This window comes from Roseomonas sp. E05 (genome assembly GCF_030063475.1).
Classification (GTDB): Bacteria; Pseudomonadota; Alphaproteobacteria; order Acetobacterales; family Acetobacteraceae; genus Pseudoroseomonas.
In genome coordinates this window covers 1-204,914 of sequence record NZ_JASIRT010000008.1, presented here as the reverse complement: position 1 = coordinate 204,914, position 204,914 = coordinate 1, and the positions used below count along the sequence as shown (strand labels likewise).

At 70.4% G+C, this 204,914-nt stretch carries 184 protein-coding genes and 3 pseudogenes; 96 read left to right on the top strand and 91 right to left on the bottom strand.

Features of this window, described 5'->3' with window-relative positions; translation table 11 throughout:
• Positions 1–516 precede the first annotated feature (516 nt).
• Entirely contained in the window at positions 517–1,071 is a 555-nt protein-coding gene (locus QMO56_RS11315) for a hypothetical protein (protein ID WP_283525780.1), read from the top strand.
• A 308-nt stretch (positions 1,072–1,379) separates the two neighbouring features.
• Here QMO56_RS11315 and QMO56_RS11310 read toward each other — a convergent pair whose 3' ends face one another.
• On the bottom strand, positions 1,380–2,390 hold the full coding sequence (locus tag QMO56_RS11310) for a TauD/TfdA family dioxygenase (protein ID WP_283525779.1): 1,011 nt from the start codon (positions 2,388–2,390) through the stop codon (positions 1,380–1,382).
• A gap of 153 nt (positions 2,391–2,543) precedes the next feature.
• On the opposite strand from QMO56_RS11310, the gene QMO56_RS11305 reads away from it, so the two are divergent.
• From QMO56_RS11305 to QMO56_RS11290, 4 genes are all read left to right on the top strand, one after another.
• Positions 2,544–3,632: a hypothetical protein gene (locus tag QMO56_RS11305; RefSeq protein WP_283525778.1), complete on the top strand. Its 1,089-nt coding sequence runs from the start codon at positions 2,544–2,546 to the stop codon at positions 3,630–3,632.
• Positions 3,633–3,811: 179 nt separating this feature from the next.
• Entirely contained in the window at positions 3,812–7,036 is a 3,225-nt protein-coding gene (locus QMO56_RS11300; RefSeq protein WP_283525776.1) for an ATP-dependent helicase, read from the top strand.
• A 421-nt stretch (positions 7,037–7,457) separates the two neighbouring features.
• Complete coding sequence (locus QMO56_RS11295; protein WP_283525775.1) at positions 7,458–7,991, top strand: hypothetical protein; 534 nt, start codon at positions 7,458–7,460, stop codon at positions 7,989–7,991.
• The gene (locus tag QMO56_RS11290) at positions 7,988–9,355 is read left to right on the top strand and encodes a hypothetical protein (protein ID WP_283525773.1); all 1,368 of its coding nucleotides are present in this window, start codon (positions 7,988–7,990) and stop codon (positions 9,353–9,355) included. Before QMO56_RS11295 ends, QMO56_RS11290 begins: the two co-directional genes overlap by 4 nt.
• Before the next feature lie 120 nt (positions 9,356–9,475).
• Here QMO56_RS11290 and QMO56_RS11285 read toward each other — a convergent pair whose 3' ends face one another.
• A complete protein-coding gene (locus tag QMO56_RS11285) occupies positions 9,476–9,844 on the bottom strand; it encodes a hypothetical protein (protein WP_283525771.1) in 369 nt (122 codons plus the stop codon).
• Positions 9,845–10,807: 963 nt separating this feature from the next.
• Here QMO56_RS11285 and QMO56_RS11280 point away from each other — a divergent pair.
• The 4 genes from QMO56_RS11280 (at position 10,808) to QMO56_RS11265 (ending at position 14,567) form a co-directional block, all read left to right on the top strand.
• A complete protein-coding gene (locus QMO56_RS11280) occupies positions 10,808–11,173 on the top strand; it encodes a hypothetical protein (RefSeq protein WP_283525770.1) in 366 nt (121 codons plus the stop codon).
• Between the two features lie 281 nt (positions 11,174–11,454).
• Positions 11,455–11,934, top strand: a complete 480-nt coding sequence (locus tag QMO56_RS11275; RefSeq protein ID WP_283525769.1) for a hypothetical protein — start codon at positions 11,455–11,457, stop codon at positions 11,932–11,934.
• A gap of 581 nt (positions 11,935–12,515) precedes the next feature.
• A complete protein-coding gene (locus QMO56_RS11270; protein WP_283525767.1) occupies positions 12,516–12,749 on the top strand; it encodes a hypothetical protein in 234 nt (77 codons plus the stop codon).
• A gap of 441 nt (positions 12,750–13,190) precedes the next feature.
• Entirely contained in the window at positions 13,191–14,567 is a 1,377-nt protein-coding gene (locus tag QMO56_RS11265; RefSeq protein WP_283525766.1) for an L-serine ammonia-lyase, read from the top strand.
• A gap of 12 nt (positions 14,568–14,579) precedes the next feature.
• On the opposite strand, the gene QMO56_RS11260 is transcribed toward QMO56_RS11265, so the two are convergent.
• Entirely contained in the window at positions 14,580–15,464 is an 885-nt protein-coding gene (locus QMO56_RS11260; protein WP_283525764.1) for a LysR family transcriptional regulator, read from the bottom strand.
• 119 nt (positions 15,465–15,583) lie between these two features.
• Between QMO56_RS11260 and QMO56_RS11255 the strand changes: the two genes are divergently transcribed.
• Entirely contained in the window at positions 15,584–16,558 is a 975-nt protein-coding gene (locus tag QMO56_RS11255; protein ID WP_283525762.1) for a quinone oxidoreductase, read from the top strand.
• Positions 16,559–16,584: 26 nt separating this feature from the next.
• On the opposite strand, the gene QMO56_RS11250 is transcribed toward QMO56_RS11255, so the two are convergent.
• Positions 16,585–17,601, bottom strand: coding sequence for a tripartite tricarboxylate transporter substrate binding protein (locus QMO56_RS11250; protein ID WP_283525761.1), 1,017 nt, complete (start codon positions 17,599–17,601; stop codon positions 16,585–16,587).
• A 79-nt stretch (positions 17,602–17,680) separates the two neighbouring features.
• Between QMO56_RS11250 and QMO56_RS11245 the strand changes: the two genes are divergently transcribed.
• From QMO56_RS11245 to QMO56_RS11235, 3 genes are read left to right on the top strand one after another with little or no spacing between them, the layout of a single operon-like run.
• Positions 17,681–18,574, top strand: a complete 894-nt coding sequence (locus QMO56_RS11245; RefSeq protein ID WP_283525759.1) for a MurR/RpiR family transcriptional regulator — start codon at positions 17,681–17,683, stop codon at positions 18,572–18,574.
• Positions 18,571–19,920, top strand: a complete 1,350-nt coding sequence (locus QMO56_RS11240; protein ID WP_283525758.1) for an aspartate aminotransferase family protein — start codon at positions 18,571–18,573, stop codon at positions 19,918–19,920. Before QMO56_RS11245 ends, QMO56_RS11240 begins: the two co-directional genes overlap by 4 nt.
• Positions 19,917–21,389: a M81 family metallopeptidase gene (locus QMO56_RS11235; RefSeq protein ID WP_283525756.1), complete on the top strand. Its 1,473-nt coding sequence runs from the start codon at positions 19,917–19,919 to the stop codon at positions 21,387–21,389. Before QMO56_RS11240 ends, QMO56_RS11235 begins: the two co-directional genes overlap by 4 nt.
• 143 nt (positions 21,390–21,532) lie before the next feature.
• On the opposite strand, the gene QMO56_RS11230 is transcribed toward QMO56_RS11235, so the two are convergent.
• The 11 genes from QMO56_RS11230 to QMO56_RS11180 form a co-directional block, all read right to left on the bottom strand.
• The gene (locus tag QMO56_RS11230) at positions 21,533–22,945 is read right to left on the bottom strand and encodes an NAD(P)(+) transhydrogenase (Re/Si-specific) subunit beta (protein WP_283525755.1); all 1,413 of its coding nucleotides are present in this window, start codon (positions 22,943–22,945) and stop codon (positions 21,533–21,535) included.
• Positions 22,946–22,949: 4 nt separating this feature from the next.
• The gene (locus tag QMO56_RS11225; RefSeq protein ID WP_283525753.1) at positions 22,950–23,342 is read right to left on the bottom strand and encodes an NAD(P) transhydrogenase subunit alpha; all 393 of its coding nucleotides are present in this window, start codon (positions 23,340–23,342) and stop codon (positions 22,950–22,952) included.
• An 18-nt stretch (positions 23,343–23,360) separates the two neighbouring features.
• The gene (locus QMO56_RS11220) at positions 23,361–24,524 is read right to left on the bottom strand and encodes a Re/Si-specific NAD(P)(+) transhydrogenase subunit alpha (protein WP_283525751.1); all 1,164 of its coding nucleotides are present in this window, start codon (positions 24,522–24,524) and stop codon (positions 23,361–23,363) included.
• Positions 24,525–24,640: 116 nt separating this feature from the next.
• On the bottom strand, positions 24,641–25,111 hold the full coding sequence (gene bcsD / locus QMO56_RS11215) for a cellulose biosynthesis protein BcsD (RefSeq protein WP_283525750.1): 471 nt from the start codon (positions 25,109–25,111) through the stop codon (positions 24,641–24,643).
• 58 nt (positions 25,112–25,169) lie between these two features.
• Positions 25,170–28,949, bottom strand: a complete 3,780-nt coding sequence (locus QMO56_RS11210; protein ID WP_283525748.1) for a cellulose biosynthesis protein BcsC — start codon at positions 28,947–28,949, stop codon at positions 25,170–25,172.
• On the bottom strand, positions 28,946–33,601 hold the full coding sequence (gene bcsA / locus QMO56_RS11205; protein WP_283525746.1) for a UDP-forming cellulose synthase catalytic subunit: 4,656 nt from the start codon (positions 33,599–33,601) through the stop codon (positions 28,946–28,948). Before bcsA ends, QMO56_RS11210 begins: the two co-directional genes overlap by 4 nt.
• 2 nt (positions 33,602–33,603) lie before the next feature.
• Positions 33,604–34,419, bottom strand: a complete 816-nt coding sequence (locus QMO56_RS11200; RefSeq protein WP_283525744.1) for a cellulose synthase operon protein YhjQ/BcsQ — start codon at positions 34,417–34,419, stop codon at positions 33,604–33,606.
• 7 nt (positions 34,420–34,426) lie between these two features.
• A complete protein-coding gene (locus QMO56_RS11195; RefSeq protein WP_283525742.1) occupies positions 34,427–35,317 on the bottom strand; it encodes a hypothetical protein in 891 nt (296 codons plus the stop codon).
• A 100-nt stretch (positions 35,318–35,417) separates the two neighbouring features.
• Positions 35,418–36,470: a glycosyl hydrolase family 8 gene (locus tag QMO56_RS11190; protein ID WP_283525740.1), complete on the bottom strand. Its 1,053-nt coding sequence runs from the start codon at positions 36,468–36,470 to the stop codon at positions 35,418–35,420.
• 59 nt (positions 36,471–36,529) lie between these two features.
• Positions 36,530–36,877, bottom strand: coding sequence for a hypothetical protein (locus tag QMO56_RS11185; RefSeq protein ID WP_283525738.1), 348 nt, complete (start codon positions 36,875–36,877; stop codon positions 36,530–36,532).
• A 76-nt stretch (positions 36,878–36,953) separates the two neighbouring features.
• Complete coding sequence (locus tag QMO56_RS11180; RefSeq protein ID WP_283525736.1) at positions 36,954–37,658, bottom strand: alpha/beta fold hydrolase; 705 nt, start codon at positions 37,656–37,658, stop codon at positions 36,954–36,956.
• A gap of 166 nt (positions 37,659–37,824) precedes the next feature.
• Here QMO56_RS11180 and QMO56_RS11175 point away from each other — a divergent pair, with 166 nt between their 5' ends.
• The 5 genes from QMO56_RS11175 to QMO56_RS11155 all read left to right on the top strand — a co-directional run bounded on the left by QMO56_RS11175 (position 37,825) and on the right by QMO56_RS11155 (position 43,629).
• Positions 37,825–39,501, top strand: coding sequence for a DEAD/DEAH box helicase (locus tag QMO56_RS11175; protein ID WP_408906523.1), 1,677 nt, complete (start codon positions 37,825–37,827; stop codon positions 39,499–39,501).
• A gap of 141 nt (positions 39,502–39,642) precedes the next feature.
• A complete protein-coding gene (locus QMO56_RS11170; RefSeq protein ID WP_283525735.1) occupies positions 39,643–40,833 on the top strand; it encodes an acyl-CoA dehydrogenase in 1,191 nt (396 codons plus the stop codon).
• A gap of 34 nt (positions 40,834–40,867) precedes the next feature.
• Complete coding sequence (locus tag QMO56_RS11165) at positions 40,868–41,278, top strand: DUF2721 domain-containing protein (RefSeq protein ID WP_283525733.1); 411 nt, start codon at positions 40,868–40,870, stop codon at positions 41,276–41,278.
• Positions 41,275–42,558 (top strand): class I SAM-dependent RNA methyltransferase, encoded by a 1,284-nt coding sequence (locus QMO56_RS11160; RefSeq protein WP_283525731.1) that lies wholly within the window; start codon positions 41,275–41,277, stop codon positions 42,556–42,558. Before QMO56_RS11165 ends, QMO56_RS11160 begins: the two co-directional genes overlap by 4 nt.
• Before the next feature lie 72 nt (positions 42,559–42,630).
• Complete coding sequence (locus tag QMO56_RS11155) at positions 42,631–43,629, top strand: MBL fold metallo-hydrolase (RefSeq protein WP_283525729.1); 999 nt, start codon at positions 42,631–42,633, stop codon at positions 43,627–43,629.
• Between the two features lie 39 nt (positions 43,630–43,668).
• On the opposite strand, the gene QMO56_RS11150 is transcribed toward QMO56_RS11155, so the two are convergent.
• The 9 genes from QMO56_RS11150 to QMO56_RS11110 form a co-directional block, all read right to left on the bottom strand.
• On the bottom strand, positions 43,669–44,082 hold the full coding sequence (locus tag QMO56_RS11150) for an organic hydroperoxide resistance protein (protein ID WP_283525727.1): 414 nt from the start codon (positions 44,080–44,082) through the stop codon (positions 43,669–43,671).
• 50 nt (positions 44,083–44,132) lie between these two features.
• Entirely contained in the window at positions 44,133–44,501 is a 369-nt protein-coding gene (locus tag QMO56_RS11145; RefSeq protein WP_283525725.1) for an iron-sulfur cluster assembly accessory protein, read from the bottom strand.
• 24 nt (positions 44,502–44,525) lie between these two features.
• Positions 44,526–44,885 (bottom strand): SUF system Fe-S cluster assembly protein, encoded by a 360-nt coding sequence (locus QMO56_RS11140; RefSeq protein WP_283525786.1) that lies wholly within the window; start codon positions 44,883–44,885, stop codon positions 44,526–44,528.
• A gap of 13 nt (positions 44,886–44,898) precedes the next feature.
• Positions 44,899–45,366: a Fe-S cluster assembly sulfur transfer protein SufU gene (sufU, locus tag QMO56_RS11135; protein WP_283525723.1), complete on the bottom strand. Its 468-nt coding sequence runs from the start codon at positions 45,364–45,366 to the stop codon at positions 44,899–44,901.
• Positions 45,366–46,619, bottom strand: coding sequence for an aminotransferase class V-fold PLP-dependent enzyme (locus QMO56_RS11130; RefSeq protein WP_283525721.1), 1,254 nt, complete (start codon positions 46,617–46,619; stop codon positions 45,366–45,368). The genes sufU and QMO56_RS11130 overlap by 1 nt, the downstream gene beginning before the upstream one ends.
• The gene (sufD, locus tag QMO56_RS11125) at positions 46,619–47,926 is read right to left on the bottom strand and encodes a Fe-S cluster assembly protein SufD (RefSeq protein ID WP_283525719.1); all 1,308 of its coding nucleotides are present in this window, start codon (positions 47,924–47,926) and stop codon (positions 46,619–46,621) included. The genes QMO56_RS11130 and sufD overlap by 1 nt, the downstream gene beginning before the upstream one ends.
• Positions 47,923–48,666, bottom strand: a complete 744-nt coding sequence (gene sufC / locus QMO56_RS11120; RefSeq protein ID WP_160935390.1) for a Fe-S cluster assembly ATPase SufC — start codon at positions 48,664–48,666, stop codon at positions 47,923–47,925. Before sufC ends, sufD begins: the two co-directional genes overlap by 4 nt.
• Before the next feature lie 77 nt (positions 48,667–48,743).
• Complete coding sequence (sufB, locus tag QMO56_RS11115; RefSeq protein ID WP_283525718.1) at positions 48,744–50,240, bottom strand: Fe-S cluster assembly protein SufB; 1,497 nt, start codon at positions 50,238–50,240, stop codon at positions 48,744–48,746.
• 14 nt (positions 50,241–50,254) lie between these two features.
• On the bottom strand, positions 50,255–50,716 hold the full coding sequence (locus QMO56_RS11110) for an SUF system Fe-S cluster assembly regulator (protein ID WP_283525716.1): 462 nt from the start codon (positions 50,714–50,716) through the stop codon (positions 50,255–50,257).
• Between the two features lie 119 nt (positions 50,717–50,835).
• On the opposite strand from QMO56_RS11110, the gene QMO56_RS11105 reads away from it, so the two are divergent.
• Positions 50,836–51,477, top strand: coding sequence for an NUDIX domain-containing protein (locus tag QMO56_RS11105; RefSeq protein ID WP_283525714.1), 642 nt, complete (start codon positions 50,836–50,838; stop codon positions 51,475–51,477).
• A 62-nt stretch (positions 51,478–51,539) separates the two neighbouring features.
• Here QMO56_RS11105 and QMO56_RS11100 read toward each other — a convergent pair whose 3' ends face one another.
• Positions 51,540–52,022, bottom strand: a complete 483-nt coding sequence (locus QMO56_RS11100; RefSeq protein ID WP_283525712.1) for a peroxiredoxin — start codon at positions 52,020–52,022, stop codon at positions 51,540–51,542.
• Positions 52,023–52,125: 103 nt separating this feature from the next.
• Between QMO56_RS11100 and QMO56_RS11095 the strand changes: the two genes are divergently transcribed.
• Complete coding sequence (locus tag QMO56_RS11095; RefSeq protein ID WP_283525711.1) at positions 52,126–52,764, top strand: YqgE/AlgH family protein; 639 nt, start codon at positions 52,126–52,128, stop codon at positions 52,762–52,764.
• A gap of 88 nt (positions 52,765–52,852) precedes the next feature.
• Here the strand turns inward: QMO56_RS11095 and QMO56_RS11090 are convergent, their stop codons facing one another.
• Positions 52,853–53,842, bottom strand: coding sequence for a sialic acid TRAP transporter substrate-binding protein SiaP (locus tag QMO56_RS11090; protein WP_283525710.1), 990 nt, complete (start codon positions 53,840–53,842; stop codon positions 52,853–52,855).
• Between the two features lie 127 nt (positions 53,843–53,969).
• Here QMO56_RS11090 and QMO56_RS11085 point away from each other — a divergent pair, with 127 nt between their 5' ends.
• The gene (locus QMO56_RS11085) at positions 53,970–55,502 is read left to right on the top strand and encodes a UxaA family hydrolase (RefSeq protein WP_283525708.1); all 1,533 of its coding nucleotides are present in this window, start codon (positions 53,970–53,972) and stop codon (positions 55,500–55,502) included.
• A gap of 50 nt (positions 55,503–55,552) precedes the next feature.
• On the opposite strand, the gene QMO56_RS11080 is transcribed toward QMO56_RS11085, so the two are convergent.
• The 6 genes from QMO56_RS11080 to urtA form a co-directional block, all read right to left on the bottom strand.
• Positions 55,553–57,103: a DHA2 family efflux MFS transporter permease subunit gene (locus tag QMO56_RS11080; RefSeq protein WP_283525706.1), complete on the bottom strand. Its 1,551-nt coding sequence runs from the start codon at positions 57,101–57,103 to the stop codon at positions 55,553–55,555.
• Positions 57,104–57,289: 186 nt separating this feature from the next.
• Positions 57,290–57,982 carry an urea ABC transporter ATP-binding subunit UrtE gene (gene urtE / locus QMO56_RS11075; RefSeq protein WP_283525704.1) on the bottom strand — a complete coding sequence of 231 codons (693 nt, stop codon included), beginning with the start codon at positions 57,980–57,982 and terminating at the stop codon, positions 57,290–57,292.
• A gap of 3 nt (positions 57,983–57,985) precedes the next feature.
• Positions 57,986–58,723, bottom strand: coding sequence for an urea ABC transporter ATP-binding protein UrtD (urtD, locus tag QMO56_RS11070; protein ID WP_283525702.1), 738 nt, complete (start codon positions 58,721–58,723; stop codon positions 57,986–57,988).
• Positions 58,720–59,820 carry an urea ABC transporter permease subunit UrtC gene (gene urtC / locus QMO56_RS11065; RefSeq protein ID WP_283525700.1) on the bottom strand — a complete coding sequence of 367 codons (1,101 nt, stop codon included), beginning with the start codon at positions 59,818–59,820 and terminating at the stop codon, positions 58,720–58,722. Before urtC ends, urtD begins: the two co-directional genes overlap by 4 nt.
• Complete coding sequence (gene urtB, locus QMO56_RS11060) at positions 59,817–61,382, bottom strand: urea ABC transporter permease subunit UrtB (protein ID WP_283525699.1); 1,566 nt, start codon at positions 61,380–61,382, stop codon at positions 59,817–59,819. Before urtB ends, urtC begins: the two co-directional genes overlap by 4 nt.
• A 37-nt stretch (positions 61,383–61,419) precedes the next feature.
• Positions 61,420–62,661, bottom strand: coding sequence for an urea ABC transporter substrate-binding protein (gene urtA, locus QMO56_RS11055; RefSeq protein WP_349362351.1), 1,242 nt, complete (start codon positions 62,659–62,661; stop codon positions 61,420–61,422).
• 173 nt (positions 62,662–62,834) lie between these two features.
• On the opposite strand from urtA, the gene QMO56_RS11050 reads away from it, so the two are divergent.
• From QMO56_RS11050 to ureG, 9 genes are all read left to right on the top strand, one after another.
• Positions 62,835–66,191, top strand: a complete 3,357-nt coding sequence (locus tag QMO56_RS11050; protein WP_283525697.1) for an ATP-binding protein — start codon at positions 62,835–62,837, stop codon at positions 66,189–66,191.
• Positions 66,184–67,116 (top strand): DNA-binding response regulator, encoded by a 933-nt coding sequence (locus QMO56_RS11045; RefSeq protein WP_283525695.1) that lies wholly within the window; start codon positions 66,184–66,186, stop codon positions 67,114–67,116. Before QMO56_RS11050 ends, QMO56_RS11045 begins: the two co-directional genes overlap by 8 nt.
• A gap of 106 nt (positions 67,117–67,222) precedes the next feature.
• On the top strand, positions 67,223–68,053 hold the full coding sequence (locus QMO56_RS11040) for an urease accessory protein UreD (RefSeq protein ID WP_283525693.1): 831 nt from the start codon (positions 67,223–67,225) through the stop codon (positions 68,051–68,053).
• Positions 68,054–68,101: 48 nt separating this feature from the next.
• Positions 68,102–68,404 carry an urease subunit gamma gene (locus QMO56_RS11035; protein ID WP_283525692.1) on the top strand — a complete coding sequence of 101 codons (303 nt, stop codon included), beginning with the start codon at positions 68,102–68,104 and terminating at the stop codon, positions 68,402–68,404.
• A 10-nt stretch (positions 68,405–68,414) separates the two neighbouring features.
• Positions 68,415–68,720, top strand: coding sequence for an urease subunit beta (locus tag QMO56_RS11030; RefSeq protein WP_283525691.1), 306 nt, complete (start codon positions 68,415–68,417; stop codon positions 68,718–68,720).
• A gap of 1 nt (position 68,721) precedes the next feature.
• Positions 68,722–70,434 carry an urease subunit alpha gene (ureC, locus tag QMO56_RS11025; RefSeq protein WP_283525689.1) on the top strand — a complete coding sequence of 571 codons (1,713 nt, stop codon included), beginning with the start codon at positions 68,722–68,724 and terminating at the stop codon, positions 70,432–70,434.
• Positions 70,435–70,454: 20 nt separating this feature from the next.
• On the top strand, positions 70,455–70,991 hold the full coding sequence (locus QMO56_RS11020; RefSeq protein ID WP_283525688.1) for an urease accessory protein UreE: 537 nt from the start codon (positions 70,455–70,457) through the stop codon (positions 70,989–70,991).
• Positions 70,966–71,664, top strand: a complete 699-nt coding sequence (locus QMO56_RS11015; protein ID WP_283525687.1) for an urease accessory protein UreF — start codon at positions 70,966–70,968, stop codon at positions 71,662–71,664. Before QMO56_RS11020 ends, QMO56_RS11015 begins: the two co-directional genes overlap by 26 nt.
• On the top strand, positions 71,661–72,350 hold the full coding sequence (gene ureG, locus QMO56_RS11010; protein WP_283525686.1) for an urease accessory protein UreG: 690 nt from the start codon (positions 71,661–71,663) through the stop codon (positions 72,348–72,350). Before QMO56_RS11015 ends, ureG begins: the two co-directional genes overlap by 4 nt.
• 51 nt (positions 72,351–72,401) lie before the next feature.
• Here the strand turns inward: ureG and QMO56_RS11005 are convergent, their stop codons facing one another.
• From QMO56_RS11005 to QMO56_RS10975, 7 genes are all read right to left on the bottom strand, one after another.
• Positions 72,402–73,244 (bottom strand): fumarylacetoacetate hydrolase family protein, encoded by an 843-nt coding sequence (locus QMO56_RS11005; RefSeq protein WP_283525684.1) that lies wholly within the window; start codon positions 73,242–73,244, stop codon positions 72,402–72,404.
• Positions 73,245–73,261: 17 nt separating this feature from the next.
• On the bottom strand, positions 73,262–74,011 hold the full coding sequence (locus QMO56_RS11000; protein WP_283525682.1) for an SDR family oxidoreductase: 750 nt from the start codon (positions 74,009–74,011) through the stop codon (positions 73,262–73,264).
• A gap of 15 nt (positions 74,012–74,026) precedes the next feature.
• The gene (locus QMO56_RS10995) at positions 74,027–75,808 is read right to left on the bottom strand and encodes an IlvD/Edd family dehydratase (RefSeq protein ID WP_283525680.1); all 1,782 of its coding nucleotides are present in this window, start codon (positions 75,806–75,808) and stop codon (positions 74,027–74,029) included.
• A 104-nt stretch (positions 75,809–75,912) separates the two neighbouring features.
• Entirely contained in the window at positions 75,913–76,164 is a 252-nt protein-coding gene (locus QMO56_RS10990) for a hypothetical protein (protein ID WP_283525678.1), read from the bottom strand.
• Between the two features lie 56 nt (positions 76,165–76,220).
• Positions 76,221–76,412, bottom strand: a complete 192-nt coding sequence (locus QMO56_RS10985; RefSeq protein ID WP_283525675.1) for a hypothetical protein — start codon at positions 76,410–76,412, stop codon at positions 76,221–76,223.
• Positions 76,413–76,755: 343 nt separating this feature from the next.
• The gene (locus QMO56_RS10980; protein ID WP_283525673.1) at positions 76,756–76,962 is read right to left on the bottom strand and encodes a cold-shock protein; all 207 of its coding nucleotides are present in this window, start codon (positions 76,960–76,962) and stop codon (positions 76,756–76,758) included.
• A gap of 220 nt (positions 76,963–77,182) precedes the next feature.
• The gene (locus QMO56_RS10975; RefSeq protein ID WP_283525672.1) at positions 77,183–78,394 is read right to left on the bottom strand and encodes an MFS transporter; all 1,212 of its coding nucleotides are present in this window, start codon (positions 78,392–78,394) and stop codon (positions 77,183–77,185) included.
• Positions 78,395–78,541: 147 nt separating this feature from the next.
• Here QMO56_RS10975 and QMO56_RS10970 point away from each other — a divergent pair, with 147 nt between their 5' ends.
• The 6 genes from QMO56_RS10970 (at position 78,542) to QMO56_RS10945 (ending at position 86,144) form a co-directional block, all read left to right on the top strand.
• Positions 78,542–79,948 (top strand): MATE family efflux transporter, encoded by a 1,407-nt coding sequence (locus QMO56_RS10970; RefSeq protein WP_283525671.1) that lies wholly within the window; start codon positions 78,542–78,544, stop codon positions 79,946–79,948.
• Entirely contained in the window at positions 79,945–80,622 is a 678-nt protein-coding gene (locus QMO56_RS10965) for a hypothetical protein (RefSeq protein ID WP_283525669.1), read from the top strand. Before QMO56_RS10970 ends, QMO56_RS10965 begins: the two co-directional genes overlap by 4 nt.
• A gap of 475 nt (positions 80,623–81,097) precedes the next feature.
• On the top strand, positions 81,098–82,111 hold the full coding sequence (locus QMO56_RS10960) for an asparaginase (protein WP_283525667.1): 1,014 nt from the start codon (positions 81,098–81,100) through the stop codon (positions 82,109–82,111).
• A gap of 86 nt (positions 82,112–82,197) precedes the next feature.
• On the top strand, positions 82,198–82,776 hold the full coding sequence (locus tag QMO56_RS10955) for a TRAP transporter small permease (protein WP_283525665.1): 579 nt from the start codon (positions 82,198–82,200) through the stop codon (positions 82,774–82,776).
• Positions 82,773–84,050, top strand: a complete 1,278-nt coding sequence (locus QMO56_RS10950; protein WP_283525663.1) for a TRAP transporter large permease — start codon at positions 82,773–82,775, stop codon at positions 84,048–84,050. The genes QMO56_RS10955 and QMO56_RS10950 overlap by 4 nt, the downstream gene beginning before the upstream one ends.
• 102 nt (positions 84,051–84,152) lie before the next feature.
• Positions 84,153–86,144 carry a methyl-accepting chemotaxis protein gene (locus QMO56_RS10945; protein ID WP_283525661.1) on the top strand — a complete coding sequence of 664 codons (1,992 nt, stop codon included), beginning with the start codon at positions 84,153–84,155 and terminating at the stop codon, positions 86,142–86,144.
• Positions 86,145–86,159: 15 nt separating this feature from the next.
• On the opposite strand, the gene QMO56_RS10940 is transcribed toward QMO56_RS10945, so the two are convergent.
• Complete coding sequence (locus QMO56_RS10940; protein ID WP_283525660.1) at positions 86,160–87,026, bottom strand: EipB family protein; 867 nt, start codon at positions 87,024–87,026, stop codon at positions 86,160–86,162.
• 112 nt (positions 87,027–87,138) lie between these two features.
• Entirely contained in the window at positions 87,139–88,941 is a 1,803-nt protein-coding gene (gene aspS, locus QMO56_RS10935) for an aspartate--tRNA ligase (protein ID WP_283525659.1), read from the bottom strand.
• A gap of 146 nt (positions 88,942–89,087) precedes the next feature.
• Here aspS and rnd point away from each other — a divergent pair, with 146 nt between their 5' ends.
• The gene (gene rnd / locus QMO56_RS10930; RefSeq protein ID WP_283525658.1) at positions 89,088–90,272 is read left to right on the top strand and encodes a ribonuclease D; all 1,185 of its coding nucleotides are present in this window, start codon (positions 89,088–89,090) and stop codon (positions 90,270–90,272) included.
• Between the two features lie 132 nt (positions 90,273–90,404).
• Here the strand turns inward: rnd and QMO56_RS10925 are convergent, their stop codons facing one another.
• Genes QMO56_RS10925 through QMO56_RS10900 form a run of 6 tightly spaced genes read right to left on the bottom strand, consistent with a single transcriptional unit; the run spans position 90,405 to position 97,456 of the window.
• Complete coding sequence (locus QMO56_RS10925) at positions 90,405–91,919, bottom strand: Ppx/GppA family phosphatase (protein WP_283525656.1); 1,515 nt, start codon at positions 91,917–91,919, stop codon at positions 90,405–90,407.
• 18 nt (positions 91,920–91,937) lie between these two features.
• Positions 91,938–94,163 carry an RNA degradosome polyphosphate kinase gene (locus QMO56_RS10920; RefSeq protein WP_283525654.1) on the bottom strand — a complete coding sequence of 742 codons (2,226 nt, stop codon included), beginning with the start codon at positions 94,161–94,163 and terminating at the stop codon, positions 91,938–91,940.
• Between the two features lie 9 nt (positions 94,164–94,172).
• Positions 94,173–94,910 carry an HdaA/DnaA family protein gene (locus tag QMO56_RS10915; protein WP_283525652.1) on the bottom strand — a complete coding sequence of 246 codons (738 nt, stop codon included), beginning with the start codon at positions 94,908–94,910 and terminating at the stop codon, positions 94,173–94,175.
• Positions 94,910–96,082 (bottom strand): AI-2E family transporter, encoded by a 1,173-nt coding sequence (locus QMO56_RS10910; protein WP_283525650.1) that lies wholly within the window; start codon positions 96,080–96,082, stop codon positions 94,910–94,912. The genes QMO56_RS10915 and QMO56_RS10910 overlap by 1 nt, the downstream gene beginning before the upstream one ends.
• Positions 96,079–96,663: a CDP-alcohol phosphatidyltransferase family protein gene (locus QMO56_RS10905; RefSeq protein ID WP_283525648.1), complete on the bottom strand. Its 585-nt coding sequence runs from the start codon at positions 96,661–96,663 to the stop codon at positions 96,079–96,081. The genes QMO56_RS10910 and QMO56_RS10905 overlap by 4 nt, the downstream gene beginning before the upstream one ends.
• Positions 96,647–97,456, bottom strand: a complete 810-nt coding sequence (locus QMO56_RS10900; RefSeq protein WP_283525647.1) for a hypothetical protein — start codon at positions 97,454–97,456, stop codon at positions 96,647–96,649. Before QMO56_RS10900 ends, QMO56_RS10905 begins: the two co-directional genes overlap by 17 nt.
• A gap of 72 nt (positions 97,457–97,528) precedes the next feature.
• On the opposite strand from QMO56_RS10900, the gene purM reads away from it, so the two are divergent.
• From purM to QMO56_RS10875, 5 genes are all read left to right on the top strand, one after another.
• The gene (gene purM / locus QMO56_RS10895) at positions 97,529–98,599 is read left to right on the top strand and encodes a phosphoribosylformylglycinamidine cyclo-ligase (protein WP_283525645.1); all 1,071 of its coding nucleotides are present in this window, start codon (positions 97,529–97,531) and stop codon (positions 98,597–98,599) included.
• Complete coding sequence (purN, locus tag QMO56_RS10890) at positions 98,596–99,252, top strand: phosphoribosylglycinamide formyltransferase (RefSeq protein ID WP_283525644.1); 657 nt, start codon at positions 98,596–98,598, stop codon at positions 99,250–99,252. The genes purM and purN overlap by 4 nt, the downstream gene beginning before the upstream one ends.
• A 143-nt stretch (positions 99,253–99,395) precedes the next feature.
• A complete protein-coding gene (locus QMO56_RS10885) occupies positions 99,396–100,451 on the top strand; it encodes a LacI family DNA-binding transcriptional regulator (RefSeq protein ID WP_283525642.1) in 1,056 nt (351 codons plus the stop codon).
• Positions 100,448–101,392 (top strand): 3-hydroxyacyl-CoA dehydrogenase, encoded by a 945-nt coding sequence (locus tag QMO56_RS10880; protein WP_283525640.1) that lies wholly within the window; start codon positions 100,448–100,450, stop codon positions 101,390–101,392. Before QMO56_RS10885 ends, QMO56_RS10880 begins: the two co-directional genes overlap by 4 nt.
• Before the next feature lie 91 nt (positions 101,393–101,483).
• Entirely contained in the window at positions 101,484–102,869 is a 1,386-nt protein-coding gene (locus QMO56_RS10875; RefSeq protein ID WP_283525639.1) for a GntP family permease, read from the top strand.
• 32 nt (positions 102,870–102,901) lie between these two features.
• Here the strand turns inward: QMO56_RS10875 and QMO56_RS10870 are convergent, their stop codons facing one another.
• The 4 genes from QMO56_RS10870 to QMO56_RS10855 all read right to left on the bottom strand — a co-directional run bounded on the left by QMO56_RS10870 (position 102,902) and on the right by QMO56_RS10855 (position 108,304).
• The gene (locus tag QMO56_RS10870) at positions 102,902–105,004 is read right to left on the bottom strand and encodes a methyl-accepting chemotaxis protein (RefSeq protein ID WP_283525638.1); all 2,103 of its coding nucleotides are present in this window, start codon (positions 105,002–105,004) and stop codon (positions 102,902–102,904) included.
• A gap of 102 nt (positions 105,005–105,106) precedes the next feature.
• The gene (locus tag QMO56_RS10865) at positions 105,107–106,132 is read right to left on the bottom strand and encodes a LacI family DNA-binding transcriptional regulator (RefSeq protein WP_283525636.1); all 1,026 of its coding nucleotides are present in this window, start codon (positions 106,130–106,132) and stop codon (positions 105,107–105,109) included.
• Between the two features lies 1 nt (position 106,133).
• Entirely contained in the window at positions 106,134–107,420 is a 1,287-nt protein-coding gene (hisD, locus tag QMO56_RS10860) for a histidinol dehydrogenase (protein WP_283525634.1), read from the bottom strand.
• Positions 107,421–107,527: 107 nt separating this feature from the next.
• Positions 107,528–108,304: an SDR family NAD(P)-dependent oxidoreductase gene (locus QMO56_RS10855; RefSeq protein ID WP_283525632.1), complete on the bottom strand. Its 777-nt coding sequence runs from the start codon at positions 108,302–108,304 to the stop codon at positions 107,528–107,530.
• Positions 108,305–108,475: 171 nt separating this feature from the next.
• Between QMO56_RS10855 and QMO56_RS10850 the strand changes: the two genes are divergently transcribed.
• The 3 genes from QMO56_RS10850 (at position 108,476) to ctrA (ending at position 112,099) form a co-directional block, all read left to right on the top strand.
• Positions 108,476–109,903, top strand: coding sequence for a cytochrome ubiquinol oxidase subunit I (locus QMO56_RS10850; protein ID WP_283525630.1), 1,428 nt, complete (start codon positions 108,476–108,478; stop codon positions 109,901–109,903).
• An 11-nt stretch (positions 109,904–109,914) separates the two neighbouring features.
• Entirely contained in the window at positions 109,915–110,979 is a 1,065-nt protein-coding gene (gene cydB / locus QMO56_RS10845; protein ID WP_283525628.1) for a cytochrome d ubiquinol oxidase subunit II, read from the top strand.
• Positions 110,980–111,361: 382 nt separating this feature from the next.
• Complete coding sequence (ctrA, locus tag QMO56_RS10840; RefSeq protein ID WP_283525627.1) at positions 111,362–112,099, top strand: response regulator transcription factor CtrA; 738 nt, start codon at positions 111,362–111,364, stop codon at positions 112,097–112,099.
• A 48-nt stretch (positions 112,100–112,147) separates the two neighbouring features.
• On the opposite strand, the gene QMO56_RS10835 is transcribed toward ctrA, so the two are convergent.
• From QMO56_RS10835 to QMO56_RS10810, 6 genes are all read right to left on the bottom strand, one after another.
• On the bottom strand, positions 112,148–112,963 hold the full coding sequence (locus QMO56_RS10835) for a protein-glutamate O-methyltransferase CheR (protein ID WP_283525625.1): 816 nt from the start codon (positions 112,961–112,963) through the stop codon (positions 112,148–112,150).
• Complete coding sequence (locus QMO56_RS10830) at positions 112,960–114,123, bottom strand: chemotaxis response regulator protein-glutamate methylesterase (protein WP_408906522.1); 1,164 nt, start codon at positions 114,121–114,123, stop codon at positions 112,960–112,962. Before QMO56_RS10830 ends, QMO56_RS10835 begins: the two co-directional genes overlap by 4 nt.
• Positions 114,124–114,125: 2 nt before the next feature.
• Positions 114,126–114,515 carry a PleD family two-component system response regulator gene (locus QMO56_RS10825; RefSeq protein WP_283525623.1) on the bottom strand — a complete coding sequence of 130 codons (390 nt, stop codon included), beginning with the start codon at positions 114,513–114,515 and terminating at the stop codon, positions 114,126–114,128.
• 13 nt (positions 114,516–114,528) lie between these two features.
• Complete coding sequence (locus tag QMO56_RS10820; protein WP_283525622.1) at positions 114,529–114,966, bottom strand: chemotaxis protein CheW; 438 nt, start codon at positions 114,964–114,966, stop codon at positions 114,529–114,531.
• A gap of 63 nt (positions 114,967–115,029) precedes the next feature.
• Positions 115,030–117,726 carry a chemotaxis protein CheW gene (locus tag QMO56_RS10815; protein WP_283525621.1) on the bottom strand — a complete coding sequence of 899 codons (2,697 nt, stop codon included), beginning with the start codon at positions 117,724–117,726 and terminating at the stop codon, positions 115,030–115,032.
• Positions 117,727–117,819: 93 nt separating this feature from the next.
• A complete protein-coding gene (locus QMO56_RS10810; RefSeq protein ID WP_283525619.1) occupies positions 117,820–118,416 on the bottom strand; it encodes a histidine phosphotransferase family protein in 597 nt (198 codons plus the stop codon).
• 121 nt (positions 118,417–118,537) lie between these two features.
• On the opposite strand from QMO56_RS10810, the gene QMO56_RS10805 reads away from it, so the two are divergent.
• From QMO56_RS10805 to QMO56_RS10790, 4 genes are all read left to right on the top strand, one after another.
• Positions 118,538–118,714 (top strand): DUF3553 domain-containing protein, encoded by a 177-nt coding sequence (locus tag QMO56_RS10805; RefSeq protein WP_283525618.1) that lies wholly within the window; start codon positions 118,538–118,540, stop codon positions 118,712–118,714.
• Complete coding sequence (locus QMO56_RS10800; protein WP_283525617.1) at positions 118,711–119,475, top strand: sulfite exporter TauE/SafE family protein; 765 nt, start codon at positions 118,711–118,713, stop codon at positions 119,473–119,475. Before QMO56_RS10805 ends, QMO56_RS10800 begins: the two co-directional genes overlap by 4 nt.
• Before the next feature lie 82 nt (positions 119,476–119,557).
• Positions 119,558–120,550, top strand: a complete 993-nt coding sequence (gene moaA / locus QMO56_RS10795) for a GTP 3',8-cyclase MoaA (RefSeq protein WP_283525616.1) — start codon at positions 119,558–119,560, stop codon at positions 120,548–120,550.
• A gap of 4 nt (positions 120,551–120,554) precedes the next feature.
• Complete coding sequence (locus tag QMO56_RS10790) at positions 120,555–120,962, top strand: hypothetical protein (protein WP_283525614.1); 408 nt, start codon at positions 120,555–120,557, stop codon at positions 120,960–120,962.
• Between the two features lie 79 nt (positions 120,963–121,041).
• Here QMO56_RS10790 and QMO56_RS10785 read toward each other — a convergent pair whose 3' ends face one another.
• The 3 genes from QMO56_RS10785 to QMO56_RS10775 form a co-directional block, all read right to left on the bottom strand.
• Positions 121,042–121,680, bottom strand: a complete 639-nt coding sequence (locus QMO56_RS10785) for a hypothetical protein (RefSeq protein ID WP_283525612.1) — start codon at positions 121,678–121,680, stop codon at positions 121,042–121,044.
• The gene (locus QMO56_RS10780; RefSeq protein WP_283525610.1) at positions 121,677–122,306 is read right to left on the bottom strand and encodes a YjbE family putative metal transport protein; all 630 of its coding nucleotides are present in this window, start codon (positions 122,304–122,306) and stop codon (positions 121,677–121,679) included. The genes QMO56_RS10785 and QMO56_RS10780 overlap by 4 nt, the downstream gene beginning before the upstream one ends.
• 209 nt (positions 122,307–122,515) lie before the next feature.
• The gene (locus QMO56_RS10775; protein WP_283525608.1) at positions 122,516–123,166 is read right to left on the bottom strand and encodes a TerC family protein; all 651 of its coding nucleotides are present in this window, start codon (positions 123,164–123,166) and stop codon (positions 122,516–122,518) included.
• Between the two features lie 190 nt (positions 123,167–123,356).
• Here QMO56_RS10775 and purB point away from each other — a divergent pair, with 190 nt between their 5' ends.
• On the top strand, positions 123,357–124,694 hold the full coding sequence (gene purB / locus QMO56_RS10770; RefSeq protein ID WP_283525607.1) for an adenylosuccinate lyase: 1,338 nt from the start codon (positions 123,357–123,359) through the stop codon (positions 124,692–124,694).
• 107 nt (positions 124,695–124,801) lie between these two features.
• Positions 124,802–125,092, top strand: coding sequence for a hypothetical protein (locus tag QMO56_RS10765; protein WP_283525605.1), 291 nt, complete (start codon positions 124,802–124,804; stop codon positions 125,090–125,092).
• Between the two features lie 69 nt (positions 125,093–125,161).
• Here the strand turns inward: QMO56_RS10765 and QMO56_RS10760 are convergent, their stop codons facing one another.
• Complete coding sequence (locus QMO56_RS10760) at positions 125,162–125,488, bottom strand: accessory factor UbiK family protein (protein ID WP_283525603.1); 327 nt, start codon at positions 125,486–125,488, stop codon at positions 125,162–125,164.
• Between the two features lie 137 nt (positions 125,489–125,625).
• On the opposite strand from QMO56_RS10760, the gene rfaD reads away from it, so the two are divergent.
• The 10 genes from rfaD (at position 125,626) to QMO56_RS10710 (ending at position 134,636) form a co-directional block, all read left to right on the top strand.
• Positions 125,626–126,618 carry an ADP-glyceromanno-heptose 6-epimerase gene (rfaD, locus tag QMO56_RS10755; protein WP_283525601.1) on the top strand — a complete coding sequence of 331 codons (993 nt, stop codon included), beginning with the start codon at positions 125,626–125,628 and terminating at the stop codon, positions 126,616–126,618.
• An 8-nt stretch (positions 126,619–126,626) separates the two neighbouring features.
• Positions 126,627–127,442, top strand: coding sequence for a prolipoprotein diacylglyceryl transferase (gene lgt, locus QMO56_RS10750; protein WP_283525600.1), 816 nt, complete (start codon positions 126,627–126,629; stop codon positions 127,440–127,442).
• The gene (locus QMO56_RS10745; protein WP_283525598.1) at positions 127,439–128,443 is read left to right on the top strand and encodes a class I SAM-dependent methyltransferase; all 1,005 of its coding nucleotides are present in this window, start codon (positions 127,439–127,441) and stop codon (positions 128,441–128,443) included. Before lgt ends, QMO56_RS10745 begins: the two co-directional genes overlap by 4 nt.
• Entirely contained in the window at positions 128,440–129,210 is a 771-nt protein-coding gene (gene pgeF, locus QMO56_RS10740) for a peptidoglycan editing factor PgeF (RefSeq protein ID WP_283525596.1), read from the top strand. Before QMO56_RS10745 ends, pgeF begins: the two co-directional genes overlap by 4 nt.
• Before the next feature lie 105 nt (positions 129,211–129,315).
• The gene (locus QMO56_RS10735) at positions 129,316–130,215 is read left to right on the top strand and encodes a hypothetical protein (RefSeq protein ID WP_283525594.1); all 900 of its coding nucleotides are present in this window, start codon (positions 129,316–129,318) and stop codon (positions 130,213–130,215) included.
• A gap of 388 nt (positions 130,216–130,603) precedes the next feature.
• Positions 130,604–131,686 carry a PRC-barrel domain-containing protein gene (locus QMO56_RS10730; protein ID WP_283525593.1) on the top strand — a complete coding sequence of 361 codons (1,083 nt, stop codon included), beginning with the start codon at positions 130,604–130,606 and terminating at the stop codon, positions 131,684–131,686.
• 249 nt (positions 131,687–131,935) lie between these two features.
• The gene (locus QMO56_RS10725; protein WP_283525592.1) at positions 131,936–132,868 is read left to right on the top strand and encodes a ribose-phosphate pyrophosphokinase; all 933 of its coding nucleotides are present in this window, start codon (positions 131,936–131,938) and stop codon (positions 132,866–132,868) included.
• A gap of 9 nt (positions 132,869–132,877) precedes the next feature.
• Positions 132,878–133,351 carry a GNAT family N-acetyltransferase gene (locus QMO56_RS10720; protein WP_283525591.1) on the top strand — a complete coding sequence of 158 codons (474 nt, stop codon included), beginning with the start codon at positions 132,878–132,880 and terminating at the stop codon, positions 133,349–133,351.
• 77 nt (positions 133,352–133,428) lie between these two features.
• Entirely contained in the window at positions 133,429–134,052 is a 624-nt protein-coding gene (locus QMO56_RS10715) for a glutathione S-transferase family protein (protein WP_283525590.1), read from the top strand.
• Positions 134,052–134,636 (top strand): histidine phosphatase family protein, encoded by a 585-nt coding sequence (locus QMO56_RS10710; protein ID WP_283525589.1) that lies wholly within the window; start codon positions 134,052–134,054, stop codon positions 134,634–134,636. Before QMO56_RS10715 ends, QMO56_RS10710 begins: the two co-directional genes overlap by 1 nt.
• A 7-nt stretch (positions 134,637–134,643) precedes the next feature.
• On the opposite strand, the gene QMO56_RS10705 is transcribed toward QMO56_RS10710, so the two are convergent.
• Together QMO56_RS10705 and QMO56_RS10700 are read right to left on the bottom strand one after the other, a co-directional pair.
• A complete protein-coding gene (locus QMO56_RS10705) occupies positions 134,644–136,272 on the bottom strand; it encodes an iron ABC transporter permease (RefSeq protein WP_283525587.1) in 1,629 nt (542 codons plus the stop codon).
• 16 nt (positions 136,273–136,288) lie between these two features.
• The gene (locus QMO56_RS10700; RefSeq protein ID WP_283525585.1) at positions 136,289–137,308 is read right to left on the bottom strand and encodes an extracellular solute-binding protein; all 1,020 of its coding nucleotides are present in this window, start codon (positions 137,306–137,308) and stop codon (positions 136,289–136,291) included.
• 279 nt (positions 137,309–137,587) lie between these two features.
• Here QMO56_RS10700 and QMO56_RS10695 point away from each other — a divergent pair, with 279 nt between their 5' ends.
• The 5 genes from QMO56_RS10695 (at position 137,588) to QMO56_RS10675 (ending at position 142,503) form a co-directional block, all read left to right on the top strand.
• A complete protein-coding gene (locus QMO56_RS10695; RefSeq protein ID WP_283525584.1) occupies positions 137,588–138,226 on the top strand; it encodes a 50S ribosomal protein L25/general stress protein Ctc in 639 nt (212 codons plus the stop codon).
• A gap of 15 nt (positions 138,227–138,241) precedes the next feature.
• Entirely contained in the window at positions 138,242–138,814 is a 573-nt protein-coding gene (pth, locus tag QMO56_RS10690) for an aminoacyl-tRNA hydrolase (protein WP_283525582.1), read from the top strand.
• 4 nt (positions 138,815–138,818) lie between these two features.
• Positions 138,819–139,226, top strand: a complete 408-nt coding sequence (locus QMO56_RS10685) for a hypothetical protein (protein ID WP_283525580.1) — start codon at positions 138,819–138,821, stop codon at positions 139,224–139,226.
• A gap of 109 nt (positions 139,227–139,335) precedes the next feature.
• Complete coding sequence (gene ychF / locus QMO56_RS10680) at positions 139,336–140,430, top strand: redox-regulated ATPase YchF (RefSeq protein WP_283525578.1); 1,095 nt, start codon at positions 139,336–139,338, stop codon at positions 140,428–140,430.
• A 153-nt stretch (positions 140,431–140,583) separates the two neighbouring features.
• Entirely contained in the window at positions 140,584–142,503 is a 1,920-nt protein-coding gene (locus QMO56_RS10675) for an ATP-binding protein (RefSeq protein WP_283525577.1), read from the top strand.
• 21 nt (positions 142,504–142,524) lie between these two features.
• On the opposite strand, the gene QMO56_RS10670 is transcribed toward QMO56_RS10675, so the two are convergent.
• On the bottom strand, positions 142,525–142,734 hold the full coding sequence (locus tag QMO56_RS10670; protein ID WP_283525575.1) for a DUF4169 family protein: 210 nt from the start codon (positions 142,732–142,734) through the stop codon (positions 142,525–142,527).
• 83 nt (positions 142,735–142,817) lie between these two features.
• On the opposite strand from QMO56_RS10670, the gene QMO56_RS10665 reads away from it, so the two are divergent.
• From QMO56_RS10665 to QMO56_RS10625, 8 genes are all read left to right on the top strand, one after another.
• A complete protein-coding gene (locus QMO56_RS10665) occupies positions 142,818–143,480 on the top strand; it encodes a dienelactone hydrolase family protein (protein ID WP_283525573.1) in 663 nt (220 codons plus the stop codon).
• A gap of 6 nt (positions 143,481–143,486) precedes the next feature.
• A complete protein-coding gene (locus QMO56_RS10660) occupies positions 143,487–143,645 on the top strand; it encodes an MYXO-CTERM sorting domain-containing protein (protein WP_283525571.1) in 159 nt (52 codons plus the stop codon).
• A gap of 54 nt (positions 143,646–143,699) precedes the next feature.
• Positions 143,700–144,980 (top strand): c-type cytochrome, encoded by a 1,281-nt coding sequence (locus tag QMO56_RS10655; protein WP_283525569.1) that lies wholly within the window; start codon positions 143,700–143,702, stop codon positions 144,978–144,980.
• Positions 144,977–145,717 (top strand): 2OG-Fe dioxygenase family protein, encoded by a 741-nt coding sequence (locus QMO56_RS10650; RefSeq protein ID WP_283525568.1) that lies wholly within the window; start codon positions 144,977–144,979, stop codon positions 145,715–145,717. The genes QMO56_RS10655 and QMO56_RS10650 overlap by 4 nt, the downstream gene beginning before the upstream one ends.
• A 103-nt stretch (positions 145,718–145,820) precedes the next feature.
• Complete coding sequence (locus QMO56_RS10645) at positions 145,821–147,959, top strand: YjbH domain-containing protein (RefSeq protein WP_283525566.1); 2,139 nt, start codon at positions 145,821–145,823, stop codon at positions 147,957–147,959.
• 156 nt (positions 147,960–148,115) lie between these two features.
• Positions 148,116–148,448 carry a thioredoxin TrxA gene (gene trxA / locus QMO56_RS10640; RefSeq protein ID WP_283525565.1) on the top strand — a complete coding sequence of 111 codons (333 nt, stop codon included), beginning with the start codon at positions 148,116–148,118 and terminating at the stop codon, positions 148,446–148,448.
• Between the two features lie 158 nt (positions 148,449–148,606).
• Positions 148,607–149,611: an NAD(P)-dependent oxidoreductase gene (locus QMO56_RS10635; protein WP_283525563.1), complete on the top strand. Its 1,005-nt coding sequence runs from the start codon at positions 148,607–148,609 to the stop codon at positions 149,609–149,611.
• Between the two features lie 451 nt (positions 149,612–150,062).
• Complete coding sequence (locus tag QMO56_RS10625; protein WP_283525562.1) at positions 150,063–150,806, top strand: IclR family transcriptional regulator; 744 nt, start codon at positions 150,063–150,065, stop codon at positions 150,804–150,806.
• Positions 150,807–150,997: 191 nt separating this feature from the next.
• On the opposite strand, the gene QMO56_RS10620 is transcribed toward QMO56_RS10625, so the two are convergent.
• From QMO56_RS10620 to QMO56_RS10610, 3 genes are all read right to left on the bottom strand, one after another.
• Positions 150,998–152,584: an ABC transporter substrate-binding protein gene (locus QMO56_RS10620; protein ID WP_283525561.1), complete on the bottom strand. Its 1,587-nt coding sequence runs from the start codon at positions 152,582–152,584 to the stop codon at positions 150,998–151,000.
• A 108-nt stretch (positions 152,585–152,692) separates the two neighbouring features.
• Positions 152,693–153,607, bottom strand: coding sequence for an SMP-30/gluconolactonase/LRE family protein (locus QMO56_RS10615; RefSeq protein WP_283525560.1), 915 nt, complete (start codon positions 153,605–153,607; stop codon positions 152,693–152,695).
• Positions 153,608–153,617: 10 nt separating this feature from the next.
• Positions 153,618–154,622 (bottom strand): tripartite tricarboxylate transporter substrate binding protein, encoded by a 1,005-nt coding sequence (locus QMO56_RS10610; protein ID WP_283525559.1) that lies wholly within the window; start codon positions 154,620–154,622, stop codon positions 153,618–153,620.
• A gap of 128 nt (positions 154,623–154,750) precedes the next feature.
• Here QMO56_RS10610 and QMO56_RS10605 point away from each other — a divergent pair, with 128 nt between their 5' ends.
• From QMO56_RS10605 to QMO56_RS10575, 7 genes and pseudogenes are all read left to right on the top strand, one after another.
• A complete protein-coding gene (locus tag QMO56_RS10605) occupies positions 154,751–155,428 on the top strand; it encodes an RraA family protein (protein WP_283525557.1) in 678 nt (225 codons plus the stop codon).
• A 23-nt stretch (positions 155,429–155,451) separates the two neighbouring features.
• The gene (locus tag QMO56_RS10600) at positions 155,452–156,468 is read left to right on the top strand and encodes a hydroxyacid dehydrogenase (protein WP_283525556.1); all 1,017 of its coding nucleotides are present in this window, start codon (positions 155,452–155,454) and stop codon (positions 156,466–156,468) included.
• Between the two features lie 138 nt (positions 156,469–156,606).
• Positions 156,607–157,593, top strand: coding sequence for a tripartite tricarboxylate transporter substrate binding protein (locus tag QMO56_RS10595; protein WP_283525555.1), 987 nt, complete (start codon positions 156,607–156,609; stop codon positions 157,591–157,593).
• Positions 157,594–157,598: 5 nt separating this feature from the next.
• Positions 157,599–158,675 (top strand): amidohydrolase, encoded by a 1,077-nt coding sequence (locus tag QMO56_RS10590; RefSeq protein WP_283525554.1) that lies wholly within the window; start codon positions 157,599–157,601, stop codon positions 158,673–158,675.
• Positions 158,672–159,043: pseudogene (locus QMO56_RS10585) on the top strand (Bug family tripartite tricarboxylate transporter substrate binding protein); the annotation flags it as partial. The gene QMO56_RS10590 and the pseudogene QMO56_RS10585, both read left to right, overlap by 4 nt.
• Positions 159,000–159,650, top strand: a complete 651-nt coding sequence (locus tag QMO56_RS10580) for a tripartite tricarboxylate transporter substrate binding protein (RefSeq protein WP_283525552.1) — start codon at positions 159,000–159,002, stop codon at positions 159,648–159,650. The pseudogene QMO56_RS10585 and the gene QMO56_RS10580, both read left to right, overlap by 44 nt.
• A 4-nt stretch (positions 159,651–159,654) precedes the next feature.
• Positions 159,655–160,533: an amidohydrolase family protein gene (locus QMO56_RS10575; protein WP_283525551.1), complete on the top strand. Its 879-nt coding sequence runs from the start codon at positions 159,655–159,657 to the stop codon at positions 160,531–160,533.
• Positions 160,534–160,789: 256 nt separating this feature from the next.
• Here the strand turns inward: QMO56_RS10575 and QMO56_RS10570 are convergent, their stop codons facing one another.
• From QMO56_RS10570 to QMO56_RS10560, 3 genes are all read right to left on the bottom strand, one after another.
• Positions 160,790–161,761, bottom strand: a complete 972-nt coding sequence (locus tag QMO56_RS10570; RefSeq protein ID WP_283525550.1) for a hydroxyacid dehydrogenase — start codon at positions 161,759–161,761, stop codon at positions 160,790–160,792.
• Positions 161,762–161,768: 7 nt separating this feature from the next.
• Positions 161,769–162,743: a tripartite tricarboxylate transporter substrate binding protein gene (locus tag QMO56_RS10565; protein ID WP_283525548.1), complete on the bottom strand. Its 975-nt coding sequence runs from the start codon at positions 162,741–162,743 to the stop codon at positions 161,769–161,771.
• A gap of 203 nt (positions 162,744–162,946) precedes the next feature.
• Positions 162,947–163,744 carry an IclR family transcriptional regulator gene (locus QMO56_RS10560; RefSeq protein ID WP_283525546.1) on the bottom strand — a complete coding sequence of 266 codons (798 nt, stop codon included), beginning with the start codon at positions 163,742–163,744 and terminating at the stop codon, positions 162,947–162,949.
• Positions 163,745–163,859: 115 nt separating this feature from the next.
• Between QMO56_RS10560 and QMO56_RS10555 the strand changes: the two genes are divergently transcribed.
• The 6 genes from QMO56_RS10555 to QMO56_RS10530 all read left to right on the top strand — a co-directional run bounded on the left by QMO56_RS10555 (position 163,860) and on the right by QMO56_RS10530 (position 171,191).
• Positions 163,860–164,621 (top strand): SDR family NAD(P)-dependent oxidoreductase, encoded by a 762-nt coding sequence (locus tag QMO56_RS10555; protein WP_283525544.1) that lies wholly within the window; start codon positions 163,860–163,862, stop codon positions 164,619–164,621.
• Between the two features lie 106 nt (positions 164,622–164,727).
• The gene (locus tag QMO56_RS10550; RefSeq protein ID WP_283525542.1) at positions 164,728–166,332 is read left to right on the top strand and encodes an ABC transporter substrate-binding protein; all 1,605 of its coding nucleotides are present in this window, start codon (positions 164,728–164,730) and stop codon (positions 166,330–166,332) included.
• Between the two features lie 71 nt (positions 166,333–166,403).
• Entirely contained in the window at positions 166,404–167,237 is an 834-nt protein-coding gene (locus QMO56_RS10545; protein ID WP_283525541.1) for a polysaccharide deacetylase, read from the top strand.
• 67 nt (positions 167,238–167,304) lie between these two features.
• Positions 167,305–168,072, top strand: a complete 768-nt coding sequence (locus QMO56_RS10540) for an SDR family NAD(P)-dependent oxidoreductase (protein ID WP_283525539.1) — start codon at positions 167,305–167,307, stop codon at positions 168,070–168,072.
• 49 nt (positions 168,073–168,121) lie between these two features.
• The gene (locus tag QMO56_RS10535) at positions 168,122–169,699 is read left to right on the top strand and encodes an ABC transporter substrate-binding protein (protein WP_283525537.1); all 1,578 of its coding nucleotides are present in this window, start codon (positions 168,122–168,124) and stop codon (positions 169,697–169,699) included.
• 109 nt (positions 169,700–169,808) lie between these two features.
• Positions 169,809–171,191 carry an aspartate aminotransferase family protein gene (locus QMO56_RS10530; RefSeq protein WP_283525535.1) on the top strand — a complete coding sequence of 461 codons (1,383 nt, stop codon included), beginning with the start codon at positions 169,809–169,811 and terminating at the stop codon, positions 171,189–171,191.
• A 149-nt stretch (positions 171,192–171,340) separates the two neighbouring features.
• Here the strand turns inward: QMO56_RS10530 and QMO56_RS10525 are convergent, their stop codons facing one another.
• The 16 genes from QMO56_RS10525 to QMO56_RS10450 all read right to left on the bottom strand — a co-directional run bounded on the left by QMO56_RS10525 (position 171,341) and on the right by QMO56_RS10450 (position 190,482).
• The gene (locus QMO56_RS10525; protein WP_283525534.1) at positions 171,341–172,651 is read right to left on the bottom strand and encodes an NtaA/DmoA family FMN-dependent monooxygenase; all 1,311 of its coding nucleotides are present in this window, start codon (positions 172,649–172,651) and stop codon (positions 171,341–171,343) included.
• Positions 172,648–173,907 (bottom strand): M20 family metallopeptidase, encoded by a 1,260-nt coding sequence (locus QMO56_RS10520; RefSeq protein WP_283525531.1) that lies wholly within the window; start codon positions 173,905–173,907, stop codon positions 172,648–172,650. The genes QMO56_RS10525 and QMO56_RS10520 overlap by 4 nt, the downstream gene beginning before the upstream one ends.
• A complete protein-coding gene (locus QMO56_RS10515; protein ID WP_283525529.1) occupies positions 173,904–175,121 on the bottom strand; it encodes a M20 family metallopeptidase in 1,218 nt (405 codons plus the stop codon). Before QMO56_RS10515 ends, QMO56_RS10520 begins: the two co-directional genes overlap by 4 nt.
• Positions 175,122–175,137: 16 nt before the next feature.
• Positions 175,138–176,745: an ABC transporter ATP-binding protein gene (locus QMO56_RS10510; RefSeq protein WP_283525527.1), complete on the bottom strand. Its 1,608-nt coding sequence runs from the start codon at positions 176,743–176,745 to the stop codon at positions 175,138–175,140.
• Positions 176,742–177,566: an ABC transporter permease gene (locus tag QMO56_RS10505; RefSeq protein WP_283525526.1), complete on the bottom strand. Its 825-nt coding sequence runs from the start codon at positions 177,564–177,566 to the stop codon at positions 176,742–176,744. Before QMO56_RS10505 ends, QMO56_RS10510 begins: the two co-directional genes overlap by 4 nt.
• On the bottom strand, positions 177,559–178,509 hold the full coding sequence (locus QMO56_RS10500; protein WP_283525524.1) for an ABC transporter permease: 951 nt from the start codon (positions 178,507–178,509) through the stop codon (positions 177,559–177,561). Before QMO56_RS10500 ends, QMO56_RS10505 begins: the two co-directional genes overlap by 8 nt.
• 4 nt (positions 178,510–178,513) lie before the next feature.
• Positions 178,514–180,061: an ABC transporter substrate-binding protein gene (locus QMO56_RS10495; protein WP_283525522.1), complete on the bottom strand. Its 1,548-nt coding sequence runs from the start codon at positions 180,059–180,061 to the stop codon at positions 178,514–178,516.
• A 166-nt stretch (positions 180,062–180,227) separates the two neighbouring features.
• Positions 180,228–181,793 carry an ABC transporter substrate-binding protein gene (locus QMO56_RS10490; protein WP_283525520.1) on the bottom strand — a complete coding sequence of 522 codons (1,566 nt, stop codon included), beginning with the start codon at positions 181,791–181,793 and terminating at the stop codon, positions 180,228–180,230.
• 56 nt (positions 181,794–181,849) lie between these two features.
• Complete coding sequence (locus QMO56_RS10485) at positions 181,850–182,605, bottom strand: polysaccharide deacetylase family protein (RefSeq protein WP_283525519.1); 756 nt, start codon at positions 182,603–182,605, stop codon at positions 181,850–181,852.
• Positions 182,602–183,441, bottom strand: a complete 840-nt coding sequence (locus QMO56_RS10480) for a polysaccharide deacetylase family protein (protein ID WP_283525518.1) — start codon at positions 183,439–183,441, stop codon at positions 182,602–182,604. Before QMO56_RS10480 ends, QMO56_RS10485 begins: the two co-directional genes overlap by 4 nt.
• 32 nt (positions 183,442–183,473) lie before the next feature.
• Positions 183,474–184,361, bottom strand: a complete 888-nt coding sequence (locus QMO56_RS10475) for a GntR family transcriptional regulator (protein ID WP_283525517.1) — start codon at positions 184,359–184,361, stop codon at positions 183,474–183,476.
• A 63-nt stretch (positions 184,362–184,424) separates the two neighbouring features.
• On the bottom strand, positions 184,425–186,038 hold the full coding sequence (locus QMO56_RS10470) for an ABC transporter ATP-binding protein (RefSeq protein WP_283525516.1): 1,614 nt from the start codon (positions 186,036–186,038) through the stop codon (positions 184,425–184,427).
• Between the two features lie 8 nt (positions 186,039–186,046).
• Entirely contained in the window at positions 186,047–186,859 is an 813-nt protein-coding gene (locus QMO56_RS10465) for an ABC transporter permease (RefSeq protein ID WP_283525515.1), read from the bottom strand.
• 7 nt (positions 186,860–186,866) lie between these two features.
• Positions 186,867–187,814: an ABC transporter permease gene (locus tag QMO56_RS10460; RefSeq protein WP_283525513.1), complete on the bottom strand. Its 948-nt coding sequence runs from the start codon at positions 187,812–187,814 to the stop codon at positions 186,867–186,869.
• 8 nt (positions 187,815–187,822) lie between these two features.
• A complete protein-coding gene (locus QMO56_RS10455) occupies positions 187,823–189,373 on the bottom strand; it encodes an ABC transporter substrate-binding protein (protein WP_283525511.1) in 1,551 nt (516 codons plus the stop codon).
• Complete coding sequence (locus tag QMO56_RS10450; protein ID WP_283525510.1) at positions 189,370–190,482, bottom strand: C45 family peptidase; 1,113 nt, start codon at positions 190,480–190,482, stop codon at positions 189,370–189,372. Before QMO56_RS10450 ends, QMO56_RS10455 begins: the two co-directional genes overlap by 4 nt.
• Positions 190,483–190,715: 233 nt before the next feature.
• On the opposite strand from QMO56_RS10450, the gene QMO56_RS10445 reads away from it, so the two are divergent.
• Positions 190,716–192,047, top strand: coding sequence for an aminotransferase class III-fold pyridoxal phosphate-dependent enzyme (locus QMO56_RS10445; RefSeq protein ID WP_283525509.1), 1,332 nt, complete (start codon positions 190,716–190,718; stop codon positions 192,045–192,047).
• 364 nt (positions 192,048–192,411) lie between these two features.
• Here the strand turns inward: QMO56_RS10445 and QMO56_RS10440 are convergent, their stop codons facing one another.
• Entirely contained in the window at positions 192,412–193,047 is a 636-nt protein-coding gene (locus QMO56_RS10440) for an ATP-binding protein (protein ID WP_283525508.1), read from the bottom strand.
• Between the two features lie 93 nt (positions 193,048–193,140).
• Between QMO56_RS10440 and QMO56_RS10435 the strand changes: the two genes are divergently transcribed.
• Both QMO56_RS10435 and QMO56_RS10430 read left to right on the top strand, forming a co-directional pair.
• Positions 193,141–194,007, top strand: coding sequence for a DUF6502 family protein (locus QMO56_RS10435; RefSeq protein ID WP_283525506.1), 867 nt, complete (start codon positions 193,141–193,143; stop codon positions 194,005–194,007).
• A complete protein-coding gene (locus tag QMO56_RS10430) occupies positions 194,004–195,110 on the top strand; it encodes a DUF5666 domain-containing protein (protein ID WP_283525504.1) in 1,107 nt (368 codons plus the stop codon). The genes QMO56_RS10435 and QMO56_RS10430 overlap by 4 nt, the downstream gene beginning before the upstream one ends.
• Before the next feature lie 92 nt (positions 195,111–195,202).
• On the opposite strand, the gene QMO56_RS10425 is transcribed toward QMO56_RS10430, so the two are convergent.
• From QMO56_RS10425 to QMO56_RS10405, 4 genes are all read right to left on the bottom strand, one after another.
• Positions 195,203–195,772 carry an NADPH-dependent FMN reductase gene (locus tag QMO56_RS10425; protein ID WP_283525502.1) on the bottom strand — a complete coding sequence of 190 codons (570 nt, stop codon included), beginning with the start codon at positions 195,770–195,772 and terminating at the stop codon, positions 195,203–195,205.
• Between the two features lie 916 nt (positions 195,773–196,688).
• On the bottom strand, positions 196,689–198,182 hold the full coding sequence (locus QMO56_RS10415; RefSeq protein WP_283525500.1) for a tripartite tricarboxylate transporter permease: 1,494 nt from the start codon (positions 198,180–198,182) through the stop codon (positions 196,689–196,691).
• Positions 198,183–198,186: 4 nt separating this feature from the next.
• A complete protein-coding gene (locus QMO56_RS10410) occupies positions 198,187–198,675 on the bottom strand; it encodes a tripartite tricarboxylate transporter TctB family protein (protein ID WP_283525498.1) in 489 nt (162 codons plus the stop codon).
• 25 nt (positions 198,676–198,700) lie between these two features.
• Positions 198,701–199,672, bottom strand: a complete 972-nt coding sequence (locus tag QMO56_RS10405) for a tripartite tricarboxylate transporter substrate binding protein (RefSeq protein ID WP_283525496.1) — start codon at positions 199,670–199,672, stop codon at positions 198,701–198,703.
• A gap of 149 nt (positions 199,673–199,821) precedes the next feature.
• Between QMO56_RS10405 and QMO56_RS10400 the strand changes: the two genes are divergently transcribed.
• From QMO56_RS10400 to QMO56_RS10375, 6 genes and pseudogenes are all read left to right on the top strand, one after another.
• Complete coding sequence (locus tag QMO56_RS10400; RefSeq protein ID WP_283525494.1) at positions 199,822–201,339, top strand: hypothetical protein; 1,518 nt, start codon at positions 199,822–199,824, stop codon at positions 201,337–201,339.
• On the top strand, positions 201,336–202,208 hold the full coding sequence (locus tag QMO56_RS10395; RefSeq protein ID WP_283525492.1) for a hypothetical protein: 873 nt from the start codon (positions 201,336–201,338) through the stop codon (positions 202,206–202,208). The genes QMO56_RS10400 and QMO56_RS10395 overlap by 4 nt, the downstream gene beginning before the upstream one ends.
• 219 nt (positions 202,209–202,427) lie before the next feature.
• A pseudogene (locus QMO56_RS10390) lies at positions 202,428–202,589 on the top strand (transposase); the annotation flags it as partial.
• Entirely contained in the window at positions 202,559–203,194 is a 636-nt protein-coding gene (locus tag QMO56_RS10385) for an IS5 family transposase (protein WP_283525491.1), read from the top strand. The pseudogene QMO56_RS10390 and the gene QMO56_RS10385, both read left to right, overlap by 31 nt.
• A gap of 129 nt (positions 203,195–203,323) precedes the next feature.
• A complete protein-coding gene (locus tag QMO56_RS10380; RefSeq protein ID WP_283525490.1) occupies positions 203,324–203,884 on the top strand; it encodes a GNAT family N-acetyltransferase in 561 nt (186 codons plus the stop codon).
• Positions 203,885–203,992: 108 nt separating this feature from the next.
• Positions 203,993–204,798, top strand: a pseudogene (locus tag QMO56_RS10375) (IS5 family transposase).
• Positions 204,799–204,914 lie beyond the last annotated feature (116 nt).

The following is a 204,914-nucleotide window of genomic DNA, read 5'->3' as shown; positions in this document are numbered from 1 at the left end:
ACATCGCCGTTGTGCTCGACCGCCTCGCCCGGGGCCACACCATCGACCGCATCGACGAACTCCTGCCGTGGAACTTCAGGCTCACCGCATCACCCGCGGGAACGGGCTGACGCTTACGCCGCCTCGACGGGCTGCGCTACAGCAGCGCCACCGGGAAGAAGGGGGCGAACGTCGTCCTGTTCGCCGGACCCAGGGAGGTGGCGGGAGCCACTGAGGAGAATGGATATGGTCGAGCCCCAAAGACATGGTTGAAGCTCGCAAGCGTCCGCCATATCCGGCCGCGGACGTAGCGCTGAACTCCTTAGCCCTTACCAGGCGGCAATCATGCAAAAGGCACAGTCGTGCCTTCCGTGCTTCTGATGATGGCGTTCGAACGGCTTGCAGCCACCGGCTCCTCCCATCGTGCCGCCGTTGGCGGATGGCTTCACCCCCACCATCTATCCGGCAGTGTGCTTTCTCCATGGCTCGCTCACCGCAGCCACCTAGAGGCGGCGCCGCACCTTTGCAGGACTTCCCATGACTCTGGACCTATCTACTCCCCAGGCGATGCCTGCCTCCCGCCTCCGCCCTGCGGTGGCCAGCAAGTCCTTCGAGGCCACGGAGCCCGGCGATATCGTGGCTTTGGTCGATGGCGGCAGCGAGCGATTCGGCATGGTTGGTGCGCATCTCGAGCGGGGTGGCACACGGACGCTGGTCATGGTCTACATGCGGGATGCCTCTGGCGGCGGCCCGGCGACCGTCGCGTGGGAGTACTACGAACCCAACCAGACGGTGTTGTCATTCGGAAAGAAGCCCTTCTTCAGCTTCGATCCAAGGGGCACTGCAGCCGTTCGGGCACATCTCGGGCCGGTCCCGACCGGCGCGCTTATCGTCGGGCGCAGCGGCACACTGCTGACGGCGCAGCATGCCGCTGCCACCGGCGCGAGGGCCGCCTACTTCAACATCGCCTCGGGGGAGCTGGTGACGGACGCCGCCCGCAGTGGAGACGTCGCAATCAAGACATGGGAACTCCACCTGCCGATCGACGGCCAGCCGTCTATGGCACTCTTTCGCTTCGGCTCTGCCAGTTAAACCATCGTCCGGGCGCCGCAGCCCCGGAACCCCCTGAGAGCCGGAGCGGCTCACATCTTCCTGCTCCTGGTGGATGTCGACCCTCTGGCGTCCAAATTCTGCCACAACATCGAGATGAGCCGCACCCTCGAACAGCAGGCAGCACGTGCGCCCCGCATCCTGGCGGTCTTCCTGCTGACTGCGAGCGGAAGCACAGCCACTTCGGAAGTTCCACGCCGTCCCTCGTGACGAGCACCCGCGTGGCCGGATTCCCCGCTCAAGGACAAAGCGCTCACCAGGGTGGCCTCCGCGGTCTGCAGGATCGCGGTCTAGAGATGCAGGTGTGCCGGATCGCCGGGCCGCTGATTGCCGGTGGTGTCGCTCATCCAGCCATAAGTTCGCAGCAGCCATCGGGTGTGCCCCCCCACGCCGGGCCCGGGCGCCGCGCGGCCGTGGATCACCTGCCTGTTGTGAACAAGGCAGATGTCCCCCGCCCCAACCACCACGTCGGTGTAGAGCCCAGGCAAGGCGGCGGAGAACGCATCCAAGGCTTCACGTGCCAAAGGCGGCGCATCGTGGGAGACCCTCACGCTGCTGTGGCTGAAGCGCATGGAATTGCCGTGACGAGGCTCGACAAGGCTCAGCAAAGGGGCACCGACCCTGGTGCGCCCGTTCACGAAAGTCCTTTGGGCCTTTATGTCGAACCATGGCCCCTGCAGCGCATCATACTGTTCATCCGTCAGGGTCCTCAGAACCGACGACACCGACGTGAGCCTGGTCATCGTGCCCGATGGGTTGCGGAGCCCGACCAGCACCAGGAGGTCGGGGGCGGGCGATTGCTCCTCTCCGCCCGCCATAAACTCGCTGGGAAACGGCAGCGAAGCACCGTCGGTGTGCCCCCTCATCGGCGCCACGGACCGCTCCGCCACACCGGCGCCTGCCTCTTGGTCAGGCAGAGCGACCAGGTTCACGAACGCGGCGCCGTCGTTTTCGGAGTGGTATGAAACCAGCCGCGCCCCCGCCAGCGACATGAGGCCGATCGTAGCCCATGCGAGGGGCCACCAGGCAGGGTGGTGTAGCGGGGCGAAGCCCGTGGGTGTCTCGGGCAGCGCGGCCAGGTTAATCCCAGTACGTATGACGAGCCAAGGTTGCTGGCCAGTCGCAAACTGCCTGAGCGTGATTGCATCATCCTGCGAGAGCGCCCCCTGTATGGCATCACCGGCCTCAGCGTGAAGCCCAACCGGGTCGCAGCACGGGTCGCCGGTTGGGAGGGCGGCAAGGGCGGCCGGGAGCCGAGCCGGATCGATTGCGATTTCCTGGATGGCATCAAGGATGGGCACGCTCGGCCTCTCGGACTGCTCAATCCTTCTGCAGCATCGCCAGCCCGATTGCAATCTCACCGGCTTTCGGTGAGACTCACCATCAAGTGGTGAGAATCAGCCTGTGACGCGGTCGGCTCCCTGCTGGAGTCCGGTAATCTTGGGGAGCGAATCATGGTGAGGCATCAGGGCACGGCGCACGCCACCGATGGTGGTACGGAAGCCGCCGGGGCACATGGATCCGGCAACCTGGCGCGGAGCGACCTCGAACGGGCGGTCAGAGCCGTGACGCGGCATGACTTCCATGAGCCGTCGCGGACCCACATCGTCTGGTGCCCAGGCGTGGGCCGGAATGGCGCCAAGGGGTTCGGCGATGCGGCCGACGAGGCGCACCGCATGTTCGTCCGGCGGATCAGTGAATTGCTCGATTCGGCGACTCCAGCCGACCTGGAGCGTTGGGCGAACAACCTCGCCCGGACGCACGCCGAGAGCTTGAGGGAGGCGCACGTCCGTTCGCTTGCTGCACGGGAACGGATGGGTTGCTACAGCCTCGGCCTTGATCCCGCGCAGGTCGCCCTGCTCGCCGACGCGCCGCGCGCCCCCGCCTCGAACCAAGCCATTGTGGACGCGCTGCATGCGGGTCTGACCGCCTTCCGGACCTTTACAGGCCGGACCACGCGCGCCGGTGTCGTGGCGGCCATTTCGGCGAACGAGAGCAAGCTGCGCGCCGGGCGGCAGGACCGTGGCGACGAGACGGTCTACCGGACTGTGAGGATGGACGCGGAAACCCACGCAAGGCTTCAGCTCGAGGCGCACGAGAGCGGCGTGAAGCTTCAGGAGCTGTGTCGTTACGTTCTCCATCTCGCCTTGGGCGGGCGCACGCCCATCCGAGACCATGATGTCGGAGCCGCCGCATCCGACGGCTCCCCACGTGGCAATCCCTTCGCGGACCTGAGCGTCCAGCAGTTCGCCCGGGTGGCGGAAGGGGCTCGGATGCCGAGAACGGTTCTCGCCGCCATCAGGGATGGCCGGGTCGTGGGCCTACCAGGGATAGTCGCCGAGCGCATCGGCAGGGCCATGCCGACACCCGTGCCAGCGAACGACATCATCCACCACGCAGGCTCGGGGGCACGACTCCCGCCAGCAATGGCGGCCAAGGCGAAGCGAAGGCCCACCGCGTCCGCAGGCGCCATGACACTGGAGGAGGTCGCGCGCGAGGCTGGGATGACCACCGACGCCATCCAGCACATGCTGGCCGACTGATCCGGCGCGCGGCGGTGAATTCCTTCGACGCCGCGCGCTTTGCGGCACGCGCCCTCCGCCAGGCCGTCTCGGCGACGGCAGCGACGCACGGCATCCTGGCTCTAGCGGAGGCAGCCGCGGACCATCTCGGGTTCGAGGTGAGTTGGGTGCCCGCGAGAAGCCCGCTCCTGAATGGGACGATGGCGCTCCTGGACCCTCAGGCGGGAACCATCGTCTGCGCGAACCGCGAAGACGACGGTGAGCGGGCCCTGCTCCTGGCCCACGAGTTGGGGCACGAGGCTGTCCACCGCCTGACCGCCGGTTACGACATGTCGGTCGCCGCGGGTCGGGCTGGGGCAGCCACGGTCCGTTTGACCGACTACGGCCCGCGGGAGCGGCGCGAGCTCGAGGCCGAGGTGTTCGCGCGGGAGTTCGCCCTGCCCCGTGACGACGCGCGCCGGATGCACCTCGCCGGGAGAATGACCGCAGCGGCCATCGTCTCCAGCACGGGGCTTCCCCGCGGCGTGGTCGAGAGGCAGCTCCTGGACTCGCTGCTGCTGCCCGACGTGGAGGCGCCCTCCCCTGCCCCGAAGGCTGCGCCCGACCTGGATGGCTCGCAGGCGGCCGCGGTCTCGCACGCTGGCGGCCCGCTGCTGCTGTCCGCCGGTCCAGGGACGGGGAAGACGCGCACCATGGTCGCGCGGATCGTCCACCTTGTCGGGGCGGGCGTGGACCCGGGGTCAATCCTTGTGCTCACCTTCTCCGATCGTGCCGCAGCCGAGGCATCCGAACGGATTTGCGCCGCGCTTCCGGAGGACGGCGCCCGCGTGTGGGTCGGCACGTTCCACCAGTTCGGCGCCGACATCGTCCGGCGCCACGCCGACCGGCTCGGCCTGCCGGATCGCCCTGTGCTGTTCGACAGCGCCTCGGCCGTCGACGCCCTGGAGGACCTCCTCGCCACCCTCGACCTCAAGCACTACCGCAACCTGTGGTCACCGGAGAGGCTCCTGAAGGACGTCCTGGGCGCCGTGTCCCGCGCCAAGGACGAGGTCGCCGGACCGGAGCGCTACGCCGAGCTCGCGGCCGCCATGCGCCTCGCCGCGGCGGGAGACCCGGAGAAGCTGGCGGCCGCGGGGCGGGCCGAGGAGGTGGCGCGCGTCTACGCGGCCTACCAAGGCAAGCTGCAGGCGACGGGTGGCATCGACTACGGCGACATGATCATGCTGCCGACCCTGCTGCTCGAGGACGACCCCGTCCTGGCGGCAGGGCTCCGCGAGCGGCACCGCCACGTCCTGGTGGACGAGTACCAGGACGTCAACCGCGCGAGCATCAGGCTCCTGAAGGCGTTGGTCGGCCGGGGCGGCGAACTCTGGGCGGTCGGTGACGCCCGGCAAGCCATCTACCGCTTCCGCGGCGCGTCCTCCGCCAGCATGTCGCGCTTCGGGGAGGACTTTGGTCCCCACGTGGCCCTGGGACTGGACACGAACTACCGCTCCTCGGCCGAGGTGGTCCGCGGCTTCGTCGGGTTCGCGTCGTCCATGGCCGCGTCCGCGGGAGGCGTTCCCCTGAAGCTGTCCGCCTATCGCGGCACGGCCGGGCACGCGCCATCGCTCACGGTCTGCCCCGACGACGCCGCCGAACTGGCCGCGGTGGTGGCAGGCTTGAGGGAGCTCGCAGAACGCGGGGTGCGCCACGGCCAGCAAGCCGTCCTCTGCCGCGCGAACGCCCGGGTCGAGAAGGTCGCGGCCGCGCTCGAAGCGGCGGGTATCCCGGTGCTGCGCATCGGCAACCTGCTGGAGCGCGAGGAGGTGCGGGATCTCCTGAGCCTCCTCAGCCTGGCCGTCGATCCCACCGGCGCGGGCTTGCCACGCGTCGGGGCGCTGCCTCGCTACGGCCTGACCCTGCAGGACGTGCGCACCGTGGCGTTGGCGCTGCGGTCCGGCGACCGGACCGCGCTGGAGGCGCTGCCGGACCTGGCGATGCTCCCCGGCCTCTCGGCGCAGGGTGCGACAGGCCTCGCCCGCTTGCGGGACGACCTCGCGGGCCTGGGGCCCTTCTCCACGCCGTGGGAGTTCCTGACCGCGTACGTCATGGACCGAACGAGGTGGCTGGCGGATGTGGCCGAAGCCGACGGCATGGCCAGCAGCATGCGCCGCCTCGCGGTCTGGCGGCTCCTGGAGACAGTCCGCACGCAGCCTCCTGGAGAGGCGGGGCCGCCCATCAGGCGCTTCATGCAGCGGCTGCGGCGGATCGCGCTGCTCGGCGAGGCGAAAAGCCTCGGCGACGTGCCGGAGGCGGCCAGGGGCCTCGATGCGGTCCATGTGATGACCGTGCACGGGAGCAAGGGCCTGGAGTTCGAGGCGGTGCACCTGCCAGGTCTCACCGACAAGAGCTTCCCGATGCCCGAGAGGAGCCAGGCCTGCCCGCCGCCGCATGGGCTGATCGAGGCGGCCGGACCGCACTCCCCGGCCGAGGACGCCGCCGCCGAGGAGGAGTGCCTCTTCTTCGTGGCGCTGTCGCGCGCGAAGACCCACCTGCGCCTCTACCGGAGTGATCGGACCGCCGGGAACCGGGCACTGTCACCGTCGCCATTCCTCACGAAGATCGCGCCCGCACCGCTCGTGAAGCGCGGTTCGCCCGCCCTGCCCCCTCCACCGGCTGCCGAACGCGCCATTTCCGTGTCGTGGCCCGCTGGCGGCGCGAGGCTGCAGGCGCACCAACTCGAGCAGCTCCAGAATTGCCCACGCAGGATGCTGCACACCGCCCTGCTCGGCATCGGCGCGGCCCGCCAGACTGGCCCCTTCGCCAAGACCCACGACTGCGTGCACCGGCTGCTGAACCAGATGGCCGAAGCAGATGCCCACCTCGGCGGTTCCGGCCTGGCCAAGCTGGAGCAAGCATTCGAGGCCATCTGGCTGGAGCATGGCCCGTGGGACCACGGTTATGCGGAGCACTACCGCGCCCTTGGCTCGAAGCTGCTCGCGGCGCTTCACCGGCACCTCAATGGACGGACTTCCATGCAGTCCGCGGTGGTCGTCGTTGACCAGGCCGGTGTCGAGGTGCGCGTCCATGCCGAGGATTCATTGTCCGAGGCGGGCGAGCACGTCCTACGTCGCATCCGAACCGGGAGCGGCCGCGTGGACGATCTGAAAATCGGCTTCACCCTCCTGCTACTTGCCGCCCAGGCGCAGGGTGCTGGTCGCGGCCGCGCGGAGTTGGTCAGCCTGACCGACGATACGGTGCACCCTGTCGACCTCACGCCCAAAAAGCTGAAAAACAGGCTTCAGACCCTGCAGGAGCTTGGCGACCTACTTCAGCGCGGATCTTTTCCAGCCATCGGCAAGGCAGAGGATTGCCCGCGCTGCCCGCATTGGTTTGCCTGCGGCCGCCTCCCCTTCGGGGACTTGGCGATGAAGGAGCGGTAACCAGGAAAAGGCTCAACCTGCCATATCGCTCGGCAGGAGGCAGGTCGGTCCGTGCACCAGATGTGCACGACGCCTAGGAGCGGCCATGCGGTCCTGCGCCACGTTCCGCCTCGGCCAGGTCGCTTCTGTAGCTGGACGCCGCGAAGCCGATTGCGCTGGCGAGCACCGCCACAGCAGATGGGCAAGGCGACCGATCGGACCACGTCCTCGAACATCTGCTACAGGTGCTCGCCAAGATGATCCAAAGTCCGGCGATTAGATGCTCCGGATCTTCCTGAGCGACAGGACAACCGAGCGGCTTCCGGGGCAGGTGAGAGCCAGACCGGCGGCTCTCAACGTCGACCTCGGCGAACCCATCACGGAGCTGCGGGAGTCGTAGCCGAGCTCTTCGCAAGCCGAATGGCGGCCCGAGCACTGCTGCTTGGCTTTCAGCGAAAGCGGTTCTCGTGTGCCCCGCCACGGAAGACGAGATTTTAGTTTACTGTTCGAAATGAAAATGGCTAAGGTCAGGCGCATCCTCATCCAGCAGGCATCCCCGCTTATGGCAGAAGAGCCGCCTCCGCCCAAGAAGAAGCGCAAGAAAGGGGCTGGCACCATGGCTAAGCCAGCCCCTGCGGCAACGAAGAAGCGGACGTCTGGATCATTGGCCAAAGCCGCCGACACCATGCCGCAGATGGTCGCCCTGAATGGCACCGTTCCGGTCCTGAACATCTCCCTGACCGCCGAGTATGCCGCTGTCCGTGAAGATGACTGGGATGACTTGACGATCGATCCAGTGCCCTTCGCATCCCTGCGAGCGGCGAAAGACCACATGCTGGCACTGCCCTGCTACTCGCATGGGGATGCCACCCGCCCCCGCGCCTGGATGACCGAGATCTCGCGACGTACCGCTCCCGTGTGCCAGGACGGAACCCAGGACCGTTTCGTGATCGTCAGGCTGGTGAGCTTCCGGTGAACGCGTGCCTCTGGCGTGGGCTGCCTCTCGTTTTCCTGCTCGCGGCCTGCGCCGACAAGACCGACCTGCGCCGGTGGGCATCCTCCGAGGACGTGCGCGCTGGCGATAACGAGCTGGAGATGACGCTCTCCGTCGGCATGGCCGCCCCGCCTGTGGCGAGGCCGCTGCCAATTACCGTGCTCGCCGGGGAAGCACAGCAGGCGTACATCCAAGCCGTTGCCGGTCAGTCAGCGGAAAGGGCAAGCGCCCTGGAGCGACGCATCTTCGGCGCGACAGTCGCCGACGACACGCCCCGCGAAGGCCAGTCGCCGGTCGACCGGGCATCTCGACGCGTGGCCTTGAATGTCTCGCGTCCTTTCGGGACGATGGGTCCAGGAGATCGCATCGAGGGCTACCGTGCTTCCATCCGGCCTCTCAACTTCACGTTCGGCGACTACCGCAACACCGAGGCCGAAATCACGCTGACGGATGGTGTTCAGGTTCAGCGTACCAGCGGCTCGCAAACGACGCAGAGCCTCACTGCGGGCGCTGAGGCCACCGGCCTGCCGGTTGGCCTGGAGGCAGGCGCGACTCAAAGTCGCCAGCTGGTCACCACCACCACCATCCGGGAGACCAGGGGCGTCAATCCCTTCGTCGAACCCGCATGCATGACGGTCGACCGGACTGGATCGGCCAACTACCAGATCGACGGGAACGTCTTCGTCGACCTGAGCACGGTGAGCGAGGTTCCGCCGCCACCGGCCCGGACCGGCAAGTGTGCGTTTGGCCCAGCCCAAACGGGGACGGCATCGTCATCCCAGCCAGCTCGCTACTGGGTGATCGACGCACCACTCCCCACGCGGGGCACCACCATCAATGTTCCCCCGGGAGCCCGGCCCGGCTCGATCAGGACCTATCCGCGGGTGCCGCTGGTCGCGATGGTCAAGCTGGAGTTCACGCTGCGCCGGATCGTCGGCGGACAACGTGACCTTCCCGAGGGCGCGCACCACATCGAGCGCCGCACCGGCGCCTGGACACGGTGCGTGGACGTACTCGCAGGACCGCTGCTGAGGCCAGCGCTGTACCAGATTTCGCTCACCGGGCAGGTGTCGCAGGATGTGGTTGGCCCACTGGGCAACCTCACCGTCTCCGACCAAAGTTTGGCAACGATCCCGCTGGTCTTCACCGACTACGTCCATGCCGAGCAATTTGCCGGATGGCTGCAGAGCCAAAGCGATCGCCCTGGGCGCCTCGGCACGCTCACCCTCAATTACGCCGTCCGGTCTCCCTCGGAGCCGATTACCTTCACCGCGCAGCGTATGGAACTGCAACCTTCCCCCTGCCTGGAGCTCAATGCGGGTCAGGCAGGCGGCCCACCCGCCTGACCCGGGGGCTCTGGATTGCGGCTTGGCGGATCGCCGGTTCCGCGTCGGACCACTGAGCAGCATGTTTAACCACTGTTTCCAGGACGAGAGCCAGGAGCCGCGGCCAAGATGGCACGGCGCCTACCTGCTCGTCTCTGACGCCCCCACTCCCAGCTCCTGCCGCACGTGCGCGAACTGCACCGGATCCAGGCCGCGACGCTGCGCCGCCAACCAGAGAAGCGCGTCGAGACCCGCCTCCGTGAAGTGGGCACGGGCCAGGTGCGGCGAACCGCCACGCACCACCATCAGGCCTCGATCCACCATGCTCTGCACGGCAACCGGGACCTTCGGCTGCCCGGCAAGCGGCCCGGTGCGCCAGACCCTCAGGTGAATCCCGTCGACAACGGCGGGCGGGCGGCCGAAGCGGACGGTGAGTTCGCAGCGGATCAAGTCACGCTCTGCCGCGTTGAGGAGTTCGTCCGGGTTATCGGAAGCAGGCGAAGGGGGCATGTGTCCCGCATGTTGGCTGCCAAGGGGGTCCCTTGTTACCCTTTGCCGCGCCGCTGCACGAGAGCGGGTTCGTGGCGCCCTCATCGCCGGATCAGCGTAGGACTCCGATCCGGCGGCCACTTGGGCCAAAACCCCTGTTGGCGAGGAGCGTCCACCTCACCATCCCATCGGCAGCCGTCCCGACCTCGACTTGCTCACCGCAGCTATGCGGGGGCGGCGCCGCGTCGCCACAGAAGTCATCATGACGTCACATCCGACTACCGTTCACCCCGTCACAGCGTCCCGCCTCGTCCCGGCCGTGGTCAGCAAACCCTTCGGCGACGCGGAGGCTGGCGAAGTCGTTGCATTGGTGGATGGGGTCGGGGCGCGGTTCGGCATGGTAGCCAGTATCACCGAACAGGACGGAACGAAGGTCACTGTCATGGTGCTTCTGCAGGAGCACCAGGATGGCAAGCCAGCGACGGTTACGTAGGATCGCTACGAACGCCACCAGACCGTGCTCTCGTTCGACAAGGCGCCCCATTTTCGCTTCGACCCCACGAGTTCCAAATCCGGGATGATCGATGCACCACGGGGAAGCGATTCCGCACGGATGCGACCAGGATAGAGCGAGCCTGCCCACTGGGCTGCCGCAGCAAGCCGGGCACCGGTGGGAGGCTTCACCCACAGCCAAGGCCAACTTGGCACCACCGCGCCACGCCGATACCGGCCTGCCAACCGCCCTGGCGGCACGCTTCACCGGTGGCTGGCGCGGACAGGTGGCCTGCCCGCAGGGCCGAGTGGCTCCACGATGCCGGTCGCACAACGTGGACACGCCGCTGATGCCCCGCCACGGCGGGCACCGGGCCTCGGCAACCGCGTGACGGCGTGGCGGCGTGACGGTGGAAGGAGACGCTGCCCTGCTCAGGGCCTAGCTTTCTGGTCGGCTCGGCATACCTTCAGGTTAGAAGGAGATTCGCCGCGATGCCCATGAAGCTCAAGGTCCTGTCGGTCTACAACCGTGGCGACGCCACCAAGGAGCATGTGCTCCTCGAGGCTGTCGAGGACTGCAACGCCAACCGGTACCTGCTGGCGGACAGCACCTTCACCGGCGATGGGATGATCTCGAACAGGCTGCGTCACACCTTCTGGTTCCCCAGCAAGGCCGTCAAGAAGGGGGAACTCGTGTCACTCTGGACCGGCAAGGGATCGAACACCGAGGCTGCCAACGCCGCCGGGACCAAGATCCACCGGTTCTACTGGAACCTGGGGTCCGCAGTCTGGAACGATGACGGGGACTGCGCGCTCCTTATCGAGGTCAGCGATTGGAAAGCCAGCCGCACCAAGTAGGTGCGGCGTCGCACCGATTGCAGTCGGCCGACTGTTCAGCTGGCCCAGCAGCCTTGCTCCTGGCCTTAGCTCCCCAGCCAGCCTTCCATGATTGGCGGCACTCAACTTTGGCGGACTGGACCGGAACCGGGACTGGCCAAGGGGGCTCCCGCGTCAGGCGGCGCGATCAATAATGACTCCAGTGGAGCTGACGTCGTGGGCCGACAACCTCGCAAGCATTCCCGCGAGGTGACTTGGCAAGCATTGGGCGACCTTACACAGGACAGGGGGAAGGCGGGACGATGGACGGCATGATCAGCGCAACGAAGCTGGGCTTCGGCCTCCTGGAAGCCCACCGGCTCGCACACGAGCTGAATGGCGCCCTCATAGAGGCCGCGGCGCTGTCTGGCTGTATCCGCGTGCTTTCCGCTGATCCCGAAGCACCTCCGGTTCCCGGCGGGGTCTGGACCGCCGTTCTCCGGTTCGACCTGGACGGTCCAGGCGGTGCCTTCGTGATGGTAGCGCCATCCGGGCCAGTCTCTGCCCCAGGAGACACGCTCTGCACTGCTAGAGACTTGGAGGCATGGAACTTGGCGGCACGCAGGGTCGCTGTTGCCGTCAAAGCCGTTACCTCAGCAGGTCTCCCCGTTGCTGTTCACGCCAGCGGTACCGAGGTTGCGCTGGTGGATGACGTGATATCGTCCGCTGCTCCAGGCCAGTTCACCCACTCTGGCCAGGAGAGCCGCCTGAAAGCTCCCCTCGCCTTCCAGCTGACGCTTTAGCGTTGTCTCCCTATCTGCGGCCCTCGAGAGAACTCCGCGATGAACTTTGGATCGTACTCCAGCGGCAGGCCGCAAGGACCCAGCAGCGCCTTGCCGATGGTGGCAACCAAGGCCCGCTGCAGGCGATGATGTCTAGCCTCGTCGCCACCAGCCACCTCGTTGCAGGTGCGGCAGATCAAGGCATGTAGTTCATCGGCTAGGGGTACTTGCCCCTGCTCGAGCTGATCCAGGAGGTTTGACATCATGTCAGTTACACGCATAGTGACGTGAGGGGCAACAGCCACCCAGTTCCGCCTGTCGGCAACCTCCAACTGGCACGTGGCGCGCTACCGGCATGCAGGACCAGCCATTTCGGCGGCGCGGTCCAGAAGCCTTCGCAGTCGCATTCATGAGTTGCGCTGCCCCCTTGAGTTACCGCTTCTAGACCAGCAAGCACGCCACCGCCACGGTTCGGTACTCAGACGCCGTCATACGCCACACTCCAACAGCAAAGACGGTGCGTTGTATGCAACTTCTCCGCGCAAAACTCACTTTTTACTCCGGTCTTGGCGGATATTTCGTCATACGGAGGGTAACCACTGATGGCCTGGTATAAAGACGCAAGTAAATTGTCGCAGAACCACCACGCGAACTTCGACAAGATTTGGAAGCCTGGCGAGACCCCGCCGGACAATGGCATCTACCAGTGTCAAGGCTGCGGCGACGAGATCGCGTCGAATAAGGGCGTCCAGCTCCCGTCGCAGAACCACCGGCAGCACAGTCAAGACCAGGGCGCCATCCGGTGGAAGATGATCGTATGCTGCGTTAACCGCTGAAGCGACGCAGTGTTGGGAAATGGCCCAGTCTTGCTGGCAGGAAGAAACTGATGGCGGCCAGGCGGCGCGGTTGAGCGTCGTCTGGCTTGAACTGCCATCCGGTGCCGCGGCGGTGCACCGCCACCTGCGGCAGCCAAAGCAAACGGCAGCTTCCGGCAAGCACGCGACAGGATTCGATTGCGCCCAGGAGGCGCATGCAAGTACAGTTCCGCCCGCGCTGAAGAAAAATCAGCCACCGTGATGGGGGTGGTTGTTGCAGAGCAGCGTTGTGGGCGGCAGAATTCCTCGAAATCTGCGGCTTGCCCGGTCAAAGTATTGCTAGTTTTCGAGGTAGAATTATCTAGTTTCAACATGTTAGACCGAGGCCAGCGCCAAGTTATGCCTGGACTTTCAGCCGCTCCGCGCCTCGCCAGGTTCCGGCACAACGAGGGGGACAGGGACGTGGAGTTCGGCGTTTTCGACATCTTCCGCATCGGCATCGGGCCTTCCAGTTCGCACACGGTCGGGCCGATGCGGGCGGCGGCGGGCTTCGTCCGCGCGCTCGCCGGGAAGAGCCTGTTGCCCCGGGCGGCGCGGGTCCGGGCGGAGATGTTCGGCTCCCTGGCGCTGACCGGGCGCGGCCATGCGACGGACATCGCCGTGCTGCTCGGCCTCTCCGGCGAATGGCCGGAGAGGCTGGATCCGGATGAGGCCACCCGCATCGTCGCCGTCATCCGCGCGGAGGGCATGGTGCGGCTGGATGGCCGCCACCCCGTCCCGTTCGACGAGCAGCAGGACCTGTTGCTGCACCAGCGGGAGACGCTGCCCGGCCACACCAACGGCATGCGCTTCACCGCTCTCGCGGGGGATGGGACCACGCTGGATGAGCTGGTCTGCTACTCGATCGGCGGCGGCTTCGTCGCCACCGAGGATGAGCTGGCGCGGGAGGCCGGGCCGGCGGTGGCGGTGGCCCTGCCCTATCCCTTCGCCTCGGGCGCCGAGATGCTGGCCATGGCGGCGCGCAGCGGCCTCACCATCGCCGGGATGATGCGCGCCAACGAGCAGGCGCGCGGCCTCGGCACGCAGGCCATCGAGGCCGGGCTGCGCCGCATCGCCGAGGCCATGCGGGACTGCATCGCCCGCGGCATGCGCGGCGAGGGCCACCTGCCCGGCCGCACCCATCTGCGCCGCCGCGCGGCCGGCCTGCACCGCGACCTGCTGGCCCGCCCGCGCGAGGCCGATCCGATGACCGTCACCGACTGGGTCAGCCTCTTCGCCATCGCGGTCAACGAGGAGAACGCGGCGGGCGGCCGCGTCGTCACCGCGCCCACCAACGGCGCCGCCGGCATCGTGCCGGCCGTGCTGCACTACTACGAGCGCTTCGTCCCTGGCGCGACGCCCGAGGGCGTGCTCGACCTGCTGCTGACCGCCGGCGCCATCGGCGTGCTCTACAAGCGCAATGCCTCCATCTCCGGCGCCGAGGTCGGCTGCCAGGGCGAGGTCGGCGTCGCCTGCTCGATGGCGGCGGCGGGACTGGCGGCGGCGATGGGCGGCACGCCCGCGCAGGTGGAGAACGCCGCCGAGATCGGCATGGAGCACAATCTCGGCCTGACCTGTGACCCGGTGGGCGGGCTGGTGCAGATCCCCTGCATCGAGCGCAACGCGGTGGGCGCCAACAAGGCGATCATCGCCGCGCGGCTGGCGCTGCGCGGCGACGGCGCGCACCACGTCTCGCTCGACGACGTCATCCGCACCATGCGGCAGACCGGGCTCGACATGCAGTCGAAGTACAAGGAGACCTCGCTCGGCGGGCTCGCGGTGAACGTGACGGAGTGCTGAGGCGCCGCCGCCTCACACGCCCTCCCCCTCCCCCGCGAGCAGCCCGCGCCCGGCGTGGATGACGGCCTCCAGGTGGTCCATGACGGCGCGCACCCGCGCGGAACGCCGCAGGTCGGCATGGACCAGCAGCCAGATCTCGCGTGCGGCGGTGCCGGCATCGGCGGCGGGCAGCCGCACCAGGGCGGGATCGGCGTCGCCCAGGAAGCGCGGCAGGGCCGCGAGGCCGAGCCCGGCCCGCGCGGCCATGTGCAGCGTGGCGAGGTCGTTGGTCCGCAGGGCCAGCGGGCGGCCCTGCGCCAGGGCGGTCAGCCAGCGCTGCTGCGGGACATGCTCCAGGCTTTCGTCATAGCCCATCCAGTCCCGCTCGGCCGGGGCGCGCCGGGCGAGATAGTCCGCCGCGCCGTAGAGGCCATAGGCCATCTCGCCCAGCCTGCGCACGACCAGCGCACCCTCCTCCGGCCGGACGAGGCGGATGGCAAGGTCGGCCTCGCGCCGGGTGAGGCTGACGGCGCGGCTCGCACCCGCCAGTTCCAGCAGCAGACCGGGATGTCGCGCGCGCAGCGGCGCCAGGCGCGCGGCCAGGAAGTGGCTGGCCAAGACCGGCGGCGCGCTGATCCGCACGCTGCCGGCAAGGTCGCCTGCCCGCCCCTGCGCCAGCCGCTCGATGGCCAGCACGTCCTCCTCCAGCCGCTCGGCCAGGGCCGCAACCTGCTCGCCCTCGGCGGTCAGCGCATAGCCGCGCGGCAGGCGGTCGAAGAGCCGGAGGCCCAGCGCCGCCTCCAGCGCGGCGATGCGGCGGGCGACGGTGGAATGCTCGGCCCGCAGCGCGCGCGCCGCGCCGGAGAGGCTGCCTTCGCGGGCCAGGGCCACGAGATAGCGCAGGTCGTCCCAGTCCATGGTTCTGTGCATTCCTGCCCGGGAACTGGGCGGAGATGGCGAATATCTGGGCGAAGGTCAATGACATAGCGTCTCCCCATCAGCCCCGCACAAGGGTGGGGCACGGAAGGAGAAGGCGAATGACCCTGGTGGTGCAGATACGGGCGACGGGCGGGCCGGAAGTGCTGGTTCCCGCGCAACAGGACCTGCCGCGCCCGGCGGCGGGCGAGGTGCGGCTGCGGCAGGAGGCGGCCGGGCTGAACTACGTGGACGTCTATCATCGCACCGGCCTCTATCTGGTGCCCGGCCTGCCGGCGGTGATCGGCGTGGAGGGGGCGGGCGTGGTGGAGGAACTCGGCGCCGGCGTCGAGGGCCTCGCGGTGGGCGACCGGGCCGCCTATGCGGGGCTGCCGGTCGGCGGCTATGCCGAGGCCCGGCTGATCCCGGCCGCCCGGCTGATCCGGCTGCCGGAGGCCGTCGCCACGCGCAGCGCGGCCGGGGCGATGCTGCGGGGCGTGACGGCGCACATGCTGCTGCATCGCGTCCATGCCCTGCAACCGGGCGAGACCGTCCTGATCCATGCCGCGGCCGGCGGGCTGGGGCTGATCCTGGCGCAATGGGCGAAGCGCCTCGGCGCCACCGTGATCGGCACGGTCGGCAGCGAGGCGAAGGCCGAACTCGCGCGGCGGCATGGCGTGGACCATGCCATCCTCTACGACCGGACCGACTTCGTGGCGGGGGCGCGGGAGATCACCGGCGGCACCGGCGTGGACTACGCCATCGACGGCATCGGCGGCGACACCCTGTTGCGCACGCTGGATTGCGTGCGGCCCTTCGGCACTGTGGCCAGCGTCGGGCAGGCCGGCGGGCCGGTCCCCGCGTTGCGCGTCGCCGAGCTGGGCCCGCGCCGCTCGCTGGCGCTGGCGCGGCCCAGTGTCTTCGCCTATGCGGCCGATCCCGCCGCCTACCGGATGGCAGCGAAAGCCTTCCTGGCGCTGTTGCAGACGGGGCTGCGCGTCGAGATCGGCGCCGGGTTCCCGCTGCGCGACGCCGCTCAGGCCCATCGGGCGCTGGAGGCGCGCCGCACCACCGGCTCCTCCCTGCTGCTGACCTGAGCCGCCCCGCCCTCCGGCGCGGACCCTCAATCCAGCGTCGCGCCGGAGGCCTCGACCAGCCCCTGCCAGACCTTCTCCTGCGCGCGCAGGTAGTCGCCGAAGGCGGCGGGCGTGGCGTCGGAGACAGGGGCGAATCCCAGCGGCTCCATCTTCGCGCGGAAGGCGTCGGACTGCGCCACCTGCCGGATCGCGCGGTGCAGCAGCGCCACGCGGTCCTCCGGCGTGCCGGCGGGGGCCATGATGGCGTACCAGGACTGCGCGTCGATGCCCGAATCCGGCAGCAGCTCGGCCATGCCCGGCACCTCCCGCAGTTCCGGCACATAGGTCACGCGCTGTGCGCTGCCCACGGCCAGCGGGCGGAACCGCCCTTCCCGCACATGCGGCATCAACGCGGGAATGACGTCGAACATCATGTCGATATTGCCGGCCAGCAGGTCCTGGATGGCCGGCGCGCCGCCGCGATAGGGCACATGGGTGATGTCCACCCCTGCCGCGCGCTTCAGTGCCGCCAGCGTCAGATGGCTGACCGAGCCGGTGCCGGAGGAGCCCATGGTGATCCTGCCCGGCTCCTTCTTCGCTGCCGCGATCAGCTCGCCGAAGCTTTTCCACGGCCGCTCGGCATTCACCACCAGCAGCACCGTGCCGGTCGCGACGCGGGTGACGGGCGCAAGGTCCGTCGCCGGATCGAAGGGCATGGATTTGCGGAACAGGAACTTGTTGGCCGCCAGGATGGTCGCGGTGCCCAGCAGCAGCGTGTAGCCGTCCTTCGGCGCCTTGGCGACGGCGTCGCCACCAAGATTGCCGCCGGCGCCGCCGCGATTCTCCACGACCAGGTTCTGGCCGAGGATCGGCGGCAGCATCTCCGCCAGCAGGCGGCCCGTCAGGTCCACCGCGCCGCCGGGGGTGAAGGGCACGACGAGCCGGATCGGATGGTCGGGGAAAGCCTCCTGCGCCCGCAGCGGCACGGGCGCTCCCAGGATGGCGAGGCTGGTGGCGAGGCTGGCGGCGAAGGGCGTGGCCAGGAGGGCGCGGCGTCCGGTCATGGGGTGGAGTTCCTCATCCTGCGGGTGTCGATATGATCCAATCGTTGCAACAACACCTTTTTCATGCAACGGATATTTCATGACTGCCGCCGCCCCCCTCGACCGGCTCCGGTGCGCCCTGCCCGACCTGCCACCACGCTTGCAGGAAGTGGCGCGCTTCGTCGCCCGGCATGACTTCGATGCCGCGACGCGCTCCATGCGCGAACTGGCGGCGGCGGCCGGCGCCCAGCCCGCCAGCTTCACCCGGCTGGCCCAGGCCCTGGGCTATGCGGGATGGGACGCACTGCGCGACGCGCTGATCGAGGCGCATCGCCAGGCCGGGCAGGCCAGCGGCCGGCCCTTTTCCGCCCGCATCCGCCGGAGGCAGCCGGGCCCGCGAAACCCCGCCCTGGCCGCCGCCGACCTGGCCGGCGAGATGCTGGCCGCCGACAATGCCGGGCTCGCGCGGCTCGATGCCGGGCGGATCGGCCGCGCCGCAGAGGCGCTGCACCAGGCCCCGCGTGTCTGGGCGGTGGGCTTCCGCTCCTGCCGCGCGGTGGCGCATCTGCTGCATTATCAGCTCAGCCTGTTCCGCCCCCATGCGGTGCGGCTCGTCGGCGCCGACCGGCCGGAGGACCTCGACCTCGGCGCCTTCCAGCCCGGGGACGCCGTACTTCTGGTGACCTTCGCGCCCTATTCCCGCGCCAGCCTGCAGGCGGCGCAGGCAGCGCGGGCGGCGGGTTGCGTCACCATCGCCCTGGCCGACCGCGCCGACGCGCCGGTGGTGGAGGGTGCCCATCATCTGCTGCCCTTCGAGGCCGCCGCCGCGCCGGGCTTCTTTCCCAGCCTGACCGGCGCCCTGGCCACGGCGCAGGCCCTCGTCGCGGCATCCTTCCTGCTCGGCGGCGAGGCCGCGATGGCGCGGCTGCGCGAGGCGGAGGAGCGGCTGGCCGCCCTTTCCCAGTATCTCCCCAACGAGGATCCCCCGGCATGACCCGCATCCTGCATCGCAGTTCGCGCAGCGCCCCGCCCGTCGCGGTGCATGCGGCGGGAAGCTGGATCGCTGATGCCGAGGGGCGCCGCGTGCTCGATGCCTCGGGCGGCGCGGCGGTTTCCTGCCTCGGGCATGGCCATCCACGCGTGGTGGAGGCGCTCCGCCGGCAGATCGGGCAGCTCGACTACGTGCATTCCGGCTTCTTCTCCAGCGAGCCGGCCGAGGCGCTGGCGGAGATGCTGGTCGGACATGAGCCGGGCGGGCTGGCGGGTGCCTATTTCATCTCCAGCGGCTCGGAGGCCATCGAATCCGCGCTGAAGCTGGCGCGGCAGTATTTCCTGGAAACCGGCCAGGAGACGCGGCAGCACTTCATCGCCCGCCGGCAGAGCTACCATGGCAACACGCTGGGCGCGCTGGCGGCGGGCGGCAATGCGCTGCGCCGCGCGCCCTATGCACCGTTGCTGGCGGACGCCTTCAGCCATGTCTCGCCCGCCTTTGCCTATCGCGGCCAGCAGGCGGGCGAGAGCGAGGAGGCCTTCGCATGCCGCCTGGCCGCCGAGCTGGAGGCGGAGTTCCAGCGCCTGGGTCCGGATACGGTGGCGGCTTTCATCGCCGAGCCGGTGGTCGGCGCCACGCTGGGCTGCGTACCCGCCCCGGCCGGCTATTTCCGTGCCGTGCGTGAGATCTGCGACCGCCACGGCGCCCTGCTGATCCTGGACGAGGTGATGTGCGGCATGGGCCGCACCGGCACGCTGCACGCCTGGGAGCAGGAGGGCATCGCGCCTGACATCCAGGCCGTGGCGAAGGGGCTGGGCGGCGGCTTCCAGCCGATCGGCGCCATCCTGATCAAGGGCCGCATCCTCGATGCCATCCGCGAGGGCTCCGGCAGCTTCAAGCACGGGCACACCTATGTCGCGCATCCCGTCGCCTGCGCTGCGGCCCTGGAGGTGCAGCGGGTGATCCGCGATGAAGGGCTGCTGAACCGCGTGCGGGTTCTGGGGCAGCGGCTGCGCGCAGGGCTGGAGGCACGCCTGGGGCAGCACCCGCATGTCGGCGACATCCGGGGGCGCGGATTGTTCCAGGCCATCGAGCTGGTGGCCGACCGCGAGACCAAGGCCCCCTTCGACCCCGCGCTGCAGGCGAATATCCGCATCCGCGACGCCGCGCTGGCGGCGGGGCTGGCCTGCTATCCCGGCGGTGGCACGGCGGATGGCCGGGCCGGCGACCATATCCTGCTGGCGCCGCCCTACACCGCCTCCGAGGCCGAGATCGAGCTGATCGTCGAGCGCATGGGCGCGGCGGTGGACACCGCCATGGCCATGTTGCGGCAGGAGGCGCGGGCATGACCCGGCTGGCGGTCGCGCGGCTCTGGCACGAAGGCAATTCCTTCAGCCCGGTTCCCACCGGCTTCGAGGATTTCGAGGCTTCCGAATGGGTGGCGGGCGAGGCGGCGCGCGAGGTCTATCGCGGCACCGAGACGGAAGTCGGCGGCGTGCTGGATTTCCTCGATGCCCATCCGGACTGGGAGGCGGTGTTCCTGCGGCAGGCCGCCGCCATGCCCGGCGGCATCCTGAAGCGCGAGGTCTTCGAGCGGTTCTGCGCCGAGGTGCTGGAAGGGCTGGCGAGCGGCGGCTTCGATGCCGTCTACCTCTCGCTGCACGGCGCCATGGTGGTGGAGGACCTGCCGCTCGCCGACCTGGAGCTGATCCGGCGGGTTCGGGCGGCCATCGGGCCCGGCGTGAAGCTGGCCGCCAGCTTCGACCTGCACGCCAACATGCACCCCGACATCGCCCGGCTGCTCGATATCGGTACCGCCTACCGCACCTATCCGCATGTGGACATGCGCCCCACCGGCCGCCGCACGTTGGAGTTGCTGCGCGAGGCGGTGGAGGGGCGCAGCCGGCCCGTCGGCGTCATCGCCAAGCTGGGCGCCATCCTGCCCAGCATCAACATGCGCACCGCCGCCGGCCCGATGGCCGAGATGGAGGCCGCGGCCCGCGCGGCCGAGGCGCTGCCCGGCGTGTTGGATGTCAGCGTCTTCGGCGGCTTCACCTACGGCGACACGCCTTCCGCCGGCGCGAGCGTGATGGCCTTCGCCGATGGTGACGCCTTGGTGGCAGGCCGCGCCGTGGCCTCGCTGATCGGTGACTATGCCGCCCGGCGCGACCGCTTCTTCATCCCCCTGCCCAGCGCCGCGGAGGGGCTGCGTCAGGCGCTGGACGGCGGGCCGCTGCCCGCCGCCATCGTGGACGCCGGCGACAATCCCTATTCCGGTGGCATCGGCGACACGCCGGAACTGATCCGCGCCGTGCTCGCCCGCGCACCGGAGGTGCCCACCGTTGTCGCCTTCTACTGCGATCCTCCCCTCGTGCAGCGGGCGCGGGCAGCCGGCATCGGCGGCGCACTCTCCGGCACGCTGGGCGGACGGCTGACGCGCGACTATGGCGAGCCTGTGCCCTTCTCCGGCACCGTTTCGCTGCTGACGGAGGGCCGCTTCCACAATCGCGGCCCGGTACTGGGCGGCATGGCGGTGGATCTCGGGCCGACGGCGGTGATCACCATCGGCCAGGTGCGGGTGATCGTCACCTCGCGCTGCATCTCGCCGAGCGATCCCGGCTTCTTCGACCTGCACGAGGTGGACGTGACGCAGCCCGGCCTGCTCTGCGTCAAGGCAAAGAACCACTTCCGCGCCGCCTTCGCGCCGCTGTTGCCCCGGATGATTGACGTGGATGCACCCGGCCCGGCGGCACTGGACATCACGACCTTCCGTTTCCGGCACGCGCCGCCAACGCTCTATCCGCTCAGCGGCGTCTGAGGCAGCGGGAGGGGAATTGACTTCCACCAGGCCCCCAGCCTCCGTTTGCCGGCGGGTGGCGGGGCCCGGGGTGACATTGCCATCCCGCCGGGGGCCAGGGGGCGTCGAAGGCCAGGGGGCGGGGCACCCCCTGGCCTTTCCTTCTATCTCTGCAGCGCCTGCACGATCTGCTGCGTCACCTTCTTGGCGTCGCCGAACAGCATCATCGTGTTGTCGCGGAAGAACAGCTCGTTCTCCACCCCGGCATAACCGCTCGACATGCCGCGCTTGACGAAGAACACCGTCTTGGCGCGCTCCACATCAAGGATCGGCATGCCATAGATCGGCGAGGACTTGTCGGTCTTCGCCGCCGGATTCGTCACGTCATTGGCGCCGATGACATAGGCCACATCGGCCTCGCCGAACTCGGGGTTGATCTCCTCCAGCTCATGCACCTCGTCATAGGGCACGTTCGCCTCGGCCAGCAGCACGTTCATGTGCCCGGGCATGCGGCCGGCGACGGGATGGATGGCATAGGAGATCTCGGCGCCTTCCTTCTTCAGCAGCTCGGCCATCTCGCGCAGAACCTGCTGCGCCTGCGCCACCGCCATGCCGTAGCCTGGCACGATGATGATCTTGCCGGCGTTCTTCATGATGTAGGCGGCGTCCTCGGGCGAGCCGGACTTCACCGGCCGCGCCGGGCCGCCACTGCCGCCGGCGGCCCCCGCCGCCACGCCGGCATCGCTGCCGAAGCCGCCGAGCAGCACGTTGACGATGCTGCGGTTCATCCCCTTGCACATGATGTAGGAGAGGATGGCGCCCGAGGCGCCCACCAGCGCGCCCGTCACGATCAGCAGCAGGTTGCCCACGGTGAAGCCGATGCCCGCCGCCGCCCAGCCGGAATAGCTGTTCAGCATCGAGACGACGACCGGCATGTCGGCGCCGCCGATCGGGATGATCAGCAGGAAGCCGAGCGCGAAGGCCAGCAGCGCGATCAGCCAGAACAGCACGCCCGATCCGGTGGCAACGAAGGCAATGACCAGCACCAGCAGCAGGATTCCAAGGCCCAGATTCAGCCAGTGCTGGAAGCGGAACAGGATCGGCGCGCCGGACATCAGCGCCTGCAGCTTGGCGAAGGCGATCAGCGAGCCGGAGAAGGTGATGGCGCCGATCGCCAGGCCGAGCGACATCTCCACCAGGCTGCCGCCATGGATGTGGCCGGGCGTGCCGATGCCGAAGCTCTCCGGGTTGTAGAAGGCGGCCGCCGCGACGAAGACCGCCGCCAGGCCGACCAGCGAATGGAAGGCCGCGACGAGCTGCGGCAGCGCCGTCATCTGGATGCGGTTGGCCACCACGGCGCCGATGCCGCCGCCGATCACCACGCCGGCCAGCACCAGCAGCAGCCCGGAGAACTCGATGCCCGGACGGAAGAGCGTCGCCACGATGGCGATACCCATGCCGACCATGCCGAAGAGGTTGCCGCGCCGGCTGGTCTCAGGATGGGAGAGGCCGCGCAGCGCCAGGATGAACAGGACGGCGGCGACGAGATAGGCGAGGGTCGAGAGCGTATGCGCCACAGGCTCAGCCCTTCTTCCGGAACATGCTGAGCATCCGGCGCGTCACCAGGAAGCCGCCGAAGATGTTCACCGAGGCCAGCGTGACGGCGAGGAAGCCGAAGAACTTGGCGGCCCAGGAGTCACCGAGACCGGTCGCCAGGATGGCGCCCACCACGATGACGGAGGAGATCGCGTTGGTGACACCCATCAGCGGCGAGTGCAGCGCCGGCGTCACGTTCCAGACGACATAGTAGCCCACGAAGCAGGCGAGCAGGAAAATGGTGAGCAGCAGCAGGAAAGGTTCGGCCTGCTGCGCCACCGGCGCCACGGCCTCGGCCATGCGCCGGGCCTCGGCGGCCAGGGCCAGGGCGCGTTCCGCCGTGGCGGTCGCCTGGTTGGCGAGATCGGTCGGGTTCATTCTTGTCTCCTCCCCTCCTCAGGCCGCCGGGGCCTGGGCCAGCATCGGGTGCACCACCGCCCCGCCGCGCGCCAGCGTCACGCCGCGGACGATCTCGTCCTCCTGCGGCAGCTTGGGCGCGCCAGCCTCCTTGTCCCAGAAGGTGGAGAGGAAGGTCAGCAGGTTGCGCGCGTAGAGCGCGCTGGCGGCGGCCGGAATCCGGCCGGGCCAGTTGCGCCAGCCCAGGATCTTGACGCCGCCCCCGGTGGTGATCGCCTCGCCCGGCACGGTCAGCGCGCAGTTGCCACCCGCATCGGCGGCGATGTCCACCACCACGCTGCCTGGCTTCATGCTGCCGACCATCTCGGCGCTGAGCAAGGTCGGCGCCTTGCGGCCCTGAACGAGCGCGGTGCAGATGACCACATCGGCCCGCGCCACGGCGGCGGCGATCACCTCCGCCTGCTTGCGCCGGTACTCCTCGCTCATCTCCCGGGCATAGCCGCCGGCGGTCTGCGCCTGCGCCATCTCCTCGTTCTCGACACCGACGAAGCTGGCGCCGAGCGACTTGATCTCCTCCTTGGCGGCCGGGCGCACATCGGTGGCGGACACCCGCCCGCCAAGCCGCCGCGCCGTGGCGATGGCCTGCAGTCCGGCGACGCCGGCGCCCATGACGAAGACATTCGCCGCCGGGATGGTGCCGGCGGCCGTCATCAGCATGGGGAAGCCCTTGTCGAAGGCGGCCGCCGCCTCGATCACAGCGCGATAGCCGGCGAGATTGGCCTGGGAGGAGAGCACGTCCATGCTCTGCGCGCGGGTGATGCGCGGCAGCAGCTCCATGCTGCAGGCCTCCAGCCCCGCCTCGGCATAGGCCTGGGCGCGGGAGGGGTTGCCCACCGCCTCCAGCGTGCCGATCAGCAGGGCGCCGCGCGGGATGAGCCCGAGCTCGTCCACCGGCCCCTCGCCGCGCGCCAGCGGTGCCCGCACCTTCAGCACGATCTTGGCGGCTGCCAGCGCCCCGGCGGCATCCGAGGCGACCTCCGCCCCCGCTTCGCGATAGGCGGCGTCCGGGAAGCCGGCGGTGAGACCCGCCCCACTCTCGACCACCACGCTGAGACCGAGCGCCGCGAGTTTCTTCGCCGTCTCCGGCGTGGCGGCGACCCGGGTTTCTCCCGCCCGCCTTTCCTTGAGCACCGCAAGGCGCATCCGGTTTCCCCCTCATTTCCAAAGAAAATCGTTCCGGAGGATGCCGGGGGCGCCGTGGTGTCGCAAGCCATCAATGGGCGGGCGCGGCTCCGGCGGGCTAGGGCGCCCGCCGCGCGTCACTGGCCGTATCGCAGTACCACCAGCCCGGGCTCGCAATGCACCGTGCGCAGGCTGGCGCCGCCCGCGCTGTCGCCCTGCTGGGCACCGAGCCAGGCGCCGTAGAGCCCCTCCAGAACTGCCGTGACCCAGCGGCCCGCCTCGTCGCCGGGAGCGCCGATCGCGGGGGCGGCGCGGTGGGTCAGCCGCAGGCTATGGTCGGCTTCATCCAGAGCCACACCGACATAGCCCCAGGCGATCGCAGCCAGCGCATCATTCATGCGCACCTCCAGCTCGGCCAGCGTCGAGGCTGCGCGGAGCGGCATCCCGGCCGCCATCTGCCCGCCAACGGAGCGCAGCAGCCCACCGCGGGTGGCCTCGTCCAGATGGGCGCCCAGCGTCTCCAGCAGGGCCCGCATGAAGCCGCGCCACTGCACGCTGACATCCCGGCGCGCCAGATAGGAAAGCGCCGCCTGGTCTGTCTCAGTCATACGTTCTGTGCTCCTGCCATGTCCGTGCCTGGCGCGCGCAAATCCGGGGCGCCGGGCTTCATTGATCGAGCCGGTAGCGCGCGTAGAGCAGACCTCGCGCCTCGCTCCAATCGGCCGATTTGTCGTAGTGCAGCGCGGCGCCAAGCCGCAGCGCCGGGGTGAGCGCGTATTCGAGATCCCCTCGCAGGCCACCGATGAAGCCGGTCTGCGACTGGCCGGGATAGAAGGCCTGGATGGTCGAATCGGCGGCGGCCTGGGCTTCGAGCTGCGCCTGGCGCGCCGCGTCGGTCGGGAAGTATGGCGCCCGGTCCTCCCGCCAGGAGGCGATGCCGACGCTGGCGCCGACGCGGTAGGCCAGGTTGCCCGAGCGCGCCCGGTAATCCACCGGCACCGTGGCCGAGACATAGGATTGCGGGCTGTAGTAGCCGCCGTGGCCAAGGGTGAAGAGGCGCAGGTTCTTGTCATAGGACTGGTAGAACAGGTCCAGCCCGGCGACGAGTTCATCGCTCTCGTTCCGGAAAACCGCATGGCTGAGGCCGAGGCCGGCCTCGATCCGCGTGTTGTCGGCCACGCCGTCGCCCTCCAGCGTGGAGTAGCCGCCGCCGGCGTAGAAGTTGGTGTCGCCCACCCCGTACTCGAGCTGGCCGCGCGCCGTGTTGCGCACCACACCACCCCAGATCTGCCCGGTGGCCGGGTCGCGCTGGCCGGCCCAGGAGAGCAACGTATCGGTCATCGCCCGCCGCTCGCCGGTCACCCGCAGCCGCAGGTTGTCGCTGAGCGCCGGCGCCACCTCGATGCCGCCCACCAGGTTCTGCTTGCGGAAGCCGAGCGGCGTGGTGCCGACATCCAGCGAGAAACTGTCCCTGTTGTAGCCGAGGCCGAAGGACATGCCGGCGGCCGAGCTGTCGCGCGGCGTCAGCGCCTGCGCCTGGCCGGAGGTGATGCTTGTCTGCGGCCCCGGCAGATAGAGCGCGTTGCTGCCGAAGCGGCGCAGCGTGGCCGCGGTCTGCTCCATCGCGCCGGAGTCGATGCTGACCGCCTGGGCGCGCAGCGCGATGCGCCCGCCGATGCCCGGCATGCTGGTGGAAACCTCGGCACTGCCGCCGACCTCGACGAGCTGGTCCAGCCCGCCCTCGCCCGAGCGGCTGCGGAAGCTGAAGCCGGGCGTGGCATAGGAAGCCGACTGATCCTGCACGGCGGCGTATTCGCGGCTGATCTCGGCCAGCAACGGATCGGCCGGGGTACTGGAGGCATAGGCGCTTGTCGCCAGCCCCTGGCCGGCCAGCGCGACGCGGCGGAAAGGATTTTCCGCAGCCGTAGGTGCAGCCGAGGTGCCTGGCGCAGCCGGGAAGCTGCCCAGGCCGCGTTCAACGCCGAGCTGGCTGCGCCGCTGCTCGGCGGCAAGCTGCAGGGCTGCCCGGGCGCGGCGCGTGTCGCCGCCGGCACGCGCCAACCGGGCCTCCAGCAGCGTCATGCGCGGGTCGTTGGGCGCCAGCGAGCGGCCTTCCGCCAGCAGCGCCTCGGCGCGGGCCCGCTGGCCCAGCGCAATGGCAGCCTCGATGGCGCCGGAGCGTGCCTCGGCATTGCGCGGGTCCCGGCTGAGCACCGCCTCGGCGATGCGCTGCGCCTCGCGCGGCTCCCGTGCCCCCTGATAGAGCCGCGCCAGCGCCATGTTCGCGCCGGGGTCCTGCGGGTTCTGCATCAGCACCGGTGCGAGCTGGTCATAGGCCGCCGCCTGGTTGCCCTGCTCGTTCAGCCGATCGCTGGCGCGGATCGCAAAGCCGCTGTGCAGGCCGGCGAGCTGGCGCCGCTCATCGGCGGTCAGCCGGCTGTCCTGCGCGAGCTGGCTGGCCAGTTGCGCGGCCTCCTGTTCGAGTCCGGCCTCCATCAGCGCACCGGCGATGGCGATGCGGCCGGAAGGCGGCGCCCCGCGATTGACCGCCAGCGCCACCCGCGCGGCCTCCGCCGCGCCGGCCCGGTCACCGATGCCGGACAGCGCCTCGACCACCAGCGATGCCGTCTCGCCACTGGGATCCGGGTGCGCGGCCAGCGACAGCAGGCGGCGCCGTGCCTCGTCCGGCCTGCCGTAGCGCGCCGGCTCGGTGGCGGCGGCAACCTGCTGCTGCACCCGCGCGCGGCGCAGCAGACGGCTCTGATCGGCGCTGCGCAGCCGCTCGGGGATGCGCTCGACGAACCGCGCCGCGTCCAGCGTGCGCCCCTCCTCGTCGGCAAAGAGGGCGGCGGCGTGCAGCGCCTCGGCATTGCCGCTGGCGGCCAGCTGCTCGACCAGCGCCCGCCCTTCCGCCGCCTGCCCCGCCTTGGCGAGGGCGCGGGCGAGATCCAGCCGGACCCAGGGATTGTCGGCATCCGCGGCAAGCGCCGCGCGCAGCAGCGCCAGCGCCGCCTCGGGATCGCCGGCGCGGTTGGCCTCGGCGCGCAGGGCCTCCGCCCGCTGCGCCGCGGCGGTGGCGGCGAAGGCCGTGCCGCGCTGCTGCGCCAGCTGCTCGGCCTCGGCGAAACGCCCCTGCCGCTGCAATGCGTCATAGAGGCCGGCGAGCGCGCCGGCGAGATTGGGCCGCCGGCTCAGGGCGGCGCGGTAGTGCTGCTCCGCTCCCGTGGGGTCGTCGCGGCGCAGCGCGATGTCGCCGAGCAGCACCTCGGCATCGGCACGATCGCCTCCGTCACGGCGAACGGTGCGCTGCAGCAGCGCCTCGGCCGCATCGGTCTGCCCACGATTGAGCAGCGCCCGCGCCTGGTTCAGCTCGCCCGTGAAGTTCGCCCCTTCCAGGGCCTTGCCCCATTTGCGGCGCCCCTCTCGCGGGTCCAGCGCGATGGCCTCGGTCAGCAGGCGGCGCGCCTCGGCGTTGCGGCCCTGCCGCAGCCGGACGATGCCGAGGCCTCCCTTGGCGTCGGCGTCCTTGGCCTCCTTCTCCAGAACCGTTTCGAAGGCCTGCGCCGCCTCGCTGAGCCGGCCCGCATCCAGTGCCGCGAAGCCGCGGATGCGGGCAGCGCCGACCTCGTCCGGCGGACCGGTCGGCGGATTGCGGGCCTCTTCCAGCCGCTTCTGGAGGGCGGGATCGTTCGGATGGGTACGCAGGAACTCTTCGATGCCCGGAATGGCGTCCGGGTCCGGACCCTGCCAGAGCAGCGCCTGGCGCCAGGCGGCCGTGGCGGCACTCGCAATGGAGGGCTGCTGCGTCAGGTCGCGCAGCCGCCGGATGCCCTCGGCCCGGGAGCCCTCGCGATAGGTCAGGATCTGCGCATAGGACAGCGCCAAGCGCGGGTCCTTCGGGTTGCGCTCGACCAGCCGCTCCATCGCGTCCCGCGCCTCGCCATAGCCGTCCTGGGTGCCGGCGAGGGTCTGGTAGTACTCGATGGCGTAAGGGTCGGGCGGGACCCCGCCCCCGAAGAGCTGGCGGTAGCGCTCGACGGCGGCGGCAGCCTGGCCGCTCTGCGCCAGGCGCCGCGCCTCCGCGATGGCGCCCGGATCGACGGTCGCCCCGCGCACCGTGCGCGCCGCCTCGGTGTTGCGCGGATCGGCCGGAGCAGCCTTCCGCAGCCGCGCGAGATAGCCGTTGGCCTCGCTCGGGTTGCCGGCCTCGGCGGCGGCGGCAGCGGCGGCGGCCAGCGCGTCCACATTGTTCGGCTCGACCGTCAGGACGCGTTCGAGCGTCTGCAGCGCGCGGTCCGGACGGTTCTGGTTGCGCCAGTAATTCGCCTGCTCCAGCAGGACGGAGATGGCATTCTCCTGCGCGCTCGCCGATGCCGGCCCGAGCAGCGGCAGGGCCGCCGCCACCGAGAAGACACCGGCCAGCAGCCGGGCGCGGAGAGCAGTCATTGCGTCCTGGTCCTCAGACGGAGGGCGGCACGGCGGCGGAGCGCCCAGTAGGTCGGCACCGCGATGCAGATCGCCGCCAGCGCCGCCAGCAGCAGCAGCAGGTCCGGCCGCTTGCCCAGCCAGTACTGCGGCCAGAGGTGCAGCGGCAGGTTGCCGGCCGTGTAGTTCGGGTTGATCTTGAAGGCCGAGAGGCGCCCGCCTGAGACCAGCACCAGATCGCCTTGCACCTGCGACAGCTGCTTGGATTCGCTCAGCGCATTGACCATGGCCTCCATGCCCTGCGGATTGGTGCCGGTCAGCGCGACGACCGAGCGGTGATCCTTGAGCGGGCTCTCGAAGCCGATCAGCATGCCGGTTCCTTCACCGGGCGCGGCAAGCACGGCTTCAAGCTGCTGCCGCTGCAAACGCCGGTCATCGCCGAGGAACAGGTTGCGGAAGTTCTCCAGCGCATCCGGCAGCGCCACGGAGACGCGGTTCCCCTCCATCCGCAGCGGCCCGTCAGGCCCCAGCAGCGTGGCGAGCGCCGGCTGGCGGCCGATGGCGCCCACCACCAGCAGGTCGCGGTCAGCCATCTGCTCCAGCGCGTTCGGCCGCACCACCTGGATGCCGGTGGCCGGCGAGCCGACGATGGCGGCCATCTTGCCGAGCAGCGTCAGGAAGCTCGACAGCTCCAGCGTATTGGCCCGCTCCGGCAGCACGGCGGCCGTGCTGGAGAAATCCGCCATCCTGGTGAAGGGGAAGCCCGCGCCGGCGAAATAGGCGAGGTTCGGCAGCTCGGTGAAGCGGTAGGCGCGGGAGAGGTCGATCGTGCTGTCCGGGTCCACCGAGGCGCGCACGTCGCCCGGGATCGCCGTGCAGTCGCCACGGTTCAGTGGCCGCATGTCGAAGCGGAGCTGCAGTTCGTTCTGGCCGAATACGAGATAGGGCGGCAGGCCTACCTGCCCCTCCGCGCGATCCGGCACGGTGCCGAGGCCGGTCTGCCGCGCCACCCAGCTCCACGGCCAGCTCGGCTCGCTCTCCCGCAACGGGAAGGACTTCAGGTAGTGGTTGTTCAGGGTGGTATCGAGGCGGGAGACGGCCACGTCCACCACCGGGCCGGGTGGCGCGCGGAACTTCACGTCCACCGGCAGGGGCCGGTCGCGCCAGGTGTAGAGGTCGGGCGCGGTGCGGAAGGGGATGGAGATCGCGCCCGGGGCGAAGCCGAAGCTCTGCAGCTCGGAGGGGTCCACCAACTCGCCGAAGCGCACCGGCCGGTCGGCGCGGATCCAGCGCGGCGCGTCATAGGGGTTGCGGGCCGGCATCTCCGGCTGCTGCACCAGCACGATCTCGCCGGAGAGCGCCTGCTTGCCAACCGCCAGCGCCTGCGCGGCGACCGCCACCTCGGCGCCGGTCCGTCCACCGACCACCAGCAGCAGCGCCTCCGGATCAGCGGGGTTCGGCACCACCGCGAGAGTCGGCCCTTCCATCCGCGGCAAAGCGAGGCCGGGGATGGTCTCGCTGCCGGCCACCAGCACCATGGCGTTGCCGCGCGGCGGCACGCCGGTGCTGACCGGAAAGGCGGCGCCGCGATAGTCGGCCTGCACGGCGAACCAGGAGGAGGCGATCGCGGCGGCACGCACCAGATCCGTCCCCGCCCCGTCCGGCAGCACCACCGGCAGGGTGAGCCGCTGATTGCGCAGGCGGCGGTCGAAGAACGGCTCCGGCAGGCGCGCGAGGTCGCGGGCCAGCGGCAGTTTCTCGACGGTCAGCTGCAGCGTGGAGAGGTCGGAGATGGTGGACCAGAGCAGACCGGAGAGCGGGTCGTTGCACTCCACCGCATAACGGCCTGTGAAACGGAAGTTGAGCCGGTTGCTCTCGGTGAAGAAGACGGGATTCACCGGGAACTCGATGGGACCGAAGCTCGGCCGCGTGCGGTCCGGGGTGATGGTGCCGACGAACTGCTCGTTCAGCGTAATGGCGATCTGGCTCAGTTCCGGGATCAGCGCGGGGCTGGTGGCGCCCTGCAGCACCAGCCGCGCGCCGGTCACCACCTCATCCGAACGGATGCCGAACAGGACGCCCTGAAGGTCCGAGACGCCATGCAGCTGCATCGGCCCGCCGAGGCCGAGCTGCCGCAGGGTGCGGGTCTCGACATGCGCGGTGCCCGCGGGCGCGGCGGCGTCGCTGAGCAGGGCGGGACCGGCGGGCGGCATGGCCGCCGCCGCGCCGCCGGGAAGCGGCACCAGAGGCGTCAGGCCCGGCAACTCCGGCGCTGCGTTCGGCTGCGGCGCCCGGTTCGGCACTGCCGCCGCACCAGCATCGGGCCCCAGCGGCCTTGGATAGGACGGCGGTGGCGGGGGCGCCTGCGGGCGCTGCGCCAGAGCCGTGCCCGCCAGGGCGAGGCTGGCACCGGCCAGCAGAAGCACGGCGGCGGCCTGCCGCACCTTGCCTTTCCTGCCACCCTCCCGGATTTCCGAGGTGGCCACGGCCGGAGCCGGCACCTGATGAGCAGCCTTCTGCGGTGCCGGCGCCTTCGAGCGTGCCGCAGCGGCCTGCTGCCGCGCCCGGCGCTCCGCGCGCCGACGCAGCGAGAACTGGCTGTCGCCGCGGAACAGGCCACTGATGCTGACGACCACTTCGAGCAGCGCGCGCAGCGGCCGGTCGGGACGCGTGTTGTCCCAGTCGAGCCAGGCATCGGCGCGGCCGAGCACCACGCGGACGATATTGCCCTCGTCGAGCACGCCCTGTGGCGTGAAGCGCACATGCATACGCTGATTCTGGCTGCGCAACACCTCGGCCGGCAGCACCACCGTCTCATCGCCGATCTGGAAGGCGAGGCTCGCCGGGCTCTCCGCCGGCAGGTCCACCGTCTCGGCCAGCATCAGGGCGACGCCGCCGAGGGAGACGTCGATGCTGTCGCCCTGGACATGCCGCCCATCCGGCAGCATGACCACCACCGGCAACCGCGCGCTGACGCGATGACGCTCGCGCACCTGGCGCCGCTCGCGGCCAACCGCGAGGCCGGCCATCACCGTCATGAGCGACAGGACCACCCAGATGGCGTTCAGCGCATTGGCCTGGAACTCCAGGCTGGAGAGCGGGTTGGCCGCCATGCCGTAGATGCCGGAGAGCAGGCCGAGCACGAGGAAGACCGCCAGCACGAAATTCGGCCCCACGGCGCGCATGTCGAAATAGCCTTCGTCGAGCGTGCCGCCCTTGTCCGTCACGTTGAACTTGCCCTTCTTGGGATCGAACAGCGTGGTCAGCACGACGGGCAGCAGATAGAGCGCCAGCACGGTCTCGTAGATTTCCGACCAGAAGCTGTGGCGGACACTGCCCTGCAGCCGGCTGTTGGTCGCCACGGAATGGATGATGTGCGGCCCGGCGAAGGCGAGAATGGCCAGCGGCGAGGCGGCGATGAGGTTCTGTCCGAACAGCAGGAAGGCCAGCGGCGCCGTCAGGAAGACGAAGCGCGGCAGCGGGAACAGGAAGTGCCACTGCGCGTTGAGGTAGCAGAGCCGCTGGTACAGCTTCAGCCCCGGCCCGCGCAGCGGATTGTCCACCCGGAAGATCTGGATCATGCCGCGGGCCCAGCGCATGCGCTGGCCGATGTGCGCGATCAGCCGGTCCGTCGCCAGGCCTGCGGCGAGCGGCACGCGCAGATAGGCGGTGCGCCAGCCGAGCCGCTGCATCTTCAGCGAGCAGTGGCAGTCCTCGGTGACGGTCTCCGTCGGCACGCCGCCCACCTGCTCCAGCGCGGTCCGCCGAAGCACGGCGCAGGAGCCACAGAAGAAGGAGGCATTCCAGAGGTCGTTGCCCTGCTGCACCAGCCCGTAGAACAGCAGGCCCTCGTTCGGCACGCGCTTGCCGGAAGCCAGGTTCCGCTCGAAGGGATCGGGGGAATAGAAGTGATGCGGCGTCTGCAGCATGCCGATGCCGCGGTCGCGGAGCATCCAGCCAAGGGTGAACTGCAGGAAACCGCGCGTCGCAACGTGGTCGCAGTCGAAGATGACGATGTATTCGCCATTCGTCTTGCTCACCGCGTGGTTGATGTTGCCGGCCTTGGCGCCCTTGTTGTCCGGCCGGATCATGTAGCCGCAGCCGATTTCCTCGGCGAACTTGCGGAACTCCTCCCGCCGCCCGTCATCGAGGATGTAGACGTTCATCTTGTCGCGCGGCCAGTCCATCGACAGCGCGCCGAAGACCGAGGGCTTCACCACTTCCAGCGGCTCGTTATAGGTCGGGATGAACACGTCCACGACCGGCCACTGCTCCGCGTCCTCCGGCAGCGGCACGGGCTTGCGCTCCAGCGGCCAGAGCTGCTGGAAATAGGACAGCAGCAGGGCGATGACGGCGTAAAGCTCGGCCAGCAGCAAGCCGGTGCCGAAGAAGGTGCTGAAGAAGCCGGAATAGTCGAGTGTCTCGGTGATGCGCCAGTAGATGTAGCGCAGCGACACCAGCGACGAGAGCCCGACCAGGAAGAACAGGGCACCCCGCCCCGGAATTCGCGCGGCGATCAGGAAGATCAGGAAGCTGCCGAGCGCCAGCCAGGCCTGCTGCATGGCCTCGAGGGGCGCCACGATGAAGATCGTTCCCAGCAGCATGCCGGCCGCGGCAAGCAGCACGTTCAGCGCAGGCCAGCGCCGCGCGGCTCGGGGCAGAAGGCCCATCATTGTCACCACCTTGTCCGGGGGCCGGCGGGCGCGCTGCCCTCGCCGGCCTCTTGCGCCACCGGCAACAGCGTCTCGATGACGTGCGCCACCTGGGCAATGTCGGCCGCCGCGGCACTGCCGGGCGCCATGTCATGGACCAGCCGCATGTGCGCCTGTGCCTCACCCACCGCCTCGTCGCGGCTCACCGCACCGAGCAGGCGGGCGCCGAGGTGGCGCGCCAGCGCCTCCGCCGCCGTGCGCGACAGGCGGGATCGCAGATCGACGCCGTTCAGCACGAACTGCAGGCGCCCGGCGATCAGGGCAGCCATCGTGCCGCTGCCAAGGAAGCGGCCACTCTCCACTTCGCCGAGCACCGCGGCGCTGATTGCTTCGCTTTGCAACACCGTGACGATCACCGAAGCGAGCGGCGCCACCACCGCCAGTGGCTGGGACGGACCGGGCGGCAGGTCGGCCAGCACCAGCAGGCGCGGATCGGACAGCATCTCCCGCAGGGGCCCGCCCAGCAGCGCGGGGTCGCGCTCCAGGGCTACCGCCTGCTCCAGCGCCGCCCGCAGGTCGGTGGCGCCATGCGGCAGGAGCATCACGCCCGCGGGCGTAGGCCGCACCAGGCGGCGCCAATCCGGCTGCCGGACGAGGTCCGCCGTAAAGCCGGCCGTATCATGCAGCGGCAGGCCGAAATGCAGCCGCAATGCGTTCTGCGGGTCCAGATCCAGTGCCAGGACGATGCGGCCGGCGCGCCGCAGCGCATGGGCCACGTTCGCGACGAGCGTTGTCTTGCCCACTCCACCTTTGGGGGACGCGAAGGCGATCAGTGGCATGGAACCCTCAGCTCAGCCCCGTCAGGCGGAGAGTCCGCAACACCTCCGGCACGGCCTTCTCCGGAGGCTTGGCCGGGGCCGGCGGAGCGGGTGGTCGTCCGAGGCCGCGCAGGATCTCCCCCACACCGGCGGGTGGAGCTACGGCGGCCGGAGGCGCGCTGGCGGCAGGCATTGCCGCGGGAGGCGGCAGTGCGGAGAGCGTGGCTAACAGCGGAGGCAGCGGTGCAGGCATGGAAGCGGCGACGGAGGACGCCTGGCCCGAGCCCAGCATGCCCAGCAGCGGCGGCGGTGCCGGCGCGACCGCGGAGGGCAGGTTCTGGCTCGACGCAGCCGGTTGAGGCTGCACTTCCGCCGCCTGCAGCGCCGCGAGCAGCGAGGCGGCGCCCCCGAGCGGCGCGGGCACCATGGCGGGACGAACCGCCGCAGCGGTGGGGGCGGGCGAGACGGGGGGCAGCGGCCGGGCCGCCGGCAAGGGTGTGGAACGCGCCGGCGGCAGGGCCACAGGCTCCTTCAACAGGGCAGCCAGGCCATTCAGTGGTGCGGCCGGAAGCGGCGACGGCCCGGAAGGCCCGTCCTCCGCCGCTTCCGGCCGCCCCGCCGATGAAGGGGCAAGCGGATTCGGCAGCGCGTCGCCACCAGATGCGGCAAGGGGAGAATTTTCCATCTGAAGTTGCTTTTTTAGGAGGTTTTCAACCTCTGCCGCGAGTGCTAGCGTCGCATTGTTACCGGCGGGAGGCTGCTCGCTGTCCGGATCGGTAGCGGGCGGCAAGACCAGGAGAGAATCGGCTTGGCTGGCGCCGGAAGCGCTGCGCACGGGCTGATTCCCGAAGGAGCGGTACCGGAGGCCCGGCGTCCGCAACACCGCGACAACGCGGGCTATGTCCGTGTCCTGGCTCATTTTGAGCACTCTCTCGCTACTTCCTCACGGGAAAATGCACTTTCGCGCGCCGCGATGAAACCGGAGATTTCATATTGCTCCGGGCGTTTTACCTCTTTTCTCATGCCGGCGCCGAAAAGGTGCTCAATATCAACATCTTGAGAATGGCTGAGTAATAATCCCCGCCCCTGCCTCCCGAATTCGCCTTCGATTCGGCCAAGCCGCCATCGCTGACGAATTCCGCCACCGCCCGCACCCCGGCAGGGGCCGGATAGGGCGCCGTGCGCTGGCTGAGCAGATCGGCCCAGGCCGGCAAAGCCGGATGTGAAGGGTCTCGCCAGAAGCGAATCGCCGCCTGCGCGGCAGGCTCCGCCTCCAGCCCCGCCCAGCGCAGATACAGCGGAATCCGCAAGGCATCGTAGGAGAAGCGGGGCGGCCACCGGCCCGGCAGCGCCAGCGCCCCGTCCTTCCGGCCGAGCACCAGCCAGTCTGGTGGCAGGTCCCACCGGCCAAAGCGGGCGCGCCGCAGCAGCACCAGGCCGTCCCCCGCCAGCCGCAGCCAGGCGGGATCAGGTACCGCGCGCGCCAACACCCCCAGGACGGGAAAGGCGTAGTAGGAGGGGTTCAGCACCACCGCCTCGGCTTCCTCGAAGCCCTGCGCGCCGGGCAGCAGAACGGTGAGGTCAGCGACCTCGCGCACCAGCAGGCGGAGCACGTCGCGGGCGATGGCGGCTCCCGCCTCCGCGTATTCGGGCGCAGCCCAGCGGCGCCCCGCCAGCAGCAGCGCGGCGGCCGTGAAAAGGTCTCCATCCGCCGCGTTGTTGTGGTCGGGCACCGGATCGGCGGTGCCAGGCAGGAAGCGCCAGGCCAGCAACTGATCGCCCGGGCGACGCAAGACCTGCCGCGTCCAGTTCCATAGAGTGTCGAAGCTGGCGCGGTCGCCGCAGCGCTCGGCGCAGAACATCGCCCAGCCCTGCCCTTCGGAATGCGAGACGCCGCCGTTGCCGTTGTCCACCACACGGCCTTCCGGGAGCATGAAGCCGCGCCGGAAGTCCGCCCAGGCCGACAGCAGAACCGCCGAGGGCGGCGCCGCAATGGCGGGCGCCGCTGCCGGCAGCGTCAGCGGCGCAGCCAGGGCGGCGAGCAGCGCGCGGCGGGGCAGAGGTGGCGACATGCCGCCACCTTAGGAAGGAGAGTCTTGCCGGGGGATTTACACGCGGTGCCGGCGCGGCATCAGCCTACCCTACCCCAGGCGCGTCCCCCTCCCTTCGCGGGGCAGGAGCAGGGAGCGCCAACCGGCTCGGGCCGGTCCAACTGGCACATATAGGGTCCGGCATAGCAGGCCTGGCCGGCCGTGCCGTAGGCCGGCGGTGGATAGTAGGGCACGACCGGCACCGCGTAGTAGGTGGGCGGAGGTCCGTAATAAGGCGGTGGATAGTAGGGTGGCGGCGACCAGCCATAGGGCGGCGGATAGGTGTAGCCCGGGCCGATGCCGATCCAGACCCCGCCGCGTGCCAGCGCGGAGCCGGCGGCCAGGGCCAGCAGCAGGGTGGCAGGCAGGAGGCGGGCCGGGCGAGGCATGCTGAGCACTCCGGCAGGCCGGGCAGGCCGGCCGCTTTCCTGCACATGGCCGCTGCGGCGCGCGGCTGCAAGGCGCTCAGCCGGCGCCGGTGAGCCATGTGCGCAGCAGGGCGGCGGCGGCCTCCGGCTGCTCCATGCTGGGCAGGTGGCCGCAGCGCGGAATGCGGGCCAGCCGCGCCTGCGGAATGGCGTCGGCGATTTCCTCAGCGAGGTCCGGCGGCGTCAGGATGTCCTGCTCGCCCACCGCCACCAGCGTGGGCTGCTGGATGCCGGGCAGCAGCGGGCGGGAGTCCGGACGATGCAGGATGGCGTGCTGCTGGCGCAGGAAGGCATCGCGCCCCACCCGCTCGGCCATGGCGCGCACCTCGTCGCCGAGCGGACCGTCCACCGCATCCGGATGCAGCAGGCTGGGCAGCAGCCGGGGCGTCACGCCGCGGAACTGGCCGCTGCGGGTCAGCGCCATCAGCGCCTTCCGGCGGCGCGCCGCCTCGGGGGCGTCCGGCCGCGCCGAGGTGTCGAAGAGGGCGAGATGCGTCACCCGCTCCGGCGCCTGCCGCATGATCTCCAGCGCGACATAGCCGCCCATGGAGAGCCCTGCGAGGGCGAAGCGCGGCGCGGCGCCCGCCAGCGCCCGCCGCGCCATGGCCGTGACGCTGTCATCCAGCGTCAGGTCGGCGATCCGCGCCTCGACCAGGTCGTCCAGGATCGCCACCGGGTCGCGCCACAGCCGGGCGTCGCAGAGCAGGCCGGGGAGCAGCAGCAGATCGTGTCGTTTGTGCATGGCGCAGGCCAGTTACGCCTGCCGGAAGGCCCCTGCAACGGGTCGAAAACCTTGCCAAGCCGGTGCAAGCGGCGCATATCCACCTGCGAATGGCCGGAGGACGGGCCGCGTGGCTTGCGCGGGGCCTCCCGACGCACATCCCGCCGCCTGCCGGCGAAGGAACCGACTGCCCTTGAGCGATCAGCCTGATGCGACCGCGCCCAGCGTGGCCGAGAACGAACATTACGATGACCTGAACACCCCGGCCGGCGCCGCGCCGTCCGAGGCTGCCGCGCAGCCCGACGAATCGGCCCCGCCCGAGCCGCCGCGCGCCACCTTCGAGGATCTCGGTCTTTCCGAGGCCCTGCTGCGCGGCGTGGCCGAGGTCGGCTACCTCCATCCGACCCCGATCCAGGAGCAGGCCATCCCGGTCGTGCTGATGGGCCGGGACGTGCTGGGCTGCGCGCAGACCGGCACCGGCAAGACCGCCAGCTTCGTCCTGCCGATGATGGACATCCTGGCCGGCTCGCGCGCCAAGGCGCGGATGCCGCGCTCGCTGATCCTGGAGCCGACGCGCGAACTGGCCCTGCAGGTGGCGGAGAACTTCGCCAAGTACGGCCAGCACATGAAGCTGAACTACGCCCTGCTGATCGGCGGCGAGAGCATGTCCGACCAGACGGACGCGCTGAACCAGGGCGTGGACGTGCTGATCGCGACGCCGGGCCGCCTGCTCGACCTGTTCGAGCGCGGCCGCGTGATGCTGGCCGACTGCAAGGTGCTGGTGATCGACGAGGCCGACCGCATGCTGGACATGGGGTTCATCCCCGATGTCGAGCGGATCGTCTCCCTGCTGCCGCCGCTGCGCCAGACGCTGTTCTTCAGCGCCACCATGGCGGCCGAGATCCGCAAGCTGGCCGACGCCTTCCTGCAGAACCCGAAGGAGATCACCGTCTCCGCCCCGGCCTCGGTGGCGACGACGATCACCGCCGGCGTCGCCTTCGTGCAGCCGCATGACAAGCGCGAGGCCCTGCGCCGCCTCATCCGCAGCGAGGACGTGCAGAACGCCCTGATCTTCTGCAACCGCAAGCGCGACGTGGACGTGCTCTACAAAAGCCTGACCAAGCACGGCTTCCAGGCGGGCGCGCTGCATGGCGACCTGGCGCAGTCCGTGCGCTTCGCCACGCTGGAGAAGTTCAAGGCGGGCGAGCTGCGGCTGCTGGTCTGCTCGGACGTGGCGGCGCGCGGCATCGACATCGGCGGCCTCAGCCATGTCTTCAACTTCGACGTGCCGTTCCGCGACGAGGATTACGTCCATCGCATCGGCCGCACCGGGCGCGCCGGGCGCGAGGGGCGCGCCTTCACCATCGCGACGGCGGACGACGTGAAGCTGGTCGGCGCCATCGAGAGCCTGACCGGCAAGCCGATCCCGCGCATCGAGATCCCGGGGCTCGACCCGGTGACGGAGGAGGAACTGGCGGAGGCGGCCCGCGCGCCGCGCGGCCGGGGCCGTGGCAAACCGGCTGCGAAGGGCCGCGAGGAGCGCCCGCGCCGCGAAGGCCGCGGCGGCGAGCGTGAGCGTGGCCCGAGCCGTGTGCGCGAGGAGCGCCCCCCCCGGCCGGAGGCTGAAGCGCCCCCCGCCCCCGCCCCCGCCGAGGAGGCGCGGCCGCCGCGCCGCGAGGATCGGCGCCGCGACCGCCGCGACGAGCGGCGTGAGGACCGGCGGGATGATCTGGGGCCGCCGGTGCGCGGCTTCGGCGATGCCATCCCGGCCTTCATGCTGATCCCGATCCCGCGCCCGCAGCGCGATGCGGCCGCCGCCTCCCCTGCCGCGCCGGAGGATACGTCGGGCAGCGAGGCGGCCTGAGAACCCTGCGCCGTCCGCGCCGGCGGCAAGCAGTTGCCGTACGGCCGCGGCGGCGCCAATCTCCGCCGCACGGCGCCGCCCGCGCGGCCCTGTTCCGCTGATCTTTCGCGCCGGCTGCCGGCCTTTGCAGGAGAGAACGCCATGAATGTCGTGACCCAGACCGCCCGACCAAGCTTCGTGTGGGACGACGCCCTGCTGCTGGAAGACCAGCTCTCCGAAGACGAGCGGATGATCCGTGACGCGGCCCACCAGTACTGCCAGGAGAAGCTCTTCCCGCGCGTGCTGGAGGCCAACCGCCACGAGGTCTTCCACCGGGAGATCATGAACGAGTTCGGCGAGATGGGCTTCCTGGGCGCGACCCTCGACAGCCATGGCTGCGCCGGCGTCAACTATGTCTCCTACGGCCTGATCGCCCGCGAGGTGGAGCGGGTGGACAGCGGCTACCGCTCCGCCTTCTCCGTGCAGTCCTCGCTCGCCATGTTCCCGATCTGGGCCTATGGCTCGGACGCGCTGAAGGACCGCGTGCTGCCGGGCATGCAGAAGGGTGAGCTGATCGGCTGCTTCGGCCTCACCGAGCCGGATGCCGGCTCCGACCCGGGCTCGATGCGCACCCGCGCCAAGAAGGTCGAGGGCGGGTATCTGCTCTCCGGCTCCAAAACCTGGATCACCAACTCGCCGATCGCCGACATCTTCGTCGTCTGGGCGAAGGACGAGGCCGGCGACGTGCGCGGCTTCGTGCTGGAGAAGGGCGCCAAGGGCCTGACCGCGCCGAAGATCGAGGGCAAGTTCTCGCTGCGCGCCTCCACCACCGGCATGATCATGATGGAGGAGGTGTTCTGCCCGGAGGAGAACAAGCTGGACGTGAAGGGGCTGAAGGGCCCGTTCTCCTGCCTCAACCGCGCCCGTTACGGCATCGCCTGGGGCGCGCTGGGTGCCGCCGAGTTCTGCTGGCACGCCGCCCGCTCCTACACCATGGAGCGCAAGATGTTCGGCAAGCCGCTGGCGCAGACCCAGCTCATCCAGAAGAAGCTGGCCGACATGCAGACCGAGATCACCCTCGGCCTCCAGTCGGTGCTGCGGCTGGGCCGGCTGTTCGACGAGCACCGCGTGGCACCGGAGATGATCTCGCTCTGCAAGCGCAACTCCTGCGGCAAGGCGCTCGACATCGCCCGCATGGCGCGTGACATGCACGGCGGCAACGGCATTGCCGACGAGTACCACGTGATCCGCCATGTCATGAACCTGGAGGCGGTGAACACCTACGAAGGCACCCACGACGTGCATGCCCTGATCCTGGGCCGTGCCCAGACCGGGCTGAACGCCTTCGGCTAAGCACCCCGGCGGGGCTGGCGGCGGGAGGAGACCTGTGCCCATCGCCGCCGACCTCGTGGAGGTGGAACGCGCGATCCAGCTCGCGATCGCGCCCGCTTTCCTCCTTTCCGCCTGCGTCGCCACGCTGAACCTGCTGACGCTGCGGCTGAACCGCATCATCGACCGCAGCCTGGCCCCGGACAACCGGACCCCCGAGCGTCAGGCCATGCTGCTCCGGCGGGCGGTGATCATGCGCGCAGCCATCGCCTCGGCCATCGTCGCCGCGATCCTGCTCTCGCTGCTGGTGACAGCGGGCTTCGCGGGGGTGTTTCTCTCCGTGCCGCTCGGCACCCTGGTCGGGTTGCTGCTGCTGGGCGGCATGGCGGCGCTGATCGCCACCTTCGTCCTTTTCCTGGCCGAGATCCGGCTGGCCCGCATTCAACAGAGCTTCCCCGAATCCTCATGAGCGCCGTTTCCCTGACCATCGACAGCCTCGGCGCGGGAGGCGACGGCATCGCGCGGGACGCGGAGGGCCGGCCGGTCTTCATCCCTGGCGCCCTGCCCGGCGAGACGGTGCGCGCCCTCCTGGCCGGGCGGCGCGGCGAAGGCAGCGTCGCGGTGCTGCAGGAGGTTCTCGCCCCCTGCGCCGAGCGCGCGGCCCCTCCCTGCCCCCATTTCGCCGCTTGCGGGGGCTGTGCCATGCAGCACCTCGCCGCGGCTCCCTATGCGGCCTGGAAGCGCGCGCGCCTGGCGGAAGCCCTGGCCCGTGCCGGCTTCCCCGAGGCGCCGGTGGCGGAAACCCGCGTCACCCCACCCGGCACCCGCCGCCGTGCCGACCTCGCGCTGCGCCGCCGCACGGATGGCAGCGTGGTGCTGGGCTTCCATGAGCCGGGCGGGACGGCGGTGGTGGATCTCAACACCTGCCTGGTGCTGGCCCCGGCGTTGGTGGCGCTGTTCGAGCCATTGCGCACGCTGCTGCGCAGCCTCCCGGCCTTCCGGCGGGAAGGCTCGGCAATGCTGAACCTGCTGGACACCGGCCCCGACCTGCTGCTGCGCCTGGACGGCACGCCCAGCACCGCTGACCGTGCCACGCTGGCCACCTTCGCACGGGCGCAGGGCCTGCCGCGCATCGCTGGCGCGCCGCTGAAAGGTGGCGCGACGGAAACGCTGGCGCAGCTCGGTCCGGTCTCCATCGCGCTGGGCGGCGTGCCGGTGGCACCGCCGCCGGGCGCCTTCCTCCAGGCCACGCCGCAGGGGGAGACCGCCATCGTTGAAGCCGTGCTGGCAGGCCTGCCCAGGAAGCTGACCGGAAAGGCACGGATCGCCGAGTTGCATGCCGGGCTGGGCACCCTCTCCTTCCCGCTCGCCACGCGCGCCCGCGTCGCCGCCTTCGAGGGTGCGGCGGAGGCGGTGGCGGCGCTGGATGCCGCCGCGCGCAAGGCCGGCGGGCGCGTCACCGCGACCCGGCGCGACCTGGCGCGCCAGCCGCTCTCGGTGAAGGAGCTGGAGGGCTTCGCCGCCCTGGTGCTGGACCCACCCTATGCCGGCGCGGCCGACCAGATGCCGGCCCTGGCCCGCAGCGGGCTGCAGCGCATCGTCTATGTCTCCTGCAACCCGGCGGCGCTGACCCGCGACGCGAAGCTCCTGCAGGCCGCCGGCTGGCAGGTGGCGCAGGCCACGCCGGTCGACCAGTTCCTCTGGTCCACGCAACTGGAGGCCGTGGTCGCCTTTGAGCGGGGGCGCTGAGAAGCGTCTTGACCGGGCCCAAGGCCTCCCCACCCTTGGAGAGGGGCGCAGCGCGCCTTAAGGGAGGTCTCGATGGAATTCGACCGACGCAGCCTGTTGCAAGCCGCTGGCCTGGCGCTGGCGGCACCCGCTCTCCTGCGGCTGGGGGTGGTGGAGGCGCTGGCGCAGGGCGCGCCGGCCGCATCCTCCGGCCCGACGCAGCAGGCGCCGGGCTTCTACCGCTTCCGCCTGGGCAGCCGGATGGTCACCCTGCTGCATGACGGCTTCGGCAGCCGCCCCAGCCCCACCCAGGGCTTCGTGCGCAACGCCGAGCCGGCGGCGGTGGAGGCAGCCCTGCGCGCGGCCTTCCTGCCCACCGAGCAGATGCCGATCCCTTATACCGCCACGCTGCTGGAGACGCCGCAGGGACTGGTGCTGTTCGACACCGGCACCGGCGGGCAACTCGGTCGGACGGCCGGGCACATCCCGGCGAACATGCGCGCCGCCGGCCTCTCGCCCGATGATATCGCGCTGGTCGTGCTGACGCACTTCCATGGCGATCACATCACCGGCCTCACCGATGCCGAGGGCAGCCCGGTCTTCGCCAAGGCGGAAGTGGTCGTGCCGAGGGCGGAATGGGACTTCTGGATGGACGACGGCCAGATGAGCCGCGCGCCGCAGGGCATGAAGGGTGCCTTCGAGAACGTCCGTAAGCGCTTCGCGCCCTATAAAGGCCGCATCCGGCAGATCGAGAGCACGGCCGAGGTGGCGCCGGGCATCCAGGCCCAGCCGACCTTCGGGCACACGCCGGGTCATACCAGCTACCTGCTCTCCGACGGCGGCACGCAGGTCATGCTGCTGGGCGACGTTACCAACCGGCCCGAGCTGAACCTGGCCCATCCGGGCTGGCACCTCGTCTTCGACATGGATGCGGAGAAGGCGGAGGCGACCCGCCGGAAGGTCTTCGACCAGGTGGCGACGGACCGGATGCGCTGCATCGGCTATCACTTCCCCTTCCCCGCCAACGGCTATGTGGCGAAGGAAGGCGAGGGCTACCGCTTCGTGCCCGCGAACTGGTCGAGCGAAGCTTGAGACACGGCCGGGGGTACGACACCCCCGGTCCCTCCGGAATCAGAGGACTTCGAGCGAGACGTCGATATTGCCGCGGGTGGCCTTGGAATAGGGGCACATCTGATGCGCCGCCTCGGCCACCTCCTGGGCCTGCGCCTTGTCCAGCGCCGGCAGCTTCACCTGGATCCGGGCGGAGAGCTGAAAGCCACCTTCCACCTTGTCGATGCCGACATTGCAGGTGACTTCCGCACCGGCCGTGTCGAGCTTCTTCTGTCGTCCCACCGCATCCACCGCGCTGCCGAAGCAGGCGGCATAGCCGGCGGCGAAAAGCTGCTCCGGGTTGGTCGCGCCCTCCTTGCCGGGGCCGCCCATCGCCTTGGGGATGGAAAGGTCGAACTTGAGCAGCCCGTCGCTGCTTTCCACATGACCGTTGCGGCCACCTTTCGCGGTGGCGGTGCCGGTGTAGAGCGCCATTCGATCCTCCATGACTGGTTTGACGGCTTGCCTGAAGGGTGGGAGCACCTTCAGACGTGGAAACTCTCCCCGCAGCCGCAGCGGCCCTTCTCATTCGGATTCGTGAAGGTGAAGCCGGCCGACATGGCCTTCACCTCGTAATCCATGATGGTGCCGATCAGAAACAGGGTGGCCTTGCGATCCACCAGCACGGTCACCCCCTTGTCGGTGACCTTCTCGTCGCCGGGGCCGGGCGCATCCGCCCAGGTCAGGTCATAGGCCATGCCTGAGCAGCCCTTGGTGCTGACGCCGATACGCAGCAGCTTACCCTCCTGCGCGCCGGCATAGAGCGCGCGCAGGCGTTCGGCCGCCGTATCGGAAAGCTGCATCAGCGGCGGCAGGGAACGGGCGGGGCGGGGCGTCGTCGTGGTGGTGCTCATCTCGACCTCTCAGGTGGCGAGGGCTCAGTACATGTTCAACGCCAGCCGGGCGTCCTCGCTCATGCGCGAGGGGTCCCAGGGCGGGTCCCAGACCACCTCGACCTTCACATCGGTGACACCGGCGACGGTACGGACCATCTCCTCCACCTGCGCCGGCAGTTCCTGCGCGGAGGGGCAGGAAGGCGCGGTCAGCGTCATCTCCACCTTCACCGCGCCGTCCTCGCCGATCTCGACGGCGTAGATCAGGCCCAGCTCATAGATATTGACCGGGATCTCCGGGTCATAGACCTGCGCGATCGCGCTGATCACCGCGTCCTCGGAGACGCGCGGCGTGGTTTCGCCGTCCGGCGTCCAGGCGCCATGGGCCTCCTGTGGCGTGTCCATGGCAGGGGTTCCGTCACTCACTGCTCACCTCCTTGCCCGAGTTTTCCAGCGCGGCGTTCAGCGTGTGCCAGGCGAGCGTCGCGCACTTCACCCGGCTGGGGAACTCGGAGACGCCGCCAAGCACCTGCAGTCGCTCCATCTCGTCCGACAGCGAGGCGCCGCAATCCGGGCAGGTGCCGGTCATCGCCAGCTCGCGAAACTTTTCCGCCAGTTCGCGGGCCTCGTCCTGGGTCTTGCCGCGCACCGTCTCGGTCATCAGGCTGGCGCTGGCCATCGAGATGGCGCAGCCCTTGCCCTGGAAGGCGACATCGGCCAGCCGGCCATCCGGCGCCAGCTTGACCCAGAGCTGCATGCGGTCGCCGCACATCGGGTTGTCGCCGCGGCCGGAGCGGTCGGCATCCTCCAGCCGGCGGAAGTTGCGCGGCTTGCGGCCGTGGTCGAGGATGACCTCCTGATAGAGGTCGCGCAGATCGTCGAACATCAGCGGAAGAACTCCCGTGCCTTCCCGAGTGCCTCTGCGAGGTAATCCACCTCGCCTTCGGTCGTGTAGAGGCCGAAGGAGGCCCGGCAGGTGCTTTCCACGTTAAATCGGGCGTGCAGCGGCTCGGCGCAATGGCGCCCCGAGCGCACCGCGATCCCCGCGCGGTCCAGCAATGTCGCCAGGTCATGGGCATGGGCGTTGTCGAGCGCAAAGGCGAAGACGCCGCCGCGGTCCTGCGCATGGCCGAGCAGGGTCAGCCCCTCGACGGCCGAGAGCCGCTGCATGGCATGGTCCACGAGGTGCCGCTCATGCGCCTCGATGGCCGGCATGCCGAGGGCCTGCACATAGTCGATGGCCGCGTGCAGCCCGACCGCCTCGACGATCGGCGGCGTGCCGGCCTCGAACTTGGCGGGCACGGGCGCGGGCAGAAAGCCCTCCAGCGTGACCTCGGCGATCATGTCGCCGCCGCCCAGGAAGGGCGGCATGGCCTCCAGCAGCTCCATCCGGCCCCAGAGCACGCCGATGCCGGTCGGGCCGTAGAGCTTGTGGCCGGTGAAGACGTAGAAGTCGCAGTCCAGCGCCTGCACGTCCACGCGGCGGTGCACGGCGGCCTGGGAGCCATCCAGCAGCAGCTTCGCACCATGGGCATGGGCCAGCTTCGCGATGCGCTCGGCCGGGGTCACGGTGCCCAGCACGTTCGACATGTGCGTGACGGCGACCAGCCCGACCTTGCCGTCGGCCAGCTTGGCCTCCAGGTCAGCCATGTCCAGCTCGCCGGCATCGGTGACGCGGGCCACGCGCAGCTCGATGCCATGCGACATCCGCAGCATGTGCCAGGGCACCAGATTGGCGTGATGCTCCATCTCGGAGATCAGCACCGCCTGCCCCGGCTTCAGCACGCCGCGCCCGTAGCTGTGCGCCACGAGGTTGATGGCGGCAGTGGAGGAGCCGGTGAAGACGATCTCGCGCTCGCTGCGCGCGCTCAGGAAGCCGGCGACGGCGCGCCGTGCCGCCTCATAGGCCTCGGTCGCGCGCTCGGAGAGGAGATAGGCGCCGCGATGGACGTTGGCGTAGCCGCTTTCCATCATCCGCGTCATGGCCTCGATGACCTGGCGCGGCTTCTGGGCGGAGGCGCCGGAATCGAGGAACACCAGATCCTTGCCGCGCTGCTTCTGCGACAGGATCGGGAAATCCTGCCGGATGCGCGCGACGTCGAAGCCGCCCGTGTTCTTTGGCGCCACCGCCCCGTCCATCACGCCATCTTCTCCCACCAGCCGGAGACCGCCTCGGCGAGCGCGGCACGCGCCGTCTCGTCGGCGACGCTCTCGACCGCTTCCTGCAGGAAGGCCTCGATCAGCAGCGAGCGCGCCGTGGCCTCGGGAATGCCGCGCGAACGCAGGTAGAAGATCTGGTCCTCGTCCAGTTCGCCCACGGTGGCGCCGTGGCTGCATTTCACATCGTCGGCATAGATCTCAAGCTGCGGCTTGCTGTCGATCTCGGCCTGATCGGAGAGCAGCAGCGCCTGGTTCATCTGGTAGCCGTCGGTGCGCTGCGCGATCTGGTCCACCAGGATCTTGCCCTGAAAGACGCCGCGCGACTTGCCGGCCAGCACCGTCTTCACCGTCTGGCGGCTCGGGCAGTCCGGCGCCGCATGCTCCAGGAAGGTGGTGCAGTCGCCATGCTGCCCGTCGCCCAGCAACTGGGCACCGTTCAGATGGGCGGCGGCCTTCGGGCCGGCGAGGACCACATGCGCCTCGCTGCGCGCCAGCTTCGCGCCGGCATGCAGCAGGAAGCTATCATAGGTGCCCTCTTCAGCCACGCGGGCGAAGACGGTCGAGAGGTGAATGCCTCCCTTTCCCTCCTGCTGCAGCCGGGCATGGGTGACATGAGCATCCGCCGCCACCTCGAACTCCAGCACCGGGCTGTTGAGATAGCGGCTTTCGCCATGGCCCCAGTTGCGCTCGATCAGCACCAGCTTCGCGCCCGCGCCCAGCCGCACCAGGTGGCGCGGATGCACGGCCACCGGGCGGTCGGCGAGCGTGACATGCAGCAGCTCGACCACGCCGCCATCCTCGCCGGGAGCGAGGTCGATCAGCGCGCCATCCTCGAACATGGCCGTGTTCAGCGCCACCAGCGGCAGGTCCTCGATGCGGGCGAGGCTGCCGAGCAGGCCCTCGGCCGCGCCGAGATGCTGCGCCAGGCTGCGCACCGGCGCCTCGGGGTCCGAGAGGTCCGGGCGGAAGCGGCCATCCACGAAAACCACGCGGCGCGGCGCGGCGGCGCGCGGCAGCGTCATGGCGCCGTCCACCGAGGTCAGCGCCTCGCCGAAGCCGGCCTGGGTCAGCGGCGCGAGGTCGGTGTACTTCCAGGCCTCGACGCGGCGGGTCGGGAAGCCCTGGGCGCGGAAGGCCTCGGCGGCCGCCTCGCGGCGCGCGGCCAGCCAGGGCAGGCGCTGCCCCGGCAGGCGGGCGCGCAGCCCCTCGAAGCGGTGCAGGAAGCCGGACGCGCCGGGTTCGGTCAGCGCGTTCTCGGCCATGATGATGTCACCGGTTGCGCTCATGCCGCCTGCACCGAGTTGTAGCCGCCCGCCTCCAGCTGCTTGGCCAGCTCGGGGCCGCCGGACTGCACGATGCGGCCGTTCATCAGCACATGCACGCGGTCCGGCACGATGTAGTCGAGCAGGCGCTGGTAGTGGGTGATGACCAGCGAGGAGAAGTTCGGGCCGCGCATGGCGTTCACGCCCTCGGCCACGATCTTCAGCGCGTCGATATCGAGGCCGGAGTCGGTCTCGTCCAGGATGGCGAGGCTGGGGTTCAGCAGCGCCATCTGCAGCACCTCGTTGCGCTTCTTCTCGCCGCCGGAAAAGCCGACATTGACGCCGCGCTTCAGCATGTCCTCCGGCATGGAGAGCGCCTTCATCCGCTCGCGCGCCAGCTTGAGGAACTGCATGGCGTCCAGCTCGGGCTCGCCCTTGCCGCGGCGGATGGCGTTCAGCGCGGTGCGCAGGAAGTTGGCATTGCCCACGCCCGGCAGCTCCACCGGGTACTGGAAGGCCAGGAAGAGGCCCGCGGCAGCGCGCTCCTCCGGTTCCATCGCCAGCAGGTCCTGCCCGTTGAAGGTGGCGCTGCCGCCGGTGATCTCATAGCCCTCGCGCCCCGACAGCACGTAGGAGAGCGTGGACTTGCCCGAGCCGTTCGGCCCCATGATGGCGTGGATCTCGCCGGTCGGCACTTCCAGGTCGATCCCCTTGAGGATCTCCTTGCCCTCGACCTCAGCGGTCAGTCCTTCGATCTTCAGCATTGTTCTTATTCCGTCCCAAATCTCGCGCGATCCGCTTCAGGCCTCCGCGCCCTGCGGCGCTCCGGCCATCGGATCGACTAGCCCACCGAGCCCTCGAGGCTGATCTGCAGCAGCTTCTGCGCTTCCACCGCGAACTCCATCGGCAGCTCCTTCAGCACCTCGCGGCAGAAGCCGTTCACGATGAGGCCGACCGCGTCCTCCTCCGAGAGGCCGCGCTGGCGGCAGTAGAAAAGCTGGTCCTCGGCGATGCGGCTGGTCGTCGCCTCATGCTCGACCTTGGCGGTCATGCAGCGGTTCTCGATATAGGGAACCGTGTGGGCGCCGCACTTGTCGCCGATCAGAAGGCTGTCGCACTGCGTAAAGTTGCGCGCGCCGCTGGCCTTCGGGCTGATCTTCACCAGGCCGCGATAGGTGTTCTGCCCCTGCCCGGCGCTGATGCCCTTGGAGATGATGGTCGAGCGGGTGTTCTTGCCGATATGGAACATTTTCGTTCCCGTATCGGCCTGCTGCCAGTTGTTCGTGATGGCAACGCTGTAGAACTCGCCCACCGAATCATCCCCCTGCAGGATGCAGGAGGGATACTTCCAGGTGATGGAGGAACCGGTCTCCACCTGCGTCCAGGAGATCTTGGAACGGGCCCCGCGGCAGGCGCCGCGCTTGGTGACAAAGTTGTAGATGCCACCCTTGCCGTTCTCGTCGCCGGGGTACCAGTTCTGCACCGTGCTGTACTTGATGGTGGCGTCATCCAGCGCCACCAGCTCGACCACGGCGGCGTGGAGCTGGTTCTCGTCGCGCATCGGCGCCGTGCAGCCCTCCAGATAAGAGACATGCGCGCCGGCGTCGGCGATGATCAGCGTGCGCTCGAACTGGCCGGTGCTCTTGGCGTTGATGCGGAAATAGGTGGACAGCTCCATCGGGCAGCGCACGCCCTTCGGGATGTAGACGAAGCTGCCATCGGTGAAGACCGCGCTGTTCAGGGCGGCGTAGAAGTTGTCGCCCTGCGGCACCACGGTGCCGAGATACTGCCGCACCAGCTCCGGATGATTCCGCACCGCCTCGGAGATGGAGCAGAAGATGATGCCTTCCTTCTCCAGCCGGCCCTTGAAGGTGGTGGCCACGCTGACGCTGTCGAACACCGCGTCCACCGCAACCGGCATGCGGCCCTCGGCCGGGCTCTCGCCCGCGCCCTCGACGCCGGCCAGGATGGCCTGCTCCTTCAGCGGGATGCCGAGCTTCTCATAGGTGCGCAGCAGCTCGGGATCGACCTCGTCGAGCGACTTCGGCCCGTCCTTCTTCTTCGGCGCGGCGTAGTAGTAGGCGTCCTGGTAATCGATCGGCGGGAACTTCACCGCGGCCCAGCGCGGCTCCGCCATGGTCTTCCACAAGGCGAAGGCCTTCAGGCGCCACTCCAGCAGCCACTCGGGCTCGCCCTTCTTCGCGCTGATGAAGCGGACGATGTCCTCGTTCAGCCCCTTCGGGGCGAAGTCCATGTCGATATCCGTCTCGAAGCCGTACTTGTACGTGCTGTTGGTGACGGAATGGACGGCGTCGATGGTTTCGGTGACGGCAGGCATGGTGTTCTTCTTCCCTACTCGGCAGGCAGGTGGGCCGGCTGGGCCGGCAGGGTCGGGCGGCGGCAGGACGGCGCGCCCGGTGGCGCCAGGTCGGCCAGGGTGATGTCGGACAACGCGCTGCGGATGGCTTCGTTCACCTTGTCCCAGCGGCCGCGCACGGCGCAGATCGCCTCCGTCTCGCAGCAGCCGCTGGCGCCATCGACGCAGGCGGTCAGGGCGATCGGGCCATCGATGGCGCAGATCACCTCGGACAGCGGCATGGCGGCGAGCGGCCGCGCCAGGCGATAGCCGCCCCGCGCCCCGCGCACCCCTTCCACCAGGCCGCCATGCGCCAAGTGCTTCAGCACCTTGGCCACGGTCGGCTCGGCGATGCCGGTGGCAGCGGCGAGGCCAGGGGCGGTCTGCAGGCCTCCTTCGGCCTCCAGTCGGGCCAGCACCACCACGGCGTAATCCGTCAGTTTCGACAGCCGCAACACGCGGACCTCTCCTAAAAGCGGACCTGTCTTGTCCAGTTTCGGGCAGATGCGCTCGCGCCCCCCGCTTGTCAAGGCGCCACCACCTTTCCGCGAGGCGTCCGCAGTGCGAAGTTGCGGCAATGTCCTCGACCCAACTGCGCGTGGTCCATCCGCGCCACGCCGCCAGCCTGATTCTCTGGCGCCAAGCCCGCTCCGGCCCGGTGGAGGTGCTGATGGGGATCCGCGCCGCCGGGCACCGCTTCATGCCGAACCGGCTGGTCTTTCCCGGCGGCCGGGTGGATCTCGCCGACCGCGCCACCCCCGCCGCCACGGAGCTGCGCCCCGAGACACGGGCCGCCCTGGAGCGCCGCGCCCCCGCCCGCCTCGCCCGCGCCCTGGCCGTCGCCGCCGCGCGCGAGCTGGAGGAGGAGACCGGCCTGGTGCTGGGCGGCACGCGCCCCGCGCTGGACCGGCTGGACTATCTCTGCCGGGCGGTGACGCCGCGCCACTTCCCCATGCGCTTCAACGCCCGCTTCCTCCTCGCGCCGGCGGAGGCGGCCACCGGCACCCTGGCCGGCTCGGGCGAGCTGGAGCGCCTGGCCTGGGTGACGCCGGAGGCGGTGCGGCACCTGCCGGTGGCGCCCATCACCGCCTGCGTGCTGGCCGAATTCGGCGATTGGGTGGCGTTGCCGCCGGCGGCCCGCCCGGCGCGGCCGCTGATCTGCCTGCGCGGCGCCGGCACACGCTGCCCGGAGCCACCCGGCCCGGCGGCGGCCCCCTAGCCACGGAAAAAGGCCGGAGAGCTGCCTCCCCGGCCTCGGTCCTCTTCCGGCGGCGCCGCGCCTCAGAGCGCGGCGAGCACCGCCTCGCCACTGGACACCTCGAAGGCGCCCGGCGCCTCGACGGCGACATGCGCCACCTTTCCATCCTTCGCCACCAGCGCGAAACGCTGGCAGCGCACGCCCATGCCGCGGGCGCTCAGGTCGAATTCCAGGCCGAGGGCACGGGTCAGCGCGCCGGAGCCGTCGGCGATCATCACCACCTCGTCGGACACGCCCTGGTCCTTGGCCCAGGCGTTCATGACAAAGGCGTCATTCACCGCCATGCAGGCGACGGTATCCACGCCCTTCTCCTTCAGCGCCGCCATGTTGCGCAGGAAGCTCGGCAGGTGCTTCGCCGAGCAGGTGGGCGTGAAGGCGCCGGGCACGCCGAACAGCACCACGGTCTTGCCGCCGAACAGCGCCTCGGTGCTCAGCTCGCGCGGGCCCTCGGCGGTGGCCTGGGTCAGGGTCGTGGCGGGAATCGTGTCACCGGCCTTGATGGACATGGACGTGCTCTCCAGGTGGAGCCACCGGCATTTCACGGTGCCGCCGGCGCTGTCAACCGCGGTGCTTGCACCCTTCCCCTCGCGCCGCCATCTTGGGTGCACGATGGCACGACGCGCACGCGAGAACGAACTTCCGGAAAGCTTCCGCACCGCCGGTGCAGGGGGCGGCCGCAGTCGCGGGCTGCAAAGCAGCTACCTGGGCGGACAGTTGCTGGTGGCGATGCCCGGCATGCAGGATCCCCGCTTCACCCGCTCGGTGATCTGCCTCTGCGCCCACTCCGCCGACGGGGCGATGGGCATCGTCCTGAACAAGGCGCTCGACAATCTCAGTTTCGAGGATCTGCTGAAGCAGCTCGACGTGCAGCCGCTGCCGCCGCAACGGCAGATCCGGCTGCTGGCCGGCGGGCCGGTCGAGGGCGGTCGTGGCTTCGTGCTGCACACCACCGACTGGTCAAGCGATGGCAGCCTCAAGGTCACCGGGGACCTGGCGCTCACCGCCAGCGTGGACATCCTGAAGGCCATCGCAGGCGGCGGCGGACCGCGCCACGGGCTGCTGGCGCTGGGCTATGCCGGCTGGGGCCCCGGGCAGCTCGAGGAGGAGATCCAGCGCAACGCCTGGCTGAACGTGCCGGCGGACGAGGCCCTGCTCTTCGAGGGCGCGCTGAACGAGAAGTGGCGCATGGCCCTGGCCAAGATGCATATCGACCCGCTGCTGCTCTCCGGCAGCGCCGGCCACGCCTGAGCCGCTTCCCGGCGGGACAGGGCGCGGGGGAAACAACCGGCAAAGCGGAGGCGGGACAGTGCCCCGCCCCCTCCTGCGGGCCGGATGGTCACTCCGGCCTGGAGGAAATCGCCTGCAGGCGGTCATACTGCTCCTTGGTCCAGCCTGCCCCGGCCGAAGCATCGTTGTGCAGCGGCAGGGCGGCAGCACGGAAGGCGGCGAGATCGGGCGTGAGGACCGTCTTGCCCTGCTCGCGGAACCACTCCGGCAGCTTCAGCTCCGCCTCGCGGATCTCCTTGGAGGCGCGGTCGGAGGCCTCGCGCAGCACCGCTTCGAAAACCTTCTTGTCGCCGTCGTTCAGCCGTGCCCAGCTGGAGCGGCTGACGATGGTCAGCAGGCTCTCGGTGATATGGCCGGAGAGCATGATATGGCTCTGCACCTCGTGGAACTTCTTGGCCTTGATGGTGGGCAGCGGGTTCTCCTGCCCGTCCACCGTGCCCTGCTGCAGCGCCAGGTAGACCTCGGCGAAGGCGATCGGCGTGGCATTGGCGCCGATGGACCTGGTGAACATCAGGAAGAGCGGCGCCTGTGGCACGCGCAGCTTCATCCCGCGTGCATCTTCCGGCTTCATGATCGGCCGGTTGGCGGTGAGGTGACGGGCGCCATAGTAGGTCAGCGCCACCGAGTGGTGGCCGGTCTGCTTGTCGTAGCCCGCCATCAGCTCCTTCAGCAGGTCGCTTTCGCGATAGGCGGCGAAATGCCCGTAGTCGCGGAAGATATAGGGCGCATTGCCGATCGAGATCGGCTTGTAGGTGGCGCCGGCGAAGGCCGCCCCGGTGTAGATGATATCCACCGTGCCGAGCGTCAGGCCCTGGTTGATGGTCGGCTCGTTGCCCAGCGCGCTGGCCGGGAAGACCTCGATGTTCCAGCGGTTCTGCGTGCGCTGCTTGATCTGCTCGGCGGCCCAGAGCGCCTCGGTGTGGTAGGGTTCGTTGGTCTCGTAGACATGCGCCCAGCGCAGCTTCTGCTGTGCCTGGGCGGTGCCGCCCAGCAGGGCGCAGACGGCCAGCGTCGCCGCGGCGAGAATCCCTCGGATCATTCCGTCCCCTCTTCCGGCACCCTGTCGGGCGCACGACTTGTTGTACGATGACACTACGTTGGCGGCTTTGCGCTTCGCAAGCCTCTCCGCTGCGCTAGGATGATCGCCCCCTGGAGGAGACCCTAAGATGGATGCCGTCGCCGAGACCCCCTTCATCCGCCTGCATCCGGAGGACAGCGTCCTGATCGCGCGCCGGGCGGCCGCCGAGGGCACGCCGGTGGGGCCCAACATCCTCACCCGCGCGCGCATCCCGCCCGGGCACAAGGTCGCCATCCGCGCCCATGCGCCGGGTGATGCGGTGCGACGCTATGGGCAGATCATCGGTTTCGCCACCCAGCCCATCGCCCCTGGCGAGTGGGTGCACACCCAGAACTGCGGCATGGGCGAGTTCGCCAGGGACTACGCCTGGGGCGTGGACGCCAGGCCCACCCTCTACGTGCCGGAGCCTGCCACCTTCATGGGCATCGTCCGCCCGGATGGCCGCGTGGCGACGCGCAACTACATCGGCATCGTCACCAGCGTGAACTGCTCCGCCCACGTCGCCTCGCTGATCGCCGACGCCTTCAAGCGCAACCCCTTCATCGGCAGCGATCCGCTCGCCGAGTTCCCCAATGTGGACGGCGTCGTGGCGCTGACCCACAAGACCGGCTGCGGCATGGGCGACAATGACGGGCTGCGCATCCTGCGCCGCACTCTCGCCGGCTATGCGCGGCATGTGAACTTCAGCCATGTCATCGCCATCGGGCTGGGCTGCGAGGTCAACCAGATCTCCGGCCTGCTGGAGGAGCAGAACCTCGCCGGACGGCTGCGCAACATGGACATCCAATCCATGGGCGGCACCCGCAAGACGGTGGAGGCGGGCATCGCCTTCGTGAAGGAGGTGCTGGCGGAAGCCAACCAGGTGCACCGCCAGAAGGTGCCGGTCAGCCACCTGACCATCGCCCTGCAATGCGGCGGCTCGGACGGTTATTCCGGCATCACCGCCAACCCCGCCCTCGGCGCCGCCTCGGACCTGCTGGTGCGCCATGGTGGCACCGTCATCCTCTCCGAGACGCCGGAAACCTACGGCGCCGAGCACCTGCTGACCCGCCGCGCCGTCTCTCGCGAGGTGGGCGAGAAGCTGGTCTCGCTGATGCGCTGGTGGGAGGACTATGCCGCCAAGGGGCAGGCCGAGCTGAACAGCAATCCCTCCCCCGGCAACAAGGCGGGCGGGCTGACCACCATCCTGGAGAAGTCGCTCGGCGCCATGGCCAAGGCGGGCACCACCAATCTCACCGCCGTCTATGACTACGCCGCGCCGGTGACGGAGAAGGGCTTCGTCTTCATGGACACGCCGGGCTACGACCCGGTGGCGGCCACCGGCCAGGTGGCGGGCGGCGCCAACATGGTCTGCTTCACCACCGGGCGCGGCAGCGTCTTCGGCTGCAAGCCGGCGCCCTCCATCAAGCTCGCCACCAACTCGGCCATGTACGAGCGGATGGAGGAGGACATGGACGTCAACTGCGGCACCATCCTCTCCGGGCGGGAGACCGTCGAGGAGTGCGGGCAGCGCATCTTCGAGCTGATCCTGCGCGTCGCCAGCGGCGAGCGCACCAAGAGCGAGAGCTACGATGCCGGCTCGGCGGAATTCGCGCCCTGGCCGATCGGCGCCACCATGTAGCCAGCCGGGACGGCTGCCGTGGCATGCCGCGGCGGCCGGTCAGGGCTGTTTCAGCGGCCGGGCGCGCGGCCTTGCAGCACCTGCTCGGGCAGGCCGAGCACGAGCAGGAAGGCAAGGCTCATCACCACTCCGCTCATGGTGAAGCAGCCCGTCAGCGCCGTCCGGTATGCGTCGCTGAACAGCATGTGCTGCGCCGGGGTGAGCGCGGCCAGCGCCTCGGCGCCCTGGCGGGTGATCGCCTCCATGTCCAGGCGCCCGCCGAGCACCGTGGCGGTTTCCGCCAGGCTGCCCGACATGATGGCGCCGGAGGCAGCCACCCCCACCGAGCCGCCCAGGGAGCGCAGGAAGGTCATGGCGCCCGTGGCCGCGCCAAGCTCGGAATGGCCGACGGCGTTCTGCACCGCCGTCGTCAGGTTCGGCATGCCCATCCCCATGCCGAGCCCGAGCAGGCCCATCGGCACCAGGAACACGGCCGGCGCCGCCGCCCACCAGGCCAGCACCGCCAGGCCGGCCAGCGCCACCGCCTCCAGCCCCAGCCCGGCCAGCAGGAAGGCCTTGTTCCGCCCGAGTCTGGAGACGATCCGCCCGCCCAGCACCGAGGACAGCACCATTCCCACCACCTGCGGCAGCAGCATCGCCCCCGCCCGCGCCGGGCTCATGCCGAGCACGAGCTGGAAGTAGAGCGGCAGGAAGACGGTCGAGCCCAGCATGGCGAAGGTCATCATGCCGCCGACCACCACGCCGCGGGCGAAGACCTTGTTGCGGAACAGCCGCAGGCGGATCAGCGGCTCCGGCGCGCGCGTCTCCTGCAGCACGAAGAGGCCGAGCAGCACCAGAATCGCCAGCACCATCCCGAGGCTCTCAATGGAAAGCCAGGGGAACTCGGTGCCGCCCCAGGCCATCATCAGCAGCAGAGTGGTGGTCCCGGCCGCCAGCAGCAGCGTGCCGGGATAGTCGATCCGCCGGCTCCGGCTCTCCACCGGGGTGCGAAGCCCCGCGGCGATCAGCACCAGCGCCAGGATGCCGATGGGCAGGTTGACGTAGAAGACCCAGCGCCACGACAGCGCCGAGGTGATGACGCCGCCGAGCAGCGGACCGGCGACGCTGCAGAGCGCGAAGGTGCCGGTGAACAGGCCCTGGTAGCGCGGCCGCTCGCGCGGCGAGACCGCATCGCCGATCGCCGCCTGCGCCAGCACCAGCAGCCCGCCGGCGCCCAGCCCCTGCAGCGCCCGGAAGCCGATGATCTGCCCCATCGACTGCGCCATGCCGCAGAGCAGGGAGCCGGCCAGGAAGGTCAGGACGGCGACGAAGAACAGCCGGCGGCGGCCGAACAGGTCCGACAGCTTGCCATAGAGCGGCGAGGTGACCGTCGAGGTGAGCATGAAGGCCGTCACCACCCAGGAGATGTGCGCCATGCCCCCGAGGTCGCCCACCATGCGGGGCAGCGCCGTATTGACAATGTTCTGATCGAGCGCGGCCAGCGCCATGGTCAGCAGCGCACCTCCCATGACGATGCGGAGCTGGGCCTTGGGAAGTTTTTCAGGGGGAGCGGCCTCATCGGCCGGTTCGATCGTCTCGGCCTCGCTCCGGCGCTGCAGCATCTGGCGTTATTCCCCCGTTTCAAGAACCCAGCCCGGAGGCTGTAACGCAGATCCGCGCCGCCGGAAGGAGCCTGAGCCGTGAAATCTGCAGAGTTCAGCCCCGCAGCGCGCACGGCGCCCGGAACAAGGCGCGGCAATGCGGGCTGGAGGCCGCTTGGGGGAGCAAACACCCGGCAGCGGCGGCGCTTACACGGTCAGCAATTGCCGCACCGCCTCCTCGTCCAGGGAGCCGGAAGGCCCCGCGAGCGCCACCTCCCCGCGCACCATGATGGCGAGCTGGTCGCCCAGTTCCCGCGCGAACTCGTAATACTGCTCCACCAGCACCACCGCCATGTTGCGGCTGCGTGCCAGCAGCGCGATCACCCGCGCGATGTCCTTGATGACGTTGGGCTGGATGCCCTCGGTCGGCTCGTCCAGGATCAGCAGGCGGGGCCGTGCGGTCAGCGCGCGGGCGATGGCGAGCTGCTGCTGCTGCCCGCCCGAGAGGTCGCCCCCCCGCCGCCGCAGGAACTGCTTCAGGATCGGGAACAGCTCGAAGATGTCGTCCGGCACCTTCGAACCGCGCGGGGCGGCGGCCAGCGCCGTCTCGAGGTTCTCGCGCACCGTCAGGAAGGGAAAGATCTCGCGGCCCTGCGGCACGTAGCCGATGCCGGCGCGGGCGCGGCCGGACGGCGGGAGGCCGGCGATATCCCTCCCCTCCCAGAGGATGCGGCCGCCGCGGATGCGCTCAAGCCCGACGATCGCCCGCATCAATGACGACTTGCCGACGCCATTGCGCCCCAGCACGCAGGTCACGCGCCCTGGATCGGCCTCCAGCGAGACGCCGCGCAACGCCCGGCTGGCGCCGTAGAACAGGTCGATGCCTTCGACACGCAGCATGGCTCAGCGCCCCAGATAGACTTCGATCACGCGCGGATCGTTCTGCACGTGGTCGATGGACCCTTCGGAGAGCACGCTGCCCTCGCACAGCACCGTCACCTTCTGGCCGAGGGCACGGACGAACTCCAGATCATGCTCCACCACCACGACGGAGCGCTGCCCGGCGATGCGGCGCAGCAGGGCGGCGGTGTGCTCGGTCTCCTGGTCGGTCATGCCGGCGACCGGCTCGTCCACCAGGAGAAGCCGCGGGTCCTGCATCAGCAGCATGCCGATCTCCAGCCATTGCCGCTGGCCGTGCGAGAGGATGGCGGCACGGTCCTGCGCGCGTTCGGAAAGGCCGATCTCGGCCAGCACCGCCTCGATGCGGCGGCGGGCCTCCGGGCCCAGTACCCAGCGCAGGCAGGACCAGGGATCGCGCGGCGCCTTCAGCGCCAGCTCCAGGTTCTCGAAGACCGTCAGCGCGTCGAAGACCGTCGGCTTCTGGAACTTCCGGCCGATGCCGAGATTGGCGATGGCCGGCTCGTCCAGCTTCGTCAGGTCGTGATCGCCGAAGCTGACAGTGCCCTCGGTGGGGCGGGTCTTGCCGGTGATGATATCCATCATCGTCGTCTTGCCGGCGCCGTTCGGGCCGATGATGGCGCGCAGCTCGCCGGGCTCGATGATCAGCGAAAGGCTGTTCAACGCCCGAAAGCCGTCGAATACGACAGAGACGCCATCGAGGTAGAGCGTGCCGGCCTTCATCGCCCCTCTCCCTTGTGCAGCAGCCCGACCAGCCCGCGCGGCAGGAACAGCGTCACCGCGATGAACAGGCCGCCAAGCACGAAGAGCCAGAGGTCCGGCGCGAAGGAGGTCAGCCAGGTCTTCACCGCGTTCACCGTGAAGGCGCCGAGCAGCGCGCCGGCCAGCGTGCCGCGCCCGCCGACCGCCACCCAGATCACCGCCTCGATGGAGTTGCCCGGGCTGAACTCGCCGGGGTTGATGATCCCGGTCAGCGGCACGTAGAGGGCACCCGCCAGCCCCGCCAGCATGGCAGAGAGCACGAAGACGGCGAGCTTCACATGCGTGGTGTCGTAGCCCAGGAAGCGCACGCGGCTCTCGGCGTCCCGCACCGCCACCAGCACACGGCCGAGCTTCGAGCGGGTGATGTGGCGGCAGAGCCAGAGCGCGCCCGCCAGCACCGCCAGCGCGGCATAGAACAATGCCGCCCGCGCCTCGGCGGTGTTCAGCGGCAGGCCGAGCAGCTCCTTGAAGTCGGTGAAGCCGTTGTTGCCGCCGAAGCCCATGTCGTTGCGGAAGAAGGCCAGCATCAGGGCGTAGGTCATGGCCTGGGTGATGATGCTGAAATAAACCCCGGTGATACGGCTGCGGAAGGCCAGGTAGCCGACCACGCCCGCCAGCAGTCCCGGCACGACCAGCGCCATGAGGAGCGCGAAGGGAAAACTCGAAAAGCCCCACCAGTACCAGGGCAGTTCCTTCCAGCCGAGAAAGACCATGAAGTCCGGCAGGATGGGGTTGCCGTAGACGCCGCGCGGCCCGATCAGCCGCATCAGGTGCATGCCCATGGCATAGCCGCCCAGCGCGAAGAAGGCGCCATGGCCGAGCGAGAGGATGCCGGCATAGCCCCAGGCCAAATCGATCGCCAGCGCCAGGACGGCGTAGCAGATCCACTTGCCGGAGACAGAGACGACGAAATCCGAGACATAGAGCGCGGAGTCCGCCGGAAGGCGGTTGAGCACCGGCAGCAGGGCCAGCAGCGCCAGGCCGGCGAGCAGCAGGCCGCGCAGGATGAGGGCGCGGCTGGGGCGCAGGCGGGGTGCGCCGGTGACGGTGGCGCTCATGGCTCGGCGGCCCTTCCCTTCAGCGCGAACAGCCCCTTCGGCCGCCGCTGGATGAACAGCATGATGCCGACCAGCACGGCGATCTTCGCCAGCACCGCGCCCGCCCAGGGCTCCAGCAGCTTGTTGACGAGGCCGAGGGTGAAGGCGCCGATCATGGTGCCAGCCAGCGAGCCGACGCCGCCGAACACCACCACCATGAAGCTGTCGATGATGTAGCCGGTGCCGAGGTTGGGCGAGACGTTGTCGATCTGGCTCAGCGCCACCCCCGCCATGCCGGCGATGCCCGAACCAAACGCAAAGGTCATGGCGTCCACCCGCCCGGTGCGGATGCCCATGGTGGAGGCGATGCGCCGGTTCTGCACCACGGCGCGCATTTCCAGCCCGAAGCGGGTGAAGCGGATGGCAGCGATTGTCAGCGCGAGCACCAGGAGGCCGAAAAGGATGATCCAGAGCCGGTTCTGCGTGACGATGACGCCGCCCGGCAGGGTCAGCGTGCCCTGCATCCAGGTTGGGCTCGTCACCTCCTGGTTCTGCGCGCCGAAGATCAGCCGAACCGTCTGCTGCAGGATCATGCCGACGCCGAAGGTCATCAGCAGCGTTTCCAGCGGGCGGCCGTAGAGATGGCGGATCAATCCACGCTCCAGCGCCACGCCCACCGCCGCCGTCACCAGGAAGGCGGCGGGGACGGACAGCGGCAGCGACCAGGGCAGCAGCCAGGGAATGCCACGCAGCGCCTCCTGCACCACAACCGTGGTGTAGGCGCCCAGCATGACCATCTCGCCATGCGCCATGTTGATCACGCCCATGACGCCGAAGGTGACGGCGAGGCCGAGCGCGGCCAGCAGCAGGATCGAGCCCAGGGAAAGCCCCTGGAAGACCGTCTCAGCGATCCGGCGCAGCTCCAGCTGGCGGTCGATGGCGGCCACCGCCGCGTCGATCTCGCCGGCCAGGTCGGGGTTGGCGGCGCGGGCCTCCAGCAGCGCCGCACGGGCCTCGGCCGAGCCGCTCTCGGCCAGGAGCTCGATGCCCTGGCGCTTCGCCGCCGCGTCCGGCGCGCCGAGGCGGGTGGCGGCCAGCGCCAGGGCCAGCCGGTCGCGCACCCCCGGCGCGGTCTCGCGGGCCAGCGCCTGCTCCAGCGGTGGAATGTTGGCGGCGTCGCGGCTGCGGAACAGCGCATCGGCCGCGGTCAGGCGCTGCGCCGCCTCGGGCGCGACCAGTTGCAGCCGCCCGAGGGCGCCGCGTAGGGCCGCACGCACACGGTTGTTGATGCGGATGGTCTCGCCTGCCGTGGCGGCCGCGCCGGAGACCGCCTCGCGCACCGTGCCGCCCTGCTCGACCAGAAAGGCGCCATCGGCGCGCTTCTGGAGGTGCCCCTCGGCCAGGGCCTGCAGGATCGGCAGGGCGCGCGGGTCGCCCAGCGCGCCGAGGCGTTCCACCGCCTCGGCCTGGGCGCCGTAGCCGCCGGAAAGCCCGGCGAGCGCAGCGGTGAAGGCATCCTGCGCCCGCGCCGTCGGCGTGGCGGAAAGCAGCAACAGGATCAACAGGAGCAGGATGCGTCGCATGACGGCATTCGGCCGCGGCGCACCGCGGCCTCCCTCCTCACTTCTTGCGGTTGGCGTTTTCGGGGATGTACGGGGACCAGTTCTCGGCCTTGATGGCGTCCGGCGTCTTCCAGACGATGTTGAACTGCCCGTCCTCCTGGATCTCGCCGATCATCACCGGCTTCGAGAGGTGGTGGTTCTGCCACATCTGCTCGGTATAGCCGCAGGGGGCATCCACCTTCTGGCCATACATCGCCTCGCGCACCTTATCGACCGCGGTGGTGCCGGCCTGGGCCACGGCCTGCGTCCACATGCGGAAGCCGGTATAGGTCGCCTCCATCGGGTCGTTGGTGACGCGCTTGTCGTTCTTGATGTAGGCGCGCCACATCTTCTTGAACTCGGCGTTCTGCGGCGTGTCCACCGACATGAAGTAGTTCCAGGCCGCCAGGTGGCCGACCAGCGGCTTGGTGTCGATGCCCGCCAGCTCCTCCTCGCCCACCGAGAAGGCGACGCAGGGGATGTCCTCGGCCTTGATGCCCTGGTTGCCCAACTCACGGTAGAAGGGCACGTTGGCATCGCCGTTGATGGTGGAAACGATCGCCGTCCGCTTGCCCTCGCCGGCGAAGCGCTTCACGCGGGAGACGATGCCCTGCCAGTCGGAATGGCCGAAGGGCGTGTACTCCTCCATGATGTCCGCATCCGCCACGCCCTTGCTGTTGAGGTAGGCGCGCAGGATGCGGTTGGTGGTGCGGGGATAGACGTAGTCGGTGCCGAGCAGGGCGATGCGCTTCGCCTCGCCGCCATCGGCGCTCATCAGGTAGTCCACCGCCGGGATGGCCTGCTGGTTGGGCGCGGCGCCGGTGTAGAAGACGTTGCGGGACTGCTCCTCGCCCTCGTACTGCACGGGATAGAAGAGCAGGCCGTTCAGCTCCTCGAAGACCGGCAGCACCGACTTGCGGGAGACCGAGGTCCAGCAGCCGAAGGTGACGTCCACCTTGTGGACCTGCAGCAGCTCGCGCGCCTTCTCGGCGAAGAGCGGCCAGTTGGAGGCCGGGTCCACCACCACCGCCTCCACCTTGCGGCCGAGCAGGCCGCCCTTGCCGTTGATCCAGTCCACCATCATCAGCACGGTGTCGCGCAGCGCCGTCTCGCTGATCGCCATGGTGCCGGAGAGGGAGTGCAGCACGCCGACCTTGATGGGCGCTCCCTGGGCGAAGGAGGGGCGGATGGCGGGCAGGGCCAGCGCGCCGGCGGCGCCGGCCATCAGGGCACGGCGCGAGAATGGGGTCCTGAGGGTCATGGCTCGTCTCCTGGCGCGGCAAGGGCCGCCTCGCATGCCCGGCAGTCTTGGGGCGGTCCTTGCGGAAGCGAATACGTCAAATGACGTAGCCGCCCCGTGCTTGACGCTCGCGCCGGCGCGGCCCCACTCTTGCCCCTCCCCTCCCGAGCGGCAGAGCGAGGACCACGCCCCGCATGGCGACACGCCAGCGCATCCTGCGCATCCGGCGCGACTACAACCGCTGGGTCGCCGACGAGACGATGGAGGATTATGCCCTCCGTTTCACCGCCGAGAGCGCCCGCAAGTGGTCGGCCTTCCGGGTGGCCAACACCGCCCTCGGTTCGATCTCCTTCCTGGCGCTGGAGGCGATCGGCGGCGCGCTCACCGTGGCGCATGGCTTCACCAACAGCGTGGCGGCCATCCTCTTCGTCAGCCTGCTGATCTTCGCGGCTTCCCTGCCGATCTGCCTGAACGCGGCGCGGGCAGGCGTGGATATCGACCTGCTCACCCGCGGCGCCGGCTTCGGCTATATCGGCTCGACCATCACCTCGCTGATCTACGCCAGCTTCACCTTCATCTTCTTCGGCATCGAGGCGGTGATCCTGGCCGCCATGCTGGACAGCTTCTTCGGCGTGCCGCTCTGGCTCGGCTATATCCTCTGCGCCGTTGTGGTGGTGCCGCTGGTCACCCATGGCATCACCTTCATCAGCCGGGTGCAGACCTGGACGCAGCCCGTCTGGCTGGTGCTGAACCTGCTGCCCCTGCTGGCGGTGATGGTGGCGCACCCGGACTGGCTGTCGGAATGGACGGAGTATGGCGGGAGCCAGGGCACAGGTGGCTTCAACCTGCTGGCCTTCGGCGCCGCCGCCTCCATCCTCTTCGCGCTGATCACCCAGACCGGCGAGCAGGTGGACTACATCCGCTTCCTCCCTCCGCGGGCCACGCAGCGCGGCTGGGTCTGGTGGGGCGCGCTGCTGGCCGGCGGGCCGGGCTGGATCGCCTTCGACGTGCTGAAGCTGCTGGCCGGTTCCTTCCTCGCCTATGCCGCGCTGCGCGCCGGGCTTTCCGTCGCGCAGGCGGTGCAGCCGGCCGAGATGTACCGCCTCGCCTTCGGCACCCTGCTCGCCTCGCCCACCCTGGCGCTGGTGGTGACGGCGGTCTTCGTCGCGCTGTCGCAGATCAAGATCAACGTCACCAACGCCTATGCCGGCTCGCTCGCCTGGTCGAACTTCTTCTCGCGGCTGACACACAGCCATCCCGGCCGGGTGGTCTGGCTGGTGTTCAACATCGCCGTCGCGCTGCTGCTGATGGAGCTCGGCGTCTACAACACCATCGAGCAGGTGCTGTTCGTCTATTCCAACGTCGCCGCCGCCTGGATGGGCGCGCTGGTGGCCGACCTCGCCGTCAACAAGCCGCTCGGCCTCAGCCCGGATGGCATCGAGTTCAAGCGGGCGCATCTCTACGACGTCAACCCGGTGGGCGTCGGCAGCATGGCGCTCTCCGTCGCCGCCTCCTTCCTGGCCTATTACGGCTTCCTCGGCCCGCTGGCGCAGGCCATGGCCACTTTCATCGCCTTCGGTGTGGCCTTCGTCGCGGCGCCGGTGATCGCCTGGGCGACGGAGGGCCGCTACTACCTCGCGCGCAAGCCGCGTGCCGCCTGGGCTGCCAGGCCGAACCTGCAATGCGTCATCTGCGAGCACCGCTTCGAGCCGCGCGACATGGCCTATTGCCCCGTCTATACCGGCCCGATCTGCTCGCTCTGCTGCTCGCTCGACGCCCGCTGCGGCGATGGCTGCAAGCCGCATGCGCGCCTCTCCGCCCAGATCATGACGCCGCTGCGCGCCGCCCTGCCCGCCCCGGTGCTGCGCGCGCTGGGCACGCCGGTCGGCTCCTTCCTGGTGGTCTTCCTGCTGTTCGTGGCCACCATCAGCCTGGTCTTCCTCGGTATCCGCGCCCAGGCGCCGGCCAGCCCGGACCTCAACGCCGCCTTCTGGAAGGCCTTCTTCGTGCTGGCGGTCATCGGCGGCATCGTTGCCTGGGCCCTGGTCCTGGCGCATGAGAGCCGCAAGGTGGCGCAGGAGGAGACGCGCCGGCAAACCAGCCTGCTGCTGAGCGAAATCCGCGCCCACCAGCGCACCGACGCCGCGCTCCAGAAGGCCAAGGAGGCCGCCGAGGCCGCCAATCTCGCCAAGAGCCGCTACGTCATCGGCATCAGCCACGAACTGCGCTCGCCGCTCAACGCCATCCTCGGCTATGCGCAGCTGCTGGAGCGCGATCCGGCCATTCCGGAGCGCCGGCGCGACGGCGTGCGCACCATCCGCCGCTCCGGCGAGCACCTGGCGGCGCTGATCGAGGGGCTGCTCGACATCTCCAAGATCGAGGCCGGGCGCATCGAGCTGTATCGCGACGCCGTGCGCCTGCCGGAGTTCCTCGAGCAGATCGTGCAGATGCTGCGCCTGCAGGCGGAGGCGAAGAGCATCGCCTTCACCTTCGACGCGCCGGTGCGGATGCCGGAGCTGGTCTATACCGATGAGCGGCGGCTGCGGCAGATCCTGATCAACCTGCTCTCCAACGCCATCAAGTTCACCCGCACGGGCGGCGTGACGCTGCGGCTGCGCTTCCGCTCGGAGGTGGCGGATTTCGAGGTCATCGACACCGGCATCGGCATCGCGGAAGCGGACCTCGCCCGCATCTTCGAGCCCTTCCAGCGCGGCGCCAACTCGCACGCGCCCTCGACGCCCGGCGTCGGCCTCGGCCTGACCATCTGCAAGACGCTGGTGGAGGTGATGGGCGGCGAGGTCTCGGTCAGCAGCCGGCTCGGCGAGGGCAGCCGCTTCCGCGTGCGGCTGCTGCTCTCCGGCCGGACGGGCGGCCCTGTCGAGGTGGAGCGGAGCATCACCGGCCGGGCGACGGCGGCTCGCCCGCTCCGCGTGCTGGTGGCGGACGACGATGCCGCGCATCGCGCCCTGGTGGCGGACCTGCTGGAGCCGCTCGGTTTCGAGGTGCGGCTGGCGTCGGAGGGCCCAGAATGCCTGGCGCTCGCGGCCGAGGGGGCGCCGGACCTCTTCCTGCTCGACATCGCCATGCCCGGCATGACGGGGTGGGAGCTGGCGCGGCGCCTGCGCGAGGATGCCGGGCAGACGGCCCCCATCCTCATGGTCTCCGCCAATGCGCTGGAACTCGGGCCGCCCGGCGAAGGCCAGCACCACAACGACGTCTTGCCCAAGCCGCTCTCGCTGGCCGCGCTGCTGGAGAAAATCGGCGAGCTGCTCGGCGTCACCTGGACCTTCGCCGAGGCCCCGCCCGCCGCACCCTCGGCGGCCACGGTGCAGCTGACCCCGGAGCAGGCCGCCAATCTGCGCCAGCTCGCCGCGATCGGCTATGTCGGCGGCATTCGCGAGCAGCTGGACGCGCTGGAAGCCGAGGCGCCGGAGGCCCGCGCCGCCATTGCCGAGCTGCGCGGCTTCATCGCCGACTACCGGCTCGACGCCTTCATGGCAGCCCTGCCGGAGGCCGAACCGGCCCCCCCGGAGTCGGGCGCCGATGCCTGAGCATCCCCGCGCCACCGAGCGCCGCGATATCGTGCTGGTGGTGGATGACGCGCCCGGCACGCTCGGCCTGCTGAACGACACGCTGGAGGGCGCCGGCTACATGGTGCTGGTGGCGCAGTCCGCCGCCGCCGCCATGGCGGTGATCGAGCGCATCATCCCGGACATCGTGCTGATGGACGCGGTGATGCCGGGGATGGATGGGTTCGAGGCCTGCCGGCGGATGAAGCGCAATGCCGCGCTGGTCCCGGTGCCCGTCATCTTCATGACCGGCTTGACGGAGAGCGAGGACGTGGTGCGCGGCTTCGATGCCGGCGGCGTGGACTATGTCATCAAGCCGGTGGTGCCGGACGAGGTTCTGGCCCGGATCAGCGCGCATCTGGCCAATGCCCGCCTGACGCGCAGCGCGCATGCGGCGCTGGACGTGGCGGGGCGCTACCTGCTGGCGGTGGACCGGGAGGGCGGCGTGCTCTGGGCGACGCCGCAGGCCGCCGCGCTGCTGCGCGCCGCCACGCCGCCCGGCGCCGAGGAGGCGGATGCCGGGCTGACCGGCCTGCGCATCCCGAACTGGGCGCCGCTGCCGGCGGGGGAGGCGCCGCGCCTCGCTCCCGTCACGCTGGCGGATGGGCGGCGCGTGGAGTTCCAGCATGTCGGGCAGATCGAGGCGGAGGAGCTGCTGCTGCGCATCACCGCCTCCGATCCCGGGCGGGAGGAGGCGGTGCTGCGCGACCGGCTCGGCCTGACGGCGCGCGAGGCGGAGGTGCTGCTCTGGCTCGGCCGCGGCAAATCCAACCGCGACATCGCCGAGATCCTGGTGATGAGCCCGCGCACGGTGAACAAGCACCTGGAGGGAATTTTCAGCAAGCTCGGCGTGGAGAACCGTGCCTCGGCGGCGGCCCTGGCGGTGCGTGTTCTGGGGGGCGGCTGATGCGACCTGCTGATGGCGGGGTCCAAGGGAACACGGTTCCCCCGGTGGGAGTGTCCAGAGGGGCCGGCGCCCCCTCTGGCCTGTCCCTTGCATGAATTCCCCGCTCATGCCTGCTTCCCCTCTCCCCTCCCACCAGCGCGCCCATGGCCGGGCGGAGCTCACCTTCGTGCGCAGCCCACGCGGCACCACCTTGCGGCACCTGTTCCACGCCGCTCCGCTGCGCGTGCTCTTCCCGAGGCCGGAGCCGGACGATCTGCCGCTCGCGGCCCTGGTGAATGTCGGTGGCGGGCTGGCCGGCGGCGATTCCCTGGAAACGGTGGTGCGAATCGAGGCTGGCGCCGGCGCCAGCCTGACCACGCCGGCGGCGGAGAAGGTCTATCGCAGCCTGGACGCCGCCACCCGGCTCACCACATCGCTGACCCTCGCCAGCGGCGCCATGCTGGAGTGGCTGCCGCAGGAGACCATCCTGTTCGATGGCGCACGGCTGGACAGGCGGATGCAGGTGCATCTCGCCCCTGGTGCCAGGCTGCTGGCGGCGGAGATGGTGGTCTTCGGCCGCGTGGCGCGTGGCGAGCGGCTGCGGCAGGGTGCGCTGTTCGACTCCTGGCGGATCTGGCGCGAGGAGCGGATGCACTGGGCGGATGCCACCCGCCTCGCGGAGGCGCCCTCCACAAGCCTGGAAGCGCCTTTCGGCTTTGCCGGGGCCGAAGCCTCGGCGGTGTTGCTCCTGGCCGGCAGCGAGGCCGAGGCCTCCGCGGCGCGCGAGCGGCTGCGCGAGGCCGGGCATGCCGCCACCCTCGCCCGCCCCGGCCTGCTGGTCGCCCGCTTCCTCGGTGAGGCGCGTGACGTGCGCGAGGCCGTCTCGGCGGCCGTTCCTGCGCTGCGCGCCAGTGCCCTCGGCCTGCCGGCCCGCCTGCCGCGGCTGTGGACGAGCTGAGCGCCCCCGCCGCACAATGATCCGCAACACGCTCCGCAGGATGGCCCGATGCACCTGACCCCCCGCGAGAAGGACAAGCTCCTGGTCGCCATGGCCGCCGAGGTGGCGCGCCGGCGCCTGGCCCGTGGCGTGAAGCTGAACCACCCGGAGGCGATCGCGCTGATCACCGACCATGTGGTGGAAGGCGCGCGCGACGGCCGCAGCGTGGCCGAACTGATGCGCGACGGCGCCACCGTCCTGACCCGCGAGCAGGTGATGGAAGGCATCCCCGAGATGATCCATGAGATCCAGGTGGAGGCCACCTTCCCGGACGGTACCAAGCTCGTCACCGTGCACAACCCGATCCGCTGAGGAGCGCGCCATGATTCCGGGTGAGATCATTCCCGCCGCCGGCGAGATCGAGCTGAATGCCGGTCGTGACGTCACCGAGATCGAGGTCGCCAATACCGGCGACCGGCCGATCCAGGTCGGCAGCCACTACCACTTCCAGGAAACCAACCCGGCGCTCGCCTTCGACCGCGGCGCGGCGCGCGGCAAGCGGCTGGACATTCCTGCCGGTACGGCCGTCCGCTTCGAGCCCGGCCAGAGCCGCAAGGTAAGGCTGGTGCCCTTCGCCGGCGCGCGCGTCGTGCACGGCTTCCGCGGCGAGACCGAGGGGAGCCTCTGACATGCCCGCCCGCCTCTCCCGCACCGCCTATGCCGGCATGTACGGCCCCACCACGGGCGACCGCATCCGCCTGGCCGATACCGAGCTCTTCGCGGAGGTCGAGCGCGACCTCACCACCTATGGCGAGGAGGTGAAGTTCGGCGGCGGCAAGGTGATCCGCGACGGCATGGGCCAGTCCCAGCGCACCCGCGCCGAAGGGGCGATGGACACCGTCATCACCAACGCCCTCATCATCGACCATACCGGCATCCTCAAGGCCGATGTGGGGCTGAAGGAGGGTCGCATCGCCGCGATCGGCAAGGCCGGCAACCCCGACACCCAGCCGGGCGTGGACATCGTCATCGGCCCGGGCACGGAAATCATCGCCGGCGAGGGACGCATCCTGACGGCGGGCGGCATCGACCCGCATATCCACTTCATCTGCCCGCAGCAGATCGAGGAGGCGCTGGCCTCCGGCATCACCACCATGTTCGGCGGCGGCACCGGGCCGGCGCATGGCACGCTGGCCACCACCGCCACGCCCGGCCCCTGGCATCTCGGAAGAATGTTGCAGGCGGCGGAGAGCTTCCCGATGAACCTCGGCTTCCTCGGCAAGGGCAATGCCGCCCTGCCGGCGGCGCTGGAGGAGCAGATCCGCGGCGGCGCCTGCGGCCTCAAGCTGCACGAGGACTGGGGCACCACGCCCAAGGCGATCGACACCTGCCTCTCGGTCGCCGATGATTACGACATCCAGGTCGCCATCCACACGGACACGCTGAACGAGAGCGGCTTCGTCGAGGACACGATCCGCGCCATCAAGGGCCGCGCCATCCAGGCCTTCCATACCGAAGGGGCCGGCGGCGGCCACGCGCCGGACATCCTGCGCGTCGTCGGCGAGGCGAACTTCCTGCCCAGTTCCACCAACCCGACCATGCCCTACACGGTGAACACCGTGGACGAGCATCTCGACATGCTGATGGTCTGCCACCACCTCGACCCCCGCATCGCCGAGGACGTGGCCTTCGCGGAATCCCGCATCCGCAAGGAGACCATCGCCGCCGAGGACATCCTGCACGACCTCGGCGCTATCTCCATGATGTCCTCCGACAGCCAGGCGATGGGCCGCGTCGGCGAGGTGATCATCCGCACCTGGCAGACCGCCCACAAGATGAAGGTGCAGCGCGGGCGCCTGCCCGGCGAGCAGGGCGAGAACGACAACCTTCGCATCCGCCGCTACATCGCCAAGTACACGATCAACCCGGCCATCGCGCAGGGCATCAGCGCGCATGTCGGCAGCGTGGAGGTCGGCAAGCTGGCCGACCTGGTGCTCTGGACGCCCGCTTTGTTCGGCGTGAAGCCGGATTACGTGCTGAAATGCGGCAGCATCGCCATGGCGCCGATGGGTGACCCCAACGCCTCCATCCCGACGCCGCAGCCCGTGCATTACCGCCCGATGTTCGCCGGCTTTGGCCGGGCGATGCAGGCCAGTTCCGTCACCTTCGTCTCGGCGGCCTCGCTGGAGAGCGGCGACCTCGCCGGGCGGCTCGGCCTCGCGCGCCAGCTCCTGCCGGTGAGCGGCACGCGCAAGATCGGCAAGCGCGACATGGTGCTGAACGACGCCCTGCCGAAGATCGAGGTGGACCCCGAGACCTACGAGGTCCGTGCCGATGGCGAGTTGCTGATCTGCGAACCGGCGACAGTGCTGCCGATGGCGCAGCGGTACTTCCTGTTCTGAACGCCGCCGGAGAGCGAGCAATGACTGACGAAACCCTCCCCCGCGCCACCCAGGTGCTTCCTGCCGGTGCGTGGCAGGCGCGCGCCGCGCGCGACGTGGTGGTGGTGGACTTCGACGACCGCCACCGCCGCCGCAAGCGCTACATCGGGCAGAAAGGCACGGCCTTCCTGCTGGACCTGCCTGAGGCCCGCGTGCTGCACGACGGCGACGGGCTGCTGCTGGAAGGCGGCGGGGTCGTCCTGGTGCAGGCGGCGCCGGAGCCGCTGGTAGAGGTGCGCGGGCGCGACCCGCAGCACCTGATGCGGCTGGCCTGGCATCTCGGCAACCGCCACCTGCCCGCGGAACTCGATGCCGAGCGCATCCTGATCCGCGACGACCACGTCATCGCGCGGATGCTGGAAGGCCTCGGCGCCACGCTGGCCAAGGTGGAGGCGCCCTTCAACCCGGAGGGCGGCGCTTATGGCGAGCACAACCGCCACGAAGGCCATCATCACGGGCACGACCATGCACGGGAGGATTGCGGCTGCGGCCATGACCACGGCCACCATCACCACTGAGGCCGCGCTCCAGCGCCTGCTGACCTGGCTTTCCCCGGCCTATCCGGTCGGCGCCTATACCTACAGCCACGGGCTGGAGATGGCGGTGGAGGACGGCGCGGTACGGAACCGGACCACGCTCATTGCCTACGTCAGCGCAGTGCTGGAGGCGGGGGCTGGACGCATCGATGCCGCCCTCCTGACGGCCGCCTTCCGCACCGCTGCGGCGGAGGACGAGGCCGCGCTGGACACCGTGGCTGAACTCGCCGCCGCCTGGCGCGGCACGGGGGAGACGGCGCTGGAGGCCATGGCGCAGGGCAGCGCCTTCCTGAAGGTGACCAACGCCGCCTGGCCCGATGCGCGGTTGGCCGCCTTCACGCAGCGCCACAGCGGGAATGTCGCGCATCCCGTGGCCTTCGGCGCGGCGGCGGCATGGCATGGCGTGCCGCTGCGCCCGGCGCTGTTCGGCTTCCTCTCCGCCTTTGCGGCCAACCTCGTCTCGGCCGGGGTGCGGCTGGTGCCGCTCGGCCAGACGGACGGACAGATCGCCACCGCCGCCCTGTTCCCCGTGCTGGAAGCCGCCACCGAAGCCGGGCTCACAGCTGATCTCGACACGCTCGGCACCGCCGCGCCTGCCCTCGACCTCTTCTCCATGCGCCACGAGACGCAATACACGAGGCTCTTCCGCTCATGAGCAGTGACAATCTGGCCCGACCGCTTCAGGCCTCCGCACGTGAGGCGCGCTCCGGCGATCGGGCGGACAACGGCCCCTTCCGCGTCGGCATCGGTGGCCCGGTCGGTTCCGGCAAGACGGCGCTGACCGACCGGCTCTGCAAGCACCTGCGCGACGCCTACAACATTGCCGTCATCACCAACGACATCTACACCAAGGAGGATGCCGAGTTCCTGACGCGCAGCGGCGCGCTGGCGCCGGAGCGAATCACCGGCGTCGAGACCGGCGGTTGCCCGCACACCGCCATCCGCGAGGATGCCTCGATCAACCTTGCCGCCGTGCAGGAGATGACGGCGCGCTTCCCGGGGCTGGAGATGCTGTTCATCGAAAGCGGCGGCGACAATCTGGCCGCCACCTTCAGCCCGGAGTTGGCCGATCTGACGATCTACGTGATCGACGTCTCGGCGGGCGACAAGATCCCGCGCAAGGGCGGTCCTGGCATCACGCGCTCCGACCTGCTGGTGATCAACAAGACCGACCTCGCGCCGCTGGTCGGCGCCGACCTGGGCGTGATGGACCGGGATGCGAAGAAGATGCGCGGCCAGCGCCCCTTCATCTTCACCAACCTGAAGGCCAACCAGGGCGTGGCGGAGATCGCCGATTTCGTCCTGCGCTCCGGCGGCATCGCGCCGCGCAGCGCCAACTGACAGAAAGAAGATGGGGGTTCGGGGGAATTCCTTCCCCCGACCTGTTTCTTTTTAGCCGCCGACGGTCTTCTGCATCTGCTCGCCCAGCCCCTCGATGCCGAGGCGGATGGTCTGCCCCGCCTTCAGGAACTTCGGCGGCTTCTGCCCCATGCCGACGCCCGGCGGCGTACCGGTGGAGATCACGTCGCCCGGGTGCAGCGTGATGAACTGCGAGACGTAGGAGACGAGCTTCGTCACGCCGAAGATCATCGTGCGGGTCGAGCCGTCCTGGTAGCGTTCCCCGTCCACCTCGCAGAACATGGCGAGGTTCTGCGGGTCCGGCACCTCGTCCTTGGTCACCAGCCAGGGGCCGAGCGGGCCGAAGGTGTCGCAGCCCTTGCCCTTGTCCCAGGTGCCGCCGCGCTCGATCTGGTATTCGCGCTCGGAGACGTCGTTGCAGAGGGCGTAGCCGGCCACGTAGTCCAACGCCTCATCTTCGGAGACACGCTTGGCGCGGCGGCCGATGATGATGGCGAGTTCCACCTCCCAGTCGGTCTTGGTGCTGCCGGCGGGGATCTCCACGTCATCGTTCGGGCCGCTGAGGGCGCCGAGCGACTTCAGGAAGATGATCGGCTCCTTCGGGATGGCGGCGCCGGTTTCGGCGGCGTGGTCGGCGTAGTTCAGGCCGATGCAGACGAAGTTGGTCATCCGCGCCACCGGCGGGCCGAGCCGCGGCGAGCCGCTCACCGCCGGCAGTTTGGAAGTGTCCAGCGCCGCGAGCTTGGCGAGACCCTCCGGCGAGAGCACGTCGCCGGCCAGGTCGGGCACCACGCCGGAGAGGTCACGGATGGTACCGTCGGCATCCAGCAGGCCCGGCTTCTCCTGGCCCGGCGCGCCAAAGCGCAGAAGCTTCATGGTTCAGCGTTTCCTTGTCAGTTGGTCCAGCCGCCGTCGATGACGATGGCCTGTGCGGTCACGAAAGCCGATTCCGGCGCGGAGAGGTAGACCACCAGCGCGGCGATCTCCTCCGCCGTGGCGAGCCGCCCCATGGCCTGCCGGGAGACAAAGCCGGCCCGCGCCGCTTCGAGACCGCCGGCCGCTGTCGCATTGGCGGCGATGCGCTCGCCGAGGGAGGGCGTGTCCACCGTGCCCGGGCAGACGCAGTTGCAGCGGATACCCTTGGCCACGTAGTCGGCGGCGATGCTCTTGGTCATGCCCACCACGGCGGCCTTGCTGGTGCCGTAGACGAAGCGGTTGGCGACGCCCTTCACGCTGGAGGCGGCGGAGGACATGTTGACGATCGCCCCGCCCCCCTGCGCCAGCATGCCCGGCAAGGCGGCGCGGATGGTGCGCCACATGGCCCGCACATTGAGCGCGAAGGCGAAGTCCCATTCCTCATCCGTGCAGCTCAGCGCGTCGTTCTGGTGCACGAAGCCGGCGCAGTTGAACAGCACGTCGAAGGGGCCGTGCGCGGTGATGGCCGCTTTCACCGCAGCATCGTCCAGCACGTCCAGCGCCTGGGGGATGATGCCCTGCGCCTCCAGGCCCGCGAGCTTCGCGGCATCACGGTCGGTCGCCACCACCTGCGCGCCCTCGGCGGCGTAGGCAAGCGCGGTGGCACGCCCGATCCCCTGCCCTGCCGCGGTCACGAAGCACGTCTTGCCGGCCAACCGTCCTGCCATGCCCCTGTGCCTTCCCTAGTGGTTGTGGCGGCTCTCGCCGCGCGTCTCGAGGATGTTCAGGTAGAGCGTCGCCGGCTCCAGGCAGCCGCCCGTGCCGAGCTGGCCCACCATGGAGCGGTAGATCTCCTCCCAGGGCGTCTTGTGCAGCAGCTTGGGTGGCGTCCAGGCGGCGCGGCGGGCGGCCAGCTCCTCCTCGGGGATCAGCACGTCCACCTTGCGGGTCTTGAGATTGATGCGGATCGGGTCGCCCGACCTCAGCAGGGCTAGCCCGCCCCCGACGGCAGCCTCCGGCGAGACGTTCAGGATGGAGGGACTGGCAGAAGTGCCGCTCTGCCGACCGTCACCCATGGTGGGCAGGCTGTCGAGCCCGGCTTTGATCATGGCGCCGGGCGGCTGCATGTTCACCACCTCGGCGCTGCCGGGATAGCCGACCGGTCCGCAGTTGCGGATCACCAGCACCGTGTGCTCGTCCACACCGAGATCCGGGTCCTCGATGCGGTCGTGGTAGTCCTCCGGCCCCTCGAAGACGATGACCTTGCCTTCGAACACATCCTCCGGGTCCGACAGGAAGCGCTCGCGGAACGCCTTGTCGATGACGCTGACCTTCATCACCGCGCTATCGAAGAGGTTGCCCGACAGCACGACGAAGCCCGCCTGCTCCTTCAGCGGTTGGGTGTAGGGGCGGATCACCTCGCGGTCCGGCAGCGGCGCCTTCTCCAGATCCTCGGCAAGGGTCTTGCCGGTGACGGTGCGGACGCCGGTGTGCAGCTTGCCGGCATCCGCCAGCTCCTTCATCACCGACTGCACGCCGCCGCCGCGGTAGAACATTTCTCCGAGAAAGCGGCCAGCCGGCTGGCAATCGACAAGCAGGGGAATGTCGGCGCCGACGGTCTGCCAGTCCTCGGTGGTCAGCTCCACGCCCATGTGGCGGGCGATGGCGACCAGGTGCGGCGGACAGTTCGAGCTGGCGCCGATGGCGCTGGCCAGCATGATGGTGTTCTCGAAGGCCTCGCGCGTCATGATGTCGCTGGGCCGCAGATTCTCGCGCACCATATCGACGATGCGCATGCCTGTGGCGTGCGCCATCTGCCCGCGCTCGCGGTAGGCGGCCGGGATGGAGGCGCAGCCCGGCAGCGACATGCCGAGCGCCTCGGCCAGCGAGTTCATCGACAGCGCCGTGCCCATGGTGTTGCAGTGGCCGACCGAGGTCGCGCTGCTGGCCACCATCTGCATGAAGCCGTCATAGTTGATCTCGCCGGCGGCAAGCAGCTTGCGCGCCTCCCAGACGATGGTGCCGGAACCGGAGAGCCGTCCCTTCCAGTGCCCGTCCAGCATCGGCCCGCCGGAGAGCACGATGGCCGGAATGTTCACCGTGGCGGCGCCCATGAGGCAGGCGGGCGTGGTCTTGTCGCAGCCGGTCGTCAGCACCACGCCATCCAGCGGATAGCCGTGCAGGATCTCGACCAGCGACAGATAGGCCAGGTTGCGGTCGAGCGCCGCCGTGGGCCGCTTGCCGGTCTCCTGGATCGGATGGATCGGGAATTCGAGGGGGATGCCGCCGGCGTCGCGGATGCCCGCCTTCACCCGCTCCGCCAGCGCCAGATGGTGGCGGTTGCAGGGGGCGATGTCGCTGCCCGTCTGGGCGATGCCGATGATCGGCTTGCCGGATTGCAGCTCGCCCCGGGTGAGGCCGAAATTCAGGAAGCGCTCGATGTAGAGCGCCGTCATGCCCGGATCTTCCGGGTCGTCAAACCAGCGCTGGCTGCGCAGCTTGAAGCTCTTCTTGGTCTGGTCCATCGCGTGCGTCCCGCTTCTCCCTCAGGAGGCGGAGGGTCCGCCGCGAAGCGGGGCGCTGTCAACGGGGGGAGGCGGAAGCGCGAAGCCCTGCCTCTCCGCCGGTTCTACTTCTTGCCCTTGAAGGGCACCTTCGCCGGCTTCGCCAATGGCGTGCGCTGCAACTGCGCAATCACCGGGCGGGGGCGCCCGGAGGCCTTGGCGATCTCCTCATCCTGCGCCTCAATCAGGGTGCGGGCGGGCTCGTCGCCGTCCAGGCCACCGAGCAGCTCGCCCGGCACCTTGCGGTTGGAACGGCGCGAGCCGTCCTTATAGAGAACATCGAACAGCACATAGGTGCCGGTGTGGCGCGCAGCCATGGGAATATTCCTACCGCCCGCCGGGCGGCCTCCGCCCGGCGGGCGGCAGGCCGTAGCTAAGCTGTGGGGGTTTCGTCCTCGGGAGGCAGCGTGACAGGCTCGCCGAGATCCGGGTCCTCGCCGGCCTCGATGGCGGCCTTGCGGCGCGCGCGGGCTTCCTCGCGCTGGCGCGCCTTCTCTTCCGACTTGGCCTGCTTGGCGCGGTTCCGTTCCGCCCGCTGCTGGCCGTAGTTGGGCGTGCGTGCCATCCGGCCCCACCTCCATCTGGTCTGTTCCGCTGCGGGCGCGGCCTCGGCCGGGTGGGAGGCATCGACTGGCGGAGCGCCAGACGGCCACCTTGCTCCCGGCACCGGCCGGATCGCTCGGCAGCGGCGAAAAAAATCGAATGGGCCAACCGGGAAGCGGCCCAGATGGCGTCAGGCGGACGAAGAAACCTTCTCCGCTGCCCTGCGCCCTCGCCCCTCCACCCCTGCGGGGGACAGGCGCGATGATCCGGGGGAAGGAGCTTCCCCCGGCCGACTTCCGACTCTTCCGGTCGGAACGGCGGCGGGGCGGCTCAGGCCACCCGCGCCACGGCTCGATCCCGGAGGATCAGAGCTGCTTCAGGTTGCCGGCCGACAGCTTGCCTTCGCGGCCGCGCTGCAGCTCGAACTCCACGCGCTCGCCTTCGTTCAGGCCCTGCAGGCCGGACCGCTGCACATCGGAAATGTGCACGAACACGTCCTTCGAGCCGTCCTCCGGCTGAATGAAACCAAAACCCTTGGTCGGGTTGAACCACTTCACGGTACCGATCGGCATCGCGGTGCTCCGTCAGAATGCGTTGCCGCCGCGCGACATGCACGGCGGATCAACCTCGAATGGGAACGGGCACCAGGCACGCAACGAACCCGTGCGAGCACGGGGTGGGCGAGCTGGACAGGCTGGCCGAACCAAAACAGTCGACAGAGCCAATGTAGGGGTGCCCTCTCGCCACCGCAACCTTCCGATTCCGCGAAGCGTGCAAGATCCGGCGAGTGCCTTACCCGCCGCGCCGCTCCGTCAGGTAGTAGAGCAGCGCCAGCACCGGCAGGGCAAGGCCGACCCAGGCCGTCAGGGGCCAGCCGCCGCTGGCATAGCTCCAGCCGCCGAGCGCCGAGCCGAGCGCGCCGCCGATGAAGAAGGTGGCCATGTAGAGCCCGTTCAGGCGGCTGCGGAGTTCGGCGCCGAGCGAGAAGATCGCCCGCTGGCCCAGCACCACATTGGCGGAGACGCCGAAGTCGAGCAGCACCGCCGCCGCCACCAGCAGTCCGAGCGCGAGGGTGGAGCCGGGCTCGGCGAGGCGCGTCATCAGGAAGGAGAAGGCCACCGCCAGCATGGCCAGGCCGGTGGCGGGGCGGGTCCAGCCGCGATCCGCCACGCGCCCGGCGATCGGCGCCGAAATCGCACCCGCCACGCCGGCCAGGGCGAAGAGCGCGACGCCGCGCTGCGAGAGGCCGAATTGCGGCCCGGTCAGCAGCAGCGGCGTGGCGGTCCAGAATAGGCTGAAGGCGCCGAACAGCCCGGCCTGGTAGAGCGCCCGCCGCCGCAGCACCGCATTGCCCCGCGCCAACCGCCCCATCGAACCGAGCAGCGCACCATAGCCCATCGCCGGATTCGGATGGCGCGCCGGCAGGGCCAGCCGCAGCACCAGGCCGAGCGCGAGCATGGCCGCCGCCGAGAGCCAGAACATCGCCTGCCAGGACCACAACGCGGTGACGAAGCTGGCCACCGGCCGGGCCAGCATGATGCCGAGCATCAACCCGCTCATCACATTGCCGACGACCCGCCCGCGCGCGTGTTCCGGCGCCAGATGCGCGGCATAGGGCACCAGGATCTGCACCGCGACGGAGCCGAAGCCGATGACGAGCGAGGCCAGCAGGAACACGGACGCCGCGCCCGCCAGGGCCGCCACCACCACGCCCAGCACCGCCAGCCCCATCACCGCCAGGACCAGTCGCCGGTTCTCGATCAGATCGCCCAGCGGCACGATCAGCAACAGCCCGGCGCCATAGCCGATCTGCGTCATCGTCACGATCAGCCCCGCCGCCGCCGGAGAGAGGCCCAGCTCGGCGCTGATCGGGCCGATCAACGGCTGCGCATAATAGATGTTGGCGACGATCAGCCCACAGGCGCCCGCCAGCAGCAGCGTCAGCCAGGGCGGCAGGGCGGACTCGGCCGTGGCATCCGGTGCAATCTTGGCGGGTGCGTTCATGCAGGACTCCGGTCGGTGTTGCGGCGCATCATGCGGTTCTGCGCCGCCGCTGTCCCGCCACCAGAGCGCATGGCTGCGGGCTGCGTTGCGCCGGACACAGGAACGTCGCGCGACGTGCGGGCCTCGCCACGCTAAAGCCCTCTCGCCATGCACACGGACCGGAAGAAGACCTCCTCGCACCAGGGCTGGGGGCAGGAACTGCGCGCGACCCTGGCGCTCGCCTGGCCGCTGGCGCTGACGAACCTCTCGCAGATCGCCCTGGTGCTGACCGACACCTTCTTCCTCGGCCGCCTCGGCGAGGTGCCGCTGGCCGCCGCGACGCTGGGCGGCAATCTCTACTTCGTCGCCATGGCGCTGCCCTTCGGCCTGGGCTTCGCCGCCTCCGCCATGCTGGCGCAGGAGCGCGGCCGGGTGACGCGCCACATGCGCGAGATGCGCCGCACCCTGCGGCAGGCGAGCTGGGCCATGCTGCCCACCTTCGCCCTGCTCGGGCTGATCCTCTGGCACACCGCGCCGATCCTGCGCGCCGCGGGGCAGGACCCGGCGCTCGCCGAGGCGGCGGAGCAGTACAACCGTACCCTGCTCTGGGGGATGCTGCCTTTCTACGGCTTCCTGCTGCTGCGCGGCTTCCTCGCCGCCCTGGAGCGGCCGGCGCCCGCCCTCTGGGTCGCGGCCGGCGGCATCGCGCTGAACGCGCTGCTGGACTACGCGCTGGTCGCCGGCGGCTTCGGCCTGCCCTCGCTCGGCACCTTTGGTGCCGGCCTGGCCAGCGCCCTGGCCAATCTCGGCATGTTCCTGGCGCTGGCGCTCTGGGTCCGGCTCGACCGGCAACTGGCCCGCTTCCGCCTGGCCGGCCGCTTCTGGCGCACCGACGCGCAGCGGATGCGCGAGATCGTCGTGCTGGGCCTGCCGATCGCCGGGAGCATGCTGCTGGAGATCGGCATCTTCAGCGCCACGGCCATGGCCATGGGCTGGTTCGGCCCCAGCGCCGTGGCGGCGCACGCGGTGGCGCTGCAGGTCGCGGGGGCCTGCTTCATGGTGCCGATGGGCATCGGCCAGGCGGCCACCGCGCGGGTCGGGTTGGCGGCCGGCGCGGTGGATGCCGAGGCCGCCCGCCGCGCGGGCTGGATGGCGATCGGACTCAGTGCGGGCTGCATGACGCTGACGGCGGCGCTGCTGCTGGCCGTGCCGGAGCACATCGCGGCCCTGTTCCTGGCGCCTGAACTGGCGGGGACGCGCCGCCTGGCGGCCACGCTGCTCACCGTCGCCGGCCTCTTCCAGCTGGCCGACGGCGTGCAGGCGGTGGCGGCCGGCGCGCTGCGTGGGCTGAAGGATACGCGCGTGCCGATGCTGCTCGCCGCCCTCGGCTACTGGGGGCTGGGCCTGCCGATCGGGCTGGGCCTGGGCTTCGGGGCGGGCTGGGGACCCGCCGGCGTGTGGATCGGCCTGGCCTGCGGACTCGGCAGCGTGGCGGTGTTGATGACATTGCGCTGGGCGGCGCTGGCCGGCCAGAGCGGCCTCCCTGTCCGGCATGTTCCGGCCGGACTGAGATGAAGCTGCCGCCGAGATCGGCCGAGGTGCGTCTGCACTTCGATTTATCAACCGTGAGTTTGATATTTCTGCTCGATATTCAAACTATAAGTTTATTTTCCTGCTTTCATAATTTTCCCGTGTATTTCTGGCCCGGCTTCTACTACAAGATGAGCTCACGAAAACGTGAGTGCGGAGCGGAGGCCAAAATGACGCTGACGGCTGCTGATTTCACCGACGCCCTCTGGGGCATCAACCAGGCCATGCTGGACAACACGCCCGAGCTGGCCGATGCCCACAAGATGCAGGGGGCCGCCTACCTCAAGCTCGGCGCGCTGCATGGGGTGACGGTGGAGCTCGAATCCGCCCTCGACGAGACTGGTGACGTTCCCCCGCTCGTCCGCCAGGGCCTGGTGATCCGCTGCCTTATCCCGCGGGGGACCGATATCGAGGCGATGCGCCTCTCCCTCGAAGGCGGGACGCTCGCCCGCCTGATCCAGGCGGTGCTGAAAGGTCATCAACTGGAGCTGACGCCGGAGGGTGGCACCGGGCGCCTGAGTCGCGGCGCTGCGCGGGCGCGGGAGCAGCTGCTCAGCGCCCTGGCGAACCTGTCCCCGGCCAGCGCCGCCCCGGTTCTCGCCTGGCCCCTCCCCCGCCCCGGCCATGTGGCCGCACCCGAGATGGTGCTACATCACTGAAGCACCCCCCACAGGGGCCGCTCCCCCGGCCTCAGCTACACGCCCGGCTATACTGGTAATATTTCTCGGCGGCGGCTTCGCCACCATCCTGGACGGCGGCCAGAACACCCGCATCGTCTATGCCGATGCCACCCTCGCCGGAGGGCGATGGGCCTGCCGGCGTCCACCGGCGGCGAGGAAGGCGCGGTGGTTTACCTGCCGGCCCCGCTGCCACCTTCGCCATGGCCGGCAACCCGCGCTGAGCACGCCGCTCCCCACAGCCTGCCGGGCCGCCATGGCGGCCCGGCACTCCATCGCCTGAAGGAGGTGCCCATCCGCCCCCGAGCCCTTGGCCCGGCGTCCTGCAGGCCTGGCTCTGCGGGCATGGTGCCGTCCGGGTGGCCGTTCTGCAGCCCGCGGGGAGCGCCCCCCTCTTGGCCGCCCCCCGGCTTCGGTCCTACAGCTTGGGCTCCCGCTCTCTCCAGGACCCCGCTGCATGCCCCAATCCGCTCCCACAAGGCCCCGCATCGCCTTCATCGGCACGGGCGGCACCATGGCTTCCCTCGGCCGCGACGGGCTGGACATCCAGGACTACGGCGCCCTCGGCCAGGTGATGGATGCCGCCACCATCGTGGCACGTGTGCCGGAACTGGCGCGGGTGGCGGAGGTCTTTCCGCGGCCCCATAGCACCGTCATTTCCTCCCGCATCGGCTTTCGCGACTGGCAGGCGCTGGCGCGCGAATGCGACCGCGCCGTGGCGGAGATCCCGGACCTCGCCGGCATCGTCATCGGCCATGGCACCTCGACCATGGAGGAGACGGCCTACGTTCTCTCGCTGAGCCTGAAGGTCGCGGTGCCGGTGGTGATGGTCGGCGCACAGCGCCCGGCCTCGGCGCTCTCCAGCGACATGGGCATGAACCTGGTGAACGCCGTGCGCGTGGCAGGCAGCCCGGAGGCGCGAGGCCTCGGCGTGCTGCTGTTGCTGAACGACGAGATCCACGCCGCCCGCGACGTCTCCAAGACCTCCACCTGGCGCCTGCAGACCTTCCGCACCCCGGATTTCGGCGTGCTCGGCCAGGCCGATGGCGACTGTGTCGCCTTCTACCGCCGCCCGCTGCGTCGCGTCGCGCCGGACACCGAGTTCGACATCCGCGACCTCGCGGCCCTGCCGCGCGTGGACATCGCCTATTCTCACGCGGATGCCGATGGCACGGCGATCCGCGCCTTCGTCGCGGCGGGCGCACGTGGCATCGTCAGCGCCGGCTTCGCCCCCGGCAGCCCGACGCCCGCCGAGGCGGACGCGCTCGCCGATGCCGTGGAACAGGGCGTCATGGTGGTGCAATCCACCCGCGTCGGCAGCGGGCGCGTGGTGCGGACGCAGAAGATGCATGCGCGCGGCATCCTGGCCGCCGACAACCTGACGCCGCAGAAGGCGCGCATCCTGCTCGCCCTGGCCCTGACGGTGACGGACGACCCCGCCGAGGTGGAGCGGATCTTCGCGACTTACTGAGACATCATCCGCTTATCGTACAACAGGCCTTCCTCGGTTCGTTGCGGTCAGGATAGCTTGCCCGCAATGACCATGGGGAGACTGACGTGCAAGAATCCGCACCCAAAGGGCGGGATGCCGAGCGGCTGTTCGCCGATCTGGCGGCCGAGGAGGCCGCCCAGCCGGACCCGCCCTTCGCGATGGCGCCGGAGGACTGGCTGACCTTCCTCCTGTTCTGGGCCATGTCCGGCATCGTGTTCCTGCAGTTCTTCACGCGCTACGTGCTGAACGACAGCATCGCCTGGACCGAGGAGATCGCCAGCTACATGCTGATGGTGCTGGCCTTCTGGGGCAGCGCCCTGGCCGCCCGGCGCGGCTCGCATATCGCGGTGGAGTTCCTGCTGAACGCACTGCCCGCCGGCGCCCGCCGCGCCGCCCGGCTGTTCGTGGCGCTGCTGGCCACCGCCTTCTTCGCCATCAGCGTCCTGCTCTGCCTGCAGGTGGCCGAGGCCATGCGGTTCCAGCCGATGATCGCCCTCGATTGGCCGATTTCCGTCGTCTACTGGGGCATCCTGGCCGGGCTGGTGCTGACCACCCTGCGCAGCTTCCAGCATGCCATCCGCCGCTTCCGCGCCGGCGAGCCGGAGCGGCCCGGCGATCCCTCCATCGGAGGCGTGCAGCTGTGACCGCCCTCCTCTTCCTCGGCTTCTGCGGCCTGCTGCTGGTTGGCGTCCCCGTGGCGGTGGCGCTCGGCGGTGCCTCGCTGATCTATGTCTGGGCCGATGGCGGGCTGCCGCCGCTGGTCGTGCTGCACCGCATGGCCAGCGGCATCGAGAGCTTCCCGCTGCTCGCCATCCCCTTCTTCATCATGGCCGGCAGCCTGATGAACTCGGCCGGCATCACGGAGCGCATCTTCAGCTTCGCCGTGGCGCTGGTCGGCTGGGCGCGCGGCGGCCTCGGTCATGTGAACGTGGTGGCCAGCATCATCTTCGCCGGCATGTCCGGCACCGCGGTGGCCGATGCGGGCGGCATCGGCAGCATCGAGATCAAGGCGATGCGGGACCACAAGTACCCGCTGCCCTTCTCGGTCGGCATCACCGCCGCCTCCTCCACCATCGGGCCGATCATCCCGCCCAGCCTGCCGATGGTGATCTTCGGCGTCATGGCCAATGCCTCGGTCGGCCAGCTCTTCGCCGCCGGGCTGATCCCGGGCCTGTTCATGGCGGCGGTGCTGATGGTCTGGGTCGCCGTCGAGGCGCGCCGCAAGCGCTTCCCGCGCGATGCCGCCTTCTCCCTGCCGCGGCTCGGCCATGCCTTCCGGCGCGCCTTCCTGCCGCTGCTGACCCCGGTGCTGATGGTCGGCGGCATGACCACCGGCGCCTTCACGCCGACCGAGGCCGCCATCGCCGCCACCTTCTACGCGCTGTTCCTCGGGGCTGTGATCTATCGCAGCCTGAGCTGGCGCGGCTTCCTCCGCGTCAGCATGGAGACCATCGAGACCACCGCCGTGGTGCTGCTGATCGTCGCCGGCGCCAGCATCTTCGGCTGGCTGGTGACGACGACGCGCATCACCGATGGCATCGCCGGTTTCGTGCTCTCCATCACCAGCGAGCGCTGGGCGGTGCTGCTGCTGGTCAACCTGTTCCTGCTGCTGGTCGGCTGCTTCCTGGAGACGGTCGCCGCCATCACCATCCTGGTGCCGGTGCTGATGCCGCTGATGGACAAGATCGGCGTGGACCCCGTGCATTTCGGCATCATCATGGTGCTGAACCTGATGATCGGGCTGCTGACGCCGCCGGTGGGCATGGTGCTGTTCATCCTCGCCCGCGTCTCCGGCATGAGCTTCGAGGAGACCACCAGGGCCACCGCGCCCTTCCTGATCCCGCTGTTCTTCTGCCTGGCGCTGGTCACCTTCTGGGAGCCGCTCTCGATGTGGCTGCCCACGCTCATGTATCGCTGAAGGCTTGCCGGAGGCGCCTCCTTCCAGGGCGCGCCTCCGGCCCTTAGGGGTGTCTTAAGCTGCTCGCAGGAAGATGTGGCTTCCCGCTGCCTATGGACCGCCATGTCTGCTCCTGCTGCTTCGAAATCCCTTGGCCTCGTGGTCCGGCTGCTGCTGCTGGCGGTGCTGCCGCTGATCGCCGGCGTCGGCCTTACAGCCTTTGGCGCGGATTGGGCCGGCCGGACCGGGCGTGCGCCGCTGGAGCAGCAGGCGGCCGAAACCGCCGCCGATCAGGCCCGGCTCGCCATTGAGGCGATGGAGACGCGCATGGCCGGCTATGCTGCGGCCCTCGCCCTGCGCCCGGACCTGGTGGCAACGGTCGCGGAGGGCGGGCCGGCGGCAACCGAGGCCCTGCGGCCGCTGGCGGTGGCGGCCATGGCTGCGCTGCGGGCGGCCGATCCCACCGTGGCGCTGCTCGAGATCACCGACTCCCGCGGCCGCATCCTGATCCGCGGCCATAACCCCGCCGTGGCTGGTGATGACAAGTCGCGCGTGCCCGACGTCGCGGAAGCGCTGCGCGGGGCGCTGGCACATGGCGCCGTGGTCTCGCCCAGCAGTGGCCATCTGGCCATCGGGGGCGTGGCGCCGCTGCGTGCCCGGCCGGATAGCCCTGTTGTGGGCACCGTGAAAGTGGGCGGCACCTTCAATGCGGAAACTGCCAGTATGCTGGCGCAGCGCGCCCGCGCGGAGATCCTGCTGTTCGGCGCCAGCCGGTTGACCGCCAGCACGCTGCCGGCGGTGGAGGGCGCCGCCCTGCCCGCCGAATGGCAGCAGGCCGCGGCCTCGGCACAGCCCCGGGCGCTGCGTCTGGGCAATCAGGACTACCGTGCCGTGCCCGTGTCGATCCGCGGCGCCGACGGTGCACCGCAGGGCCTTATTGTCACGCTGCTGCCTCTCGCCTCCTGGCAGGAGGTGGGCACGCGCGGGCTGGCGGTCATCCTGATGGTTGGCGGCGCCGTGCTGTTGCTGGCCGGACCGCTGGCCTGGCTGGCGGCGGCGCGCATGGCCCGGCCGCTCACCGGCGTCGCCCGCGCCCTGCACCGCATGGCCTCCGGCGATCTGGCGCCGCAGCCCCTGGCGTCGAGCCGGGTGCCGGAGATCCGCGCCATGCTGGCGGGGCTCGATTCGTTCAGCGCGGCGGCGCAGCGGGCCCGCGTGCTGGAGGAGGAAGCCGCCGCCGCCGCGCGGGAAGCGGCGGCCCGCCGGCGCGAGGCGACGCTCGCGCTGGCACGGCAGGTGGAGGAAGCGCTGGGCGCGGTGGCGGAGCAGCTCGGAACCTCGGCCTCCGCGCTCGACCGCAGCTCCGGCCAGCTCGGCGCCGCTGCCGACAGCGCCGCCAGCATGGCGGACTCGGCCCGGGCGGAAGCTGGCCGGGCGAGCGAGGACGTGCAGGCCGTGGCCACCGCCGCCGAGCAGATGGCCGCCTCGGTCAACGAGATCACACGGCGCGTCGCCGAGGCCGCAGCTATCGCGCGCCAAGCGGCGCAGCAGGCCGGCACGACGGACCAGACGGTGCGCATCCTGGCGAATGGTGCGCAGCAGATCGCCGCGGTGGTGGACCTGATCCGCGACATCGCCAGCCGGACCAACCTGCTGGCGCTGAACGCCACCATCGAGGCCGCACGGGCCGGCGAGAGCGGCAAGGGCTTCGCCATCGTCGCGCATGAGGTGAAGCAGCTGGCGACGCAGACCGCCCGCGCCACCGAGGAGATCGGCAGCCAGATCGGCGCCATCCAGGCCGCCGCCGGGCAGGCGCTTCAGGCGGTGGACGGCATCGGCGGCACCGCCGAGCAGAACAGCAGCATTGCCGCCGGCATCGCCGCCGCCGTGGAGCAGCAGAGCGTCGCGACGCAGGAGATCGCCCGCGCCGCCGCCGCGGCCGCAAGCCACACTCGCGGCGCCGCGCGCGAGATCGAGGGCGTGGCCGGGGGCGCTGCAGAGGCGGTCGCGGCGGTGGAGACCGTCCGCGGAGCCTCCGGGGACGTGGCGCAGCAGGCGATGGCGCTGCGCGAGAACCTCAGCCGCCTGCTGACGAAACTGCGGGAGGCCGCCTGAGGCGGCGCGCGGTCCTCAACAGCCGGAGGGCAGTGCCTCCAGCTTCTGCATCACCGCATTCATCGCAAAGTCGCCGAAGTCCATGTTCATGTCATCGGCCACGCCATTGGCATAGTAGCGCAGGCCGACCTCGTATTCCGGCAGGTTGGCGCCGGCACTCGCCTCCTCGCTGAAGAAGGCGATCCGCATGCGGGCGCTGCCCTGGCCCTTCAGCAGCGGAAAGCGGGCATCCTGGCGCGGCGCCTGCCAGGAGGAAAGGATGGTTGTGGTGTCCTGCGCCCCCTCCTCGCTGGTGCCGTCGAACAGCGGCACCAGCAGCATGCGCTGGCCGGCGCGCGCCAGTTCCAGGGTGCGGATGGTGTGCGCCATCGGCAGCAGCGTACCCGGCGGCAACTTCACCTCCTGCGCGGCGGGGGATTCGTAGCGCACCACGCCGCCCTTGGCGCCCTCCAGCTCCGCCTCGCCGGCGATGCGCTGCGTCACCGCGCCCTGTGCCATCTGGGTCAGGGTGAAGCGCAGCCGCTTGCCGTCCTTGCTCTCCCAGGTGGAGTAGTCGGAGGAGGTCTCGACCACCGAGCCGCTGCGGTCCACCACGTTGAGCTTCAGCCGCTGACGGGTGGTCCAGCCGTCGCAGGCGTCCAGCACCTCGAACAGCATGGCGCCGTCGGCCTGGATCACGTCGCCGCCCTGGCGCAGCCGGTCCAGCTCCAGCCGGTAGGCGGCGCGGTGCGCGGCCATCGCGATCGGCGCCGCCTGCGCCGTGGCGGCCGGGGCGGAGCCCTGCGCCGGCGCCGGCGCCGCATCCACCGGCTGGGCCAGCCCCAGCATCAGGGCCGCGGCCGGCAGAAGGGTCGAACCGGCCAGGGTGTCGCGCAGACGCATCGCGTATTCCTTCTTTCGGCCCGGCTCCGCCGGGGGGCGCGGGGTCCGGCCCCACCGGGGAACCGGGGGTGCCAGGCGGGCAGACCGCCAGACACCCTCCCGCAGAGTGAAGTTAGGACGCCTTGGGGCCGCTGGCACCCTTCGCCGGCGGCAGATCGAGCTTGATCGAAAGCTCCTTCAGCCGGGCCGGTTCCACCGGGGCGGGGGCGCCCATCATCAGGTCCTCGCCCTGCTGGTTCAGCGGGAAGAGAATCACCTCGCGGATGTTCGGCTCGTCGGCCAGCAGCATCACCATGCGGTCGATGCCCGGGGCGGAGCCGCCGTGCGGCGGGGCGCCGTAGCGGAAGGCGTTCAGCATGCCGCCGAAGCGCTCCTCCACCGTCTCGGCCGAGTAGCCGGCGATCTCGAAGGCGCGCACCATGATGTCCGGCCGGTGGTTGCGGATGGCGCCGGAGGAGAGCTCGATGCCGTTGCAGACGATGTCGTACTGGAAGGCCTTGATCTCCAGCGGATCCATGCTGTTGAGCGCCTCCAGCCCGCCCTGCGGCATCGAGAAGGGGTTGTGGCTGAAGTCGATCTGCCCCGTCTCCTCGTTCCGCTCGTACATCGGGAAATCGACGATCCAGCAGAAGCGGAACTCGTCCTGGGCGATCAGGCCCAGCTCATCACCGAGCTTTGTCCGCACCTTGCCGGCGAATTTCGGCGTCTCTTCCCTGTTGCCGGCGGCGAAGAAGACGGCATCGCCCGGCTGCAGGCCGCAGGCGGCGCGGATCGCCTCGACGCGCTCCGGCTCCAGGTTCTTGGCGATCGGCCCCTTCGGCCCGTCGGCGGCGAACTGGATGTAGCCCAGGCCCCCGGCGCCCTCGGCGCGGGCCCATTCATTCAGCTTGTCGAAGAAGCCGCGCGGGTTGGTCGCCGCCCCCGGCGCCGGGATGGCGCGCACCATGCCGCCCGAGGCGGCGATCCTGGCAAAAAGTCCGAAGCCGGAATCGCGGAACTGCTCGGTGACGTCGGTGATCTTCAGCGGATTGCGCAGGTCCGGCTTGTCGCTGCCGTAGTAGAGCATGGCGGCGTCATAGGGGATGCGCGGGAACGGCGCCTGCGTCACCTTCCGGCCCTGGCCGAACTCCTCGAAGATGCCCTGCATCACCGGCTCCAGGGCGGCGAAGACGTCCTCCTGGGTGACGAAGCTCATCTCGAAGTCGAGCTGGTAGAACTCGCCCGGGGAGCGGTCGGCGCGGCTGGCCTCGTCGCGGAAGCAGGGGGCGATCTGGAAGTAGCGGTCGAAGCCCGCCACCATCGCCAGCTGCTTGAACTGCTGCGGCGCCTGCGGCAGCGCGTAGAAGGTGCCGGGATGGTTGCGGCTGGGCACCAGGAAGTCGCGCGCGCCCTCCGGCGAGGAGGCGGTCAGGATCGGCGTCTGGAACTCGGTGAAGCCCTGCTCGATCATCCGCCGGCGGATCGAGGCGATCACGCCCGCGCGCAGCATCATGTTGCGGTGCTGCTTCTCGCGCCGCAGATCGAGGAAGCGGTAGCGCAGCCGCAGGTCCTCGGGGAACTCCTGGTCGCCCGCGACCTGGATCGGCAGCACCTCGGCCGAGGACTGCACCTCCAGCGACTTCACCCGCAGCTCGACGGCGCCGGTCGGCAGCTTGTCGTTCACCGTGCCGGGCTCGCGCAGCACCACCTCGCCGGTGACGGTGATGACGCTCTCCGGCCGCACCGCCTCAGCGGCCTTGAAGACCTCCGAACCGGCGGGGAAGACGCACTGGGTCACGCCATAGTGGTCGCGCAGGTCAATGAACAGCAGCCCGCCATGGTCGCGCTTGCGGTGCACCCAGCCGGAAAGGCGGGCGGTCTGCCCCGCGTCGCTGGCGCGCAGCGCGCCGCAGGTGTGAGTGCGGTAGGCGTGCATCGGTCGGAGTACCCCGGGGCTTCTCAATGCGGAAAACGGGCCGCAGAAGGGGCGGCGCGCGGCCCCATGTCAAGGGAGACCGTCATCCCGCCGCCGAATCGGGCGGACTTTGCGGCTGGCGCGCGCTTCGTTAGAACCTTGCGGCCATGAGCCGACGCCCCCAGGTCCAGGATACCGACCCCGTCCTGATCACCCGCTCCGAAGAGCTCGCCGCCCTCTGCGCCCGCCTGCGCGCGGAGCCCTTCGTCACGGTCGATACCGAATTCATGCGGGAACGCACCTACTGGCCGGAGCTCTGCGTCGTGCAGCTCGCCGGCGAGAAGGACGTGGCGGTGATCGACGCCATGGCCGAGGGGCTGGACCTCTCGCCACTGGGGGAGCTCTTCGCCGACCCCAAGGTCACGAAGGTGTTCCATGCGGCGCGGCAGGATGTGGAGATCTGCATCCTGCGCTTCGGCGCTCCGCCGCGCCCGCTGTTCGACACCCAGGTGGCCGCCATGGTGGCCGGCTTCGGTGACCAGGCGAGCTATGACAGCCTCGTGCGCGCCCTGGCCGGGGCGCAGATCGACAAGGCCCACCGCTTCAGCGACTGGGCGGCCCGCCCCCTCTCGGCGGCGCAGATCGCCTATGCCGCCGCCGACGTGACCCACCTGCGCCGCGTCTATACCGCCCTGGTGGAGCGGCTGACGCAGGAGAGCCGCCTCTCCTGGGTGGCCGAGGAAATGGCCGAGCTGACCGACCCCGCCACCTACCGGCAGGACCCGGAAACCGCCTGGGAGCGCCTCAAGCCGCGCTCCGGCAACCGCCGCTTCCTCGCCGCCGTGCGCGCCGCCGCCGCCTGGCGGGAGCGCGAGGCGCAGCGGGTCAATATCCCGCGCCAGCGGCTGGTGCGGGACGAGACGTTGCTGGAGATCGCTGCCACCAATCCCGCCACCCCGGCCGAGCTGGGCCGGGCGCGCGGCATCAGCAAGGGCTTCGCCGAGGGCAAGAGCGGCGCCGGGCTGCTCACCGCCCTGGCTGCGGCGCGCGAGCTGCCGGACAGCGCACTGCCCGAGCCGGCGCGCGACCAGCGCCAGGGCCCGCCCGCCTCGCCGGCGCTGATCGCGCTGCTGAAGGTGCTGCTGGCCGCCAAGGCGGAGGAGCACCATGTCGCGCCCCGCCTGATCGCCAGTGCGGATGAGCTGGAGCGGCTGGCGGTCGAAGCCGAGCCGCAGGTACCGGCGCTGCATGGCTGGCGGCGGCAGGTTTTCGGGCAGGCCGCCCTGGCGCTGAAGGGCGGCCGCTTGGCGCTCGGCGTCGAGGGCCGCCGGGTGAAGCTGATCGAGGGCTAGTGTCCTGCCCGCGAAGTTCGCGGGGTTTCCCGCGCACGTCGCGGACAAGCAGGACACTGAAAACAAAGGCGAATGCCCTGATCGGGTAGTCCAAAGGACTTTGCGATCAGGACACTAGCGGGGCGGCGCCCCTCAGTCGGCGGCGACCTCGACCACCGCCCGCAGCCCCAGCGTCGCGGCCAGCGACTCGACCCGCCGCTGCACCGCGTCGCCGGCGAAGACGCCGGCCCCCTCCACCAGGCGCAGGACCAGCCGCTCCTTCTCCACGGCCAACCTGGCGCCGGAGAGCAGAGAGGGCGTGCCGCCGGAGAGGGTATAGGCAAGCCGCAGCCCCTCCCCCAGCATCTCGGCGCGGCGCAGCGCGATGCTGTCGAGCAGGGTGCGGGCGGCCGCGAGCCAGGGTGCGTCCAGCTCCGGCTCGTAGCGCAGCGCCACCACCAGGGCGAGGAAAGCGCGCTCATGGTGGTCGAGCCCGATGCCGGGCTGGCGCAGCACGCGCAGGAAGCTCTGCTCGGCACGGTAGTCCGGGTGGTCATGGCTGCCGATGTCGGAGAGCCAGCAGGCCGCCTTGCGCAGCGCCGCCTCGGTGCGGCTCTCTTCGGGGAAGAGTGGCGCCGTCCAGGCGACGAGCGCGGCCGGCAGGGCGGTGTCGCGGCCGTAGCGCCCGGCCATCTCGCGGCCGGCGGAGAGCAGCGGGTCCTCCCGCCGCACCCTCTCGGGAAGCTGGCGGGCGTACCAGCCCTCGCGCAGCCCGTTGGCGCTGAACACCACGCGGCGGGCGCCGGTGGCGCGCAGCAGCCGGCGCAGGGCCACGGCGGCGAAGGGCAGGTCCTGCAGCCGCTTGGCAGGGGCGCCGGGCAGCCGCTCCAGGGTGCGGCGCGTCGCCGCCATGATGAGGCCGCAGAGGTCGCGCGCCTCCTCGCGCCGCAGCACATAGTGGTGCACGATGGAGAGCGGATAGGCCGTCTGCGCGATGTGAATCTTGGCCAGGGCGCGCCAGGCGCCGCCGACGAGATAGAGGTCGCGGTCCTTGCCATGCGCCAGCCAGGGCAGCTTCGCAAGCTCCTCCTCGGCGATGGCGCGGGCGCGGCCGACCTCGCCACCGGCACGGTCAGCGAGCCGGATCGCACCCAGCGGCAGGGAGGCAATGGCGCCGGTGCGGCCATGGCTCAGCTCAACCAGTTCCAGCGAGCCGCCGCCGAGGTCGCCCAGGATGCCGTCCGCCTGCGAGAAGCCCAGCAGCACCCCTTCCGCCGAGAGCGCCGCCTCCTCCTCACCTTCCAGGATGCGGATCGGCACGCCGGGCAGGCGCTCGGCGAGGGCGGCCGCGAAGGCGGGACCGTTCTCGGCGTCCCTCACGGCGGCGGTGGCCAACACCTCCAGCGGCGCGGCGCCCATGCCGCGCGCGACCGCATAGTAGCGCTCCATCACCGTCAGCGCCTGCGGCACCGCCGCATCGTTGAGCCGTCCCGTGTTCTGCAGCCCGCGGCCGAGGCCGAGCACCGCCTTCTCGTTGAAGATGGCGAGCGGGTTGCGCCCCCACCCCTCGAAGACGACGAGGCGGACCGAGTTGGAGCCGAGGTCAACGATGCCCGCGCGCGGCGGGTGGCTCAGGCCGGCATCGGCGGGCGCAACGTGAAGATCCAAGCGAAAGGCCCTCGGTTGTCAGTCCTGGGTGACGCGGTCCTGCCGCCGCCGCGCCGCCGCGGCCCGGCCCGCCACGCGGTGCAACGCGCTGCCACGGCCGGAAAGGGACGGGTTGGTCATGAAATACTCGTGCGCCGAAACGGGTTGCGCGCCGGGGCGCAGGCGGCGCCAGCCGCCATCCGGTCGCAACTGCCAGGACTGGACCGTGTCCTTCAGGTTCACCACCATGATCTGGTCGAGGATCTGGGCGTGCACCGTCGGGTTCTCGACCGGCACCATGGTCTCCACCCGCCAGTCCATGTTGCGGGCCATCCAGTCGGCCGAGGAGATGAAGACCCGTGCCCGGCGCGAGGGCAGGCGGTGCCCGTTGCCGAAGACCGAGATGCGCGAATGCTCCAGGAAGCGCCCGACGATCGACTTCACGCGAATGTTGGAGGAGAGGCCGGGCACGCCGGGCCGCAGGCAGCAGATGCCACGCACGATGCAGTCGATCTTCACGCCCGCCTCGCTGGCGCGGTAGAGCGCGTCGATCAGCGCCTCGTCCACCAGCGAGTTCATCTTGAGCCAGATGCCGGCCGGCTTGCCCTCCCGCGCGAAGGCGATCTCCTGCTCGATCAGTCCGAGCAGCGCCGGGCGGATGGTCAGCGGCGAGAAGGCCAGCCGCTCCATCGCCTCCGGCCGGGCATAGCCGGTCATGTAGTTGAACAGCTTCTGCGCGTCCCGCGTCAGCGCCGGGTCAGCGGTGAAGAAGCTGAGGTCCGTGTAGATGCGCGCGGTGATCGGATGGTAGTTGCCGGTGCCGAAATGCGCGTAGGAGCGCAGCGTGCCACTCTCGCGCCGCACCACCAGCGAGACCTTGGCATGGGTCTTCAGGTCCACGAAGCCGAACACCACCTGCACGCCCGCCGCCTCCAGTTCGCGGGCGAGCGCGATGTTGCGCTCCTCGTCGAAGCGCGCCTTCAGCTCCACCATGGCGGTGACAGACTTGCCGAGCTCCGCCGCCTCGATCAGTGCGCGCGCGATCGAGCTGTCGCGGCTGGTGCGATAGAGCGTCTGCTTGATCGCCACCACGCTCGGGTCGCGCGCCGCCTGCCGCACGAACTGCACCACGACATCGAAGGACTCGTAGGGATGGTGGACGACGATGTCCTTGGCGCGGATGGCGGCGAAGCAGTCGCCGCCGAAGTCGAGGATGCGCTCGGGGAAGCGTGGCGTATAGGGGGTGAACAGCAGGTCCGGCCGGTCGTCCACCAGGAGTTGCTTCAGGTCGGCGAGGCCAAGCAGCCCGTCCACCATGAAGATCTCGGCGCGCGGCGCGTCCAGCTCCTCGACCACGAAGTCCACCAGGTCGGGCGCCATATTGGCCTCGACCGAGAGCTGGATGGCGCGGCCGCGGCGGCGGCGCTTCAGGGCGCTCTCATAGGAGCGCACCAGGTCCTCCGCCTCCTCCTCGAACTCCACGTCGGTGTCGCGGATCAGCCGGAACATGCCCTGCGCGGCGTTGATGTAGCCGGGGAAGAGGCGCGGCAGGAACAGGGTGACCACATCCTCCAGCCGCACGAAGCGGATCGGGCCGGTGCCGGGGGTGATCTGCGGCGCGTCCTCGGCGGCGGGCAGGCGGATGAAGCGCTCCACCTGCGAGGGGAGCGGCAACAGGGCGCGCATGGTGCCGCCATCCTCCTCCCGCACCAGCTTCAGCACCATGCAGATGGCGAGATTGCTGATGAAGGGGAAAGGATGCGCCGGGTCCACCGCCAGCGGCGTCAGCACGGGGAAGATGCGTTCCAGGAAATAGCTCTCCAGCCAGCCCTCCTCGGCCTCGGAGAGGTCCTCGACCGTGCAGACGCCAATGCCGGCCTCCCGCAGCTGCTCGCGCAGGTTGCGCCAGGTGGCCTGCTGCTCCTCCGTCAGCGCAGCGGCGCGGGCATGGATGGCGATAAGCTGCTGCCCCGGCGTCAGCCCGTCCGGCGAGGCGGCGGCAACGCCCGCACGCTCCTGCCCCACCAGCCCGGCGACGCGCACGGAATAGAACTCGTCCAGGTTGGAGGCCGAAATCGCCACGAAGCGCAGCCGCTCCAGCAGCGGGTGGCTCGGGTTGGTCGCCTCCTCAAGCACCCGGGCGTTGAAGTCGAGCCAGGACAGCTCGCGGTTGATGAAGCGCTCCGGCGCATTCACCGCAATGCTCGGGGCATGCTCCTGCGCCGCATGTTCGCGGGCCTGGCCGGTGGTGTCGAGGGCGTCCATATCAGCAGCCTACAGCAAGGCGGGCGCGGAGGGCGAGCCGCCGTCCAGCGCATCCATGGAAACGTCATCAAAGCCGCGGAAGCCCGGCCAGTCGGCCAGGGCAGCGCGGGCCAGGCCGCGCGTCACGGCGCCGCCGGCGGCCAGCGCGGCGCGGTCGAGCCGGGCGGCGGCGGCGGCGATGGCGGCGGCCTCGCGCGGCAGCCGGGCCAGCAACCATTCCTGCACCGCGTCGGGCACCCGGAGCTGGCGTTCGGCGAAGTGGCGAGCCAGCAGCGTCGCCAGCAACGCCTCCGAGGGCTCGGCGATGCCAACGGCGGCGGTGGCCCGCAACCGGCTGGCGAGGTCGGGCAGCGCGACGTTCCAGCGCGCCGGCGGGCTGCGCCCGGCCAGCAGCAGCGGCAGGCCCTGTGCCGCGCAGGCATTGATCAGGTGGAACAGCGCCGCCTCGTCGGCGATGGCGTCGGCATCGTCCAGTGCGGTGGGCGCCGGCTCCGGCACGCCGCGCAGCGCGGGACCGGAGAGCAGCCGCCAGCCCCGCGCCCCGGCCTGAAGCTGCAGCAGGTGCGACTTGCCGACGCCGGGCGGCCCGAACAGCGCCAGCCGCCCGACCGGCCAGGCCTCCACCCGCGCCAGCCAGGCCTGCGCCTCCGCATTGGAGCGGTCGGGCAGCACCGGCCCGCGGAAGACGGGCGGCAGGTCGAGCGGCAAGGCGAGCTGGCGGGTCGGGGCGGGTTCGATGGCGGCCATCAGGAACCGGTGCGGGGCGGGTCGAGGTAGAGCGGGCTCTCCAGGTAGCGCCGCAGCCAGTAGCGCGCCAGCACGCCCAGCGCCGCGGCCATCGGCACCGCCAGCAGCACGCCGAGGAAGCCGAAGGCCACGCCTCCGGCAAAGAGGGCGAAAATCACCCAGACCGCGTGCAGTTCCACCCGGTCCCCCAGCAGGCGGGGATAAATGATGTAGCCCTCCACCACCTGGCCGGTGACGAAGACCGCCGCCACCAGCCCCACCCCGTTCCAGGTGCCGAACTGGCCGACCGCCAGCAGCAGCGCCGTGCCGAGGCCGGTCATCGAGCCGACATAGGGAATGAAGGAGAGCACCCCCGAGGTCAGCCCCACGATCAGCCCGAGCTCCAGCCCGACCGCCGAGAGGGCGACCGCGTAGTACACGGCCAGCAGCGCGCAGCAGAGGAGCTGGCCGCGCAGCCAGGCGGAGAGCACGCGGTCGGTGTCCTTCGCCAGTTGCCGCAGCGTGGCGGCGGAGCGGCGGGGCAGCCAGCTCTCGATCCGCAGCATGATCGCCCGCCAGTCGCGCAGCAGGTAGAAGGCCACCACCGGCGTCACCACCACCAGGGTGAAGACGTTGAACAGCGCGTAGCCACCGCCGATCAGCCGCGTCGCCGCGGTGCCGAGGAAAGACAGGATGGCGCCGATCTGGCTGACCGCGAGATCCCGCAGGCGGGTGTTCAGCATCTCCGGCCCGACGCGCTGCTCCAGCGCCTGCAGCGCCTCCTGCACCGCGCTGCCGACGCCGGCGATGTAGCTCGGCAGCCGGGCCAGCAGCGTGCCCACCTGGGAGATGATCAGCGGATAGAGCAGCAGCAGCGCGATCAGCGCCAGCGCCATCAGGGTGGTGATCAGCAGCAGGGCGGCGAGGCCGCGCGGCAGGCCGAGGCGGTTCAGCCGGCTCGCCAGCGGGTCGAGGAAGTAGGCGATGCAGCCTGCCAGCACGAAGGGTGTGAGGATCGCGGAGAACAGCCAGAGCAGGGACAGCGCCGCGGCCAACAGCCCGAGCACCAGCGCCAGGCGCTGCCCGCGCGTGGCGGTGCGCGGGCCTGGGCTGGGCGGTGGCGGCGGCAGGCGAGGCTCCCGCACGCGGGAGGCGGGCGGCGGCGGCAGGGCGGGCGGCGGGCTGGACTTCACGGCGCCCCCTCCCGCTGCAGCAGCCGCACCGCGTAGGCGAGTCCGGACAGCACCGTGGTCGTGGCCACAACCCAGATCATCAGGGGCAGCCAGGGCTCGGTCGGCAGCCGGAAGCCGCTGAGCAGCAGGGCCAGCCCCGCCAGCACAATCTGCGTCAGGGTGTTCAGCTTGGAGACGAGGAGCGGCTGCATGCGCGGCGGCGTGCCGAGCAGGTTGAGCAGCATGACGCCGCCCATGATCAGCACGTCCCGGAACACCACCAGCATGGCGAGCCAGTCCGGCAGCACCCCCACCAGTGCCAGGGTGACATAGGTGCAGACCAGCAGCGCCTTGTCGGCCAGGGGGTCCAGCAGTGCGCCGAGCGCCGAGCGCGCGTTCAGGCGGCGCGCCAGCCATCCATCGAGGGCATCGGAAATGCCGGCCCCGGCGAAGACATAGAAGGCGGCGTCCAGCCGGCCGTGCAGGATCAGCCACACGGTGGCCGGCACGGCACAGAGCCGTGCCAGGGTGATGGCATTGGGCAGGGTGAAGGCCCCGCTCCGCCCCTCCCCCGGCAAGGGAGCGTCAGAACCGGCCGGCAAGGCCGATTTGCCACGGTCCGCCGGCGCCCCCGCCTGCCTGCGGCGCAGCAGGCGGCGCCGCCCCGAACGGCACCGGCGGCGCCAGCCGGCCGGGCGTGGCGGCCGGCGCGCGGGCCGGCACGAAGACCGCAAGGCCGCCCGACGGCAGGGTCTGCGCGGCCACCTCGGGGCCATGGCGCAGGCCGAGCCGGAGCCGGGCGCCATCCACCGCAATGGCCTGGATCTCCACCGAGGCGATCTCGGGATTGCTGTAGAGCCGGCGGCGCAGTTCGAGCCACTCGCGCAGCCCCGCATAGCGCGCGGAGGCCTCGATATAGCCGGCAGGGGCGGCGCTCGGCATCACTGGAGGGGCGGCGTCGCCGCCTGGCACGGGCATGGCCCCGGCGGCGCCCGCCACGGAGCGCCCGGCCGCGCCGGGCAGCCGGTTCGGGTTGAAGTTCACCGTCAGGCGGCCGCTGTAGCCGGTGCGGCTGGTGCGCTCCTCCTCGACGATGATGCTGCTCACCATCTGGTCGATTTGCGAATCGCTCAACCCGGTCGGCAGGCCGAGGTCGCCCGCCATGCGCTGGTAGGCGAGCCGCTGCGCCGAGGCGATCGCCTTGGTGCGCGCGATCACCGCGTTCTCCGCCGTCGCCTCCGCCGGCACGCCGCGCTGCGTATAGGGGTTGGCCGAGGCTTCAGCGCCGCTCGCCTCCGTCGCGGGCGGCAAAGCCTGGGCGACAGCCGGCACCGCACCGGGCCCGATCAGCCCGCCGACGACAATGGTTGCGGCGAAGCGCCGAAAATGTTGCATTCCGCCCCCTTGGATGCCCGGCACAGTGATCTCTCCTTCCGGGCCTTTGCGCATAGCCGATCGGGCCCCCTGATGACCAGTCTCACCTACCGCGACGCCGGCGTTGACATCGAAACCGGTGACGCCCTTGTCGATGCCATCAAGCCGCTGGCGCGCGCCACCGACCGCGCCGGGACCATGGGCTCCCTCGGCGGCTTCGGCGCGCTCTTCGACCTGAAGGCCGCCGGCTACACCGATCCCGTGCTGGTCTCCTCGACCGACGGGGTCGGCACCAAGCTGCGGCTGGCCATCGACACCGACATGCATGACGCCGTGGGCATCGACCTGGTTGCCATGTGCGTGAACGACCTCGTGGTGCAGGGCGCCGAACCGCTCTTCTTCCTGGACTACTTCGCCACCGGAAAGTTGCAGCTCGACCAGGCGCGCGCCGTCATCGGCGGCATCGCCGAGGGCTGCCGGCAGGCCGGCTGCGCCCTGGTCGGCGGCGAGACCGCCGAGATGCCGGGCATGTACGCCAAGGACGACTACGACCTCGCCGGCTTCTCCGTCGGCGCCGCCGAGCGCGACGGGCTGCTGCCGAAGCCCGATGTGGCGGCGGGTGACGTGGTGCTCGGCCTCGCCGCCTCCGGCGTGCACTCGAACGGCTTCTCGCTGGTCCGGCGCATCCTGGCGGCGACCAACCAGGGCGTCGGCAGCCCGGCGCCCTTCGCCGCTGGCCAGACGCTCGGCCAGGCGCTGCTGGCGCCGACGCGGATCTACGTGAAGTCCGTCCTCGCCCTGCACAAGGCGGGACTGCTGAAGGCGGCGGCGCACATCACCGGCGGCGGCCTGCCGGGCAACCTGCCGCGCGTGCTGCCGAAGGGGATGGTCGCGGTGCTGGACGCCACCGCCTGGACCCTGCCGCCGGTCTTCGCCTGGCTGGCGCGCAACGGCAACGTGGCGCCGGAGGAGATGCTGCGCGTCTTCAACTGCGGCATCGGCATGTGCCTGGTGGTGAAGCCGGAGAACGCCGAGGCCGCCAGCGAGATGCTGCGGCAGCAGGGCGAGACGGTGTTCCGCATCGGCGCCATCGAGGCCGGCGCCGAGGGCGCGGCGCCCGAGGTGCGGGTGGAGAAGCTCGCGCCGAACTGGCCGGCGGCATGAGCCAGCGGCGGCGCACCGCCATCCTGATCTCCGGGCGGGGCAGCAACATGGCCGCCCTGCTCGCCGCCGCCGCCGACCCGGCCTACCCCGCGGAGATCGCGCTGGTGCTGTCCAACCGCGCCGACGCGGCCGGGCTGGCCCGGGCCGCCGAGGCCGGCATCCCGACGGTGGTGGTGGAATCCCGCCGCTTCGGCAAGGACCGCGCCGGCTTCGAGGCCGCCATGGAGGCGGAGCTGGCGGCGCATGGCATCGGCCTGATCGCGCTCGCCGGCTTCATGCGCGTGCTGACCGAGGGCTTCACCCGGCGCTGGAGCGGGCGGATGCTGAACATCCACCCCTCCCTCCTCCCCGCTTTCCCTGGCCTCGACACCCATGCCCACGCCCTCGCGGCGGGAGTGCGGCTGCATGGCTGCACCGTTCATCTGGTGACGCCGGGCGTGGATGAGGGCCCGATCGTGGCCCAGGCAGCGGTGCCCGTGCTGGCCGGCGACACGGAGGAGACGCTGGCCCACAGGGTGCTGGCCGAGGAGCACCGCCTCTACCCGGCCGCACTCGGCTGGCTGGCCAGCGGGCGGCTCCGGCTGCAGGAGGGCCGCGCGGTGGTGGACCCGGCCCCCGGCCCCAGCGGCGAAAGCCTGCGCAACCCGGGCTGAGCCCGGCGACCCGGATCACGCGTCTGTCATCGCCCCGCGATTGACAGCGCGGCCCGGACCGAGAACGTTCTCTCCCACCAGACAACAAGGCCGCCAAACAGGCCATCGGAGGGAACGCATGCGTCTTCGCAGGGCGGCGCGGAATGCCGTCTAGGCCACCGCCTCGCATCACCATCAAGGACCTGGCGCGCGACCTGGGCATGTCGGTCGCCACCGTGGCGCGCGCCTTCCACAGCGGCGGCACCATCGCCGAGGCGACGCGGCAGACCGTCCTGAAGCGCGCGGGCGAGCTGGGCTACCAGCCCAATGCCCTGGCCCGCGGCATGATCACGCGGCGCACGCGGATCGTCGGCGTGGTGCTCGCCGACCTGGAGAACCCCTTCTATCCCCAGGTGCTCACACGCCTGACCGAGGCGCTGCAAGAAGCCGGCTTCAACGTCATGCTGGTGGTGGCGGAGCCCTCCGGCTCGGTGGATGCGGCGCTGCGGCTGCTGCTCTCCTACCGGCCGGAATACGCCATCGTGCTCGCCACCACCCTGGCCACGGACGCCGTCGCCGCCTGCCGCGCCGCCGGCACGCCGCTGCTGTTCTTCAACCGTGCCCCCGCCGGGGAGGAGGCCTGCGCCGTGGTCTGCGACAACGCCGCCGGCGCCGCGGCAATGGCCGACCATCTGGTGGCCAGTGGCGCGCGCCGCCTCGCCTTCCTTTCCGGCCGGCCCGACACGTCGACCAATGCCGAGCGCCGCGCCGGCTTCCTCGAACGCTGCGCCGCGCATGGCCTGCCCAGCCCGCAGGAGGCGCCGGCCGGCGCCTTCACCTATGCCGCCGGCTATGCCGCCGCGCAGCGCCTGCTGGCTGGCCCGGAACGGCCGGAGGCGCTGTTCTGCGCCAACGACATCCTGGCCATCGGCGCCCTGCAGGCGGCGCGGCGCGAGTTCGGCCTGCGCATCCCGCAGGACCTCGCCATCGCCGGCTTTGACGACATCGCCATGGCCGCCTGGCCGGAGCACGACCTGACGACGCTGCACCAGCCCATTCCCGCGATGGTCGAGGTCGCCACGGGCTGGGTCTCCCGCGCCGCCGCCGGCGAGGCACCACCGCGTGGCACCCTTCGCCTGCCCGGCACGCTGGTGGTGCGTGGCACCACCCGGCCCGGCGCTGCTTCCTGCCCCACCCCAGCCCTGGAGAACCAAGCATGACACCGCATACCCTGAACACCGTCGCCATTGTCGGCGCGGGGCTGGTGGGCTCCGGCTGGGCGCTGGTCTTCGCGCGCGGCGGCGCCACCGTGCGCGCCTTCGACGCCGATCCGGCACTGCGCGCCCGCATGCCCGGCCGCATCCGCGCCATGCTGGAGGACATGCGCGGCGCCGGGCTGGTGGATTCGGTCGATGAGGCGCTGGCCCGCATCACCGTCTGCGAGGCGCTGGAGGAGGCCGTCGGCCCCGCCGACTACGTGCAGGAATCCGTGCTGGAGCGCGTCGAGGTGAAGCGGGACGTCTGCGCCGGCATCGACGCCGCGATGCGGCCGGAGGCGATCGTCGGCTCCTCCTCCTCCGGCATCCCGGCCTCGGCCTTCACCGCCGGGCTGAAGAACCGGTCGCGCTTCCTGGTGGCGCATCCGGTGAACCCGCCGCATCTGGTGCCGCTGGTCGAGCTGGTGCCGGCGCCCTGGACCGATCCGGACATCCTGCCGGTGCTGCGTGCCGCCATGGAGGGCTGGGGCCAGGCGCCGATCGTGGTGAACGGCGAGATCGAGGGCTTCATCCTCAACCGGCTGCAAGGCGCGCTGCTGAACGAGGCGTGGGCGCTCTACGAGGCCGGGCTGGCCAGCGCCGCCGACATCGACCGCACCGTCTCACACGGGCTCGGCCTGCGCTGGGCCTTCATGGGCCCCTTCGAGACCATCGACCTGAACGCGCCCGGCGGCATCGCCGACTATTCGGCCCGGCTGGCGCCGCTCTACCACAGCATCGCGCTCTCCCGGAAAGACCCGCAGCCCTGGTCGGCCGAGGCTATCGCCCGTGCCGAGCAGGAGCGCCGCAAGGTGCTTCCCGCCGATCAGCTCGAAGCCCGCACCGACTGGCGCAACCGGCGCCTGATGGCGCTGGTGAAGCACCTGCGCAGCCAGCCGGACTGAGCCCGCGCCTTCCCCTCCACGCTTCCCACCCGCCCCGGTCCGCACCGCGGGAGCGGCGTGCCACAACGACTGACAGTACAAGGAGCGTCCCTTGCTAGGCACAATCGCCATCGTCCTCTCGCTCGCGGGACTGATGTTTTTCGCCTATCGTGGCTGGAACGTCCTCGTTCTGGCGCCGATCATGGCCGCCTTCGCCGTGCTGCTGGCGCAGGGCGGGCCGCTGCTCGCCACCTACACGCAGATCTTCATGAGCAGCCTTGGCAGGTATGTCGTGCTGTTCTTCCCGATCTTCATGCTTGGCGCGATCTTCGGGAAGCTGATGGCGGACAGCGGCTCCTCCACCACCATCGCGCACACCATCGTGCAGCGACTCGGCGCCCGCCACGCCATCGCGGCGGTGACGCTGGCCTGCGGCGTGCTGACCTATGGCGGCGTCTCGCTCTTCGTCGTGGCCTTCGCCATCTACCCGATCGCCGCCGCGCTGTTCCGCGAGGCCGGTGTGCCGAAGCGCCTGATCGCCGCCGCCATTGCGCTCGGCTCCTTCACCTTCACCATGACGGCCTTCCCCGGCACGCCGGCGATCCAGAACGCCATCCCCACGCGCTTCTTCGGCACCACCACCTTCGCCGCGCCGGGCCTTGGCATCATCGCCGGCTGCATCATGCTGTTCGGCGGCCTGGCCTGGCTGCAGGCCCGCGCCCGCCGCGCCCAGGCGGCCGGCGAAGGCTATGGCGTGCATGAGGAGAACCTGCCGGAATTCGAGGATAGCGGCCGCCCCGGCTTCGCCCTGGCGATGCTGCCGATCGTCACGGTGATCGGCCTCAATGCGCTGTTCTCGCTTGTCATCTTCCCGGAGATGGAGCTCGCCTACCTGTCCGAGCAGGTCTACGGCAATGTCGCGCCCTCGGCAGTGATCGGCACCTGGGCGCTGATCGTGGCGCTGGTCGGCGCCATCCTGAGCGTGCTGCTGTTGCAGCGCCGCTATCTCCGCAGCCCGCAGAAGACGCTCAACGAGGGCACGATGGGCTCGCTGCTACCGATCTTCAACACGGCCAGCGAGGTGGGCTATGGCGCTGTCATCGCCTCCCTGGCTGCCTTCACCGTGGTGCGGGATGCGGTGGTCTCCATCGCGCCGGGCACGCCCGCCATCTCGCTGGCCATTGCGGTGAACGCACTGGCGGGCATCACCGGATCGGCCTCGGGCGGCCTCTCGATCGCGCTGGACACGCTCGGCAGCACCTACATGGCGCGCGCGGCGGAGCTGGGCATCAACCCGGAGCTGCTGCACCGCATCGCCACCCTCTCCTCGGGCGGCTTCGACTCGCTGCCCCATAACGGCGCGGTGATCTCGCTGCTGACCATCACCGGCCTCACGCACCGCACCTCCTACGGCGACATCTTCATGGTGAACCTGGTGATCCCGGTGCTGGCGCTGATTACCGTCATCGTGCTGGGAAGCACCTTTGGCAGCTTCTAAGAAGGTACCGGGGGCGCGGCTCGCGCGCCCCCTCAGGCCAGCCTGATGCCGGCGAGGAAGCTGGCGACCTCGTGGTTGAGTGTCTCGGACTGGCGCGAAACGTCATTCGCCGCCGTCAGCACGTCCTGGGCGGCATGCCCCGTCGCGCCCACCACCTGCGAGACGCCGTGGATATGCCGCGTCACTTCCTGGGTCCCGGCGGCCGCCTGCTGCACGTTGCGGGCGATCTCCTGCGTCGCCGCCCCCTGCTGCTCCACCGCCGCGGCGATGGCGCCGGCAATCTGGCTCACCTCGTCGATCACCCCGGCGATGCTCTGAATCGCCTGCACCGCCTCACCTGTCGCAGTCTGGATCTGCGCGATCTGGCTGCCGATCTCCTCGGTCGCCTTGGCGGTCTGCGAGGCCAGCGTCTTCACCTCCGAGGCGACCACGGCGAAACCTTTGCCGGCCTCGCCCGCCCGCGCCGCCTCGATCGTCGCGTTCAGCGCCAGCAGGTTGGTCTGCCCGGCGATGCTGCTGATCAGCCCGACCACATCACCGATGCGCTGGGCGGCGCCGGCAAGGGCCCGCACCGTGGCGTCGGTATGCTGCGCGCCCTCCGCCGCACGCCGCGCCACGGCGTTGGAGTGCTGCACCTGCCGCGCGATCTCGACCACCGAGGCGGAAAGCTCATCCGCCGCCGCGGCGACGGTCTGCACATTGGTGCTGGCCTGTGTGGCGGCGGCAGCGACGGCGCCGGCCTGCTCGCCGGCCTGGCTGGCGCTGCCGCTCATCGAGCGCGCCGTGGCCTGCAGTTCGGTGGCGGCCGAGGCCAGCGCATCGGCGAGCTGCTGCGCCTTCGCCTCGAAGCCCTGCGCCAGCGCGTCCATCCGGGCGCCGCGCGCCACCTTGGCCTCCTGCTCGGCACGCTGGGCAGCGGAAAGGCGGTCGGCCTCCATCATGCCCTGTTTGAAGACCTGCAGGGCGTCGGCCATGGCGCCGATTTCGTCGTGGCGTTCCTGGCCGCCCACCTCGGCCGAGAAGTCACGGGTGGCGAGCCGCCGCATCACGGCTGTCATGGCCACAACGGGGCGCACCACGCGCCTGGCCACGACCAGCAGGGCGGTGGCGCCGACGGCCAGCGCCAGAACCAGGCTGAGCAGGTTCAGCAGACTGCCGGTCAGGGCCTGGGCGGAGGCTCCGGCGGCGAGCTGCGCAGCCTCCTTGCCGGCGGCGGTGGCGAGCGCGCGCGTCGCCTCGATGGTCGCCGTGGCTTCCTGCCACCATTCCGCGCCGGCGACCGGATAGGGTCTGCCCGCCGTGCCCGCCGCATAGATCGCGGCGCGGAGCTGCTGGAAAGGCCCGGCGAGGCGGGCGCGCACCGCCTCGGTGGCAGCGGCGGTCTCAGGGCTGACATCGCCGGTGGCGACCGCGGCGGCGAGCATCGTCGAAGCGGTCTCCACCCGGCCGCGATAGGTGGCAAGCTCCTCCAGCCGTGTGGGCGTGATCGCCTCGCCGCTGGCGAGGATGCCGGCGAGCACACCGCGCTCGCGGCCCAGGAACTCGCTGGCCAACCAGACGAAGTGCTTGAAGGCGTTCAGCTGCGCGAGCCGCGCCTCCATCTCATGGCTCCGCGTCTCCTGCGCCAGCCGCAGCTCCTGCGAGATCTCGATCAATGTTTGCATGCCCTGCCACCAGGCCGCCGGCAGCGCCGCATCCCGTTCCGCGCGCGGGCGCGCCGTCGCCGCATCGGCGCGGCCGCGCAGCCGGCCGATCTCCGCCTGGGCGGCGGCGAGCCTGCCGAGGAGATCGCGGACCGCGGCGCCGCGGTCCCGCCCGGCCGCCTGCAGCCGCGCCAGGGCCTGGGCCAGCGCGGCATCGGCCTCGGCGCGCCGGGCCTGCAGCCCCTTGCGCTGCTCCTCGGAGGCGGGCCCCGACGCACCAAGCGCCATGGCCGTTCCACCGCGCTCCTGCGCCCAGGCGCCGGCGGCGGTGAGGAAGAGATCGGTCACCTCATTGGCCTCGTCGGCGGCCAGCGCCGCCTGCCGCGAGGAGAAGGCCGTTCGTACGCCCAGCGCAGCCTGGACGGCCGCGAGAAAGGCAAGGATGCCAATGGCCCCGTAAAGGATATGGCGGAGAGTCAGGCGCTCAAGCATCGAAGGACCCCGGGGCCCCAGGGGGGCCTGTCAGCGGCTCTGAAAACAGGGCTTTTTTGCGCTCAGGACCTTACTATTTGCTCTCCGTTGCGACGCAGGCAGCTAGAGCGACTGGCGGGCGACCAGTTCGGCCGGCAGGCGCTCGCCCCGCGGCGGTCCCGCCGTGCCGCCCAGCCGCGCCTGCAGCAGTTCCACGGCACGCGCCACCATGGCGGGGACGGGCTGGCGCAGCGTCGTGAGGCGGTATGCCGGCCAGGCCGCCATCGGGATGTCGTCGAAGCCGATCACCGCCACATCAGCAGGCACGCGCAGGCCCGACTCGTGCCGCAGTGCATCCAGCCCCCCCAGCGCCAGGATGTCGTTGGCGAAGAAGATGCCGTCGGCCTCTCCCGTCAGGGCGAGCGCGGCACGGTGGCCGGCCTCGTAGGAGAAGTCCCCTGCCTCCACCCGCAGAGGCGGCGGCAGGCCTCGCTCCGCCAGCGCGGCGCGGAAGCCGCGCTCGCGGTCCTGGCTCGTCGAGGTGTCGGCGCGTCCCGCCACAAAGGCGAGCCGCCGGCGGCCTTGCGCCAGCAGCGCCTCGGCGGCCGCGCGCCCGCCAGCCAGGTTGTCGCAGGCCACGCTGTCGAGCGCCGTCGGGCCGGCGGCGGTACGGTTGAACAGCACGGCGGCGCGCCCGTCGCCCAGCCATTCCGCCGCCCCGGCGGAGGAGAGGCTCGCCGAGGTGATGACCACCGCATCCACATGGTACTGGCGCAGCAACGGCAGGCAGGAATCGGCCGGCTGCCCCGGCGGCACGGTGAAGAGCAGCGACTGCAGCCCGGCCGCCTGCAGGGCCTCGGTGAGCTGCTCCAGCACGGCGGGATAGAAGGGGTTGGTCAGCTCCGCCATGACGATGGCGACGATGCTGCTGCGCCGGCGTGACAGCGCGGCGGCAATGACATTGGGCCGGTAGCCCAGCTCCTCGGCCGCGCGCAGCACCCGCGCCCGCATCTCCGGCGCGATCGAGGCGCCCGGACTGAAGGCCCGGGACACCATGGACTGCGAGACGCCGAGATGCCGCGCCAGCTCGCGCGCCGTGATCACCGTCGGTGATGCAGGCGTGGCGGGCGGGCGCGGCGCGACCTCCATTTCAGGCGGCGTTCTTGCCGCCGTAGCGGCGCACGCGGATGTCCGCCTGCTCCTTGTGGCCGGCGAAGTTCTCGATGGCGCAGAGGCGCGAGCAGTACTCGCCCACCATCGCCGAGGCCTCCGGCTTCACCTCCTGCCAGGTGCAGGTCTTGATGAACTTACCGACCCAGAGGCCACCGGTGTAGCGTGCCGCCTTCTTGGTCGGCAGGGTGTGGTTGGTGCCGATCACCTTGTCGCCATAGGCCACATTGGTCTCGGGGCCAAGGAACAGCGCGCCGTAATTGCGCATGTTGTCGCGGAACCAGCGCGGGTTCTTCGTCATCACCTGCACATGCTCGGAGGCAATGTCATCCGCCACCTGCAGCATCTCCTCGTCGGTGTCGCAGAGGATGACCTGCCCGTGGTCGCGCCAGGAGACGCTGGCGATGTCAGCCGTCGGCAGCACCTTGAGCTGGCGCTGGATCTCGGCCTCGATGCCCTCGGCGATCTTCTTCGAGGTGGTCAGCAGCACCGCCGGCGAGGTCGGGCCGTGCTCCGCCTGACCCAGCAGGTCGGTGGCGCAGATCTCGGCATCCACCGTGTCGTCGGCGATCACCAGCGTCTCCGTCGGGCCGGCGAAGAGATCGATGCCGACGCGTCCGTAGAGCTGCCGCTTCGCCTCCGCGACAAAGGCGTTGCCGGGACCGACCAGCATGTCCACCGGCTTGACCGTCTCGGTGCCGAGCGCCATGGCGGCGACGGCCTGAATGCCGCCGAGCAGGTAGATCTCATCGGCGCCGGCCATCGCCATGGCGGCGACCGTGGCGGCGGGCGCCTGCCCGTTCAGCGGCGGAGTGCAGGCGATGACGCGCGGCACGCCGGCCACCTTGGCGGTCAGCACGCTCATATGCGCCGAGGCCACCATCGGGTAGCGGCCGCCGGGGATGTAGCAGCCGACGCTCTCCACCGGGATGTTCTTGTGGCCAAGCGTAACGCCCGGCAGCGTCTCGATCTCCAGGTCCTTCAGGCAGGCCTTCTGCGCCTCGGCGAAGCGGCGGATCTGGCTCTGCGCGAACTTGATGTCCTCGATGACCTGCGCGGGCAGGCTGTCGATCAGCGCCTGGATCTGCTCCTGCGAAAGGCGGAAGCTCTCAGGCGTCCATTTGTCGAACTTCTCCGACAGCTCACGCACCGCGGCATCGCCGCGCGCCTCGACATCGGCCAGGATGCCCTCGACGGTCTGGCGGACCTTGCGGTCGTACTCGGCGGTCTCGGCCGCTTCGGCACCCTTCTTGAGATAGCGGATCATGCCGTTCCCTTCCCTCGGCTGGCGGTTCGTGGCGCCACTCTGGAGCGGCTTTGCATACGGATGCAAGCGACTTTGCATCCGTATGCAATCACGCTTCCCGTGAGGCGCTACTCGGCCGTCCAGCCGCCATCCAGCAGCATGGCGCTGCCGGTCATCAGCGCCGAGGCATCGGAGGCCAGGAACACCACCGCACCCATCAGGTCCTCCACCTGCCCGAGGCGGCCGAGCTTGATCTTTGAAAGAACCCATTCGCGGAAAGCCGGTTCCTCGAAGAATGGCCGCGTCAGCGGCGTCTCGATGAAGGTGGGGCAGATGGTGTTCACGCGGATGCCGAGCGGGCCAAGCTCAATGGCCATGGCCTTTGTCATGCCCTCCAACGCGTGCTTCGTTGCGCAGTAGACGCTGCGCCGCGGGCCGCCGACATGCCCCATCTGCGAGGACATCTGGATGATCGAGCCCGGCTTCCCTGCGGCCGCCAGCCGCTTCGCCACCGCCTGCGCCATGAAGAAGGCGGCCCGCAGGTTCAGGCCGACCACCGTGTCGAAATCCTCCGGCTTCACCTCCAGGAAGGGGGCGGGGCGGTTGGTGCCGGCGTTGTTCACGAGAATGTCAAAGGGCTCGCGCGCCGTCAGCGCTGCCTCCACGGCGGCCGCATCCGCGACATCGAGCGGCAGTGCCTCGGCCGAGCCGCCAGCGCGGCGGATGGCACCCGCCGCACCCTCGATCTCGGCGGCGCTGCGGGCCACCAGGGCCACATGCGCACCCGCCTCGGCCAGTGCAGCGGCGGCGGCCAGGCCGATGCCCCGCCCCGCCCCGGTCACCAGGGCCCGCCGCCCGTCGAGCCGCAGCGAGGGGGTCCGGGGCAAGGTGATGGCGTCCGACATGGCGTCCTCCGGTGCAGCGCCCGGCACCGGGGCGCGGATTGTAAACGGCACCTACCTATCGCCCGGACCTTCCGGCGTGCAAATTCCACCTCAGATGCGGAATGGCACCATGGCTGGAACCTCGCGGCTTCAGCCTCGCCTCCAAATGTCACCTTGTGACGGAGTGTCGTGATGGGCTGGGAGTTCCTGCCGAGCGCGCTGGATCTGGCACGGTTTCAGTTCGCCTTCACCGTTTCCTTCCATTTCCTGTTCCCCGCCTTCACCATCGGGCTGGCCAGCTTCCTGATGGTGCTGGAGGGGCTGTGGCTCGCCACCGGCCGCGCGGCCTATCTCGACCTGTTCCGCTACTGGCTGAAGGTCTTCGCCATCGCCTTCGCCATGGGCGTCGTCTCCGGCGTCGTCATGTCCTACCAATTCGGCACCAACTGGTCGGTGTTCTCCGACCGGGTCGGCAACGTGATCGGCCCCGTCATGGGCTATGAGGTGCTGACCGCCTTCTTCCTGGAGGCTGGTTTCCTCGGCATCATGCTGTTCGGGCTGGAGCGCCTCGGCAAGGGGCTGCACTTCACCGCCACCTGCCTGGTCGCGCTTGGCACGCTGATCTCGGCCTTCTGGATCCTCTCGGCCAATTCCTGGATGCATACGCCGCAGGGCTACAGCATCGCGCCGGATGGCCGCTTCATGCCGGAGGACTGGTGGGCGATCATCTTCAATCCCTCCTTCCCCTTCCGCTTCGTGCACACTGTCACCGCGGCCTATCTGACCACCGCCTTCATCGTCGGCGGCGTGGGCGCCTTCCACCTGCTGCGCGACAGCCGCAACGCCGGCGCCCGCAAGATGTTCTCGATGGCAATGTGGATGGCCGCGATCGTCGCGCCGATTCAGATCTTCATTGGCGACATGCACGGGCTGAACACGCTGGAACACCAGCCGCAGAAGGTGGCCGCCATGGAGGGCCACTGGGAACGGCAGCGCGGCGCGCCGCTGATCCTGCTCGGCCAGCCCGACATGGCGGCGGAGGAAACCCATGTGCTGCTGGAGGTGCCGAAACTCTCGGCCCTCATTCTGACACATGAGTTGAACGGCGAGACGCCCGGCCTGAAGGACTTTCCGCCCGACGTCCGTCCCACCGACGTGCCGCTGGTCTTCTGGGCCTTCCGGGTGATGGTCGGGCTCGGTACCGCGATGGCCATGCTGGGGCTGGTCTCGCTCTTTCTCCGCTGGCGCGGCCGGCTCTACGATGCCCGGCCCTTCCTCCGCGTGGCGGTGGCGATGGGGCCGGCCGGGCTCTTCGCCGTCATCGCCGGCTGGGTGACCACCGAGGCGGGGCGGCAGCCCTTCACCGTCTATGGCCTGCTGCGCACCGCCGAGAGCGTCTCGCCGCTGGCGGCGCCGGCGGTCAGCGTTTCGTTGCTGGGCTTCATCCTGGTCTATTTCATCGTCTTCGGCGCCGGCATCTGGTTCCTGCTCCGCCTGTTCAGCCAGCCGCCGCACGAGGCCGAGCCGGGGCCGGAGGAGAACCAGCCGATCCGCACCAGCGGCATCACTCCGGCGCCGGCGATGCGCCACTCCGCCGGCGGCCCACACCCGCAGCATTGAGGAGGCGCATCATGGAAGAATCCCTTCCCCTGATCTGGGCCATTCTGATCGCCACCGCCGTCTTTCTCTATGTCTGCATGGACGGCTTCGACCTGGGCCTCGGCATCCTGTTCCCCTGGTTCACCCACAAGGACGAACGGGACGTGATGGTGAACTCGGTGGCGCCGGTCTGGGACGGCAACGAGACCTGGCTGGTGCTCGGCGGCGCAGGCCTGCTGGCGGTCTTCCCACTGGCCTATGCCACCATCTTCCCAGCCCTCTATATGCCGCTGATCCTGATGCTGCTGGCGCTGATCTTCCGCGGCGTCTCTTTCGAGATGCGCTTCAAGACGCGCACGACGCGCGCGCAGACCTGGTGGGACCGCGCCTTCTCCTGGGGCAGCTACGTGGCCACCTTCTGCCAGGGCATCGCGCTGGGCGCGCTGGTGCAGGGCATCCGGGTGGAGAACCGCGCCTATGCCGGCGGCTGGTGGGACTGGCTGACCCCCTTCTCGCTCCTGACCGGTCTCGCCCTGCTGGTAGGCTATGGCCTGCTCGGTGCCTGCTGGTTGATCTGGAAGACCGAGGGCGCGCTTGCTGCCAAGGCGCGCCGCATGGCGCGGCGGCTGGGCGTGGCGACACTGACCTTCATCACCCTGGTCAGCCTGATCATGCCCTTCCTGCAGCCCGCTTTCTTCGAGCGCTGGTTCACGCTGCCGTGGATGCTGCTGGCCGCGCCGGTGCCGATCCTGGTGGCGCTCCTGGCCTGGCGCTTCTTCCGCGCCATCGAGGCCACCGAAGCGCGCGAGGCCGAGGCGCCGCACGACCCCACCGGCCGGAACTTCCGCTGGCGGGACGGCGCACCCTTCCTGTGCGCGCTGGGCTGGTTCTTCCTCTCCTATACGGGGCTGGGCATCAGCCTCTGGCCGAACATCGTGCCCCCCTCGATCAGCATCTGGGAAGCCGCCGCTTCGCCTGCCTCGCAGGGTTTCCTGCTGGTCGGGGCCTCGGTGCTGATCCCGATCATCCTGGCCTACACGGCCTACACCTATTGGCTGTTCCGCGGGAAGGTACGGATCGGCGAAGGCTATCACTGATGCGGTCGGCGCTTTGGCGCCTGGCCGGACTGGCGATGCTGTGGCTTGCAGGCCTCCTGGCCGTGGAGTCGGCAGCCCTGGCCGTCCGCTGCGCCTTGCAGGGCGGCTGAATCTCCGCGCTTTCCCACAGCACAACCTTGACGTGCAGAATCGCAGACCAGCCGGCCGCCGCACTGAGCTGAAGATTTGCGTATTTTTTGATACTTTATTCAAAATTTTAGGAATAAATTTCGTTTTGCATCCAAACTACTGCGCATCCGCCCTGAGAGACCGTATTTTTAAACTGTGTATATGTTTTTGATACGTCTCAAAGATGAAAAACCCCTTCCTGGCTCGCGCAAAAGTGGTAAAACTGCACGCATAGATTGTGGGGATGCGAAGGATGCGTGTTCTTCTGGTTGAGGATGATCTCACCACCGCCCGCGGGATCGCGATGATGCTGCGCGCAGCATCCATGATCACCGACACGGCCAGCACCGGCGAGGAGGCGCTCGAACTCGCCGCCCTCTACGACTACGACATCGTCGTGCTGGACATCATGCTGCCGGACATGGAGGGTTACGAGGTGGTTCGCCGCCTGCGCAGCAACCGCGTCGAGACGCCGGTGCTGATCCTCTCCGGCCTGTCCCGCCCGCAGGCGAAGGTGAAGGCTTTCGGCATGGGCGCCGACGACTTCATCACCAAGCCCTTCGACCAGCAGGAGCTGATGGCCCGCGTGCAGGCCATCATCCGCCGCGCCAAAGGCTTCAGCCAGCCGACCCTGGCCGTCGGCCCGCTGACGCTCAACCTCGGATCGCGCGAAGTCCGGGTGGGCGACCGCCCGGTGCACCTGACGGGCAAGGAATATGCCATCCTGGAGCTGCTGGTCCTGCGCAAGGGCCTGGTGCTCACCAAGGAGGTGTTCCTGAACCACCTCTATGGCGGCATCGACGAGCCTGAGGCGAAGATCATCGACGTCTTCATCTGCAAGCTGCGCAAGAAGCTGGCCCAGGCCGGCGCCGGCGAGCTGATCGGCACCGTCTGGGGCCGCGGTTATGTGCTGCGCGACCCGGCCTCCCTCAGCAGCCGCTTCCCGATGCCGGAGGCGCCGGCGCATGGGCAGCCGCAGGTCCTGGCCTGAGCAGGCGGGCGGGGTGATGCCCTTAGCGTCCACCCCGCCCTCCCCACTTCAGCCCGCCGCCGCGCGCTGGACGGCGGGGGCATAGACCCCCCGCTCGCCCGGCACGGCTATCAGCCGCTCCGTCAGTCCCAATACCGTTTCGGCGCCGCCCAGATAGAGCACGCCATCCGGAGCGAGCTGCGCCGCCAGCGCGTTGAGCACCTTGCCCTTTGTGGGCGGATCGAAATAGATCAGCACGTTGCGGCAGAAGATGACGTCGAAGCGGCCCAGCGACCGATGCTCGTCCAGCAGGTTGCGCTCCTCGAAGCGCACCATGCTGCGCAACTCAGGCACGATGCGCCACTTCCCACTCTCCTGCCGGAAGTGCTTCACCAGATACTGCACGGGCAGGCCGCGCTGCACCTCGAACTGCGTGAACAGCCCCTCGCGGGCGCGCGCCACCACCTCCCGCGACAGGTCGGTGCCGACGATCTCGGCTTGGCGGATGCCGAGATCGGTCAGGATCATCGCGACCGAATAGGCCTCCTGCCCAGTCGAGGAGGCGGCGGACCAGATGCGCAGACGATGACCAGGCGGCCGCATCGCCATCAGCTTCGGCAGCAGCCGCCGGAGATGATCGAAGGGCTTACCGTCCCGGAAGAAGCTGCTTTCGTTGGTGGTCAGTGCCTCGGTAACGGCCCGTGCCAGCACTTCGGACCGGCTGTCCCGCAGCCGCAAGGCCAGGGCATCCAGGCTGGCGATTCCTTCCTGCTTCAGGATTGGCGCCAGACGTGTGTCCAGCATGTATTCCTTGTCCGGCGTCAGCACGATTCCGGAACGCGCCTTCACCAGCGCCGCAATCGAGGCAAAACTCTCCGCGTTCATGCCACCCCTCCGGCAGCGCTCAGTCCCGCCGCTCCGAATTGCGCCAATACCCTTTCGGCCAGTTGCTCCGGCGGCAGCAAAGCCTCCGCCAGCTTGGCCTTCGCCACGGCGCCGGGCATGCCCCAGACGACGCTTGAAGACTCGTCCTGCGCCAGTACCGTCCCGCCAGCGGCGGCGACGGCCTTGCAGCCGAGCATTCCATCCTGCCCCATGCCGGTCAGGATCACTGCCAGCACCCGTCCCTCGCAGGCCTCCGCGGCGCTGCGCAGCATCGGGTCCACGGCAGGGCGGCAGAAATTCTCCGGCGGGTCGGTGGTCAGCCGCGCCACCAGCCCGGACGGGCTGTTCTCCACCAGCAAATGCCGGTCCCCGGGCGCGACATAGATGCGCCCGGCCTGCAGCATCTCGCCATCCTTCGCCTCAGCGGCGGATGGCCCGCCGAGGCGTGCCAGATGGTCGGCCAGCATGGCCGTAAAGCCGGCCGGCATGTGCTGCACGATGACGATCGGCACCGGTACCGGTGCCGTCAGCCGCCGCACGAAGGCGGCGAGCGCCTGCGGCCCGCCGGTCGAGGAACCGATGGCCAACAGCCGCGGCCGGGGCCGCAGGCCGAGCGCGGCGCGCGGCGCGGCGGCGGGCGGCGTGGCGGCCGGCCGGGCCAAGGTCGGACGGGGCACAGCAGGCCGCGCCGCCGCCGGCCGGGTCATGGCGCCTCCCCGCATCCGCGCCCAGCCTTTCACCTTCGCCAGCAGATCCGCCCGGAAGGTGGGGTCGTTCATGCCTCCCGCGGCAGCGGAGGGCTTCGGCACGTAGTCGGCCGCACCGGCGCGCATCGCGGCCATGGTCGCCTCGGCGCCACGCTGCGTCAGGGCGCTGGCCACGATGACCGCCAGCCCCGGCTGCACCTTCAGCAGCAGCGGCAGCGCCGTCATGCCATCCATCACCGGCATTTCGAGGTCGAGCAGAATGACATGCGGCCGCGCCTCGGCCGGCAGGCTCTGAAGCGTGGCCAGCGCTTCCTGCCCATCGCCGGCCCGCGCCACCACCTGAATCGAGGGGTCGGCCTCCAGGAGGCGGGCAAAGACGGAACGGACCGTGCTGCTGTCATCGCACAGCATCACCCGCACCTTCGGCGACGCGGCCACCGCAAGGGGCTGCACCGTCACGGCTCCGCTTCTTCCAGCAGGCCCAGCTGCACCAGCTTGCCGGTGACGATCTCGTCGTCGAACGGCTTCATGATGTATTCCTGCGCTCCGGCGTTGAGCGCGGTGATGATGCGCTCCAGCTCGCTCTCGGTCGTGCAGAGCATGATGAGCGGCTTGTCCGGGCCGAACTCGGCACGGGCCGCCTGGAGGAATTCAAGCCCCGTCATGACGGGCATGTTCCAGTCCAGCAGCACCAGCCGCGGCAGGGACTCGCGGCAGGCCAGCAGCGCCTGTTGACCGTCCTCGGCCTCGCGCACGGAGAAGCCATGGCGCTCCATGATACGCCGCGCCGCCTTGCGGACGACGCGGCTGTCATCCACCACCAGGCAGGTCATCTCACCTTCCATCACACCCTCTCCTTCAGCCGATCGCCAGGATGCGATCCACGTCGAGCACGATCAGCAAGCGGTCGTCCTGCCGGTGCACGGCACGCGACACCTCCCGCCAGACCGGATCAAGCGTCGGCGGGTTGCCGGCAAAGCCACTGGCGCGCAGTGGCAGCACCTCGCCAACCGAATCGGAAAGCAGGCTGTAGAGTTCGCCGCCCTGCTCCACCACGACGCTCATCGGTGCCGGCGCGCCAGGGGCGCGGGGCGGCAGGCCGAGGCGGCGCCGAAGGTCTATCGCGGTGACGATCCGGCCGCGCAGATTGAGGCTGCCCGCCACCTCGCGCGGCGCGAGCGGCACCCGGGTGATGGCCTGCGCCGCCAGGATGTCCCGCACGGCCAGCACGGGCACGCCGCAAAGCTGGCCGGCCACGGTGAGCGTCAGGAACATCTCCGCCGCGCTGTCAGTCATCACGGCTGCGCTGCTCCGCGCCTTGGGGGCAGACCGCGTCTCGGTTTCCATCTTTCGTGCTCCTCAGGCCATGCTGGGCGCGGCAAGGCACTCGCGCAGCGAGGCGAGCAGCGCCTCGCGGTCCGATTTTCCAACGTAAGTGGTAAATCCGGCGTCTCTGGCGAGGCGCATTCGCTCACCATCCACGCGGCCGCTCAGCGCCACCAGCGGCAGATCCTGCCACGGCCCGCTCTCGCGCACCGCGCGCGCCAGGCCGAGACCATCCAGATCCGGCATCTCGATGTCGGAGACGATGATGTCGAAGATTGCGCCCTGTTCGCGCATCAGCAGCGCCTGATTGCCGCTGTCCACCGCCGTCACCTCGTAGCCGGCGGCGGTCAGGCCGGGCACCAGCAGATGGCGGAAGAAGGCGCTGTCTTCCACCAGCAGCACGCGCTTTGGCGCCATGGCCGCGCCGGACTGGCGGAACCAGTCGTCGCCCGCCTGATGCAGCCACCAGGCGCAGTCGATGATGTCCGTCACCTTGCCGCAGATCACGGCACTGCCGAGGAAGCCAGGCTGCTCGGAAGCGCCTTCGATGTTCATATGCTCCTCGACCACGTCGAGGATGGCATCCACCATCAGCCCCATGGCGCGGTCGCGATCGTTGAACACCAGCACCGCCTGGCGCCGACCCGACTCGGGCGGCACCCAGCCGCCGGACATCGAGACCAGCGGCATCAGCTTGCCGCGGTACTGCACCAGCGTCTTGCCGCCGGAATGCTCGATGCTCTCGACCGGCAGGTCCTCCAGCCGCGCGACCAGCCCGAGCGGCACCGCCTTCGGCGTGTCGTCGCCGGCACGGAACAGCAGCAGCGCGGTGCGCTCGGAGGAGCGCGTGCCACGCAGGCCGGCAGCGGCCTGCGCGAGTTCCTCACTCGGCCCGTCGGCACCAACGCCGGTGGCACGCGCGATCCCGTTCGGGTCGAGGATCATGATGACGCTGCCATCGCCGAGGATGGTGTTGCCGCTGAACATCGTCACGTGGCGCAGGATCGGCGCCACCGGCTTCACGACGATCTCCTCGGTGTCGAATACCTTGTCGACGATGATGCCGAAGACATTGGCGCCGACCTGGGTGACGACGACGAAGCCCTCGTCCTTCGCCGGCTCCGCCCCCTCGGACTCGAGTTGCAGAAGGCGCGACAGCGAGACCAGCGGCAGCAGCCGCTCGCGCAGACGCATCACCGGCGTTTCGTGGATGCGCTCGATCTGCGCGCCCTCGGAATTGCCGCTCGCCCGCACCAGCTCCACCACGCCGATCTGCGGGATGGCGAAGCGCTCGCCGCCCGCCTCGACGATCAGCGCCGAGACGATCGCCAGCGTCAGCGGGATCTTGATGAAGAAGGTCGTGCCCTTGCCCTCCACCGAGCGCAGCTCGATGGTGCCGCCGATCTTCTCGACATTGGTCTTCACCACGTCCATGCCGACGCCGCGGCCGGAGACCGAGGTGATGGCGGCGGCGGTGGAGAAGCCGGCGCGGAAGATGAAGTGCTGGACCTCCCGCTCGCTCATCCCGGCCAGCTCGGCCTCGGTGGTGAGCCCCTGCGAGAGCACCTTCGCCTTGATCTTCTCGACCGAGAGGCCGCGCCCGTCATCGCCGATCTCGATGATGATGTGCCCGCCCTCGTGGTAGGCGTTCAGCGTGATGCGGCCGACCTCAGGCTTGCCGGCGGCGCGGCGCTGCTCAGGAGTCTCCAGCCCATGGTCGCCGCTGTTGCGCACCATGTGCGTCAGCGGGTCCTTGATCAGTTCGAGCACCTGCCGGTCCAGCTCGGTCTCGGCGCCCTTCATCACCAGCTCGATCTTCTTGCCGAGTTCATTGGCGAGGTCGCGCACGATACGCGGCAGCTTCTGCCAGGCATTGCCGATCGGCTGCATGCGCGTCTTCATCACGCCTTCCTGCAGCTCGGAGGTGATGTGTGACAGGCGCTGCAGCGGCACGGTCAGCGCCGAGTCGTTGCGGGCACGCACGAGCTGCAGGAGCTGGTTGCGGGTCAGCACCAGCTCGCTGACCAGCGTCATCAGATCCTCCAGCACGTCCACCGAGACGCGGATCGTCTGCGGCGGCGCGGCCGTGGCGGCAGCGCCCTGCGCGGCGGCCGGCGCGGGAGCAGCGGGCTCGGCCTCCGCCTCCACCCGCGCGGCAGGCGCCGGCGCGGGCACCGGCGCCGGCGCCGGCGCCGGCGCCGGCGTCGGTATTGCCGCAGGCGACGGCTCGGCCGGGGCCTCGGCAACGGGTTCGGGCGGCGGCGGCTCGGCGAATTCGGGAGCCGGCTCGGCCGCCACAGGTTCCGGCTCGGCGGAGGCAGAGCGCGGAGCGACGGAGGGCGCCACCGGCAGTTCGCCACGCCAGGCGGCGTCCAGCGCCGCGATCAGCTGGGTGTCGTCGCCCACCGGCTCGCTGCCAGTGGACTCGATGCCGGCAACGATGCTCTTGAGGCAGTCGAGCGCCGAGAGGATCAGCGTGATGCCCTCCGGCGTCACCTTCAGCGATCCTTCGCGGTACTTGCCCAGAACGTTCTCTGCCGCGTGCGCCACCTTCTCAAGCCGCGAGAGGCCCAGAAAGCCGCAAGTGCCTTTGATCGTGTGGACGTTCCGAAAGATCTCCGAGAGCGTCGGGCGGTCGTCCGGTGCCTTTTCAAGCTTCAGCAGCGCGCCATCTAGCGCTGCGAGCCCTTCATTGGTTTCGGTCAGAAAATCGGCGAGAAGGTCGTCCATCGCGGTCCCCGGCGGGCTGGATTTGCATCACCCTGTGCGCCTGACCACGAACAAGCCGTAAAGACTGGTGCCGGATTCGATCCTGCCGGTGCCTCAGCCCTGCGCGGGCGGGAGGAGCCGCAATCCCGCCGGCTCCCCAAGGCCGGCCGGCACCACCACCCAGCCGGCTTCGCGGGCCAGCCGCAGGAGCAGCGCCGCCATCGCCTCACGCGGGCCGCCTTCCGCCTCTCCGCCCAGTGCGGCGGCCAGGGCGGCAGGCCAGGCGACGACCCGGCCTTCCGCCGCGAGCGCCAGCGCCGTCCCGCTCCGCTCCAGCCGCACCACCCCACCGCGCGGCAGGGCCTCGCCCGCCAGCATGATGGCGAGCAGCACCATCTGCGCCTGCAGCGGCGGGAACACCTCCTCCGGCGCGAGTGCGGCGAATTCCAGCCGTGCGCGGCCTCCTGCCACCAGCCCCTCGCTCAGCGCCAGGATCTCGGAACCGGCGAGCGGGCCGGTGCCGCCCCCGCAGGCGACGCGCCAGAACTTCAGCCGGCGCCGGATTTCGGCCGCCGCGTCGCGCGCCAGCTCGGCCGCCTCCGGGTCGTCCGCCAGCATGTCCAGCGCTCCCGCGACGGTGCCCAGCGGGCCAACCAGGTCATGGCACAGCCGGGCGCACAGGTCCTGTGCGAGGCTTGCTTCGGATTCCATGTGGCACTCCCTTTCCTGCCCGGACCCATAGCGCGGGGCCGCTTGAAGCTATCTTAATATTCACCTTTCCGTGAACAGATTTGCCTCTGGCGCGTGGCCGCGGTCGCGGTCAGGGTGCGCCATGCTCACACCGCTCGAACCAGGCATGCATGTCCGCCACCCCGACCGCCCGGACTGGGGCATCGGACAGGTGCAGTCGGTGATCGGCGACCGTGTGACCGTCAATTTCGAGCATGCCGGCAAGCTGCTGATCAATGCCGCCCAGATCGCGCTCGACATCGTGGAGAACCCCCGTTGAGCGATCTGCTGCAGGCCTGGCAGGGCACCCTGTCCCTGCTCGGCGGCTGGGAGTTGCCGATCGCGCTGCTCTCCACCGTCTTTGCCGGTCTGCTGCGCGGCTATTCGGGCTTCGGCACCGCCATCCTGCTGGCGCCGGTCTATTCCACGCTCTGGGGCCCGCGCACCGGCGTGCCGGTGATCCTGCTGATGGAGCTGTTCGTCTCGGCCTACCTGATCCCCAAGGCCATCGGCCAGGCGAACCGCCGCGTCATCCTCTCGATCGGCGGCGCCGCGGCGCTCGCCACGCCGGTCGGCGCCTATGCCCTGCTGATGGCGGACGGGCCGACGCTCCGCCGCGTCATCGGCGCCTGCGTCGTGATCATGGGGCTGCTGATGATGTCGGGCTGGCGCTACCATGGCAGCCGGCCGCTCGGGCTGAACCTGCTGGTCGGCCTGCTTTCCGGCCTGCTGAAGGGTGCCACCGGCATGTCCGGGCCGCCGGTCATCCTGTACCTGCTCTCCGGCCCGGAGGCGGCGGCGCAGCACCGTGCCAACCTGATCCTCTATTTCGGACTGATCGGCATCGTCGCCGTCATCCCTCCTATCTGGGGCGGGCTGGTCGGCCTGCCGGTGCTGGTGATGGCCGGCCTGATGCTGCCCTTGCTGCTGCTCAGCGTGCCGGTGGGGGCGCGGATGTTCCATATCGTGCCGGTGCGCTGGTACAAGCGGCTGGCGCTGATGGCGCTGATGGCCGCCGGAGGTTTTGCGCTGCTTGGCTGAGCCAGGGGCTTGCGCCGGCCGGGTGGGGCGGCCCAAATGTTGCTCCGACCCTGTTTCACCCCCTGCCGCGGGAGTTGGCCGCATGATCGATCCGTTCGGCCGGCGGATCAGCTATCTTCGCGTCTCCGTCACCGATCGCTGCGACCTCCGCTGTGTCTACTGCATGGCGGAGGACATGACCTTCCTGCCGAAGGCGCAGATCCTGACGCTGGAGGAGCTGGACCGGCTTTGCGGCGCCTTCGTCGGGCTCGGCGTCGAGCGCATCCGCCTCACAGGCGGCGAGCCGCTGGTGCGGCGCGACGTGATGCGGCTGGTGCGCAGCCTCGGCGAGCGCATCGGCGCCGGAGGTCTCAAGGAGCTGACGCTCACCACCAACGGCACCCAGCTCACCAAGCATGCCGAGGGCCTTTATGCTGCCGGCGTGCGGCGGATCAACGTCTCGCTCGACTCGCTCGACCCCAGCCGCTTCAAGGCGCTGACCCGCTGGGGCGACATCGAGAAGACGCTGGACGGCATCTTCGCCGCCAAGGCGGCCGGCCTCGCCGTGAAGATCAACGCAGTCGCCATGAAGGGCGTCAACGAGGACGAGTACGACCGGCTGATCGCCTGGTGCGGCGAGCACGGCTTCGACCTGACGCTGATCGAGACCATGCCGCTCGGCGAGATCAACGAGGACCGCACCGACCAGTACCTCCCCCTCTCCCTGGTCCGCCGCCGCCTGCGCGAGACCTGGACGCTGGAGGAGACGGACTACGCCACCGGCGGCCCCGCCCGCTACATGATGGTGAAGGAGACCGGCCGGCGCCTCGGCTTCATCACGCCGATGACCCACAATTTCTGCGAGAGCTGCAACCGCGTGCGCCTGACCTGCACCGGCACGCTCTACATGTGCCTGGGCCAGGAGGACGCCGCCGACCTGCGCGCCGTGCTGCGCGACCCTTCGGTGGACGAGGAGGGGCTGCGCGCCGCCATCGAGGCCGCCATCGCCCGCAAGCCCAAGGGGCATGACTTCGTCATCGACCGGCGCCACAACCGCCCGGCGGTCGGGCGCCACATGAGCGTGACGGGCGGCTGAGCGGATGGAAGGGTTGCGCGGCCTCGTCACCTCGCTGGCCATTCCCGGCATGCCGGAATGGACCGGCCTGCTGCTGCTGCTGCTCGGCCTGCTCTGCGCCGCTGCCTTCCTGCTGATGCCGTTCAGCGTCTTCGGCGTGAAGGCGCGGCTGGAGGCGCTGGAGGTGCAGCTCGACGAGATCCAGGCCGAGCTGCGCGAACTGGCCTTGCGCCTGGAGGACCCTGCCAGGGCGCGCCGGCCGATCGCCGCCGCCGAGGCCTGGGCGGAGCCGCCCGCCCTGGCACAACGGCCGGCGCCTGCGCGCGAGCCGCCGCGGGTGACACCGCCGGTGCCGCCGCCCGCCGCCTGGCCCACCGGCACCAGCCGCTCGCCCCGCGCCGAGCCGAAGCTCGACTGGCCGCGGCAGCGCTGAGCGCCCTGCAGCCTCTGCCTCAGGACCTGAATTCAAGGAAAGAGGGCGCTGTCCCGCGCCAGGCGCGCCCGGGCGTCGCTCAGGACGGCGCCGCCGGGGCGGCGGAGACGCCGCGCACGGCCTGCGCGATCTCGCGCGAGAAGCTGTCGGCGTCCAGGCCCAGCAGGTCCTTCTGCCGCGTCGGGACGGCCACGAAGACCTTGAGGAAGCGCCCGGCGGCGACGCCGACGCAGATCTGTTGCCACATCGCGGTGCGGCCGTAGGTGCCCTGCAGCTCGGCGCATTGCAGCGGCCCGCCGCCCGCCACCGGCAGGACATGGCGGCCACTTTCCGCCAGGGAGCGCCCTGGCGCGGGGGCCAGCGCCTCCTGTACCCCCTCGTCGAGCTTCGCCGTCACCGTGGTGCCCTGCGTGCCCGCCGGCAGCGGCGGCAGACCCTGGTCATAGATGATCACCGAGGCGATTGCCGCGCGCGCCGCGATGCCGGGATGGGCAGGGGTTGCGTAGTCCACCGCCCGTCCCTGGCCTGGCTGGCTCGCCTCCATGTCGGTGGTCATGCCGCGGCTGAAGCCGGCGGCATGACCTGGCAGCCGCGCCAGTGCCGCATCCAGGCTGGGGCGGGCGGTGGCCGCCGCCTCGCCTCCCGGCGGCTGGACGGCACAGGCGGCAAGCAGGCCGCCCAAGGCCAGCAGGGCCGGCCAGCGGGCGGCAGCCCTCAATGCACCGCCCCCTGCAGCCCCAGCCCGAGACCCAATGCGGCATCCGCCATCACCACGCCCTCCCACAGCAGTTCCAGGCCGATATAGACAATCAGCGCCACGCCGACATAGGCGATGATCTTGAAGCGATCCAGTAGCTTGGCCAGCAGGCCCCCGAGCAGGCCCATCATCACGATGGAGATGGCCAGGCCGACGATGAGCAGCGTCAGGTTGGCGCGCGCCACGGCAGCCACCGCCAGCACGTTGTCCAGGCTCATCGAGACGTCGGCGAGAATGATCTGCCAGAGCGCCTGGGCGAGACTCTTCTCCGAGGCGGCTCCGTCTTCCTCGGGTGAATCCTCGCCGCCATGCCGCAGCTCCCTGTAGAAGCTCCAGGCGATGTAGAGCAGCGCCAGGCCACCCACGAGGTCGATCCACCACAGCGCGAGCAGGAACGTCGCGAAGATCGAGAAGATGATGCGCAGCGCCGCCGCCGCGAGAACGCCGAACAACACCGCCCGGCCGCGCTGATGCGGCGGCAGCCCCGCGGCTGCCAGGCCGATGACCACCGCATTGTCGCCCGAGAGGATGATGTTCAGCCACATGATCTCGGCCAAGGCCGGCAACATGCTGGTCAGCGTTTCCATGTACCCCGTTTTCTCCAGACCGGCCGGAGCCGCCAGGCCGGCTCCGAAACCGGCGGCACGCTAGTGGACGGAAAAGGCGGGGTGAAGCGGCGGACAGATGGAGCCTCCCATGTCATGTGCCGCCGCGTGACAAGGAGTTCATGCGAATCGGGCCGCCTCCCGAGGGAGCGCGGCCCGTGCATAACAACGGCGCAATGGAGCGCGGCTGATCAGCCGCCGGCACCCTCTCCCGCGCCGCCGCTGGTGAAGTAGGGCAGCACCTCGCCGCCGCCTGTCCAGATCATATCGATCGCGACGTAGAGGATGACCAGCAGGCCGATCCAGGCGATCCAGCGGAACCGCTCCAGCAGCCTGGCGATGAAGGTGGCGGCCACGCCCATCAGCACGACGGAAATGCCCAGCCCGACAACCAGCACCCACAGATGCTCCTTGGCCGCGCCGGCCACCGCCAGCACGTTGTCCAGGCTCATCGAGACGTCGGCCACCAGGATCTGGATGATGGCGCCCCGCAGCGTCTTGCGCTCGCCACTGCTGCGCGCCTCCGCTTCGGCATCCTGCACCTCCGGCGTCTCGCTATGCCGCAGTTCGCGGAACATCTTGTAGCAGACCCAGAGCAGCAGGATGCCGCCCGCCAGCGTCAGGCCGACGATGGCCAGCAGCTGGGTGGTGATGGCGGCGAAGCCGATGCGCATGATGGTGGCCGCGGCGATGCCCCAGAAGATCGCCTTGCGCCGCTGGTCCGGCGCCAGGCCTGCCGCGGCCATGCCGACCACGATGGCATTGTCGCCTGCCAGCACCAGGTCGATCAGCAGGACCTGCCCGAGCGCAATCAGCTCGGGCATGAGGGCACCCAAATCCATGAAGCTGTTTCCCGTTCCCGTTCGCTACAGGGGCGCTTAAGGCCAGCGCCTACATTGCACAACAGTCATGTTGATTGACTGACAGGTTTGGCATCTCCAGATGGTTGACGCGGCGGGGGAAGATGGTCATTCCCCGGCCTTTCCGGGCCGTCCGCGTGCCGGCCTCTCGCCTCACGCAGGAAGTCGCAGCATGGTTCCGCGCTATACCCGCCCCGAAATGGCCGCCATCTGGTCGCCCGAGGCCCGCTACCGCATCTGGTTCGAGATCGAGGCGCTGGCTGCCGAGGCAATGGGGCAGCTCGGCACAATCCCGGCCGAGGATGCCGCCATCATCCGCCAGAAGGGCGAGCCCCGCGCCGCCGCCATCTCGGCCACCGACCTGGAGCGGATCGACGCCATCGAGCGCGAGACGCGGCATGACGTCATCGCCTTCCTGACATGGCTCGCCGAGGGAATCGGCGAGAGCGCCCGCTTCATGCACCAGGGGCTGACCAGCTCGGACGTGCTGGACACCTGCCTCTCCGTGCAGCTCGTCCGCGCGGCGGATCTGCTGCTGGAGGACATGGACAAGCTGCTCACCGTGCTGCAGCGCCGGGCGGAGGAGCACAAGTACACCCCGACCATCGGCCGCAGCCACGGCATCCATGCCGAGCCGACCACCTTCGGCCTGAAGCTGGCTGGCCATTACGCTGAATTCACCCGCAACCGCGCCCGCCTGGCTGCCGCGCGTGAAGAAATCGCAACCTGTGCGATTTCCGGCGCCGTCGGCACCTTCGCCGCCGTGGACCCGCGCGTGGAGGCCTTCGTGGCCGAGAAGCTGGGCCTGAAGGTCGAGCCGGTTTCCACCCAGGTGATCCCGCGCGACCGGCATGCCGCCTTCTTCTGCGCGCTGGCGGTGGTCGCCTCCGGCATCGAGCGGCTGGCCACCGAAGTGCGCCATCTGCAGCGCAGCGAGGTGCGCGAGGCGGAGGAATACTTCCACCCCGGCCAGAAGGGGTCCTCCGCCATGCCGCACAAGCGCAATCCCGTGCTGTCGGAGAACCTGACCGGTCTCGCCCGCCTGGTGCGCGGCTATGCGGTGCCGGCGCTGGAGAACGTGGCGCTGTGGCACGAGCGGGATATCAGCCACTCCTCGGTGGAGCGGGTGATCGGGCCGGACGCCACCATCGCGCTGGACTTCGCGCTCTCCCGCCTCGCCGGCATGATGGACAAGCTGACCATCTACCCGGCCCGCATGGAGGCCAACCTGGAAAGCCTCGGCGGCGTGGTGCACAGCCAGAAGGTGCTGCTGGCGCTCACCCAGGCCGGCCTCTCGCGCGAGGGCGCCTACCGCGCCGTGCAGCGCGCCGCCATGGCCACCTGGACCGCGCTCGGCGAGCCCAACGGCAAGTCCTTCCGCGACAACCTGCTGGCCGACGAGGAAGTGGCCGGCAAGCTGGACGCCGCGGCGCTGGACACGGCGATCGACCCGCAGCGCGACTTCCGCCATGTCGATACCATCTTCGCGCGCGTCTTCAGCCAGGGCTGAACGACACACCATTTCGTGACGGGCGGCCATGGTGCCGCCCGCCGCGCGCCACGGTTCTGCCTTACGGCGGGGGCCATCTGGCTTCCATGTTGAGGAGGAACCGCACCATGCGCCGCTTGCGTGAACTGGCCCTCATCGCCGCCGCCGCCGCGGGCCTGGCGTTCGGGATGACCACGGCGCCGCAGCCCGCCCAGGCGGACGAGGTCGTGCTGGTGCATGACCATCGGCGGCACCGGCCGCCGCCGCCGCGCTGGCACCGTCCGCCACCCCGCCACTACGGCTACGGCTATGGACCGCCGCCCCGCTATTATCGGCCGCCGCCGCCGCGGGTCTATTATCCGCCGCCGCCGCCCCGTTACTACCGGCCGCCGCCGGTCGGACCCTATTACCGGTACTGAGCACCGGGCACGAAAAAGGCCGGGGGAGGTCTCCTCCCCCGGCCTTTTGCATGGCTGGAGCGGCGTGGCTCAGCCGATATCCTGCTCGGGCATCGGCCCCGGCTTGGGCTCATCCCCCGGCTCACGCGCCGCCAGCTTCGCCTCCAGCTGCGCCACCCGCTCAGCCAGCGCCGCGCTCTCCTCGCGGGCACGCCGCGCCACCTCCAGCGCCGCATCGAGGTCCTCGCGCCGCACCAGTTCCAGGCGCTGCACGATCGTCTCGACCTGTGACTTGGCCATCGCCTCCATCTCGGCGCGCAGCCCCGCCATCACCGAGAAGGCGCCGCCGGCCATGCCGGCCAGATCGTCGAAGAAGCGGCCACGGCGGCCAGGGCCGTTCTCGGAACCGGTGTCCATCAGTTCGTTCTCCTCATGCGGCATTCGTGCCGAAGCTCGGCACCCAACTTGCCCGCCCTGCCGCCCGGCGCCTATACCCGGCGCGCCCGGCGGGGCGACCCTCCCTCCCGCTTCCACCTTCGCGGAAGGCTTGCTGCATGTATCTGGTCACGGGTGGCGCCGGTTTCATCGGCTCCAACATCGTCGCGGCGCTCTGCGAGCGGGGCGCGGAAGTGCTGGTCTGCGATCGGCTGCGCGCCGGCGACCCCGGGCGCGAGAAATGGCGCAACCTGGCGCATCACGGCATCGCCGACATCCTGCCGCCGGACCGGCTCTGGTCCTGGCTGGCCGAGTCGCCGCGGCCGGAGGCGATCATCCACATGGGTGCCATCAGCGACACCACGGTGCGCGACGGCGATCTGGTGGCGGAGAACAACCTCTCCCTCACCCTGCAGCTCTGGAGCTGGTGCGCCGAGAATGGCGTGCGGCTGATCTACGCCTCCTCCGCCGCCACCTATGGCGACGGCACGCAGGGCTTCGAGGACGACGCCTCGCCGGACTATCTCGCCCGCCTGCGGCCGCTGAACCTCTATGGCTGGTCCAAGCACGCCACCGACCGCCGGGTGACCGACCTGCTGGTGCGCGGCAAGGCGGCGCCGCCGCAATGGGCCGGGCTGAAGTTCTTCAACGTCTATGGCCCCAACGAGCACCACAAGGGCCGCATGGCCAGCGTGGTGCTGCACAAGTTCCGCCAGATCATGACCGGCGCGCCGGCCACGCTGTTCCGCTCGGACCGCGAGGGCATCGCCGATGGCGAGCAGCTGCGCGACTTCGTGCATGTCGATGACTGCGTTGCCGTGGTCCTGTGGCTGCTGGACAATCCACAGGTCTCCGGGCTCTACAACGTCGGCACCGGCACCGCGCGCTCCTTCCTGGACCTGACCCGCGCCATCTACGCAGCGCTGGACAAGGCGCCCGAGATCGCCTTCGTGGATATGCCGGTCGATCTGGTCGGCAAGTACCAGTACTTCACCGAGGCGCAGATGGATCGCCTGCGTGCCGCCGGCTTCACCGGCACCGCAACCAGCCTGGAGGACGGCGTGCGCCGCTATGTGCAGGACTTCCTGACCCAGCCCGACCCCTATCGCTGAGCCGCCGGATGCTCTTCGTCATCCCCTACCCGGCCATCGATCCGGTACTGGTGCAGCTCGGCCCCTTCGCCATCCGCTGGTATGCGCTGGCCTATATCGCCGGCATCCTGCTCGGCTGGCGGTTGATGCGGCGCCTCGTCGCGCTGCCGCCGGTCGCCGCCACCGCCGAGCAGGTGGACGACTTCGTCACCTGGGCGGTGCTGGGCGTGATCCTGGGCGGACGCCTCGGCTATGTGCTGTTCTATCAGCCCGACCACTATCTCTCCGCCCCGTGGGAGGCCCTCTATCTCTGGCGCGGCGGCATGTCCTTCCATGGCGGGGCGGCCGGCGTCATCCTCGCCATCATCCTGTTCTGCCGCAGCCGGGGGCTGGACATCCGCCGCTTCGGCGACCGGCTGACGGCGGTGACGCCGATCGGCCTGTTCTTCGGCCGCCTCGCCAACTTCATCAACGGCGAGCTGTGGGGCCGCGTCACCGACGTGCCCTGGGCCATGGTCTTCCCGCATGCCGGGCCGGAGCCGCGCCATCCGAGTCAGCTCTACCAGGCCTTCATGGAAGGCATCTGCCTCTTCGTCCTGCTGCAGGTGATCATCCGCATCCCGGCGCTGCGGGCGCGCAAGGGCTTCACCGCCGGCGCCTTCCTGGCGGGCTACGGGGTGGCGCGCATCATCGGCGAGTTCTTCCGCCAGCCCGACGCGCAGCTCGGCTTCCTCTGGGGTGGCGCGACCATGGGCCAGATCCTCTCCGTGCCGATGATCCTGGTCGGCCTCGCGCTGATGCTGGCGGCGCGGCCCGAGCCGGCGCAGCGGTCGGTTCCCGCGTGAGCGCCCCCGAGCGCCTCGACCGCTTCATGGCGCGCGCCGCGGCAGCCTACTACGCCGCGCGCGACCCCTTCGGCGCGAAGGGGGACTTTACGACCGCACCCGAGATCAGCCAGGCTTTCGGCGAGTGCCTCGGCCTCTGGGCGGCGGTGGTCTGGCAGCAGATGGGCCGTCCGGACCCGGTGCTGCTGGTCGAGCTCGGCCCTGGCCGCGGCACGCTGATGGCCGACGCGCTGCGCGCCGTCGCCGGCGTCATGCCCGCCTTCCGCGCCGCGCTCCGCCTGCATCTGGTGGAGCAGAGCCCCACCCTGCGCGCCGCCCAGGCCGCCGCCCTCCCCGGTGCCGCCCCCATCTGGCACGGCAGCACCGAGACCCTGCCGCCCGGCCCGGCGCTGATCCTGGCCAACGAGTTCCTCGATGCCCTGCCGATCCGCCAGTTCGTCCGCCGGGGCGGTGCCTGGCGCGAGCGTTTCGTGCAGGAAGGCGCCTTCGTCGAGGCGGAGGCCGAATCCTCCCCTGCGCTCCCCTCCGCGGCGCCCGAGGGCGCAGTACAGGAGGTCTGCGAGCCTGCGCGCGCCCTGGCCGCCGCCCTCGGCGCGCGGCTGGCGGCGCAGGGCGGCGCGGCGCTGTTCATCGACTACGGCCCGGCGCGGAGCGGCCTGGGCGAAAGCCTGCAGGCGCTCGCCGGCCACCGCGCCGCCGACCCGCTGGCCGCCCCTGGCGCGGTGGACATCACGGCCCATGTGGACTTCCAGGCGGTGGCGGAGGCCGGCCGCGCCGCCGGCGCCGCCGCTCAGGGTCCGGTGCCGCAAGGGCTGCTCCTGCAGTCGCTCGGGCTGGTGACGCGCGCCGCCATGCTGGCCCGCGCCGCGCCGGCCCAGGCGGGGCACCAGCTCTCCGCGGCGCAGCGGCTGATCGCGCCGGAAGGCATGGGCCGGCTGTTCAAGGCCCTGGCGCTTTGCCACCCTGCCCTCCCCCCCTTGCCCGGTTTCGAGAGCGCATGACCGCCGAATTCCTCACCGCGACCCCGCTGTCCGGCCTGCCGCATGGCTTCTTCACCCGGCGCGGCGGGGTGTCGAAAGGCGGCTTCGCCACGCTCAACTGCTCCCTCTCCGGGCAGGACGACCCCGAGGCGGTGGCCACCAACCGCGCGCTCGCCATGGCGGCACTCGGCCTGCCGGCCAGCGCCCTGTCCGGGGCGCACCAGGTGCATGGCATCGCCGTGGCCGAGGTGACGGCACCGGTTCCGAACGACGCCCGCCCCACCGCCGACGCGCTGGTGACCAACCGGCCGGGCCTGGCGCTGGGCGTCGTCACCGCCGATTGCGGCCCGGTGCTGTTCGCCGATCGGAAGGCCGGAGTGGTGGCCGCCGCCCATGCCGGCTGGCGCGGCGCCGTGGCGGGCATCCTGGAGGAGACGCTCGGCGCCATGGAGCGGCTCGGCGCCCGGCGCGCCGATGTCGCGGCGGTGGTCGGCCCCTGCATCCGGCAGAATTCCTACGAGGTGGGCGCCGACCTGCGGGATGCCGTGCTGGCACAGAATCCGGCCAGCACGCGCTTCTTCATCGAGGGCCGGCGCCCCGGCCACTGGCAGTTCGACCTGCCGGGCTACTGCGCCGCGCGGATGGTGGCGGCCGGGACCGGCACGGTGGCGGTGCTTGCCGCCGATACCTTCGCCGATGCCGGCAGCTTCTTCAGCCATCGCCGCCGCACCCTGGCGGGCGAAGGCCCGATCGGCCACCAGCTCTCCGCCATCGCCCTGCCCGGATGAGGGCCGCGCCGGTGCCCTACATGATCATGTTCCTGGTTTTCATGCTGCTGACCATGCTGGTGTCCTGTTTTGCAATGCTTTGACCCTCTGCGCCGGCTCGTGCCGGTGCTGCTGCTGTTGCTGGCCGCCGCCTGCGGCGACATCCGCCCCTATGCCGGCCATCCCGGCGGCGACGCGCCGCGGCTGGTGCTGCCGCCCGCCTACCGCATCGCCGTGCCGCCACCCGGGCAGGCGCTGCTGAGCGACGCCGGTGCCGCCGCCTTCGCCGACAGCCTGGCCGCGGCGCTGCGCTCCGCCGACGTGCCCGCCGCCGCCACCGAATCCAACCCCCTGGACTGGCCGCTCACCGTCACCGCCGAGCGCCAGGGTGAGACGGTGGTGCCGCGCTACGGGCTGAGCGACGCCGACGGCGCCGCGCTCGGCGCCGCCACGGGAAAGCCCGTGCCGCTGCGGGGCTGGGGCCTGGAGGATCCGGCGCTGTTCAAGGAGGTGGCCAGCCGCGATGCCCCCGCCATCGCCGCGCTGCTCGGCCGGGTGGAGGCCAGCCGCAAGGCCAGCGACCCGAAGGCGCTGGCCGGTGAAGGTCCGCTGCGTATCCGCCTCGCCGGGGTGAAGGGCGCACCGGGGGATGGCAACACGAGCCTGAACGACCGCATGAGCAACTTCCTGACCCAGCTCGGCTACCTGCCGCAGGACACCGCCGAGGGCGCCACCTATGCCGTGCAGGGCGTGGTGAACGCGGTGACGGTGCCAGGCAACAAGCAGCGCATCGAGCTGCAATGGATCGTCTCGCGCAGGGACGGCTACGAGCTGGGCCGCGTGGTGCAGATCAACGAAGTGCCCCGCGGCTCGCTGAACGGCCTGTGGGGTGACGTCGCCTATGTGGCCGCCGAACAGGCCGCGCACGGGATCCGGGACGTGCTGCGCAACGCGACGACGACGGAGGCGCCCCCGGCAGGCGCCGCCGATGGCTCGGCGCCTGCCGCAGCGCCGGCAAGGTCCTGACGGCTGGCACAGAGGGGGCGCATTCCAGAGGCGCCTCCCCGGCAGCGCGCCTGCAGCGCGGCGAATGAAGGCAAAAAAAGGGCGAAATGGCGGCGGAATTTGGAACTGCCCAGTCGTTTCGGGGTTAGGGAGAAGCGACGCCCGACGTCGGTTTGTATTCCCTGCTGACCGGCTCAGATCGAGTTTCGGGCCGCATAATCGAAACGCCAGCCAAGCAGGAACCTTCACCATGAAGCATCTTCTTCTTGCCTCGGCCGCGACAGCGGTTTTCTTCACGGCCTCTCCCATTGCCTTCGCTCAGGCGCAGAATCAGGGGCAGGGCCAGCGTAATACTCAGGCTTCTGCCACAAGCAATTCATCTGCCGCCAGCTCGCAGGCGGTGCAGCAGTTGCAGCAAGCCGAGCAGACGCTGCGCAATGCGCTGCAAAATCTCACGGGCGCACAGGGTGCACAGGCGCAGCAGGCCGCCATTGCCCCTGTCCGGCAGGGGATCACACAGGTGCAGCAGGCGCTGGGGCAGATCCCCGCCGCGACCCGTGGCCAGCAAGGCTTCCAGACCCTGGAGCGCGAGGTGAATCAGGCGCAGCAGGCCCTCCAGGCCAAGCAGCCGGACGTGAACCGCGTCCGCAGCGAGGCACAGGACGTGCTGAACGCCGCCCAGTCCGCGCATCGCCAGGCGGGCAACCAGCAGGCCCAGAATGCGACCGGCGGCACCCGCCTGCAGGTTCAGCAGACGGCGCCGGACGTGAACGTGACCCAGCGCCAGCCGCAGATCACGGTCGTGGTGCCGCAGCCCGAGATCATCGTGCGCCAGCCGCCGGCCCAGGTGACGGTTCGCATGCCGGAGCCGGATGTGAACGTGAACCAGCAGCCGCCGCAGGTGCGCGTTCTGCAGTCGCAGCCGCAGGTCGCAGTGAACCAGGCGCAGCCCAATGTGGACGTGCAGCGCGCCCAGCCGCAGGTGCAGGTGCGCCAGGGCGAGGGGCAGCCCAACGTGCGCTATGAGCAGCAGGGCGAGGCGGTCGTGCGGGTCGAGCGCATGGGCCAGGGCGACAACGCGTCGCAGCAGGGCCAGCAGGCGCAGCAGCAGGATTCGCAGGACCGCCAGAAGAACCAGCAGGCGGCTGCGACGCAGGGCAGCGGCGGCATGCCGCTGCAGAGCGTCGAGAGCATCGTCGGCACCAACCTGGTCGGCGCCAATGGGCGCGATGCGGGCGAGGTCGAGAATCTCGTCATCGGTCCGCAGGGCAATGTCCGTGCTGCGGTGGTCGAATGGGGCGGCTTCCTGGGGCTCGGCGAGCGTCGTGCCCTCGTTCCGATGGACCGGATCCAGTTCGGCGACGGCAACGACCAGGGGCAGCTCAACATGACGCGCCAGGAGCTGGAGGCGCAGGGCAACTTCGATGAGGCCAGTCTGGACCAGGCCGCCTCGCGCTATGGCTGGGGGCCGGACGTCCGCCTCTTCCGCTGAGCCGAGAGGACGGAGGCGGCCGCCGCAGCGACCGCCTCCGTCCGCAAAGCTGCCGCCGGGCCGTGCATCGCAGAGGCCCGGCGGCACCGTTTTCCGCCACGCCAGAGCCATCCGCATCCCCGAATCACGCTGGCAGCATGGCAGGGTGTGGTCCGCGATGGACATATGTCCGTCACGTTGCTACCACCCGCCCGTCCCTCGCCGGGCCCGACTTCCAGCAGGGTCCGCTGCCCGGAGATGTCGCGCCCCATGAAGATCGTCGCCTGCAACAGCAACCGCCCGCTCGCCGAGGCGGTCGCCGCCGCGCTGAACCTGCCCTTGACCCACGCCTCCATCCGCCGCTTCGCGGACATGGAGGTCTTTGTCGAGATCCATGAGAACATCCGCGGCGAGGATGTGTTCGTGGTCCAGAGCACGTCCTACCCCGCCAACGACAACCTGATGGAGCTGCTGATCACGCTCGATGCGCTGAAGCGCAGCTCGGCGCGGCGCATCACGGCGGTGCTTCCCTATTTCGGCTATGCGCGGCAGGACCGGAAGTCCGGCCCCCGCACGCCGATCAGCGCCAAGCTCGTGGCCAACCTCATCACCGAGGCGGGCGCCGACCGCGTGCTGACGCTCGACCTGCATGCCGGGCAGATCCAGGGCTTCTTCGACATCCCGGTGGACAACCTCTTCGCCGCCCCGCTCTTCGCGCGCGACATCCTGGAGCGCTACAAGGGCCGCGACCTGATGGTCGTCTCTCCCGATGTGGGCGGCGTGGTGCGCGCCCGGGCGATCGCCGCCCGCCTGCACACCGACCTCGCCATCATCGACAAGCGCCGCCCCCGTGCCGGCGTCTCCGAGGTGATGAACGTGATCGGCGATGTCGAGGGCCGCGACTGCATCCTGGTGGATGACATCGTCGACTCGGGCGGCACCCTCTGCAACGCCGCCGACGCGCTGCTGAAGAACGGCGCCAAGTCGGTCAGCGTCTATGTGACGCATGGCGTCTTCTCCGGTGGGGCGGTGGCCCGCATCGGCGCGGCTCAGATCGAGCAGATGGTGGTGACGGACAGCATCCAGGCCACCGAGGCGGTGCGCGTCTCGACCAATATCCGCCAGCTCACCATCGCGCCGCTGCTGGCCGAGGCCGTGCGACGGATCAGCGAGGAAAGCTCGGTCTCCACGCTGTTCAACTGAAGCGGCACCATGCGCCTCACGCTCCGCGCGGCCACGGCCGCCGACCGGGCGGCGCTGCTGGAGCAGTTCCTCGGGCTGCACCTCTATGAGCAGCCCCTCTCCGGCGACCGCCGTACCGACCTGGCCGGCGCCGCCGAGGCGCTGGGCGAGGCCGAGCGCCGCGTCGCCGGCCATGGCGGCCATGCCCTGGTCGCCGAGGTGGACGGCGCCGTGATCGGCCACCTCTTCCTCAGCTTCGAGCGGCAGGCCCCCTGCATCGTCGAGGACGAGTACGGCCATGTCGCCGAGTTCTTCGTGCGCGAGCCCTGGCGTGGCCAGGGCATCGGCCGCGCCCTGCTGTCAGAGGCCGAGCGCCTGGCCCGCCTGCGCGGGGTGAAGCGGCTGATGATCGGGGTGCTGGCCGGCAATCACCGTGCGGAGGCGCTCTACCGCCGGCACGGCTTCGCCACCTACGCCACCGAGCTGGCCAAGCCGCTGGCCTGAACCTCTCCCCCTTGCGCCGCCCGGCCCCGCCGCCGATGCTTCGCGCCCGAGGCCAGACGGCCAGGAAGGAAACAGGCATGAAGCTCTACTATTCCCCCGGCGCCTGCTCGCTCGGCATCCATGTCGTGCTGGAGGAGATCGGCAAGCCCTTCGAGGCCGTGCGCACGCCGCTCAAGGAAGGCGCGCAGAACACGCCCGAGTTCCAGGCCATCAATCCGAAGGGCAAGGTGCCGACCCTGCAGCGCGACGACGGCTCGGTGCTGACCGAGTGGCCGGCCATCGCCTTCTGGCTGGCGGCCAGCAACCCGGAGTCGAAGCTCTGGCCGGAGGGGATCGAGGCGCAGGCCCGCGCCTACGAGGTGATGGACTATGCCTGCGGCACCATCCATCCGCAGGGCTTCAGCCGCCTGTTCAACCAGGCCCGCTTCGCCCCCAGCGAGGCCGACCATCCGAAGGTGGTCGAGCAGGGCCGCGGCATCGCCGAAAAGGGCTTCGCCGTGCTGGAGAAGCAGTGGGCCGGCCAGGAGTGGGTGCTGCCCTCCGGCTACTCGGTGGCCGATGCGGCCGTCTTCTTCGTCAGCTACTGGGCGGTGAAGCGCATGAACATGACGCTGCCGCCGCGCATCGCCGCGCATTTCGAGCGCATGCTGGCGCGGCCGGCGGTGCAGCGCGCCCTCGCCACCGAGGGCCTGGACGCCTGATGCCGGACATCGCCCCGATCACGCAGAAGCCCTTCTGGTTCCTCCGCCACGGCGAGACGGACTGGAACGCGCGCGGCCTGTCCCAGGGCAATGTGGACATCCCGCTGAACAGCATCGGCATCGCCCAGGCCGAGCGGGCGGCCCATGCGCTGCGGGGCAAGGAGATCGTCACCATTGTCTCCTCCCCGCTGGGCCGCGCGCGGAACACGGCCGAGGCGGTGGCGGCGGTGCTCGGCCTGCCGGTGCAGATCTACGAGCCGCTGCGGGAGGTCTCCTTCGGCGTGCAGGAGGGCCAGCCCATGGCGGACTGGTTCGACGACTGGGTGGAAGGCCGCTTCACCCCCGAGGGGGCGGAGAGCTTCGCCCAGCTCCGTGCCCGCACCGCGGCAGCCATCAACCACTGCCTGACCCTGCCGGGTCCGGTGCTGGTGGTGGCGCATGGCGCCCTCTGGCGTGCCTTCCGCGCCGATGCAGGGCTGCCGCCGAATGTCCGCACCCCCAATGCGCTGCCCATGTGGGTGACGCCTCCGGCACCGGGCGAGACCGCCTGGCGCTTCGAGCCGCTGGGGCTGCCGGCGGCCTGAAGCCGACTCAGCCGGCCGGCGGCACCACCTTCCGGAGGCCGCCGGCACCCAGCAGCACGATCGGCGCCAGCCCAACCACCACCAGCGCCAGGGCCGCCACGGCACCTTCCTCATAGGTGCCGCGTGCGGCCTCGGCATAGAGGGCGGTGGCCAGGGTCTCGGTGTTCAGCGGGCGCAGCAGCAGGGTGGCGGGCAGTTCCTTCATGGCATCCAGGAAGGTCAGCAGCGCCGCCACCGAAAGCGCCGGCAGCAGCAGCGGCAGATGCACCCGCCAGAGCAGCCGCGCAGCGGTCGCGCCCATTGATTCGGCGGACCAGTCCACCTCTCGCCGGATGCGGGCATAGGCGGCATCCAGCCCGCCTGTCGGGATGGCCAGGAAGCGGATGACATAGGCCGCAACCACCGCGGCCATGCTGCCGGAGAGCGCCATGGGCGCCCAGCGGCCCAGCAGGCCCAGCGCGTCGTCGATCCAGCCGAAGGCGATGATCAGCCCCACCGCCGCGACGCCGCCCGGCAGCGCATAGCCCAGCATGCCCAGCCTGAGCAGCGCCACGCCGGGGCCGGGCCGGGACCGGCCGGGGCTGTCCCGCCTCGCGCCGAAGGCCAGTGGAAGCGCGGCGAGGAGGGCCAGCAGCGTCGCCATGCCCGCCAGCAGGGCGCTGTTGCCGATCCAGCGCGGCAGGTCGGGCGGGAGGCCGAATTCCGCCACGCGCATCCAGGCGGCCCAGAGCAGGTAGGAAGCCGGCACCACGAAGCCCAGCAGCACCGGCAGGGCGCAGGCGAGGCTGGCGGCAAGGCCGGCGGACAGAGGCAGCTTCTGACGCTCCGGGGCCTCCGGGCGGGTGGTGGCATGGCCCTCCCGCGCCCGGCCCCAGCGCTCCAGCGCCACCACACCGGCCGCCAGGGCCAGCAGCACCAGCGCGATCTGCGCCGCCCCCTCCAGCGAGGAGCGGGTGATCCAGGTGACGTAGACCGAAACGGTCAGGGTGCGCACGCCCAGGAACTCGGCGGCGCCGATGTCGTTCAACGCCTCCATCAGCGCCAGCGCGGCGCCGGCGGCCACCGCGGGCCGCGCCATGGGCAGGCCGATGCGGCGGAACAGCAGCATTCCGCCCGCACCGGAGGCACGCCCGGCCCGCAGCACCTCCACGCCTTGGGTGCGAAAGGCGGCGCGGGCGGCCAGATAGACATAGGGGTAGAGCACCATCCCCATCACCAGGACGCAGCCGCCGAGGGAGCGGATCTCGGGCAGTGGAATGGCGCGCGGGTCGGTCAGGCCCAGCAGATGGCGCAGGCGGGTCTGCACCGGCCCGGCCGGATGCAGCACGTCCAGCCAGGCATAGGCGGCGACATAGCCGGGCAGCGCCAGCGGCAGCACGAGCCCGACCGAGAGCAGCCGGCGGCCGGGGAAGCGGTAGCAGGAGGTCAGCCAGGCGGTGCCGGTACCCACCACCACCACCACGAGGCCGACGCCGCCCAGCAGGCAGAGGGTCTCCAGCGCCGCCTGCGGCAGCACGAAGCGGAGCAGATGCGGCCAGAGACTGCCCGAGCCCGCCAGCGCCGCCGCCGCCAGCGCCAGCACCGGCAGCGTCACCGGGGCGGCGGCCAGTGCGGCCGCCAGCCGCAGGCCCTTCATCGGTGGCGGCCGCGCCTCAGCGGTCGAAGCCGACCTCGTCCACGATCTGGCTGGCGCGAGCGCGCTGCGCCGCGACCTGCGGCAGCGGGACGGCGTCGACCTTCAGCGTGCCGAAGCCGGCCACGATCGGGTCCAGCGCGGCATCGGCACGCACGGGGTACTCGAAGTTCACCTTGGCATAGAGCGTCTGGGCTTCCGGCGAGGCCAGGAATTCCAGCAGCTTCACCGCTTCGGCACGGTTCGGCGCATGGCGCGCCACCACGGCGCCCGAGACGTTCACCATGGCGCCATCCTGCGGCAGCACAACGCGGATCGCCTCGCCCCAGCCCTTCTGCTCCTCGCCGCCGCGGCCGGAGAGCATGATGCCGACATAGTAGGTGTTGGCCAGCCCGATATCGCAGATGCCGGCCCGGATATCGCGCGCCACCTCGCGGTCGCCGCCGGCAGGACGGCGGGCCAGGTTGGCCTTCAGCTTCGTCAGGTAATCGCGCAGCCAGGCCTCCCCATGCTCGACCAGCAGCGCGGAGAACAGGGCGGTGTTGTAGGGGTGCTGCCCGGAGCGGATGCAGACCTTCCCCTTGAAGCGCGGATCGGCGAGGTCCTCATAGGCCAGCTTGGCGGCCTCGGCCTCCGGCACCCGCTCGCGCGAGACATAGATGGCCCGCGCCCGGGTGGAGAGAGCGAACCAGCGGCCGTCCTCGCCGCGCAGCCCGGCGGGGATGGCGGCCTCCAGCGTTCCGGAGCGCACGGGCTGGGACAGGTCGCGGTCCACCAGTTCCATCAGGTTGCCGATATCGACCACCATGGCGACGTCGGCCGGGGAGCGCGCGCCTTCCGCCGCCAGCCGCTCGGCCAGCCCCCCCTGCACGAAGACGGTGTTGACGGTGGTGCCGGTCTTTTCCGTGAAGCGCTCCAGCAGAGGCCGGATCAGTCCGGGCTCGCGCGTCGTGTAGAGGTTGACCTCCGCCGCCTGCGCGAGCTGGGCGGCGAAAAGCAGAGACAGCGCCCCAAGGGTGGTGCCAAGCCGACGGAACATCAGAAATCTCCCGGAGGATCTGCCGCGATTTGCCAGCGCCTGCTGTTCCCATGATTGCAAATGAGTGTCAATTACGTAATCTTTGCCGCCGGTGCCTGACCCCGACCGCCCCCAATCGCCGGCATTGTGCGAGGGGCGCATTCTTGCTAATCCCCGCGCCGCTGCGCTGGCACCCCTGGAGGCCGGCGCAACTGTTTTCGGGCACCCGCCCGGAGGCGGAGATTGACCCGGCGCCCCGGCCAGGCCGGCGCGGCGCCTTTGCTGATTGGAGCTGAAGCAATGGTCCAGACCATTCGGATCGAGGCCGAGGCGCGCGAGCGGGCCGGTAAGGGGGCGGCGCGCGCGACCCGGCGTGGCGGGCGTGTCCCCGCCGTCATCTATGGCGCGAAGCAGGAGGCCACCCTCCTCTCTCTCGACCCGCGCGACGTGATGAAGGAGATGCACAAGGGCGGCTGGCAGTCGCACCTCTATGAGGTGGCGGTGAACGGCCAGGCCGAGCGCTGCCTGATGCGCGAGGTGCAGTTCCACCCCGTGAAGGACACGCCGATCCACGTGGACTTCCAGCGGCTCGCCCCGGGCCAGCTGATCCGCGTGAAGGTGCCGGTCGTGTTCCAGAACGAGGAGAGCTCGCCGGGCATCAAGGAAGGCGGCGTGCTGAACGTCGTCCGCCGCGAGGTCGAGGTGATGTCCGACCCCGATCAGGTGCCGGAGCAGTTCGAGATCGACCTGGCCAATGCCGGCATCGGCGACAGCCTGCGCTGGTCCAACGTGGCGGACGCCAAGGGCACCAAGCCGGTGATCACCGGCCGTGACTTCGTGGTGGCCACCATCGCGCCGCCCACCGTCGAGGAGGAGGTGGTGATCCAGGCTCCGGCCGCGACGCCGGCCCCCGCCCCGAAGGGCAAGGGCAAGAAGTAAGGCGGAGGCTGTCCGGTGCTGCTCTGGGTCGGTCTCGGCAATCCGGAGCCGGGCCAGGCGCGGCACCGGCACAATATCGGCTTCATGGTCCTCGACGCCATCGCCCGCCGCCACGGCTTCACGCCGTGGCGCAGCCGCTACAAGGGGCTGGTGGCCGAGGGCAGCCTCGCCGGGCAGAAGGTCCTGCTGCTGAAGCCGCAGACCTACATGAACCTCTCCGGCGAGTCGGTGCAGCCGGCCGCCGCGTTCCACAAGATCCCCCCCGCCGACATCACCGTCTTCCACGACGAGCTGGACCTCGCCCCGGGCAGGATCCGCGTCAAGCTGGGCGGCGGCGCGGCGGGACATAACGGGCTGCGCGACATGGACCGCCGCCTCGGCACGCCCGACTACTGGCGCGTGCGCCTCGGCATCGGCCATCCCGGCATGAAGGAGAAGGTCACCGGCCATGTCCTCGGCAACTTCGCCAAGGTGGACACCTGGCTGGAGCCCATGCTGGATGCGGTGGCGGATGCCGCGCCCATGCTGGCGCGCGGCGAGCGGGAAGCCTTCATGACCCGCGTGGCCCTGTTGACCCAGGAGAATTGAGATCATGGCGATGGACGACGCGGCGGCCGACCTGGAAGCGGAATTCGGCGGCCCCGGCCCGGAGGACATGGCGAACGGCGCCGCCGCCCTCGCGGCCGCCCTGCTGGCCCAGGCCCATACCCTCGCCAGCACCGCCGCCGCGCTGGAGACCAGCGATACCGGCCATGTCGGCGCCATCGAGGCCGCCGCCGCGCGCGCCTCGCTGGCCCTTTCCATGGCGCAGGTCGTGTCCGAAGCACAGGGGCAGGCGCGGGGCGGGCTGATCGCGGCCGCCGCCAAGGCGCTCGACGTGCCGCTCGGCAGCGCCGTGACGCAGCTCCGCGCCGCCGCCCTCGCGCTGCCGACGGATGATGCGGCGGCGCGCATCGCCGCCGCGCAGATCGCGCAGGAAATCGCCGCCGGGCTGGGCTAAAGGACCCAGGCCTGGCCAAGGGGGCGCCGCCCCCTTGGAACCCCCGCCGGGGTGACAGTGTCACCCCGGACCCCGCCATCAGTGCGGAACAGACTTCCCGAGGACGGTCATGGGCTTCAACTGCGGTATCGTCGGCCTGCCGAATGTCGGCAAATCGACCCTGTTCAACGCGCTGACGCAGACCGCGGCAGCCCAGGCCGCCAACTATCCCTTCTGCACCATCGAGCCGAATGTCGGGCGCGTCGCCGTGCCGGACCCCCGCCTCGACACCATCGCGGCGATCGGCAAGAGCGCCAAGGTCGTGCCGACCAGCCTGGAATTCGTGGACATCGCCGGCTTGGTGCGCGGCGCCAGCCGCGGCGAGGGCCTGGGCAACCAGTTCCTCGCCAATATCCGCGAGACGGACGCCATCGTGCACGTCCTGCGCTGCTTCGAGGATGACGACGTCACCCATGTCGAGGGCAGCGTCGATCCGCTGCGCGACGCCGACACCATCGAGACCGAGCTGATGCTCGCCGACATGGACAGCCTGGAGAAGCGCGTCACCGGCCTGCAGAAGCGCGCCCGCGGCGGCGACAAGGAAGCGGCCGCCCAGGTGGCGCTGATCGAACCCATCCTGGCCGGGCTGCGCGACGGCAGGCCGGCCCGCGCCTCCATCCCCAAGGGCGAGGAGGAGGCGGTGCGCCGCCTGCAGCTCCTGACCTCCAAGCCGGTGCTCTACGTCTGCAACGTGGAGGAGGCCAACGCCGCCAGCGGCAATGCCCATAGCGAGAAGGTCTTCGCCCGCGCCGCCGCCGAGGGGGCCAAGGCGGTGGTCGTCTCCGCCGCCATCGAGGCCGAGATCAGCCAGATGGCCGCCGAGGACCGCACCGATTTTCTGGAGACCCTCGGGCTCAGCGATTCCGGCCTCGACCGGGTCATCGCCGCCGGCTACGGCCTGCTCGGGCTGATCACCTACTTCACCGTGGGGCCGAAGGAGGCCCGCGCCTGGACCATCATCAAGGGCATGAAGGCGCCCCAGGCGGCCGGCGTCATCCATGGCGACTTCGAGCGCGGCTTCATCGCCGCCGAGACCATCGGCTATGACGACTATGTCGCCTGCAAGGGCGAGCAGGGCGCCAAGGAAGCCGGCAAGATGCGCGTGGAAGGCAAGGAATACGTGGTCCGCGACGGCGACATCATGCTGTTCCGCTTCAACGTCTGAGGAGGGCACCCGGCATCCCCGCGCGTCCATCCGCGCGGCACACCCGCAGGATCTTCACTCAGGAGTTGCTGCCCGGGCGGCGGTAAGTTAGTGCGGTTGGCGGAATTTCGTGCCATCTCATCTCCTCCGTGAGGAAACCTCGGTCCGCCGCCGTTGCATCTCGACAGCACCACCCTCCTCCTGCTCAGTGCCCTCATCAGTGCATTGCTCGGATTGGTATGGCTTGGCCTCTCGCTGCACCGCCACCGCACCGTGGGGCTGCGCGAATGGGGAATGGCCCTGCTCTGCGTCGCGGTCGGCACCCTGCTGCTGGGCGCGCGCGGGGTGGTGCCCGACCTGCTTTCCATCGACATCGGCAATCTGCTGATCCTGCTGGCGGGCGGCTTCTGCTGGCGTGGCGCCCGGCGCTTCGATGGCCGCCCGGCCCCGCTCTGGCTGGCGCTGCTGCCTGGGCTGCTCTGGCTGATGGCACAACGCCTGCCGGGCAGCGAGCTGGTCGAGTTCCGCATCCTGGTCACCTCGGTGCTGTCCGGGATTCCCCTGATCGCCACCGCCGTGGAATTCTGGCGGGGCCGGCCGGAGGGGCTGGCCTGCCGGATCCTGCTCACCGGCGCCTTCGGGCTGCATGGCGGGCTGATCCTGCTGCGCATTCCCCTGATGCTGCTGCAGCCGGAATGGACCCGGACCGCTGTCCTGCCGGACAATCCCTGGGTGAAGCTCATCCTGCTCGAGTCCATCCTGCATGGCGTGGGCAGCAGCTTTGCCCTGCTGGCGCTGTTCCGGGAGCGGGGCGAGCGGCAGCTGCTGGAGGCCATCTCCGCCTCGCGGGATGCGGCGCAGCAGGCCAGCGCCGCCAAGTCCCGCTTCCTCGCCTGGATGAGCCACGAGATGCGCACGCCGCTGAATGGCGTGCTCGGCCTCTCGCAGGCGCTCTCCGAAAGCCGCGCTCTGCCCCTGGGAGCACGGGAGCAGGTCACGGTGATCACACAGGCGGGGCAGCACCTGCTGGCCCTGGTGAATGATGTGCTGGACCTGGCGCTGGTCGAGGCGGGGCGGCTGACCCTGCAGTCCGCGCCCGTCCCGCTCTCCTCCCTGCGCGAGAACGCGCTGGCACTGGTGCGCCCGGAGGCGGCGCAGAAGGGCATCCGGCTGCGGACGGAGATCGCCCCCGACCTTCCCTCCGCCATGCTGGGAGATGGGCGGCGGCTGCAGCAGGTCCTGCTCAACCTTCTCGCGAACGCGGTGAAGTTCACGCCCAGGGGCGGCGAGGTCTTGCTGGCGATGCAGTGCTGGTCAGATGGCAGCCTGCGCCTGGCGGTGACCGATACGGGGCCTGGCATCTCCGCCACCCAGCGCGCCCTGCTGTTCCGCGACTTCAGCCGCCTGCCCAGCGCGGCCCGCGAAGGGGCGCCGGAGGGATATGGGCTCGGCCTCGCCATCTGCGCCGGCCTGGTGCAGGCGATGCATGGCACGCTTGGCGTGGAACCCGGCCCGGAGGGGCGGGGCAGCCGCTTCTGGGTGCATCTTCCGCTGCAGGCCGCCCCTGCCGAGGCCCCTGCTGCCGCGGCGCCGCCGGCGGCCGTGCCGACGCGCGACGTCCTGGTGGTGGACGATGTGGCGGTGAACCGCATGGTCGTGCAGGCGCTGCTGCAAGGCGGCGGGCATGTCGTGCGGCAGGCCGCGAGCGGCGAGGCCGCCCTGGCGATGCTGGCCGAGCGGCCCTCCGACCTGGTGCTGATGGACCTGCAGATGCCGGGGATCGACGGGCTGGACACCGCACGCCGGATCCGGGCGCAGGAGGCGGGGCGGCCCGATGCACCGCGCATGATCATCATCGCGCTCACCGGCGAGGTCTCGCCGCAGGCACAGGAAGCCTGCCGCGCGGCCGGCATGGACGGTTGCCTGGCGAAGCCGGTCAGCCGCGTGAGCCTGCAGGCGGTGCTGCGCGGCCTGCCGGCACGGAACCGGGCGGCTCCTGCGCCGGAAGCCGGGCGGCCGGGCCAGCCGGCGGGCGCCGCCCCGCCTCCCCGGCTCGACGAGTCGGCCCCGGCCGGCTCCGCTCCGGCGGCATAGGGCCAGCCTGCGCGGCCGGGCTCAGTCCTTCGCGGGCGAGTTGGCCGGAGAAGACTTCTCCTCCTGCCGGGCGCCGTCCAGCAGCGCCCGGCGCTGCGCCTCCGCCGCCGCCTCCCGCGCCTTCTCCGCCTTGCTGCGGCCGAACTTCACGCGATTGGCAGCGGCTTGCCGGGCTTCCGCCTGCCGGGCCGCCGCCTTGCGGTGCTGGTTGAGGTTGACGATCTCTGCCATGGTCGGAGGATAGGCTGGAACCGGCCCGCGGGAAATCGCCCCGCCGCCGGGAGAGCACAGCACCGCTCGACTGAGAGGCTCGCATGCAGATCGAACTCGCCGCCGCCGATGGCCACCGCCTGTCCGCCTGGCGCACCGGGCCTGAGGAGGCCACCCGCGCCCTGGTCGTGGTGCAGGAGATCTTCGGTGTGAACCGCCACATGCGCCATGTCTGCGAGGGCTTCGCCGCCAAGGGCTTCGCCGTGGTCTGCCCCGCCCTGTTCGACCGCGCCGAGCCGGGCGTGGAGCTGGGCTACGGGCCGGACGACGTGAAGCAGGGCCTGGCGCTGCGCGGCCGGATCGACCCCGCGGCGACGCTGCTGGACGTCGAGGCCGCCGCCCTGGCGCTGCCGCAGAACGCCAAGGTGGGCATCATCGGTTATTGCTGGGGCGGCACCGTCGCCTGGCACGGGGCCACCCGCAGCCAGCGCTTCGCCGCCGCGGTCGGCTACTATGGCGGCGGCATTGCCGCGGCGAAGGACGAGAAGCCCAGTTGCCCGGTGCAACTGCATTTCGGCGCCGAGGATCACGGCATCCCGCTCTCCGACGTCGAAGCCATCCGCGCTGCCCAGCCGGGGGTCGAGGTCTTCGTCTATCCCGGCGCCGGCCACGGCTTCGCCTGCGAGGAGCGCGCCTCCTACAACCCGGAGGCGACGGCGGAGGCGCTGCAGCGCACGCTGTCCTTCCTCGGCAAGCATCTCGTCTGACGCGCCATGACGGGCTATCTGCTGCTGGTCACGGCCACGCTCGGGCTGATGGCGGCGCTGCCCTTCTGGGACCCGGAGGGCTTCGGCACGCCACCCCTCGGCGTGCTGCTGCTCCTGGCAGTGGCGGCCCTCGCCATGGCCTTCCGCCGCCGCCGCAGCCGCTGAGCCCGGCGGCGGCAACTCTTTCCACCGCCGCCGCTCCGTTCCATCCTTGCCCGCATGTTCGGGCTCCGGTCCCTTGTCGCATTGCTGCTGGTCCTGGCCGGCCTTCCCGCCCGCGCGCAGGAGGTGCCGCTGCATGGCGCGGCCCTGCGCGCGCTGGCCGTGGCGGCCGATGGCGCCCGCCTGGCCTCGGGGGGCTTCGACCAGGCGGTGATCGTCTGGCCGGCGGACCTGTCGCGGCCGCTGCAGGTCTCGCGCTGGCACCGGTCCGCCGTGCAGGCGCTGGTGGCGCTGCCCGGTGGCGGCTTCGCCAGCGGCGACGCGGAGGGCCGCATCGCCCTCTGGCCCGCCGGGGGCGCCATTGCGCCGGACCGGGTGCTGGAGGGTCATAGCTCGGCCATTGCCGCCCTGGCGGCGCAGGACGGCCTGCTGCTCTCCGCCGCCTGGGACGGCACCGCGCGGCTCTGGCGCCTGGCAGATGGCAGCGCGCGCGTGCTGGAGGGGCATGCCGGCCAGGTGACCGCCGCGGCCTTCCGCGCCGACGGCGTGCCGGTGACGGCCGGCGCCGACGGCACGCTGCGTGCCTGGCCGGAGGGCGCGCCGCCCCTAACCCTGGCCGAGTTCGGCCTGCCGCAGACCGCGCTGGCGGCGCTGCCGGATGGCACCCTCGCCAGCGCGGGCGTGGACGGCACCGTGCGGCTGCTGGCGCCGGAAGGCACGTTGCGGCGGCTGGAGGCGGGCCATGCGCCCCTCGCGGCCCTGGCCGCTTCCGCCGACGGTGCGCTGTTGGCCGCCGCCGGGCCAGGCGGGGGCATCTCGGTCTGGGTGCTGCCGGAGGGGCGGCTGCGGCACAGCCTCTCCTCTGCCGGGCAGGCGGTCTGGGCGCTGGGCTTCAGTCCCGACGGCACCCGGCTCTTCACCGGCGGCGCCGATGGCCGCCTGCGCACCTTCGACATGCTGCGCGGCCTGGCCCTGGGTGCCGAGCCGGCCCCGCCGGCGGAGCGGCGGGCCGGGCTGGACCTGGAGGGCGCGCGGGTGTTCCGCGCCTGCGGCGCCTGCCACGGCCTCGCCGCCCCCGCACCCGGCCAGCCCGACCTCAGGGCCGGTCCGCATCTGGCCGGGCTGTTCGGCCGCCGCATGGGAAGCGTGGCGGGATATCCCTATTCCGAGCGCCTCAGCCGTGGCGACCTTACCTGGACGCCGGAAACCGTGGCGGAGCTGTTCACCCGTGGCCCGGACATGGTGTTGCCCGGCACCCGAATGCCGGTGCAGGTACTGGACAACCCGGACGACATGGCAGCACTGCTGCGCTTCCTCCAACAGGCGACACGACCATGAATGCGCGCACTTCCCCATCGGAACCGGCCGAGGCCATTGCCCGCGAAGGCTTCGCCTCGCTGCCCGCCGCGGCGGCGCGGCGGCTGTTCGACCCGGCGGGCGGGCACCTCGCCGGCAACGCCTGGGCGGAGTTCGCCGCCTCCTGGGACGATCTGCGGCCCGACACCTACATGGCCGACCGGGGCCGCTACCGGCTGCGCCGCCACGCCGTGTTCCGGCTGCGCGCCGGCGATCCGGCATTGGAGCGGGGGCCGCACCAGCCGCACTACCAGGGCCTCGACTACAATCCGCTGAACGGCGGCGTGCAGCGCTGGTTCGAGCCGGTGACGCCGGAGGTGGGCGGAAGCCCGGCACTCGCCGCGCTGCTCGGCGGCGCGCGCGCCGTCTTCGATAGGCTGTGCCCCGACACCGACTGGCATGTCGAGATGCATCAGTTCCGCATCCAGGCGCGCCCTGACGAGGCGGGGAAGCCCACTCCCGAGGGAATGCACCGGGACGGCGTGGACTTCGTGCTCGTCACGCTGGTCGCGCGCGAGAACGTGGCGGGTGGCGTCACCGGCATCCGCGTCGAGGGCCGTAGCGAGGAGGCCGCGAGCTTCACCCTGCAGGACCCGCTGGACAGCGTGCTGCTCGACGACCACCGCGTCTGGCACGGCGTCACGCCCGTGGTGCCGCTCGATCCGGCCCGGCCCGGCCATCGCGACGTGCTGGTGCTGACCTTCCGGCGGGCCGTGTAGCTCCCCGCAGTGCCAGGGGCTCTGCCCCTGCCCCCGCGCCGTTTCGGCAGGCACCTGAATTTCCTGGCGGAGGCCCCCGGCCTTGGCCTAGAAGCACGAAATCGTGACTCAACCAGCGAGAGCAGCCAGAAGGGCCGCTTCAGCCGCCGGCTTCGCCGGGCTCCTGCTGCTGGCGGGGCTGGCCACTGCCGGCGCGGAGGAAATCCCGCCCACCGGCAGCGATTTCGGCGGGGTCGGCCTGATCGAGACCCGCAACGCCCGGATGCGTGAGGACGGCACGCTGGAAGCCGGCGCCGCCCTGCGCCACCAGCGCCGCTTCTGGTTCCTGAACTTCCAGGCCCTGCCCTTCCTGGAGACCACCTTCCGCCTCAGCGAGCGGCTGGACGCCACCGCCGGCTCCGGCATGACCACCGACCGTGCCTTCGACCTCAAGCTGCGGCTGCTGCAGGAGAGCGACAACCTGCCCGCCGTGGTGGCCGGGCTGCAGGACTTCATCGGCACCGGCCTCTATTCCGGCGAGTACATCGCCGCCTCCAAGCGCTGGTGGGGGCTGGACCTCACGGCCGGGCTGGGCTGGGGCCGGCTCGGCACCGGCGGCGAATGGACCAACCCCTTCGCCCATCTCGATGACCGCTTCGCCAGCCGCCCGCGTGACGTCGGGCGCGGTGGCACGGTGCAGTTCAACTGGTTCCGCGGCGAGGACATGGCGCCCTTCGCCGGCGTGGAGTGGTCGGTGCCCGGCTTCGGTACGCCCTGGGGCCAGGTGGAGGGGCTGCGCGCCAAGGCCGAGTGGTCGGGCGACGCCTTGCGCGACGAGCGCGGCGGCTATCCCGCCCGGACCCGCAACCTGCGCGGCGAGGCGGAATCGCGCTTCAACTTCGGCCTGCAATGGGCCAACGAGTGGCTCGATGCCGGGCTGCACTGGGTGCACGGCACCGACCTGCTGTTCCGCCTCTCCCTTCGGCTGGACCCTGGCGCGCCGCCTTCCCTCCCGCCGCCGCCTCGGCCGCCCATGCCTGCCCGCGCCGCGGCCGTTCCCGTCGGCGAGGCGGCGCAGGCCCAGGCGGTGTTCGATGCCCTGGCCGCCGCCGGCTTCCGCCCGCTGGCCTACCGGCAGGATGAGGTGGTGGTGGAGATCGCCTTCGAGGGCGGCGCCTTCCGCACCCTGCCGCAGGTGGCCGCGCGGGTGCTGCGCGCCACCAATGGCGTGCTGCCGCGGGAGGCGGGCATGCTGCGCCTGCGCTGGTGGCAGGCGGGGGTGGAGATGGCGGTGGTCGAGGTGCCGCGTGGCGCGCTGGAAGGCATCGCCGCCGGCCAGGGCAGCCCCGAGGAAGCCTGGCTGGGCACCCGGTTGCTGCCCGCCACCGGCGATCTCGCGCCCGGTGCGCAGCGCGATCCCGGCCCTTTCTGGGAATGGGAGGTGGCGCCGCGCCTGGGCCTGCAGCTTGGCGATCCCTCCCGCACCCTGCGCTGGCAGGCGGCGCTGGCGGCGGGGGCGCGGGTGGAGCTGGGGGCGGGCTTTGCCGTGGCGGGGGCGCTGCAGCAGGCGCTGTTCGGCAACCTTTCCGGCGGCCTGCCTTCGGACAGCGTGCTGCCGCATGTCCGCACCGACTATGCCGAATATGCCCGCGAGGGCGAGACGGCGATCTCCGCCCTCTACGCCGAGCGGATCTGGAACCTCGCCCCCGACATCTTCGCCCGTGCCACGGCCGGCTATCTGGAGCCGATGTTCGGCGGTGTCTCGGGCGAGGTGCTGTGGCGCCCGCATGACCGCCCCTTCGCCCTCGGCCTGGACCTGAACTGGGTGAAGCAGCGCGACTACGATCAGAAGCTCGGCTTCCGCGACTACGCGGTGGCAACCGGGCATGTCTCGCTCTATGCCGACCTGCCGGTGTGGAACCTCTACGGCATCCTGCGCGCCGGACGCTATCTGGCGGGCGACTGGGGCGCCACCGTCGAGTTGGGCCGGCGCTTCGACTCCGGCATCGAGGTCGGCGGCTTCGCCACCTTCACCAACGTCTCCGCCGCCGAGTTCGGCGAGGGCTCCTTCGACAAGGGCCTCTACATCCGCATCCCGCTGGACCTCTTCGGGCGGCAGAGCCGCTCCGTGGGCACGGCACTGATCCGCCCGATCCAGCGCGACGGCGGCCAGCGCCTGGCGGTGGACAATCCCCTCTGGGAGGTGACGCGGGACGGCCGCATGGATGCATTGCGGCGTGGCCTTCCCGGCTTCGGCGGATAGCGGCCGGGCAGGCACGGCGCACCCGCCCGGCCCGACCGGCGCGGTGCGTGCAAGGCAGCGCCGCATCGCGCCGTGCTTGACCCGGCGGCTCCGCCACACGACTTTCCTCTGCCGAACCCCACGCCCGGCTCCGGGCTCCCTGAGGAAGCAACAGACATGAGCGAACTCACCAAGCCCGTCAGCGATGACAGCTTCAAGCAGGATGTGCTGGAGTCCTCCGGTCCCGTGCTGGTGGACTTCTGGGCCGAGTGGTGCGGCCCCTGCCGGATGGTGGCGCCGATCCTGGACGAGATCGCCAAGGACTATGCCGGCCAGCTCACCGTGGCGAAGGTCAATATCGACGAGAATCCGATGACGCCGAACGACTACGCGGTGCGCGGCATTCCCACCATGATCCTGTTCAAGGATGGCAAGCCGGTGGACACCAAGGTCGGCGCCCTGCCCCGCAGTGCGCTGAAGGACTGGATCGCCGGCGCGCTCAGCAAGTAACGCCGGGGCGGCGCCGCACCGCCCGATCCGCCGGCGGCGCCTGCCCGGCTTGGCCGCCGCTCTGGCGGCGGGCCTGGCTGCCGCGCCGGCCCCCTTGACCCCCGGCGGCGGCAGGCCGGATCCTCGCTGAAGCAGAACAGCATGGAGCAGAAGCCGCCATGGCCATTCTCGTGACCGGCGGCGCCGGCTTCGTCGGGCTCAACCTGGTGGAGGCCCTGCTGGCCCGCGGCGAGCATGTCGTCGTCTACGGGCGGGAGGACCTGCCCACCGCGGCGGCCGCGGCCTTCGCGCACCTGCCCGGCCGCCTCGATCTGGTGCGGGGCGACGTGCTGGATGCCGCCGCCCTCGGCGCCGTCTTCACGGCGCACAAGATCCACGCGATGTTTCCCTTCGCCGCCATCACCGCCGGGCCGCAGCGCGAGGCGGAGCAGACCGAGGCAATCCTGGAGGTGAACCTGCTCGGCGCCGTCGGCCAGCTTCGCGCCGCGCGCGCGGCGGGGGTCGGCCGCATCGTCTTTCCCTCCTCCATCAGCGTCTACGGCGAGAGCCAGCGCCTGCCGGGCCCGATGCGCGAGGACACCACCCCGCCGGTTCCCGTCTCGGTCTACGGCATCACCAAATATGCCGGCGAGCGGCTGGCGCTGCGGCTGCGTGACCTCTGGGGCCTCGACCTGGTCTGCGCCCGCATCGGCGGTGTCTTCGGCCCCTGGGAACGCGACACCGGCGTGCGGGACCTGCTCACGCCGCACATGCATCTCGCCGTCGCCGCGCTGCGCGGCGAGGCGGCGGTGCTGCCGGCAACCCTGCTGCCCCGCCCCTGGATCTATGCGCGCGACCTCGCCCGCGGCCTGCTCCTGCTGCTCGATGCGCCGCGGCCGCGCTGGCCGGTCTACAACATCTCGGCCGGCGTGGAGTGGGGGGCTCGCATCCTGCTCTGGGCGGAGGCGCTGGCGCGCCACTACCCGGCCTTCCGCTGGCGGCAATCCGCGGATCCGGCGGAGGTGACGGTGCCCTTCCACGATGAGGGGCCGCGTGCGGTGGAGGATATCGGGCGCATGCGCGAGGAGTTCGGCTATGCGCCGGAATTCCTGCCTGAGGCGGCCTATGCCGATTATCTGCGATGGCTGCAGATGGTGCCGGACTATCTCGTGCCGAGGGAATGAAAGCGTTCAACGAAACTTGCTGAACGGTGTTGCGGGGAGCATGGCGAAGCCTCCTGCCCCTGATGATCCGTGGACGGCGGTTGCGCCGCTCCTGCCGCCTGAGCAGGCCCAGCCGAAAGGCGGTCGCCCGCCCGCCCGTGCCCGGTGTTCTACCATCGGAGACCTTGGCCAGAGCTGGCATTACCCTGGCCGCCCTCGTGACCGGTGCACTCGCCGTCTGGACGGCCACTCCCGGGCGCATCACCCCGTGGCCATGTCCCGCGGCGGTCGATGCAATGCTCTGCCACCGGCACGCCAAGCCTGGATCAGCGTGCGGTGCGGGGGTGTAAGCCCATGAAATTCGTCGCGTGCTGGCCGCCAACGGCTTGGCGGTCAGGCCCTGCGGCACCACCTCGGACACGACCTGTAGAATGCTTGCTCGGGATGCATGCCGGGCGTTAGACCTGCTGCCATGACCGGCAAAATTCGGCCCGCTCCTGCGCTGGAGGGCGTCGCCTCGGCGGAGCGCCTGTTGACCATCCTCAGCGCCTTTCGCAAGGGCGATGGCGCGCTGTCCCTGGCCGAGCTGTCGGCGCGGACGGGGCTGGTCAAGACGACGATCATGCGGCTGGCGGTTTCGCTCGAGGCCTTCGGCTATCTCGCGCGCACGCCGGAGGGGCAGTACCGGCTGGATGCCGAGCTGCTGCGCCTGGGCATGATCTACCAGCAATCCTTCCGGCTTGAGGCGCATGTGATGCCGGTGCTGGAGACGCTGGTGGAACGCACCGGGGAAAGCGCCTCCTTCTACATCCGCCGGGGCGACAGCCGGCTCTGCCTGTTCCGCGTGGACTCGCCGCACCGGCTGCGGCTGCATGTCCGGCCCGGCGACAGGCTGCCGATGGATGGCTCCGCCATCGCACAGGTGCTGCGGCTGTTCACCACCTCGCCCCTGCCGGCGGCAGCCACGGCGCAGGACTTCCCGCTCTACACCGCCGGCGCCAACGACCCGCATGTCGCCGGCATGGCGATGCCGGCCTTCGGGCCGGATGAGCAGTTCGCCGGCGCGGTCTGCGTCACCGGCCCGATCACCCGCCTGACGGCGGAGGCGGCGGAGGCGGTCCGTCCCATCCTGCGCGAGGCCGCGGCGCGGCTGACCCGCAGCCTGGGCGGCCGGATGCCGGAGATCCGCCTGCCGCCACCTTCCAGCGCCGCCTGAGGCCGGAGTGCGCCCGCAGCCATTCCCAAGCGGGGACCTGGCCTTGCCAATCTGGCCGGCAAGCCTGGGGGAGTGAACTCCCCCAAACCCCCTCCTTCTTCTGCCGGTTTTCGGCCCCGCCTGTGGCCAGGGCGTTCCTGACTGCCCCCGCGTGAACGCGCGCCGTCGGCGTCGAGGACAGGTCGGATGTTTCAGGCCCGCCGGACGTTCCAGAACTTCACGAAGCCGTCGAGCACGCCGTCGCTGTCGTGTCGCCAGGCCATCGGCTGGAAGATCTGGCCGGTGGGCAGGAAGGTGGCGTCCTCCCAGGCCTGGGCCTGCATCTGCTCGGCCAGCTTTTTCTGCGCGGCCGGGTCGCGCTCCTCCATCCAGGCATCGCGCAGCCGCTCCGCCTCCGCGCTGGTCGGCCAGCCGTACCAGCCCTTCAACCCGTTGGCGCGCGCCACGCTGGTCACCGCCGGGTTCAGGATGTTCAGGCCGGAGACCATGGAGGGGAAGACGCTCCAGCCGCCCTTCTCCACGGGCTCGCGCGAGCTGCGGCGCTGGAACAGCGTGCCGCTGTCCATCGCCTGAACGTCCACGTTCAGGCCGATACGCTGGAACAGGTCGATGCCCACCTGGCCGATCGGCGCACTGACCGGATGGTCCATCGGCAGCATGAAGGCGACCTTCTCGCCCTTGTAGCCGGAGGCCGCCACCTCCTGCCTGGCGCGCGCGATGTCGGTCTTGCCGAACAGCCGGTCGAAGCCGACGTCATTCGCCATCGGCGTGCCCGGGCAGAACATGCCGAGCTTGACGTGCCAGGTTTCGGGATCGCTGCTGTAAGCTTGCATGAACTCCGACTGGTCCACCGCGCCGAGCACGGCGCGGCGCAGCGCGACGTTGTCGAAGGGCGGCTGGATGCAGTTGAAGCGCAGGATCGGCGTCAGGCCCTGGCGGTCCTTCACCTCCACGCGGAGATCCTTGTTGTGCTTCAGCAGCGCGACAAGGTCGGGGGACGGGGTTTCCCACCAGTCCGCCTCGCCGGCCATCAGCGCGCCGGAGGCGGCCGAGACATCCGGCATGACGGTCCATTCCACCCGCTCGAAATGCGCGACCTTCGGGCCGGCGGTGCCGCCCACCACGCCGTCCGGCCGCGGCACGTAGCCGTCGAAGCGTGCATAGGCGGCGCGCACGCCGGCCATGTGCTCGTCGGGCAGGAAGCGGAATGGACCGCTGCCCACCATCTCCGTCACCTGCCTGGCCGAGTCGGTCTTCGCCAGCCGCTCCGGCATGATGGCGCAGATGCTCGGCGAGGCCTTGGCCAGCGCGGCGGGCAGCAGCGGGAAGGGCCTGCTCAGGCGGAACAGGATGGTGCGGTCGTCCGGGGCGGAGAGCTCGTCGGTCACCGCCATCAGCGCCTGGCCGAAGGAATCCCGCGCGGCCCAGCGGCGGATGCTGGCGACGCAGTCGCGCCCGGTGACGGCGCTGCCGTCATGGAACCTGAGGCCCTCGCGCAGCGTCAGCTCCCAGCGGCGGCCGTCATCCTCGATGGTGTGGCCCTGCACCATCTGCGGCTGCGGCTCGAACTGCGCGTCCAGGCCGTAGAGCGTGTCGAACACCATGAAGGCGTGGTTGCGCGTCGGCGTCGCGGTGGTGGCCACCGGGCCGAGCAGCGACAGGTCCACGAAGGGAATGAAGCGCAGCACGCTCTTCTCCCCCGCTCGCACGAGGCGCGGCATGGCCAGCGGAGCCAGCGTCGCGGCGGCGGCCGCGCCCAGGAAATGACGTCGCAACATGGTGTGGACCTTCCTCTCGTGCCCTCTGCGGGGCGCTTGGTTGCTGGCGCGCGCCGGCCGGCGCGCGTCGCGTTCGATCCGGCAGCCGCCTTCCTGGCGGCGGGGATATCAGGCCGGCAGCACCTGGCCCGGCGCGGGCAGCTCGGCGCGCAGGATGCTGCCGGTCTCGGACTCGGTGATGAACAGGCTGCGCCGGCCCGGGCCGCCGAAGGCGAGGTTGGTGGTGGACCAGCCGGCGCAGGAGGCGATGCGCAGCAGCGGCTCGGCGCGCGGCGAAAGCCGCCAGACCGTGCCGAAGCCGGCATGCGCGACCAGCAGGCAACCCTCCTGATCGAGCGCCAGCCCGTCCGGCCCGCTCGGGCCGCCATGCATGTGGCAGAAGATGCTGGCCTTGGTCACGCTGCCATCGGCCTGCAGCGGCAGGCGCCAGATCTGGTTGGCGCGCGTCACCGCGACCAGCAGGTGGCTCCCGTCCGCCGCCAGCACGATGCCGTTGGGGCTCGGGATGGTGTCGATCAGGCAGGTCAGCCGGCCATCCGGCTCCAGGCGCCAGACGCGGCCCGTGGGGTCCTGTAGCCCGGTCTGCCCCTGGTCGGTGAAGTAGATGTCGCCGGCGGCGGAGAAGCAGAGATCGTTGACGCCCTTGAAGCTTTCCGAGCGCGCCGTCTCCAGCAGCGGCGTGACGGCGCCCGAGGCCGGGTCAAGCAGCATCAGGCCACGCTTGTAGTCGGTGATGACGAAGCGGCCATCGGGCGCGATCTTCATGCCGTTCGGCCAGCCGTCATACTCGGCCACCTGCTGCCACTCGCCCTGCGGCGAGGCGCGGAAGATGCGGCCGAAGGGGATGTCGGTGACGTAGAGCTGGCCGTTCCGGTCGAAGACCGGGCCTTCCAGGAAGCTGTCCACCGGCTTTCCGGCGCGGTTGGCGTCGCTCCAGGCGGTGCGGCGCAACTCGCGGAAGCGGTCCGGCAGGCGGGAGAAGAGCGTGGTCTCGACGCGCGGCGGCGGGGCGAAGAAGCTCATGGCCGGGTCCTCACTGCCGCTCGATGCCGGCGCGCCTGGCGACGTCGGCCCAGAGCGCCTTTTCCTTCTGGATCAGCTTGGCGAAATCGGCGGGCGGCATGCCGCCGGGCTCGGCCGCCAGCGTGGCGAGGAAGTCGCGCATGTCCTGGTCGCGCAGCGCGGCCGCCATCGCCTGGTGGAGCTGGTCGATGACCGGCGCCGGCGTGCCGCGCGGCGCCGCGAGGCCGGACCAGTTGATGATGCTGAAGCCCTTCAGGCCGGCCTCGTCGAAGGTGGGCGTATCCGGCAGCGCCGTCACACGGTGGCTGCCGCTGATCGCCAGCGGCCGCAGCAGGCCGCCCTTGATGCCGCCGAGGCCCGAGCCGAGCGAGGGCATGGCCATGTCCACCTCGCCGGAGATGGTCGCCGTCACCGCCTCGCCGCCGCCCTTGTAGGGGACGTGGAACAGCTTCACCCCGGCGGCCTGCTGGAAGGCCTCGGCGGAGAGGTGCAGCGAGCTGCCGACGCCGCCGGAGCCGAAGGTCACCTTGTCCGGCGCGCGCTTCGCCGCCGCGATCAGCGAGGCGAGGTCCTTGTAGGGCGACTTGGCGTTGACCAGCAGCAGCACCGGCGAGAAGGCGCTGACGCTGATAGGCGCGAAACCCTCGGCGTGGTCGAAGGGCAGGTTGTTGAAGAGGTAGGGCAGGGTTGCGTAGGTGTTGTCGATCGCCAGCAGGGTCTGCCCGTCCGGCTCGGCGCGCGCCACATCCGCCGCGCCGATGGTGCCGGTGGCACCCGGCTTGTTCTCGACGACGAAGGTCTGTCCCAGCCGGCCGGAAAGCTTCTGCGCCATGCGCCGGGCCACCACGTCCACCGCGCCGCCGGGCGCCCAGGGCACCACGATACGGACCGGGCGGGACGGGTAGGACGCGGCCGCCAGGGCCGGGCGGGACAGCGCGCCCGCGGCCAGGGCGGCGCCGGCGAGCAGCACGCGGCGGCGCGGCAGGAGCGGGTTGGCGAGGGTCGAAAGCGGCATCAAGCGGGCTCCTCCCAGAGCGTCTGGCCGGTCAGGCGGCAATTTCGAAATGACGTTGCATTTTTTCCCGCACTCCGCAAGTCTGCCTTCCAGGCCGCCGCAGGGCGGCGGATCGCTGGAGGAAGACGATGGCCTTGGGCTTCAGGATTTTGCCGCGCGCCCGTGCGGTGTCCGCCGACTGGGTGGAGCGCTTCCGCGACCTGCCGGTGGCCAATGTCAGCGACGTCATGTCCCGCATGACCGCCGGCGGGCCGCGCCTGCGGCCGATGCATGACGGCGCGCCGATGCGCGGCCCCGCCTTCACGGTGAAGACGCGCCCCGGCGACAATCTCATGATCCACAAGGCGCTGGCCCTGGCCGCGCCGGGCGACGTCATCGTCGTCGATGGCGGCGGCGACCTCACCAACGCGCTGATCGGCGAACTGATGCTGGCGCAGATGGTGCGCCGCGGCCTCGGCGGCATCGTCATCAACGGGGCGATCCGCGACAGCGCCGCCATCGCCGCGCAATCCTTCCCGGTCTTCGCCGCCGGCGTCACCCATCGCGGCCCCTACAAGGACGGCCCCGGCGAGATCAACGTGCCGATCGCCCTCGACGGCATGGTGATCGAGCCCGGCGACCTCGTGCTCGGCGACGATGACGGGCTGCTCTGCGTGCCCTTCGGCAGCGTCGAGGCAATCCACGCCGCCGCCGCCGCCAAGCAGGCGGCCGAGCAGAAGCAGATGGCCAATATCGAGGCCGGCACGCATGACGCCTCCTGGGTGGACGCGACGCTGCGCCGGCTCGGCTGCGAGGGGCTGGAATGAGCGACGGCCAGGGCAGATCCGCCATGACATCCGCCGCCGACCGCCGCCCCGTCGTCCTCATCTCCGCCGCCCGGCTGGCGCCCGAAGCCCTGGCGATGCTGGAGCAGGCCGGGCTGAACCCGGTCTGCACCACCGGCTATCCCGGCGAGGCAGAGCTGTTGGCGGCCATCGCCGCGCACCGGCCCGTGGCGCTGCTGCACCGCCAGGGCCGCATCGACGGCACGGTGATGGACGCCGCCGCGCCTGACCTGCGCGTGGTGGCCCGCCACGGCGCCGGGATCGACGGCATCGACGTCCCCGCCGCGCGGGCGCGCGACCTGACCGTGACGCGCGCCGCCGGGGCGAATTCCCGCTCGGTGGCCGAGCACGCGATGGCGCTGATGCTGGCCCTGCTGAAGGACCTCCCCGACGTCAGCGGGAAGATGCGCGATGGCCTCTGGGAGAAGACCTCCCGCATGACGCGCGACATCGAGGACATGACGCTCGGCATCGTCGGGCATGGCGCGATCGGCTCCAAGGTGGCGCGCTTCGCGGCCGGCTTCGGCATGCGGGTGCTGGCCTATGACCCCTATCTGCCCGAGGGACCGCTGCCCGGCCCTGCCGAGCGCATGCCGACGCTCGACGCCCTGCTGGAACGGGCAGAAGTGCTCTCGCTGCACTGCCCGCTGGAGCCGGAGACGCGCGGCATGATCGGCGCCGCCGAGCTGGCGCGGCTGCCGAAGGGCGCGATCCTGGTGCACACCGCCCGCGGCGGCATCGTGGACGAGGCGGCGCTGCTGGCGGCGCTCGATTCCGGCCAACTCGCCTGGGCGGGCGTGGACGTCTTCGGCACCGAGCCGCTGCCTGCGGACAGTCCGCTGCGCCGGCATCCGCGCCTGGTGCCGACCCCGCATCTGGCGGCCAACACGCCGCGCGGCGCCGTCGCCATGGCCACCAGCGCGGCGGAGAGCATCATCGCCGTGCTCGCCGGACGCCGCCCCTCCGTGGAGGGCGCGGTGGTGGTCGAAGGCGGGCTCGCCGCCGCGCTCGACCCGGCCTGACCGCCGGGGGCCAAGCCCCTCGGGAACCCGGCAAGGACGATCGCACGGGAGGACGCCTCCCGTGCGCAGCGCAGACGCATGCCTGGCCGTGGCGCAACCGCTGGCCAGCGCCAAGACGAAACGGATGGAAGCACAAGAATGACCGGTACACCGAGGCTGAGGCGTCGCGCCGCCCTGCTGGCAACCCCGATGCTGCTGCTCTCCGGCCATATGAGCCGGGCGCAGGAGAGCGCCTGGCCGAAGCGGCCGGTGCGCGTCATCGTGCCCTGGCCGCCGGGCGGGACTGCCGACGTGGTGGCCCGCCTGCTGTTCACCTCGGTGGCCGAGGCCACGGGGCAGCCCTTCGTGATCGAGAACCGCGCCGGGGCCACCGGCACCATCGGCGCCGCCGTGGCCGCCCAGGCGGCGCCTGACGGCTATGCGGTTCTCTACGGCTCGACCGGCCTCTCCGTGGAGGCCGCCCTGTTCACCAACCTGAGCTACAGCGCGCAGCGCGACTTCGTGCCGGTGTTCCGCTCCATCACCGTGCCGCAACTCCTGCTGGTGAACCCGAAGGTGAAGGCCAGCACGTCGGCCGAACTGATCGCGCTGAGCAAGGCCACACCGGGCGGGCTGAACGGCGCCTCCGCCGGCATCGGCTCGATCCAGCACCTGGCGCTGGAACTCTTCTCGCGGCAGTCCGGCGCGCCGGTCAACCACGTGCCCTACCGGGGCGGCGCCCCCATCTATGCCGACCTGATGTCCGGCCAGGTGGATCTCTATTTCGGCAATGCCAACGGGCCCACGGCCTTCCTGAAGGAGGGCACCCTGCGCGCGCTGGCGCAGACCGGCCGCGGCCGGCTGGCCTCGCTGCCGGACCTGCCGCCCCTCTCGGACACGCTGCCGGGCTTCGAGACCTATGAGTGGAACGGAGTCTTCCTGCCGAAGGGCACCCCTGCTGCGATCGTGACGCGGCTCAATACCCTGCTGAACGCGGCCCAGGCCCAGCCGGAGATCGCCGCCAAGCTGCGCGCCCAGGACCTGCTGACGGAGCCCAACACGCCCGAGCAGTTCGCCGAATTCTTCGAGGCGCAGAGCGAACGCTGGCAGGGCTTCGTGAAGCAGGCCGGCATCCGGCTGGAGTGATGGCCATGCCATCCGCTCCCCACAGCCCGCACATCCCGGTGCGCGAGGACTGGCTGGCGCTCGTGACCGAGCCGCCGCTGGAGCCCGAGCTGCCCGTGGTGGACCCGCATCACCATCTCTGGGACCGCACCGGCGACCGCTACCTCTTCGACGACCTGCTGCGCGACACCCGCAGCGGTCACGACATCCGCGCCACAGTCTTCATCACCTGCCGGTCGATGTTCCGCGCGGAGGGAGCGGAGGAAATGCGCCCGGTCGGCGAGACGGAGTTCGTCAACGGCGTCGCGGCGCAGAGCGCCAGCGGGCTCTACGGGCCTTTGCGGGCCTGCCAGGGAATCGTCGGCTTCGCCGACCTGACGCTGGGGGAGCAGGTGGCGCCGGTGCTGGAGGCGCATCTGCGCGCCGCGCCGGAGCGCTTCCGCGGCATCCGCAACAACACCGCCTTCCACCCCGATCCCCGCGTCCAAACAAACCCTATCAAGCCGCGCGAGGGCCTGCTGAACGATCCGGCCTTCCTGCGTGGCGCGGCCATGCTGGCGCGCTGCGGACTGACGCTCGACATCTGGGCCTATCATACGCAGCTCCCGGAAGTGGAGGCGCTGGCGCGCGCCCTGCCGGACCTCACCATCATCCTCGACCATCTCGGCGGTCCGATCGGCATCGGCCCCTTCGCCGGGCAGCGAGAAGAGGTCTTCGGCACCTGGCTGGCATCAATGCGGCGGCTGGCGGCCTTGCCGAACCTTCGCGTCAAGCTCGGCGGCCTCGGCATGGCGTTGAGCGGCTTCCGGTTCCACGAGGCCGGCACGCCGCCGGGCTCGGCGGAGCTCGCGACCGCCTGGGCACCCTATGTCGAGCGCTGCATCGAGATCTTCGGCGCGCAGCGCTGCATGTTCGAGAGCAACTTCTCCGTGGACAAGGGCATGTTCAGCTACGGCGTCTGCTGGAACGCCTTCAAGCGCATTGCCGCCGCCGCCTCGGCCGACGAGAAGGCCGCCCTCTTCGCCGGCACCGCCATCCGCACCTACCGCCTGCCGCAGCATCTCGGCCTGCCCCGGGCAGCATCGCAGGAGCTCTCCGCATGATCGCGCGCCGTACCCTTCTCCACGCCGGCACCGCCGCGCTGCTCGCCGCTCCCGGACTGGCCTCCGCAGCATCCTGGCCGGACCGGCCGCTGAAACTCGTCGTGCCCTACCCGCCGGGCGGCGCGGTGGACATCGCGGCGCGGCTGATCGCCGACGGGCTGGGCGCCCGGCTCGGGCAGCCCGTGGTGGTGGAGAACCGCCCCGGCGGCGGCGGCACCATCGGCACGGCGGCCGTCGCCCATGCCGATCCCGATGGCACCACGCTCGGCGCCTCGGCGGTGAACAGCCTGGCGATCAACCGGTTCCTCTACCGCGACCTGCCCTATGACCCGGAGAAGGACCTGGTGCCGGTCTCACTGGGCTGGGAGGCGCCGCTGGTGGTGGTGGTCCCTGCCGATCACGTCCCGGCCCAGACGCTGGAGGAAATTCATCGCCTGGGCCAAGAAGCAGCCGCAGGGTGTCACTTTCGGCAGCTCCGGCATCGGCACCACGGTGCATCTCTCCGGCGAAATGCTGTGCCGGCGGACCGGCATCCAGGGCCTGCACGTGCCCTTCCGCGGCGGCTCGGAGGCGCTGACCGGCATGCTGCGCGGCGACATCCAGTTCGTGGTGGACAACCTGCCCACCGCGCTGGCCAACCTGCGCGGCGGCAAGCTGCGGGCGCTCGCCGTGACCTCGGCCGAGCGGTGGCCCGACCTGCCGGAGGTGCCGACCATGGCCGAGGCGGGCGTGCCGGATTTCGTCGTCACCTCCTGGGGCGCCATCACCGTGCCGGCCGGTACGCCCGCGCCTGTGGTCGAAGGCCTGTCGCAGGCGATGCGCGCGGCCGCGGCGGACCCGGCCCTGCAGAAGCGCTTCGCGCAGACCGGCACCCGTGCGCTGGGCACCACCCCGCAGGAGGCCGCGGCGCGTGCGGCGCGCGAGCGGCCCATGTGGCAGGAACTGGTGCGCGGCTCCGGCGCAACGCTGGACTGAGCGCGTGCGCGGTACCCCCTCCCCCGTGCCGTGGTCCGCCGGCACGGCCGCCCCCCGCCTGGAGGTGCCCGCCGGGGCAACGGATTGCCACTTCCATGTCTATGATCGCCGGTGGCCCTCGGCCGCCGGCACCCCGCATCATCCGGACGCCTCGGTGGAGCACTACCGGCTGCTGCAAGGCCGCCTGGGCCTCTCGCGCGGCGTCCTGGTGCAACCCTCCGCCTATGGCACGGACAACAGCCTGCATCTGCAGGCCCTGGAGGCGCTGGGACGCAACCGCTTCCGCATGGTGGCAGTGGTAGAACCAGACATTTCGGATTCGGCGCTGCAGGCCATGGACGATGCCGGTGTGCGCGGCATCCGCTTCAACCTGACCATGCCGGGCATGCTCAGGATGGAGCACCTGTCGCCGCTGGCCCGGCGCGTGGCATCGCTCGGATGGCACTGCCAGGTGAACGCCTCCGAGGCGATGCTGTTGGCGGCCGAACCGGTGCTGCGCATCCTGCCCTGTCCCCTGGTGCTGGACCACATGGGCCAGCTGCCGCAGCCCGCCGGCACATGCGGCCCAGGCTTCCCGGCCATTCGCAGGCTCCTCGATGCGGGGCATACCTGGGTGAAGCTGTCGGGCGCCTATATCCGCAGCCTGGCTGGCGCGCCGGCCTACAGCGACTCGGGCACCGTGGCCGCGGCTCTGGCTCGCGCCGCGCCGGAGCGGATGCTCTGGGGAAGTGACTGGCCTCACCCGACCCAGTCGCCGGATCGCAAACCCGACGACGCCACCCTGCTCGACCTGCTGGCGGACTGGGTTCCCGAACCTCGCGATCGCCGCCGCGTGCTCGTGGACAATCCGGCTGCCCTCTATGGCTTCGACCCGTGCTGCTAGAGCAGATCCCGTTCCGATGGCATCATCGGAACAGGTGAAGATGCTCGCCACAACAAACGGCCAGAGCGTTTTCCGCAAGCCAGGGCGAGCGGAAAATACTCTAGGAAGCGGGGAGGAAGCTGATCCATAGGCGGATGGCTGCAAGCCTGACGAAGCTGCCGGCGGCGGTCACCGCCCACCGCTCCGCCGCGCCTGCGCGACATCAACGCCTCTCACCCCCACATCGATCCTGGGCGGCTGCTTGCAGCAGCACCCGTCATGCCGTGCCCGCGGCCTCCGGGTTGACGATGCAGTCGGGCGCCAGCGTGCCGGCGAAGAACTGGACGGTATTCTCGGCCGAGGCCAGCGCCATGCGGCGCAGCCCCTGCGCCGTGCTGGCCGCGACATGTGGCGTGACGACCACCGTGTCGAGCGAGAGCAGGGGGATGGCGGCGGTCATCGGCTCGACGGCCACCACGTCCAGCCCGGCGCCCGCCAGATGGCCGGAGCGCAGGGCCGCTTCCAGCGCCGCCTCATCCACCAGGGTGCCCCGCGCCGTGTTCACCAGCAGCGCCCCCGGCCGCATGGCCGCCAGGAAAGCCGCGTTGACCATGCCGCGCGTCGCCGCGTTGGAGGGGCAGTGCAGGCTGACGATCGCCGCCTGCGCCAGCGCGGCCGGCAGGTCCGGCGCCGGCTCGTAGCCCAGGCCGCGGATGGTGTTGGCGGGGATGAAGGGATCATGCACCAGCACCCGCATGCCGAAAGCCGCACAGAGCCGCGCCACGCGCGTGCCGATGCGGCCGAAGCCCAGCAGCAGCACCGTCGCGCCGGCAAGATCCTGGGTCGGCGAGGAGGAGGGCACCACCCAGTCGCCCCGCCGCACCCCGGCGTTGCAATGCACGACCTGTCGTGACAGGGCGAGCATCAGCATCAGCGCGTGCTCGGCCACCGAGGCGGCGTTCGCCTCGGGGGTGATGGCCAGGGTGATGCCGCGCGCGCTCAGGGCGGGCACGTCCACGCTGTCATAGCCGACGCCGTGGCGGCAGACGAAGCGCAGCCGCGGCGCCTGATCGAGCAGCGCATCGTCCACCCGCGTGCCGCGCACGATGATCCCCTCCGCGCGGGCGAGCAGGCCGGGCAGGCTGGCCGGCGAGACCTCGGAAGGTGGGATCAGGGTGAATCCGGGCTCGGCCCGCAGCCGGGCCAGCCCGTCCTGGTGGATGGGGCTGACGACGAGGATCTCGGGCATGGCGCGCTCAGCCCTGGCCCCAGGGGCGGCGGGCGAAGAGGCCCTTCACCACCTCCTGCTCGCGCAGCACCGTCTGGCGGTAGTCGCCGCCGAAGATCGGGCGCAGCGGCAGGTTCACCTTCTCGGCCTCGGCGAGGAAGGCGGGATCGGCGGCCATGCGGCGCATCGCCTCCACCAGCTTCCCCGTGATGGCCTCCGGCACGCCGGGCGGCGCGACGAAGCCGCGCATCGAGCCGCCGACGACGTCGATGCCCTGCTCGCGGAAGGTCGGCACATCAGCCATGGCCTTCCAGCGCGCGGGCCCCGCCTGGCCCAGGCAGCGGGTCCGCCCCTCCTGCAGCAGGCTGAGCCCTTCGCTGGCATTGTAGACCGCCACGTCGATCTGGCTGCTCAGCAGGTCGCGGATGGCGAGCGCGGTGCCGTTGTAGGGGGAGTGCAGCGCCTTCACGCCGGCCGCCTCCTCGAAGGCCAGCAGCAGCTGGTGGTCGTCCGAGCCGATGCCGGCGGCGGTGCCGAAGGAGACCGCCTCGGCCTCCGCCGCGGCGCGGCGGCGCAGGTCGGCCATGTCCTTGATCGGGGAGTCCGCGCGGACCCAGAAGGCGCCGGGGTCGTCCACGAGGTTGGCGATGTAGGTGAAGTCCTCCAGCTTCCAGCGCACCGGCCGCTCCAGCGGGATGGAGCTGAGGGAAAGGCTGGCGATCGCGCCCAGGGTGAAGCCGTCGGGACGGGCGGTGAAGATGAACTCGTTGCCGGTCTGGCCGCCGGCGCCGGGCCGGTTGGTGACGACGAACTGCGCCTTGTCCAGATAGGCCGGCAGGTACTTGGCGACCAGCCGGGCCATCAGGTCGATGCCGCCGGCCGGCGGATAGGGCACGACCATCTCGATGGCCCTTGCCGCGGGCCAGTTCTCCTGTGCCCGGGCCAGTGGCGTGGGCAGCAGCGCCGCCAGGGCGGCGGCGCTCAGGTTGCGTCGGCTGATCATTTTCTCTGTTTCCTCCGGCCGGGCTTGTTCATACCGGCGGTGGCGAGAGCCGGTAACCCCACGAGGGGACACCGGATGCACTTCGGGCGAACCTTCCGGCTTCCCGGGTTCAGGTAGTCTCGGATGCAGATGGAAGGTGCGCCGCCCCTCACCTTCCACATCGCCCGATTCCGCCCGAGTGGCCGGAAGCGCCAACGGCAATGTCAACCATGCTTGTAGGTGTGGGAGAGGGCGCGTGCCGCCTCCATCACCAGCGGACTGATCCGGCGGCGGAAGGTCTCCTCCTTCCACTCGGACAGCGATCCGGCAGCATGGATCGCCGCGACCGGCCGGCCATGGATGTCCAGCACCGCGGCGGCGAGAACGATCTCGCCCAGCGCCGATTCCTCCAGCGCCAGCGCATAGCCGTCGCGCCGCGCCTCCCTGATCTTGTCGACGAGCGCGGGGATCTCGGTGATCGTCTTGGGCGTCAGCGGCCGGCGGTCGGATTGCTGCAGGATCTGCATGGCTTCCTCCTCCGGCAGCGCGGCCAGCATGGCGCGGCCGCCGGAGGAGCAGAAGGTAGGAATGCGACGGCCGACCAGCGTGGCCGGGAAGTTCTCCCGCTTGCTCTGCAGGCGCACCGCATAGACGATGTTCGTGCTGTCGAGCAGGCTGAGATCCACCCGCTCCTTCACCGACTTGCGCAGCTCGTGCAGGACGGGCGTGGCGCTTTCCACCAGGGCATTCATGCGGAGATAGTCAAAGGCCCGGTACAGCACCTTCTTGCCGGGCACCAGGCCGGCGCTCGACCGCTCCAGATAGCCAAGCGCCTGCAGCGTATGGACGATGCGCTGGCCGGCGCTCTTGTCGAGGCCGGCAGCAGCCGAAAGCTCGGCGATGGAGAGCGGGCGGGGCAGCTGTGTGAACGCCTCCAGCACCCGCAGGGTCCGCGCCACGGATTGCAGGAACAGGGGGTTGCTCTCGGGGGAAGCGGGCTCCCGTGCCTGGGCCGTTGACATGGAACAAACCCTTTCTTTAACGTCATAGAATAATTCGATCGTATCGGTTAGCGATACGGTAAAACTGGGAATCCAGCAAGAGACGCCAGGGCAGGCCGCTGCAAGGGAATGCTCTATGCAACGTTTTGAAGGGCGCATCGGCGCGGTGACAGGGGCCGGATCGGGGCTTGGCCGTGCCATCGCCATCGCGCTGGCCGCCGAAGGCGCCAGGCTGCTGCTCGTGGACCGGGATGCGGCGGCGCTCGACAGCCTCCTGCCGCTTTGCCCCGGCGCCATCGCCGTGGCCGGGGATGTCGCGCGGGCGGCGGAGATGGAGCATGCCGCCCGCGAAGCCATGCAGCGGCTGGGGCCTGTCAGCCTGCTGGTGACGGCGGCCGGCATCCTGGGCCCCACCCAGCCCGCCGTCGATGCGGCCGAGGAGGACTGGGACAGGGCCTTCGCCGTCAACGTCAAAGGCACCTGGCTCGCCGTGAAGGCCTTCCTGCCGCAGATGCGGCAGCAGGGCGGCGGAGCGATCGTGACGCTGGCCTCGGCCGCCGGACTGACCGGCTCGGCGCAGCTGCAGACCTACTCCGCCACCAAGGGGGCAGTCGTCATGCTCAGCCGCAGCCTCGCCCTGGCGCATGGGCCGGAGGGAATTCGCGTGAACTGCCTCTGCCCCGGCTCGATCGAGACGCCCATGCTGGCCGCGACCTTCGATGCCGCCGGCGACGCCGCGGAGCGGGCCGCCCGCGTGGCGCAGTTCCAGGCGCGCTACCCGCTGCGGCGCTTCGGCAGGCCGGAGGAGGTTGCCGATGCCGCGCTGTTTCTGCTGAGCGCGCAGGCGACCTTCCTGACCGGCGTCTCGCTGCCGGTCGATGGCGGCCGCCTCGCCTGACGGGTGGCCGATCCGTGGTGCGGCTGCCTTCCAGCCGGCCGCCAAGACAGACGACAAGAGGGCGCAAGGGAAGCACGGCCGGTCCCTTCGGGTGAGGATGAAAGCGATGCAAAGAAGCGGTTGGCCGCGGCGTGCGGTCCTGGCCACGCCCCTGCTGGCCATGGGGGCCGGCATCTCCCGGGCGCAGACGGCGGAACGGCCCTTGCGGCTCGTGGTCAATGCCGGGCTGCAGGTCCTGGACCCGATCGCCGGCACCTCCTTCGTCACGCGCAATTTCGCCTACATGGTCTTCGACACGCTGGTGTCGATGGATGGCCAGGGCGTGATGCGGCCGCAGATGCTGGAGGGCTGGACGGTCAGCGAGGACCGGCTGGCCTATGCCTTCACCCTGCGCCCCGGCCTGGAGTGGCATGATGGCCAGCCGGTCACGGCGGAGGATTGCGTGGCCTCGCTGAAGCGCTGGGGCGCGCGCGATTCCACCGGCCGCCGGCTGATGGCGGCCATGAAGACACTGCGCGCCGAGTCCGGCACGCGCTTCGTCCTGGAATTGGCCCGGCCCTTCGGCGGGGTCATCAGCGCCCTCGGCAAGCCGAGCGTGCATGTCCCCTTCATGATGCCGGCGCGCATCGCGGCGACGCCGCCGACGGAGCCCGTGAAGGAGATCGTCGGCTCAGGCCCCTTCATCTTCTTGCAGGACGAATGGGTGCCGGGGGAGCGCGCCACCTTCCGCCGCAACCCACGCTACCGCCCGCGCGAGGAGCCGGCTGACGGGCTGGCCGGCGGCAAGCGCGTCTTCATCGAGCGCGCCGAGATCGTCAGCATCGACGATCCCTCGATGCGCGTGGCGGCGCTGCAGGCCGGCGAGGTTGACTATCTCGAATACGCGCCGCTGGACTACCTCCCCATGCTGCTCCGCGACCGTGGCGTGACGCTGGCCAAGCCGAACGGCATCGCACAGCTGATGGGCGGCATTGCGCTGAACCATGCCCAGCCGCCCTTCAACAATCTTCGCGTGCGCCAGGCCCTGCAGATGGCGCTCGACCAGAGCGAGATCGTGGCCGCGCACGGTCTTCCGGAGGGCATGTTCCAGCCGCACTGCCAGTCCATGATGATGTGCGGGACCCCGCTGGCCTCCGAAGCCGGCGGCGAGGCGCTGCGCGAGCCCAGCCTGGAGCGCGCACGCGCCATGCTGAGGGAATCGGGCTACGAAAACGAGCGGGTGGTCTTCCTGCACCCGCAAAGCTCCACGCTGATCAACCCGATGGCCATGGTCGTGGTGGACCGCATGCGGAAGCTGGGCCTGAACGTGGACCAGCAGGTGATGGACTGGGCCACCGCCGCACAGCGCTGGCTGAGCCGCGAGCCGGTGGAGCGGGGCGGGTGGAGCGCGGTGCCCGTGGTCTATACCGGCTTCGACATGGCCGACCCGCTGACCAATGTCGGCATCAGCTACAACTGCACGGGCGCGGCGCCGTGGCTCTATTGCGACGAGCCCTTGAAGCCGCTGCTGGCGGAATTCGAGGCCGAGCCGGAATCGAACCTCGCGCGGCGGCGCCAGCTCGCCGCCGAGATCAACCGCCGCGCCCTGGCGAACGTGAACTTCCCGCTCACCGGCCAGTTCTCCAGCCCCGCCGTGTGGCGCAGCACGCTGCAGGGTGTGATCGACTTCGGGTTCCCCGTGCTGTGGAACATCCGCCGCGGCGGCGCCTAGCGCCGGATCTGCGCCGCCGCGCCCGGAAGGCGCGGCGGCAGGCTTCACCGTCGAGAATGAGGATCTTTCCCTTGCCCCGCCATATCGCCTGCCTCTCCTATGATTTCGATACCTGGTCGGGATTTGCCGCGCGCGGCCTGACGACGCCGACGCCGATCTCGCGCGGCGAGTTCGGCGTCATCGGCGCGCAACGCATCCTCGACCTGCTGGCGAGCCGGGGCATCAAGGCGAGCTGGTACGTCCCCGGCGTCGTGATCGAAACCTACCCCGCCATTTGCGCGCGCGTGGTGGAGGCCGGGCACGAGATCGGCCATCACGGGTGGAGCCATGTCCCGCCGGCCGAGCTGCCGCCCGAGCGCGAGGCGGAGGAGTTCGGGCGCGCGGTGGAATCGATCCGCCGCCTGACCGGCGCGGGGCCGGCTGGCTACCGCTCCCCGGCCTGGGACCTCAGCGACCACAGCATCAGCCTGATGCTCCAGCATGGCTGCCGCTATGACAGCAGCATGATGGGGCATGACTGCGAGCCTTATTTCGCCAGGCGCGGCGACACCGTGGCCGTGGACGCGCCGCTGGCCTTCGGCGAGACGACGGACCTGGTCGAGATCCCGATCAGCTGGTCGCTCGACGATCATCCGCATTTCGAGTTCTTCCGCACCAAGGCGGGCGTGATGCCGGGGCTCGCGAACGCGAACGGCGTGCTGGAGAACTGGCTGGCGGACTTCGAGTACATGCGCCGCACCACGGAGTGGGGCATGATGGTCTACACCTTCCACCCCTATGTCAGCGGCCGCGGACACCGCATGCTGATGATGGAAAAGCTGATCGACGGCCTGGCCGGCATGGGCGCCGAGTTCCTCACCCTCGATCAGGTGCAGCAGGAATTCCGCGCCCGGCAGGCGCGCTGATCCTGGCCCTCCTTTTCAACAGGGTGCCCGGCTCGTCAGGCGCCCGCTTCAGCACAGGCATTTCGCGATGATCCAGAAACCCCGCCTGTCCGGGCGCGTCGCCGTCGTCACGGGCGCCGCCGGCGGCATCGGTGCCGCGACGGCACGCCGTCTGGCGGAGGAGGGGGCGAAGGTCCTCGTATCCGACCGCTCCGCCGAGGTGGAGGCGGTGGCGCGCGAGATCGGCGGCCGCGCGCTGGCGCTCGACATTACGGCGAAGGACGCCGGCGCGCGGCTGGCGGCCATGGCGGTCGAGGCCTTCGGCCGCCTCGACATCCTGGTCAACAATGCCGGCATCGGCGGCAGCAAGGCGCTCGCAGAATCCGATGACGACCTGATCGACCGCTTCGTGGACACCAACCTGAAGGCGGTGCTGCGGGTGACGCGGGACTGTCTGCCGCATCTCGCCCGGCCCGGCGGCCGCATCGTCAACGTCTCCTCGATCTTCGGGCTGGTCGGCTATCCCGGCACGGCGGCCTATGCCGTGGCCAAGGCGGGCGTGGCGCAGCTCACCCGCCAGCTCGCCTGCGACCTCGGGCCGGAGGGCATCCTGGTCAACGCCGTGGCGCCGGGCGTCATCGAGACGCCGATGACGGTCAATCACCTGAAGAACCCGCACTACCGCGACAACATGCTGGCGCCGACGCCGCTGCGGCGGTCCGGCAGGCCGGAGGAGATCGCCTCGGTCGTTGCCTTCCTGGCCTCGGAGGACGCCTCCTTCGTGACCGGACAGGTGCTGGTCGTCGATGGCGGCTGGCTGACCGCCCGCGCGGCGCCCGCCGCCCCGGCGGCCTGAGGCCGCATCCGCCCCCCATCACCCTTCGAGCGCCCGAAAGGCAGATCGCATGAAGCGCCGCACATTCCTGGCCACCAGCGCCGCCGCGCTGGCCACGCCTTCCCTCGGCCTCGCGCAGCAGGACAAGGTGCTGCGCTTCATCCCGCAGACCGACCTCAGCATTCTCGACCCGATCTTCGGCCTGGCCTACGCGACCCGGAACCATGGCTACATGGTCTTCGACATGCTCTACGGCCAGGACAACGATTTCCGCGCCTCGCCGCAGATGGTCGAGGGGCATGTCACGGAGCAGGACGGCCGCCTCTGGCGCCTGACCCTGCGCGATGGCCTCAAATGGCATGACGGGGAGCGGGTGCTGGCGCGGGACTGCGTGGCCAGCATCCGCCGCTGGGGCCAGCGGGACCCCTTCGGCCAAGCCCTGATGGCGGCCACCGACGAGCTGTCGGCGCCGGATGACAAGGTGATCCAGTTCCGCCTGAAGCGCCCCTTCCCGCTGCTGCCGGACGCGCTCGGCAAGTTGCCGCCGCTGCTGCCGGTGATGATGCCCGAGCGGCTGGCGATGACCGACCCCTACACGCAGGTGACGGAGATGGTCGGCTCCGGGCCGTTCCGCTTCCTGCCGGGCGAGCGGGTCTCCGGCGCCCGCGTGGCCTATGAGCGCTTCAAGGATTACGTGCCGCGCGCCTCCGGCACGCCCTCCGGCACGGCGGGGCCCAAGGTGGTGCATGTGGACCGCGTCGAGTGGACCGTCATCCCCGATCCCTCCACCGCCGTCGCCGCGCTGCAGGCCGGCGAGCAGGACTGGCTGGAATTCGCCGCCAACGACATGCTGCCGCTGCTGAAGCGGGCGCGGAACGTCAAGGTCGCCGTGCAGGAGCAGGCCGGCATGATGTGCCTGATGCGCCTGAACCACCTGCATCCGCCCTTCGACAACCCGGCGATCCGCCGCGCCGTTCTCGGGGCCTTCGACCAGGCCGACTACATGATGGCCGTGGCCGGCGAGGACCGCGCGATGTGGAACGCGCCGGTCGGCTTCTTCACGCCGGGCACACCGATGGCGAACGACGCCGGCATGGCCATCTTCGAGGGCCCGCGCGACTTCGACAAGGTGAAGCGGGATCTCGCGGCGGCCGGCTACAAGGGTGAGAGGGTCGTGCTGCTGGGCGCGACGGACCCGACCTTCATCCACGGGCTCAGCGAGGTGGCGGCGGACATGTTGCGCCGCTGCGGCATGAACCTCGACTACCAGCTTTCCGACTGGGGCACGCTGACAGCGCGGCGCTCCAGCAAGGAACCGACGGAGAAGGGTGGCTGGAGCTGCTACATGACGGCGCTGACCGGCATCGACATGGCCAATCCGGCGCTGAGCGCACCCCTGCGCGGCAACGGCACCAATGCGATGGCGGGCTGGCCGGAGCTGCCGGCGGTGGAAGCGCTGATCGCCGAATGGTTCGCCGCGCCGGGGCTGGAAGCGCAGCAGCAGATCGCGCGGCGCCTGCAGGCACGGGCCTTCCAGGACATTCCCTACATCCCGGCCGGACAGTTCCTGCAGGCGGCGGCCTATCGCAGCAATCTCGAAGGGGTGCTGCGCGGCTTCCCGGTGTTCTGGAACGTGCGGAAGACCTGAAAGGGCAGGAACTCCGGCGCGCTTCTCCAAGGCCCGGCGAAGCGCGCCTCCCCGAAGCACCCGCTCCGGCCGCGGCGACCCGCCCCGGCAAGCCAGCAAAGGCCTTATCATGAATTATGCACCCAAGACCAACGACATCGCCGCGCTGATCGAAGCCGACCGCGCGCATGTCTGGCACCATCTCTCCCAGCACAAGGCCTACGAGACCGTCGACCCGCAGCTGATGGTCGAGGGCAAGGGCATGCGCATCTGGGATGCGACGGGGAAGGAGTATCTGGACGCCACCTCCGGCGGCGTCTGGACCGTCAATATCGGCTATGGCCGCGCCAGCATCGCCGATGCGGTGCGGGACCAGCTGGTGAAGCTGAACTACTTCGCCGGCGCCAAGGGCAGCGAGCCCGGCGCCCGCTTCGCGCAGAAGCTGATCGAGAAGATGCCGGGCCTGTCCCGCGTCTACTATTCGAACTCCGGCTCGGAGGCGAACGAGAAGGCCTTCAAGATGGTGCGGCAGATCGCCGCGCGCCATCACGGCGGCCGCAAGTGGAAGATCCTGTTCCGCGAGCGCGACTACCACGGCACCACCTTCGGCGCCCTCGCCGCCTGCGGCCAGCCGCAGCGCAACGCGGATTACGGGCCCTTCCCCGACGGCTTCGTCGAAGTGCCGCACTGCCTGGAATACCGCAGCCAGTATCCGGACGCGGAGGACTACGGCCGCGCCGCCGCGGATGCGATCGAGGCGGTGATCCTGCGCGAGGGGCCGGACACGGTGGGCGCTCTCTGCCTGGAGCCGATCACCGCCGGCGGCGGCGTCATCACGCCCCCCGCCGGCTACTGGCAGCGAGTACAGGAGATCTGCTCGAAGTATGCCGTGCTGCTGCATATCGACGAGGTCGTCTGCGGCCTCGGCCGGACAGGCACCTGGTTCGGCTACCAGCAGTACGGCGTCCGGCCGGACTTCGTGACCATGGCCAAGGGGGTCGCCTCCGGCTACGCGGCGATCTCCTGCACCGTGACGACCGAGGCGATCTTCGACCTGTTCAAGAACGATCCCGCCGATCCGATGAGCCACTTCCGCGACATCTCGACCTTTGGCGGCTGCCTTGCCGGCCCCGCCGCCGCCCTGGAGAACATCCGCATCATCGAGGAGGAGAACCTGCTGGAGAACACCCGGGCAATGGGCCTCCGGCTGCGCGACAACCTCCTCGGTCTGATGGAGCGCCATGCCGTGATCGGCGATGTCCGCGGCTGCGGCCTGTTCTACGGCGCGGAGCTGGTGGCTGATCGCAAGACCAGGGAGCCCCTGGCGGAGGCCAAGGTCCAGGCGGTGGTCGCGAAATGCATGGAGCTTGGCGTCATCATCGGCGCCACCAACCGCTCGCTCCCCGGGCTGAACAACACCCTCACCCTGAGCCCCGCCCTGATCGCGACCGAGGCCGATATCGACCGCATCACGGACACCATCGGCCAGTCACTGGCGGCCGTCATGGGCTGAGGCCTCGCCGCCTCGCTGGCCGGGCCCGCCCGGCCAGAGGCCACCGGCCTGGCGGTGCCGGTGGGGCGGGCACCACACAGTGCCGGCCGTCACGGAGGGCAGGCGGAGCGCGGCCTTCACAGGCCGCGCCAGGAGGTCACGCCGGGAGGTCACGCCGGGAGGTCCAGCAGGTTCTCACGCATGGTGCGGCCGGAATAGGCGGTTCGCAGCAGGCCGCGGCGCTGCAACTCCGGCGTCACATGGGTGGCGAACTCCTCGTACATCCAGGGGGAAACCGTGGGCCACAGGATCCAGCCATCACAGCCGCCGGCCTCGAAGAGGTCCTGCATCTGGTCGGCGATGCCGGCGGGCGTGCCCACCAGCAGGCCGCCGCGCGGCCGCCGCGCCGCCTCCGCGAAGCTGATCTTCTCCGCCTGCATCACCTGCAGCACGCGATCCGTCGAGCCGGCGATGCCCTGGTTGCCGCGCGCGGCGCCGAGGCCGGTGTGGTCGATGCCCTTGCTGAGGTCGGCGCCCATCATCGCGGAGTTGGTGGCGACCGTCAGTTCCTCATCGGCGAGCGCGATCAGCTCGGCCGCCTTCTCCTGCGCGATGGCTTCCGTCTCCCCCACCACGATGGCGGTGGAGGCCAGGATGCGGCAATCCTCCGGTGCCCGCCCGTAGCGAGCCATGCGGCCCTTGAGGTCGTTGTAGAAGGCGATGCTGTTGGCCTTGCCGGCATTGGAGGCGAAGACGGCCTCCGCCCAGCGCGCGGCGAATTCGCGGCCGCGGTCGGAGGACCCGGCCTGCAGGAAGACCGGCCGCCGCTGCGGGCTGCGCGGCATGGCGAGGGGGCCGCGGGTGCGGACGTACTTTCCACGATAGTCGCTGTAATGCACCTTGTCCGGGTTGGCGAAGATGCCGGAGGCCGGGTCCAGCACCAGCGCATCCTCGTCCCAGGAATCCCACAGGGCGCAGCAGGCCTCCACCACCTCGTCGGCCTGGTCGTAGCGCTGCTCCTTCGGCGGGATGCCGTCCATGCCGAAGTTGCGCGCCTCCATGTCGGTTGCGGAGGTCACGATGTTCCAGCAGGCCCGCCCCTCGCTGATCAGGTCCAGCGAGGCCAGCATCCGCGCCAGCAGGTAGGGCGGGTGGAAGGTGGTGGAGAGCGTCGCGCCGAGACCCAGGTGCCTCGTCGCCCGCGCCATCAGCGGCAGCACCAGCATCGGGTCGAGATAGCTGATCTGGCCGCCCTTCTCGACATAGGTGCGGAAGCTGCCCCCGTGCACGTCGGGGATGCCGAAGCTGTCGGCGAAGAAGCAGCCGTCGAACATGCCGCGCTCCAGCGCGCGCGCCAGGTCCTCGTAGAATTCGGGCCGGAGGAAGTCGTGCAGCCGTGCCTTCGGGTGGCGCCAGCCGCCGGGCATGGTGGCGGTCGGGCCGGTCTTCAGATAGGCGATCAGCTTCATCCGACGGGTCATGCGAAGTCTCCGGAGAGGTAGCGCAGAATGGCGGCGGCCAGGGCCTGGATGTCGGTGATGCGCACGCGCTCGTCCACGCCGTGCACGCGGCTGTCGGGTCGGATGGCGCCGCCGAGCAGGATCTCGCGCGGCGCGCCGGGCGGTCGGGCGCGCTGCACCCAGCCCATGTCGGAGGAGGAGGAGGCGCCATAGGCCCGCGCCTCGGACGCGTCCCAGCCGAAGCTGGCCGCCATGGCGGCGGTCCAGCGCGGCCAGTGCGGGCCCTCGTCGGCGCCCGCCGTGGCCGCCAGATGGCCGGTGACGTGCAGCGCCCAGCGCGTGCCCGGCGGCGCGGCGGCGGCGATGGCGGCCTCGATCTCGGCCAGCACGGCGGCGTCGTCCTCTTCCGGCATGGTGCGCCGGTTCATGGCGATGCGGCAGCGGTCGGGGATGCTGTTGGCCTTCACGCCGGCCTGCGCGACGGTGATGGCCAGGATCGGCCGCAACGCCTCCCCCACACGGTCCCGTAGCGCGGAAACACGCGCCTCCACCACCGGCTTCAACGCCAGCAGACCGGACAGGATGGGAATGGCGCGTTCCAGCGCATTGTCGCCGGAGCCGCGCTGCCCGGCATGGCCCGCCATGCCCTCCACCTCCAGCAGCAGTTCCAGCGAGCCGAAGGCACCGCTCCAGATGCGCGGCGCGGCGCCGCCGTCGAGGCAGAGCAGGTGGTCCGGCACCTCCCCCTGTTCCGCGAGGTAGCGGATGCCGGGATAGGCGCCGCCTTCCTCGTCGGTGCAGAGCAGCACCCGGGGCGCGTAGCGCAGCGGCACGGCATGGGCATGCGCCGCCTCCAGCGCCAGCATCAGCGCGGCGATGGAGGCCTTCATGTCGGCCGCGCCGCGGCCCAGCACCCATTCCCCCTGCCGGGTGGCGGCGAAGGGCGGCACCGACCAGCCCTCCGCCGCCGGCACCACGTCCATATGGGCGTAGATGCCGACAGCTTCGCCGGAGGCGCCGGGCTGCTCGGCCACCAGATTGACGCGGGCGCCGCTGGCGCCGGCGCCGTGGACCTTCCACAGCACCTCCGGCACCTCCACCCGGCGGCAGCGGAAGCCGAGGGGTGCCAGCCGCGCCTCGGCCCAGGCCACGATCTCCGCGTAGTTCTCCCCGGGCGGATAGGAGGTATCCACCCGCAGCACGGCGCCAAGGTCGGCGAGCACCGTGGCCTCCGCTGCCGCGATGGCGGCGAGGCCGGCTTCCAGCGGTGTGCTCATGCCACTTCGCAGATATCGAGAATGGCCAGCATGTAGATGCGGATGGCGTCGAGATAGTCGGCGATATCCACCCGCTCATCCGGCATGGTGTTGTAGCGGCCGCCGGGGCCGCAGACGATGCCCTCCATCCCCGCGCGGTGCAGCAGGTGGCTGGCATCGGTGCCGTAGAAGCCGGGCGGGGTGATGGCGCCGGTGGGCTGCTTCTCGCCACGCACCGCCGCGTAGGCGGCGTTGACGGTGCGGGTGATCCGCGCATCCTTCGCCACCTCGAAGGGCGGCATGGAGGGGCGGTCCTTGTCCTCGCGCGGGATCAGCACGGCCTTCAGCCCGGGATGGCGTGCCTCAAGCTCCGTCAGCACGCGGCGAAGGTCCTCGAAGGCGCCTTCCCGGGTCTGGCCGGGCGCGTAGCGGAGAGAACCTTTCAGCCGCGCGAAATCCGCCACCTGTGGCGCACGCCATTCGTGCAGGTCCTTGCCCAGCGCCGCGTGCAGCACGCCGACATGGCCGCGGTTGATGGAGAGGTGCTCCTCGCTCAACGCGCCGGAGAAGGTCATGCCGTTGATGGTGGGCACCAGCTCGCAGGCCGCGACCAGTGCGTCCACCGCCTGTTCCCGCTTGGAGAGGTGGCGTGTGTCGCCGGTCAGCTCGATGGAAAAGGCGCCGCCGCCCGCATGCATGGTGATCGCCTGCAGATCCGAGGGCTCGGAATTGATGAAATAGTCCGCGCGCAGTCCCTGGTCGATGAAGGCGACAGTGCCGACGCCGCCCTGCAGCTCGCCGATGACGAAGGTCAGGATGACGTCGCCCTTCAACTTGACGCCGGCATCGATCAGCGTCCTGACCGCGCAGTAATAGGCGGCGTCGCCGGCCTTCATGTTGGAGACGCCGATGCCGTAGATGAACCGGTCATCCACCTTGCCGCCCCAGGGGTCCACGGTCCAACCCTCGGTGGCCGGGTTGGTGTCCACATGGCCGTTGAACAGCAGGCTCCTGCCACCGCCCGCGCCGCGCCAGCGCCCGATGGCGTTGATGCGCGCGCCCTCCACCGGCGCCTCCTCGGCCTCCATGCCGATGGCCTGCATGGCGCGGACCATGAAGCGCACGCATTCGCGCTCGCCCTCGGTTTCCGTGTAGCTCTTGATGCGCGCCATGCCGGCGAGGAAATCCAGGCAGGCCTTCTCATCGAGGCGGGCGAGCAGGGCTTTGCGGTCCATGGAACGGGGTTCTCCTTCAGCCCACCGGCGTGGGCACCGCGTCCAGCAGGGCGCGGGTATAGGCGTGGCTCTGCGGGCCGCCGAGCGCGGCGGTGTCGGCCAGCTCCACCAGGTCGCCACGGTACATCACGGCGATGCGGTGGGCGATCTGCCGCACCAAGTTGAGGTCGTGGGTGATGAACAGGTAGCCGGTGCCGAAGCGTTCCCTCAGCTGCAACAGGAGCTGCACGATCTGCGCCTGGATGGAGACGTCGAGGGAGGAGGTGATCTCGTCGCAGATCACCACCTTCGGCCGTGCCGCGAAGGCGCGCGCGATGGCCACGCGCTGCTTCTGCCCGCCTGAGAGCTGGTGCGGGTATCGCTGCGCGAAATCGGCGGGCAGTTGCACCTCCTCCAGCAGCGCCGCCACGGCGTCGCGGCGGGAGAGCCCGTCCGGCGTGCCATAGAGCGCCAGCGGGCGAGACAGGATCTGCCCGATGCTCTGGCGCGGGTTCAGCGAGGCATCCGGGTGCTGGAAGACGATCTGCACGGCGCGGCGGTAGTCGCGGTCCATGGCGGCAGGCCCCGCGATGCTGCGGCCCTCGTGGCGCAGCGCGCCTTCGAAACCGTTCAGCCCGACCAGCGCCTTGGCGATGGTGGACTTGCCGGAGCCGCTCTCCCCCACCACGCCCAGGATCTCGCCCGGGCGCAGCTCCAGCGACACCTCCCGCGCGCCGGCCGGCAAGGGGGCCGCCCGGCCGGCCAGCCGCTGCAGCAGGCCCTGGCGGCCATAGCGCACCGTCATGCCCTGCACAGCCAGCACCGGCGCGGCCTCAGCCGGCGCATCCCGCACCAGCCGCAGATCCGGGCGCGGCACGGCGGCGACGAGGCGGCGGGTATACTCTTCCCGCGGGTTGGAGAAGACCTGGGCGGCCGGGTCGTTCTCCACGACGCGGCCGCGATGGATCACCGCCACCCGCTGCGCGATGCGCGACACCAGCGCAAGGTCGTGGGAGATGTAGAGCGCCGCCACCCCCGTCTCCGCCTGCAGCTCGGTGAAAAGCTCCAGGATCTGGCGGGCGGTGATGACGTCCAGCGCCGTGGTGGGCTCGTCCAGCAGCAGGCATTCGGGCTCGGCGGCGAAGGCGGCGGCGATCACCACGCGCTGCTTCTCGCCGCCCGAGGCCTCGTGGGGGTAGCGGCGCATCATCGCCGCCGGCTCCCGCAGCCCGACGCGGCGCAGCATCGCCTCGGTCCGGTCCCGCGCCTCGGGCCGGGTCAGCCGCTTGTGCCGGCGCAGCACCTCGATGACATGCTCGCCCAGCCGCAGCGTCGGGTTCAGCGAGGCGCTGGGGTCCTGGAACACCATGCCGAGGCGGGAGCCGCGGATGTGCCGCATCTGCTGCGCCGTCATCGCGCGCAGGTCCTGGCCGGAGAGGCGGATGGCGCCGCCGCCTTCCACCGCGCTGTGGGGCAGATGGCGCATGATGGCATAGGCGAGCGAGGTCTTGCCCGACCCGCTCTCTCCCACCAGCCCCAGCACCTGGCCGCGCGGCACGGCGAGGCGGATGTCCCGCAGCGCCGCGAAGCGGCCATAGGACAGGTCGTAGCCCTCCACGGACAGGACAGCCGGTGCCTCGCTCATGCGCGGGGGTTCAGCGCGTCGCGCAGCCCGTCGCCGAACAGGTTGAAGGCGACCGCCACCAGCGCGATGGCCAGGCCGGGAAACAGCATCATCCAGGCGTTGCGGAACAGATAGGGCCGCGCCTCCGCCACCATCAGCCCCCATTCGGAGGAGGGCGGCTGCGCGCCCAGGCCGAGGAAGGAGAGCGTCGCCAGCCCCATCACCGCGAAGGCGACGCGGATGGTGGCTTCCACGATGATCGGACCGACCACGTTGGGCAGCATTTCTCTCAGGACGATGAAGGATCCGGTTTCCCCCCGCGCCACGGCGGCGTTCACAAAATCCTGCTGCCGCACGGCGAGGGCGACGGAGCGCGTGATGCGCGCCATGCCCGGCGTGAAGGCGATGCCGAGCGCGATCAGCGCGTTGACGCCACTGGCGCCCAGCACCGTCACGATCAGCAGCGTGAACAGCAGGTTGGGAATGGCCATGACGGCATCGACGATGCGCATCAGCGCCTCGTCCACCCAGCCGCCGATGAAGGCGGAGAGGGTGCCGAGCACCGCCCCTGCCACCGTGCCCAGCGCGGTCGCGGCCACCGCCAGGAACAGGGTGGAGCGCGCGCCGGCCAGGATGCGGCTGAGGATGTCGCGCCCGAACTGGTCCGTGCCCAGCCAGTAGGTAGCACCAGGCCCGCTGAAGCGGGCGCGGACGTGGAAGGCCTCGGGGTCGAAGGGCGCGATGGCGGGGCCGCCGATCGCCGCCAGCAGCGCCATCAGGATGATGCCGCCGCCGATCAGGCCCTGCGGCGTGCGCAGCAGGTGACGAAGCGTGTCAGGCATAGCGGATCCGCTTGTCCAGTGCCGCATAGGCGAGGTCGGCCAGAAGGTTGGCGAGCGCGTAGGTGGCGGCCATGATCAGCGCGCCCGCCTGGATGGAGGGCAGGTCCCGCTGCTGGATGGCCACGATCAGCGCACGGCCGATGCCGGGGAAGGCGAAGATCTCCTCCACCACGATGATGCCGCCGAGCAGATAGCCGATATCCAGCGCCACCACCGTGATGGTGGGCAGCAGCGCGTTGCGCAGCGCGTGGCGGAACAGGATGCGCGGGCGGGAGAGGCCCTTCATCCGCGCGGCGCGCACATAGTCGGTGCCCAGCACGTCCACCATCTCGGAGCGCACCATGCGCACCACATGCGCCACCAGGATGACGGAGACCGTCAGCACCGGCAGCACCAACCGCGCCAGCCCGCCCCGGAAATCCTCCGTCAGCGGCACGTAGCCGGTGGAGGGCAGCAGCCCGAAGGCCGGATTGCCCAGCGTGATCAGCACCAGCGTCGCGGTGACGAATTCCGGCATGGAGACGCCGACATAGGAGGCGAGCCCGATGCCGAGATCCGACGCCCTGCCCCGCCGCAGCGCGGCGACGACGCCAAGCGGGATGGCGACCACCAGCATCAGCAGCAGGGAGAGCAGGGCCAGCAGCAGCGAACGGCCGAGGGCGGTGAACATCACCTCCCCCACCGGCAGGCCGGTTTCCAGCGAGGTGCCGAAATCCCCGCGCAGCACATGGCCGATCCAGCCCAGATATTGCTGCCACACCGGCAGGTCCAGCCCGAGGCGGGCGCGCACGGCGACGAGCTGTTCCGGCGTCGCATTCTCGCCCAGCAGCATCACGGCGGCATCCGCCGGCAGCACCTGCGTGATGCCGAAGACCAGCATGGAGACGATCAGCACCGTCAGAAGGATCGTCAGCAGCCGGCGCAGGAGATAGGAGGCCGACACCCAATCAGGCCCCGCCCAGCCACACCTCCTCGATCCGGTACACCGCGCCGCGCGGATGCAGGTTGAAGCCCTGCACCCGGGTGCGAATGCCCGCCAGCAGGTCGAAGAAGACGGGGATCAGCGTCGGCACCTCGTCATACATGATTTTCTGCGCTCGGGCGTAGAGCTCGCGGCGGCGGGCGTCATCCGCCGTGCGGCGCGCATCCTCCACCAGCTTGTCGAAGCTGGCGTTGTTCCATTTCGACTCGTTCCACGGCGCGCTGGAGGCGTAGAGGAGGGAAAAGATGCCGTCCGTCGTCGGCTGCATGTTGTAGAGGCCGATATAGAACGGGCCCTTCAGCCAGACCTGGTCCAGGAAGGTGGCGTGCGCCATGGTCTGCAGGTTGATGTTGAAGCCGGCGGGCTTTGCCATCTCGCGCAGCGCCACGCCCAGCTGCGCACGGGTGTTGGGGCGGTCGGAGGCAACCAGCGTCAGCTCCAGCCCGCGCGGATAGCCGGCCTCAGCCAGCAGCTTCTTGGCTTCGGCGATATTCGCCTCGCGCGGCGGCAGCGCCGTGTTGAAGCGGTAGGCGGCGTTGACCGGCGTGTCCGCGCCCACCGTGCCCAGCCCCTCGGCCGCCAGCTCCACCATGGCCTCGCGGTCGATCGTCAGGGCCAGGGCGCGGCGCACCCGCACGTCGTCGAAGGGCTTCTGGTTGCAGCCCATGATGACGTTGAGGAACTGGCCGGAGGGCGTGCGCAACCCCTTCACGCCGGGGGCGCCTTCCATCCGCGCGAAGTCCGTCGGCGCGGCCGAGAGCATCAGGTCGCTGTCGCCGGCCAGCAGCGCGGCGGTGCGGGCGGTGGCGTCGGGGAAGACCTGGACCTCCACCCGGTCCAGGTAGGGGCGCTCGGGGTGGTAGTAGTCCGGGTTGCGCTCCAGCACCGTCAGGCGCGAAGGTTCATAGGACACCAGCCGGAAGGGGCCGGTGCCCAGGGCCTCGCGGTCCAGCCGTGCCATGCCGCCCTTCAGCACGGCGGCGGGGATGATCCTGGCATTGGTGTAGGCCAGCGCCACCGGCAGGTCGGCATAGGCACCCTTCAGCCGGAACAGCACGGTCAGCGGGTCCACCGCCGTGACGCTGTCCACCGGCCCGATATTGCTGCGCCCGGGGGAGCCGGTGGCAGGGTCCAGGATGGCCTGGAACGTCGCCACCACGTCCTGCGCCGTAAGCGCGCTGCCGTCGTGGAAAGCCACCTGGGGGCGAAGCCTGAAGGTCCATTCGGTCAGTTCCGGGTTGGAAGACCAGGAGGTCGCGAGGTCCGGCTGCGCCGCCATGTCCGGCCCGAGCCGCGTCAGCCCGCTGTAGAGCATCTCGCCCAGCAGGTATTCGGGGCCGACACGGTGCTGCAGTGGGTTCAGCTTGCTGGGCGCCTGCTCCACGCTGATGCGCAGCGTGCCACCGCGGCGGGCAGTCTGGGCGTGCGCCCCGTGCAGGCCGACGAGCGCCAGGCCGCCGGCGGCCGTGCCGGCCAGGAGGTTGCGGCGGGAGAGGGGAGCAGGTCGATCCATCAGGGCCTCCATGCCGGGGCGGCAGCCGTCCCGTTCGCCGATCACAAGCATGAACCGTGCCGCCTCCATGGCGGAGCATGGAAGCAGCGTCGCCGCATATCGGCCGCACATCTTGCGCCCGGCTGGCGTCCAGGCCCAGCGTCAGGCAGGAGGTGGCGGCCCCGGGCTACTTGCCGAGCGATACGTTCCAGAAGCGCGGCTTGAGCCCGGGCCAGGGTGCGAAACCCTGCACAGTGTCGCGCATGCCGGCGATGGTTTCCCGATTGGTCCAGACCAGCAGTGGCGCATCCTGCAGGAACTGCTTGTGGAGTGCATCGAGGATGGGCTGGCGCGCCGCGCCCTCCGGCGTGGCGGAGAGCTTCGTCAGCAGGCCGTTGGCCGCGGCACTGCGCCACACCTTCTCCGGCGTTGCGTCCGGCGCGCCGATGAAGCGGTCGAAGGTGAAGACCGGGTCCAGATAGGGCGTGACGTTCCAGACCATCAGCTGGTAGTCGCCGCGGAAATACCGCTGCAGCTGCGCGCCGAATTCCAGGATCTCCACCTTCGCGTTCACGCCGGCGGCCTGCAGCTGCGCCTGCAGCAGGATGGCCGTGTCCTTCATCAGCCCGAACTGGCTGTTGGAAGTGATGGTGACGGGCTGGCCGCGATAGCCGCCCTCGCGCAGCAGCGCCGCCGCGCGGGCGGGATCGAAGCCGATCGCCTGCTGCTGCACGGCGGTGTAGTAGTGGCTGGTGGTGGGCACCAGCGAGGTGCCCGGGGCGCCGAACCCGGCATACAGGCTCTCCCGCATCCCCGCGGCGTCCACCGCCGCGACGATGGCCTGCCGCACCCGCGCATCCGCCAGCACCGGGTCGGTGGCGCGGATCAGCACCGTGTTCAGCCCGGCCGTGGGGGAATGCGCTACCCGCAGGCCGGGCACGGCTTCCAGCTCCTTGGCCAGCGTCGGGTCCACTTCCTGCAACACATCCAGATTGCCCGCCTGCAGGGCCAGCCGGGCGGCGCTGGGATCGGGGATCAGGGTGAAGCGGATCCTGTCCACCTTGGCCGCCTTTGCGCCGGCCAGACCGTTCGGCGCTTCGGTGCGGGAGACGTAACCGGGGAAGCGGGCGAGTTGCACGTATTGCCCGCGCCGCCATTCCTCCAGCATGAAGGGACCGGTTCCGATCGCCTTGGTCCAGCGCCCCTCGGCATCCACGGAGTCGGGATGCGCGATGCCGCTGCTGTCGCAGTCCGAGCGCGCCATCATGCTGAGGAACACTGGCGAAGGCTCGGCAAGGCGGAAGATGACGTGCCGCTTATCCACCGGCTCCACCGCCGTGACATGCACCTGCCGGGTGCCGTCGAAGCTGGTGCGGCAGGGCCAGTTCATCCTGGGGTCGAGGAAGCGGCCCCAGGTCCAGGCCACCTCGCGGGAAGTCACCGGCGCACCGTTGTGGAAGCGCAGCCCGTCGCGCAGGGTGAAGGTGACGGCCCTGCCGTCCGCGCTGGTCTCGATGCTTTCGGCCAGCATGGGGCTGACGCTGCCATCCTCGCGCCAGGCCACCAGCCCCTCATAGATGTGCTGCAGCACGGCGCCGGTGGCCACATCCGGGCTGACGCCCGGCATCAGGCCCCGGAGGTCGGAGCCGATCATGCCGCGCAGCAGCGATTCCGCCCGGGCGGCGGGCGCGGCCAGGGCGACGGATACCGCGAGGGGCAGGCACCAGGCCAGCGCGCGGGGAAGAAAGCTCATGGGCACGATCTCCTCGGTTCGGCTGGCGTCCCGGGCCGCTCTGCGGCGGCTTGGCGTCAGGGCGGTTCGATCAGGTCGCAGCAGCGGCGCGGCATGGCGCCCAGCCCGGTGGCGCGCTCCAGCAGCCGGCGCAGCACCGGCAGGCGCGCGGCGCGGGCGAGGCCGAGATCGGCGCGCGGATGCAGCGTCAGGCAGGCATAGCCGGCCACCGGCAGCAGCGCGTCCAGCTCCTCGTTCAGCATCATCTCCGCGCGGTCCTGGGTCAGGCGGCGGCGAAAATGCGTGGCATCGGCCAGCCCTTCGCTCCAGGGCAGCTCCACCATCGCGCCGCCGCCGTCCTCGGCCAGCGGATAGGGCGCGTCGTCATCCACGAAGCTGCTGTCGTAGCGGTAGCCCAGCCGCGACAGGATCGGCAGCGTCTGCGCGGAGAGCGTGCCGGTCGGCGCGCGGAATCCGGTGGGCGCTGCGCCGCAGAGCCGCGTCAGGATGGCATGCGCCTCTTCCAGCAGCGCCTCCTCGCGTGCCGCGTCCAGCGCCATGTGGTCCTCGAAATCATGGCCATGCGCGGCGACCTCATGGCCCTCGGCGAGGCAGCGTTCCAGCAGCGCCGGCATGGCCCACGCCTCGGCCGCCGGCCAGAAGAAGGTGGCATGCACGCGCAGGTCACGCAGCGCGTCCAGCAGCCGCGCCAGCCCGACGCGGCCGGTATAGCCGCCATGGGCGAAGCGGCCGAATAGCGGGGCGCCGTTGCTCTCCGCACGCTCCGGCCCCAGGCCCTGCACATTGACGGTCAGGAGGAGGGTCGCGCTCATGCCCGCGGGCTCCGCCAGGATTGCGGCTGCGAGAGGCAATGCGCCGCGAGCTCGCGCAGCGTGACAAAGCGCACCCCCGGCACCGCCCTGGCCGCCGCCAGGAAACGGTCCACCGCCGCCATGCGCGCCGGCGTGCCGGAGCCGTAGCCGGCGCGCGGGTGCATGATGAAGTGCAGATAGCCGTCGCCTTCCGCGATCGCTTGCAGCTCCTGCATCCAGTTCGCCAGGGCTTCTGCCGCGCTGGCCTGCCCCTGCACGTAGAGCGGCGCATCGTCGAGCGAGACGGTGTTGTTGGGCAGGATGACGAAGTCCTCGGCCACGGCACCATCGATGGCGGCAAGGTAGGGCAGGTCCTCGTCCTTCTCGCTGCAATCGTAGATGTAGCCGAGGCGGCGCAGCGTCGGCAGCGTCACCGCGCTCTTGCGGCCGGAAGGCGAGCACCAGCCCACCGGCGCCTCGCCCACGCAGTCGGACAGGATGGCGTGGGTTCGCTCCAGCAGCTCCACTTCCTCCCCGCCCAGTTCCCAGCCCTCGTGGCGGTAGCCATGGGCAGCGATCTCGTGCCCCGCCGCATGCACATCCCGCATCAGCGCGGGGTAGAGTTCCGCGTCGTAGCCGCACATGAAGTAGCTGGCGGGAATGCCGTGGCGCGCGAGCATCTCCAGGCTGCGCGGGATGCCGCGCCGGGCGGCATAGCGGCCGCGCGAATGAATGCCGAGGTGGTTCAGCCCCTTCCCTGCCTCCACGGCCGGGCCATCCATGTGCACGGTGACGCAGACCACCCAGCGGGCGCCATCGGGCCAGCGTGCGGCAGCAGGTGTCGCGGACGGTGTCATGCCCACGAGGATGTACTATGGCGTGCCGAAGATCAATCCTTCGAAACCGGCCGCAGCGCCATGGCATCCGTCAGGTGCAGGCGCATCTGCAGGGCCGCGCGCTCCCTGTCGCCTTTCAGCAATGATTCCAGGATCGCCAGGTGCTCGCGCACGTTCACGGCGACACGGTCCGGTGGCATGCGCCAGGAGTAGTTGGACAAGGTCCGCAGCCGGTTCTGCTGCACCACGGCGGCGGCGATGAAGCGGTTGCCGGAGGCCTCGGCGAGACCGGCATGGAATTCGGAGTTGATCTCGAAGAAGCCCACCGCATCGTCGTCCCGCCACGGCTTCTCCAGGAAGCGGCGGTGTTCCCGCTGCATGCGTGTCGCGAAGCCGGGTGGCAGTGCGAAGCCCGGCTCCAGCAGCGCCGCCGGCTCGATCAGCAGGCGGAAGCGGTAGGACGCCGCGCGCTCCTCGCGGGAGACGAAGCCGGCGGTGAAGTGCCAGCCATGGCCCCGCTTGCGGGTCGCCACCCCCGCCTCGGCCAGTTGCGCCAGGGCCTGGGCCGCCACGCCGCGCCCGACGCCGAACTGCTGCGCCAGTTGCCGTTCCGACACCTCGTCCGGCACGCGGCCATCCGCCCGGCCGCGCGCGATGGCGACCAGCAGCCGCGCGACGCCCCGTTCCTCGCCCCCGGGCTGCAGCAGGTCCGCGTCAAGGTCCAGCGTCTGCAGGCGCACCGCCCGTCCTTCGCTGCGGACGGCGCCGAGTTCCTCCAGCAGCGCGATGGCGCCATTCACGGGGGTGCGGGACACGCCGAGGGCTTCCGCAAGGGCGAGGCGGCTCAGCCGCTCCCCCGGCTCGGCCCCGCGCTCCCGCAGCAGGTCCAGGATGTTGCGCGCCAGGTTGCGGCGCAGCGGCGAGGCGGTGGTGTCGCTCATGGTGGAGGGGGGCATAGGCGGCGCGGGACGGGTTGGAAAGCTTGGCCGTGCCGCCCACCTCGGCTAAGGCGCCAGCCGCGGCGTCGCGTCCAGTAGCGCGCGGGTATAGGGGTGCCGCGGCGCGTCGAAGATGGCGTCGCGGCACCCCTGTTCCACAATGGCTCCGTCCTGCATCACCAGCACACGGTCCGCCACTTCCGCCACGGCGCCGAGGTCGTGGGAGATGAACAGGCAGGCGAAGCCCCGCTCCTCCTGCAACTGGCGCACCAGGGCCAGGATCTGCTTCTGCACCGTCATGTCCAGCGCGCTCACCGGCTCATCCGCCACCACCAGGGCGGGGCGGCGCACAATGGCGCGGGCAATGGCCACGCGCTGCCGCTGCCCGCCGGAAAGCTGATGCGGAAAGCGGCGGTCCATGCCGGGCAGGCCCACCGCCCGGAAGGTCTCGGCCACGCGGGCGGCGCGCGCGGCGGCGTCCATGCCGGCCTCATGCCGCAGCGGCTCGGCCACGATTTCGCCCACGCGCTGGCGCGGGTCCAGCGAGGAATAGGGGTCCTGGAACACGATCTGGCAGGCCAGCCGGAAATCCCGCGCGGCGCCGGTGCTGCCGGCGGTCACGTCCTTCCCGCGGAACAGCAATTGTCCGCCGCTGGGCTGCACCAGCCGCAGCATGGCACGGCCCAGCGTGGTCTTGCCCGACCCGCTGCCGCCCACCAGCGCCACCGTCTCGCCACGCCGGATCTCCAGGTCCACGCCCTTCACGGCGCGCTTGCCGGGCAGGCGGCGGAACAGGCGGCTGCGGCCGGGATAGTCCACCGTGAGGCCGCGCGCTTCCAGCAGCACCTCGCCCTGCGGCCGGGGCGGGCGCGGCAGGCGCTGCGGCATGGCGGAGACCAACAGGCGCGTATAGTCGTGCCGCGGCGCCGAGAGCACCTGGCGGGCCGGGCCTTCCTCCACCACCCGGCCGCGCTGCATCACCAGCGCCCGGTCGGCATAGCGGGCGACGAGGCCCAGGTTGTGCGTCACCAGCAGCACGGCCGTACCGTTTTCGTGCGCCAGTTCCACCATGAGGTCCAGCACCTCGGCCTGGGCGAGGTTGTCCAGCGCCGTGGTGGGCTCGTCGGCGATCAGCAGGCGCGGCTTGGGCAGCATCACCGCCGCCAGCATGATGCGCTGGCGCATGCCGCCGGAGAATTCATGCGGGTAGGCGCGCAGGCAGCCCTCCGGGTCAGTGATCTGCACCCGCTTCAGCATGGCGATGCAGGCGGCGCGCTGCGCTTCCTTGCCGAGGCTGCTGTGCAGCGCCAGCGCCTCCCCCAGCTGGGCGCCGATGGTCATGGCCGGGTTCAGCGAGACCATCGGCTCCTGGAACACCATGCCGATGGCGCCGCCGCGCAGTTCCCGCAGCCGGGCGGGCGGGACGCGGGCTAGGTCCTCGCCCTCCAGGCGGATGGCGCCGGCCTGGCGCTCCAGCCCCGGCGGCAGCAGGCCCAGGATGGCGCGGCCCGTGGCGGTCTTGCCACTGCCGGATTCCCCTACCAGCGCCAGGATCTCGCCAGGGGCGATGTCGAAGGAGACGCCGTCCACCGCGCTGAAGCGCCCGGCGCCCACGCGCAGGCCCTCGACCGACAGCAGGGCCGCCCGGGCGGCCAGCATGCCGGGGCGGTCATGTTGCATGGCCATGCTCATTGCGGGCGGCTCCGGGGGTCGAGGTGGTCGCGCAGGGCGTCGCCCAGCAGGTTCACGCCGAGCAGGGTCAGCGCGATGCAGGCGCCCGGCGCCACGCCCAGCCAGATGGCGGATTCCAGATAGGGGCGGGCGGCGGCCAGCATGTTGCCCCAGGTTGGCGCCGGCGGCGGCACGCCGAGGCCAAGGAAGGAAAGCGCGCTTTCCGCCAGGATGGCCCAGCCGAACAGGCTGGTGGCCAGCACGGTCAGCGGCGAGACGGTGCCGGGCAGCACGTGCCGCCACATGGTGTAGAGCGCCGAATTGCCGATGGAACGCGAGGCCTCGACGAACTCCCGCTCCCGGATGGAGAGCACGGCGCCGCGCACGATGCGCGCCACGGTGGGCGTATAGGCCAGGCCCAGCGCCGCCACGATGCCCCATTGGCTGGCGCCCAGCACCGCCAGCAGGCCGAGCGCCAGCAGAATGCCGGGGAAGGCCAGCAGTGCGTCGTTCACCAGCATCAGCACCCGGTCCACCCAGCCGCGCGCGAAGCCGGAGACCAGCCCGATCAGGCTGCCCAGCACCACCGCCGCCAGCACCGTCAGCGCCGCGACCAGGCAGGAGGTGCCGGCGCCCGCCATCAGCCGGCTGACCACGTCCCGCCCCACCTCGTCGGTGCCCAGCCAATGGGCGGCGGAAGGCGCGTTGAGCCGGGCGCGCATGGCGATGCGCAGCGGGTTCTCCGGCGTCCAGAAGGCCGAGGTGATGGCGGTGCCGGTCACCAGGGCCATCAGCGTGCCGCCGATGGCGGCATTCATCCGCAGACGCATGGGGGCCTCACTCCGCGGCGACGCGAGGGTCGAAGAAGGGGTAGAGCAGGTCCGTCAACAGGTTCACCACCACATAGATGGCGGCGACGAACAGCATGGTGCCCTGCACCACCGGGTAATCGCGGGCATAAATGCCATCCACCAGCAGCCGGCCGAGGCCGGGGATGGTGAACACCGTCTCGATCACCGCGATGCCGCCGAGCAGGTTGCCCAGCACGATGCCCAGCAGCGTCAGCGTCGGCGCGAAGGCATTGGGCAGCACATGCCGCCGCAGCACGGTGGATTCCCGCAGCCCCTTGGAGCGGGCATGGGCGACATATTCCAGCCGCAGCACGTCGATGGCGGCGCTGCGCGCCATGCGCGTCAGCACGCCGGTCTCGATCAGCGTCAGCGTCACCACCGGCAGCACGATGTAGAGCAGCGCCTGCCACGGGCTTTCCCCGAAGCCGACATAGCCGACCACCGGCACCCAGCCGAGCTTCAGGCCGAAGAACAGCAGCAACAGCAGCCCCAGCCAGAAGGAGGGAATGGAGAGCAGCAGCGTCGCGCCGCCCACCACCGCCACGTCCAGCGCGGAGTTCTGCTTCCAGGCGGCGATCGTGCCGAGCGGGATGGCGATCAGCGCCGCCAGCGCGACCGCCAGCAGCACGATGGAGGCGGTGACCTGGAAGCGCTCCAGGATCAGCGGCAGCACCGCCTGGCCGTTGGCGAGGGAGTGCCCCAGGTCGCCGCGCAGCGCCGCGCCGAGCCAGTTGGCGAACTGCACGGGCAGCGCGTGGTTCAGCCCCATGCTCTCCCGCAGCGCGGCCAGCTGATCGGCATCCGCGGCGTCGCCCAGCATCAGCTGCGCCGGGTCTCCCGGCACCAGCCGCAGCAGGGCGAAGACGGCCACGGCCACCAGCAGCAGGGTCGGCACCGCCATGGCGAGGCGCTTGAGGGCATAGGTCGCGGTCATATGGGTCGTCAGTCGCGCGAGACGTTCCACAGCCGCGTCTGGCCCGCCGCCCAGGGCTTCGCGCCCCGCACGCCCTTGCGGAAGGCCAGGTAGTCCGGCTGGTTGTACAGCACGATCATCGGCACCTGCGTCATGAAGAGCTTGTACAGCTCATCGAAGATGCGCTGCCGCGCGGCGGAATCCGTGGCGGTCATGGACTGCTGGATCAGCGCCAGCGCCTGCGGGTCCTCCCACACCTTGCGCGGCTGCATGTCCTTGGGGCCGGACAGCATCTCGTAGGACAGCGACGGGTCGAGGCGCGGGGAATAGATGAAGGACATCATCTGGTAGTCGCCGCGCGTATAGCGGTCGAGCTGCGTCGCCCAGTCCAGCACCTCCAGCTCGATCTTGATGCCGGCCTCGGCCGCCATGGCCTGGGTCGCCACGGCCGCATCATAGACATTCGGGTAGCGGCGGTTGGTGATCATGCGGATGGTCTGGCCGCGATAACCGGCCTGGGCCAGCAGGCGCTTCGCCGCCGCGATGTCCCGCGCCGGCCGTCCTGTCTGGGCGTCGCTGCGGAAGGCGCTGGCGCTGGGCAGGGGCGAGGCATTGGCAGGCGCATCATCCCCGATCATGGCCGAGACCAGCTCGGGCACGTCCAGCGACAGGGCGATGGCCTGACGGATGCGCGCGTCCTTCAGCAGCGGGTCGCGCGTCTGCATCAGCAGGCCGGTGACGCCCATGGTGGGGGCGGCCAGCACCGTGACATCGGCCCTGGCGCGCAGGTCCGGCAGTTCGGGCGAGGGCACGTCGGTCAGGACATCGACATTGCCGGCCAGCAGTGCCGCCTTGGCGGCGGAGGAATCCGGGATGACCACGAAGCGCACCTTCGGCACCAGGGCCTGCTTGCCGCCGGCGAAACCATCCCGCTCGCCCGGCAGCGAGACGTAGCCGTCGAAGCGGTCCAGCTCGACGAACTGGCCCCGACGCCACTCGCCCATCATGAACGGCCCCGTGCCCACCGGCTTGATCCAGGCGCCATCCGCGCCGACCGAGCTGGGATGCAGGATGCCCGTCTCGCCGCAATCCGGGCGCGCGAGGATGGACAGGAACAGCGCCGCCGGCTTCTCCAGCGTCACCGTCATGGTGCGCGCATCCGGCGCCGCCATCTCGGTGACCTTCGCCAGGCCAGTGCGGCCATTGAGGTCCGGCAGGCAGCGCCACTGCGTCGCCGGGTCCATGTAGCGGCGCAGGCTCCAGAGCACCTCGGCCGAGGTCAGCGGCACGCCGTTGTGGAAGGTGACGCCCTGGCGCAGCGTGAAGGTGTAGGTCCGCCCGTCCGGCGAGACATCCACCTTTTCCGCCAGCATCGGCACGGGCATCGCGCGCTCGTCCAGCGCGACCAGCCCTTCCACCATGTGCAGCACCACGGAATCCGTGTTGAAGTCGCGGTTGCCGCCGGGCTGCGTGCTGCGGATGTCGGAATTCAGCGAGGCGCGCAGCGGTTCCTGTGCCATCGCGGGCAGCACGCACAGCACGGCGGCGGCCAGGCCTGCCAGGAAGGATGAGGTCTTCATGCGGCCCTCGCCTCGGCGTTGGAGAACAGCTCATATCGCGTGAACTGGCGGTTCAGCGCAGGCAGCGGCGCGATTTCCAGCACGCCCTTGGCCGGCTGCATCACCAGCATGGCCACCGTGGCGGACAGGTTGCCTGCGGAGTTCAGCCGCGGCGGCCGGCAGACCGCCCAGGGGGTCTGGTAATCGTCGAAAAGCGCCTCCTTCACCGCCGCCACGTCCAGCCTGCCCTGGCGGGCTTCCAGCAACTGCCGCACGCGCATGTCGCGGTAGAGGCTGTCCGGCGTGGTGGCGATGCCGGTGTCCTTCAGCTTGGAGAGCGCGACCGGGCTGATGAAGTGGTTGGCATGCACGATCAGGCCGTTGGTCGCATGCACCTGGAAGGTCTCGTCCGGCGCGCATTCGAAGTTGATGGCGATGCCGCCGGCATGGCTGACGATGACGTTGTTCGAGGCCGACTTCACCGTGGTGTAGACGGACTGGAAGGCATGGGCGAGCTGCTCCTTCTCCAGCACCTTGCGGCGGATCAGGGAGAGCGGCACGCCGAGGGAGCGGTAGTCCCGGTCGCTTTGCAGGTAGTTCGCGGTGATGGCGATGCCGGCCGCGTTCAACCCGGCCCGCGCCAGCCCGCCCGCTTCCACGAAGGTGAGGATATCCGGCCCGTCATCGCGGCGGATGCGCAGCACCACGCCGGTCTCGGCGCATTCGCTCTTCCAGTCCCAGTTCTGCGCATGGATCAGCGCGCCATCGGCCGAGGCTTCCGGCAGCACCACCACGCCGGTGCAGCCATCCGGCTCGCGGCTCTCGGCGCGGCGCTTGCCGAGTTGCAGCACCTCCGTCCGGGCGTTGATCAGGACGATATCCTCGAACTCCACGCCCGCACCGGCGGCGATGCCGCGCATCTCGGCGATGTAGTCGGGTTCGAAATCCTCGATCCGCGGCAGGAATTCCCGCGCCCAGCCGCGCACGGCTTCGGCGCCATGGCCGTCGGCCGCCAGCTGTTCGCCGTAATGGCCGATGCTGCGGCGGATGCGTGCGGCGGCCTGCTGGCCGTAGAGCTTGCCGCGCTGCTCGGCGCCGCCGCTCAGCTCGATGAGGGGAAAAGGGTCCACGGGCACTGCTTCCTACCGGCTGGCATCGGGCTTTCTGGACTTTGGATAACCAAAGTGCAAGCATCCTGATACGCCATCCGTGAAAGCTCAAGGCGAATGATGCCAAGCGTGCATTTTCCTCGCGGCACCCTCCGGTGCCCGTCCCATCACGTGCAGGCCCGGGCCGCGGCGCCATCCACCGCCTCGCGCCCGCCATCGCCCCTCCCCCACCCTTCTGCCGGGACCGCCGGATCATGAACAATCCTGCCTTCGACACCGCTCCGAATTCCCTGGACGCCTTCTGGATGCCCTTCACGCCCAACCGGGCCTGGAAGCAGGACCCGCGTTTCGTCAGCCGGGCGGAGGGCATGCACTACGTCACGCCGGACGGACGCCGCATCCTGGACGCCATCGCAGGGCTGTGGTGCGTCAATGCCGGCCATTGCCACCCGCGCATCGTGGAAGCCATCCGCGGCCAGGCAGGGCAGCTGGACTTCGCCTCCTCCTTCGGCCTCGGCCACCCGGCAGCCTTCGAATATGCCAACCGGCTCAGGGCGGCGGCGCCGCCGGGCTTCAACCGCGCCTTCTTCGCCGGATCGGGCTCCGAGGCCGTGGACACGGCGCTGAAGCTGGCCCTGGCCTTCCACAATGTGCGCGGGGAAGGCCAGCGCGTGAAGCTGATCGGGCGCCAGCGCAGCTATCACGGTGTCGGCTTCGGCGGGCTCTCGGTCGCCGGTATCGGCACGCAGCGCAAGCATTTCGGGCCGCTGCTGCCGGGCGTTTCCCACCTGCCCCACACGCACGACCCCGCCCGCAATGCCTTCAGCCGCGGCCGCCCCACCCACGGCGGCACCGACTTCGCCGATGCGCTGGAAGGCATCCTCTATGCCCAGGACCCTTCCACCATCGCGGCGGTGATTGTGGAACCGGTGGCGGGCTCGACCGGGGTGCTGGTGCCGCCGGTGGGCTACCTGGAGCGGCTGCGCGAGATCTGCGACCGCCACGGGCTGCTGCTGATCTTCGATGAGGTGGTGACCGGCTTCGGCCGCCTGGGCGCCCCGTTCGGCAGCCAGGCACTCGGCGTGATGCCGGACCTGATCTGCTGCGCCAAGGGCATGACCAACGGCGCCGTGCCGATGGGCGGCGTGCTGATCAACGACAGGGTCGCCGAGGGCCTGCTGTCGCAGCCTGAGGGCGCGACGGAGTTCATGCATGGCTACACCTATTCCGGCCACCCCCTGGCCGCCGCCGCTGCTCTGGCGACGTTGCAGGTGTATGAGGAGGAAGGGCTGTTCGCCCGCGCCGCCGCCATGGCGCAGCCCTGGGAAGACGCGGTGCACAGCCTGCGCGACGCCCCCGGCGTCACCGACATCCGCAACATCGGCCTGCTGGCCGCGATCGAATTCGGCGCGGAGGCCGGCGGCGGGCCAGTCCGGGCGCGCGCCATCGCTGCGGGCTGCTTCGACGCCGGCGTGCTGATCCGGGCGGTCGGGGATTCGCTGGTGCTGTCGCCGCCTCTGCCGATCACGCTGGACCAGGTCGGCCAGATCGTCGAGACCATCCGGCAAGCCGCCGGGTCGGCGTGAGGTTGCCCCCTCGCCTTCCTGGTCGCGCTTGCAGGGCGGGATGTGCAGCATCAGCCCTTCGGATATGAAGCGCGCCAGCATGAGACCTGCCGGCCACAGGCGCCGCGGACATTCAGGAGCAGGTGCGCGGCCGGCCGTAGTCCGCTGCCGTCAGAGGACAGAATTCCAGCCCCATTCTCCGCATGGAAAGCACGCCGGCGCCGCGGGCCGCGAAGCCTCCGCGGAATAGGTGATGGGGAAGGCGAGAGGAGGAATGCCGACTGCGATCTCCTGCAGGCTGTCGTGGCGGATCTTGCCTGCCATCACGCTCTCGAGGCCTGGAGGCCGAAAGGGCAGACGAGAGGGATGTTGCGCGACGGTGCCCTCAGGCAACCGTCAGAGCCGCCACTGTCCAGCCTTCGTTGCGGGAGAGCCGAACGCGGCCGCCATACAGCGCCGCCAGGTCCCGCATCATGGGAAGCCCCTCGCCATCCTGCGCCGGTTCCGGAAAGCCCCAGCCATCATCGGCCACTCTGAGCGAGAGCCCGTGGCTGGCCGAGAACCGGAACTCGACACGGATGCAGCCCTGCGCACGGGCATAGAGCCCATGCTTCACCGCATTGCAGACCATTTCCTGCGCCACCTTGAGCACGAGTGACTGCAATGGCGCCGGGCATTCCCCCGTGCAGGAGACATCCAGGTGAATGGCCTGATTGCCATCCGCAAGCAGGGCCCGGACATGCTCCGCCAGCTCGCCCAGCCGGGCTTCAAAAGGCTGCAACTGCCGGGTGAAGCCGAACAAAGCATCGGAAATGGCCGTGGCATGGCGGATGCGCTGCTCCAGCTCCGCCGCCAGTTGCCGAAAGGCGGGGGAGTCGTGCCGCTCGCCGGCTTTCCAGATCTCGCACAGCACGCGCTGCCAGGCGTTCTTGGTGTGGTGACGGAGCTGCGCGAGGTCGCGGACAGCATCAGGCGCCGGCGCGGCCGGGGCGGGTGCAAGGGCATAGGAGAGCAGTTGCATCTTCGGCTCGCTTCAGGAGACTAACCGCTCTTTACGTGGGAAAATTTCCCACAACAAGCAATTTGTGGGCATATTTCCCACAGAATATGCGCTATGCTGCGGTCTGCCTCTCCGTCGCTGGTGCCCGTGCCTGTTTCCCCACCCGATCCCCAAGCCCTGCTCCGCCCCCTGGCTCGCGCCCTGGAACCCCTGGTCGACCTGCTGATCCGCAGCGGCGTGCCCTTTCCAGCCTTCACCGATCTTCTCCGCAAGCTCTACATGCGGCGTGCCGCCCACATTGTGGCGGGCCGCAAGCCCCTGACGGACAGCCGGCTGGCTCTTGTGACAGGCGTTCACCGCAAGGAAATCCGCCGCATGCGAGAGGAGGGCGGGGAGACGGAGGAGGTGCCCGTGGTGGTCTCGCTCAGCAGTCAGATCCTGGCCCGCTGGACGGGCCTCGCCCCCTATGCCGATGCCGAAGGGCGGCCGCGCCCCCTGCCCCGCAACGCACCGGAGGGCGTGCCCTCCTTCGAAAGCCTGGTCGCCTCCGTCACAGCCGACCTGCGCCCCCGCACCGTACTGGACGACTGGCTGAGCCAAGGGCGAGTGGCCATGAACAACGAGGACCATGTGGTGCTGCGGGAGACAGCCTTCCTGCCTTCCGGCGGCAGCGGGGAGCAGCTCTATTATTTCAGCCGCAACCTCCACGACCACATCGCGGCCGCCAGCGCCAACATCACCGCCGGCGCGCCGCCCTTCCTGGACCGGGGCCTGCATTATGACAGGCTCCCCCTCGCCATCGCCGCCCGGCTGGAGGCCGAAGCGCGCGAGGCCGCCCAAGCCATGCTGTTGGCGCTGAACCGCCGCGCCCTGGAACTGCTGGAAGCCGAGGATGCGAAGCCTGCGCCATCGTCCACCCGGCGGGTCCATCTCGGCATCTACCTGTTTTCCGAAAACGAGCCGCAAGGAGGCGCTCCGTGAGCTTCCCGCGCCCGGCGGCACTCGCCCTGGCCCTCTTGGCAACCGCCTGCGGTGGCGTGGAGCGGCAGGCGCCGCTCCCATCCTCCCCACCTGTCCAGCCTGTCTGCCGGCTGGGTCCCGATGACGGCCCGCCGCCCCACCAGGTGGCGTCCGGCGACCGCGGCATCGGTGGCACCGGCGTGCGGAGCATCGAGGGTGGGGACCGGGGCATCGGCGGCACTGGAATCGTCGGCGTCATCACCGGCTTCGCCAGCATCTGCGTCAATGGCCTGGAGGTGCAGTACGACCCCAGCCTGCCTGTGGCAGTCGAGGAGCAGGAAGGCCGCCCGGACCAGCTGCGCGCCGGGCAGGTCGTGGTGATCGAGGCCAGCGGCGGCAGCGGCGACCTCTATGCCCGCCATCTGGCTGTCCGTTACGAAGTGGTGGGGCCGGTGGAAGCGCAGGAGGAGGGAGGGCATCTTCTCACCGTCGCAGGCCAGCGGGTACGGGTACTGGCCGATACGCGGGGCATGCTGTCACCCCGAGTGGGCGAATGGACGGCGGTCAGCGGCTTCCGGCAGCCGGATGGCAGCATCGCCGCGACACGGATTGATCGCCACGCGCCGGGGGAGGTGCTGGTGCGCGGCCCCATGGCCCGGCAGAATGGCGCAAGGCGCATCAGCGGACTGGCGGTGCAGGCGCCAACGGCGCTGCTCCTCTCTGTCTATGGCCCGGTTGTTGCCCGCGGCCGCTATGAAAACGGCGCCTTGCGGGTCACTCGACTGGATCGTGACCTCTTGGCGGCCGACCCGGCGGCCAGCTTCGGCCCGGAGGTGGAGAGGCTGGTGATCGCGGGTTTCGGCGGGGAAGGAGCCCGGGGCGGCGGCGCGCGGCCGGTGGTGATGGAAGGGCGCCGCCGGCCGGATGGCGGGTTCGACCTCCACCCGCGCGGCGCGCGGGCAGAGGAGCCCACCCGCTTCCGCGACAATGGCACGCGGCGTGGCCAGCCGGGCGAGGGCAGCCGCGCGCGCGGCACCGCCCGGCAGGAGCTGGAGGACCTCCGAGGTGGCTTCCGGGACATGGACGCTGCGCCCTTGCGGGGTGGCGGACAGCCGGGGCGCTGAGGCGCCGGAGCGGGAAGGGCCTCAGGGCACCGTTAACTTGCCGATCCTGAGGCCGCTGCGCTCGCATGCCGAGGGCGACGGCGCGGCTGGGTTCATGCTTTCGCCTTCCTGGCCAAGGCCGCGAAGGCCTTGAGCTGGCCGGCGATGAATTCGCGCGTTGCCGTATCGGTCAGTTCCAGTGTCTCGGCATTCACCTTGCCAGCGACCTGGCCAATCATCACCTCCGGCTTGTTGAGGACGGTCGCGTCCAGGAAGACCAGGCTTTGCCGGAGGTGGTATTGCGCGCGCGCGCCACCGATGGCCCCCGGAGACGCCGTCTGGATCGCCACGGGCTTCCCGGCGAAGGGCTGCGGCGAGAGGCGGGACAGCCAGTCAAGGGCGTTCTTGAGGACGCCAGGGACCGAATAATTGTATTCCGGCGTGACGATGATCACGCCATCGGACGCCTGGATCTGCTCGGCCATCGTCAGCACCGGGGCGGGGAAGCCTGCCGCCTGTACATCCGCGTCGTAATGCGGGAAGTCGGCGATGGAGCCGAGTGCGCTGATAGAGACCCCTTCAGGAGCAAGGCGAGGCAAAGCGCGCGCGACGGCCGCGTTGAAGGAGCCTTTCCGCAGGCTTCCCAGAAGAGTGACGAAGTGCAGGACAGTGTCGTTGCTCATCGTTATCGGCTCCAGATTGCGGCTGCTGCTCCAGGACGGTGCAGGCGCGGTAGAAGTCGGCACCGGTCCAGGCCGGGATATCGACTTTCGCGAGAGGCTCGCCGCGACGGTCGTTGGTGGCGCTGTCCGGATCGCCCGTGCCGTCACAGGCAGCGAGGTTCAGATAGGGATAAACGGGTCGGGTCCACTGCGGAACCCCCGTGCCGGCGGCAGCCGTGGCGCTGGCCTCCGGCGCCAGCATGGCCATGCCCCCGGGCGCAGGCCGCGAGAGCCCGGGAGTGCCGCCGGGTTGCCCGAAGCTGCCAAGGCAAGGCCCAACGGGCCGATCGCCATTCAGCCCAGGGCGAGGATGACGACCAGAAAGGGCGCTCCGGGGCTTCAAGGCTGGAAGCGTGCCGTTCCGCCGCTTTCCGCAAAAGCGGTTCAGCGGCTCCGGGTTTAGCTGGCAACCGCTTCAGCGAGCCCCATGCTCATCAAGGCCGCAGCGGTTTGCTGTCCGGAGAGAACGAGCTTCCCTCGCACCCTGGTCTTTTCCGCGAATTCCGGATCATCCCAGGATACATCCAAGTGGCCTCGGCGATGTCTGTCCCCGCTCCTTCCACGGCGTTCTCCTCCCGAGATGGGGGCGTATTTCCACCGGCAGCCGCTTCCACCGCGTGCCAGCGGCCAGGATGAACATGATGCCGGTCAATGCTGCCCGGTCGGCAGCCTCGGCCAGCCGCCTTTCGGCATGGGTGGCTCGGCAAGCGGCAGCGGCTCAACCACCCTCCAGGGATCGTCCGGAACGGGGGGTTCTACCGCTTCCATGACAACGTCGCCCGACCCGTTTCGTCAGGCACTTTGAGGGGAAGTCCGGGGGAAGGAATTCCCCCGGGTCCCCATCTTCTTTCTTCGGGTTTTCGAAAGCGCGGCGCCTTCAGGCCCGTCGCGCGACGGTTGCCCAGAGCGGCGGTCCGAGCAGTGCCAGCACCGCCAGTACCAGGATGCACAGCGAGATCGGCCGCGTGATGAAGGTGGTCCAGTCGCCCTGGCTGATGGTCAGCGCCTGGCGCATCGCCTGCTCCGCCATCGGGCCCAGGATCATGCCAATCACCACCGGCGCCTGCGGGAAGTCGAAGCGGCGCATGAACATGGCGACGACGCCGATGCCGTAGAGCAGCGCCAGGTCCACCACGCTGTTGCTGATGCCGTAGGTGCCGATGGTGGCGAAGACCAGGATGCCCGCATAGAGCTGCGGCGTCGGGATCTTCAGGATACGCGCCCAGAGGCCGACCAGCGGCAGGTTCAGCACCACCAGCATGATGTTGGCGATGTAGAGCGAGGCGATCAGCGTCCAGACCAGGTCCGCCTGCGTGGTGAACAGCAGCGGCCCGGGCTGGATGCCGTAGGACTGGAAGGCGGAGAGCATGATCGCCGCCGTGGCCGAGGTGGGCAGGCCCAGCGTCAGCATCGGCACCAGCACGCCGGCGGCGGCGGCGTTGTTCGCCGCCTCGGGTCCGGCGACGCCCTCGATCGCGCCGGTGGTGCCGAACTCCTTGCGGTACTGCGGGCGCACCAGCTTCCGCTCGGTGAAGTAGCTCAGCATGGTCGGCATCTCGGTGCCGCCGGCCGGCATCACGCCGAAGGGAAAGCCGAGCAGCGCACCGCGCAGCCAGGGGCCGATGCTGCGCTTCCAGTCCTCCCGCGACATCATCAGCTTGCCGACCTCGCGCACCTCCTGCTTGCCCTCGACATGGCGCCAGGCCAGGAAGAGCGTTTCACCGACGGCAAAGAGCGCGACCGCGACCAGCACCACGTCCACGCCGTCCAGCAGTTCCATGACGCCGAAGGTCAGACGCGGCTGGCCGGTCTGCAGGTCGATGCCGACAAGGCCGATCAGCAGGCCGAAGCCGAGCGAGGTGAGGCCGCGCAAGGCCGAGCCGCCCAGCACCGCGGAGACGGTGACGAAGCACAGCACCATCAGCGAGAAGTACTCGGCCGGGCCAAGCTGCAGCGCCAGTTCCACCACAATCGGGCCAAGGAAGGAAATGCCGAGCGTGCCGATCGTGCCGGCGACGAAGCTGCCGACCGCCGAGGTGAAGAGCGCAGGGCCGGCGCGGCCGTTGCGCGCCATCTTGGCGCCTTCCAGCGCGGTGATGATGGAGCCGGATTCGCCGGGCGTGTTGAGCAGGATGGACGTGGTCGAGCCGCCATACATCGCGCCGTAGAACACGCCGCAGAACAGGATGAAGGCGCCCGTCGCGCTGACCTGGAAGGTGATGGGCAGCAGCAGCGCGATGGTCAGCGCCGGGCCGATGCCCGGCAGCACGCCGATCGCGGTGCCGAGAAAACAACCCAGCAGCGCCCAGCCCAGATTGGTGACCGAGAGCGCATTGCCGAAGCCGAGCGCGAGGCCGGACCAGATGTCCATGGTCTCAGAGAACCCCTTCCAGGATGCCGGCGCCGATATTGACGCCGAGCAGCTTGTCGAAGGCCAGGAAGGCGCCGAGCGTGACAGCGAGGCCGATCAGCAGGTCCCGTCCCGGACGGCGGCTGCCGAAGGCCGCCGCCACCAGCACGAACTGCGCGGTGGCCGCGAAAACGAAGCCGAGCGTGCTGATCAGCAGCAGGTTGACCAGCAGCCCGGCGCCCAGCAGGCCGAGGGCACGCCAGTTGGTGGGCGGCGCCTCGGCCACTTCCTCCAGGCCGCGCGACCAGCCGCCGCGCAGCGCCACCCCGGTCAGGCCGAGCCCGACGGCGACGACCAGCGCGCCCACCAGGTAAGGCATGAATTTCGGCCCCACCTGCGCATAGAGCGGGGTGACCGGAATCGCCGCCGCCTGCCACAGGCAGAGCAGACCGAGCAGCACCACGAACACTCCGACCGCCAGGTCGGGTCCGGCACCGGACTTCACGCGCGCCATTCCGGCTTCCCCCGCTCCGGGCCGATCAAAGCAGCCCGACTTCCTTCAGCACCTCGGTGGTCGCCTTCTCGTCCTGCTTGAGGAAGGCCTCGAATTCCTCCCCGGCGAGGAAGGCATCCTCCCAGCCCTGGCGCTCCAGCATCTCCTTCCAGGCCGGCAGGTTGTGCAGGTCGGTGAAGAACTGCACCATCTTCTTCTTGTCGTCGGCCTTCATGCCCGGCGGACCGAACACGCCGCGCCAGTTGCCGAGGACGATGTCCACGCCCTTCTCCTTCAGCGTCGGCACGTCCGGCAGGCTGCGCTCCTCGCCGCTGGTGGCCAGGGCGCGCATGCGGCCGGCCTTGATCTGCTCGGCGAACTCGGAGACGCCGGAGATGCCCGCCTTCACCTGCGCGCCGAGGATCGCCGCCTGGGCCGGCCCGCCACCCGCGAAGGCGACGTAGGAGGCGTCCTTCGCCGAGCGGCCCTGCGACTTCAGCAGCAGGCCGAGCAGGATGTGGTCCATGCCGCCGGCACTGCCGCCCGCCACCGAGGTGCCGCCCGGATTGCTCTTCAGCGCGTTGAGGAAGTCCTCCAGCGTCTTGATGTCGCTGCTGCCGGGCACGACGATGACGCCCGGCTCGGTGGTCATGCGCGCGATGGGCGTGACGTCCTTCAGCCCGACCGGCGACTTGTTGGCGAGCACCGCGCCCACCATGATGGCGCCGCCCACCATGAAGCTGTTCGCGTCACCGCGGCGCTGCCCGACGAAGCGGGGCAGCCCCACCGTGCCGCCGGCGCCGCCGACATTCTCGAACTGGAAGCTGCCGACCATCCCGGCCTGGCGCGCGACCTGCTCGATGGCGCGACCGAGCCCGTCCCAGCCGCCGCCCGGGCCAGCCGGAATGAAGGCGTGCATGGTGGCATAGCGCTGCTGCTGCTGCGCCAGGGCCGCGCGGCCCAGCAGGGGCAGCACCAGGCCGGCAGCGGTGGCGGATAACACGTGACGGCGCAGCATGTTCGTCTCCTCGGACGGTTATATCGCCAAGAAATTGCGCGATAATGGGGCGGGCGGCAAATCGCAAATGTCGATTCCGCCGCCCGCGCAACGCTTGCGCTGCAACATGGCCGCTCGCATTGTGGGCGCGGCAAGAGGGTTGTTTCTGGATGCGACTACGCTTGGGCCTGGTGCTCTCATTGCTCTCCGCACCATGGCTGGGAGGCCTGAATCCGGCGGCGCCGTTCCCCGCCGCCCAGGCCCAGCAGCCCTCCGCCCGGTCCCACCCACCCGTGGCGGCGCCACCACGCCCCGCCGAGCGTGAGGTGGTGGTGGCGAACGAGCTCGGCCTCAGCCTGAGCGAGCTGTACGTGACGCCGGCCGGCAGCGTCGAGCCCGGCAGCGACCGGCTGGAGGGCGACACGCTGCCCAACGGCGCCACCCTGCGAATCTCGCTGGGCCGCCAGCGCCTCTGCCTGTTCGACCTGCGCGCCGTCCTGGCGGATGGCAGCGAGGAGGAGAAGCGCGGCGTGGATATCTGCCGCAACGGCCGCGTCACCTTCGGGGACCCTTCCCTGCCGCTGCGCGAGGCAACGGTGGTGAACGACACCGACATGGCGATGCGCGAACTCTACGCCATGCCCGCCGGCGCGCCGCAGCGCGGCCCCGACCGGCTCGCCTCCGAGACGGTGGCGGCGGAAGGCAGCGTCACCCTCCGTCTCGGCCGTGCCCGCGCCTGCCTCTACGACCTGACCGCCGTCTTCGAGGACGAGTCGGTGCAGGAACGCCGCCGGGTCGATCTCTGCCGCCGCAGCCGTGTCGCCTTTGGCGACGCCTCCATTCCCTGGCGGGAGACGGAGGTGGTCAATGGCAATGATCATGCGATCCGCAATCTCTATGCCGGCAACGGCGGCGCCGAGCGGGCCGGCGCGGAAAGCTGGGGCACCGACCGGCTCGGCTCGGGCACGATCGAGCCGGGCGCCCGCTTCCGCCTGCGCCTGCGCAGCCGCGCCTGCCAGGTGGACCTGCGCGCCGTCTATGACGACGAAACCGCCGAGGAAAAAAGCGGCAACGACCTTTGCAAGCAGCCGCGCGTGGTGTTCGACGGCAGCGGCATCCCGCGCCAGCCGGAGCGCAGCTTCATCCTGCTCAACCGCGAGCCCTCCCCGGTGCAGGAGGTCTATGCCTCGGGTGTGGACGACACCGACTGGGGCGAGAACCGGCTGGGCGACCCGCCGCTGGAGCGCGGCGGCCGCGCCGAGCTGGTGCTCCGCAGCGCCTGCGACATCGATCTGCGCGTCGTCTTCGCCAATGGCGGGGCGGAGGAACGCCGCGGCGTCAACATCTGCGAGAACGGGCTGATCGTGCTGCGGCCCGGCTGGACGCTGGCGGAACGGCTCGACCAGGGCGCCGGCCAGATCGAGCCGGGGCCGCCGCGGGAGGGCAGCGTGCGCCTGCGCAATCTCGGCCCGGCGCCGATCGTGCAGCTCTACGTGGACCCGGAGGGCGCGCCGCGCGGCCCCGACCGGCTCGGCAGCACCGTGCTCGGCCGCGGCGAGACGCTGGACTTCCAGCCGCCCGAGGCGGTGGGCTGCACCGGGCATCTGCACGCGGTGTTCCGCAACGGCCAGGAGATCGACCGGCCGCGCTTCGACCTTTGCTCCGGCACCGAGGTGGCCCTGCCATGACGCGCTTCCTGCTTTCCGGCCTGCTGGCGGCGCTGCTGCCGCTCGGCTCCGCGCTGGCCCAGGGGCCTGCCTCCGCGCCGGCCGAAATGCCGCCGATTCCCACGCCGCTGCGCGGCGCCTGGTTCGCCGGCGAATGCACGGCGCCCACGGCCATGCTCCAGCTCACCGCGCGCGCCCTGGCGCGGCTGCCGGCGGACGGGCCGGCCCGGCTGATCCGCTTCGCCGAGGCGCGCCCGCTGGGAGGGTGGCACATGGGCACCGGGCGCGGCGCGGAGGCACCCCGCGTGCTGCTGCGCGGCGATGCCGGAACGCTGGACACCGCCGAGCCCGATGCCAAGCTGCGCGATGACCAGCTCCCCGGCGATACGCCCGTGCAGGGCTGGCACCGCTGCCCCGTGCCGCCGCCCTCCTTCGCCGCCCTGCACGGCGAGGGGCTGGCCTTTCTCTCCTCGCTGGAGGTGCTGGAGGCCACCTGCGGCGCGCCGGGCGCCAGCGTGGGCGACTGCGTCGGCGCCGTGGTGACGGAGGGCGACATCTCCGGCGACCGCCTGCTCTCCGTGGCCGAGATCGCGCGGATGGTGCGCGGCATGACCTGGGTGCTGGCGGCCGCCGACGATGCGGGGCCGGAGAATGTGGCGGCGGCGGGTGGCGGTGGCGTTCTGGCCGGCGTGGCCCTGGCGCGCTTCGCCATGGAGAGCCTGGACTATGACGGCGACGGCAAGCTCTCCGCCGCCGAACTGGGCCAGGATCGCGCCGCCTTCCCCCGTGCTGGCGGCAGCGCGGAGGGCCGCCCGCTGCGGCTGGAAGGCGTGCAGGAGGGCGTGAACCTGCTGCGGAGCCTGCTGGACGGGGTGCTGTTCGGCCCTTGAGGCCGGTTTTCCCGGGCGAGCGTGGATTGGTGAATCTCTCCGTCTGCCCGGCCGCCTGGCAGGGGCAGCACAGGCCTAATCGCCGGCCCCGCTGCGCGCGGCGCAGGTGCATCTCAACCGATCCTTGCCCAGAACGCGATCGGCGCCGCTCGCCTCTCCCTTCCCCCTAAGGCGCGTTAGACAACCTATGGCGGCCTTGCGGGTTGTGATGGCCTGCGGGTGCTGAGCGAGGTTGAATGGGCGCGGCTGAAAGCGGCGCTGGATGCGGTGCGGTCTGGAACGAGGCGCCCCTCTCCGGACGAGCGCCGGACGGTGGAGGCGGTGGTCTGGCGCCAGCGCAACGGCGCCAAGTGGCGCGCGGTACCGGCCGAACTTGGATCCTGGTGGAAGGCGGCGCAGTTGCGCATACGCTGGTCGCGCCAGGGCGTCTGGGAGCGGGCCTTCGCCTGGCTGCGCGAGCGCGGCAGGCCCGAGCTTGGCGAAGTGTTCCTCGACGGCACCAGCGTGCGGGCGCATCAGAAGGCGGCCGGAGCCAAAGGGGGGCTGCCGCCCAGGCGCTCGGCCGCTCCCGCGGCGGCCACGGCACCAAGGCCTGCACCATCTGTGACGGCAGGGGGCGAGCGCTCGGCTTTGCCCTGATCCCGGGTCAGGCGTCGGAACTGCGGGTTGCCCCCGCCTGGCTGCTGATCGCCGCGAATCTCGGCCCCCTCGGACGCGTGGTCTGCGACGGCGCCTATGCCTCGGCGCTCTGGCTTCACCTTGTCGAGGAGACCGGCGCCAGGCCCGTCATGCGCGCCAACCCGACCCACCGCAACGCCCGGCCCTACGACCGCGCCGTCTACCGCAGACGGCATCGCGTCGAGAACCTCTGGGCACGGCTGAAGGAATGGCGCGCCGTCGCCACCCGCTACGATAAGGCCGCAACCAGCTTCAGCGGCGGCCTCTATCTCGCCGCCGCCCTCGACCGGTTGTCTAACACGCCTTGACGCGTGTTACGGACCTTACCGATCGTTGTGGCCGGGAAGACGGCTTCTCATCCCTTTCGCCAGTATCAATCCGTAACCGACCTTGTGCCCCCTAAAACTTCGGGATCCATAACGATATACACACACCCTATGACCAAAGATCTGATCACCCTCGCCGTCGCAGAACACAGTGACATCGCTGACTTCAAAAAGGAGCTACAAGACGCCTTCGCGGTGGCTGTAGTCGATGAGTTCGGATCGCTGCCGGACGGACCCATTCCATCCGACGAAGTGCTCAACAAGTCGATCAATGCCCCGCGCTCCGTGGTACTGCGCATTCTACGCGGTGGTCAGAAGGTCGGCGGTGCTGTGCTCACCATCGACACGAAAACCCATCATAACTCGCTCGACCTTTTCTTCCTGAAGGTGGGCGAGCACGGTCGCGGTATCGGCCTGAAAGCCTGGTTCGCCATCGAGCAGAGGTATCCCGAGACGATCACTTGGCAGACGCACACCCCATATTTTGAAAAGCGAAACATCCACTTCTACGTTAACAAGTGCGGCTTCAAGATCATCGAGTTTTTCAACAAGCACCATCCCGATCCGAACCACCCCGGCCAGGACGACCTGCCCGGCGGCGATGGGGATGCGTTCCAGTTCGAGAAGATCATGCGAGGCGTCGAAGTCGTGTCCGAAGCCGATGCCACATGATTGCTTTCGACCCCGAGCGACCTTGCCGCCGTTCGCGGCTCTACCGGCGGTTGGGCCTGCAACGTGCTATAAGGGCTCATGGACCTGCGGGGTTCTCGTTTTGGATGGATGCCCTCTCGCAAGCCGTACCCTTCCGATGTGTCTGACGAGGAGTGGACGCTGGTCGCGCCCTATCTGACACTGCTGCCCGAGGAGGCCGGTCCGCGCGAGTACCCGCTGCGAGAGGCGTTCAACGGGCGGCGGTATCTGGTGCGCTACGGCGTGGCTTGGCGGGCAATGCCCAACGATCTTCCGCCCTGGCACGCGGTCTACGATCAGGCGCAACGCTGGTTGCGGGCGGGATGCTTCGAGATGCTGGCCCAGGACCTCCCGGCGGTGCTGCGACTGGCCCAGGGTCGTGCGGAGGAGCCCTCGGCCGCGGTGCTCGATAGCCGGACCTTGCGATCCACGCCCGAGAGCGGCGCCCGCGCTGCCTGGGACGGGCATAAGCGGACCAGGGGCTCCAAGTTGCACTTGACGGTCGACACGCTCGGCCACCTGCTGGCGCTGCACGTAACCCCCGCCAACGCCGACGATCGCTCGGCCGTCTCCTCCCTGGCCGAAGCCGTCCAGGACGTGACCGGCGAGAGCGTGGACCTGGCTTATGTCGACCAGGGCTACACCGGGAGCGGCCCGCCCAGGCGGCCGCCGCCCATGGCATCACCCTGGAGGTGGTCAAACTTCCCGAGGCCAAGCGCGGTTTCAAACTCCTGCCTCGACGCTGGGTGGTGGAACGCTCCTTCGGCTGGTTCGCCCGCTTTCGTCGCCTCGCCCGCGACTACGAGCGACTGCCCGAGACCCTGGCAGGCCTGCACCTCGTCGCCGTCACCATCCTCCTGCTCAGGCGCGCCGCAGATCTCGCCGCCAGTGCGTAACACCCTCTAGCACTACCTGGGCATTTCGGTTGAGTGCTGGGAGATCATGTGCGACGCTGCCTTGCGGAGGCAACGTCGATGACGAACATCCCTGGTGGTGGCGCTGACCTGGACCG

Coding starts and splice junctions, on each gene's coding strand:
- QMO56_RS11000 (WP_283525682.1), bottom strand. CDS start 74,011: ATGGCAGGACGGTTGGCCGGCAAGACGTGCTTCGTGACCGCGGCAGGG.
- QMO56_RS10760 (WP_283525603.1), bottom strand. CDS start 125,488: ATGGACACCGGTTCCGAGAACGGCCCTGGCCGCCGTGGCCGCTTCTTC.
- QMO56_RS10655 (WP_283525569.1), top strand. CDS start 143,700: ATGTTCGGGCTCCGGTCCCTTGTCGCATTGCTGCTGGTCCTGGCCGGC.
- QMO56_RS10605 (WP_283525557.1), top strand. CDS start 154,751: ATGGCCTTGGGCTTCAGGATTTTGCCGCGCGCCCGTGCGGTGTCCGCC.
- QMO56_RS10560 (WP_283525546.1), bottom strand. CDS start 163,744: ATGTCAACGGCCCAGGCACGGGAGCCCGCTTCCCCCGAGAGCAACCCC.
- QMO56_RS11140 (WP_283525786.1), bottom strand. CDS start 44,885: ATGGACACGCCACAGGAGGCCCATGGCGCCTGGACGCCGGACGGCGAA.
- QMO56_RS11015 (WP_283525687.1), top strand. CDS start 70,966: ATGACCACGGCCACCATCACCACTGAGGCCGCGCTCCAGCGCCTGCTG.
- QMO56_RS10615 (WP_283525560.1), bottom strand. CDS start 153,607: ATGAGCTTCTTCGCCCCGCCGCCGCGCGTCGAGACCACGCTCTTCTCC.
- QMO56_RS10825 (WP_283525623.1), bottom strand. CDS start 114,515: ATGGAAGGTGAGATGACCTGCCTGGTGGTGGATGACAGCCGCGTCGTC.
- QMO56_RS10485 (WP_283525519.1), bottom strand. CDS start 182,605: ATGAGCGCGACCCTCCTCCTGACCGTCAATGTGCAGGGCCTGGGGCCG.
- QMO56_RS10435 (WP_283525506.1), top strand. CDS start 193,141: ATGCTGCGGTCTGCCTCTCCGTCGCTGGTGCCCGTGCCTGTTTCCCCA.
- purM (WP_283525645.1), top strand. CDS start 97,529: ATGACCAGTCTCACCTACCGCGACGCCGGCGTTGACATCGAAACCGGT.
- QMO56_RS10985 (WP_283525675.1), bottom strand. CDS start 76,412: ATGGCACGCACGCCCAACTACGGCCAGCAGCGGGCGGAACGGAACCGC.
- QMO56_RS10595 (WP_283525555.1), top strand. CDS start 156,607: ATGACCGGTACACCGAGGCTGAGGCGTCGCGCCGCCCTGCTGGCAACC.
- QMO56_RS10405 (WP_283525496.1), bottom strand. CDS start 199,672: ATGCTGCGCCGTCACGTGTTATCCGCCACCGCTGCCGGCCTGGTGCTG.
- QMO56_RS11220 (WP_283525751.1), bottom strand. CDS start 24,524: ATGCGCCTTGCGGTGCTCAAGGAAAGGCGGGCGGGAGAAACCCGGGTC.
- ctrA (WP_283525627.1), top strand. CDS start 111,362: ATGCGTGTTCTTCTGGTTGAGGATGATCTCACCACCGCCCGCGGGATC.
- QMO56_RS11250 (WP_283525761.1), bottom strand. CDS start 17,601: ATGACCGGACGCCGCGCCCTCCTGGCCACGCCCTTCGCCGCCAGCCTC.
- QMO56_RS11095 (WP_283525711.1), top strand. CDS start 52,126: ATGGCACGACGCGCACGCGAGAACGAACTTCCGGAAAGCTTCCGCACC.
- QMO56_RS10480 (WP_283525518.1), bottom strand. CDS start 183,441: ATGACACCGTCCGCGACACCTGCTGCCGCACGCTGGCCCGATGGCGCC.
- QMO56_RS10665 (WP_283525573.1), top strand. CDS start 142,818: ATGCAGATCGAACTCGCCGCCGCCGATGGCCACCGCCTGTCCGCCTGG.
- QMO56_RS10915 (WP_283525652.1), bottom strand. CDS start 94,910: ATGGCCGCCATCGAACCCGCCCCGACCCGCCAGCTCGCCTTGCCGCTC.
- QMO56_RS10765 (WP_283525605.1), top strand. CDS start 124,802: ATGCGCCGCTTGCGTGAACTGGCCCTCATCGCCGCCGCCGCCGCGGGC.
- QMO56_RS10540 (WP_283525539.1), top strand. CDS start 167,305: ATGATCCAGAAACCCCGCCTGTCCGGGCGCGTCGCCGTCGTCACGGGC.
- QMO56_RS10725 (WP_283525592.1), top strand. CDS start 131,936: ATGAAGATCGTCGCCTGCAACAGCAACCGCCCGCTCGCCGAGGCGGTC.
- QMO56_RS10505 (WP_283525526.1), bottom strand. CDS start 177,566: ATGCCTGACACGCTTCGTCACCTGCTGCGCACGCCGCAGGGCCTGATC.
- cydB (WP_283525628.1), top strand. CDS start 109,915: ATGGAAGAATCCCTTCCCCTGATCTGGGCCATTCTGATCGCCACCGCC.
- QMO56_RS10850 (WP_283525630.1), top strand. CDS start 108,476: ATGGGCTGGGAGTTCCTGCCGAGCGCGCTGGATCTGGCACGGTTTCAG.
- QMO56_RS10685 (WP_283525580.1), top strand. CDS start 138,819: ATGGCGATGGACGACGCGGCGGCCGACCTGGAAGCGGAATTCGGCGGC.
- QMO56_RS10695 (WP_283525584.1), top strand. CDS start 137,588: ATGGTCCAGACCATTCGGATCGAGGCCGAGGCGCGCGAGCGGGCCGGT.
- QMO56_RS11260 (WP_283525764.1), bottom strand. CDS start 15,464: ATGGACTGGGACGACCTGCGCTATCTCGTGGCCCTGGCCCGCGAAGGC.
- QMO56_RS10495 (WP_283525522.1), bottom strand. CDS start 180,061: ATGGATCGACCTGCTCCCCTCTCCCGCCGCAACCTCCTGGCCGGCACG.
- sufC (WP_160935390.1), bottom strand. CDS start 48,666: ATGCTGAAGATCGAAGGACTGACCGCTGAGGTCGAGGGCAAGGAGATC.
- aspS (WP_283525659.1), bottom strand. CDS start 88,941: ATGCACGCCTACCGCACTCACACCTGCGGCGCGCTGCGCGCCAGCGAC.
- QMO56_RS10520 (WP_283525531.1), bottom strand. CDS start 173,907: ATGAGCACACCGCTGGAAGCCGGCCTCGCCGCCATCGCGGCAGCGGAG.
- rfaD (WP_283525601.1), top strand. CDS start 125,626: ATGTATCTGGTCACGGGTGGCGCCGGTTTCATCGGCTCCAACATCGTC.
- QMO56_RS11280 (WP_283525770.1), top strand. CDS start 10,808: ATGCCCATGAAGCTCAAGGTCCTGTCGGTCTACAACCGTGGCGACGCC.
- QMO56_RS10975 (WP_283525672.1), bottom strand. CDS start 78,394: ATGAACGCACCCGCCAAGATTGCACCGGATGCCACGGCCGAGTCCGCC.
- QMO56_RS11210 (WP_283525748.1), bottom strand. CDS start 28,949: ATGACTGCTCTCCGCGCCCGGCTGCTGGCCGGTGTCTTCTCGGTGGCG.
- QMO56_RS10515 (WP_283525529.1), bottom strand. CDS start 175,121: ATGGACCGCAAAGCCCTGCTCGCCCGCCTCGATGAGAAGGCCTGCCTG.
- QMO56_RS10555 (WP_283525544.1), top strand. CDS start 163,860: ATGCAACGTTTTGAAGGGCGCATCGGCGCGGTGACAGGGGCCGGATCG.
- bcsD (WP_283525750.1), bottom strand. CDS start 25,111: ATGACTGAGACAGACCAGGCGGCGCTTTCCTATCTGGCGCGCCGGGAT.
- QMO56_RS11255 (WP_283525762.1), top strand. CDS start 15,584: ATGACCCTGGTGGTGCAGATACGGGCGACGGGCGGGCCGGAAGTGCTG.
- QMO56_RS10395 (WP_283525492.1), top strand. CDS start 201,336: ATGACGCGCTTCCTGCTTTCCGGCCTGCTGGCGGCGCTGCTGCCGCTC.
- QMO56_RS10590 (WP_283525554.1), top strand. CDS start 157,599: ATGCCATCCGCTCCCCACAGCCCGCACATCCCGGTGCGCGAGGACTGG.
- QMO56_RS10920 (WP_283525654.1), bottom strand. CDS start 94,163: ATGGACGCCCTCGACACCACCGGCCAGGCCCGCGAACATGCGGCGCAG.
- QMO56_RS11005 (WP_283525684.1), bottom strand. CDS start 73,244: ATGAAGCTTCTGCGCTTTGGCGCGCCGGGCCAGGAGAAGCCGGGCCTG.
- moaA (WP_283525616.1), top strand. CDS start 119,558: ATGATCGATCCGTTCGGCCGGCGGATCAGCTATCTTCGCGTCTCCGTC.
- QMO56_RS11185 (WP_283525738.1), bottom strand. CDS start 36,877: ATGCCTCGCCCGGCCCGCCTCCTGCCTGCCACCCTGCTGCTGGCCCTG.
- QMO56_RS11035 (WP_283525692.1), top strand. CDS start 68,102: ATGCACCTGACCCCCCGCGAGAAGGACAAGCTCCTGGTCGCCATGGCC.
- QMO56_RS11090 (WP_283525710.1), bottom strand. CDS start 53,842: ATGATCCGAGGGATTCTCGCCGCGGCGACGCTGGCCGTCTGCGCCCTG.
- QMO56_RS10990 (WP_283525678.1), bottom strand. CDS start 76,164: ATGGCTGCGCGCCACACCGGCACCTATGTGCTGTTCGATGTTCTCTAT.
- QMO56_RS10670 (WP_283525575.1), bottom strand. CDS start 142,734: ATGGCAGAGATCGTCAACCTCAACCAGCACCGCAAGGCGGCGGCCCGG.
- urtD (WP_283525702.1), bottom strand. CDS start 58,723: ATGAAGGCCGGCACGCTCTACCTCGATGGCGTCTCTGTCGTATTCGAC.
- QMO56_RS10415 (WP_283525500.1), bottom strand. CDS start 198,182: ATGGACATCTGGTCCGGCCTCGCGCTCGGCTTCGGCAATGCGCTCTCG.
- urtB (WP_283525699.1), bottom strand. CDS start 61,382: ATGCGACGCATCCTGCTCCTGTTGATCCTGTTGCTGCTTTCCGCCACG.
- QMO56_RS10470 (WP_283525516.1), bottom strand. CDS start 186,038: ATGCAACATGACCGCCCCGGCATGCTGGCCGCCCGGGCGGCCCTGCTG.
- QMO56_RS10835 (WP_283525625.1), bottom strand. CDS start 112,963: ATGAACGCGGAGAGTTTTGCCTCGATTGCGGCGCTGGTGAAGGCGCGT.
- QMO56_RS11105 (WP_283525714.1), top strand. CDS start 50,836: ATGTCCTCGACCCAACTGCGCGTGGTCCATCCGCGCCACGCCGCCAGC.
- QMO56_RS10620 (WP_283525561.1), bottom strand. CDS start 152,584: ATGTTGCGACGTCATTTCCTGGGCGCGGCCGCCGCCGCGACGCTGGCT.
- QMO56_RS10490 (WP_283525520.1), bottom strand. CDS start 181,793: ATGAGCTTTCTTCCCCGCGCGCTGGCCTGGTGCCTGCCCCTCGCGGTA.
- QMO56_RS10720 (WP_283525591.1), top strand. CDS start 132,878: ATGCGCCTCACGCTCCGCGCGGCCACGGCCGCCGACCGGGCGGCGCTG.
- QMO56_RS10610 (WP_283525559.1), bottom strand. CDS start 154,622: ATGCCGCTTTCGACCCTCGCCAACCCGCTCCTGCCGCGCCGCCGCGTG.
- QMO56_RS10815 (WP_283525621.1), bottom strand. CDS start 117,726: ATGGACGACCTTCTCGCCGATTTTCTGACCGAAACCAATGAAGGGCTC.
- lgt (WP_283525600.1), top strand. CDS start 126,627: ATGCTCTTCGTCATCCCCTACCCGGCCATCGATCCGGTACTGGTGCAG.
- QMO56_RS10570 (WP_283525550.1), bottom strand. CDS start 161,761: ATGCCCGAGATCCTCGTCGTCAGCCCCATCCACCAGGACGGGCTGGCC.
- QMO56_RS11270 (WP_283525767.1), top strand. CDS start 12,516: ATGGCCTGGTATAAAGACGCAAGTAAATTGTCGCAGAACCACCACGCG.
- QMO56_RS11085 (WP_283525708.1), top strand. CDS start 53,970: ATGGATGCCGTCGCCGAGACCCCCTTCATCCGCCTGCATCCGGAGGAC.
- QMO56_RS10475 (WP_283525517.1), bottom strand. CDS start 184,361: ATGAGCGACACCACCGCCTCGCCGCTGCGCCGCAACCTGGCGCGCAAC.
- QMO56_RS10865 (WP_283525636.1), bottom strand. CDS start 106,132: ATGGAGGTCGCGCCGCGCCCGCCCGCCACGCCTGCATCACCGACGGTG.
- QMO56_RS11130 (WP_283525721.1), bottom strand. CDS start 46,619: ATGGACGGGGCGGTGGCGCCAAAGAACACGGGCGGCTTCGACGTCGCG.
- QMO56_RS11170 (WP_283525735.1), top strand. CDS start 39,643: ATGAATGTCGTGACCCAGACCGCCCGACCAAGCTTCGTGTGGGACGAC.
- QMO56_RS10710 (WP_283525589.1), top strand. CDS start 134,052: ATGCCGGACATCGCCCCGATCACGCAGAAGCCCTTCTGGTTCCTCCGC.
- QMO56_RS10980 (WP_283525673.1), bottom strand. CDS start 76,962: ATGCCGATCGGTACCGTGAAGTGGTTCAACCCGACCAAGGGTTTTGGT.
- bcsA (WP_283525746.1), bottom strand. CDS start 33,601: ATGATGGGCCTTCTGCCCCGAGCCGCGCGGCGCTGGCCTGCGCTGAAC.
- QMO56_RS11200 (WP_283525744.1), bottom strand. CDS start 34,419: ATGCCACTGATCGCCTTCGCGTCCCCCAAAGGTGGAGTGGGCAAGACA.
- QMO56_RS10510 (WP_283525527.1), bottom strand. CDS start 176,745: ATGAGCGAGGCACCGGCTGTCCTGTCCGTGGAGGGCTACGACCTGTCC.
- QMO56_RS10940 (WP_283525660.1), bottom strand. CDS start 87,026: ATGCGTCTGCGCGACACCCTGGCCGGTTCGACCCTTCTGCCGGCCGCG.
- QMO56_RS11305 (WP_283525778.1), top strand. CDS start 2,544: ATGGTGAGGCATCAGGGCACGGCGCACGCCACCGATGGTGGTACGGAA.
- QMO56_RS11225 (WP_283525753.1), bottom strand. CDS start 23,342: ATGAACCCGACCGATCTCGCCAACCAGGCGACCGCCACGGCGGAACGC.
- QMO56_RS10790 (WP_283525614.1), top strand. CDS start 120,555: ATGGAAGGGTTGCGCGGCCTCGTCACCTCGCTGGCCATTCCCGGCATG.
- QMO56_RS10705 (WP_283525587.1), bottom strand. CDS start 136,272: ATGAAGGGCCTGCGGCTGGCGGCCGCACTGGCCGCCGCCCCGGTGACG.
- QMO56_RS10600 (WP_283525556.1), top strand. CDS start 155,452: ATGACATCCGCCGCCGACCGCCGCCCCGTCGTCCTCATCTCCGCCGCC.
- QMO56_RS10820 (WP_283525622.1), bottom strand. CDS start 114,966: ATGACTGACAGCGCGGCGGAGATGTTCCTGACGCTCACCGTGGCCGGC.
- QMO56_RS11020 (WP_283525688.1), top strand. CDS start 70,455: ATGACTGACGAAACCCTCCCCCGCGCCACCCAGGTGCTTCCTGCCGGT.
- QMO56_RS11155 (WP_283525729.1), top strand. CDS start 42,631: ATGGAATTCGACCGACGCAGCCTGTTGCAAGCCGCTGGCCTGGCGCTG.
- trxA (WP_283525565.1), top strand. CDS start 148,116: ATGAGCGAACTCACCAAGCCCGTCAGCGATGACAGCTTCAAGCAGGAT.
- sufD (WP_283525719.1), bottom strand. CDS start 47,926: ATGAGCGCAACCGGTGACATCATCATGGCCGAGAACGCGCTGACCGAA.
- QMO56_RS11180 (WP_283525736.1), bottom strand. CDS start 37,658: ATGCACAAACGACACGATCTGCTGCTGCTCCCCGGCCTGCTCTGCGAC.
- QMO56_RS10550 (WP_283525542.1), top strand. CDS start 164,728: ATGCAAAGAAGCGGTTGGCCGCGGCGTGCGGTCCTGGCCACGCCCCTG.
- QMO56_RS10425 (WP_283525502.1), bottom strand. CDS start 195,772: ATGAGCAACGACACTGTCCTGCACTTCGTCACTCTTCTGGGAAGCCTG.
- QMO56_RS10970 (WP_283525671.1), top strand. CDS start 78,542: ATGCACACGGACCGGAAGAAGACCTCCTCGCACCAGGGCTGGGGGCAG.
- urtC (WP_283525700.1), bottom strand. CDS start 59,820: ATGAGCGCCACCGTCACCGGCGCACCCCGCCTGCGCCCCAGCCGCGCC.
- QMO56_RS10960 (WP_283525667.1), top strand. CDS start 81,098: ATGCCCCAATCCGCTCCCACAAGGCCCCGCATCGCCTTCATCGGCACG.
- purN (WP_283525644.1), top strand. CDS start 98,596: ATGAGCCAGCGGCGGCGCACCGCCATCCTGATCTCCGGGCGGGGCAGC.
- QMO56_RS11300 (WP_283525776.1), top strand. CDS start 3,812: ATGGCGCTCCTGGACCCTCAGGCGGGAACCATCGTCTGCGCGAACCGC.
- ureG (WP_283525686.1), top strand. CDS start 71,661: ATGAGCAGTGACAATCTGGCCCGACCGCTTCAGGCCTCCGCACGTGAG.
- QMO56_RS10380 (WP_283525490.1), top strand. CDS start 203,324: ATGACCAAAGATCTGATCACCCTCGCCGTCGCAGAACACAGTGACATC.
- QMO56_RS10660 (WP_283525571.1), top strand. CDS start 143,487: ATGACGGGCTATCTGCTGCTGGTCACGGCCACGCTCGGGCTGATGGCG.
- QMO56_RS10445 (WP_283525509.1), top strand. CDS start 190,716: ATGAACAATCCTGCCTTCGACACCGCTCCGAATTCCCTGGACGCCTTC.
- QMO56_RS11285 (WP_283525771.1), bottom strand. CDS start 9,844: ATGCCCCCTTCGCCTGCTTCCGATAACCCGGACGAACTCCTCAACGCG.
- QMO56_RS11160 (WP_283525731.1), top strand. CDS start 41,275: ATGAGCGCCGTTTCCCTGACCATCGACAGCCTCGGCGCGGGAGGCGAC.
- QMO56_RS10880 (WP_283525640.1), top strand. CDS start 100,448: ATGACACCGCATACCCTGAACACCGTCGCCATTGTCGGCGCGGGGCTG.
- ychF (WP_283525578.1), top strand. CDS start 139,336: ATGGGCTTCAACTGCGGTATCGTCGGCCTGCCGAATGTCGGCAAATCG.
- QMO56_RS10625 (WP_283525562.1), top strand. CDS start 150,063: ATGACCGGCAAAATTCGGCCCGCTCCTGCGCTGGAGGGCGTCGCCTCG.
- QMO56_RS10945 (WP_283525661.1), top strand. CDS start 84,153: ATGTCTGCTCCTGCTGCTTCGAAATCCCTTGGCCTCGTGGTCCGGCTG.
- QMO56_RS10580 (WP_283525552.1), top strand. CDS start 159,000: ATGACCCGGAGAAGGACCTGGTGCCGGTCTCACTGGGCTGGGAGGCGC.
- QMO56_RS10400 (WP_283525494.1), top strand. CDS start 199,822: ATGCGACTACGCTTGGGCCTGGTGCTCTCATTGCTCTCCGCACCATGG.
- QMO56_RS10530 (WP_283525535.1), top strand. CDS start 169,809: ATGAATTATGCACCCAAGACCAACGACATCGCCGCGCTGATCGAAGCC.
- QMO56_RS10535 (WP_283525537.1), top strand. CDS start 168,122: ATGAAGCGCCGCACATTCCTGGCCACCAGCGCCGCCGCGCTGGCCACG.
- QMO56_RS10455 (WP_283525511.1), bottom strand. CDS start 189,373: ATGAAGACCTCATCCTTCCTGGCAGGCCTGGCCGCCGCCGTGCTGTGC.
- sufU (WP_283525723.1), bottom strand. CDS start 45,366: ATGTTCGACGATCTGCGCGACCTCTATCAGGAGGTCATCCTCGACCAC.
- QMO56_RS10715 (WP_283525590.1), top strand. CDS start 133,429: ATGAAGCTCTACTATTCCCCCGGCGCCTGCTCGCTCGGCATCCATGTC.
- QMO56_RS11050 (WP_283525697.1), top strand. CDS start 62,835: ATGGCGACACGCCAGCGCATCCTGCGCATCCGGCGCGACTACAACCGC.
- QMO56_RS10965 (WP_283525669.1), top strand. CDS start 79,945: ATGAAGCTGCCGCCGAGATCGGCCGAGGTGCGTCTGCACTTCGATTTA.
- QMO56_RS11190 (WP_283525740.1), bottom strand. CDS start 36,470: ATGTCGCCACCTCTGCCCCGCCGCGCGCTGCTCGCCGCCCTGGCTGCG.
- QMO56_RS10870 (WP_283525638.1), bottom strand. CDS start 105,004: ATGCTTGAGCGCCTGACTCTCCGCCATATCCTTTACGGGGCCATTGGC.
- rnd (WP_283525658.1), top strand. CDS start 89,088: ATGAGCCGACGCCCCCAGGTCCAGGATACCGACCCCGTCCTGATCACC.
- QMO56_RS10810 (WP_283525619.1), bottom strand. CDS start 118,416: ATGGAATCCGAAGCAAGCCTCGCACAGGACCTGTGCGCCCGGCTGTGC.
- QMO56_RS10855 (WP_283525632.1), bottom strand. CDS start 108,304: ATGTCGGACGCCATCACCTTGCCCCGGACCCCCTCGCTGCGGCTCGAC.
- QMO56_RS10525 (WP_283525534.1), bottom strand. CDS start 172,651: ATGACCCGTCGGATGAAGCTGATCGCCTATCTGAAGACCGGCCCGACC.
- QMO56_RS11275 (WP_283525769.1), top strand. CDS start 11,455: ATGGACGGCATGATCAGCGCAACGAAGCTGGGCTTCGGCCTCCTGGAA.
- QMO56_RS11195 (WP_283525742.1), bottom strand. CDS start 35,317: ATGAGCCAGGACACGGACATAGCCCGCGTTGTCGCGGTGTTGCGGACG.
- QMO56_RS11245 (WP_283525759.1), top strand. CDS start 17,681: ATGACTGCCGCCGCCCCCCTCGACCGGCTCCGGTGCGCCCTGCCCGAC.
- ureC (WP_283525689.1), top strand. CDS start 68,722: ATGCCCGCCCGCCTCTCCCGCACCGCCTATGCCGGCATGTACGGCCCC.
- urtA (WP_349362351.1), bottom strand. CDS start 62,661: ATGACCCTCAGGACCCCATTCTCGCGCCGTGCCCTGATGGCCGGCGCC.
- QMO56_RS10565 (WP_283525548.1), bottom strand. CDS start 162,743: ATGATCAGCCGACGCAACCTGAGCGCCGCCGCCCTGGCGGCGCTGCTG.
- QMO56_RS10805 (WP_283525618.1), top strand. CDS start 118,538: ATGCTCACACCGCTCGAACCAGGCATGCATGTCCGCCACCCCGACCGC.
- QMO56_RS10650 (WP_283525568.1), top strand. CDS start 144,977: ATGAATGCGCGCACTTCCCCATCGGAACCGGCCGAGGCCATTGCCCGC.
- QMO56_RS10440 (WP_283525508.1), bottom strand. CDS start 193,047: ATGCAACTGCTCTCCTATGCCCTTGCACCCGCCCCGGCCGCGCCGGCG.
- QMO56_RS10900 (WP_283525647.1), bottom strand. CDS start 97,456: ATGCAACATTTTCGGCGCTTCGCCGCAACCATTGTCGTCGGCGGGCTG.
- QMO56_RS11315 (WP_283525780.1), top strand. CDS start 517: ATGACTCTGGACCTATCTACTCCCCAGGCGATGCCTGCCTCCCGCCTC.
- QMO56_RS10700 (WP_283525585.1), bottom strand. CDS start 137,308: ATGTTCCGTCGGCTTGGCACCACCCTTGGGGCGCTGTCTCTGCTTTTC.
- hisD (WP_283525634.1), bottom strand. CDS start 107,420: ATGATCCGCTATCTCAAGAAGGGTGCCGAAGCGGCCGAGACCGCCGAG.
- QMO56_RS11150 (WP_283525727.1), bottom strand. CDS start 44,082: ATGGCGCTCTACACCGGCACCGCCACCGCGAAAGGTGGCCGCAACGGT.
- QMO56_RS10780 (WP_283525610.1), bottom strand. CDS start 122,306: ATGGAAACGCTGACCAGCATGTTGCCGGCCTTGGCCGAGATCATGTGG.
- QMO56_RS11040 (WP_283525693.1), top strand. CDS start 67,223: ATGCCTGCTTCCCCTCTCCCCTCCCACCAGCGCGCCCATGGCCGGGCG.
- QMO56_RS11100 (WP_283525712.1), bottom strand. CDS start 52,022: ATGTCCATCAAGGCCGGTGACACGATTCCCGCCACGACCCTGACCCAG.
- QMO56_RS10635 (WP_283525563.1), top strand. CDS start 148,607: ATGGCCATTCTCGTGACCGGCGGCGCCGGCTTCGTCGGGCTCAACCTG.
- QMO56_RS11240 (WP_283525758.1), top strand. CDS start 18,571: ATGACCCGCATCCTGCATCGCAGTTCGCGCAGCGCCCCGCCCGTCGCG.
- QMO56_RS11145 (WP_283525725.1), bottom strand. CDS start 44,501: ATGAGCACCACCACGACGACGCCCCGCCCCGCCCGTTCCCTGCCGCCG.
- purB (WP_283525607.1), top strand. CDS start 123,357: ATGGTTCCGCGCTATACCCGCCCCGAAATGGCCGCCATCTGGTCGCCC.
- QMO56_RS10885 (WP_283525642.1), top strand. CDS start 99,396: ATGCCGTCTAGGCCACCGCCTCGCATCACCATCAAGGACCTGGCGCGC.
- QMO56_RS10775 (WP_283525608.1), bottom strand. CDS start 123,166: ATGGATTTGGGTGCCCTCATGCCCGAGCTGATTGCGCTCGGGCAGGTC.
- QMO56_RS11080 (WP_283525706.1), bottom strand. CDS start 57,103: ATGCTGCAGCGCCGGAGCGAGGCCGAGACGATCGAACCGGCCGATGAG.
- QMO56_RS10995 (WP_283525680.1), bottom strand. CDS start 75,808: ATGGACCAGACCAAGAAGAGCTTCAAGCTGCGCAGCCAGCGCTGGTTT.
- pgeF (WP_283525596.1), top strand. CDS start 128,440: ATGACCGCCGAATTCCTCACCGCGACCCCGCTGTCCGGCCTGCCGCAT.
- urtE (WP_283525704.1), bottom strand. CDS start 57,982: ATGCTGCGTGTCGAAGGCATCGACCTGTTCTACGGCGCCAGCCGGGCG.
- QMO56_RS11030 (WP_283525691.1), top strand. CDS start 68,415: ATGATTCCGGGTGAGATCATTCCCGCCGCCGGCGAGATCGAGCTGAAT.
- QMO56_RS11045 (WP_283525695.1), top strand. CDS start 66,184: ATGCCTGAGCATCCCCGCGCCACCGAGCGCCGCGATATCGTGCTGGTG.
- sufB (WP_283525718.1), bottom strand. CDS start 50,240: ATGCCTGCCGTCACCGAAACCATCGACGCCGTCCATTCCGTCACCAAC.
- QMO56_RS10460 (WP_283525513.1), bottom strand. CDS start 187,814: ATGACCGCGACCTATGCCCTCAAGCGCCTCGCCATGGCGGTGCCGACC.
- QMO56_RS10410 (WP_283525498.1), bottom strand. CDS start 198,675: ATGGCGCGCGTGAAGTCCGGTGCCGGACCCGACCTGGCGGTCGGAGTG.
- QMO56_RS10465 (WP_283525515.1), bottom strand. CDS start 186,859: ATGCGTCTGCGGATGAATGCCGCCATCGGCGGCACGCTGATGGCCCTG.
- QMO56_RS11235 (WP_283525756.1), top strand. CDS start 19,917: ATGACCCGGCTGGCGGTCGCGCGGCTCTGGCACGAAGGCAATTCCTTC.